The organism is Lutispora sp. QWL-02 (genome assembly GCF_058315355.1).
The window spans coordinates 3459839-3690524 of the sequence record NZ_CM177762.1 but is presented as its reverse complement, the minus strand read 5'-3'; the positions used below and the strand labels follow the sequence as shown (position 1 = coordinate 3690524).

Below are 230686 nucleotides of genomic sequence, written 5' to 3'. Positions count from 1 at the left end.
AGGGCATGAAAGATAATAAAAAATTCATTTATTATACTATTTTTATTATTCTATTTGTATCAAGCGTAATCTACTTTTATCCTAAAAAGTTAAGATTAGATTATAACGGAATAATATATAGGCTAGGAGATAGCAATTATTCGGAAAAAATTAAGGTGAGTATTAATGGCTATCTTTCAAAGGGATTAATTAAAGGTGATAAATTTCAGGGAATATTAATCATAGGAGATAAACAGCTGTCGAAGATAAATATTAGATTTGATAGTGCTGATAAGGATGATTTACTTTATTTTGATGAGAATACAGGTGACTTTACATCATACGGGCAAATTTATTCAAGTGATATGAAGAAAGGTCTTACAATAAGCGTTTTTGAACAATGCGGACAAAAAGAAGGAGTGAGGAGATGGTCAAGTAAGGATGGCCTAATTATTTCTGCTCCAGCAAATAATAGAAATGAGGCTTTGGATATATCAAATAAATTGATGAAAGGTATTTTGAATTAAGCCACATTCTTTATATTGCGTATAAAAGAAAATTTGAAGCCGCATCATCATTGCTGTTCTTGCCTTTGAGGGACTCGATCCACTGTGTAACAATGTTTCTGCACAAGGGTGCGGGGTAGCAAGCCCATGAAGCAAAGCGCTAGAGAGCGGTCATGAAGCCTACCGCACCACATCGCTTCACCGGATGACAAGCACTACCAGGAAGAGGACCCTGTTAGTCCGGTTCAGGGACGTTGCAGACACGAGAGTTATATGACATGCGGCGGAAAAGACCGTCGCGTTCTGCAACAGATTTGTTAAAGCAGGTCTATAGAGTAACTGTAGCGCGTATCGTAGAATAAGACGAATTAAAAGTTAAATATTTTATAGTCATATTATATGAGGAGGCTTAGAATGCTAAAGGTAAGACAAATTTCAAGTGACTATGCAAATATTGTTCATAATATACAAAAAAAATCATTTGAGCCATTGCTTAATAAATATCATGATTATGAAATTAATCCTGCAATGGAAAGTGTTGAGCAAATCAGAGAAAAGATTGATAGAGCCAATACGATAGCATATATTTTTGAGCTTAATGATATTTATGTGGGATGGGTCAGAGTAATGAAATTGGAAGATATGACATATAAAATTTCAGCTTTGTGTGTTCTTCCAGAATACCAAAATAGAGGAATTGCACAAGAAGCATTGAAACAAATAGAAAGTTCTCATTTAAATGCACAAAAATGGACTTTAGATACAATAATTCAAGAAAAGAGAAACTGCCATTTATATGAAAAATTGGGATATGTAAAAGTCGGCGAACTAGAGCAAATAAATGAAAGAATGGCAGTTGTTAAATATGTGAAAATTTGCAGAGCATGAAGTAGGAGCGCCATATTAATTCCCCGGGTGCGAGCATCGCCAAGGGGTACTCCTTATATGTCCGGCTCAGCAACATTGGAGATGCCAGACGTTATATACCATTCAGCGTTTAAGTTCGGCACCATAGAAGAGTTTGGAGTATCCAAACATATTAGTGTAAATGGGATGTGAATATATGAGTAAGAAAATAATAATTTTCACGATAATAATTATCTGTAGCTTTCTCTTTTCATCCTGTGCCCGGGAATCAATCATCAATCCAAAAAACTTGAATATTGACACCATTCAACTAAGTTATGGTAGTAATATCAAAGATATAACAGATAAATCAAAGATTGATTCTTTAATAAAGATATTGGATGATATTAAATATCCTCTCAAAAACTAAAATCAAGTCACTGAACGGCATATAACAAATATATTCCTGCAAGGGTGCGTAAGCAAAGCACCTGAGGTGTAACCGCACCCACCAGCGACCCTAAGAGGCGCTGCTCTAAGGGTTCCTATGTCAGAAATATCAAAACATTATATGACATGCGGCGGAAAAGATTTGAACAGAATTGTACGGCGTAGGACATGGTTGTAAAATTGTCTGTTTTGAGAAGGGGAGTATAAGAAAATGAACAATGATCTTGAGAAAATTGGGCAAACAGCTCAGGGCTTATCTAAAAGTCCTTTAGGTATTATTGCGCTCTTTATAGTACTTGTCTATGGATTTGCAGCATTGGTTACAACATTCGCTAGCTCGCTCACCTCATTTGAGAGATTACCACTAATCTATTTTCTTGTTATCTTTCCAGTTTTAGTACTTGGGGTATTTGCATGGCTGGTTAGTCGTCATTCTAGTAAATTATATAGTCCTGGTGATTACAAAAATGAAGAGAATTATATTAAAATGCAATTAAATGTAGCAACTGCTTTAGCAACCGCAACGGCTCGTAGCAAACAGTCAAAACAGGAAGCTAACATTCACGAAATTATCAATGCCGTTGAACAAATTCCATATACTATTCGGACATATGCTCAACCTTGGAATAATAGAATTCTTTGGGTTGATGACAAGCCCGAGAATAACGTTTATGAACGGAAAGCTTTTGAGGAACTAGGAATATCATTTTCACTTGCACTTTCTACAAGCCAAGCACTAGAATTTTTAAAACATAATAAATTTGCAGCAATTATTTCAGATATGGGAAGAACCGAAGGACCACTAGAAGGATATGTATTACTTGAACATGTTCGGAATCAAGGTGACATAACGCCTTTCTTTATTTATGCCGGTTCTAACCTCCCAGGACATAGAGAAGAAGCTCTAAAAAGAGGGGCACAAGGAAGTACTAATAATGCACAAGAGTTATTTACCTTAGTTACAAAGGCCATACTTGAGAAAACACAATAATTTAACTCAATAACAATTACCTCTAGAAGGCAGACAATGAGCCAAAGCCTGAGGGAATATGCATGTAATAACCAGACTAGGGATTACAAATTCCAAGTTATGGAGCAATATTAGAATATTGAAGGGATGTGTTTGTGATCAGAAAAATAATGCTAACATTTTTATTTCTCACTTTTTTAGTTGCTACTATTGGGTGTAGCAGTGCCACTAATACTCCTAAGAAAATAAATAGTGCAGAAAAAGTTCTAAATGAGGATTTAAGCAAGTATTTTACTGGATATGAGGGGAGCTTTGTATTATTTGATAAGAATAAGAATGAATACACGATATTTAATCAACCCAAAAGTCAAAAACAAGTTCCGCCATGTTCAACCTTCAAGATTATTAACTCCTTAATTGGTCTTGAGACCAAAGTGTTGGAGGATGAAAGCACCAGTTTTAAATGGGATGGAACAGATTATTCAATTGAGTCATGGAATAAGGACCAAACGTTGAAATCTGCTGTTTCCAATTCAGTAGTTTGGTATTTCCAAATCCTTGCATCAAAGATTGGCGAAGACAAGATGCAGGATTATATTAATAGAACGGACTATGGAAACAAAGATATTTCTGGCGGTATAACAAAATTTTGGCTTCAATCCTCTTTGAAGATATCACCCATAGAGCAAGTAGATATCTTAAGAAAATTTTACGATTATCAATTGCCTTTTTCCAAAAGGAATATAGATATTGTTAAGGATGTTATCGTTTTAACTACTGAAAATGGAATTAAGTTATCAGGGAAGACGGGTTCAGGTTCAAAACCGGAAAATAACGCACCGGAATCAAAATATATAAATGGTTGGTTTGTCGGGTACATTGAAAATAATGAAGAGGTTTACTTTTTTGCAACAAATATTGAAGCTGATGAAGCAACAGAAAAAAGTGCCGGAGGACAAGAGGCTAAAGAAATAACATTGAAAATTCTTAAAGATAAAAATTATTTATAAATGACTTGAAGGAATAGATATTTCTTTAATCATTTTCAGGTGTGGGATAAATGAAATTAGATACATTGAAGAGGCGATTAACAATGTTAAGGGTGAAGAAGTTATTAGTATCAACCTTAATATTACTGATGATTTTAAGCATAACAGTAGGATGTCAGGTAAAAGAAACAAAGGATTACTATATAAATGAGAAATATGGCTTTACTTTTGAAATTCCATCTAGCTGGCAAGGTAAATTTAAGGTCATTGAAAATGATAAAAGCATTGAATGATCCTCCGATGGCCGGCGAATTATTAGCTGAAAAGGGTGAGAAAGCATATGTTCTTTATACACCTTTAGATGTTGCAATTACGGATGAGGAGAAGGTCTTTAACAGAACTGAAAAAGACTTCAATAAAATGACATGCGCCCATAAAAATATATTGGAGGCTATGAAGAGTATAAACACAAGAGCAGAAGAAGTATTTAATTTGGATTTGGACATAAATTTGGTTTTATATTGCGGGCTATGCAATAGTGCAGGATGGGTTGATACCTATAACGGTAAAAGAGCAGTTCTCTATGGCATAGATAAAATCGCAGAGCTTAATTGGCATACAATACAGAAGATAGAATCACTTATATCACATGAACTTTGTCATGTTGTTCATTTTCAAATTAGAGGTGAGGATAATTTACCTGGTAATGTTGAGCTAAATAATTATAACAAAGGTATTTGGTCTTTATATGAAGAAGGATTTGCACAGTTTTTTCAATACAAGCTATTAGGCAAAGAGGCTGATTCAAGAGGAAGAGCGTGGATTGAAGAATGTAGAATTAATGAGAGACAGCTAAAAAAGTTATATTTAGAAGCATTGCATGATGAAGGGAAAGGAACGCGAGATTTTTTTGGAGATTGGTTTAAAGTATTGGAAATAAGTGATGTGGGATATTTCCTTGGTGCTGAACTGGTCAGAAAGCTATATATTCAATATAATATAGCATATATTGCACAACTGCCATTTATAGAAATAGAAAAACAGGTGATGAACTTTCTTGAAAACTGAGGACAATCAATGGGGTGAAAGTATTGGCTTCTAAAGTGCTACATTACTTAATCGCAGAAGAAATAATAAAGAAGATACAGAAGCAGGGATATCAAGCTGTTATAGGCAATCATCATTTGAAAAATTGATTGGAGGGTCATATAATGTTTAAAGGTTTTTCCGAAGATACCATTAAATATCTGAAAAAACTGAATGAGAATAACAATAAGCAGTGGTTTGAAGCCAATAGGGATAGGTATAAGAAAGTTTTGTATGAACCATTTGAAGAGCTTGTTTTGAATTTAGGGCCTTTTATGCTGTCTATTGATCCTTTATTAGATGTGAATCCCAAGAAGACAATATCAAGAATCAACCGTGATGTCAGATTCTCAAAAGACAAGAGTCCATATAGAACGAATATGTGGATTGCTTTCAAAAGGACATATCAGGACTGGAAAGCAGAACCAACGTATTTCTTTGAGATATGCCCCGATAATTATAGATATGGAATGGGTTTTTACAATTTACCAAAAGAATTTATGTCAAAGCTAAGAAGCATGATAGATGAGGGAGAAAAGAAGTTCACTAAAATTCATTCCCTATACATGAAACAAAACATATTTAAACTTGAAGGCGAGAAATATAAGCGAATTATTAATCCTGATTTACCGGAAGAATTAAATGAATGGTATCAGAGGAAAGAATTATACTTTGCTTGCAGCAGAAAGATTGATGAACGTTTATTTACTCCGCTTCTAGTGGATGATTTAATTGAAGGATTTGAAAAGATAGCCCCGATATATAACTTCCTCTTAGGATTAAGAGGAAGATAATAGGACAAGCAAAATATTGTGTATTTGCAGAGGGTTATAAACCAAGGAGGAGCAGAGTAAATGACTACTAATGAAAATGATTTAAAAATATCAGATATGCTAAAATTATCGTATGACTTATGGGAGAAACATAGTGAGACCTGGTCTCCTATGAAGCCGGAATATGCAAAATTCTTTATCCTTTATATGATTGAAGAAATTGGAGAGGCTATTGCAATTATAAAGAAAAAGGGCGAGGCGGAAATTATGGACAACCCCGATGTTAGGGAACATTTTATTGAGGAATTAGGAGATGTTATAATGTATTTTATGGATGTCCTAAATAGATTTGATATTTCATCCGAAGAGTTTTCAAAAATTTATCTGAAGAAATTTCTGAAAAACATTAATAGAGATTATGAAGAGCAATACAAGAACCTTAAGTAATGATTGGGGGAATTAAATGAAATCAAATTTTGTCCCAACCGTTAAAAACTCAGCATTATTATATTGTGTAATTTTTACGGTTGCAACATTAGCGGACAACATTTGGCAATTGTGCCGGGGACAGATAGCAGATTCAAATTATCATATTATAAATAGGGCAGTGGTTATTTTGATTGCCGTCATAACAATTACATTATTTGATAAGTTCAGGTTAAAAAGCAAGCTTTTATCCCACATAATATCCTATGCTATTTCAATGATAGCGGTTTTCACTTATGTATGGTTTACCAGCTTTTTAGACCCGTTGGGCCCCGGTGCATATCAAGGTATTTTCGTAATTTATACGCTTCTCACTATTTTACTTTCGGTAATAATTGAGATAAAAGAGCGTATTAAAAGAAAAAGGCAAAGCGTAACGAATTGAACAAAATATTAGTCATTCTGAAGATATATAACATACTCTACTCAACTTAAGGAGGAGATTACAACATGGAAGGAATTGCAAAGTATTATGAGGGTTACGATGAAGAGTCAAGATTGATCAAGGACAATTCTCACAAGGTTGAATTCATTTCAACAACTCATGTGCTGGATAAGAAGATAAAAAAAGATGCGAGGATATTGGAAGTTGGGGCAGGAACCGGAAGATATTCATTCTACTATCTCAATAAAGGACATATGATTACGGCATTGGATATTGTACAGAAAAATGTTGAGTTGATGATGGAAAAGGCCAGGACAATTGAGTCGAAAAATATAGAAATAAAGCTTGGCGATGCAAGGAACTTATCGCAGTTTGATTCAAATACTTTTGATGTTGTTTTATGCCTGGGGCCTATATATCATCTTTCAAAGCTGGAAGACCGGATTAAATGCATAGGTGAATGTATGAGGGTATTGAAGCCAGGCGGCATTTTGGCTGTTGCATATATAAATAGATATGCTCAATACGTTATTCAAATAAGCAGGGATAAAAATTATATTAATGATGAATCCTTAAGAAGTATAACTAAATCTGGAATCGAATCAGAGGAAGGTGAAAATTGTTTTTATTTTTCAACTTACGATGAAATGGAAGAAACTATGGCCGGTTTTAGTGCAGAAAAATTAGAGCATGTTGGAACCGACGGGATAGTTCACATGATGAGGGATAATATAAATGCTTTAGATGAGAGTGAGCTAGAGAAATGGTTGGATTATCACTTTATGACATTTGATAACCCTTCTCTCATAGGATATAGCTTACATAATTTGTACGTGTGCAAAAAGAAATAGCATTCCATATAACAGAGGTTTATGGATTTGCTGAATAAAGATTCTCAAAGAAAAAATTTCAATATGATGAGAGGAGAAGAACTTAATTGAACTTCACATTTCAAGATTATTACTATGGCTACTTGAGCATAGATAAAAAGGAACTTGAAATAGGTAAAAGGATATTTAGCTCTGATCAAAGAAATAAACCTTTAAATGGCCAATTTGTACAATACCTGATATCAACACATATAGATGGAAGATTGATTTTTTCAGTAGCACCTCAATATTATGATGATTTATTTGAGTTTATTAAAGGACAAGCTGTTGACGATGCAGATGAGATAATTGAGATGCTTGACATTTTTTTCAGCAATAAATTAGAAAGCTTTAAGTTGAGGAAGATGTATAGATTAATTCCTGGCGAAGATTATGATATATGGAGTTCATCGAATTCGTCTGCCGTGAAATTAACCAAGGAAATTTTCATGGAGGCTTTAGAAAATATAGATGAAGCGGAGAAAACGGAAGCCTGGGAGAGCAAAAAAGGTGAAATCTTAGAAGGCAGGAAGTTTGTTGTACTTGATGGTAAGAAAGTCGTATCCGCATGCAAAATTTCTGATATAGATTTTGGCGGAGGGAATATTGCTGTATGGACTGATTCGGCTTATAGGAATAAAGGATTTGGAAAAGAAGTCGTGACCGAAGCAGTGAAATGGTGTGTCAATAATAGCATTCTTCCTATATACTGGGTTGATGCTGAAAATACTGCTTCAATCAGTCTGGCCAAGGGTTTAGGCTTTGAAGTCAAATCTCAGGAGGTTGTTGCTTCGATAACATTATAAATTCTTGTATAGGGATCAGACCTTACAGAGCATTGCTCTAAATTAGTGTTTTATGCGGATAAGGATGATTTATATTTTTCGAGGTGAGGATATGAAAAAAGTTTATGTTATTTTTGCTGTATTTTTATTGCTGCTTGGAATTTCTGCCTGCTTCAGATTCTCCATCGTCGGAGTAAACAGAGACGGGCTTGAGGGCGATGCTCGTAAATCTCAAAAAATAGATGATAGCTGGCAGGTATCCAAATCTGTGACGGACGATCTTGGTGCATTGCTGTTTTATGATAAGCATTTAAATGATTTTACTTACTCCATTTATTTGAACAGAAAAGGATTCTCATTCGGATATTTTTTCCGCTCAGGCGGGGGTACCAGCGGCATTTCCAATGGTATTAGGGCCTTCAATTACGGCAGTTCCATGGCTTTAATTTCCATGAATAAGGTGAATGTGGCCCGAATTGAATGCGTGTCGGAAACTGGTCTAATACAAGACGCCGTTTATATGGTAGAGCCTTTCCATTTGCGCGAATTTGGCGGAACTAAACCAGGCTCACCGGTGTATGTAGAAAAAAGAATTAGAAAAATATTAGCAAGCCCCTAAAAATATCAAATAAATTTTAGGGGCTATAACTATTTTAGAACTATTTACGGAAGTAGCTGACCGGATACTTTTTACCTATGGCGGCATTCGCACCCAAATGAGGATAGTAGTCTTCACTATGTTCTATTCGGCATAGTACAGGACCATATGTTGTTATTTTTGCACTTGTCTCTCTGTTTCCGCAATGACGGCATTCCAACCAAGATGCGCCGTACATTCTAAAGTGATGATGAGGATAATCATAGTAAATACATGATTCTACTGGTATGTCAGGACCACCGGCACAGCTTCCTGTATATCTGTCAGCTTGCTGTTCACAAGAGCTGCATTCATTTGGGTCTTGTCCTGGTATGTTGGCATATGTATTGGAAATAAGCACACATAATACAAGTAGAATGATCAGGAGTTTTTTTGAAATTTTTTTAAACATAATCACACCTCCAAAATCTGATTCATGCGCAAACATGCTAATAAAAAATATGAAAAATATTTAAAGTTTATACCATTCAGTAAATAAAAATACAGTTATCTCTTTCTAAAACTTTATAGTGGCTTACATGAGCAGAAAGCTAAGCTTGCTGCTCTTTTTCATACCTATTTCAATATATGACAACAGCGTACAAAAACAAACAGTTATTGACATAAAAGGTAATTGGAAATATAATGGTAATGTTGTTTGAATAAACAATTCCTTTTCGCAATAATATCAATTCACAGCTATAAACACAGCAGGATTTACAGCAAATGCAATTAAATATTATTTTAGTATTACTGTTATGCTATATGATAATGGCAAACTTATCGAAAGGTAGGGGCGCAAAGCTACGAGTCTAAGGTGGAAACACTATGACAGTCGGGCCGCCAAGATAGAGTTTTTTTAAGCCATGGCCATTATAGCGCCATGGCTTTTATAATTTTAGGATTTTATATAGATACTATATAAGAAAAATGAAGTATAATTTTGAGGTGAATTCGTTGTGTCCAATGATAATGATTTTGATCTGTTTGAGAGCAACATTGATGATCTGCTGAAGCTGCTGAAATTTGATTCCAATACCTACAAGCATTCGATGAATGTAGCTCAATATTCAAAAAAATTTACTGAGCTGCTGGGTGATGAAGTTAATATTAATACGATCTATTATTCCGGCTTGTTCCATGATATTGGTAAAATAAAAGTTGACTCCAGTATACTGAATAAAAAAAGTGAGCTTAAGCCTGAAGAATTTAGCAGCATGATGAAGCATTCTCAGTTTGGTTATAACATATTAAAGCGAACTCATATGCCCAAGGAAATGAAGTTTGCAGCATTCTTTCATCATGAGCGCTGGGATGGAAAGGGTTATCCCTGGCATTTGGAGGCGGGGCAGATCCCTAAAGTAGCAAGGCTTATAAGCATATGTGACGTATTTGACGCATTGACTTCCGACAGACCTTATAGAAAGGCATATTCAATAGAAAAGGCATTAAATATTATGCAGAATTCAAAAGGGCAATTCGACCGGGAATTATTTAAAGCATTTATTGACAACTTGGATTCAATAATCGATAGGTAGGAATTTAATAAATTATCAGGCAGGTGAGAAAAATCACCTGTTTTTACTTTATCGGTATTAAGCATATAGGTTATGACAATCGTAACTGGTATAATAATAGCAAGAACATATAATTTATAATCAAGTGTAATGGAGGGGTTTTTATGAAGTCTGCTGATCTATACCATCGATTGGAACGGGATTTTATCTCGGAAAACATGAGAGATAACTGGGCGAAATACATGGGCGAATTAGAAGAGTATCTTTCTCCTAATTTCAAAGAAAGAATCATTAGCAAAGCTTAGAGAGAATAGAGTATCTATATATAATTTACATGTGCCGTTGGATAACTTCAGCGAATATTCAACAAGCAAGACTTTAGCTGATGTTCTTATTACAGGCATTTCAGCCAACAATGAAGATTACTCAGAAGTTCATGAGCTTGAGCGGAAAAGCCGCATTAATATTCTAGGAGGAACACATTATTCCACTGAAAAATTTGCATGTCAAAAGATGTGTACTTATTTTGAAAAGCTTGGACTCGTCTCTGCCTTTATTGAAGGAGAACCGGTATATGAGGATATGTAAGCTTATTATGTGATAAAAAGTGATTGAACAAAGAGGAGAGCATTATGCATGAAACAGAAGTAAAGGGTATCCTATCAGCTCAAAACGGAATGAATATATACCGCGGCTGTACTCATGGATGCATTTATTGTGATTCGAGGAGCAAGTGTTATCAGATGCATCATGATTTTGAAGATATAGAAGTTAAGATAAATGCGGCAGAACTTTTAGAGGATGCTTTGCGCAGAAAAAGGAAAAAATGCATAATCGGCACCGGGGCAATGAGCGATCCATATATTCATCTGGAGGAAAAATTGGGCAACACCAGAAAATGCATTGAGCTTATTCATCACTATGGATTCGGACTGGCTATACAGACCAAGTCCGCAAGAATTCTAAGAGACCTGGAACTGTTCAAAAAAATTAATGAAAAGTCAAAGTGTGTAGTACAGATGACCCTTACTACTTATGATGAAGCTTTGAATAAGGTCATCGAACCCAATGTGAGCACCACAAGAGAACGGTTTGAAGCGTTGAAGATAATGCGCGATAACGGAATCCCTACGGTAGTCTGGTTGAGTCCTGTTTTACCGTTTATCAATGATACGGAGGAAAATATCCTGGGGATTTTGGATTACTGTATAGAGGCGAAAGTACATGGCATCATCTGCTTTGGCATAGGATTGACCCTAAGAGAGGGGAACCGGGAATACTTCTATAAGAAGTTGGATGAGCATTTTCCCGGGATGAAAGGCAGATATATTGAAAAGTACGGCTATGCATATCAAGTAAGCAGCCCTAACAACGGCAAGCTGATGAGCATGGTGAAAAGAATATGCAGATCCCATGGTATATTGTGTGACATTAATGAATGCTTCAGCTATCTTCACAAATTTGAGGATAAAAATGAGTATGAGCAATTGATGTTGCCGGGACTGGATAAGCTGGGGGAATAGGTTGAATAAAGTTATCTGTGTTAAAAAATGCTGTGAAGTTAGAGGGGGATTCTAATATGAACAAGACTGGTAAATGCTTGCTGCTGATTATGGTATTAGGTATGCTGATGATGTCAATCCTGTCTGCACCAGCTATGGCAAACTCTGCGGAACCGCCGTCATTGGTAATACTCGTCATCAATCCGCCGGATGATCTTTCAATTGCATTGGTATCCAATGAAAAACAATCGGAAGCGGTAGTCCGACGGGTTGCATGGGAAGGATATTACGCCTTTTATTCGCGAGATATGCAGGCTGACGGAAAGTATACGTTCAAAGCCGCCACAAACGGGGAGAGCTTTGAATTTACGATCAGCGGACCCTTGCAGCGCTATAATAATGTGTTCACCTTGAATTTATCCACTCAAGAGCTTACACCTGGGAAATATCCGCTTCGCTCAGTGCTCCTGGTCTCAATCCGGTTATTGCTCACGCTTTTGCTTGAAGGCGTGATCTTCATGCTCTTCAGGTTCAGGAAAAAGAGAAGCTGGCTTGTATTTCTTGCTGTGAACCTTGTTACTCAGGGCGTGTTGAATATCTGGCTGAATAGCGGAGGCTCGCTGATGCCTAGCTACTTGATCTTCGCCTTGATCATAGGAGAGTTTTTTGTATTCACTGCCGAGATGATTGCGCTTCCCATTTTCATTAAGGAGCATAAAAAAAGCTATATCTTGATTTATGCTTTTATAGCAAACCTTATAAGCTTAATTGCCGGCGGTTATATTATATCAGTTTTGCCTGTTTAGGAGTGGAGGTCGCTGTATAGGGTTATGTTTTTAGGATATTTATTTAGTTTTGCATCTAAAAAGAACGTCAGAAACGTCGAGCAATGACGTTCTTTTTGAATTATAATATAATCACTTCCGGAAGAAAAGATTAGAGGGGGAGGTAAAATTTTGGATTACATGATCGAAACCTGTGCAATTATTGCTTTCATCGAAGAGCGAATAAAGCAAAAGCTTGAATTTGCGGAACTTGAGAAAACCTTGAATTTTTCTTATCGTCACATCAGAGAAATATTCAAGAAAAAAACCAATATCACTTTATCCCATTACATCGTGGCTCGAAAGATTGCAAACTGTGCATTCGAAATCGCATCAACTAAAAAAAGCCTGACAGAGATAGCTTCTGAATATGGCTTTGACAGTTATGACACATTTACTCGAGCTTTCAAGCGTCAAATAGGCATAAGACCGTCGGAATTTAAAAATTCAAGTTTTATATGCGGAAGAAAGTGTATTTGTACAGGCATATATGCTCCTGCTATTTTAAATCTTGATAATTCAAAGCTTGCCCTCCCAATTTTATCGGAGGTTGATATTGTGAATAAAACTTTAAAAACACAAAACAGCTGCATTCTTTATGGTGTGCCTAAAGTGTATTATGGGCGCAATTATGATGGCGACTGGCAATGCACTCCATTTCCTATGTGTTTGCAGGCTGTTTTGAATTATATGGGGCAAAATGTCCATTACTCGTATATTATGGCGGCTTCCGGTGCATCTTTCCGCTTAAGATGGAAGGAAAGCGGCTGGGATTTAGCCGCTGTAGACATACGAAACATTTACGAAAATCCCGTAATGCCTTTTATACTCTCATTTAAGGCAGTAGGACGAAAGTTTAAAATTTTAGAAAAGGGTACCAGCTCAAAGGACGACTTTATAAGCCTTATTAAATCAGAAATAGACGGAGGACGGCCGATAATTGCACTCGGTGTTGTCGGCCCACCAGAGGCAAGCATTGTTACGGGCTATAAAGACAACGGAGAAGCCCTATTAGGCTGGAGCTTATTTCAGGACAATATGGAATTTGCAAAAGGTCTTACCTTTGATGAGTCGGGTTATTTTATATGCAGCAATTGGTGGGAAAATACTGAGGCGATTATGTCAATAGGAGAGGAAGCCGGTGCGATGGTACCGGTAAAAGAACTGCTTGAAAATGCTCTTTATCTGCTTACTGCTGAAACAATTGATGTATACAACGGTAAATACTGTTCATACTTAGGAGGACAAAAAGCATATTCTGCATGGGCAGATGCAATGTCTGATGATGGAAACTTTTCTAAAAGCACACAATTATCCTTGCTCATAGAGAGAAATATGTGTTTTGTTGATGCTACAGTTATGGTTGGTGAAGGCCGCTTCTATGCTGCTGAATATATAGACCAGCTTGGGGAGGAAAACCCCGGAATCTCAAAGGAATGCAAGAAGTGTGCAGAATACTTCAGGGCTGCAGCCGACTGCATTACCAAAATGCAAGCTCTGATAAAAGGTGATTGTGGTGAAGAAGCTGCTCGAAAACTTGCTGATAAGGAAACCAGAACTCAAATCGTTTCTTTGATAAAAGAAGCACAGCTGCATGAAGCAAAAGCGAGTGATGCGTTAAAAACTATCATCGCCAAGATGTAATATATAAAGCGATGATTTTAATGTAAATGGAGATGAGAAGAAAACATCTTAATGATGGGGCTGTGCATAACAGTCCCATTTGCGGCTCTTTTATCAGCCAGCACAACAGATTAATTGAAGGTCTTGCTTTCAAGATTTGATAACCATATAATGGTATTAGTTAATGCATTCTTGATGGACGAGGAGAAGCCGGATCACCGTCTTTTTTGGTTCGATAAATAACGGGAACGATGAATCTATACACTCTATAATTAATTTGGAAGGAAGGCTATTGATGGAATGGATTGAACGGCTTAATGAAGTGATCAGTTATATAGAAGAGCATCTGGATGACGAAATAAGTAATGAAGCAATAGGAAAGATTGTTGTGTGCCCTGTCGGATCATTTCAAAGGACATTTTCCTTGATGACAGGTATTACGCTTTCAGAATATATACGAAGAAGGAGACTGACAAAGGCAGCTTTTGAATTGCAGTCTACAGATTGTAAAGTAATTGATATCGCAGTTAAGTACGGGTATGAGTCATCAGATGCTTTTTGCGTTGCCTTTAAAAAAATGCATGGCATTACACCCATAGCTGCAAGACAACAAAATATTAAGCTGAAATCCTATCCTTGCCTTGCCTTTGAACTCAGAATAAAAGGAGATGTAGAAATGAATTATCGTGTTGTAGAAAGAGAAGACTTTAGAGTCGCTGGAAAAATTGTAACTTCATCGTTGGAAAACAACATAATACCGGAGTTTTGGGATCAGTGCAAAAAAGATGGTACTGTTGACAGATTGCTTGAAATAGGCGTGAACTCCAGTACTCTCGGTATGTGTTTCGGCTACAATGATGAAGGCATAAACGACTACATGGTTGGTATCGAAACAAGCAATGAGGGTATAGAGGGTATGAAATATGTTGTAGTTCCTAAGTCTACTTGGTTAGTCTTTGAATCCATAGGACCGGTAAGTCCAACGCTTGAAAATACTTGGGGCAGAATATATGGAGAATTCTTGCCTCAAAGCATTTATAAGCAGGCAGCGCTGCCTACAATGGAAAAATATTTTGGCAGTGATGTAGATGCTGATGATTACCGTGTTGAAGTCTGGATTCCTGTAGTTAAAGAGTAAGTGCCTGTTGATGAGTGTAGCGCGAGAAGCGAATCATTGGAGGACAAGTAGTGCGTTGCCGCGCGTCCATGCCTGAGTATGACAGGCATGGACTATGTGGTTTTACCTCATATCGGTAGAATGACGAAGAAAAGGCGGGAGGAAAACATGGATAGGAAGGACATCAGCTGAGATTGTTTAGCCATGCCATAGCAAGGGAAATAAATATACCTAACAAAGGAAGCGATAACTATGGAGAAAACAGCAAACGAAATCCAAAAAGAAAGGATTAAAGAAATCGAGGAGAAGGCTTCTCAATTACTAGAAAAGTGCGAGACTGTAACACTTGCCTCTATTAATGAAAATGGATACCCGCGCATATGCGCTGTAACGAAAATCAGAAATAATGGTTTTTCCGAAATCTATTTTATGACATCAAAAAGATCTCACCTAAATGGGAAGGCCACTCATTTTGAAAATAATACTAAAGCCAGTGTTTGCTATTATATTGGTGGTGACAGTGTCACACTGATCGGCGATGTTGAAATAGTAACGGATATGGATGAGAAAAGAAAATTCGATAATGATTGCGATAGAAATTTCTTTAAGAAAGGGATTGAAGACCCAAAATGCTATTTATTAAGATTTCGAACTAATGAGGCAACATTTTGGATTGAAGGCAAATTTAGAACCTGTAAATATAAAACTAAATGATACATATTATGAGCAGCGGCATTAATAAACCATATGCATTCGAAGATATCTAAAGCTATGGCAGCGGAAATACTTTTTGTAGAAGATAATAAAGCAATTTCAGGAGGCGCCTTTTTTGAAGGATTTTGAGTTGGAGGTGGGCAAATGGATATAGTGCTAAAAACAAGAACAAAGGAACATGTGGTGACCTTTTGGAACAAGACTCAAGATGAAGAAATAAAAAGATTATTTCCCTTTAGTGTTGAATCCTTAGAAAAAGCATTGGTATTATTTGAGGAATCTATGAAAGAAGATGCCTTGAGCTACGGGAAAGTAATATATTTCGAAGGGAAATATGTTGGGGATATTTGGTGCTATAGCATAGATGAAAGTGATGAAAAAATGGCTATGCTAAGTGTTGTCATCTTTGAAAAGGAACTGTGGGGTAAAGGGATAGCAACAGAAGCAGCCGAAGCTTTTATTAATGAAGTATTTAATAAGTATGATATAGGAAAAATCGGAGCATTTACATACTCCGATAATCATGGATCAATAGGTCTGTTAAAAAAGATTGGATTTTCTGAGATTGAAACATTTGTTGAAGACGGCGTCGAATCAAAATATTTTGAGGCTTCTATAGACCGCTTCAGAGGCGTTGCGGACAAAAAAATATAGAGGATAGAAAAATAGTAACCTTTTGGGGGGATATTATATGTTGGGACATTTAGGATTTTCATATGTAGGTCTGATATATTTGCTCATGTTATTTATCCCAAATATCATTTGGAGTAAGAATAAGCCGATAGATTACAGCGGCGCCTCAGAAAACAAAATATTATTATTGTTTGAACGTGCAGGACAGGTATGCTGTACTTGCAGTGCATTGATTTTTATTGATTTCAATATTGCTCCGTTTTCAGCATGGAGCTTGTGGCTGGCCGCATCATTTTTTCTGATGGTCATTTACGAGGTTTGTTGGATCAGATATTTTACTGGTGAACACACAGAAGAAAATTTTTATCGCAGCTTTTATGGAATTCCGGTACCTCTTGCAAGTCTGCCTGTTGCGGCTTTCTTATTGCTGGGCATTTACGGCAAGGTTATTTGGATGATTGCATCTGCCGTCATAATAGGCATAGGGCATATAGGAATACATATTCAGCATTTAAAAGCGTTAAAGTGAGAATAGAGGAGAAGCAATGGATATATTCATTGAGACGGAGCGGCTTATATTAAGGCAATTCAAAGAGACGGACGCAGAAGCATTATCCTTGATATGCAATCAAAAATATATTTTAAAATGGATGCCTGACTGGGAAGGAAACGTAGAAGAAAGAAGAGAATGGATAAGGTGGATTGAAAGCTTATATACAAAAGCAAATAAAGAAACCGCAAGAATAATGCTTGCGGTTGCCTTGAAAGAAAGCAAAGAATTGATAGGTATGATAGGGATAGGGAATAAGGAAGAAGTCGACAATGAAATAGAAATCGCTTATTTTATTTCCGAAGACTATTGCAACAAGGGCTATATGACCGAAGCGGCAAGGGCAATGGTTCAGTGGACCTTCAACACTTTAGACTTAGAATATCTTATTGCAATTGTTGAAATCGATAATTTTCCATCTCAGAGGATAGTTGAAAAATGCAGATTTATAAAACTCGGCACTAAGAAAATCTTAAATTCTGGCGAAACAGAGGAAAAGCCATTTTATTATTATCGCTTATATAATAATGTCAGGGGAACAAAACCATGTATCGATGATGCGGGTTTTGTTATAGAAAAGAAGAAATAAAGCATAAGGAGAAGGAATAGCATGGATAATAAGAGAGCCTTATGGAACTCACAGCAAAAATTATTAAGGGACATAATATTGAAGCCGGATAGGTTTGATGAAGCCATTAAGCTGTGTCTGGAACAGCATTCAATGGTTCATTCTTCAGAAATGTCTCGAATAAGTGCGGTAACGTTTGAGGATGAATTGTGGGAAGGACTGGATGAGTTTTCATTTCGTACTATGCCGACTGTAAAAGATGAGACTGTTGCCTGGAGCTTATGGCATTTAACCAGGATTGAAGATATCACGATGAATATTCTGGTGGCTGATGAAACTCAAATTATCAATACAGATAATTGGATTGAAAGAATGAATGTAAATGTTCTCGATACCGGCAATGCTATGACAGACGAGGAAATTATCGATTTAAGCTCAAATATCGATATGCAAGAATTACGCAATTACAGGATAGCTGTAGGGAGGAAAACTCGTGATATTATTCAACAATTTCAGCCTGCGGATCTAAAGCGTAAAATGGAACCAAAGAGGCTGCAGCGGATTTTAGATGAAGGAGCAGTTTTAAATGTTGACGGCGCCAAATGGCTGATAGATTTCTGGGGCAGGAAGAATGTAGCGGGAATATTACTAATGCCTGTAACTCGCCACAATTTAGTGCATATTAACGAATCGATGAATATTAAAAAGAAATGCTCCAAAATATAATCAAGCAAATCCGGAGCATCCTATGACAGCTTTTGATGATGTAAATTATTGTTTGGCAGTAAAGGAATAGACACACATATAGGAAACTTAGGAGCAAGCTTATTTGTTCTCCAATATTATTATTTTTGTTAATATAGTTGCATTTCATTAAGAGAGAGAATATAATAACAATATCCCCCCATGGGGGATATTGTTATTATGGGGGCAGATATGATATGGAGAATAAATCGGTTTTTTTCAAAGGATTCGACAAAAAAAGTTGTATAACCATAATGGCTTTAGCTTTTCCGGCAATGGTTGAAAATATCTTGCAGGTTTTGATCGGCGTTGCGGATACATACTTTGTAGGGAAAATCGGAACTGAAGCTATAGCCGGGGTTGGAGTCACAAATTTAATCATGAATATTTACATTGCTTTTTTTCTGGCTCTGGGAGTAGGCACTACTGCTATTGTATCGAGAAATATTGGCGCAGGTAACATTGAAGATGCTAATAATGCAGTGAAGCAGTCATTTATAATGGCTTTTGCCATAGGGATAGCCTTCGGAATCATCAATCTCATATTTTCTAAAAATATATTGCTTTTTCTGGGCGCAGAAAAAAGAGTACTGGAGTATGCCCTGCCCTATTTTTTCTCTGTCGCTGTTCCGTCGGTATTTTTGTGCCTTATGATGGTTTTGTCCAGTGCATTAAGAGGCTCCGGAGATACTAAAACACCAATGCAAATATCAATCGTTATGAACATAACTAATATAGTACTTGATTATATATTGATTTTTGGTATATTTAACTTTAATGGGCTTGGAATATTAGGGGCGGGTATAGCAACTACAATCTCCAGAATAATCGGCTTTATGCTTTTAATGAAAAAGATTAACAGCAATAATAATGTTAAAATCCATATGAATTTAATGGACAAGTGGTGCATTGATAAAGACATACTTAAATCTATTGCAGAGATTGGTTTACCGGCTGCGCTTGAAAAACTATTTATGCGCTTTGGACAGCTTATCTATGGAGGGATGATCGTAAAGATTGGCACCGAAGCCTATGCAGCTCATAATATAGCAGGAACCATAGAAACATTTTCTTACTTGCCTGGAATGGGCTTTGGAGTAGCAGCTGCTGCTTTAGTCGGGCAAAACCTCGGTGCTAATAGAAAAGATATGGCTCAGAAGCTTGGATTTATGTCTTATTTATTGTCTGCAGGATTTATGATGATAGCAGGTGCTATTTTCTATCTGTTTGCGATCCCGCTTGCTAAAATCTTCAGCACAGACCAAGAAGTGATTGACATGGCTGTTAAAGTTTTAAGGATTATAGCATTGGTTCAGCCTTTTGTATGCTCAACTCTTGTAATCACCTCGGCATTGCAAGGGGCAGGAGATACAAAGTTCCCAATGTGTTCAACCTTGATTGGTATATGGGGATTCCGAGTGTTAGGCGTGTATATATTAGGACTTAAGTTAAAAATGGGGCTGGTTGGTGTATGGCTGGCAATTTCTGTAGATTTAATAATAAGAGGAATTATCTTGATGATTCGCTTTATGAACGGTAAATGGAAAGATAAAAAAATATGATAGGTATTTTAATAAAAGGAGTGAAGTCTATATGAATGAACATAATCATCCTCATCATAAACAGATTATTAACAGGATGTCGAGGATTATCGGACATGCAGAGGCAATAAAAAGAATGTTGGAAGAAGGAAGGGACTGCAGCGAAGTGCTTATACAAATAGCAGCGGTCAGGTCTGCGCTTAATAGTGCCGGAAAATTAATTTTAGAAGATCATATAAATCATTGTGTTTTGGAGGCTATTGAAAATAAGGATAATGAACCGCTGGAAAAATTAAATACTGCCATAGATAAGTTTATCAAGTGATTATTACATAGTGCATACTTGATATATATCACAAATGGCTGCTAAATTTAAAATAGACAAGTCTTAAAAAAGACTTGTTTTTTTGAATTCATAGAACTTTAATAAGCTTATATTTATATAGAAAAAGCTAGAAATGTATGGTAAAGTTTAGGTATTAAAATTAACAATTGGAATTTAATTTTTATAGATATATATAACGCAATAAATGCATTTGTAGTTTTAAAAAGGCATATGCCGTCATTCTGAGCGTATGCTAAGAATCTTAGCCAGATTCTTCACTCCACTTTGTTTCGTTCAGAATGACAGTTTTGTAAAATATTTAGTGCGATTTATATAGAAAGGAAGAAAAAATGATCTTAGGAGAAGTCTGTTTAGAAACAAATGACGTAATAAAAATGGCTGATTTCTATAGAAAAATCTTAAACATTCCTTCAGACTGTAAAGATGAAGTGCATCAGTTTATTATCACGGAAGGCACAACATTGAGCATTTACAATAATGGAGAAGCGAAGAATAATCAGAACCAGAATATCAGCATTGCTTTTACTGTTGATGATGTAGATGCAGAATATGAGAGGTTGCTGGGGCTAGGCATAGATATTATTGATGCTCCTAAATTGCAGCCGTGGGGAGCAAAAAACATGCATTTTTGCGACCCTGACGGCAATCATATATACTTCAGGAGTATCCCTGAATGCTTATGATATGTTGAGCAGCATGGGAAGAAAGGTACAAAGCCTTGTAAATTCATTGCTCACATATTTTGAGCAGAGGAATTCGGCATGTTGCCCATATTAATCGACAGGTATGATATAAAGGATATAAAAAGCAAATATGCTATAATCAAATCATTAGGTGAACTGTTGGAATTATTATGATGGGAATGTGAAGATAGAGGTAAAGAGAACGGAGGTGCTCTTAAATGACATGGATGCCCTTTTTATGCCTTGCGGCAGGTTTTTTTATAGGTACGCGCAGCTTGGCGGAAAGAACATTGAAAAGGATTGATGTTATAATTAATATCGCTTTGGTTGTGCTTATGCTCACCATCGGAATGAATATAGGCACAAATCCTTCGGTTATGTCAAACCTGCACTCTATAGGTTTAAATTGTCTTGCCATATCTTTATGTGCCATTGCCTTCAGCGTCCTTTTTACGGCAATAACGGAGAAAACTGTGCTGCCGCTGGAAAAGCTGAGGGATAAGCTTTCAGCGGAGAATATCAATATAAACAGCGAAATCGATATTTCCCAAGAAGAGAAAGATAAAAATTCACTGCTGATCTGGATTATGCCTGTCAGCATCGTTGTAGGTGTACTGCTCGGTTATCTTGTTATGCCCCACGCACTGCTCTTTATACTTGATTATTTGCTGTTCGGCTCTCTGGTTATCCTTTATGTCAGTGTTGGCATAAGCCTGGGGTCCAATAGAAAGGTTTTCAGATATATAAAGATACTCGGCTTTAGAGTCATCTATATTTCAATAGCGATTTTTTTGGGAAGTATTGCGGGGGGCTTTGCGGCAGGGACGATTTTTCATGTGCCCTTACATACTGCTGTAATGTCGGCAAGCGGGATGAGCTATTACAGCTTAACAGGAGCATATATGACGAGGGTTTACGGAATTGAGGCGGGGACATACGGGTTTGTTGTAAATGTAATGCGGGAATTTTTTACGGTATTGCTGCTGCCGCTGCTGATAAGGATCAGCACAGGCAGTCCGATTGCGGGAGGCGCTGCCGGCAATATGGATACCATGCTTGTGCCTGTAACGAAATTTGTAGGAGTTGAGTTGGGGCTGGTCACTCTTATTACGGGAGCTATATTGACATTTGCGGTCCCCTTTATACTGCCTGCTTTATATGGCTTGTTTCTATAGGCGATTGTGCGCATATGCAATGGCTGGCATTCAGCCAATGATGATCCAATGAGAAAAGCGGGGGAATATAAATGTCATTTTGCATAGATCATTTAAATAGATATGTTTCGGATGTCGATAAATTTATAACTTTACAGTTTTATCTTAAAGATCCGGATGGATTCGAGGTCGATTTTATTCAATAGACTGATAAAGAAGGCTTCTATGATAATCTAAAGATGAAGAATAGATATTATAATATGACGCACTAATGTCATATTTGATTTGATAAGCTTAAAGAAAAAGGAGTGATTTATATGCCGGATAAACTTGATTACAAAAAAGAATACAAGGACCTCTATATGCCCAAGAATAAGCCGTCACTAATTGAAATACCTGCTATGAGCTTTATTAAGGTTAATGGCAAAGGCGGGCCGCAAAATGAGGAATATCAAAATGCCATATCTATTCTATATGGGCTGACATTTACGATCAAGATGAGCAAGATGGGCGGGAACCAGCCTCCCGGATATTTCGAATATGTTGTGCCTCCTCTGGAAGGATTATGGTGGTGTGAAGATGGAGGATTCGATTTTGAAAAGCGTGATTTATGGCGTTGGACTTCAATGATAAGGCAGCCGGAATTTGTCACTCCGGAAGTATTTGGGTGGGCAGTCGGGGAATGCAAAAGGAAAAAGCCCGAGCTTGATGTAAGCCTTGCAAAGCTCGAGGAATTTTCGGAGGGATTGTGTGTTCAGATGATGCATATAGGCCCTTATTCCGATGAGCCGGAATCAATAAAAATCATGAAGGATTTCATGAAAGAAAATAACCTGACGGATGCAACAGGCATTGAGCGCAAGCATCATGAAATATATTTATCTGACCCGAGAAAAACAGCTCCTGAAAAGCTGAGGACCGTTCTAAGACATCCTGTGGAGCAGGGCATATTATAAGATAAGTCATCAGACAGCGGAAGGCCGGAAAGCGGGGTTATAGATAATGGGCAGTATTTTTAAGATATTTTTATTAGTTTTGTATTTAGTCCTTCTATCCTGGAGAATGTTTTTTTATGCATACAGCAATTTTTACAGAATCCCGGGGGGCCGGGCATATCAATACAACTTGGTTCCGCTAAAGACCATATACAGCCTTATAGCCAGCTATTCCAGGTACGGATTTACTGTATGGGCATATAACCTTTTCGGAAATATTGTTGTTTTTATGCCCCTTGGATTTTTGCTTGCAGCATTGCAAAAAAAGAAGAGCAGTTTAGCGACTGTACTCATCTGCTCATTCTTCATCATTCTGTTTGCCGAATTTATGCAGCTTATCATGAAGGTAGGGGTTTTCGATATCGATGACATCATCTTAAATCTTATAGGCTGTCTTGCCGGCTTCCATGCCCATAGAATTTTAGCAAAGCATAAGCTTTGGTAAAGGGTATGGCACTTATATATGCGGTTTTAAGATACGGGAAAAGCAAGGAGGTATGATCATGTCAGGGGATATTACTGTCAGAAAGTGTGATTCAAAGGATGAATCGGCCTTCAAATATGGTATATCGCTTATTAAGGTAATCCATACGTCACCCATTTTTATAGTTTGATATTTATGGGCGGCTATATCACGCATTCCGGAAATTGCTTTACATGGTATGTGGGTATAATTTGATTTTAATTCGTCTGTAAGGTTTTTAACAAGTTCCCCAATAATGATAAGAGTCATAGAAGTGGCTCGTTTTGTTTTTTCATCAACAAGGAACATTTACATGTCAAATCCTTGTATCATATCTTCTATAACATATATTTCTTCTATTATTTTATTTATTATAACGTAGATTTTATATGTTTTCTAACCCCTGTTTATTGAGAAAAATTATAGTTAAAGCAAGCCCAAATGGAAGTATAAGGTAGACAATGAACCGGAGACTACAGCATCTTAAAGATTCTTCGCTGCGCTCAGAGTGACGATTGCTCAATCATAATTTCGGTATCAAATATGACACATAACAAAAACCTGCTGGCAGCGTGTGCTGTCAGCAGGTTTGCATATCATCTATTGTTCAGTTTTCAGCTTCACTATCCCGATTTCAATTCTTCTGATGGTTTCATCCTTGCCCAATATATCAGCTATTTCATAGGCGCCTCCGGGAGTGAAGGACTTGCCGGATACGGCTGTTCTTATAGGCCATAGCACCTGACCGTTTTTTACGCCCAATTCTTCTATGAGCTTGGTTATGCTGTCTCTGATATTATCCAGATTCCAGACCTCCAAAGCCTTGAGCACAGGGAGCGCTTTTTCCAGGTTTGCTATAGAAACAGCATAATCGGTTTTCATTTTCTTGTGGACATACATTTCTATAGAATACTCCGGCAGCTCGTCAAAGAAATCAAGCTGAGAGGGTATATCCCTCATGATCTCAGTACGGGTATGGAGCAGCTCGCTTATTTTTTTATAGTCATATTCCTTCTTCAGGGTCTCCTTATAATAAGGCATTGCCATTTCATGGAATTCATCCAAAGAAAGCTTCCTTATATATTCGCCGTTCATCCATTTTAGCTTTTCCATATCAAACATGGCAGGAGCCTTGTTGATCTTTCTGTAGTCAAATACCTCTATAAGCTCCTTTAAGGAGAATATTTCCTGATCCGTTCCCGGATTCCAGCCCAACAGAGCTATATAGTTCATAACCGCTTCCTTTAAAAATCCTTTTTCCAGCAAGTCCTCAAAGGATGCATCGCCTTTTCTCTTGCTCAGCTTGTTATGAGCGTCCCTCATTATGGGCGGGCAATGCACATACACAGGTATGTTCCAGCCAAAGGCTTCATACAGCCTGTTGTATTTCGGCGATGATGATAGGTACTCGCTGCCTCTCACCACATGAGTTATACCCATCAGATGATCATCCACCACATTTGCAAAGTTATATGTGGGCATTCCATCGGATTTCAACAGTATCATATCATCCAGCTCCGCATTATCCACGGATATGGAGCCGTATATGTCGTCATCAAAGGTAGTGACTCCGGTCTTTGGATTGTTCTGCCTTATTACATAAGGCTCTCCCTTGGCGAGTTTTTCTTTTATCTCTTCCTTTGAAAGGCCAAGGCAGTGCTTATCATACTTATAGGGAGTTTTTAAAGCTTCTGCCTGACTTCTTAAAGCTTCCAATCTTTCTTCGGTGCAGAAGCAATAGTAGGCTTCGCCCTTTTCAACTAATTTTTCTGCATACTCTTTGTATAAGGGTTTTCTTTCGCTTTGCACATAAGGGCCTACGGGTCCCCCTATATCAGGGCCTTCATCGTGTATGAGGCCCGAAAGCCTTAAGGCATTATATATGACGTCTACTGCACCTTCTACATATCTTCCCTGGTCCGTATCCTCTATTCTGAGTATAAAATCTCCGCCATCATGCTTTGCTATCAAATATGCATAAAGAGCAGTTCTCAGATTGCCCACATGCATATAGCCTGTAGGGCTTGGTGCATATCTTGTTCTCACTCTATCATGGTTCATTGTATCACTCCTTAATTTAACGCTTAACTATCTAAGGCTTCTAAAACTGCTGCCAGATATTCATAGGTTCTTTTTATTGACGATATGGATACATGCTCGTTGGGAGTGTGGACATCATACATATCGGGGCCAAAGGATATCATATCAAGGTCTTTTATTTTCTCTCCAAACAGCCCGCATTCCACGCCGGCATGGATAGCCACTATTTCAGGCTCTTTGCCGTATTTTTCCCTATATATCTTTTGAAATACCTCTCTTATCCTGGAGTCTGGATTATATTCCCACGCCGGATATTCTCCATGGGCGTTGAAATCTGCCCCCGCGAGCTTTGCGGCTGCATAAGCCTGCTCCTTTATATATTCCTTGAGACTGCCGACAGAGCTTCTTATTGAAGCATCAAAGACTATGCCTTCATCGGTTGTGGCAACCACTCCTAAATTGCTGGAGCTTTCAACCAGGCCTTTTATAGAGCCGCTCATGGTTTGAATCCCGTTGGGTATTGTCATCATGAGGCTTATAGCTTTTTCAGTGCAATACGTGCTCAATGCTCTGCCATGGCTGCCGTCGGCTTTGGTTAAGGTTAAGGTTACATCAGGGTCTGTAAATCTCAATTCACTTTTGAGAGTATTATCCCATTCCTTTATTATTCCCAGCAGGGCTTGGAATTTGTCAGCTTTTGCAAAAATTACGGCATCAGCTTCTCTGGGTATGGCATTTGTCTTGGAGCCGCCGCTTAGATGAGAAAGCTGGAAGGGGATTTCCTTGTATATACCGTTTAAAACCCTTCCTAAAAGCTTATTGGAGTTACCCCTGCCCTTATCTATCTCCATGCCCGAATGACCGCCTTTGAGACCTCCGATGGCTACTATGTAAGCCTCCTGGCTATTTCCCGGTTCCTGCCAGTCGGCCTTGAGAGTTGTAGTGGTTCTGGAGCCTCCTGCGCAGCTTACCAGCAGGGTTCCCTCTTCTTCTGAGTCCATGTTGATCAGGATTCTTCCCGATATATTTTCCGGGTTGAGGGCATTAGCTCCTGTCATGCCTGATTCCTCGTCGACAGTTATCAGGACTTCCAAGCTTGGATGCTTTACGTCATCAGAAGTTAGTATAGCCATTGCAAGAGCTATGGCTATGCCGTTATCTGCGCCCAAAGTCGTGTTGTCTGCATAAATCATATCATCTATGTATCTTAATGTGATAGGATCTTTTGTGAAATCATGAACCTTATTTTTGTTCTTTTCGCATACCATATCCATATGACCCTGCAGTATAACTCCCGGCGCATTTTCATAGCCCGAAGAAGCAGGTTTCTTTATTATAACATTAAGAACTTCATCTTGTATGACTTCAAGATTATTTTCCCTGGCAAACATCACCAAAAAATCGCTTATAGCCTTTTCATTCCCGGAACCTCTTGGAATTTTAGATATTTCTTCAAAATACTTAAATATCTTATCCACGATAATCATCCCTTCCTCAATAAATTGAATTCCTATTTATATAATTAGAACGCTTGTTATAATTATATAAATATAGAAGGAATAATTCAACAGTGGAAAATGTTGCATCAAATCCGGCCCTTATTACGTCTAAAATTTAGCATACAAATACAAGTATTTAAACATGGGCAATTGGAAGCGGCCGGCATAAAGGATTAATTTAGGGAGGTGGCATAATTGAATAATAAAAGAGGCCTTATTGCATTGTTCATAGCATTTTCATTTGTTGTGGTATTATCAAATATGATCACGGCAAAATATATAGAGAATAAGGTGAACAATAAGATAAGAGCGGAAATTGAAAGTCTGAGCTATCAGATAATTCAGGTTCGGCATAGTACTGATGCTGTTTACAGCAGCACAAAGCCGGAGGAGAGATGGAATGACGTGATGGCCCCCACAGAGCTGGCAAAATATCTGGATATAAAACTGGCTCAGGTATATAATATTATTGATGACAAGGAATCTGAGATACCTTATGTGCTTATTGAAGGGGCATACAGATTCAACAAGGATGCCATAGATAAGTGGCTGACATCCCGAAAGGTCATCGTTGGTGAAAGTATAGTATACTAGAGACTGGGTGGGGTGGGCGGCATAGCCACAGCGTTTGCTATGGATTATGTCGGAATAAAAAAAATAAATGACCAAGTTGACAATTTATGATTAGATTCATATAATAAAAGCACAGCCCGTTATGTGAGGCTACCTTGCAAATACATGCTGCTGCCGCTAAACATCGAGAGATGCCAAGACGGTTAACAGGTTTTATCGGATTAAGGTTTAACCTAATGCAGCCGGGATATACCCTATGTTGCAGGGAGCTAAAACTATACGAGAGGGGATAGTGAATATGGTGTTTATTCCCTTTGCTTTCGGGCAAAGGGAATATTTATTTTTAAGCTGATTTTTGGAGGTGGTAGATATGGATTCTGGCCCTTTACCTAATAGTTGCCGGAGAAAATCAAATAATAATATAGGAACCATAGCTGCCATCTTTTGGCCTTCGGTTCCTCAGAGGAGGTTTAAAAATGAACGAAACCATTATGAAGCTAATCGAGGAGAACAGATACAAGGATGTCAGAAATGAAATCACCGAGATGAACATCGTAGATATCGCTCATCTCTTGATGGAGTTGGATAAGAAAAAGCTTTTAATACTTTTTCGCATACTTCCCAAGGAAATAGCAGCGGGAGTTTTTTCTTATATATCTTTGGAACTGCAGCAGTATATTATCGAGTCCATAACTGACCGGGAAATAAATAATATAGTCAGTGAGCTGTTTTTGGATGATGCTGTAGACTTTCTGGAGGAAATGCCTTCTAATGTAGTGAAAAAGGTGCTGAGAAATACGGATGAGGAGACAAGGAAGCTCATAAATCAATTTCTCAATTATCCCGATTATTCTGCAGGAAGCGTAATGACCATAGAGTTTGTAGACTTGAAAAAGCAAATGACAGTAAAAGAGGCATTAAATCATATCAGAGCCACAGGTATAGATAAAGAAACTATAAATACCTGTTATGTTATTGATAAAGGCAGAAAACTGGAAGGGGTTTTATCAATAAGAAAACTGATATTGGCTGATGAAGATACCATAATTGACGACATTATGGATGTAGATGTGATATATGCTAATACCCTGGATGATCAGGAGACCATCGCATCCTTATTTAAAAAATATGACCTTACGGCACTTCCTGTGGTAGACAATGAGAATAGGCTTGTAGGCATAGTTACAATAGATGATATAATAGATATAATAGATCAGGAAAATACTGAGGACCTTCACAAGATGGCGGCCATGGAGCCCTTGGAAGAAGAGTATTTGAAGACCAGTGCCTTTGTGCTGGCAAAGCACAGGATAGTATGGCTTCTGATACTTATGATTTCAGCTACCTTCACGGGGAATATAATCAAAAGATATGAAGAATTGCTGCAATCCATGGTAGTGCTGACTGCTTTTATTCCCATGATCATGGACACGGGAGGAAATGCAGGCTCTCAATCTTCAACATTGATAATAAGAGGTATGGCATTGGGAGAAATACGAACTTCCGATGTTTTAAAGGTGTTCTTTAAAGAGCTTAAGGTTAGCCTCATAGCAGGAACAACCTTAGCATTGGTCAATTTCGCAAGGCTCGTTTTTTTTGAACGCATAGATATTGCTATTTCTGCTATGGTGTGCTTCAGCTTGCTTCTTACGGTAATACTTGCGAAGATGGTAGGGAGCATATTGCCTATAGCGGCAAAAAAGATACGATTAGATCCGGCCATTATGGCAGGGCCGCTGATAACCACTATTGTTGATGCGGTGGCACTCAGTATATATTTTGGAATTGCATCAAAGTTTTTAAATATATAAGCGGCGTGAGCCGCTTTTCTTATTGTAATAGATTCTTAATATAATTAATCCATGGTTAATGTTATAATTTAGGTAATCGCATTCTATAGCGGAGGTTGAAAGATGAAAATTTATAGAAAAACTATTTCTTTTATCATAATATTGATTTTGCTGCTCTCTATTGTACAGGGTGAATCTTACGATACTGTAGAGGCCAGAAAATACCTTGTCAGAAACAGCTATGAAATAATAAATGACGGCTCCAACGCTGTATATAATCTTGATATAAAGGTTCTTGCAGGTTCGGATTCAAGTTCGCCTTATCAGAAAAGCCTCGGCCTCAGCATTTACCCTTTGCCCGCTAATTCCTATACAGATGAATGGGGAAATATTTATAGTGTTATAAATGTTAAAACCTTGATGCCTGGAGAAAAAGTTGATGTAATAATTGAAAAAACTATTTTAAACAGCGGGATAGCCTATGAGGAGAGCATTTATAAAATAAATGCAGATTATAGAAAATTTTTTAAGAGCCCGCTGAATTTAAAATATATAAAGCCGGGAGAAAAGATTGAAAGCGACAACCCGCAAATTATGGCAAAGGCATTTGAACTCGCCGAAACTGGTACGACGGTGGAAAAAGCAAAGAAGATATATGATTTTGTAAATCTACATATAAAATATGACACAAATTCTGCATATGCCAATAAAGGCGCTTTAAGCGGCCTTATAAATGGCAGGGGAGTTTGCGATGAATATGCTTCCTTGTTTACTGCGCTTTGCAGGGCAGCAGGCATACCCTCGAGGGTGGTGGCAGGCTATTGGATAGAAGGAGATATGAGGGAGAATGAATGGACAGATGCATCTTCGGAAAGGCATGCCTGGAGCGAATTCTACCTTCCCGGGGAAGGCTGGATCCCAGCAGAGCCTACTTTCATGTACACCTATAATGGAAGGCAGGTGCCCAATGAATATTATTTTGCCAATATAAGGGGCGGAGACAGGCATTTCATAAATAATTATGTCAGCAGCCCTATAAAAAGCGATATAGATGTCCAATATTCCTATTATGATTCCAACGGCACCAGCCTTAAGCTCATATCCGGAGAAGACAGCATAAAGCTTTTGCCGGAAGGGGACAGCAGTATATCGAGGATGCCACTTTCGGATATCGGAAGCAATTGGGCCGCATCCTACATCCAAAAACTGTATGAGGCAGGCATAGTATTTCCTAGAGAAGGCAATATGTATAAGCCCGGTGAAAATATAACGAGGGCTGAGTTTGCAGCCTATCTTGCCAATGCCATAGGTTTGCAGAAGGGTGAAGGCAATGGAAGATATAAAGATGTACCCTATGAAAATCCATATGCAGGATATATTGAAGCAGCATCTATGGCAGGTCTGATACAGGGCTATAAAGGATACTATTATCCTGAAAATAATATAACAAGACAGGATGCAGCAGTCATAATGATGAGGGCTATGAAGCTTTTAAACAAGAATAGAGAAGCCTATTTTATGCCGTATTTTAACGATAAAAAAGCTATAGCTGATTATGCAGCAGATGCTGTAAAGGTTATGTATGATTTGAATATAATGAGAGGGAAGCCCAATAACCTGTTTGCGCCAAAGGACTTTACCACCAGAGCGGAAGCTGCTAAAATCATTTGGACCTTCATGGAAGATATTAAAAGGCCTTAGTACAAGGCCTTAGTACTTCTGAGCTCAGGATTCAGAGCTCAGAATTCAGGCCCAATGCGAGGCTCTTAGGATCAAGAAGGGGAAGCCTAGATTTATACGGCAGGCTAGCGGCCGGTTAGCATATTATCAATAGGCATTCCTGGAGGCACTATAGGGTAGACTCCTGTTTCCTTATCGATCATGCATTCTACTATGGTTGCCTTTTCTGAGCTTATGGCTTTGAAAAGCGCTTCTCGAAGCTGTGCCAGATTTTCAGCCTTTGCTCCGTTTAACCTGTAAGCTGAGGCAAGCTTCATATAATCCACATCATCTGTGAGATCTGTCTGTGAGTATCGCTTTTCCTGAAATAAATCCTGCCATTGTCTTACCATGCCCAGGCTTCCGTTATTGAAAAGAAGAGTTATGATCGGCAGCCTATATTTTGATACGGTGGCCAGCTCATTGCAGTTCATTCTGAAGGAGCCGTCTCCTGCTATATGAAGGACCTTCTTGTCAGGATTTGCGATTTGGGCTCCAATTGAAGCGCCGAGTCCATAACCCATAGTGCCTAATCCTCCCGAGGTGAGGAATCTCCTGGGAGAGTCTACCCTGCAGTATTGAGCTGCCCACATTTGATGCTGTCCCACTTCTGTCACTATTATTGAATCTGTGCCAACTATTCTTTGAGCAAGTGCCAATATATTGGCTGGAGAGAAGGCATCAGGCTGCTGCTTTACTTTGGGGGCCAAGCTTCTTATGCTGCTCAGCCATCGGCTTCTATCCTTTTCACAAACCTTATCGGCAAGAGCCTTCAGCGTATCCTTGACATTGCCCTCAAGAGGGAAATCAACTTCTTTGTTCTTTCCTATTTCTGATCCGTCTATATCTATATGAATTATTCTTGCTCCGGGAGCAAACTTATCCTTAGTTCCTATCACTCTATCACTGAATCTGGCACCCACAGCAATTATCAGATCACTTTCCGTAACCGCAAGGTTTGTTTCTTTATGGCCATGCATACCTACAAGCCCGAGGGAGAGAGGGTGGTTCATAGGGAAGCACCCTAAGGACATAAGCGTATTGGCAACAGGAATGGAAGCTTTTTTCGCCAATTCCCAAAGCTCCGGTTCCGCACCGGCGTGAATTACCCCTCCTCCTGCATAGATCACGGGCTTCTTAGATACATCGATTGCTTTTACAGCTTCCCATAATAAATTATCATCAACGGGAGCAGTTTTTTTCCCTTCCGTAAACATGCTTATCGTAATATACTCACCCTTTGCAGTAAAAATATTTTTGGGTATGTCGATGAGCACCGGGCCTTTGCGCCCGCTCATGGCCGTACGGAAGGCTTCCCTTATTATGGACGGCAGATCCTCAATGCTCTTTACCAGGTAATTGTATTTCGTAATCGGGAATGTAACTGCGGTTATATCAATTTCCTGAAAAGAGTCTCTCCCAAGGAGGCTTTGAGGCACCTGCCCAGTAAACACCACCAAGGGTACCGAATCCATATAGGCTGTTGCAATTCCGGTAACGGTGTTTGTAGCACCGGGACCTGAGGTTGCAAAGCATACACCTGCTTTACCCGTTGATCTGGCGTAGCCGTCGGCGGCATGGACCGCTCCTTGTTCATGGCAGGTCAATACATGAAGAAAATCCTGATGATAATTGAACAAAGCATCATAAAGAGGTATTACGGCTCCTCCGGGGTAACCGAATATGGTATTCACTCCCTGCTCCTTTAAGCAATTGAGGACTATTTCAGCACCAGTGTATTCCATGTTCAATCTCCTTTCTGTTAGCCGTTGCTCGCCTACTTCTTAAGCCATGACATCATTTCCCTGAGATTTTTGCCCACCTCTACTATGGGGTGATTTAACTCTTGTTCTTTTCTCTTATTGAAGACAGGGCGGCCTGTCATATTTTCAACGATCCATGCCTTGGCAAACTCGCCGTTTTGGATCTCTGCCAATACTTTTTTCATTTCTTTTCTTGTTTCTTCTGTTATGATCCTCTTGCTTGTAACATAATCTCCATACTCAGCGGTATCGCTTACGCTGAATCTCATCCTTTCGAAGCCGCCTTCATATAGAAGATCTACGATAAGCTTCATTTCATGCAGACATTCGAAATATGCGATTTCCTCCTGATAGCCAGCTTCTCTTAAAGTATCAAAGCCGGCTTTTATGAGCTCTGTAATACCGCCGCACAATACGCTTTGTTCTCCAAAGAGATCTGTTTCTGTCTCTTCTTTGAAGGTAGTCTCTATTACGCCTGCTCTTAAAGCTCCAAGCCCTCTTGCATAGGCCAGAGCCAGATCCTTGGCCTTTCCTGTGTAATCCTGATGTACGGCCAATAGGGCGGGGACGCCTTTGCCTTCCTGATAAACTCTCCTGACAAGATGTCCGGGACCCTTCGGCGCTATCATGAATACATCCACATTTGCCGGTGGGGTGATCTGCCCGTAATTGATGTTAAATCCGTGAGCAAAGGCCAGCGCATCTCCATCCTTAAGATTTTTTTCTATATATTCTTTATAAACCTTTCCTTGCTTTTCATCCGGTATCAGTATCATTGTCACTGTGGACACGGCCACTGCCTCGTCAACCTCCATGACTTCAAGTCCTGAAGCTTTGGCAGTTTCCCATGATTTGCTGCCTTTATAGAGGCCTACTGCCACATCTGCGCCGCTTTCCTTAAGATTTAGCGCATGTGCATGTCCCTGGCTGCCAAAGCCTATGACTGCAACTTTCTTTCCCTTTAATAATTCCAGACTCCCGTCTTTCTCATAATACATTTTTGCCATGATAATCCTCCCAATCTGTTAAAAAATTTTTGTTTATACTCATAGGCAAGCCTGGCTGCAATAGTGCTGACTTGACCTGATGATTTTCTTAAAGCCCTATAGTTTTTTATACTATGCTCACCTCATATACATCATTGTATTTTTTTATCTGGTTCATCAACTGGTCTACGCTCTTATCCTGATATGACAACATAATCTTGAGATTCGCCTGATTTTCAGTTGCTTGTTCCATATGTATGCTTTTCATACTGAAGCCTTTTCGCCTTATGATCCCGCTGACTCTCATAAGCACATCAATTTCATTGCTCACTTTGGCCACCAGAAGTTTTTCCATATAATTACCTCCTAAAAATAAAATACCCCATCCCAAAATATAAATTTTGGGACGGGGTTTAATCCGTGTTACCACCCATATTCGCTGCAGGTTCACACCGGCAGCCTCTTCAGGTCGAAGAATTAAATTCTTTTAACCCTAGCCATGTAACGGTGGCGAACAAACCGGCCTTATCTACTCGGCATAAAGCCTTTTGACTCGGCAGCTCGGGAGTGATCATTGCATATCCTTCTAATACCGATTCGCACCATACACCGGCTCTCTGTGATTAAATCCGGATACTTTTCTCTCCGTCAATACTTTTATAAGTAAATTGTTTTTGATTCTATAGTATATTTATTCATTTGTCAATAGTAAATTTGAAAAAATATTAAATTAAAAAAAGAGCAGTTGAGATTCTGTTCAACTACTCTTTTGCAACAGCAGCTTCCGCCGCTGCCATTTTGCAGTTACCGTGAAAGATTGCACCTTCGTCCACAATGATGTTCTTAGCATCAATATCTCCGATCAGCTTTGAAGTGGGAGTCAGGTGGAGTTGATTTGCAACCGTTATATTCCCTTCTATGATGCCGGACAACATTATGCTGTCGGCTTTCACATTGCCTTTTATTGAGCCCTCTTCGCCAACTACCAGGTTTCCGGAGAGGATCACATCACCTTTTAATTTGCCGTCTATACGGATAGTACCTTCAGCCGTCAACGCACCTTCAATGCCTGTGTTTTTCCCCACCAAAGTATCGATTCTATCGGTATTGATGGGCATGCTTTTTTTATTCGAATTGAACATATTCAACTCTCCTTTGTTAAAAATATTTTGCCGGATTTACATTTTTGCCATTAAGCTTGACTTCGTAGTGAAGGTGGGCGCCGGTGCTTCTGCCTGTACTTCCTACTTTGGATATTGCCTGGCCTCTCTTTACTTTATCACCCTTTTTTACTAAAATAGATGAATTATGACTATAGGATGTGGTCAGGCCATAGCCGTGAGATATGATGACCATCCTGCCATATCCCGACTGGTAGCCCGCAAACAACACTACGCCATCGCCGGTAGCGACCACTTTTGTTCCATATGGGGCTCCAAAATCTATTCCATCATGAAATTCGCTGCCGCGGCTGGTGAAGGGATTCCTTCTATAACCATATCCGGCTGTAATCTTTGCAACTACAGGAGCTATGGAAGGAACACATCGCAAATAATCAAGCCGGTCTTTAATGGAAGCCACTGACTTGTCGATTTCGGTTTTTTGATTCATAGTTTTTTTTGATAAACTCAATAAAGAGGTCTGAAGAGATGAAAGCTCTGCAGACAAATCATAGCTGTTTCCGCTGACGAACGGCAGAGCAATATTCCCGTCAATCGCTTGAGAAACAGTGCTTAAAGCTGCTTTGCCCTTTGTTTTTGTTTCTTCGGAACCTTTGTCTTCTAATCCCACAGCAGCCTTTACTTCTTCTAGGGCGGCTAGGTTTTGTTCAAGCTGCTTCTGGATTTTTTGCGCATTCAAGTTGAGGCTTTCGATTTCCGCTTTTTGAGAGTTGTTTATCTCTGTAAGGGCTTTGATGTCTTTTTTGCTTGTTTCATACTGAAATTTAAGATGGCTTATCGCATATGCAGAAAAAGACGAGTAAATAATAAGTACTCCCAATATGCCTGCCAGGACCTTAGGCCCCCATATAGGCATTCTTACGGATCTGACCGAAGACTGGGTTTCAGGTATGTACAAAAACGTAGCGTGGCTTTTTTTGCTGCTGACCAAAGCTTTTTTCAATATTTATCACCCTTTACATGTAAAAAACTAAAAAAAGAATTTTTAAAATATATTTGTAACACAATTGTAATATAAATATATTCTAACCAAAGAACATGCTGGGTACAAGACAAAAAATGTAAAACAAGGGTAAAATCCTTCCTCTAAAAATGACAAAAACAGCATGCACTAAAATATGAATATTTTAATTAGATTTGTTCATAAATAATGTTAGATATAAAAAAATCAAAAAGGAGGTTGGAGTATGGGAAAGCTTAAAGTAGGAGTAGAGCCGAATTTAAACAATGTGAAAGAATACCTTGAGAATAAAGATATCAGCGTAAAAGAATTCAGCAGCAAAAAGATGGGATCTTCCTGGACAATGAACAGGTATGATGCAGTAGTAGTTTCAGGCACCGATATAAATATTATGGGCATGCAGGATGCAATAGGAAAGGCAAGAGTTATCGATGCTTCAGGAATGTCTCCCGAAGAAATATATAATGAGATAATCGATATACAAAAGTAGTAATAATCAGAAAAATATAGTAAAATAAAGTGTGTGTAAGGAAGAAACCTTTGACATGCTTTATTTTTTATCTTATCTGTTGAATTTAAAAAATGTGGGGTTGGTTTTACATGAATCTGTCGAAATTAATAGATATTTTATTCTGGATAGGCATTTTGTCCTCCTTTATCGGAGGTATAATGCTCGTGGCTTCATTTACCGTATTTAAAAGAAAGGTCATGAAGACTCCCATATATAAAGAAGTTGAAGCGGAAAACAGAAAAAGTTTTCCCTGGGGTCTCATACTTTTTATATCCGGAATTGCAGTTTTTCTTTTATCCTATTATCTTTCCGTAAGCTACAATATGTGATAAAGGCTGGTAAATTTTTATGAGAACATTTATAGGCATAGATTTTGATGTAAAGGTGAAAAATGGGATTAAAGCCGTTCAGTCTATAGTCAGGGAGAACTCCCAAAGGGGGAGGTTTAAGTATATAGGCAATTTTCACCTCACATTGAAGTTTTTGGGTCAAATATCTGAAGAACAAATTCCCTTCATAAATGAAGTGCTGGAGGCTTCTTCCAAAGAAGTGGGGAGCTTCGGCTTAAACATTGAGGATATAGGCTTTTTCGGAGGCGGAGGCAATATCAGGACTCTTTGGCTGGGCCTTGGCGGCGCTTTGGCTTCACTTGACCTTCTATATAAGAAAATTGAGGAAGGTTTGGAAGGCAGCGGCTTTGATAAGGAGAAAAGGCCATACACGCCCCACATAACCATTGCCCAAGATCTGATCCTTAAAACCGGCTTTGCGGAGCTAAGGGAATCTATAAATTTGAAGGATATACCCGTTATATATGCAGAGAAAGTTTCATTGATAAAAAGTGAAGAAATCCAGGGAAAAAGAATATATACTCCCATATCAACCTTTCAATTGAGGGGCAAATAGGGGATTGGACTAAAGAATAATAAGCAAATAGATGATTAAGTGGTGAAATAGATTGGGAAATATTGATACATCAGCATTCCTCCCCACATCTGAAGGGGATATGAAGGAACGCGGTATAGAACAGCTTGACTTCATTTATATATGCGGCGATGCCTATGTGGACCATCCCAGCTTTGGCCATGCAATAATAACGAGATTATTGGACAGCCTGGGATTTAAGGTTGGCATAATACCGCAGCCTGATTGGAGAGAGAAGGAAAGCTTCATGATATTGGGAAAGCCTAAATACGCTTTCTTAGTCTCCTCAGGAAACATAGATTCTATGGTCAACCATTATACTTCTTTAAAGAGAAGGAGAAGAACAGATCATTACTCGCCCGGCGGAAAGGCAGGAGCCAGACCTGACAGGGCGTTGATAGTATATTGCAACAAGCTGAGGGAGGCTTACAAGGATGTCCCCATAATAATAGGGGGAGTGGAAGCAAGCCTGAGGAGATTTGCTCATTACGACTACTGGGATGATAAAGTTAGGCGATCAATTCTTTTTGATTCCAAAGCAGATCTGCTGATATACGGCATGGGAGAAAAGCCCATACAAGAGATTGCCGAAGCTTTATCCGGAGGTATAGATATAAAGTATATCAATTATATCAATGGCACTGCGTATATCACCAATTCGATGGAAGGACTGAGGGATGCTGTCTTTATCAATAGCTATGAAGAGGTTGCATCCGATAAGAAGAAATATGCCAAGGCTTTTTTGATCCAATCCGGGGAGCAGGATTATGAGACGGGAAAAATAGTCATACAGCCCCATGGAGACAGATATCTGGTGCAGAATCCTCCGGCAAAGCCTTTGGACCAATATGAGCTGGACAGCGTATATGCTTTGCCCTATGCTAGAAACTATCATCCTGTGTATGAAGGCAAAGGGGGAATACCGGCTCTGGAGGAGATAAAATTCAGCATAACCTCTCATAGAGGATGCTATGGAGGCTGTTCCTTCTGCGCTCTCAATTTTCATCAGGGCAGGGTAATACAAAAGAGAAGCCATGAATCCATCCTGGAGGAAGCAAAGCTTATGACGGAAGCTCCGGATTTTAAAGGATATATACATGATGTGGGAGGCCCCACGGCAAATTTCCGGCAGCCAGCCTGCAAAAAGCAGGAGAAGGAAGGCGTATGCAAGGAAAGACAGTGCATGTTCCCTGCTCCCTGCAAGAATCTGATAGTGGATCATAAGGATTACCTGAAGCTTTTGAGAGAGATCAGGGCTCTGCCTGATGTAAAGAAGGTATTTATACGCTCCGGAATAAGATATGATTATGTGCTCCAGGATAAGAGCGATGAATTTCTGAAGGAGCTGTGCAAACATCATGTGAGCGGCCAGCTGAAGGTGGCCCCTGAGCATATATCGGAAAAAGTATTAAAACTTATGGGAAAACCCGGCCAAAAAGTATATGATAGATTTAAGGATAAATATTTTGAAACAAATAGAAAGCTTGGACTGGATCAATATCTGGTTCCTTATCTGATGTCGGGGCATCCGGGCTCAGACTTGAAAGCTGCGGTAGAACTGGCAGAATACGTAAGGGATATGGGCTATAATCCGGAGCAGATACAGGACTTTTATCCAACGCCGGGCAGCTTATCCACGGCTATGTACTATACTGGGCTTGATCCGAGGACCATGGAGAAAGTATATGTGCCGAAGAGCCCGGCTGAGAAGGCCATGCAGAAAGCCTTGATACAATATAGAAATCCTAAGAATTATGATCTGGTTTTTAAAGCTCTTAATCTGGCGAAAAGGGCCGATTTGATCGGTTACGGCAGCCAATGCCTTATAAGGCCAAAGCCTAAAGAGGCTTTTCATAAAGCTGTGAGGGGCAATAAAATAACTAAAAGAAAAACTAAAAATAATTCTAAATAAAAGGAGAAGTGATCTGATGGGACATTTGCGCATAGACGGAGAGCACCTGACCATAAAGGATGTGGTGGATGTTGCAAGAAGTGGTCTTCTTGTAGAACTATCTCAGGAGGCAGTATCCAAGATTAAAAAATCCAGGGAGTATGTAGACGGCCTGGTGGAGAAAGAAGCAGTGGTTTATGGAATCACAACAGGCTTCGGAAAATTCAGCGATACCTATATATCCAAGGAGGATACGAAAGCTCTTCAAAGGAATTTGATAGTAAGCCATGCCTGCTCTATGGGAAATCCTCTTCCCGAGGAAACCGTAAGGGGAGTTATGCTGCTGCGCGCCAATGCATTGGCAAAGGGATTTTCGGGAATAAGGCTGGAAACAGTGAACACATTGCTGGAGATGCTGAATAAAGGTGTCCACCCCATAATACCTGAGAAGGGTTCTTTGGGAGCCAGCGGAGATCTTGCGCCTCTTGCCAATATGGTCCTTGTCATGCTTGGCGAAGGGGAAGCTATATATAAGGGAGAGAGAATGTCCGGCAGAGAAGCCATGTTAAAAGCAGATATAAACACGGTGGAGCTCACCTCAAAGGAAGGCCTGGCATTGATAAACGGAACACCGGTAATGGCTGCCATAGGGGCATTGACTGTATACGATTCATTGAATATAATAAAGACTGCAGATATAATAGCATCTATGACTCTGGAAGCGCTGAAAGGAATAACAGATGCCTTTGACGAAAGGGTGCACAAGGCCAGGGGACAAAGAGGGCAGATGATAACAGCCCAGAATGTATTGAAGATCATAGAAGGAAGCAATCTCACTTCACATCAGGGGGAGCTGCGGGTTCAAGATGCTTATACGCTGAGATGCATCCCTCAGATACATGGCGCAAGCAGAGATGCAATATATTACGCTAAAGATATTATAGCAATAGAGCTGAATGCGGCGACAGACAATCCGCTCATATTCTCTGAAGACGACATGGTTATTTCCGGGGGTAATTTCCACGGACAACCTTTGGCTCTTGCAATGGACTTTTTGGGTATAGCAGTGTCGGAACTGGCCAATGTATCCGAGAGAAGGATAGAGCGTCTTGTCAACCCTCAGCTCAATGATCTACCTGCATTTTTGACTAAAAGAGGGGGCTTGAATTCGGGCTTTATGATAACCCAATATTCAGCCGCTTCAATGGTATCGGAAAACAAGGTGCTGGCTCATCCTGCCAGCGTGGATTCCATACCTTCCTCCGCCAATCAGGAGGATCATGTGAGCATGGGCACCACAGCGGCCAGAAAGGCAAGGCTCATTCTGGACAATGTGGAAAAGGTGCTGGCTATAGAGGCTTTTGCCGCATCACAGGCTATCAGCTTCAGAGAAGGGGCAGTTCTCGGGAAGGGAACAAGAAAGGCCTACGAAGAGATCAGAAAGCATGTCCCACCGGTAGAAAATGATAGAATAATGTATGTGGATATGGATAAATTAGATAAGATGGTGAAATCGGGAGTTTTTGTCAAGGCAGTTGAGGAAGCTCTGGGAGAATTGGCATAATTGAAATAATGAGCATAGATAGGATGGTTTGATGATTACAAAAGAGGATATAGACAGGATAAATTTTCTTGCAAAGAAATCAAAGGATGCCGGACTGACCGAGGAAGAGAAGGCCGAGCAGCAAAGGCTGAGAAGAAAATATATAGACTGGGTAAAGTCCCAGGTCAAGGCTCAACTGGATACCATAGAAATTACGGACTCGCAGCCGGATTGCGGCTGCGAAGGACATGAGCACAAGCATAAACATGGTCATGGATGCAATTGCCATAAAAATTAAAATAAGATAGTATTGGAGGAGAGATTATTGGCTGAGATTCAATTTGTAGTATTTAAACTGGGCAAAGAAGAGTATGGCGTAGACATTATGCAGGTTAAAGAAATCGTAACCTATAAGGATCCTGTAAAGGTACCTAACACTCCTAACTTCATTGAAGGAATAATAAATCTGAGAAGTGAAATCATACCCATAGTCAATTTGAAAAAAAGATTCAATATCCCAGGGGAAGCCTTGAATGAAGATACCAGGATAATTGTCATGAACATTGAGTCCAAGCAGGTAGGGTTTATTGTGGATGACGCATCCGAAGTGACTACAATAAATGAAGAAAACATAGAAACGGCTCCTGATATTATTGCCGGTATAGAAAGGAAATACATAACAGGAATAGGAAAGATAAAGGACAGGATTCTCATTCTTCTTGATTTAGACAAGCTGTTCAGTGCTAAAGAAAAGGAATCCCTGGAAGCAGTATAGATTATACAAGATGTGCAAAGTAATGCGGCTTTTGCCGCATTACTTTATTTGATAGCGATAGAAAAAGTAATATATCCGATTATGTAGACAAAAAGTTATGAAAATAGGCCAAGAAGCGGCAAAATTCATAGATGCGGCATAGTATAATTATCTCATCAAATCTAAAGAGGTGGGATGATGAGAAGAAGCGTACTATATTCGGCGGTCTCAATATCATTGATATTAATATTGTTTATCAGCTTTGCCGCATCCGGTGATTCTACAGATTTTGAATCTCTATGCGAGGAGCTGCTTATGAGAAGGTCTCAAGCCTGGAATAAAATTCTGGAAGAGGATTATGATTATGATGCTTTTCATTGCGATATGAATTCCGTTGCTTCAGGAAAGCTGCTGGAAGAAGACCTGGAGACTTTTGCTTACCTCAAGGAATATCCTACTGATATGGAGCCGGTGATCTCCCTTGACTTTCAGAATGCGAAGATAGAAAAATACGGAAGCAATGTCCTCCTTGAAGGAGAGATAATATGGGATCTGGAAGGGCAGGAAGGAATTGAGGTCATAGAAGGATGCTACAGGGTCGAGATGCAAAAACAAAATGGCAGCTGGTATCTTTCATATTTCCAATCTATTGAATACTGAATGAAGTCTCGTTCAAAAAGCGGCGTGGAGCCGCTTTTTTAGTTCTTAAGACTCATATGGTGAGCATTAATTCCTGTTAAAGCGACATATAGCAACAATGCACTTACAAGTTAGGAGAAATAATAGTATAATATACAATGATATGATAGATTTTGTCATCTGAGGAAAGTCTCAGAAAAGGGGATGTTAATTATTGATAAGCTGACTAAAATTATACAAAATACTCTCGAGGCAATAGAAAAAAGCCAGAATCAGATATATGAGATAGCCGAAGAGTCAAGAAATCAATATAAGATGATCGAAAATGAGCTTAACCAGGTAAAAATAAAGACTGAAGAAATAATATTACAGGTAGATAAGCTGACTAAACTGGAAAAGGATATCAGATACAGGCTCATGATTGTTAATAAAAACTTCAAAGATTTTGATGAAGAAGATATAAAGGAAGTCTATGAAAAGGCAAAGGATCTGCAGCTCCAGCTGATGGTGAAAAAAAATGATGAGCAAATCCTGGTAAACCGCCGGACAGAACTGGAATTAAGGCTCAGGTCAGCAAGAGAAACTCTGAAGAAGGCAGAAAAGCTGATATCTCAAATCGGGGTCGTATTAGGATATTTAAGCGGAGACTTAAAAAATATTCATGTACAGCTTGAAGATTTCAAGGAAAAGCAATATCTTGGAATAAAGGTAATTCAGGCCCAGGAAGAGGAAAGATACAGATTGTCCAGAGAGATACATGACGGTCCTGCGCAGATACTTGCCAATTTGGTTCTAAAATCTGAATTGTGTGAGAAGCTTATAGATATTGACAGAAATAAAGCCAAGGAAGAATTGCGTGGACTTAGGACGGTTATGCGCTCCAGCCTTAAAGATGTGAGAAAGATAATCTATGATTTAAGACCCATGTCTTTGGATGACCTTGGTTTGATACCTACCGTAGAGAGGCTTGTAACTCAGCATAATGAGGAATCTGAAATATTTGCTGAATTCAAGTTTTTCGGAGACCGGGTAAAGCTGCTTCCTGTGATTGAGCTTGCAGCTTTCAGGATTGTTCAGGAAGCATTGAACAATATTAAAAAACATTCAAAAGCCACAAGGGCATCGGTTAAGATCGAGCTGACAAAGAAGAACATAAATATTGTGATCAGTGACAATGGAGTAGGTTTTAGCAGAGATTCTATAAAGAGGGCCGACGAGAATAGCGGGTATGGTTTGATGAGCATGGAGGAGCGGGTTTTGCTTCTCAATGGCAAATTTGAGCTTAATGCTTCACCGGGGAACGGCACAAAAATATTAATTACTATACCTATTGATGTTTATGGGGAGGTACAATATGAAAAAGATTAGAATACTGATAGCTGATGATCATTCTCTGGTTAGAGAAGGTCTGAAACAAATTCTGGAGCTGGAGGAGGACTTTGAGGTCATAGGACAAGCTTCAAACGGTCTGGAGACTCTGGAAAGGATTAAGGAGCTTAATCCTGATGTTCTGCTCCTCGATATCAATATGCCTGTAATGGGAGGAATACCTACATTAAAAAAAATTAAAGAGGAAAATATTGATATCAAAACCGTTGTGTTAACCATACATGAAGGAAGAGAATATCTGCTGGAAACTTTAGAATTGGGTGCATTGGGATATGTGCTTAAAGACTCGGATTCCGTATCCCTGACAAAAGCTATCAAAGATGCTTATGCAGGAGAATCATACATACAGCCCAAGCTTGCTGCAGAACTGGTCCGTGAATTCAACAGCACAAAAACCTACAGAAGCAGCACCGAAAATGAACTAACGCGAAGGGAATATGAGGTCTTATCCCTTATAGCCGATGGTATGAACAACAAGGATATAGCAGACAAGCTGTTTATCAGCGAAAAAACCGTAAAAAACCATGTATCAAGCATATTTAGAAAAATAAATGTTAATGACAGGACTAAAGCTGCCATATACGCATATAAAAACAATATAAAGTGGTAAAAGGCAGGCCCTGTAATAATATTGTAATAATTGACTTATGAAAAAGATATTGCTAAGGAATAAATTTCATGTTATAGTATAAACATGTTAAATATAATTTTAATGGATTATTTGAAAGGAGGCAAAAACATGATTAGAACAGAACGATTTTTAACAAATGCGGAATACAACTTCATATTTTTGCCTGCGAAGAAATTATAACCGCTATAGATGTCTTTATAGTATTATTATGGATTTAAGTCGCAGGCTGTATGGTCTGTGACTTTAATTATTTATCCGGCGGTTTGATTGCTGCTTATTATTGTATTGATTGCATTTAAGGTCATGGAACTCCATGATCTTTTTTTGTGCTCAAAAAATGGGAGGGGATGACATGGATGATTATTATCACATGCAATGGGAGAAGAAGCAAATTTTAAAATCAAAAAAATTTATGGAAAATTGTTTATTAAGAAAAGGGGTTTTATGATGAGTTTAATCAATGAGTTATATATAAGCCATTCTCAGTTTAAAGACGAAAAGGCAATAAAGGATTCGCCGCTTTCAATAGAGAAGGATAATTGGATGGCAATATATGAGAGTATTGAGAAGATCCTTGATGGGAAACCTTCAAGCAATATGGATTTAGACATACATCTTATGATGAACAGGCTTATATGATCACAAAATACAGCGGTAGCGACGACTACCGCTGTATTTTATTTAAATTTAGATAATAATACATATGGCACTATGTTATTTATTTTCATTATGGTAAACTAAAATTAGAATTTGCAAAATGGGGGTGCGTTACATGAATAAGCAAAGACTCTCGGCACTTCTGGATAAGAATGAATCAACCAAGCTGGATTTTAAAGAAATGCTGTCAATTAAAACCGAATGGGAAAAAAAAGAGCTGGCTAAGGATGTATCCGCCATTGCAAATTCAAAGGGAGGAAGAGGATATATCATATTTGGCATAGAGGATAAAACTAAGAGGGTGGTCGGCATAGAAGAGATGCCCCATCTGGAAGAGCAGATTCAGCAAATAATCAGCCAAAGATGCGATCCTCCTATCATGATAAGATTTGATATGATGAGCTATGATGAAAAAGCAATAGGAGTTCTTACTATATACAAAAGCAGCCAAAAACCTCATCAGATACTCCAGAATGGCTCTTTTTATCTCAGAAGAGGATCGACTACAGACATAGCTCGAAGAGAAGAAATTGCAGGCATGCTCCAGGATTCAGGGCTTTTGCAGTACGAGACAACAGCTTTGAATAATGTACATGTAGATCAGCTTGATTCAAACATTTTGATGGAGTATCTTGCTAATTCCGGCTTAAAAATAGAGTATGAAAAGATTGACAACATATATCCTTTATTAGAGGGATTAGGTATACTTTGCAGGGAGGAGGATCTGGATAAATTTCATCCCACTATAGGAGGGATGCTCGTATTCGGCTATAAACCCCAGCAATTTCTTCCTCATGCAGGAATAAAGGTAATAGATGGAAAGACAAGGACGGCACGATACTTTGAAGGGGATATAACTTCTATGCTGAACCATGTGGAGGAATACCTTGAAAATCTCATAAAAAAGCCGGATTATCCTATGGCAGCCCTATTTGAGGCAGTTGCCAATGCGGTGGTTCATAGAGATTACTTCAGCTATGGAAGAGAGATTATAATATATATTGCAAGCGGTCATATTGAAGTCAGCAATCCGGGGGCATTATGCCATCTGGATGGGGTCCAGTCACTGTTGAATGAAAATAACCCCTATAGACGGAACAATTGGCTTTATCATAGACTGCTGGTTCTGGACGAGAAAAAAAGATTTTTAAAGACAGGTTCAGGTCTAAAAAGGATAAAGAATTCCTTTTCAGATCATGGAAGGGTAAAATTTATAAACAACGAAAAAAGAAATTTATTTAAAATCATATTACCGGGAGGATTCAAAACTTTGTATTAAAATCCCGAAAGGCGTTTGGGTGGTGTATTATGAGAGAAAAAAAAGTCGTACCTTTTGAAAGGGAAGCGGATTTTTACTTTGACTTAAGCTTTAAGTATTTGCAGAACGGCAGATTGAAAACCGCTTTAAGATATATTGAAAAAGCAGTAAATATAAAACCTGACGACAGCTACATGCAGTTCAACTATGCCGGCCTTTTGGCTGAACTTGGTCATATAGAACATTCTTCCAGTGTGCTTCTGAATATAGTAAATAACTTGGATCCATGCTATGATGAATGCTATTTCGGGTTGGGCTGCAATTTTCTTCAGATCCAAAAGATTAAAAAGGCATTGGGATACTTTGAGAAATACTTAAGCCTTGCTCCTTATGGAGAATTTGCAGAAGAAGCGGAGCATCTGGTGGAAATGCTTACAATGATCATAGATGCTAATAATAACCTTGACGATGAGGAACTGGAGAAGATATACAAAATAGAAGAGGATGCAATAAAGTTCATGGAAAGAAGAGATTACGAAAAGGCTCTGAAGAACCTTGAAGAAGTGGTCTCAAAACTTCCTAACGCAGTCCCTGCGAAGAATAATCTATCCTTGACAAATTACTACTTAGGCAAGATAGATATAGCAATAGCCATGGCAAAAGAAGTGCTTGCATATGAGCAAGGCAACGTTCATGCAAACTGCAATCTTGCAATATATTATAACAAGCTTGGAATAAGCAGCTTGCTGGAAAGACAGATACGCATCATCAAAAAGCTGTATCCGGAAAATGAGGATTATGCATATAAGATCGCTGACACATTGGGCTGCCTTAACAGGTATAAAGAAGCTTATGATGCATACAAAAGGCTCCTCAGGATAAACGGAGAAAACCCGAAATATGTCCATCTAACTGCAGTAGCCGCATTTAACTGCAGAAAGTTTAAAGAAGCGGCAGCACTATGGGAAAGGCTTCAAGAAACCGATAAAGAGAATTTTCTTGGAGATTATTATTTCAATATAGCTGTTGAAACCCAAGAAGGCATTAGGGAATTCAAATACATGCCCTATCTTTATCAGCTCCCTAAAGAGGAAGTAGGAAGAAGAATAGATATAATATATGAATTCTTATCTTTAAGGGAAGGCGAAGCAAAAGCGCGGTTAGCTGGTGACGAGCATATCAAGGACATCATATATTTTGTCATAAGCTTTGATAAGATTGTGCTGAGGAAGATGGTCTTCAATAAAATAAGAAAAGAAAATATAATCGAGCTTGAAGAAGTGATCAGAAAATATATTCTTAGGCCGGATATCGATAAGAACATAAAGATAGAAGCTGCTTTTCTGCTCAACAAGATAGGCGCGAAAGAGCCCTATTATGTGCTTATGGATGGGGAGATAAAGGAGATAACCATTGAGCCTGATGGGCTGCTTGAAGATGAGTGGAAAAAGGAATGGGAAGAAGTAAAGAATAAAACGCTGAAGATGATGAAAAGCTGCTATAAGACACCTTATAAGAAAATAGTGGAAGATATCTGGTATGATTTCATAAAATCATCATATCCGGAAGTCCCTAGTATAGGGAAGATAGAGATATGGGCAGCCGCTTTGGAATTTGCATATTGTAGATTTACTTGTAAGGAAGTGACTCAGCGGCAGCTGGCTGATAAATATAAGGTATCAAAAAGCTCCATAAGCGAGAAATCCAGGATCATATTCAGCTATATAGAAAACAAATTCAGGGAAAGAGAATAACTATCCTCTTTCCCTCTTTATTTTTTGTTTCTTTCTTATGGAATATCCGAAAAAGCCCAGGGTTTCATCCAGACTCCAATACTCTCCATGATTGTAGCATATCAGATCTGCTTTTGATAAATGTATTTTTTGTTTCTCGTCCATGAGCCATTCATCTACCGAAACTCCTACAATGTCAGAAATGAACATATGGTGAGAGCCCAGCGGTATAATGTCTTTTACCTTGCATTCCAAGCTCAACGGGGCCTCTCCTATGGAAGGGGATGTTACCAAATTGGACTTTTCAGGAGTCAAGCTCAAATATTCAAATTTATTTACCTCTCTCCCTGATTTAACCCCGCAGAAGTCCAATGCTTTACAAAGCTTCTTATTGGGCAGGTTGACTACAAAATCACCAGTATTTTTTATCATTTCAAAGGAATGCCTTTCAGGGCGCACTGAAATATAAAGCATGGGGGGATCCGAACAAATTATGCCCGTCCAGGCTATCGTAATTATATTGTTATCCCCGTTATGCGAGCATGAAACCATTACCGCAGGAACCGGGTAAAGCATGGTTCCCGGCTTCAATTGAATTTTAGACATATATGATCATCCTTTTCTACTTTTATTAATGATTGGCTTGCTGCAGCACAAACAGTTGCCTAATGAAATGATAAAGCAATAGGCTGAAAAATTCAACCAAAGCCTGACCAAAAAAAGTTTAGAAATATTAAGTCATGCTGTAACAAAAAAAGGACCTGCACATAGTATAGAAGTGGGAAGAGAGAGAACAACCCTTTGGATGGGAGGAGGTTATATATGAACAATATATTCTTGTTATTGCTGGTGCTCATCATACTTCTGGCCAGCGGCTGCAAAAACAGCAATTTCATATTTATTATAGCTCTTGCCATCCTTGCCCTGGGTGCTCAAGATAAGCTCAAATTCCTGATATAATGATTAAAAAATATAAAAAGGAGGTGTAAATATGGGTTTATGCGGTAATGTTGCAGGTGCTGGCTGCGGACCTGTTGCTCCTATTGTAGAAGAAAAGTGCTGCTGCCCCGGTGAGAATTCCTTCTTGCTTTTGCTGCTTCTCTTTATACTCCTTGCATCTTGTGTTACACGAGGCATCACTAATAACTTCTTCTTCATTATAATACTTGCAATAATAGCCTTTGGAGGCTTTGGAAGAACCTTCTTCGGAGAATTCTTTTAGTATCAAATAAAGCCGCTTCAGCTTTATCAGGAAGGAGGTGCTTTAATGTCAGGTAATTTTGATAATGTATTAGGAGCGTTTGATTCAAACTCTTTCTTGCTGCTGCTGCTTTTGTTTATTCTCTTGGCATCTTGTGTAACAAAAGGAGTTGAGAAAAACTTCTTCTTTATCATAATACTTGCAGTAATAGCCTTTGGAGGCTTTGGAAGAACTTTCTTCGGAACAGGCCTATAAGCACAAAAGATCCCAGGCTTAGCCTGGGTCTAAGATACAACAATTTCTTATATTCAGAATAAAGGAGGTGTAGATATGGGTTTATGCGGTAATGTTGCAGGTATAGGGACTGGCTGCGGGCCTGTTGCAGGGATAGCAGACTTCTGCAAACCAGGCGAATTCTCCTTCTTGCTGCTGCTTGTGCTCTTCATATTATTGGCTTCCTGCATTACAAGAGGCAGGGATAGCAATTTCTTCTTTATCATAATACTTGCAGTAATTGCTTTCGGAGGGTTTGGAAGAACTTTCTTTGGAGTAGGAATTTAACAGAAGGTTAATTTAAGCCCATAAGGAGGTGCTTATATGGGCATAGCATCACAAGAATGCTGCGAGCCGACGGGGGGCCTGTTCGGTTCTAACTGGATTTGGATAATACTCCTGATACTCTTTTTCTGCGGAGGCTTCGGCGGCTCAGGATGCGGAGGCGGCATATTAGGCGGCAATTTCCTGGGTAACAATGGAATATGGATAATACTGATTATACTGTTTTTCTTCTGCTTCTGCGGCAAAAGAATATTTTAAGATTAAGCCCGGCTTGAACCGGGCTTAAAACTTCTAAGGAAAAGCTGTAACCAAAATAAGCTTAGGGAATAAAATAGAAGTGAGAATAGATTAGAACCTGTTTAGTGTCTGCTAAAGAGGTTCTTATATCCCGAGGAGGGTTTTGGTATGGGTTTTTTTGATGAAATATTGGATAAAGACATTATATGGATACTGCTTTTGCTGTTTTTGGTGTGTATATTGCCCCAAAGATGCTCCGAACCTATCGTGAAAAACAAAGGCTTAAAGGAAGAAAGCGACCAATGCGGTAAAGAAGATATAGAGTGCGGCAAATATAGCAAAGATATAATTTATAGGAAAGCAAAAAGCCAAAAAGAGCGCAGGAGGCTCGTATACTAAAATAAGACTTTTGGAGGTAGTTGCATGGCTTATGGTAGAAACAATAACAGGTATGATGAAAGAGATATTGAATCTATAAAGGAGAAAATATCTGAACAGATGCCTGGGGTGGATTTAAACAATATTGATCAGCAGCAAATGAAAAGAATGGTTATGGACCAGATAAACAATAATCCAAACATAAATATAAGCCAAGATGTAAAGGATAAAATAAACAGAGGGGATATTGAAGGTCTTAAAAAGGAATTGATTCAGTATTTAGATAATCAAAACAGTCAGGACGGTTCAAGCCAGAGGCTGAGCAATATGCTCAAAAGTAATGACTTTGATGGCTTAAAAGATGAATTAATGGGAATGCTCATAAAAGGTATGAGCAATCAAAAAAAAAATGAGGTAAATGACGGCGAAGATAAAAGGGCGGAGAATACGGCTTATCAAAATCCTTTGACAGCTTTATTCGATGAAACCCTTTTAAACAATATTATGGAAAAATTCTTCGATGGAAATAAAAACGATAAAAGGATAGTTTTCTTAAACTCGATAAAACCATTTGTATCCGATAAGAGGCAAAAAGCCCTGGACGATTGTGTAAAGGCTATGAATGTGATTGCGATGATGGAAAGATTGGGTTTTAAGGCAGGGAGATAAAATTGGATATAATAAAAGTTGTGAATTTTGTATCAGCCAACTTTACTTTTGAAGATTTGTTTTTTCTTGGTATATTGCTTGTCCTTTTTCTGGAGCGAAAATGTGATAAGATTTTTATAGGCCTGTTGATATTTGTTTTTATATCCGGCTTGAGACAAGAACTATTATCTTTTAGATAAGGGCTCTTGTCTAAATTTTGCTTGCAAGATATCAGCAATATGCAGGAGTAAAGGGACAATACCATAGTCTAGATTGCATAATTCAGGAAAATATTGACTTGGTATATGCTAAGATAAATAGTATAATATTATACAAAATACTTTATTAGGGGGAATTTTTTTAATGGACGGGGACCTGTGGTCGCAAATGTTTGTAATCTTATTACTGATAGGGATTAACGCATTCTTTGCCGCTTCCGAAATGGCAATAGTATCTATCAGGCAATCGAAACTGAAGCCTCTCATAGAAGAGGGAAACAAAGCCGCCAAAATTGTAGATAATTTTATTGAAGAACCGAGCAAGCTGCTTGCTACCATTCAAGTAGGAATCACTTTTGCAGGCTTCTTTGCCAGCGCGCTGAGTGCTAAGACTCTTGCTGTATATTTGGCTGAAGTACTAAAAAAATCGAACCTGGCAATTATATCTACATATGCAGATTCTTTTTCCTTTATATTTATAACCATGCTCATGGCATACATAACTTTAGTTCTGGGAGAGCTGGTACCTAAGAGGATGGCTCTGCAGTGGTCCGATAAGGTTGCCCTTGCCGTAGCGAAGCCAATTTTGTTCCTTTCTAAGATTGCTTTTCCTATAGTCAAGCTTTTGACCTTCTCCACAAACTTCATAGTCAAGATGTTTGGAGGTTCCGCAGAAAATAATTCAAGCCAAATTACCGAAGAAGAAATACGTCTTATGATAAATGTAGGAGAAGAGAGAGGGATCATCAGAGAAACAGAGACGGAAATGATCAACAGCATCTTTGAATTTGACGACACAGTGGTTAAGGAAGTAATGACACCCAGAACAGATATAGCGGCTATCAATATAAACGCTTCCCTTGAGGAAATTATGGAAGTGATTGTTGAAGAGCATTTCTCCCGTATACCTGTATATGAAGATACAATAGATAATATAGTGGGATTGTTATATGTTAAAGATTTATTCGGCATGATGAAGTATGGAAAAGAATTTAAAGTTTCTTTAAAAGATATTATCAGGCCCGCCTACTTTGTGCCCGAGTATAAAAAGATAGATGAGCTTTTTAAAGAGATGCAGAAATCCAAGACCCATATAGCCATTGTAATAGATGAATATGGCGGTACAGCCGGGCTTATTACTATAGAAGATTTGCTGGAAGAAATCGTAGGAAACATCTTCGATGAATATGATGATGTGGTGCTGGAGTATGAACAGCTTGATGATAATACATATTTGATCAACGGTATGCTCAGCATTGATGAGGTCAATGACATAATGCATACTGAGCTTCCAGAGGATGAGCTGGAGTTTGACACTATAAGCGGTATGGTTTTGAGCCTTTCGGGTAAAATGCCCGAGGTGGGGGACGAAGTTGAGTTTGACGGAGTGCAATTCCGCATTGAAGAAGTGGATGATAAGAGGATAACTAAGATAAAGGTAAAAAAACAATCTGAAGAAACAAAAGAAGAGGAATAAAAGTAAAGGGAGTTCATGTTTTTCATAACATGAACTCCTTTGGTTCTATACGGTTTTATACCTCAAATCCGTAACCCTGCTGATCTTGCCCTGGCTTCTTGGAAGGGTTTTTGGCGGCAGCAGTTCTATTTCTGCTGCGATACCGGTTATATCCATGATATTTCTTTTTAGATTATCTGCTGCTATCGCACCATCATTGCAGGAAAGCTCCGTTTCTACTTGGACCAAAAGCTCATCAAGCTTGCCTTTCTTGCTTAACACGATATTATAATGGGGAAGTAATTTAGGCATGCTCATTATCACGCTTTCGATCTGGGAAGGAAAGACATTGACCCCTTTGATGATAAGCATATCATCACTTCTGCCGGTTACCCTGTCCATCCTCACGTTTAGGCTGCCGCAGCCGCAGCGCTCACGGTAAAGGGTAGTGATATCCTTTGTTCTATAGCGGAGCAAGGGCATGGCCTCTTTTGCAATTGATGTAAGCACCAGCTCGCCGGTTTGGCCATAATCTAAGGCCGCTCCTGTTTCCGGATCTATTATTTCGGCTATATAATGCTCCTCGTTTATATGGAGCCCCTGGCGCTGGCTGCATTCACAGCCTACTCCAGGACCTATGATTTCGCTTAAGCCGTATATATCATATGCCTTTATGCCGTAAGCTTTTTCAATCTCCTGCCTCATCTCTTCAGTCCAAGGCTCTGCTCCTAATATTCCTATCCTTATGGGAAGCTTGTGAAAATCAATGCCTCGATCTTTTCCGGCTTCCGCAAGATGTAATGCATATGAGGGAGTACAGGCCAAAACAGTGGTGCCAAAATCCTGCATGAGCTGCAGCTGCTTTGCTGTATTGCCGGTAGATATGGGCACCACAGTAGCACCTAATTTTTCTGCTCCATAATGCAATCCCAGACCACCCGTAAAAAGTCCGTATCCATAAGCTACTTGCACCGTGTCTTCTTTTGTTACACCGATAGCTTCAAGCTCCTGGGCGATCATTTCAGCCCATCTGTCGATATCACCGGAGGTATATCCGACTACGGTGGGCTTGCCGGTAGTGCCTGAGGAGGCATGGATCCTGGCCAGTTTTTCTTTAGGCACTGCAAACAATCCGAATGGGTAGTTGCACCTCAGATCCTCTTTGGTTGTGAAAGGGAGCTTCTCTGTATCTCTTATTGACTGAATGTCATCAACTTCTATATCTTTAAGAAGCCTGCTATAATAGGGCACTTTGCTTTTCAGCAAGGCAACGGTCTCCCTTAGCTTCTCCGCTTGTTTTTTCTCAAGTTCTTCTCTTGCTTCATCATCTTCACTTTTTTTACATTCCGGTGATTCTGCCAGCACAACGGATCGTATTGCCATGCAACTCAGGCAGTTATCGCAAAGGCCGTTTTTATATTTCTGGCAGCGTATGCTCGCTTTTTCCTCTGCTGTTGATTTTGCTGATAACTTGCTTTCATCACTTGTTTTCTTTCCGTGATTCATTTTCATATATGATGCACCTCCAAAAAAATATCAGCCGCTTTCCTTTGGGGCGAAAGCGACTGTACTCCGCGGTACCACCCAATTTGACATTGTTGTCCTCTTTTGAAGTGCCGGAATATCTCCTGATATATGCTACAAAAATAAAAAGCCTTCCATCCCCAAAGGGATGAAAAGCAATTTTCATCATACCACCCTTTGTCTAATAAATAGACTGCAGCCTCAATGAGTACGGGAAATATCCGATACCCCTTCCCAAAATAACGCCGGGAAATTGCGGCCTACCCTAATAAAGCTTTCAGGCGGCTTCTCCGGAGCGAACTTCAATCGGTCATATCCTAAAGCTGCTTTCAATCTAAGGCAGCTTCTCCCTGAAGAATTGTTACCAATCTACTTTGAACCATCATCGAATTTAATATTTAAAATGATATCACATACGAAAATATATTTCAATATAATATTTCATTTTTTATTGGGCTGTTAAAGAGTGCTATTATAATTTCTTAAATTTTGTCCGAAATATTTCAACACTGCTTCGTATTCTATTTTGCCTTCCATATTTCTTATCATTATTATATCCACGACCTGTGCTTCTTTGTTCAATTTTGCCAGTATATCCTCACGGCTTATCCCGGGCATTACTATTTCTCCCTCATAGGGATATACTATCTCAAAGGTGCTTGCCAATCCGTGAGATTCCAAAATCAACTTAATTTTTTTCATGAAGCTCCTCCTTAAAAATATAATCGGCGCTTATTTATTTGACACATATTTATAGTAGTTGGTTTCAAGTATCCTTGCGGAATAAAAAAATTTTGCGTTTACTGTTTCGGAGATTGCTTTTATATAGTCCTCATCAACCTTTGCTCCTTGCTTTTGGATGAAAACTCTGCTCTCTGCGTTATAGGAGCCTTTATCGGTTATGAAGCTTTTATTGTTGAATAGGACCAGAGGTTCGGAGTCTGAGAATATATCCCTTCCCATGAGGAGCCTTGAGTCGTACTCCAATCCCATAAGGTTGGAAAGCGTGGGGAGGATGTCGAGGCTTGAGCAGGGCTTATCGACAACGACCGGCTTCATACCTTTTGTATACAGGATAAAGTTGTTCTTAAAGAGTTCAAAGTTTTTTTCTATAGGATGACCGGCCAGTTCTTCCAGCTCATCGCTCTCAAGTCCATAAGGATAATGATCAGAGCTTAAAGCTATGAGAGTTCTATCCGCTATGCCCGCCTCTTCAAGCTTGTTCAGCAAATATTCCAATGCCCGGTCCAGCTCTATTTGACAAGCTATATATGCTTTGCAGGGTTCCGAATAGGGCAGGCCCTGCACATATTTTTTGTTTTTTGAAGCCATAGCGTTTCCTGCAAAGGAGTATCTCATATGCCCGCTGACTGTCATATAGTAGATATGAAAGGGCTCTTTGCCGATATATTCCGGTATTGTTTTTTCCATCATTTCCAGGTCTGATTCAGGCCAGGTCTTTTCTACTTCCAGCCCACTCCCCAATCCTTTATAGGCATAGCCCATATTCGGATAGGACACATCTCTCCTATAGTAGGTATAGGTATTGTTGTGATAAGCCAGGGTTTTGTAGCCCAGATTCTTTAACTGATTGCCCAATACGAAGGGCATTGATATCTTGCCGGATTTATAAAAGCTCCAAACGCCGGTTTTAGGGATCAGGCTCGTATATGCCACATACTCGCCGTCTGAAGTGCTTACTCCCCATATAGGCGTGTAGAAGCCTGTGAAATTATAGCCTTCATTGACCAATTTGTACAGGGTGGGAGTGACGTCCCGGCGCACTGCATAAGGAGAAAAGCTCTCGGCTGTGATCAATATGAGGTTGTATCCCTTGTACTTTCCGGTATATTCATTTTTTGAGGAGGGCTCCGCCTTCCGGAAATACTGATGTATACTTTTTATTGTTTCATTTTTTTCAGCTGAGATCAATTGAGAAAAATCTATGTCCATGATGTTGTATTCAATCTTCTTCTCTTTCGGAACATCGGCAGTTTTTGGGGGCACTGCTTGCGGGCTGCGGGGGGATTCTGCTAATGCAGGAGACCGGCCCCAAAATAGCCTTTGCACATCCAGCCTCATAGAGGTGACCAGCCCGAGCTTTTTCACTGACAGGACCGGATAGCTGCTTTCAAAATATAGATCATAAGCGGAATATTGTCCTCTCCCTGCTGCGTAAATAAAAGCAAGCCCCGTTAGGTGAAATAAGAGGATGCAGCAAGCTAAAAATATTCCGTATCGCCTGTCGGGTCTTTTTATTGATGGCAGCTTCTTTCTCAATAACACTGATGATATGAGAGGGAGAAACAGCAATATAATCCAAACAAGATTTTTGGCTATGCTGGCTATTATATCCCTCCACAGCTCAAATATCTGCCCGGCGTTTGCGGCTGAATACAAGGTGTAAAATGTTTTGAAGGTCTTGTAATACAGCAGCTGTGAGGAGAAAATAAATGCCGATAAGCCAAGGGTGATATGACATAAAATATGATTTGTCTTCTCTTTAAAGAAGGAGCAGGGAATATATAAAACAATTGAAAAGGGTATTGAAAATATTAAAGAGAGTATGGAACCGGAAGCAAATAGGCTTCCGGTGACAGATAACCTCAATATGCTTTCCATATAGAACATTGAGAGAATAAAATAAAGTATAAAGTGCGGAATTTTTATATTTCTTATCATCTACATGATCCCCCTATATAACAATTATATAACAACACAGCACCATAAATAAAAAATATTTATGACGTTTCTGAACTTTTTTGTTTTATTGAGATATATTGAGATATTAACGAGCATCTTAAAACAACTTAATATAACCCAAATAATTTCTAAAAGATATTCAGCCGAATTCAAATTATTCCACCCATATACAATAATTGAATTTTTCCTTCCATTGCGAACATTTAAACAAAAAAATCAAGAATTTTAAGTTGGCATGCATCTTGCTTATAAATATAGACTATTAATAATTATGTCTTGGTTGGAGGGTGCAGCGGATGACAAAACTGCTTGAATTCAAGGATTACAGCATGGGCTTTAAAGACGACAATGGAAACGTATACAATTTATTGGATAAAGTTACATTCTGCATAGAGGAAGGAAAAGCCCTGGGCGTGGTGGGCGAATCCGGATGCGGCAAGAGTATGACGAGCTTGTCCATAATGAGATTGCTGCCGTCTAACATAGTCTTACAGGGCGGCGAGATCATCTATAAAGGAGAGGATTTGCTGAAAAAGCCGGAGGCGGATATGCAAAGAGTAAGGGGTAAAGACATATCCATGGTCTTCCAGGAGCCTATGACATCATTGAATCCGGTTTTAACAGTAGGATTCCAGATAGGCGAGGTCTTGAGGAAGCATTATCCTGATATGAATAAGGAACAAATAAGGAAAAAGGTGATAGAACAATTGGAGCTGGTAGGCATACCAAGTCCCGAGAAGAGACTGGATCAATATCCCCATGAGTTTTCAGGAGGCATGCGGCAGAGAGTGATGATAGCTATGGCAGTAGTATGCCGGCCTAATCTGCTGATCGCGGATGAGCCCACCACCGCCCTTGATGTCACCATTCAAGCCCAGGTGCTGGATTTGATGCAAAAGCTGAAGGAAAAGGGCTCGCTGATGCTTATAACTCATAACTTAGGAATAGTCTCAGAAATATGTGATGAGGTAGTAGTAATGTATGCCGGCAGGGTAGTTGAAAAGGGAAGCGTGGAAGAAATATTTGAAAATCCATGCCATCCATATACAAGAGGCCTTATGGCTGCAATACCATCCCTGTCCGTTGAGCAGGAGGAGCTGTATTCAATACCTGGTACAGTGCCTATAGCTAAAAACTTTGCAGTAGGATGCAGATTTGCAGATAGGTGCAGTGAATGTGCGGAAGGCTGCAAATACAGCGTTCCTCCTATTAGAGAGGTGAGTCCCAACCATTATGTGCAATGCTGGTTGGACTTTGAAGGGAGGTAATGGTTTTATGGAGGATAAAATATTAGAGGTCAAGGATCTGACCAAGTACTTTGATGTATATAACGGGCTATTTGGAAAAAAGAAATATGTCCATGCAGTAGAAAATGTCAGCTTTGATCTATATAAATCAGAAACCCTGGGAATTGTAGGAGAATCGGGCTCCGGAAAATCAACATTGGGGAGGGTTTTGCTGAAGCTTATAAAGCACACTTCGGGCAAAGTCGTATACAGGGGCAAGGACATAATGAGCCTGAGGTCCGGGGATTTCGGAGCATTGAGGAGAGAACTGCAGATGGTATTCCAGGATCCCTATGCTTCCTTAAACCCAAGGATCAAAATAGGAGATGCCATTGCAGAGCCTTTGGCAGCTAATCGGATTGTCTCAAGCTATGGTGAGGCACGCAAAAAGGTATATGAGCTATTGGAGCTGGTGGGGCTTCAGGCTGAATTGTACGAGCGTTATCCCTATGAATTCTCGGGAGGGCAGAGGCAGCGCATCAGCATCGCAAGAGCTTTGGCTCTGGAACCCCAGATATTGGTATGCGATGAGGCGGTATCGGCCCTTGATGTCTCCGTTCAAGCCCAAATATTGAATCTTTTTAACAGCTTAAAGAAGCAATTGGATTTGACATATTTGTTTATCAGCCATGATCTGTCTGTAGTGAAGCATATAAGCGACAGGATAATGGTGATGTATCTGGGAGAAATTATGGAATTAGCTCCTACGGATAAAATATTCGAGAGAACTCTTCACCCTTATACTGAGGCATTGATATCTGCCATACCTGAACCAAAGTCAAAGGAGAAGAGGAAGAGGATAATATTGGAAGGCGATATACCAAGCCCTATCGATCCTCCCATGGGCTGCAGATTTGAAAGCAGATGCTTTAAGGCTATGGAGATGTGCAGGACTGTGCATCCGCAGATGACAGAGGTACAGCCTAAGCATTTTGTTCGCTGTCATCTATATTCAGAAGGGAAGGAGGATTGATAAGGTGCTTAAATATATGTTTAGAAGAGGACTAAAGGGACTGCTGACAATATTTGTATCCATAACGATCACATTTTTCATCATCAGGCTTATGCCGGCTGACCCTGTAACCTTGCTGGTGGACCCAAAGATGGGGCCTGAGGTGCAGAAGGCTATGATGGAGCAATTCGGCCTGGACAAGCCGCTGGGTGAGCAATATGCGATTTTCATAAAGCAGGCTGCTATGGGAAACCTCGGTGTATCCTTTAAGACCAGAGAACCCGTTACGGAGGTCATAATGCAGAAGCTGCCTTGGACATTGCTGCTGCTGGTCATCACTGTAACCCTTTCGCTGCTGGTCGGCATACCCATAGGAATGCTGTCAGCCAAGAAAAGGAACCAGGCCTTTGATAAGCTGGTGAATGTTTTGGTTGTGGTAGGGATTTCGATATTTATACCATTTTTATCTTTTGCGTTTCTGTATATATTTGCATATTATCTGAAGCTTTTCCCGACAGGCGGTGCTTATACACCCCCTCCTGGAAAGGGACTGGATTATGTTTTGGATGTGGCAAGACATGCTGTGCTGCCGGCTCTGACTTTGTTTATCAATAATGTGGCCACAATCATACTCTATACGCGAAACAGCATGATAGATGTTCTTAAGGAGGATTATATCCGTACAGCTTTTTCAAAGGGATGGAATGATAAATATGTAATACGCACTCATGCGCTTAAAAATGCTCTCATTCCCACCATCACCGTGACAGGGCTGGTCATAGGTTCAATGGTAGGCGGAGCGGTGATGACTGAAACCGTATATGCATGGCCCGGCATAGGGAGGCTTATTTATGAATCTGTAAGCGCTATGGACTATCCGGTGCTTCAGGGAGCATTTCTCATTTTAGCTGTAGCAGTAGTGCTCATGAACATAATCACAGACTTAGTAGTGGCCTGGTTGGATCCGCGCATTAAATTAGGAGGTTAAATCAATGCAGAGCAGAACATTTTTCCAAGCATTTGTCAGAAAAAAACTGGCCGTAATCGGGCTTATAGGCGTACTGATTATCTTTTTTATGGGATTTGCAGCCCCTTATATCGCACCATATCCCACCGGCTACGGTACGGAGATTATGGAACCTCCTTCATTGACACATTGGTTCGGCACAGATGGTTTGGGCCTTGATGTATTTGCAGAGGTTGTATGGGGAGCACGGACTTCGCTCTATGTGTCGATAATGGCTGTGGCTGTGGCAGCAATCATAGGAATTCCCGCCGGACTGATATCCGGGTACAAAAAAGGCATCACAGGCTCAATCATCGACGGAATAATCGATATATTCCTTACCCTTCCGGTTTTGCCTCTTATGATAGTTATAGCCGCCATAGTAGGATCTTCCATAACCAATGTGGCTGTGGTTATAGGACTGTTCGCATGGCCATCTTTGGCACGGGTAGCCCGAAATTCAACCATGAAGGTATCGGAAATGCAATTTATAGAGGCTGCAAGATGTGTAGGAATATCATCAAAAACGATACTGTTCAAGCATATTCTTCTGAATATTGCGGGACCTGTTTTAGTAAACCTTACTTTGGTCATGGCGACGGCCGTATTATCCGAGTCGGGCTTAAGCTTTTTGGGGCTGGGAGATCCTACGACCTGGTCCTGGGGCACGATCCTGAAGAAAGCCTGGGATGCAGGCGCCGTAATAGATACGCCGAATCCATGGTGGTGGTGGTTTTTTACAAGCTTCTTCATCATGATTTATGTAATTTGTTTCAATTTATTGGGCAGCGGCATCAATGAGGCGCTGAATCCCAAAGCAAGAGATTAAGGAGGTATTGGTATATGCATGATTTGATAATTCGCAATGGCTGTATAGTGGATGGCACAGGTGCAAAGGGATTTTTAGGAGATATAGCCATAGATGGGGATAGAATAAGCAGCGTCGATACAGCGATAGATGAAAAAGGTTTAAAGGAAATTGATGCTTCCGGTAAAATTGTGATCCCCGGCTTCATCGACCCTCATGTCCATGAAGAGTGGATATGCATGATAGACGGCACTTATGAATTGTTTTTGCGCCAGGGCGTTACTACTGTGGTAAATGGCAACTGCGGACATTCCATAGCTCCGGGGCCTGTGGACAACGTAATAGATTATTACTGGGGAAACGGCTTGATGAGCACCAAGCAGAGGGATGAATACAAAAAAAGATTCCCTCAATGGAATGATTATGCAGGATATAAAAAGGCAGTGGAGGACAAAGGCACCAACATAAACTTTGCAACCCTGCTGGGCCATGGAACAATCCGATGGTCGATCATGGAAGGTGCTTGCGACAGGCCGCCTACGCCGGAAGAAGCGGAAAAGATCGAAGGCATAATACGCCGCAACATGGAGCAGGGAGCCTGGGGAATATCCTTTGGGCTTGACTATGTGCCCAGCAGGTATGCGGATATGGATGAACTGGTCACTGTGGCAAAGCTTGTCGAGGAGTACGACGGAATAGCCGCTGCACATCTCAGGCATTCCATAGGGATAAAGGAAGCCACCGACGAATTTATCGAGGTGGGAAGGAGATCAGGCGTAAAGCTGCAAGTTTCTCATCTCAAGCCTACATGTCCTGAAGCCTTTGATTCGGTTGCCAAAGCTGCGGAGTCAGGCTTGAAAATTTTAGCGGATACCATACCCAGAAGCACCGGACATTGCACCGGCAAGGCAAGGCTTATCCAGTTTATTATGGCTCTATCTGATGAGCTGTTTGCAGGAGGACCCGAGGGAGTAAAGAAAGCCCTTCTGACTAAAGAAGGCAGAGCAATAGTGAAAAAGGATGCATATATTTTTGCCGGAGATAAATCTGATAAGTTTATTATTTTGTCTGAAGACCCTCACCTAGAAGGAAGGTCAGTTAAAGATATTGCCCGGGAAAAGGGGATTGATGCAGACGAATGCATGCTGGATTTGATCGGCGATGACAATAACTATGTTTTCTGGCTGGGAGGTCCCTCAAGAGAAGATTTTCCCGAGACAGGGCACATGGATTCCATTGTGTCGAATCCCTATGTATGCGTCGGCACCGATGAAATACTGGGAGATGTGGAAGATCCTTTTGATTGGTATGAGCTCCAGCGAAGAGGCGGCTTCCCCATATTCATGCAGATGTATCTTTCTAAGGGCGTGGCTGTGGAGGAGATTGTAAGAAGGAACACCTCCATGGTTGCAAGGCATTTTGGAATTGAGCAAAGAGGAGAACTGAAAAAGGGCAGCTTTGCTGATATAGCAGTTATTGATCTTGAAAATTACAGATTCCCGTCTCCGAAGGAGATTGATTATAGAAAGCCCCTGACTATGGCAGATGGCGTTGATACGGTAATAGTCAACGGAAAAATAACCCTTGAAAAGGGGCAATTGAAGTCAGCATATTCAGGAAAGGTTCTAAATAGGGATACAAAGTAAAGGGAGGAATAGGAATTATGAAGAAAAGGACAGCAGTATTATTGACAACTCTAATAGTTTTATTTTCATTTTTGGTTACTGCGTGCGGCGGGAACAGCCCCCAAAGCGCACAGCCGGCAGGCGAAAGCACTGCTGAGGTGAAGCCTGCAGTAGGAGGGAGCCTGGTAGTGGGCATCACTGGAGATCCTTATAATCTGGCAACATGGTTATCTAATGATATGAATTCGTCAATGGTTATGAATCTTGCACTGCCGCCTTTGATGGCTACGGATAGCAAGGGAAATAAAGTGCCCTATATATTGAAGAGCTGTGATATAAGCTCTGATGCAAAGGTTTATACAGTGACATTGCATGATGGACTCACATGGCATGACGGCAAGGAATTCACCTCTGAAGATATGGCTTTTACTGCAGAATATCTTGTAAAGCATAAGCTGGGATATGGATTAGATATGTATTCCAATGTGGAGAAAACAGAGATCGTCGACAAGACTACTTTGAAATACTATCTGAAAAGCCCCCAGGTCAACTTTATGTCTCAGGTAGGCTTCTGGATAGATGTGATGCCGAAACATATTTATGAAAATGTGGATGACCCGGCTAATTTTGAATACAATGGGGTAGGCTACGGCCCGTATAAGCTGAAGGAATATAAAAAAGGCGAATATTATTCCTTTGAAAGGGTTGAAAATTGGGCTTTAGCCAATGACGGGCAGGGCGCTTATATAGAAAACATCACCTTCAGGGTCTTCCCGGATGCTAATGCTCTGGTGCTTGCAATGAAGAATGGAGAAGTCAATGTATCAGGCTCAGCGCTGCCTATAGCAGCCCAAAAGCAGCTGGAATCCACACCGGATAAATTTGGGATAAAAAAGGTGAACTCACTGGGTTACGGATACTTTGCATTCAGCTACAAGAATGAATTGCTAAAAGACTTTAATGTTCGCAAAGCCATAGCCATGACCATCGACAGAGATGCCCTTGTAAACACTGCAATGCAGGGCGGGGCAATAAAAATGGAAACACCTATATCACCTGTTTTTGAAGATCTTGTAAAATCAGATATAAAATTCCCTGCTTTTGATGTAGAGGGTGCCAAGAATCTTCTTGAATCCTCCGGATATACTGATAAGGACAATGATGGGGTAAGGGAGTCAGCTACAGGCAAAAAACTGGAATTTGAATTGATATATCGTACTACTACTGCTAATATTGACCCCATTGCCAACGTATTTAAGGCCAATGCAGAAAAGGCAGGCATAAAGATAAACCTTAAGCCTGTTGATCCTGCCACATATACTGACAGGGTTACAAAGCAGAGAAACTTCGATATAAACGTTATAGACTGGGGTGTAATAGACGACCCGGATTCCTCTTTGAGCACTGTATATGCTTCCAATGCCCAGCTCAACTTTATGAATTATAAAAATGAGAAAATGGATGAATTGCTTGCAAAATCTACCCAGGAACCAAGCTATGAAAACCGTATAAAGCTTATGGATGAATTCCAGAAGGAATATGTAAATGAGCTTCCTGCGATTAACACATGGGTAAGGGTCAATGCTTACGGCTATTCAAAGGACTTTGAAGGCTGGGATTTGACTCCCGGGCTTTATGGGGTATTGGATGCAAAGGATATAGTCAAGGTTTATAAAGTAAAATAGGAAACCCCCCCCAAATATATATTGGAGTTCAAAGAAGGATATGAGCCAGATATAATCCGTTCATATCCTTCGCTCCTAAGTTGTGATCAATTTTTAAGCGGCATTACAGGAGGCATAAGTATGAAAAAAGGATATAAGGGCTACAGGTCATATCAATACCTGGAGAAGGATTTAGATTATAAGGGGTTCAAGCTATCGAAAGAGATCGATAGAGTGGAGCCGTATTTGATTCCGTTGACGGATGAGGAAGAAAAGAGAGCAGAGGCTATCATTAACAATAATATAGTCATATCTCTTCATGATCATCCTACCATCATACCTGAAGACGTGAATGAACTGATGAGTTATGAGAGAGAAGGCAGAGAAGCTACGGCTTTTGAAGGTTTAGCACACTCTTGCCTTGATGCGATTTTTGACAATATGATGGACGGCACCTGCGTCATAGGCTCTAAAGCCGGATGGAAGTGGATTGATGTAATACATGATATGGGCATGAGATCCTGCGATATAGCCCATCAGGATTTCTTGATCAAGGGCAGCAATATAGATGATATCTATAAGGCTAAAGCTGAGGGGAAGATTGCATGGTTCATTTCCCTTGAAAGCGCTACAATGATTGAAAATGAGCTGGACAGGATAGAGATATTATACGGTCTCGGCGCCAGGATGATGGGAATAGCATATAGTGAATCAAACTCCTTGGGCTCCGGCCTAAAGGAAAAGAATGACGGCGGCCTCACGGCCTTCGGACGCCAAGCAGTGGAACGCATGAACAAGGTGGGGATGGCTATCGATGTATCCCACACCGGGGATAAGACTGCTATGGATACTATAAAAGCGAGCAGCAAGCCCATATTCATAAGCCATATAGGAGCGAGAGCATTATGGGATATGAAGAGATTGAAGCCGGATGATGTTTTTAGGGCCTGCGCGGATAAAGGCGGAGTCATAGGCATTGAGGCGGCTCCTCATACGACGATCACAAGAAAACATCCGAGGCATGATATAGATTCCTACATGGAGCACTTTGAATATATAAAGGATCTGGTGGGTATAGACTATGTTGCCTTTGGTCCTGATGCTTTATTCGGCGACCATGTGGGCTTGCATGACCTTTTCAGCAGCAATATGTCTATAGCCGAAAATACCGCAGGCCGCAGCATTGACAGGATTGAGTATGTAAAAGGCCTGGAGAATCCTGCCGAAGCATCGCAGAACATCGTGAGATGGCTAGTGAAGCATGGCTACTCCGATGAGGAGATAGGCAAGGTACTGGGTAAAAACGTTATAAGGGTTTTAAAGCAGGCTTGGAGTTAAACTATATTTCATGATTAAAAAGTGTTTAGGAGGTTCTAACAATGGGAATTAATAAGAAATATGACGGTTATGAAGCATATCAATACTTGGAGAAGGGCAAAGATTACAAGGCCTTCAAGTTTCCGAAGGGTGTGGGAAGAGTGCCTGAATACTATCTGCCCCTTAATGCGGAGCAGGAAAAACGTGCTGCGGAAATCGCTGAAAAGTATATTTTCATATCATTGCATGAGCATCCTGTATTTTTTCCGGAGGATTTGGGACAGATATTCGAGTATAATAGAGAGGGAAGACAAGCAGCAGCTTATGAAGCATTATCAAAATCATACCTTGACGTTGTCTTTGACAACCTGATGGATGGAACATGCACAATATCCTCAAAAAACGGCTGGAAATGGAATGATGTGCTTCATGATCTGGGGATGAGGCTTTGCGATCTGGCCCATCAGGATTTTGTGATCCGCTGTGAGAAGGTGGATGATATGGTAAGGGCACATAGGGAAGGAAAGGTAGCTCTGGTTCCCACCGTGGAAGGTGCCGCAATTCTGGAAAATGAGGTCGAGCGTGTAGAGATACTATATGGCTTTGGCATAAGGATGATGGGAATAACATATAGCGAAGCCAATTCATTGGGCTCCGGCTTGAAGGAAAAGAATGACGGAGGTCTCACAGCCTTAGGATATAAGGTTGTGGAGAGGATGAACAAGGTAGGTATGGCAATAGATTGCTCACATGTGGGAGACAATACTACCATGGATGTAATCGAAGTGAGCACTAAGCCCGTATTCCTGTCCCATTGCGGTGCAAGAGCAATTTGGAACAGCAGGAGGCTGAAGCCTGATCATGTCCTTAAGGCTTGCGCTGACAAGGGCGGTGTCATAGGTATAGAAGCTGCACCCCATACAACTCTTACGGTGAATAATCCGGAACATTCCATCGATTCCTTTATGGAGCATTTTGAATATATAAAGGATCTGGTGGGGATAGACCATGTCGCCTTTGGCCCGGATACTCTATACGGGGATCATGTAGGACTGCATCATGCATTTGCTTCTAATTTATCGATAAGAAGCTCCCATGAAGGCTCGGCAGAATTCAGCGAGGTGGAATATGTGAGGGGTCTGGAGAACCCGACAGAGGCATCCATAAACATTGTAAGATGGCTTGTTAAGCACAATTATTCCGACAAGGATATAGAAAAAGTGTTAGGCGGAAATATCATCAGAGCACTGAAGGATACCTGGATATAATCGGACATAATCAACTCGTTGTACTATATACAACGCATTAAATATTCTATATAGCTGTTATGCTGACGGATAACATTATTGCTGTAAAATCTTTTTCACGTTTATATATAGTTGATAACTATTGCTAGTGTTACAAGGATAAGACTTTGTGTAGGAGGGATTATATGCTGACTTTAGAAGAAAAATCGATTCTCGAAGAAATCAGCTTTGAAGAGCCGAAGATGCTTTTGTATAAATTTAATAATCTCATACGGCAATCGGGCAGCGAAGACGAAAGAAAGGCTGCTTACTATATAGGGGAGAGATTGGCCGGCTTCGGCATGGACTATGAAATCTTATGGCCGGAAATATACCTGAGCACTCCGGTAAAAGCTGAATTGAAAATAATCGGGCAAAATGAGGAAATCAATGTAAAGACTCCCTCCTATTCAATGTCTACCGGCGACAAATGGGTGGACGGAGAGCTGATCTATGCATTCAGCTACCGGCCGCCTTATGCCACCGACGAGTTTGAGTACAAGCTCCGGTTTGAGAGCGATCCCAAGGGTAAGATCGTCATATGCGATGGAATACCTTCTCCGGATAAGGTGAATGACATAATAAGCAATAAAGGCGTTGCAGCCATCTTTGTTCAGTCAGGAGAAAGGATTCACGAAGGAATATGCACCTCAGTATGGGGAAGTCCCGGATATGAAGACTTGGCAAATATAAACAGGATACCTGTGGTGTCTGTCAATAAACCTGACGGCAAAAGGCTTATAGAGAGTTTAAAAGAGAACAAGGTCAGGGCGGCACTGAGGACCCTGCTGGACGACGGCTGGAAGAAGTGCCCGCTGGTTTTGACCAAGATACTCGGCTGTGAAAGCCCGGAAAAATTCCTATTGCTGCACGGGCACATGGATTCATGGCATAAAGGCATAGGAGATAATGCTTTGGGAAATGCGACCATGCTTGAAATAGCCAGAGTGCTTCAAAATAACCGGAGCAAACTGAAAAAAAGCGTTTGGATAGCATGGTGGCCCGGACATTCTACAGGCAGGTATGCAGGGTCCACCTGGTTTGCGGATCAATTTGCAATGGAATTTCACGACAACTGCATTGCACAAGTAAATTGCGAATCCACCGGGTGTGTCAATGCAAGCACCTATGACGGGATCATGTGGACTGAAGACATGGATGATTTTTGCAGAGAAATAGTTGTGAGCGTGACGGGCATAGAACCGAAATGGACAAGGCCTCACCGTGCGGGTGATTATTCCTTTAATAACATAGGTATTTCCTCATTCTTCATGCTCAGCTCTACCATAAGCAGAGAAAAGATGGAGAAGCTGGGTTACTACGAGGTATACGGATGCGGCGGGAATATAGAGTGGCATACAGAAAACGATGATATGAGCATCGTGGATGAAAAAATTTTTCTCAGAGATACAAAGCTTTATTTAGCGGGAATATATAAAATGCTCAATGGGTCTTTGCTTCCCGTAAATATCAAAAAACTTCTGGAGTCTATGAAAGTCTACCTTCATGAATACCAGACAGCAGCAGGTGACAGCTTTGACTTTCAAATTGTTTTCGATGAGCTGGAAAACCTGGAGCTGTTGGTTGAGGAATTCTATGATAAAGTCGGCAAATATCGGGATGACAGTCAAAAAAGCGATATGATCTGCAATACCATCCTCAGGATCGTGAGGAAGCTCATCAGGATCAATTATACCAGCAGACAGGAATTTAGACATGATCCCGCGGCAATGATGCCGCCTATACCGGATCTGGCTCCTGTTCTGATGCTCAACGGCATGAGCAATATGGATCAGAAATTTTTGGTCACTCAGCTTATAAGGGCCAGAAACAGAGTGCTTCATGCTCTTAGGGAATGCAGGCAGATAATTATGGATGTCTCATTATAAAAATAGACTTAATAGCTGATAAAATGTATAATAGAAGTTAAAAAACATGGCACTGGAGTGTTCCCAATGGTTAAATATAGAATCGCCGTAGTCGCTGCAGATGGAAAAATAGGAATAGGGTTTAAAAATCAGCTTGAAAGCATATTTCATGACGAAATAGAAATAGTGATTTTGAGTCTGGAAGATGCTCAGGAGCTTTTCCTCGGATTTGATCTTATTATGGCTGCCAGTTCCGCCATATATGATGCGGTGAAGAGAAAGGCTCCGTTGAATGCTAAAGTAATAACTGTAATACGCAATATCAATACCTTAGAAGTTCATAAAGTGTTTAATATAGATGCAGGCAGTAAGGCGCTTGTGGTGAGCAATTACTTCTATGCAGCCAAGGAAACTGTGGATTTGCTTAAAGAGATCGGTTTAAATCACATTGAATATATACCTTATTGCCCGGGGACAGACCTGGATGATTTGGATATTAATACTGTTGACCTTGCTATAACTGCAGGAGCTGCACATTATGTGCCTAAGGGAATAAGCAGAATAATCGATCTTGGATTAAAGGTGATAGACATATCTACGGTTATGGAGGTTATCGTAAACCTGGGCTTGCCTTTAGAAAAAATAAATCTGTTTACCTTGAGATATATGAAGGAATTTATAGCCCTTAACAGAAAAATAAGCGATTTGAAGTCCACGCTTGTTGCGGTTCTGGATGCCTCTTCCGACGGCATAATGGCACTGGATATGGAAGGAAATATAATATTTAAGAATAACAGAGTCGAAAGATATTTTGAAACATGCAATAAAATCAATGTAGGAGACAATATCGCTGAGTTTATAAATAATGGAAATATAATAAATTTCATAAATAGCTTTGATGAAAAGGAAAACGACGTATTCAGCATAAACAGAAGAGATGTAATGATAAATAAAAACTACCTGAGCAATAATAATAAGCTTACCGGTATCGTAGTAAGCTTAAATTACGTCTCTGAGATACAAGACAAGGAAAAGGAAATAAGGAAGAAGCTGGTCAATAAAGGCAATGTGGCCAAATATGATTTTTCCGATATCATAGGCTCCAGTAAAAGCATCAGGACAGTGACCGATATGACAAGAAAGGTTGCTAAGACAGATCTATCCGCCCTCCTTCTGGGTGAGAACGGTACAGGCAAGGAGCTTTTTGCTCAGGCTATACACAGAAATTCTTCAAGGAGGACAGGACCCTTTGTAGCGGTAAACTTTGCTGCTTTGCCGGAAAGTCTTATAGAAAGCGAATTGTTCGGGTATGAAGAGGGAGCTTTTACCGGAGCCAAAAAAGGCGGCAAGCGCGGGCTCTTTGAATTAGCTCATTTGGGTACTATATTTCTTGATGAGATAGGTGATGCTCCTTTGAGCCTTCAGGCAAGACTGCTTCGCGTAATTCAGGAAAAAGAGGTATTGAGAGTGGGCGGAGTGAGCCCAATACCTGTTGATGTAAGGATCATTGCAGCTACCAACAGGGATTTGAAGGAAATGATAGAATTAAATCAGTTCAGGCAGGATCTTTACTATCGCTTGAATACCATAACCATAAAAGTACCTCCCTTGAGAGACAGAAAAGAGGATATACCATATATAATAAATTACTATATGAAGAACCTGAATGCGAAGAAGAAATTTACAAAAGAAGCAATAGAGAAGCTAAATAACCATGATTGGCCCGGCAATGTCAGAGAACTGGAAAATTTGATACATTATGTAGTCGAGATTGTAGACGGAGAAATAATAGATGCGGATGATCTTCCTGTGGATGTCTGCGGCAGCATAGAAAGGCACGAAACAAATAACAATGGCATGGAGGACATCGTTGAGAGCCTTGAAAAGCTCTGTCCTATAGGGGTATTGACTGGAATATTGGAGGAATTGGAAATAGCTGATGACTCCTATGTGAGGGCCAGCCGGTCATATTTGCTGGAAAAGCTTTTATGCAAGGGTATAAATACCACCGATAATGCATTAAGAAAGGTATTGAAAGAATTAGACGGACTAGACTATATAAATGTGGGAAGCACAAAGCAAGGCACCAGGATCACACAAAAAGGCAGAATATTTCTTGATGAGCTTAGAAGATTAGGTGATTGATACATTGATAATGTAAGATGTATCAATCACTTTTTTAACGAAAAGGCAGAAATAATGTTAACTTATTATAAGGGGCGTGGTTTACAATTGCGTTTTTATAGTATATACTTGACTGTATGTTCAAAGTTTTAATTATAAGTTTAAAAATACAAAATCGGGGATATGCAGGAGGAGAAAATGAGAGATATTGCTTTGAGACTGGAAAGAAAAATCAGTGAAGGCGGGGCCGTGGATTTTGATGAAGCCTATATTCTTGGAAGGCTCAGCAAGCCTGACGAGCTTGAGAAACTGTACCATGCAGCAAACAGGATCAGAGAAAGATATAAAGGGAATAAGGTAGATTTATGCTCCATAATGAATGCCAAATCAGGAAGATGCAGCGAGGATTGCAAGTACTGCGCCCAATCCGCTCACTACCACACAGAGGTGGAGGAATACGGTCTGGTTTACAAGGATAAGGCATTAGCTATTGCGCTGGAAAATGAAAGCTGCGGAGTAGGAAGGTTTTCATTGGTTACCAGCGGAAGGGATTTGGCGGGTGAAGATTTTAAAGAGACATTAAATATATATGGATATATTAAGGAGCATGTAAAAATAAGCCTATGCGCCTCTCATGGAATCTTGACCCATGAGCAGCTGCTGCTTCTTAAAAGAGCCGGGGTTGAGACCTATCATCACAATCTGGAGACAAGCAGGGAATATTACAGCAGGATATGTACAACCCATTCCTATGATGAAAGGATCGAAACAATAAGAAATGCACAAAATGCCGGACTCAAGGTATGCTCCGGCGGAATCATCGGCATGGGAGAGCGCTTGGAGGATAGGATAAAGCTTGCTTTTGAGCTTAAAGCTCTCGGCATAGACTCCATTCCCATCAATGTTTTAAACCCCATAAAAGGAACTCCCCTTGAAAGCTCAGAAAGATTGTCTCAGGATGAAATATTGAAAACTATAGCAATCTACAGATTTATAAATCCAAAAGCCTGTATCAGGCTGGCAGGGGGAAGAAACCTGATAGCGGATTATGGAAAGCACTGCTTTAAAGCAGGTGCGAATGCCACTATCACAGGCAATTATCTAACTACCTCAGGAAACAAGATTGCAGATGACATAAAAATGATAAAAGATTCAGGTTTAAAGGTCGGACTTTAAAAACTCATCTATTATCATTTCCGCAAGCCTTTTGCTTGTAGCTGCCTGATTTGCCAATGTCAGTACCAAAAGCATCAGCTCTGCCTTGCCATTACTGCTTGAACTTAATACAGCCGATTTATCGGCAATGTGATTGAGCATATCATTAAATTGTTTGGGAAGATTATTTAAATCTTCTCTTTTTATTTCCAGGTAATTTGAATATAACTCGTCTAAATCAAATCTTTCATTGCCTTTTGAAGGGTTTATGCCGCCCAATAATGGAGTGAGGAGAATCTTTATATCATTTATGGACAGGATCTGCTTTAAATTATATATAAGGGATAGAAGTATTATATGATTCCTGCCGTATTTTTTGTTCTTGGGAGGCATAACAGCCTTTGCTTTTGTATAGTTGTTTATCATGGTTTTTGTCAGGATTTTATCGGAAGCCTGCCTTTTAGTATCTGCCAGCTTGTCATCGAAGAGAGTGGTCACCTGATCCACATACAAATCAATACAGGGTATATCGGAAAGCTGTATGTCGCCGGATGAAGCTATGTATTCTATGATTTTATCCAATTCTTCTCTATTCATTGCCTAAATCAACGCCTTTCTCATAATAAGCAGTATTCAATATCATAATACTATACTAAAAAAATATATAATATACTTTCTTATACTATTGAATAAAATATTTCAATGAGTTATTATAATTATAACACATAGTAATCAAAACTACATAGCGTGGTAAAACTAAATACACAACAAAGAAAAAATATAATTATTTAGAAAGAAGGATTGATTATTGATGAGATGCAAGCTTAGAGAACCGGTGAGCGGGTTGACCCATTTCGCCGGTGCTGTATTATCCGTTGTAGGAACGGTTTTCCTTATTGCTTTTGCTGTAAGCACAGGTACTCCGGCAGATATAGCTTCTGTTTCCATATTCGGCGCCAGTCTTATACTGCTATATACGGCCAGCTCATTGTACCATTTGCTGACCGTTTCAAAAAAAGCTATTGGAGTGCTGAGGAGAATAGATCACATGATGATCTATGTTTTAATAGCCGGCACATATACTCCTCTTTGCCTAATCGGGCTAAAGGGGAAGCTGGGCCTTGGACTTCTGATCGGGATATGGTCTTTAGCCCTGGTGGGGATAGTGCTGAAGCTGGTATGGTTTAATGCTCCCAGATGGATATACACCTCTTTCTATTTGATCATGGGCTGGCTGGTCATTATAGCCATCATCCCTTTGATGAAAATTATACCTTCAGGAGGAATATGGCTGCTTGTTGCCGGAGGTGTATCCTACACCATAGGAGCTGTTATATATGGAGCAAAGTGGCCTTTAAGTAAGAACAATATCTTTGGATTTCATGAAATATTCCATATATTTGTTATGCTGGGCAGTTTGTTTCATTACTTTTTCGTACTGGAATATCTCACGTAATGATCTTCTAATAAGCTTCCGCATCCTCAACCTTGTTAATTTTTGATTTTACATATTTCCATTTGCCGGAGCGGTATCTCAGATATACTATAAGAGCACGGGCAGACTGATCCAGCACCAGGGCTATCCAGGCTCCTATGAGGCCCCAATGAAATATGCCGACGAATATATAAGCTGTGAATACGCGGAAGATCCAAATACCGAAAATACATGCGTATAAGGGATATAGGGTGTCCCCGGCTCCTCTCAGCGCCCCTGATATTGCCAATTGAGTCGATTGGCCGGGCTGAGCTAAAGCAAGTATCTTCAGCACGGTACCTGCCATAGCCGCTACTGCCAGATCTTCGGTATAAAGGCCTGCCAGCTGGTGAGAAAAGAGCAGGAATACAACCCCCATAAATAAGGCGGCCAGCATCGCCATGTGATGTATCATATCTGCAAATTCTTTTGCTTTTCTTTCATCACCGGCACCGAGGCTCTGGCCTACCAAAGTGGTGGCAGCGATACCAAAGGCTTGGCTTGGCGAAAAAGTAAGAGCGCTTATATTTATGCCTATCTGGTGCGCTGCAAACCCGCTGGTGCCCAGGCTGGATACTGTGCGGGCAAACACCATCAGGCCGCTTTGCAGCACAAATTGTTCCAAGGCAGCAGGTATACCTATAGAAAATATCTGTTTTACAATACCTGTGTTTATTCTATAATCACCTATTATTGAAAGCGATATGTAAGACCGTTCAGTGAAGAAAATGATGTACAGCCCTGCCAGGCAAGCTATTAATCTTGCTGCGGTGGTTGATACTGCAGCCCCTGCCACCCCCCATTCAGGGAACCCGAATTTTCCGAATATGAGCACATAGTTGCCGAAAACGTTCAAAAGATTGCTTCCAGCGTTATAGAGCATAGGAAGCTTTGTTTGTCCCGCCCCGCGAAGAGCTGCCGTAACCCCCATATTTACGGCCTGGAAAGCTAATCCGGCAGCAACAATTTTAAAATATAAGGTTGCATCGCGGAATGTATCTGAATTGGCCCCCATGAACGTTACAATATTGGGAGCAAAATAAATTCCGATAACAGTAACGAATATTCCCAAAACGGTATTCAATATCAATACTTGACGGGTAACGTTACAGGCTTCATCGGGTTTTCTCGCACCGATATTCCAGGCTATGAGAGTTGATGTCCCTACATTGACGGCTGCAAATATCGCCAGCAGGAGAAAAAAAGGCTGATTGGTAAGACCTACTGAGGCTATAGCTGCCGGGCTTAATTGCCCTACCATGATCATGTCAACCATGCCGAAAAGGCTGGTCATAACAAGCTCTATGAAAGCAGGCCAGGTTATGGATATGGCTTTTCGGCGCATTTTGCCGTAATCCGGATGAGACTTATGGTCTTTGGAGAAAACTTGCAACAAATATATAACCTTCTTTCATGCAAATCCTTTAATTGACATTCTAATTTTAACCTTGATAATTTATAACTTCAAATATATTATATGTTATAAATATATTCCTTTTAGGTTATAGATAATATATAATATATCCCAAGAGAGGTGAAAACCGATGGAGCTTTCGCAATTGAAATATTTTGAGGTAGTGGCTAAGCATGAGCACATAACTCGGGCAGCAGAAGAGCTGCATATCGCCCAGCCCTCTTTGAGCAAAGCTATAAGCAGGCTGGAAGCAGAGCTGGGAGTAGAGCTATTTGACAGGCAAGGCAGGAACATAAGGCTAAACTCTTTCGGTAGGGTATTCTTAAAGCGGGTCGGCAAAATATTTTTGGAGCTTGAAAACGGAAGGCAGGAGCTGGCAGACATGTCAGGCCTTGAACAGGGCAGAATTTCTTTGGCGTGGACCAGCACTCTGCTGCTGCCAAGGGTGCTGGAAGGATTTTTGTCCATATATCCCAATGTAAGCTTTAAGCAAATTGTTGCAACCACGCTGGAAATGAAAAACCAGATGGAAGAAGGTATTTTGGATCTATGCATATCATCACCCTCAGTTGAAGGTCCGGGGATAGTGAGCATTCCATTGCTCACTGAAGAAATTTTTCTTGCCGTACCCAGGAATCACAGATTGGCAAAGCATGAAAGCATCGATCTGAGGGATGCAGCCGGCGAGCCGTTCATCAGCACCAAGCAGGGCTATGGCTTTAGGGATATAATGGACGGCTTTTGCAAAGAAGCCGGTTTTACTCCCAATATAGTATTTGAAGGAGAGGTCGCATCAACCTTGATCAATTTGGTAAATGCAGGTTTAGGTGTTGCTTTCATGCCTTCACCTCATAAAAGGGAATACTCCGTTCCTCTTCCTAAGCTGCTTCATATAAGCAATCCTGAATGCAGAAGGACCATCAGCCTGTCCTATTTGGAGGGCCATTATCTTTCTAAAGCTGCACGCCAGTTCTGCCAGTATATAATCGATTATTTCCGATAAGGGATCAATCATATATGTTTGATCGGATTTATGACAATTCGGATAGGCATAAACCTATTTACCAAGCGAAGGAGGCTGGAAATGAATATCAGAATATTGCATACAAACGACATTCACAGCAGGTTTGAAGGATTTGGGAAAATAACAAGCAAAATAAGAGAACTGAAAAATGATAATACTTTGATACTAGACGCAGGAGACTTTAATGATTTTATGAGGATGGAGCTTCAGGGGACAAGCGGAAGGGCAGGCTGCAGCCTGCTGAGCATCGCCGGCTATGATGCTGTAGCAGTGGGAAACAACGAAGGGTTTGCAGGTCTGGAGGTTCTTGAAACCATGGCATCTACTGGATTGATCCCTTTCATTTCCTGTAATCTGTACAGAAATGATATGAGTCCGGTCCGAGGCTTGAATAGGAGCATTATTGCTGACAAAGGCGGTATCAGATTCCTCATTATCGGGACAACTCCAAGCTATAATGAATTCTTTTCATTGCTTAACATGCATGCCGCCGACCATGTGGAGGAAATCAGACGGGAGCTTGAAGAGAACAAAGGCAAATTTGATATTTGCATACTTCTCAGCCACTCGGGGATGAGAGAGGATACGGAGCTGGCCGGGCAATTAGATGGCGTTGATATAATAATAGGAGGCCACAGCCATATCCTTATGGACCAAGCCAAAGTAATAAACAACACGATAATTCACCAATCAGGCAGCTATGGAGAGCATCTGGGCGTACTGGATATCGAAGTTAAGGATGGAAAGATCGTAAGCTTCCGTGAAGAAAATATAAAGGTTGAAGATATGCCCATGGACAGCGGGATTGCCGATGAGCTTTCCAGGCAAAAGGACATAGCGATCGAAGCTCTGAGCAGGCCCCTTTATGAAGTAGACCGTCATATATGGCATGATGTTGTTGAGGAAAACCCTCTGACCAATTTGTTGGCAGATGCATTGGCTGATGTAATACCTTGCGATCTTAGCATAATTAACAGCGGTATAATAAGCAGCGGCATAATGAAGGGTGTAGTTTCAAATAAAAAGCTCCTTGAAATTAGCCCCTCTCCACTAAATCCAACCTATATGGAAATCAAGGGTAAATACATAAAAGAAGCATTGAAGCAATCTCTACAGGCTGATGTATGCTTGCAGGACGGGAAAGGCTCAGGCTTCAGGGGCAGGTATCTAGGGAGGCTTCATCTCTCACATGCGGTAGTCGAGCATGATGGCAAGGAAGTATTGAGGGTAAAGCTTGAAAGCGGTGAGCTTGAGGATGAAAAGATATATAAGGTATCGACCTCGGATTATCTCCAGCGAGGCACCGGGTATACCAGCCTGGCGAATAATAGAAATGAGAGATATAACCCTGAATATACCAGAGACATTCTAAGAGAATACTTAAATAAGAAGGAGTTTATAGAAAAATGCTTCACTGAAAGGTGGGTTAAAGTATAGAAAATATATCAATAAAGCTTAGGGGGATAAAATGACTAAAGCAATAAACTTGACAGAGGGAAGTATTTTTAAAGCGCTTATCAAGCTTGCAATGCCTATCATAGGGACTTCATTCGTTCAAATGGCCTACAATATGACAGACATGATATGGATGGGCAGAGTCGGTGCTAAGGCAGTCGCCGCAGTGGGAACTGCAGGCTTTTTCACCTGGCTGGCAATGGCAATAATACTTATTCCGAAAATAGGCGCAGAGGTTGGTGTATCCCAGTCCATAGGAAGACGGGATGCAGATGGGGCCAAGAAGTATATAAAGCACAGCATACAGATGATCATTTTCCTTGCAATTCTATATGGCTCCTTGCTCATAATATTCAGGAAGCCCCTGATAGGATTCTATAAGCTGGGAGAAGCAAAAATAGTGAATGATGCTGTTACATACCTGGTCATCATATCAATGGGCATGGTATTTTATACCATTAATCCGGTTTTTACCGCCATATTCAATGGATATGGAGACAGCAAAACTCCTTTTAATATAAATGTTATAGGCCTCGTAATGAACATGGTCCTGGATCCGCTGCTTATATTGGGTATAGGGCCTTTCCCAAGGCTTGAGGCTGCAGGTGCCGGAATAGCAACTGTAATAGCTCAAGTTACCGTAACTCTTGTATTCATTAGGGAAGCAAGAAAAAGACGGGAGCTTTTTTCAGGCCTTGATTTATTTAAAAAACCTGATATAGAACATATAAAGACTATTGTCAGGCTCGGATTTCCTGTTGCGCTCCAAAGCGGACTTTTTACCATATTTGCCATGATAACTGCTAGGATAATTGCCCAGTGGGGTCCAATACCGATAGCAGTGCAAAAGGTAGGCTCACAAATAGAATCCATATCCTGGATGACTGCCGGAGGGTTTCAATCTGCCATGAGTGCATTTATAGGACAAAATTATGGGGCCAAAAAGTGGGACAGGGTATTTAAAGGCTACTTCAGCGGGCTGGCCATAGTATCCGTAATAGGCATATTTGCTACATGCCTTTTAATTTTCGGTGCCGGGCCTGTATTCTCTGTTTTTATTCCTGAAGAAGAAGCTATAAGGTATGGGATTGTTTATCTGAAAATACTGGGCCTTTCCCAATTATTCATGTGTATTGAGATAACAACGGCGGGAGCTTTCATAGGTCATGGAAAGACACTTCCGCCATCCATCGTAGGAATATTATTTAATGCACTTAGAATTCCCGGTGCTCTGATACTTTCATCAACCTTTTTAGGCCTTGATGGAGTATGGTGGGCTATAAGCATATCAAGCATACTCAAGGGTGTTGTTCTAAGCACATGGCATATTTTATTCCTAAAGGGGAATCCTAATACAAGACAATTTGGATTTTCCGATATCATGTAAATGTTGTTATCGCGGAGGAAGGACATGCAGCATAACAGGATAGGATACCTTGTGATTCATGGCTTCGGGGGCAGCAAATATGAGGTTGAACCTTTTACAGACCATCTGATTGAAAAAAATTGTGAAGTCGCATGTCCCATGCTAAAAGGACATACAGGGAAAAGACGGGATATGAAAAATGCAACATATAAGGATTGGATAGACTCAGCAGAGCAAGAGCTCCTAAAGCTTAAAGAAAGCTCTGATGAGATAGTGCTTATAGGCTTTTCCATGGGAGGACTAATAGCAGTAAATCTTGCATGCAAGCATCAGGTTAAAGCTGTAATAACCATTAATACACCCATATACTATTGGAATTTTAAAATAGTGCTGAATAATCTCATAGAAGATATCAAGAGTAAGAGCCTAAATAATTTTAATAGATATTTTTATGCAGGCATGAAGTCGCCTATAGCAGCAATGTATAACTTTCAATTATTGCTGGCGCAGACAAAGCCAAAAATAAATAAGATCCATTGCCCTTTTCTTATTATGCAGGCTGAAGATGATGACACTGTTAGAATAAGAAGTGTTGATTACATTTATAACAATTTACCCTCAGAGAATAAAAAAATAAAACTCTATAATAAAGGAGGACATCTGATACTCAGAAGCCCAACAGCAAATCAGGTTATTGCAGATATTAATGCATTTCTGTATTCCTTGCCCTAAGCGGATAAAGCCATTTTAAAACTATTTGCTATTGTTTTAATTATCTGAAAGGTATATAATAATTTATGGAAATGTTTGTAGCGGGAGGTCGTCAAGATGAAAATATTAGCTATATCCAATGAAATATTTTGTGCGGCCTATAGCTATGCATAAGTAGTTGATTTGAACTTTAATTTGTCTAATAATAAAGCCATAGGCATATGTATTGCCTATGGCTTTTGATTTTGTTGGGAGGCGGAATTTATGACCAAGCAAATCAAGGCGGACCTGATGCTGCTCATGATCACTGTTTTCTGGGGAGCATCTTATATGCTTACAAAGCTGGGACTTGGGGGGCTTGAGCCCTTCAATCTGACGGCAATACGATTTATGATCGCCTTTGTCATAGCTGCAGCGGTGTTTCATAAACAGATTTTGGGAGCGGATAAAAAAACAATAAAGTATGCTTTTATACTTGGGCTTATTTTGCTTGGTATGTTTATATCTATGACATTCGGCTTAAAATATACCACTGCTTCCAACGCAGGCTTTTTAATAAGCCTGTCCGTGGTTTTGATACCCATTATCTCCTTTGTGTTCTTAAAGCAAAAGATTGAAAAAAGTGCCGCAGTTGGAGTATTCCTGGCGCTGATAGGTATTGCTTTGCTCACACTGGACGCACAATTCAAAATAAATATCGGGGATTTGCTCTGTATTTTATGCGCCGTGTTTTGCTCTATACATGTGATCATTATAGGAGTTTTTACCAAAAAAGTCGATTCTATCGCTCTGGGTGCTCTGCAGCTCGGATTTGCGGGTATTTTCAGTATGGTTATTTCCTTATTTACTGAAAATATGAAGCTCCCGGACACAGCTTTGTCATGGTTTTCTGTTCTAATGCTGAGCGTGTTTTGTACTGCCATAGGCTATATTGTACAGTCAGCGGCACAGCAGTATACAAGTGCCACGCATACAGGGCTTATCCTATCACTGGAGCCGGTCTTTTCTGCCGTACTGGCCTATATGTTTCTAGGAGAAATGCTTGCTCCCAGGGGATACGCAGGTGCAGCGATCTTGATGCTCAGCGTTTTAATTGCCGAATTGGATTTTAAGAATATGTTTAGAAGTAATAAAGCAGAAAACATATCTGAAGTGAAAATAGAGAATAGGACAGATGGGACCATATAGCAGATACTCCCTATAGACTTCTTTTTCTTTGTCTTCCTTTAGTATAAATCGCAGGCCGGCAGAATTTATGCAATACTTTTTTTCTCAGCAATATTAAATATTTGATAAGAAGGTGTTTGAAGATGGAATGGAAAGATATTTTCCCCTCAGGCAATCAACCGACGATGGATGAAATAGCAGAATATATCGGCGGTGAAGCAAAGCAATTATGGCAGTCACTTTTGGAGCATATGGATGCAGCATATAAGGTGAAGCCCAAGCTGACTTACAGCGTTTGCTCAGGAAAACCCGGCTGGAATATAAAGCTGCAAAAAAGCGGGGTATCCTTCGGTACATTGTATCCTGAAGAAGGCTCTTTCTCAGTTTTTATAGTTATAAGCTATAAACTTGAACCACTGATGGAATCTGTAGTTTCAAGATTAAGTCCTGAAATTGCTGAAATGTATAGAAAAGCGGGAGATTATATGAAGACAGGCAAGTGGATGATGTTTCAAATTACAGATTCTGCAGGTCTGGAGGATTATAAGCTTTTAGCAGAAGTAAAGATGCTGGGAAAAAATATATGATATCGTGGCAAAGCGCAGATATCAAGATAAATTTTTTGTTAAGAGGCAGGAAGAAATCTCCTATCTCTTTTTCTATGGTATAATATGGTTAATACATATGAACGGTATAGTATAGACTAATAGTTATTGGAGGGATAATATGTCTACTATTGACCAACTTCTATCAATGGACAAAGCAGCCTTGGGCGAGGCATCAAAAACACTGCATGAAGAAGAATTACCGATACTTGTGGAGCTTCTTGGAGAAAAGGATGATGATATCAGGTATAAAGCATTTTTACTGCTGCAGTATCGCTCGGCTTTATATGATGATGTTTATACGTTTTGGGAAAAATTTCGTGAAAAAATGAAAAGCAGCAACTCGTATCAAAGAAGCATAGGACTCATGCTAATAGCCGAGAATGCCAGATGGGACAAGCTGAACAAAATGGATGAGATCATTGATGACTATTTAGCTCTACTGAATGACGAAAAACCTATTACAGTTCGTCAATCCATTCAATCCTTAGCAAAGATAATTCCATATAAAAAACATTTGCTTGGCAAAATAGCAGACAGGCTTATGAAGCTAGAAATCGATAGCATAAAGGAAACAATGAGGAAGCTTATATTGAAAGATATTATTGAAGTATTGATCATGATAAAAAAATATGAAAAACATGACGATATTGATGATTATATATTTAAAGCAATAACCGGAGGCTTGCTGGATAAAAAATCAGTAAAACTCATTGAAGCATTGATGTAGATTTGAAATACACACGAGGGTATAAAACCCCAACCTCATTGAACTGTGTGTTGCATATATAATCAATGAGGCTTAGGACTCTATAAAAAGCAAGCTGTGTACGGTATTAAAGGAATATTAGAACGATAACGCTAAATAAATTGGCAATAAAATGTGATATTCCGCTAACCCAGGCATTATTTGATTTGTAAAATATAATTCCATACAAAATACTGTTTATAAATACAAAGAAAATATCATATGCAACAATTAGAGCATTTCCTTCTCTAAGATGACCAAGTGCAAATAATACTGACGAAATGAGAAGAACAGGCATCATTGGAAGGGCTTTGCTTAACTGCTTTTGAAAGAATGCACGCCAGGCAATTTCTTCTCCTAAAGCAAGAAATGCAAGTTGAAATACTAATAATATGGATTTATCAAAGGATACGAAAATCCCAGTCCTTGAGACTACATGATCTATATACTCTGGTAGAAATAATTTTGAGATTAAAATGCTTACTGCATCCATAATTAATGGAAGGGCAACCCAAAACCAAATTTTCCTGTCTTTAAAATTAGCTCCAATTTGTTCCATATCAAGACCGCTGTCTCTAAAAGGCTGTTTTTCAATGAACTTAGTGACAAAGAAAAATACTACTCCGATACAAACTGAAATTCCTGCAACATAAAAACCGAATAAATTTGACAAAGATACAACTGCCATTATTATGATTGCTGATAAAGGTATTTTTTTTATTTTTTCCATAGCATGTCCACCCGCCTAAATAAATTTTGCTGTACGTATCGTTTAAAATTAAGTTCAATACTTCATATACTATCATATTTTTTAAAAAGAACATATTAGAAGTACAAAAAACTTAGGCTTCTTATCAGTATGGTATAATATCCCTAGAATCATGATGGGTTTCTAAAACAATCATATAAATGTTTAGGAGGTATATAAATGGAGGAGGGAATCATAGTGCAGCTTTTCAATGAGCAGGCTGCAGCAATCGATCCCAGCAAAATAGAATTGGAGGAAGGACCGGAAGGGCTATTTTATAGAAAGCAGCAAAGAGGGAGAAACTTTTTACCTCAAAGTGAGTAAAAAGTTGTGTGGTTAATATGAAACAAAACTTTCGTAATTTTATAAAGAAAATACCTGATAGAATTCACTCTCAGACAAAAACTTTTATGAGTGAAAACATTGCCATATTCAAACCTGAAAAATATGTCATAGGTCAGAGCATGTGTATGGAAGATTACCATTTTATTATATTTCACTCTAAACCCCCTAAAGCAATAATCAATGGAAATATTTATAGCTTTAAGAAAGGGAGACTTATTTCTCTTGAGCCTGGGACAAGCATTACCGTATTGGTAAATGAAAAGAATAATACATGCAAATATATATCAATAAGTGCAAAAAAGGATTTTATGGATAGGCTTGGACTTGAATCTTTCGGAGTCGAAAAACTTAAATTTGAGAAATTTGAGAACCAATATAGCAACTACCTGCTGGATGCTATTAATAGTTTTGAACATGAGATATTTGTCTATGGAAACGCTCCTGCCCTAATGCTTCAAAGTCTTGAAATTCAATTGGGTATTTTGCTGATCAGAAATTCTTTAGCTGATAATATTTTTTTGGATGATAGAAATGAACTCTACGATGACTACATTAAGAAATCCATAGTATATATGCATAAGTATTATAGCGGCAACATCACCATAGATGATATATGCGGAGAGATATATCTAAGTCCGAGCCATTTTAAAAGAGCTTTTAAGAACAAAACCGGCAACACTCCTTATCAATTCTTGACTGAGATAAGAGTTGATAAGGCAAAAGAAATGTTAAAGAATAAAGAACGCACTATCCGCGAAGTTGCAAGGCTTTGTGGCTTCGTGAATTCAGGCAACCTATCTGCTGTTTTTAAAAAACATATAGGCATATCTCCATCGGAATATAGAAAGGTATATAGTGAAAAATAGTATATCAGCTATCAAACACAAGATACTTTTTGATAATAATTACGATACTTCTAAGGATTTAATCCTTAGAAGTTTTTGTTAGTATTAGTTTATACATGAAGAGGAAAGGAGATGATCTGAATGCTAAAGAAATTGATGATTTATACCCTTTGCATAGCAATGCTGCTATCAAATATCGCATATGCAGAAAACGCTGCGGAAAACACTCCTATTTCAACCAATAGCATTGAATTAAATGCTGCGTTCAAAGAAATGTTAAAAATACTCCCCTCTGTCAAAGCTGCCGATATACTCAGCCTTGCAAAAAACTATTACTCTATATCAAACACCAAGATTGAAGAGGCAGCAAAGAGTGAATACAAGCGCATAGTGAATTGGACTCCAAACTTTAGCGGTACAAAAACCAATGCAAAGAAAGCTCAAGAAGCCTCCGACGCCGCAGCCCTCGCAGTCAGCTATACCAATGCCAAGAATTTTTATCTAGCAATGGCTAGTGCAGCATTTTCTTTAGATCCAAAAAGTGTCACAGGTGCAGGCAATTTTGCATCTGCAGCAGCATCCTATTATGATGATTTGGTCTTAGAGGGCAAAAAAGAAAAAAACATGGAGAAATACTATTTAGATGCCATAAAAATATATAATTATGGGCTTCAAATATCCATCAGGGACGGTAAATTCAGTAAAGATGCCCTTTCTCTTTTGGTGAGCCTGGGGAATATTTATTTGGACACAGGGAAAAAAGATAAAGCCTATACCTGCTTCAAAATGGCAATGGCAATGGAAAAAGGTTATTGGCCGGCTCGTAAAGCAATGTACAACTACTATATGTCGGAGAAGAAATTTGATGAGGCTCTAAAGCTTATTATGGAAGAAAGCGAATACCCCATATTTGTAAAGGCTACATCTAAAGTAAGCAAGATTAAAGAAGAAGAGGACAAGAAAAACCCAATACCCCAGGGAGAAGCAGCAGATGAAGTGATGGAAAAATATTTAGACAATCTAGTAATAGTTGATGCCATATCCCAGGCGGATTTTCTGGAGGAAATAGATAAAGAAGCTCAGGCAAAGCTCAAAGCCTTGCTAAAAGAAGTCCAGAGCAGGATGAAATATACTGCTCCGGATATTAGCATGATAGCTCAATACTCGTCACTGAAAAACATATCCACTCCTGAAGGCCGAGTTACCTTGCAGGCTTTTAATAGTGGCATTAAGAGCTATAGTTATAGGGCTGAGTATTTGGGTGAAAAATCCTATGTAGATTCCCTTAACGACTTCGGATATGAAACAGATTTGGGGGGCTATAATACGCAGCAGGAATTCGAGACAGCAATGGCAGGGAACCCGGATTTTCACTTGGATATTAATATCGATTGGACCGGTGATGTTGATGCTCAGCTTGAAGCCTTTGTAGCAGAACTAGAGAAAAACGCAGCACAGTATAAGGAAGATCCAAGCAAAGGTGAAGATTTATTTAAGACCATATCTAAGGTCCAGCCTGAAAAAGCTGTTTTTGCCTTAAACCCATTTTTCTATAGCAACCCTTTGGATATTTATATACAGAAGCTGAATATGGCGGATTTTGAAAAGAAATTTATGCCCTATGAACAATATCTTATAAAGATAACTCATAAGAATTCAAAAATGGTTAGTGATGCTATCCGTGATGGAAATGAGAGAACCGGCAGATTGCTTGATGATATTATACGGATGGAACAGGAAATAGAAGGTGAAGAACAACGCCATTATATAGTGCATATGGGATTGGTGCCTGAGTATAACAGGACGAATGAAGTGCTGTGGAATCAGATCACCCAGCTTGCACTTGATAATTATACAAAGAAGACGAAGAAATATGTAGAAAAGATGTACAACGACTGTATGAAGCATGTAATACTCATATCCGATGAAAAGATACAAAAAATGCTGGAAGAAAGAGTAATAGCTCTGGCATTAAGGAGTATATCAACAGCACTAACGGATGTCTATAATGCATATAGTTTCGGTGACTATAGCCCTCCTCAGGAGTGCGGTTGTGATGAAAAGGCTATGGCAGCTGCAAGAGCTGCACGAGAAAAGGCAGAAAATGCTGCTCACAACGAATTGATAAAAAAGAACATGGAAGCAAAGAAAAAGTTTGAATCCGGTGAGCTGGATGAAAACTCAGCATACTATAAAAAGATAATTAAGCCCTATGAAGTAAAGGTCACATCTCCATTTTTTGAAGGAATGGTTGGACCTTATAAATCCGGATGGAAATTCAATATGGGCGGCTTGGATTTTGGGAAAATGCAGCAGCATATAAGAAATTCCACCACCTATGATGGGGGAATAGAAATAAAACTGGTGGGCGGAGAAGCAGGTAATTTCGAGGGAGGATTATCGGTATTCGGGAGATTTAATGCAACTAAGACAGAGGGCAAATCCCTTAGCATGAGTGATATTGATATAACAGGCGGAGCAAAAGCAGATTTGGCTGCTCCCGGCCTCATATCAGCCACAGCCGGAGCCAGTGTATCTTCCGTAAGAGGCAGCAAAGTATTTGGAAGCTTTGGCTTTACGGGTGACAATCTATTGAGTGATGATATTAAGACCTATTTAGGCAATTGGAAGCCCGACCTTACGATTAAAGAATGGAATGGGGAGTATGAAATAGAATGAAAAAGATAATAAGCATCATATTAATCATATTATTAGTGGGTCTTGTGGTTGCAGGATGCGGTTCAGGCAGCAAGGCTGAAAATGTAAGCAGCCAAGATACTGGAGCCAATAGCAGTGATAGCAGTGCAGAGCCACCTTCTGAAGTAAAGGAAATTGAAGAAAAAAGCGATACGGAAATTAATGTTAGTATGGGACAAGCAGGCAACAACATGAGCCTTCCTAATGGCTACCCAGAGGATGTAATACCTCTTTTGGAGGATGCAAATATTGTTAATGTGAATGATGCCAGGGACACTATCAGCAAAGCTATAGGCATAGGATATATGACAAGTAAGAGCTTGGAGGAAGCTGTTGAGTTTTATCAAGATGTGATGAAGGATGGGACTATCAATATGAAAAATAAAACTGATGATAGTTTCGTTATAATGGGAAGCAAAGGCGACTACGCGGTAACCATTGGCGGAAGTCTAACTAATGGCACTGTAACTATTGTATTGGATGTTGCTCCTAAGAATAGATAAATAGGAAACACTCTAAAAAATTAAAATTTGCGAGGGGGATTTATGATGGCAAAAAAATTATTGGCTTTTATTCTGGTATTTGCTTTGATTTCATCGTGTATGCTTTATGTCTCTGCAGAAGGCACGGTACCTACTTATCTTGAAAAACCTCAAGACATTTCGGTGAGGAGCGATAGCAGCTCTCGGCTAGACCTTAGATGGACCAACACCGATAGCATACGCAAGATAGTTAAGAACATAGAAGCTTCAGAATATAAGGCGTATCTGTGTTATTTGGTTGATTGGAAAAAGAACGAAGGCAGCTGGAATATCGGTATTCCCAGCAGCGACCCAAGTTGGGACGGTAATCTTCATGGACAGTTTTCCGGAAATATGCCTAATGTGATGTTTGATGAGGGCAGTGTATCGGAAACATTCTTTGTACCCTGGCATTTAGACCCTTCCTTGGATGGCACCAGCATTTATGATCTGAAAAATGATACATATTATTTTAGAGTACGTTACCTCCTCGAACCTTATGAAGATGAATTTGAAGCTGTTTATTCGCCTTACTCAGAAGTGGCAGCTATAGGAAAGAATGCTGAAGCTACTACAATCACAAAGCTTGATGCTCCACAGAACCTAAAAGTCGAGGTAAAAAAGGACTACGGTGATAAGCCCTATTTCCAACTTGACTGGGCAATTCCGGAATCCATACTGGCTGCAAACAAGCAATTGCCGGTGTATCACTTTATTGATTTCAAGGTAGGCAATGGAAAATGGCTGTCAGAAACAACAAAATGGGATGGAATGCCCGGAGCTGCAGCCAATCTTTTGACATCCAGCGATACTCTAAACCCTGTGGAGAAAAACTTAGTCGATAAGGTTGTCATTGAAGAAAATATCTATCATTTTAGAGTTGCATACGTATGTAAGCCTTCAACAGGTGATCCAATTATTTCTCCATATTCAAACATAGCTTCTACAAAAATAGCAGCGTACAGTGATGCTTCTTCTTGGGCTAAACCGGAAATTGATGAAGCTGACAAAAACGGTCTTATACCGGATTCCTTAAAGAGAGCGGATATGACAAAGCCAATCACTAGAGAGGAATTTGCAGAGCTTACAGTTAAGTTATATGAAAGAACAACAGGTAAAGCAGCTTTGGAGGCCTCTACTAACCCTTTTGTCGATACGAAAAATCCTGAAATATTAAAAGCTTTCAATCTGGGTATAACCACAGGGACTTCCGCAACCACCTTTGCTCCTAAAAACCAGATAAATCGTGAGCAGGTTGCCTCAATGCTCAGCAGAGCCATAAGGATAATGGTGCCCGGTGCTGATTTTTCAACAGCAGGGGCTCCAACCTTCACTGATGAGAAGAATATATCTTCTTGGGCTATAGAGCACGTAAAGTACATGAGCAAGCTTGAGATAATCAAGGGCACTGACGGAAAGTTCATGCCAAAGGCAGTTACATCTGCCGAGATAGCGTCCGGCTATGCCAACACCACACGGGAACAGGCTATTGCCATGAGCCTTAGGACATTCAATAAGTTTGGAAAATAGATAGGTATAAATATCGCTCGCTAAGTCGGGCGATATTGTTTTTTATACAACTAACTAATCGCTAAATAAGACCAATTTGCTCTGCTGTGAAATGGTATAATCAACTATATAGAAATATTTACAAAATATGCAACCCAAATGATGGCTTGAGTGTCTAACCTAAAGGAGGGGAGAAGGATTGAGCTTTGACGAGATAATAGATAGATACAAAGATGCGATTTTCAGGATGGTTTATATGCACATAGGGGATTTCCACAAAGCCGAGGATATAACCCAGGAAATATTTATTAAGATATTTAAAAACCTAAGCAAATTTCGAGGTGACAGCAGCATATTTACATGGATATACAAAATTACAATAAATACCATAAGCACTTATGCAAAAAGGAGCAGAACCATGGCGGATATGCTCTCTGTTGATTATATGGAAGACCTTCCTGATGACGATTGGGATGAGGAAAAGCTGATAGAAGGACTGCAAAATTCCAGTGTGATAAGCTTGATACAAAGGCTCCCGGATAAATATAAGGAAGTGTTGATATTGTACTACTATCAAGATCTTAAAGTGGAAGACATATGCTCAATAATTAATGAGCCCCAAGGGACAATAAAGAGCAAGCTTCACAGGGGCAGAAACATGCTGAAAGATATGCTTTTGAAAGAAGGTGTGTCCAATGGATAGATTTGATAAGGAGTTTAAGGATAAATTAAATATGGAGTTAAGAGATATAAGATTATCTGAAGAAGTGATACTGAGAATACATGAACAGGTGAATAAAGAGAAAAAGTTTTGCTTCAAAGATGTTTTAGTTGGTTTTCTCAATTATGAAATCAAGCTGCCTTATGGCACCTGCGTTGCTGCTGTTGCTTTGGCTGCCTTTCTGGGCATCAGCTCTTTCACTGTAACTGATAAAGATATAGCAAGCTTTATGAATAGAAATATTATTGAGATAACTGAGTATTGGGAGGAAGCGCATTGAGATATCTTAAAATAAAGGTGAAAACTCTTTTATTAGCTGCAGCAGTAATTGCAGTTATATATGCTATAATACCTTTTGCTTATTCAAAGGTTGCACAAAGCTATAGAAAAAAAGGCGAGGATGAATATGCTGCTGTATATTATGAAAAGTCCCTATCTCTCGTTCCGGACTTCATAAAAAGCGGTGAAGACATATACGACTATGCAAATACTCTATCCGGCGGCGCAACGGAGCATTCGCTATACAAGATATTTCCTTATGGGCATGGAGGCGTGGGGAATAACATGGTTCCTACGGATGAAGCTCTTAATACAGCCATAAGCTTGTATAAGGATCTTATTGAAAACCACAGCAGTGACCCCTGGGCTAAATGGGGTTATATCAGGCTTGCAGAAATATATATATACCTTGGCGATTACAAGGAGGCGGAGAAATACCTGATGTCCGGCAAAGCAAAAGCAGATGCAGGGCTTATCTATGCCCTGTATAATGCTACGGGAGAATATGATAAAGGCATAAATCTGCTGGAAGATTTGATACAAAACAATAAGAGTTATTTTGATATGAATTATTATGATAGTCTGGCTAATTTATATATCCAATCCGGCAAGTATGCTGAAGCCATATATACCTATAAGCAGGCCGTGAATAAAGCCGCAGAGATCAATAGAGAAAGCTCCCAAGAATATTTTATTGATAAGAAAGAAGAAATGAAAATAAAAATTAAAAAGGCTCAAGAAATGAAATACAATAAGGAAATGGAGATAAAAGGGATTGACAGCGAAATGGGTGAATGCAGGGGCAGAGTCACTGTAGATGGCAGGGGCGTAGAAGGGGTTAGAATATATATTAAGGATAAGGAAATATATAAAGAGAACTATATAGGCGGCAGCTTTGATTTGCCTTTCACAATCACTGATAAAGACGGTTATTATTGTATAGACGATGTGCTGCCGGGGGAATATGATATAGGAATTGGCATAAGACCTGACGAAATACTAGGAAAAGCCTATCTGGATAATATGGACAGCCAAAGGATTCTCCAACCAAGGGGGATTCTGCTCAATAATTTCGAATTCAAGACATCTATAGAAATCCTGACGCCAAATGACGAGATAAAGGTTAGCGAAGATAAGCTGGAAATAAGCTGGAAGGAATATGAGGGTGCTGAAAGCTATAGCCTTGTTGCAGGATTGATGATCGAAGGCGGCTATGGAACTTCTATATTCGAAGATAAAATAGAAGGGAACAAAGCAGTGATAGATATAAAAAAAGTTGCTCCAGGATTTATGGGCTTAGCATCCTTTAATGATGAGAACAAGCCAACTCCGGGCACATTGCTGGGAATGTATGGAGAAGGAAGGGTTATATATGGTGTTCAAGCCTATGACAGGAACGGAAAATTAATTGGCAGCAGCATGCCTGTGATAAAGACGACAAAACTGCCCAGGCATTTTGTGCTAATCACCCAGAGGCTTGAGGGAGATAATTTGATAAAGGAAGAGCAATATGAAAAAGCGAGGGATTGGTTTCTAAGCTATCTGGATAAAAACCCTGAGGATGTACATTCACTATATGTACTGGCAAGATACTATGAATATTGTGAGGAAGACTATGCAAAGGCGAAAGAGTATCTCAAAAGGCTCTACAAAATAACAAAAATTGAGGAATACAAGAGTCATATGGAAGGACTTTCTGATAAATAGTCAAGGCTAATTTAGCTATTTGAAGCACTTACCCATTACACTGCTTTGGCAGTTCCAGCAGCTTCTGGCTGTGAGAGGAAAGCTTTCTCCATTATGCAGAAATCTTGTTCTGTATCTGTGACAAAGCTGTGCCTTGAAAGCTAAATTATCCTCTTTACTTTCTTCAGTATCTATGTTGTAAAGAATTACAGACAGAACAATTATTATAGCTCCAATTATGTTTTTTAAGCCGATGTCTTTTTGGAGAATCAGCATGTCTACAATAACGGAAGACAAGAATTGTCCTGATAATATAAGTATCGTTGAGGTTATCACACTTGTCTTGGAAAAAGTAAGATTAGACAAAACAATAAACAATGCACCCATGAGGCCTCCTAAATATGCATAGAAAGGTGCATTCAGGAGGCTTGCTTTTTCTATAGCCATGCCTTGTATTGCTAAAAACACTATGATACTGCTTGCCAGAGCCCCGATAATATGATTTATGAGATTTGATCCATAGACGCCTATCTCAAAGCTCAGCTTCATATTCAGAGTTCTGATTATGATAAAAGAAGCGCCGGTTAATATACTTATAGCTATCATGAAAATGGACATGGCTCCACTCCTTACACAATGATTAATATTATTCCAAAACAGATAGATACAACAGCAATTTTTTTATTCAAGGTAATTTTCACTTTATCGAAACCAAACCAGCCATTGCTGTCTATCAGAAAGGAGATTAAAAACTGTCCGGCAATCATTGTCACTGTAGTTGCAAACATCCCGATATTGCTTATACAATAAGAAACCAACAGCACCGACGCAGCCCCTATGACCCCTCCTAAAAATAAAAGTGGATTTTCTCTAAATGTACTGGCCCATGGCTTATATTCATTCTTTTCCAGCATTATAAAAAGAATGAAGGAAAGAACCAAACCCACAATATGGACAATCAGGCCGCTGTAATATAAGCCTGTTTCCGATGCTAAAACACTGTTAAAAAAATTCATTAAGGTTGTCATAATCCCCATCAGAATCAACACAGGGAAAATACTCAAGGATTTCTTATTCATAATATCCCCCCGATAAATTCTTTAGTCTTCTATAATCAAGTATCATAATGCCTTCCCTAGTTTTCTCAATGATGCCCTCTGTACATAAATCCTTTATAACCCTGTTGAGATGCCTATAGCTAACACCTAGAAAGGTAGCCAGTTCAGTAAGGTTATTGGTTTTTATTTCATCAACGAGCTTATTTCTGTTTTCATCAGAGGTGACGGAAACCAGGTAGCTTGCAAATCTATTTACGAAAGGATAGGATTGATTCAATGTAGCGACATTTGATAAGGTATAAAGCTTATGGCTCAGATTCTCAATCACGAATCTTAAAAATACGCTATCATCATATGCGTGATCCCTGATATCCTTCATCTTAATTCCCATAAGGGTTACTTCGGTCAATGCTTCTACATTAGCTTTAACCCTATAGCCCTTTAGAAGCTCTAGGTCACCGATTACGGATAGCGGTGTATAAAACCTGAGCAATATGGATTTTCCATTTTCCTGAGAGGAATATATCTTTATTTTCCCCTTGAGAACAAAGTAGAACCATTCAAGCTCATCGCTGATCTGGCAAATCAGTTCCCCTTTTTCGCATATAAAAAGCTTCATAAACTGTGACATATCTTGCTGAAATATATTATTTAGCTTGAATCTGTCAATATAATTATTTGTCAAGATCAAATCATTCAGCAGCTTCATTCAAATCCCCCCTACTATTATTAGTATAGATATTGGAAAGAAAATTAAAAAGGACATATGTCCTATATTTACAAAAATAATATTTGGTAGTATAATTACATTCAATATATAAAAATCGATGATTGAAAGAGTACTTATAGTAAATTGTCGCAGCGAGCCGGCGGTTGGTGCGAGGACCGGAACATTTGGACTATAAGGAATGGGTTCATGAGATGCAAGGTGAAACAAGTATTCTTGAAGTATCTGATGCCGTGCCCTCACGTTACAGGGGTAAGATATCAAGCATTATGCTTTGTATCTGAAAAGAGAGAGATTTTGAAGTAAATTGGGTGGCATAGCGAAACATATGGCATTTCGTCCTGATATAGGCGAAATGCTTTTTTGATTTACTTCGGTCTAAATTGGGTGGTACCGCGGAATAGGCCTGTTTTCGTCCCATATTAGGATGAAATCAGGCCTTGTTATTTTTGCATCTAAGGAGGTGGTATCATGCTTTGGCCCAGTAAATGAAAGTCAATAAAAACAGATAAAAATAAATTTTGTTGGGAGGATATTAGAATGAATAAAAACTTTGGTAATTTTGGAGGACAATATGTACCCGAGGTGTTGGTGAGACCTCTTGCAGAGCTGGAAGAAGCCTTTGAAGGCTATTGCTATAGTGAGGAATTTAGAAATGAATATAAAAAATATCTTAAAGACTATGTAGGAAGACCTTCGCTGCTTTACTATGCCGAAAGGCTCACAAAGCAGCTGGGAGGAGCTAAAATATACCTAAAGCGAGAGGATTTGAACCACACCGGTGCTCATAAAATAAACAATGTTATAGGTCAGGTACTTCTGGCAAAGCATATGGGAAAGAAGCGAGTAATAGCTGAAACCGGCGCAGGACAGCATGGAGTTGCAACAGCAACCGGTGCAGCTCTTTTCGGTATGGAATGCACCATATTCATGGGTGAAGAAGATATGAGGAGACAAGAGCTGAATGTATTCAGAATGAGGATGCTGGGGGCAGAAGTACAAGGAGTTGCTTCGGGAACTGCGACTTTGAAGGATGCAGTGGATGAGGCATTTAACGAATATGTGAGAAGAGCAGATGATACATTCTATGTTGTCGGCTCTGTTGTAGGTCCACATCCGTATCCTCTGATGGTCAGGGAATTCCAGAAGATAATAGGGGAAGAGGCGAAGGCTCAGATACTGGAAGCGGAAGGAAGACTGCCGGATTATCTCATAGGCTGTGTAGGAGGAGGGAGCAATGCCATAGGGCTATTCTATGATTTTCTGAAGCATGATGAAGTAAAAATCATAGGAGTTGAAGCTGCCGGCAAGGGCATAAAAACAGGCTTGCATGCTTCTGCCTTCGACGGCGGTAAGGTAGGGGTGATCCACGGCATGAAAACCTATATGATGGCTGATGATGAGGGCAATATAAAGCCCGCTTATTCAATATCAGCGGGCCTTGATTATCCGGGTGTGGGACCTGAGCATGCTTATCTCAAAGACATTGGAAGAGTAAATTATGTATCCGTTACGGATGATGAAGCCATGGAAGGCTTCAGGCTTCTTTCAAGGACGGAGGGCATAATACCTGCCATAGAAAGCTCACATGCCCTGGGATATGCAGCCTTAGCAGCGCCGAAGATGAAAAAAGAAGAAATTGTGCTCATAAACCTTTCCGGCCGCGGAGACAAGGATGTGAACACTGCCTATGAGTATTTTACTGCAGAGCGCATAGAATTGTAGGCTCTACGCATAACCCTCCGTGAAAATCCGTGCAAAATTCCGTGTCTTTCAGTGGTTTCCGTTATCGTTGACCCGTAAGAAATACCCTAATACTCCTGAGTTCTGAGCTCTGAATCCTGAGTTCTATACACAACAAATATATTTGAAGCAAATAGGCGCATATGATAAAGTTGATATATAATCCAAAGAAAAGCATATCGAGGTGCCGCTATGTACAAGATAATGATAATTGAAGATGATAAGAAGCTTCAGGAGCTGGTCAGGAGCCATCTGGAGAAGTATGGCTATCAGACCTGCACTGTAGAAGACTTTTCAAACATAAAAAAGGAATTTATTAAAAACAGCCCTAATCTGGTCCTTATGGATATCAATCTGCCGTACTATGATGGTTTCTACTGGTGCAGAGACATAAGGACTGTATCAAAGGTACCCATAATATTCATCTCTGCAAGAGGCTCGGATATGGATCAGGTGATGGCTATAGAAAATGGCGGAGATGATTATATCACCAAGCCTTTTTCTTACGATCTCCTCATAGTTAAGATAAAGGGAGTCATCAGAAGAGTATATGGAGAGTATTCTGAAAGCACTCATGCCGAGGTTTTTGAAGTGGACGGCCTGTACATGCATATCCATCAAAATGTTATAGAATACAATAATAGAAAGGTCGAGCTCAGCAGCAAAGAATTCCTGCTGCTATACTCTCTCCTCAAAAATGTGGATCAGATAGTCTCAAGAGAAGAGCTCCTGGAAATATTATGGAATGATATAGATTTCGTAGATGATAACACCTTATCGGTAAATATCACAAGGCTTAGAAAGAGGCTTGAGGAAATAGGAATAGCAGATGCTATAGAAACTAAGCGGGGGCAAGGCTATAGATTGGTCAATAACTGGGGTAAAACCTTAGGATAGAGGAGCTGTATTCGATGAATTTCAGAAAGCATGCTAAGGACAGAATCGGCTATACAGCAGTTTTTTTTATAAATACATTGCTGATAATTCTTATCATGAATTTAACCTTAATCATCAATGAGAAAAGGCTTTCAAAAGAAAACATATTCTATTCATTTTTAATATCATCTGCACTATATCTGCTCTTCATGATATACGACTATATAAAAATGAAGCCTTTCTATAGCTATCTTCGCAAGGCAGCCGACTCGGCAGGAGATTTGGACAGTATCTTAAGCATAGAAGAAGCAAGGACTCAAGAGCAATTAATTTATAGCAAAATTTTGAACGAATCCTATAAATCATATGCTGACAAGCTTTCTAAATATGAAGAGAACCAAAAACAATATATTTATTTCATCAATCAATGGGTGCACCAGATGAAAACTCCTGTATCAGTAATCAATCTTTTGCTTCAGGATAAGAATAAGGAAAACTTCAGGGGAACTCTGGAAAGCATAGCTGAAGAAAATGAAAAGATAACCCATGGGCTGGAGATGATGCTATGCAATGCAAGGCTAAGCCAATTCAACCTGGATTTCAAAGTTGAGAAGGTAGATTTACCATCAGTTATAAGAAAGGTTGTAAACGATAATAAAAAAGCTCTCATAAGATACTCCATATATCCCAAGATTATATGCCGTGAAGCTATGGCGGTGGAAACGGATAGCAAATGGACAGCATTTGTGATCAATCAGATATTGGTGAATGCAATAAAATATTCAAAGGATGTGCTATCGGAAGAAAAATATATAACCTTTGAAGTGAGGGACGAAGGATCGAGGATAATCTTGTCTATCGGGGATCAGGGCATAGGGATACCGGAAGAGGATAGAGCCAGAGTGTTTAATGCATTTTTTACAGGGAAAAATGGGAGAAAAACATCGGAATCAACAGGAATGGGAATGTATCTGTCTAAAAGGATATGTGATGAGCTGGGACATGGTTTATCACTGGAATCCCAGGAAGGTAAAGGGACGAAGTTCTTTATCATATTTTATAGAGGAAAAAATATATTTAATCTTTCAAAATTGTAAGGGACATCATTATAATGAAAGGGAAATCGATACTAAGATTTCCTTTTTTTAATTATAATAAGTATGTAAATAACCCATGGGATAAAGCAATAGATAAACGGAGGTAATAAGTATGTCGGTACTAAAAGCTGAAAACATAACCAAGATATATGGAAATAAAAAGGGAGGCTTGAGAGTAAAAGCTTTAGACAAATTCAGCATCAGCATAGAAAATGGAGAATTCGTGGGAGTTATGGGCCCTTCGGGAAGCGGAAAAACTACCCTTTTAAATATATTGGCTACTATAGATACCCCTTCTTCGGGAGAACTCTATATAAACGGCACCAACCCTGCAAAGCTAAATGAAAAGCATACGGCTTTATTCAGAAGGAAAGAGCTGGGCTTTATATTTCAAGACTATAATCTACTAGATACTCTGTCTATAAAAGAAAATATAATACTGCCCTTGGTGTTGGAGAAGGTGGAGCCAAAGGTAATAGAGGAGAAAGTGAATGACATAGCAGGGCTGCTCAATATATCGGATATACTTGACAAAAGAACCTATGAGGTATCCGGCGGGCAGCAGCAAAGGGCTGCCTGCGCCAGAGCTCTCATACACGATCCATCTATAATCCTTGCGGATGAGCCTACGGGAAATCTTGACTCAAAATCTTCCCAGGAAGTGATGGAATCTATAAAGACCTTGAATCAAGAGAAAAATGCTACCATCATGATGGTGACTCATGATCCTTTTGCAGCAAGCTTTTGCCATAGGATAGTGATGATAAAGGATGGACAATTTTTCCTGGAGATAGTAAAGGGCAGCAACAGGCAGGCATTTTTCCAGGAAATACTGGATTCTCTTTCTCTGTTGGGAGGTAACTACAATGACCTTGCGTGATATAGCCTATAAAAATATTAAAGGGAACTTCAGCAGATATGTAATGTATTATCTCAGCAATACCCTTGTAGTTATGGTGTTTTTTATATTTGCAAACTTTATATTCAATCCTGCGGTATCCAATGTTAAAACATTAGGAACTAAAGGTGTACTAACAGCTAACGCCATGATAGTATGTGAAGTTCTCATATTGGTATTTACTTTTTTATTCACATTTTATTCAATTTCTAATTTCCTTAAATCCAGAGAAAAAGAATTTGGGCTTCTATCCATGTTTGGTTTGACTAAATCGGAGATAAGAAGATATGTGAATTATGAGAATTTGTTTGTTTCCTTTATATCCATAATTACAGGACTTTTGCTGGGGACGCTTTTCTCAAAGCTGTTCTTCATGGCAATAACGGTTATTATGGTACTAGACGTGGAAGTGCCATTTCTGATATCATTAAAAGCTGTGGTTATTACGGCACTGAGCTTTATTGCATTGTTTCAGGGAATAAACTATGTTGCCACTTTTAGGATCAAGAACAATAACATAGCGGAATTATTAAGAGGGGCCAGAGTAGCCCAGGATGTACCTAAGTTTTCGGTGCCTAAAACCATCATGGCTGTCCTATTTATTGCCATAGGCTATGGAATGGCAGTAGTTTCAGGTATGATGATAATTCTCACAATGTTTCCTGTTTTGTTCTTTACAGTAACAGGCACCTACTTTTTGTTCTCGCAATTCAGCGTATTCGTAACTAGTAAAATGAAGAAAAACAACAATGTATTTTACAACGGCACAAATATGATCACCTTGTCTCAGATAATATATAAGCTGAAGGATAATGCAAAGGTGCTTTTTATAGTAGCCATACTAGGGGCAATTACGTTAACGGCATCAGCCAGTGTATATTCTATCCAGCAAAGCATAAAAGAGAAAGTGCAGTTAAGCGATCCAAGCGATATTAGCTTTATGGAAACAGGTGCCGGATTAAATGATATGTCAATATTAGAGAAAACAGAAACAATCTTAAAAAAATATGGACATGAATTGAGTCATAAAAGCCAGCTTTTTATGTTAAAAGCAAAAAATCCGGATAAACCCGCTAACTATGATATCAAAAAGGCAAAAAATCCATACCGCAATCCGAATACAGAGGATTTTTATATAATGTCTAACTCGGATTATAACGACCTGGCTGATCAGCTTAAAAAAGAGAAGGTCACCTTGACTGAAGGCGAAGTTTATGTCAATTCTTATGAAATAATAATTATGGGGGCTAAAGATGAAAAGCTATTTGAAGATAATAAATTTCTGACCTTAGTCATAAACGGAAAGCCTAACAAATTAAAGCTTATGGGTGAGACCATCGGAGGAGTTATTAACGTTGGCCAAAGCAAAACCAATGTAGCTGTAGTGAGCAACAGTGATTTTAAAAGGTTTAAAGATGACACACCAAAAGAAGAACAGCTCATGTACCATGGATATAATATTAAGGACTGGGAAAAATCAGCTAATGCAGTAAGAGAAATAGCAGCCTCTGTTCCACAAAATAAAAACATCCTTTTTACAGAAAAAATAACAAGCTTTATTGATGTATTTCAGACCATGTCGCTGTTTCTATTTATTGGAGCATTTGTATCAGTATTATTCTTTATAGCTACAGGCAGTATCATATACTTCAAGATGTTCAATGAAATCAAAAAAGACAGACAAGAATTTATATCTCTAAAGAAAATGGGGATGACAGAAGGGGAAATGAAGAAAATAGTGTCTGCTCAATCCTTTATAATATTCTTCTTGCCCTTTATAGTGACCTTCAGCCACGCTACCTTTGCGATAATTGCTTTGAGCAATCTGCTTTCAAATAACATCACTGTATATTTCCTTACTGTAGCAGCGATATATCTTGTATTCCAAAGCTTTTATTATATATTTGCAAAGACTATGTATACAAGGCAAATAAAGAATTTTGAGATTTAAAATAAGAACCTATGAAAGACCTTAGGAGTATATATGCTCCTAAGGTCTTTCATTTATGGGAATAAGGAGATACTATCGTAAGAAATATGATTATACGCGTGAAAATTCAATAACCGAAGTGATAAATATTAAGATGAAACATAGAAAGAATAATATTTATATGCTAACATTATCTTAATCTATACATTTACGGAGGGACTAGTATGAAATTAATGATAGCATCTGACATCTATGGATCAGCTTATTACTGTGAAAAGATGATAAGGGCTTATAAAGGAGAAAAAGCAGACAGATTATTATTGATTGGGGATCTTTTGTATCATGGACCAGGGAATATAATTCCAAGAAGGTAATAAGCATGTTGAATGATATTGGTGATGAGATACTGTGTGTACGAGGCAACTGCGACTCAGAAGTTGATCAGATGGTTTTGGATTTCCCCATTATGGCCGATTAATTTATATACATTTGTTTTCTTAAGAATCTAACATATTTCACAAATATATTACGGGAGATGGTTTGACTTGAATTCTAATATAATTCTATTATTGATTCTTGCTATAGCTATATTTGGAAAAGCAAATTCGGTTGCTATCGCAACATGTATTTTACTTCTGCTGAAGCTTATAGGCTTGGACAGATATATATATCCTTTTGTCGAAAAGAGCGGTATGAATTTAGGACTCATAATACTGATAGCTGCTATAATGATCCCCATTGCAAACGGCAGCATTTCGCCAGAAAACATAAAAACAGTATTTACATCCTGGACTGGTATAGCTGCTTTGGTACTTTCATTTTTAACAACATATTTAAGTGGCCAAGGCCTAAACTACCTTACCGTCCAAGGACACGGTAATGTTATGCCTGCCCTGATAATAGGGGCTGTTGCAGCAGCAGCATTTTTAGGAGGTGTTCCTGTAGGCCCGCTCATTACATCAGGAATACTGGCATTGTTTACAAAGTTTATTGAAAACTCATAGTAAAAGTATAATTTGACCTTAATATAAGCATACAAAGTCTTAGCTCTGAAGCATTTGCAATCTTTATCAGTCAGAATAGCAGCTATGTAAAGTATTTAATGCGTCATATATCAGTAAAATATTAAATATTAATGCTATTGTAAATAATTTCTGATTCTGTTAAAATGAAAAATAGCTATTAGGAGGTGAAATGATGAATACCATGGTCTTGGTTAACACAATTTTAGACAGACTTGCTAATTATATCTCTCATATTACAGCAAATAAGAATGCACAAGGGGGTAGTCTGTCCAAAATTATATATTATGTTAACTGAGCAAGCGAATCATCATTTTAGATATTATTATAAAAGTATACCCGGGTATGATTTTCTTGCCCGGGTTTTGTTATTACTCATAAGAAAACAAAAAAGTTTTCTTATTGCAAATATTGAGTGTTCAAAGACCTGGGCGGTATCTATACTTGCTCAGGTCTTTAAAGTTACCCGGGTTGAAGGGAGAAAAGGGTCATGATAGAAATTGCTTTGCAGGATATAGAAAAGTATTACGGCGCAAACCATGTATTAAAAGGAGTAACCTTTGAAGTGAATCAAGGGGAGAGAGTAGGGCTATTAGGCAAAAACGGTGCAGGAAAGACCACACTCTTTAAAGTATTGGCCGGTATTGAAAACATGGATAAGGGAAACAAGATGATGAGAAAGGATACCGTTATAGGACTGCTTCATCAGATACCTGAGTTTCCGGGAAAATATACAGCCTATGATGTGTTATATTCGGCTTTTGAAGATCTAATGGAAGTTCACAGCCAAATGAGGGAACTGGAAAAGCTTATGGAAAGGCAGGCATCTGATGAGATATTGAAAAGATATGGCAGTTTGCAGCAGCTTTTTGAAGCCCAAAACGGATATTCAATAGAAGAAAATATTAATCGCATTTGCATAGGATTAAATATTGATAAGGATATGGCAGAAAAGGAATTCAACATGCTGAGCGGCGGGGAGAAAACGCGGGTCATGCTGGGAAAGCTCATGCTGGAAAACCCCGATATACTTTTGCTGGATGAGCCCACCAATCATCTTGACCTGAGCTCCATAGAATGGCTGGAGGGGTTCTTGAAAGAGTATAAAGGGACCTCCATCATTATTTCCCATGACAGATACTTTTTAGATAAGGTTGTAAACAGAATAGTAGAAATAGTGGATGGGAAAGCGGAGGTTTATGAAGGCAACTATTCATACTACATCAGAGAAAAGCAGGAACGATATGAAAGTCAACTGGCAAAATACAATCAAGAGCAAAAAAAGATAAAGCAGCTTGAGGAAGCAGCCAAAAGAATGCACGAGTGGGCAAAAAGAGCCGACAATGAGGCTATGCATAAAAGAGCCTTTAGCATAGAAAAAAGGATAGAACGTATGGATAAGACTGATAAACCAGTGATTGAAGGAAATATGAATACAGTATTCCAGGAGTATGGATTTTCAGGCAAGGATATGGTCTATGCAAAGGGCTTATGCAAAAATTATGGAGACAAAAAGGTATTAGACGGGCTGGATTTTCTCGTGCAGAAAAATGAAAGGATAGCTGTGCTGGGAGACAATGGCTCAGGCAAGTCAACCCTTATAAAGATTATAACAGGAGAGGCAGAGGCTGACGAAGGTATAGCCAAAATGGGAGATAGCGTCAGGTATGCTTATCTTCCTCAGATTGTAACCTTCGAAAATCCCAGGCTTACCATTCTGGAAACGGTGATACAAGCGTTAAGTCTCCGGGAAGGCCAGGCAAGAAGCCTTCTCGCCAAATATAAGTTCAAGCAGGAGGAGGTCCACAAGACTGTTGAAAATCTGTCAGGAGGAGAAAAAAGCAGACTTAGACTTTGCATTATGATGCAGAAGGATGTGAATCTCCTGATCCTAGATGAGCCGACAAATCACCTGGATATAGATTCGAGAGAGTGGCTGGAAAGTGCTCTGGAAGACTTTGCGGGCACTTTGATATTCGTATCCCATGACAGATATTTTATAAATAAATTCGGAAGCAGGATTTCAGAGATTTCAGACGGGAAAATAATTGATTTCTATGGGGACTATGAATATTACAAAGAAAAGAAAATCTTTAGCCGACAAGAGAATAAGGAGGAAGTTCGGGTAAAGGCAGAAAAAAGGCAGCATGAAAAAATAGAGACTGTTGATAAAAAAGCAAAGGAATCGGAGGAAAAACACAGAGATTTAGAGGCTTTAATAGATAGCCTTGAAGCAAATCTCACGGATATCAATTGCAGCATGGAGAACTGCAGTGAAGATTATGAGGCCTTAGATTCTTTATATAAGGAAAAGGTAAAAATTGAGGCAGAGCTTGAAAAGCTGTATGAGAAATGGCTTACGTTAAGTGAAACACACCAATCACATTATTAGTAATAATATGTAGAAAAAACCAAACTTATATGGTAAGATTTAGATATATAAGTAGAAGATTGGAAGTGAAGCATATGTCTATAAAGCTGGAGAAAGGACAACCGGGGCATTTGCTATTATCCTTTGACTACGATGAAGAAATAATAAATAAAATCAAGACCATACCAGGGAGAAAATGGTATGCAGACATTAAAAAATGGGTTTTGCCTGATAATAAAAATACTATAGATAAAATAAGGAAACTGTTTTCACATTTTGAATTCATAGATTGCAGAGAACAGACTGCTTCAGTATATAAGCCAAATGAAGATATCCGAATCGAAAAGTTAGATAGAGAATTAAAGTTAAGGGGTTTCAGCAAAAAAACAGTTAAATCATATATAGGGCATATAAGAAGATTTCTGGAGCATAATCGGAATGAAGAATATCCTTTAAAAAAGGAATTGATTGAGAAATATTTATTGGATTTGCTTGAAACTAAGAATGTCTCTCATTCATATGTGAATCAGGCAGTTAGCGCAATAAAATTTACATTAAAAAATGTGAATAATGATGACATGGATATTATGATAAAAAGACCGAAAAAGGAAAGAAAGCTACCTGAAGTGCTTAGTAAAGATGAAGTGCTTAATATATTAAATGCATTAGATAACAAGAAGCATAGAGCAATATTGTTTATGGTATATTCTGCAGGATTAAGAGTTGGAGAAGTGGTTAGGTTAAAAATAACAGATATTGATCCTGATAGGATGTTGATCCATATTGTACAAGGTAAAGGTAATAAGGATAGATATACAACATTATCAGAGATTGCTTTGACTGAATTGAGAAATTATGCAAAAGAATATAAACCCGAGACATGGCTATTCCCTGGACAAAACAATAAAGAATTTATTACCGAAAGGACAGTACAAAGAATATTTGAAAACGCCAGGGCTAAAGCAAGAGTAAAGAAAAAAGTATCGGTTCATAGCTTGCGGCATTCTTTTGCAACGCATTTATTAGAGGGAGGGATTGACTTAAGATATATACAGGAGCTATTAGGACATGCCAGTTCTAAGACGACAGAAATTTATACTCATGTAACTCAAAAAAGCATACAAAACATTGTAAGTCCGCTTGATGTAATAGCTAGAAAAGATAAATGAAATTAGTCTATAGGGGGGATTAGCGACATAGGTCGCAAAACATCTCATATTGTAGGTATTAGCGACAGTCGGTAATACTTACAATATGAAATATTAGACGACATATGTCGGGGATACCCTAGTTATCAGAAAGCACAAATATGAGCAGGAGCTTTGGAGTAAATTATAGATTGAAAAATACAGTCAATGGGGGTAATGACAATGGCTATAAACTTAAACAAGATACAGGAATTGGTTGGGAAGTGGCAGGATATATTGAGACTGAGAGATTGGGACATTCAAGTTCGAATTGTGGAAACTGAGTGGCGTAAGTCTGGAGATATCAAGATGGACATGGATGACAAGAAGGCTGTCATGTTGATAAACAATAATCCTAAGTCAACTAATCTAGAGGAACTTGTTGTACATGAACTGTTGCACTTGAAACTCTGGGGAATGGACCAGATGCTCGAGGGATTGATTATCTCTGTGTTCGGAGAGGACGATAACGATCCCAGAAAAGAGTTTGCTATGAGTCAGTTTTTTACTCTTCTAGAATCAACAGTTGAAGACCTTGCGAAGGGATACTTAGCTGCAAATGGAGTAAAAGAATGCTTGAGTTTTGGGCGTTTGGAGAAGCAAATAATTGATGAAATAGGGAAATAGATTAATATATGCAAACGTAAGTGTAAGGTTGTGCCATCTGATAACATGAATATTCCTGCAAGGGTGCAGAAGAAAGACTCTGGAGTGTGACCGCACCACACCTGCGACCCTAAGAGACGTCGCTCTAAGGGTCTCGGTGTCAGGAATATCAAAACGTTAGGCATAATTTTAAATAGTGTAATAATAGCTTGAAGTTTTGGGATTTGATTTTTTCAGATATAAATATAAAAAATTGCGATACAAAAGTTGTTTGTAAAATATGTGATAAATAGGAATTTGTAAGGAGAATATGGTGATATAAATGAATAATAATAGATGTGAATTAATAGAGAATTTAGATAAGTTGCATACAACTGAGTTGGGAATTGGACGAATAAAAAAGAATCTTTCTTTAGATGTGGATGATGTAGTTAAATGGTGTAGCAATAAAATACAAGAATCTAATGCCTTTATAATTAGAAGAGGTAAGAACTGGTACATAGACATAGATTACCACCAAATAACAGTTAATGCATACAGTTATACCATAATTACCGCTCATAAGATAAAAAGTAGAGTCTGACTCTCATCAAATATCAGATAAATTCCAATTTATATAATGGAGTAATATGACCCTAGCATAAAGTTAAGTTTATTAGGCTTTTTCTTATGATATACAATCAATTCAAAGAGTTTTATGGTAGATTCAGCTTCAAGTGCAGAGGTAAAAACTACGCCTAACAATACACTCAAGTTCGCTTTGGCTAATTAGGGTCAATCCTCTAGAGAAGCCAAAGCACATGCCTCAGCTAACCGAGTCGGAATTTGGAAAAGCTAACATAAGAGTTATGTAAGCTTTTCTAAATTCCTGTAACGCTGAGGCACGTCTTGAGTGCGGGACGTTAGAGGACAGATAGCGCATTGCCGCGCATCCATGCGCGGGGTTGATAGGTATGAGGCATGTGTTTTTGTATTTATTATATATAGCGAAATTGATGCTTTAGCTCTTAATGTTATCAAAGATATTATCCCAGTGTGCAATAAGGAGATAAATATGAAACTAAATATAAAGCGGATGAATTATGAAGAAGCAAATGAAATTTCAAAATGGATTTATCAAGAGCCATATTCAATTTATAGCAATGATGGAAGTGATAGTTGTATAAGAGAACTCCTTGATGGTAATTACTTTTCTGCTACTGACGAAGAAAATAAGCTTTTAGGATATTATTGTTTTAATGAATCTGCTCAAGTTCCAGTAGGTAAACAATTTGGTGTTTATGATGATAAAGATTTAATCGACGTTGGTTTGGGAATTAGACCTGATTTATGTGGGCAAGGATTTGGATTAGATTTTTTAAGTAATGGTTTAGATTTTGCTCGCAGTGAATTAAATGCAAAAGGATTACGTTTGACTGTAGCTTTCTTTAATAAACGTGCAATAAAAGTATATGAGAGAATAGGATTTAAAAAAGTTAGTTCTTTTAAAAGAATATCGGAAATTGGAGAAATGGAATTTTGGGTTATGATTTTATGATGAGAAAAATATAACCTACATTATTCTCATATTGTAGAATGGATGCTTAAGTGGCTGACGTCCATGTCAGCCTTCGGCTCTGCGGGGCACTATCCATCCTCTAACAATGCATCTCCACAAGGACGCGAAGGACTGGAGCAAGAAGTAAGCGCGCCATATTGCTTTACCGGGTGCGAGCACCGCCAAGAGGTATTCCTTATATGTCCGGTTCAGCAACATTGGAGATGCCAAACGTTAGTGGAAATCCCTAAGCAACTTTTTTCTAGGTTGAAAATAAAGATGTAGAGCTAAGATAAATTTGTATTAAAGTGCGAATTTGATTGACAAGCAATTCAGATTCTAAATACTAAACATTAAATGGAGGTAAAATCATATGAGGGAGTTTACAACAAAAGAATTAGAAGCAGCACAGAAAGCAATATTATCAACGATACACAAAAATGAGAAAGTAAAAGTTACACTGTCCCAAGTACAGCCTTCTCGCACTTCACAGATAGCTATGATTTCTAGAAATCTCAGAGCACTCTATATAGCATCCGCACTGATAACAAGAGAATTAGATAAAGATTTTTCAAACAACTATTCAAAGGAAGAATTGGAGGAAGCTTTGCAAATTATACCCTCATTTATTCAAAATATTGAAAAAGTGAAGCCGAAATTTAGAGAAGGAACTTCTCAACACACACTGGCTATACGACGAATTGAGGCGTTTTATATTGCATCAGCGTTAATAGGAAGAGATTTAGGATTGTAGCGGATAATATGCTGATAAAACTGTAGGATATAGATAATTGGCTTAAACTAAATTCGCAATCTTCTTATATTGTTTATGAAAATATTTTAATAAGTGGAGATTCAAGGTTTGAGGATAACGGGACTTCCACTAACAATGCACTCAAGTCCGCTTTGGCTGTAAAGGGTTAAGCCTGCGAAGATACCAAAGCACATTCCTTCACCGGCGCAAGCGCGCCAGGAGGTATTCCTTATGGGTTCGGTTCAGGAACGTCTTGAGTGCGAGACGTTAGACGTCATTAGATAGGTTGCAGAGATATATAGAAACTTATTGTTAAATAAAAAGATATCCTTTGCAGGATATCTTTAGGAGTTCATGTAGGGCTGGCTTTGCTCATACAGTACCTCAGGGCATAAATCTGCTTCGTTGTCCCAAGAGATAGTATCAAAACTTACTTTAACTGTATTAAATAAATCGATATCTTTGAGCTGCCGGAAAATACCTTTACTTAATAGTGGAGACATATCAAATATTCTTTTTTCGTTATTTTCGAATGTTAGCAGTAAAAGATAATTTTTTAAGGGTTTAACATTCTTAATAGCCAAATACATAATTCGTACACCTCCTATTTTAAAGGTTCAATATTAAAAGGTAGTTCACTATTCATAGCAAGAGACCAATTAGCTAATAGCTCATCCTTGTGAATTTCGGCCCAAGCCAGTACAAGTTTTTGTTGTTTTTTAGGTAAAGTACCATCTGTGATTTCGCAAGAATTTATATCTATTATAGCTTTATAATCCTGGTAATATGCATGAAAATGTGGAGGATTATGTTCACCTGGAGCACAATACATTCTAATAATAATACCAAAGAACATCGATATTGTAGGCCTAGGTTTCATCCTTTCATAACCAACTTATTACCTATATTATACCATTATTAAAAATAGAATGGAACTACTATAAGGAATTGATTAAATAACGACGTCTAACAATGTATTTGCGTAAAGGTGCACTAGAGTAAGTTTTTAGGGCTATGTGCACCACCTCCCTTCACCGGGAGCGAAGCTCCACCAAGAGGTCTAGCTCAAAGGTCCGGTTCAGGGACGTCGCAAATACGAGAACGTTAGAGGACAGATAGCGCATTGCCGCGCATCCATGCGCGGGGTTGATAGGTATGAGGCATGTGTTTTTGTATTTATTATATATAGCGAAATTGATGCTTTAGCTCTTAATGTTATCAAAGATATTATCCCAGTGTGCAATAAGGAGATAAATATGAAACTAAATATAAAGCGGATGAATTATGAAGAAGCAAATGAAATTTCAAAATGGATTTATCAAGAGCCATATTCAATTTATAGCAATGATGGAAGTGATAGTTGTATAAGAGAACTCCTTGATGGTAATTACTTTTCTGCTACTGACGAAGAAAATAAGCTTTTAGGATATTATTGTTTTAATGAATCTGCTCAAGTTCCAGTAGGTAAACAATTTGGTGTTTATGATGATAAAGATTTAATCGACGTTGGTTTGGGAATTAGACCTGATTTATGTGGGCAAGGATTTGGATTAGATTTTTTAAGTAATGGTTTAGATTTTGCTCGCAGTGAATTAAATGCAAAAGGATTACGTTTGACTGTAGCTTTCTTTAATAAACGTGCAATAAAAGTATATGAGAGAATAGGATTTAAAAAAGTTAGTTCTTTTAAAAGAATATCGGAAATTGGAGAAATGGAATTTTGGGTTATGATTTTATGATGAGAAAAATATAACCTACATTATTCTCATATTGTAGAATGGATGCTTAAGTGGCTGACGTCCATGTCAGCCTTCGGCTCTGCGGGGCACTATCCATCCTCTAACAATGCATCTCCACAAGGACGCGAAGGACTGGAGCAAGAAGTAAGCGCGCCATATTGCTTTACCGGGTGCGAGCACCGCCAAGAGGTATTCCTTATATGTCCGGTTCAGCAACATTGGAGATGCCAAACGTTATATAACATGGGAGGCAAAAGGCCGTCGCATCCTACGACGGATTTGATAAAGCATGTCTATAGAGTAACTTTAATGTGCATTTGTAAAAACCTGTGAATAAAAGACAAAAGGGAGGATATAAGTATGGAATTTAAAGAAGTAAAAATCGAAATATATGTCCCAGAAGAATATACAATAAAATTACGAGATGAACTTAATAAAGTTAATGTATGTAAGATCGGAGATTATGATAATGTTATTTCAATAACAAATGTTAGAGGCTATTGGAGACCTTTAGAAGGTTCAAATCCCTTTAATGGTGAAGTAGGTAAGGTATGCGAAGGCACGGAATGCAAGGTGGAGATAAGATGTAAAAAAGAATATGTTAAGAATGCTATTAAGGTTATCAGAGGAATTCATCCTTATGAAGAACCATTAATAAATATTATTCCAATTGTAAATGAATTATTTGAATAGAAAGTTAAGTAGTACGCATTCTTCATAAATTGTGCATTAGATAAACAGGGCTCTGTGAGATTTGAGTGGCCGACGTCCTGTCGGCCTCTGAACAGGCGGGGCCTCCCACGTTACATAACATAGCACGACCGTTCGTGCTGGAGGGACAGGCTTCGGAGCAGAACCAGCACACATGCCTTCACCAAGATAGGAGTTATCTAGGGTTCAGGCATGTCGGTCATGCAACAACGTTATGTGCAATAACTGGGTCTTATAATGGTAAAAGAGAGATTTAGGGGAGGTTGTATCTTATGAATGAGGTTAATAGAAGCCTGTTTGATGAAGCTAATCCAGAGAAATGGGGATACCTTTACAAAATTGCAGGCTATGCAACAATAATTATGCTTATCATTATTCCAATACAGATTGCAATTTTTACAATTTTTCCATTCCCGGATTCCATTGAAAGTTGGTTCGAATTATTCAATAAGAATTGGATTTTAGGTTTAATTCATCTTGATTCACTCTACATAATTAACAATGTTATTGTAGCAATCATGTACCTTGCTTTCTATTTTTCACTAAAGGAAAAGAATGAAAGTCTAATGATAATTGCACTTGTACTAGGACTTCTGGGAATATCAGCGTATTTATCATCAAATAAAGCGTTTGAAATGTTATCCATAAGCAATCTTTACTACGATGCCGTTTCAGAAACGGCGAAAACTATATTCCTTGCTTCAGGTCAAACCATGCTTTCCTCTTGGAGAGGAACAGCGTTTGATATTTATTATGTTCTAAATGGTATTACCTTAATTATTATTTCTTGTGTAATGTTTAAGAGTTCTATTTATAGTAATAAGATTGCTGCAATTGGGTTATTTTCAGGAGTTCTTATGATGATTCCTTCGACAGTAGGAACTATCGGTCTTATTTTCTCACTTGCTTCACTTGTCCCGTGGATAGTTTTTGCAATATTAGTATCAATAAAATTTCTACAGTTAAGTAATTTAAAATAGTAAATAGATCAAATAATCATATGGAGAGTGAATGAACTCCCCTGCCGTTACTGCACATAACAGTGAATTCCCAAAATCTGAGATGCTATGAATGTAGTAACCAGACTTCGGGAATTCACGAGACGTTATGTGAAATACCACGCAAAAGGGTTTGGAATACTATCATTCATTTCATGAAGGAGGGCTCAGAGTGAATTATAAAGATGAATATGCTGATTGGGCACAAAGCTATGATAACTTTGGCGCAATAACAGATATAAATGAAGAAGAAAAAGCCTTTTTATTAAGCATTTTCAGTAAATATAAAGTTAAGAATGCACTTGATTGTGCTTGTGGTACAGGTCCACACCTGTATTTGCTTTCAAAACTTGGCGTTGATGTATGCGGAAGTGATTTTTCAGAAGCCATGCTTAAAGCTTGTAAGGAAAATTTGTCTCAAGAAGGTATCAGTATAATAACAAAGAAAGCAGATTTCCGTTATCTTGAAAAAGTATGGATTGAGAAGTTTGATGCAGTTTTGTGCATGACTCAATCTATTGCGCATTTACATACTCATGAGGATTTGCTCACAGCTTTTAAATCAATGCGTGAGAGGCTTAATAATGGTGGTATTCTTATTATGACCCAGGGAACCACACATCTTACGTTACAGGATAGATTCCGGTTTGATCTTGTAGTAAATAACCAAGATTTTTCAAGGGTTTTTTCACGTGACATTAGTGAAGGGTTTCAGACCATTAATATACTCGACATTTACCATAGTGACAAAGTGAGCAAAATGGAAACAAACAGTGTACATATCAAGATAATACTTGATGATAAATATAAGTCATTGCTTACTGAAGCAGGTTTTTCAAAGGTTAACATATATGGTGGATATGATATGAGTCCATACGATAAAGAGAACTCGTGGAAGCTTATAGTTGTAGCAGAAAGATAGTAATCAAATTGCAATGGTTGAGAGTATTTGAAAGAATGCCGTATTCATGTAGTGTGTCTCTGCGGGGCGTGATACTCCACATAACAAAGCCCTCACGCTGCGGCACGGCAGTCCAGGGCAGGGAGCATGCGTGCCTTGGGTTGCAGGAGATGTGTAATACTATAAGTTCGACTTAAGCAGCAACCACACCCCTTCACCGGGAGCAAAGCTCCGCCAGGGGGAAGGTCTCTGCCAGTCCGGTTCAGTGGTGTCGTGAGTGCGGAGACGTTATCTGACATATGGTGCAGATTGTCTATTAAAGAAGTACTTTTCTTATGCAATATTAGTAGAAAACTACGAACTAAAGATTATTTATATAGATTATTTATATAATCTTACCTATAAGCTGGAATTAGCAGAGGAGGTACATACATGAAAGATTTCAAAAGGTGCTATACTTTATTTTCGCTTTGTGCCTTAAACTTGTGGGCTATGCTCAATGCACTTGGATAGTTACTGTCCTGGTTGTGGGGGTGGAGCCGGTAATCAACCATGTGCAATTGCACGGTGTAGTCAACAGCGTAGCGGAATTGAATACTGCTATTTGTGTGATGAATATCCTTGTGAAAAATATGATGGTATAGATACATTTGACTCCTTTATTACTCATCGCAATCAGTTAAAGGATTTTGAGAAAGTCAAGAAAATAGGGATAGACTCCTACCAATCTGAACTTGCTGAAAAAATAGAAATATTAAAACATTTATTGGCAAACTACAACGATGGACGGCGAAAGAGTTTTTTCTGCATAGCTGTTAATCTTTTGGAACTGCAAGATGTAGAATCTGTAGCGGAACAAATTGCAACAACTGAAGCAGAATCTAATAATCTAACGCTAAAAGAAAAAGCTACACTTGCAGCAAACCTGTTTCAAACTATGGCAACGAAGCGAAATATTATATTAAAACTTAATAAGAAAGCCAGCAAGAAGTAGTAGTTAAATTCTAACTTATAGTTGAGTTATTTCGCATTCTTCAAATAAGGTTCAAACTCCTATGCGGAGTTTGTTAGATATTAAAGCCCAAGGGAGACAATATTTACACAAGCGACTCATGTCAGATTCCGGATACCGATAACGGTATAGGAGAAATAAGGAAAGTCTCTGTAGGGCACCATACATCAGATAACAATGCCCTCACGCTGCGGCACGGCGGGAGGGAGCAAGAAGCGTGCGTGCCTTGGGTTGCCGGATGCTGTGCTTTGGGGCAGAATCAGGGCAACCACACCCCTTCACCGGGAGCGAAGCTCCGCCAGGAGGACAGGCTCTGCCGGTCCGGTTCAGTGGTGTCGTGAGTGCGAACCCGTTATCCTACACTTTCCACCCTAGTATTCCCCTCAACTTCAATGTCGCGCTAGGGAAAGGCGATGGAGAGGGGAAAATAAAAAAGACCTCTGGAGTTGGAGGTCATAAGGTAGTGAATTTATAAATTTAATGCTTGCTTTAATTTTTCAATTATTTTATTATACTCTTTAGATGCAGCGGTTTGTGGAATTTTAAATAAGAGTTGGTTGCGACTTATTGTATAAATTTTATTAGTTCTAACACATGTTGCTTTTTTTAGTTGGACTGGGATATCATATTGTGTTTTTGCAGGTTGCCCAGTACATTTACATATAATAACATCTTCGTTATCATTATCCTTAGAACTTAAGACAAATATAGGAGACTTTCTTTCTTGATTATTGCTTAGTAAAAACTTGGCAAAAAAGAATTCTCCATGTGAAGCTTGCTTTCTATCATCTTGTATGCTATTTACTATTTCTTGAGTACAATGATCTAAGTTCTTGTTCGTACCAGTCTCCAAAATAATCACCTTTTTCGATAGTATCTTGTTCATCAGAAGCAGTAATTCTAATAGGTTGTATTTTACCAAACTCTAAGAGTGATTCAATATCTTTAGTAGGTATTACTTTTGGAGTGTTTAATATGGTATTAGATTTATTGGCAAAGTGGAATGTTTTATTTTTAGAACTAGATATATTTACTAGCAATTGCATTACATTCCCCTCCTTTTTTCTCAATAAAACTATTATTTTTTTAGTCTTGTCCATATTATACCACCTCAATATTATATATGCAAATATATATATAATATTTCCCAATTATGAGGTGATTTAATCAAAATATAATATAGCTCTCCCACAAAATACCTGTCCATATTATATCACTTTTTGAAATATAAACATATATTTTGTAGGATTTTATATAAGTTATTATTGACTACTGCATTATATGGTATAATTTAGTAAAGCATTCCAAGTAGGAAAGCATCGGATAACATGTCATTAAAGTTCGCTTCGCACATTTTTAAACATTTTATTTGAGTGGATTTATAATGAGGTTTAAAAACGTCTTTAATGACTGAACGTTAGTGGAAATTAAATTTTTATTTTACAAATTTAAAAAAGAGGAGTGAGGTTAATGAGTCATTTAAAAAAGCTAATTGGAGAGAAGTGCTATTTATCGCCGGTAGATACAAGTGAAACAGAAAAAGTTGCCAAATGGAGTAATGATATTGAAGTGGCTATCAGAACAGGAGATATTTCCGATATGATTACATATGAGGCTCAGCGAGGATATCTTGAAAACATGAATAACAACAGAGGATATGCATTCTATATTATAAGGGTAGAGGGTGACGAAGTCGTTGGAATTGGCAGATTGATGAGAATTAATTTTATAAATAGAAACGCTATTATGGGAATGTTTATTGGCGAGCGAAGTGACAGAAACCAAGGTGTCGGAACAGAAGCCACTAAATTATTGTTAGACTTTGGATTTAACATTCTTAATCTAAAGAACATAATGATAGAAACTTATTCCTTTAATGAACCAGCTATGAAAGTATGTCAAAAATGTGGATTCAAAGAGATTGGGAGAAGAAGAAAGTCAGTTATATATGGAAATAATGAGTATGATGAAGTATTTATGGATATTCTTAGTGAAGAATTTCAAGACTCAATAATTGATAAGGTGTTAAGTAAATAACTTCCACTAACAAAACACTCAAGTTGGCTCTGGCTATTTTTGGCCAAGCCCTCGGAGAAGCCAAGGCACATTCCTTCACCAGTGTAAGCACGCCAAGGGGATTCCTATAGGGTCTGGTTCGGGAACGTCTTGAGTGCAACAACGTTATAAGAAATTGCCTCATTCATGTCGGGGTATTCTTTGGGGATAGAATAAAAGAGCATCAGATGAATTGTATTAAGAATATAATATTTGTAATATTGTCATTCTAGGTCAAGAAAATTAATTCTATGTTTGATAAATTATTATTGGGGGAAGTAATGGGGAACTGGGATAAAATATACGCTGTCGAGAGGATGCAAAACTATATAAAAGCACATGTGAATGAATTTATCCAGTTAGAAGATATTGTTAAAGAATCTGGATATTCTAAGCGGCATGCTATGCGGATTTTCCGAGACTTATTAGGTAAAACGCCTTTGGAATATGTGAGGGCAATTCAATTGACAGAGAGTGCAAAAGTACTGCTCAAAAAGTCAGAAAATGTATTAGATACTGCCTTGGATTTTGGCTATGATACACATGAAGGATTTACCAGAGCATTTTCAAATGAATTTGGTTTGACACCAAAAAAATATCAACATAAAAAACCTCCTATTAAATATTTTGTCCAATATCCTATAAGCCATTATTATTCCTATCTTAATAATAAGGAGAATGACAATATGAAACAAGAGAAGTTAACAAAAATATGTACAGTAACAATTATTAAAAGACCAAAAAGAAAATTAATGCTTATGCGTGCAAAAAAAGCAGTTGATTATTGGTCTTTTTGTGAAGAAAAAGGATGTGATTGGGAGGGGTTGTTCAATAGTATTGAATGCAAAATGGATAACGTAGCTATCATGAAGCTACCAGAAAACTTAATTGTAGCAGGAACAACTTATTGTGCAGCAGGAATTGAAATTCCACATGATTACAGTGGGAAAGTGATTGATGACTGCGAAATAATAGATCTTGAAGAATGTGATATGATGTTTTTTCAAAGCGAGACATTTGAAAATGATAGTGACTTTTGGACTGCTATTGATGAGGTAAATAAAGCGATAAGAACCTATAATCCTAAACAATATGGGTATAGGTTTGCTTTGGATTTGGCACCTCAATTTAATTATGGTGCGTCGAAAGAAATTGGAGCAAAACAAGCAATACCCGTACAAAAAATTTAGCTATTACTAATGATAATAATGTGTATTAGCATTATAGTTATAAATAAAAAAATTAGGGTAATGACTTCGAAGCTGAATGAGTCAACTTCTTATAACAAAATATTTGCGCAGGGGTTCACTCGGGCAAGTCTATGGGGCAATGTGCACCACATCCCTTCGCTGGGAGCAAAGCTCCACCATGAGGTCTATCTCTGGGGTCCAGTTCAGGGACGTCGCAAATACGGAACGTTATAAGACATATCGATATCGGGGTTGTTCTTTGGGGCTTTGTTTTTGAAAAGACAGCATACATAGTTTAAAAATTAAAGATGAGTTATTAGTATTTTGGGAGGGGAAAATGTCTAATTATAGTATTTCTAAAAAAGATATAACTATATTTTTTGTCGTAACCTTTGGGCTAACTATAGTCATGGGTATTGCCATGGGATTGGTATATTCTAAGCATCCAGTAACTTCTTTTGTATTATTGCAGATGTGTTACCCTGCTATGGGTGTGATGATAGCTTTATTGTCAAGCAGAGAAAGGCGTAAAAATCTACCAATAAAATTCTTTGGAACTTATTTATTCTTTTCAATTACATCAGTTTTCTACCTTATATTACAGATATTTATATTTAACCAAGATCCAGGTAGTCATCTGGGTTTTTGGATGATTATTGGTAGTATGTTATTGGTCTTTATGTACATTGATGAAGGAAATGAACAAATGTGTAGTTCAGGATTGCAATTCTCAAAAAACAGGGAGGCATCCATTCTATATATTGTTATATTTATTATATTATATATATTTAGATTCACTTTAACAGCACTTATCTTGGGTGGTAATCCTAAAGATGTTTTTACTCCTTTTTTGAACCCAGTAATTTTAATCAAGATGCTTTTATTACCTCTTTCATTTTTTGTTGGGATTATGCCATATATGGGTGAGGAACTTGGATGGAGATATTTTCTTCAACCTATACTTCAAAAAAAGATAGGTAAAAGAAGAGGTATTATTCTTTTAGGACTAATATGGGGTATATGGCATTTACCAGTAAATATTTTTTACCATAGCCCAATGTCTTTTTATTCTGTATTGAATCAATTGATTGTATGCGTAGGCTATTCTGCTTTTCTTGGGCTTGTATATATGAAGACAGAAAATATATGGACTATTTCTATGATTCACTTTATAAATAATAATCTTGGCGTTACTATTTATGGTAGTACAGGAGGAGCAGATTTTGTTTTTAGTTGGAAATCTTTTTTATTAAATTCTATATGTTTTTCCTTGATTTACTTATCCTTTCTATGTGCTAAAGAATATAGGGGAATAGGGAAAAAAGATCATAGTAAAAGCTCTTAATCATTTATTTTTAGCTTTGACGGTTCTACAAAGAAAGCCTATTATAATTATCTTATAAATTATTAATAGAAACATTTCATACCCTTTATATTATGGGAGAGATAATAAGTGAAAATATGTCGATACATCTGATAACATGAATATTCCTGCAAGGGTGCAGAAGAAAGACTCTGGAGTGTGACCGCATCACACCTGCGACCCTAAGAGACGTCGCTCTAAGGGTCTCGGTGTCAGGAATATCAAAACGTTAGACAAAATCAGGTGCAGTTTACCGGGCGTCCATGTCCGGGATGTCTGAGAATAGTTTTAAAATATTATGTGAAGGGGATATATAATTGAACCAAGTTTTATCAGATTTAATGGCTGGAATTAAAGCTACTAGTGATATTCAGAAAGATGTTGTGGAACTATTCAATTTTCACCGGCATCAAGATATTGCGGAGCACACGATAAAAGTAGCATATGAAGCTAAAAAACTTGCATGCAAGTTTGGGGTCGATGAGCACAAGGCATTTGTAGCTGGTTGCTTACATGATCTAGGGAATCTATTTTCTGATGATGAGAAGATTACGACTTGCAACAAACTTGGAATAAATATTTTGCCAGAAGAATATATAGCGCCATTCCTTTTACATGCGAAAATATCTAAAGTTATGGCGATGGAAATGTTTTCTGTAGAAGATAAGGATATTCTAAGCGCTATAGAATGTCATCCTACATTGAAGAGGAATGCTGGAATATTGGACATGGTATTGTTTGTAGCCGATAAGATTTCATGGGACAATACCCATAATCAATTCTTTATTGAAGATATTTCTAATGGTTTGGAGAAGTCTTTGGAACGAGGAGCTTTTGCATATTTGAAATATTTGTATATAAATAGGGAAGATATGAAAGTTTTCCACTCATGGACTTTAGAAGCATATAATGATTTATTAGCAAAATTAGAATGAAGTAATTTAAGGAGCTATCATCCTTGCTGGTTTTGGCTTCGAGGGGCACCTGACTATGTCTAGCAATGTTTCTGCACAAGGGTGCGGAAGGAAAGTCTCCGAAGTGAGACCGCACCACATCCCTTCACCGGGTGACGAGCACCGCCAAGGAGTAGAGCTCTAGAGTGCGGTTCAGGGACGTTGCAGACACGAACCGTTATATAACATGGGAGGCAAAAGACCGTCGCGTCCTGCGACGGATTTGATAAAGCAGGTCTATAGAGTATCTGTAATGCCCATTTGTATTATAATGCTCAACAGATAATAAAAGAAGATTATTAAATTTTATAGAGGGAAAAAATGATAGAACAACAATTTCATGAAATTAAAGATATATTGCAGCAATTCTGTTTTACTTCATTAAAATGCACTGATTATGAAGAAATAGCAGACTATGAAATATTAATAAATGATAATAAAGTAACTCGTTGTGCTAGCTTTTGATTTACCAAAAATCTACGAATGAAAAACTCCAACATATTATGTAACCTATCATTAATAACAACAAAAATGATAGGGGGTCACATATATGCTGGAGCTTGATAGAACTTATTCTATCAAAGAAATAGGAGATTTAAAAGACTTTATTACTGTCACCTATGTCATAATTGATGACATTTACCAAAAAGTCACTCCAACACATATTGCAAAACGCTGTAATATCAAAGATTCAATCTTGAGTGATAGTGAAATAATTACCATCAGTATTGTGGGAGAACTTCTCACTATCGACTCTGAAAACGCTTGGTTTAACTTCTGCAAGAAGAATATGAAAGATCTTTTCCCTAAACTCTGTGATAGATCCAGGTTCAATCGAACCCATAGAAACCTTCATGCAGTTATAGAGGAAATAAGAAAAGAACTTTCTTCCCTAACAGAGCTCGCAGAAAAGCCTTATCGAATAATAGATAGCATTCCTATACCAGTATGCAAGTTCGGTAGGGCCCGATTTCATAAAACCTTTAAAGGTTATGGAGCTACCTATGGCAAATGCCCGTCTAAGAAGGAAACTTACTTAGGCTACAAACTGCACATGCTTACAACCCTTGATGGATTAGTAACTGATTTTGTTATTACGCCTGCTAATATTGATGACAGAACCGCTGTGTGGGACTTAGTAGACTCATACAACAATATAACAATGCTTGGAGACAAAGGGTATATTAAAGCTGATCTTAGTGCAGATTTAAAATCTGAAAAGGGAATAGAACTTTTGCCTGTTCAAAGGAACAACAGTAAAGTGCAATTTCCCAAAGCGATAAGACAGCTCATCTTCAAGCTAAGGAGGCGTATAGAGACAACAGCCTCGCAACTTACTCAGCAGCTAAACATAGAGCAGGTACTTGCGAAATCCTTTTGGGGGTTACAAACAAGAATAAAAACCAAGCTTCTGGCCTACAATTTATGTTATTACATCAACAGGCTTATAGGCCAAGATATTGATATTTCAAGGATCAAGCATTTAGTATTTGGATAAGTAATCCAAAAGAATTAAGCCACTAATTCTTTCAGGGATACTATATATTTTAGCGTTGGTATAATATTCCTAGACTGGTTTATTTGTCAGTTAGCACAACGAGTTAAAGTAATTATTATTTATGGCTATAATCCTGAAAGTAAGAGATATGAATACCATTGGGCGTGTAATCATAAGGAGGATTTATTAAGACAATTACAAAAGAGAAATGATAATGAGCAGATAACCTTCGTACCTGAAAATTGGGTAGAGTCTCTTGAAAATATTGGATTTGATATTTATGCTATATGGAATGATTATTTTGCAGAAGATTTAGAGGAATATGTTAATTGCGAAGAACCTAAATATATTCATCATGGTAATTACAAAGAGGCATCTGAAGTTACGCTCTCTTGTAGGGGGCAAAGCAGAGGTTTTACAGGTCAGAGTGAAGAATGGATGAAACAGTGGATTGAAAATAAGGGATCTGCTTCACCTGATTATACTTATGATTGTGCCGTTATTTGTGTTGATATTTATGGAAGTGGAGACAAGACAAAACTTTGGATTAGAGAGATTGCTGTTAAACCAGAATTTCAGGGAAAGGGTGTTGGAAGAAAGTTGATAGGGCAAGCCTTTGCATATGGTCTAAGGCATGGTGCAAAAAAAGCCTTCTTAATGGCAGATGAATGTAATAATAATGCTTTACATTTGTATAGAAGCATGGGATTTAAATCAAACCCTAATGAAAGTCAAATTGATATGATAAGGTAAGAATTATAAGAATATTTGATGTTAAGTTAGCTCGTATAATTCTTAAATGGTGCATTAGATAAGCATGGCTTTGTAGGATTTGTGGGGCCGACGTCCTATCGGCCTCTGAACAGGCGGGGCCTCCCACGTTACATAACATAGCATGACCGTTCGTGCCGGTAGGACAGGCCCTGGAGTAGGGCCAGCACGCATGCCTTTACCAAGATAGGAGTTATCTAAGGTTCAGTCATGTCGGTCATGCGACAACGTTATCTTCAATATGGTGGATTGACCGGGCGTCCTGCCCAGATTTGTTAGGGAGGTTTCCCTGGTGGTTTATATTAGTTCATAGTTGTAGCATAATACGAATTATGTTTATTCCATGAGAAAGGAAGGAGGAAGGAACTTATTTTATGAAAAAGGTTATTGCATTGATTTTGGTGCTTTTATGCATCGTACTATTGATTTTGGGGTGCAATAAAATAAAGAACAGTGATAATTTACTTAACTTTTCATTTGATAGAAGTGGAAATTATACAGGCTTCTCTGATTTGCCATCAAATTATACAATTGAAGATGCAAAGGCTGATGGATACTTTGCTACACAGGATTTAGAAGTCGTTGCAAACAAGAATATATGGGACAGCTTTGTAGAAACTTCCTTTAGCAAAGAAAATGCAAGTATTAGAATAGTTAAATTTCACACAGAAAGTGCAGATAGCCCATATTTTTTAGATTTATTTTATAAGGATGGATATTATTATTTATTCGATTCCAGTGCAGAAAATCAGGAGAAGCACCCCTATCTATACCTGCTCACATTAGAGGGGCGATTCGGAAATCCTTTAAGGGATTCGGGTATTATTTTGCTGACGGATGACAATACTTTGACTTTTGACAAGGTAATGCGTTCAATGCTTTCAAGTAATATGGCCTATAAAAAAAGTGTCTCACCATATAAATTAATTATGTTTAAATAATCGGTGTAGTCTTCATCAATAATTAAGTCGCAGTATCCTTAAAAAGTGTAATAGAGAGATTTTTAAGGAGTTGACGTCCATGTCAACTTCTGAACAAGGGGTCACCATACTGCAGATAACAATGCATCTCCACAGGGGAGCGTAGAGTTGGAGCATGAAGTAGGCGCGCCACATTGCTTCACCGGGTGCCAGTACCGCTATGGGGTATTCCTTATATGTCCGGTTCAGCAACATTGGAGATGCCAAACGTTATCTGCAATCCCTAAAGGCAATGTAGACTATTAACATAAAAATAAATAAAAAAGAAATAGAAAATCCCAAATTAAGAACGAATTAGATAAATCATATAAGTTCTATCATGTGACACATGAATTATTCATATACAATCAGATAAACAGGAATTTTCAAATTGGTTTTAGAGATATTAGGCAAAGTAAATTACAAGAGGTGAAACACATGAGAAAAACGCTTCAGGATGTGGCAAGCTATTTGAAGGAAATTATGGTGCCCGAAACGCACGAAGCATATGCGATCAATCCTGCATATACAAATGTTTCAGTTGAAGAGAGCATACGTGAGGGCGTTTTGGCGTTCAGAGCCTTTTTGGTTCGGCTTTACGATGTTTTATACACCAAAGGGGATGTCTATGATAATAGCAAAAAAGTTGCCCATGAATATGAAAACCGCACCACGCTTTCGGTGTATTATCCGTTCCTGCACAATGTAAACACCATACTAATGAACATAGGTTATCATGGCATGCCAGTTGAAAACGCGCAATCCCTCGCCTGTGGAAATACCGTATTCAATGGAAAGCTATCTGTTGCCAAAAACCTTGAATGCCTTCGGTTTCTGGCGGATTGCGGTATTTGCATTGACGGCATAGATATAAATGAAAAAAAGCAAAACTTGTCAGACATCAAAACCATAAAGATTACATATCCAGATAACCCCACTATGCTGACAGGCCTGAAGGTCATGGCAATCGCCGAAATAGACCATGCCACCCTCGTCAACCAGGATGTTTTTTTGCGCTGCGATTACAGGGTATTGAAAAAGGATGAAACCGATGTGCTTTCCATTGTGCAGGATACGATAAAGCCTTTATCCGCAGATGTGCAGGATTTCATTCTGCAACAGCATCAGCGCTATCTGGATAAAGGACTTACCTGCGTTGTGGAAGTAAAAGGGTTTCATATCTATATAAAGTATTGTTATAAACGGAAAGATTTATGGGGAATTAACGCTTCCCTCAACAACGGCTATCATATCAATGTGAAATCGACAAAGACGCACGAATACACTGACACCATCAAAACGTTTCCTCCAATTTTGCAGGAACTGATTGCAAAGGGATATGGCTGCGGCAGAAAAAGAGAAATCGGGCATTGTGATGGCGGTTGCCATGGACTTACCATATCGTTGGATGATTCTGTTTTAGATATACGAGATGACATTGAAACATGGTTTGATCAAGAATTATCATGCTTACAAAAGAAATAAACATTTTATTCATTGCGCCTTTCAAGCATAAGCACGACAAATATCAATTTGTAGTTAAGATGATGAATAATGTTCAGTTGAGTTATTTTGTATTCTTTATAAAATAAAACATTAAAAAACAAAAAAGGTGATGTGGATATAGTAGATTTGATGACACGGGACAGCAGATAACAAAAGATTGCTGTTCGCTGCGGCGGGTGATGCTCTGGGGCAGGTCCGCAGCACATTCCTTCACCGTCGCAAGTGCAGCCATGGGGTATTCCTTAAGGGTCCGGTTAAGGAACGACGGCAATCCGAAACGTTATGTGAAATATCAATATGAGCAGGGCTCTGTAGTCTTTCATTCGTTAGCGTTTTTAGTATGTATTGAACTAAATTTGTATTTTGAGGAGGTCAATCATGTCTGGTACATTAATACATCTTGCAATAGCAGACAAAATATACTACATATTGGGCAGTGATGTTATAAAAAACCTCCCGTTATTTTTCGGTGGAAATATCGCTCCAGATGCAGTACATGCAAAAAAGGATTACCAAAGAGCAGATAAAAAACACTCTCACTTATGCGATGGCATATATTCATATGGCTACGGATACCCGGAAATAAATATGTTGTTTAAAGACAGGGTTAATGGATTTGTTGAAAAATATTATATAACTGCAGGCGAGGATAAAGATTTATATTTGGGTTATATCGTTCATCTGCTTGTTGATGAGTTTGAGATGTTCTCAGCTTGTGAACGTCTTATAAATCAACTTAAAAGCGATGGAGCTAACTCTGACGAGCCGGGATTCCGTAAAAACTTAGCCGATGAGATAAACAACGGTGGTTATAGGGATTTTTTCAATCAAGATGCGTACATTTATGATATTTTAGCATATGAATACAAATTTAAGCAAAAAGTTTTTGATGTTCTTGAAGCGGTATGGGATTATGAGGTAAAAGATTATATAAGCGCGAATGAAATAAATATAAGCAAGCGTTGGGTTATAAATAAGGTTTTTAAAAGCGAACCTATACAAGATAGCTTTATAAGTAATAACCGTAAAAGAGCTGTAAAATTTATCGATCTTGCTACGAAAAATGTAATTGAACAGCTTAAATATATAGTATGCGGACAATGCGAAGCTAAATTAATTCGACATATTTATAATTTACGAATTCAATGAGTTATAAATATGGTACTTCACATAACAAGCCTATTCTCGTTCGCTTTGCACATTCCTTCACTGGGTGCAAGCACCCCTATGTGTTAGGATAGTTGTCGTATAGAAAATAAAGTATAATAAAAATACGATAACAATCTGAGGAGGATAAACATGTCAAATAGTGACAATAGTAAAAAACAATACTCGAAAGAATTTAAAGAAAAAGTCTTAAAAAGATTAGAACCTCCAACCAATGTAACAGTGCCTCAAATTGCTAAAGAATTAAGCATCCCTAAGACTACTATATATCAATGGATAAAGACATGTAAAGAAAATAAAGATGAAGTTGTAAATACAAATAAAGTTCCTAAAAAATGGAGCTCTAAAGATAAATTTCATGTTGTATTAGAAACCTCTACTCTCACGGAAGAAGGATTGGCAGCCTATTGCCGAAGAAAAGGTCTATATGTAGAAGAAGTAAAAGAGTGGACAAGGCAATGCATAGATGCAAATATAAAAGATAGTAAAGATCCTGAAAAATTAGAAGAAGAACTTAAAGCAGAAAAACAGAAAATAAAAGTCTTAGAGAAAGAATTAAGAGTTAAAGAAAAGGCTTTGGCAGAAACTGCTGCTTTATTGGTATTAAGAAAAAAAGCACAAGCGATTTGGGGGGACCCCGAGGAAGAATGATCAGTTCCTCAGATCGCGCAATTGCAGTAGAACTGATCGATGAAGCAAGAAAAGCTGGAGCTAGATTAAAGCCGACATGTAAAATACTTCACATAAGCGAACGTACATACCAAAGATGGACTCAGGAAGGAAATGTTAAAGAAGATCAACGTCCTATAGCAGAAAGGCCTTTACCTAAAAATAAACTGACAAAGGAAGAACGGGAGGAATTATTAAAAACAATAAATAAGCCGGAATATGCTGATTTAGTGCCATCGCAGATAGTGCCCAAGCTTGCGGATGATGGGGTGTATTTAGCCTCAGAATCCACTATACACAGGATATTAAAACGAGAGGAGATGGATACAAAAAGAAGCAAAACTCAGGCACCTGTAAAAAGAGAAATACCAACACATATAGCTATAGCCCCTAATAAAGTGTGGACATGGGATATCACCTGGCTTAATGCATCTATCAAAGGAATGTACTACAAACTTTATTTAATAATAGATATGTTTAGCAGATTCATAGTAGCTTATGAAGTATGGGAAACGGAAAATGCAGAGTACTCAGAAGCCTTAGTAAGGAAAGCCTTGCTGTCACAAAATATAGCTGGGAGACCCTTGGTATTACATTCAGACAATGGAAGCCCCATGAAAGGAGCAACATTTCTTGCAACTTTAGAAAAGCTAGGTGTACAAAGCTCCTTCTCAAGGCCAAGAGTAAGCAATGACAACCCTTATTCAGAATCGCTATTTAAAACAATGAAGTATAGGCCACAGTATCCATCGAATGGCTTTGGAAGCTTAGAGGAAGCGAGAAAATGGGTAGCAAAGTTTGTGGACTGGTACAACTACAGCCATTTACACAGTGGTATAAATTTTATAACACCTTATCAAAGGCACTATGGATTAGGTGATAGAATAATGGAGAATAGAATAAAGGTATATGAAGCAGCAAGGGCAAGACACCCTGAGAGATGGGTTAAAAATATTAGAGATTGGTCTTTGCCTAAATATGTAGCATTAAACCCTGTAAAAGAGATTGAATATCAAGATTTTGAAATGAAAGAACATCAATGTGGAGAATCAGGAGCGTAGAGATTTGGCTTGCGAACCATTGATATGGAGAAGCCTATATGGTAGCCTCAATTTAAAGGGCAGGGCTTACTATATAGTACGCCCCTAAGCACTACAACCATATAGGTAGAGGCTCCATGTCAATGTCAAATCGGCTAATGACATTATAGCCACGGGCTTTAAAATACGTACTATAAAAATTAATGCGACAACTTACTTGACAAGCTCCGGCACCGCCATGAAGTAGGGCTTCGCGGGTCCAGTTCAGGAATGTCGGGAATAGCAAGACGTTATGCAAAATATGAGTCCTATAGAATGTATACTGAGGAGGGTATAAATATGGAAGTTAAAGTAATATTTTATCATGTATTCCACGAAATTAACCCTAAAGTTTATCCAGAAACTATAGAATTTGTGTCAAATGTTGATGATAATACAACCATAAAAGAGGTGCTCGATAAAGTAGGACAACCATGTGCTGATCTCTCTGAATATTACTATTTAAGTGGCATGTTTTGTTTTAATCAGAATTTCTTACCATATATAATTAATTCAAAAGGTAAAGTAGAATGGGATATTTCATTTGAAGAAGCAAAAGTGATAGATTTCATTTCTACTCATGCAATTGAAAATAATATTATTTATTCAAAAACAGGATATCCACAAGCTGGAGGTCCTGGTTTTAAAGAGTTAACAGAAATTTGGGAATCAATCTATCCGATAATAGACCAATTTGTTACTGTTGTAGGGTTGGGCACTATTATTATAGGGGCTAGTAAGTGGCTACAGTCACTTTTTAAGAGAAAAGATGTTCCGCCACAATCTTATTTTGACTTAGTTTATTCAAGAAATGAATGGAATCATAATGAATTTGCAGAATTATTAGATATAAGTAGAGAAGATGCAAAACATTTACTTAAATTATTTGGATATGAATATGATAAATATAAGATGATGTTTGTTCAACAATCTATTTCACTTCAACTTAGAGAAAAGCTATCAAAGATTAATATTTTAGATATATGAAACGACTCATACTTCACATAACACGTATATTCCTGATACCGAGACCCTAAGAGACATTGCTCTAAGGGTCTCGGTATCAGGAATATCAAAACGTTCTACGAAATGGGGGGTAGGGGGCCGCGCCGTCCAGGCGCGGATTTTGAAAGAAAAGCCTTCGAAGTGTTGAACTGGGGAAAAGGCTTTGGAGCCTTAAATATTTCACGTTTGTTTAAAGAGGGAACTACTGATTAATTATATAATGGGGGGAAAATAAAGTGGCAAGAGTTTATGGAATTAAAAAGCGATTGGAGCAAAATAATATTGACAAGAAACTTATACGGGAAATTATCGGGAACGAAGATTTAGTAGAAGTCATTACACGGATGGAAACTTTACTTGATTCTAATATGATGTATGAAAGTTTGGATTCTTGTGCTTGTTTGGGTGGCAAAGAATATCTGAAAAAATGTGAAAAAATCGGTAAAGAATTGACTGGCAAATCTCTAAACGAAAAAATACTACATCTTAATAGTAGGATTTTTGCTTCCGAAAGTATATCCTTAAATAATGACGGGACTCTAACTGCGGTAATGGTTTACAAAAACAATGATAAGTATTCGTGCGTTTGTTCAGCCACCGTTTGTAAAGATGTGAAAGTTTCAGACCTTGCTCTATCAAAAAACAATTCTGATGACCGTGACATGCCTTTATCATACTGTTTATGCTGTGCTGGGTCATTTCGCCGCCATTTACAATTAATGTTAGATGTTAAACTGAAAACAAAGAAAATTATTTCGTCTCCGATTAACAGTCGAGGTGAAAAACCATGTGAATTTATTTTAGAATTTAATTAATACAGCTTCGACTAATCTTAACTTTGCGTAGAAGTGCTTTGGTAAAGTGATTGTCAGGGGAACCGGCGTCCGTGCCGAGTTCTAGCTTCGCGGTGCCCCCCACTTCGTAGAACGATGCTTCTCCGCAAGGGCAAGCATGAAGAATGGCTATGTAGTAGGAACATGGGGTCATCCTGCCCACATCCTCTCACTGGGTGCGAGTACCGCCTACGAAGAAGGGCTTTGTAAGTCCGGTTTGAGGATGTCGGAGAAGCGGGCCGTTAATTGAAATCTTCGGTATCACTAGATTGTATGTTAATCATTAAAAAATCATATGTGCTTTAGGGGGTTGTAATTAGATGAAGAATATGTTTGCTAAAAATACACATGTTCTTTACATGATTATTTTATTAAGTCTTGGATTTATACTATATAACTATACAACAGCTGGATTACATTTGAAATCGGGCAAACCAATTATTAATGTCTATCATTATGTAAGTAGTGATTATGGTTTTCAAGATATTGAAGTTCCTCAGAAAGGCAGAATATTAGAACAAGTTGAGGAGAACTTTACAGAATATATATCTAATAACAATTTAACTAATGTGGAATTGAAAATAGCTACAAAGCCTAATAGGTGGGATGATTTAGAGCATCGTAGATGGGAATATGAATATATGGAAATGCCAGACAATAAATGATTTTTAATTATAACTAAAAGCAGATCAGATTGAATGATGTATATAAATTGTTGATAATAAGACTTAACAGTCAGACTTCACATAACAAAGTACTCCTGTTCGCTACGCATATTGCCCAACCTAAGATAAGAGCTATCTAAGGTTGGGCAACATCAGGAGTACGTGGAACGTTATCTTCAATATGGCGGATTGACCGGGCGTCCTGCCCGGATTTGTTAGAGAGGTTTCACTTATGGTTTATATTACTTCATAGTTGTTTGATATTGGGCGATGCATAGATTATGTATATACTATGTGCTAAATACTGATAAGAATGAAGGTGATAAATTGAACAGAGATAGAAATTGGACGGTTTTGTTTATAGGCGGTGCATCAGATATGGGTAAATCGAGTATTGCCTATGAACTGGCTCATTTTTATAATGTGAATGTCATGGAAGTGGATGATATTTGCCAAGCTGTAAAGGCAATGACAACGAGAGAGATTCTTCCGGCAATTCATTATTGGAGTACTGGCATAAACTGGATGGATATCGGTGTAAGCGGAAACGTAAAGTGGCTTATTGACGTAAGCAAAGAAATGATTCCTGGATTAAAGGCAATTGTTGACAACCACATTGAAGCTGATGTACCAGTAATTATTGAGGGTGATTTTGTACACCCTGAATTTGCGGTATCTTTTGAAAATCCAAAGGTAAAATCTATATATATATATGAGCCGGATAAAAATCAAATTTTGCAGAATTATCTTGCCAGAGAGGGTGGCGGATTGCAACATTTCAGAGCGGATATCAGCACCGAGTATGGAGATTGGTTGGTGGATACCTGTGAAAAATTAGGGATTAAAGTGATTGAATCAAGACCATGGGATACTGTTGTAGATAGGATTATAGAAAGCATACTGTAGCGTATAATTCCAACACATTATGAGCATATTCTTTAGTTCGTATTATTTATAAAAAGCATAATAGAGAGATTTTAAGGAGTTGCCCACCACGGCAACTTCTGAACAAGAGGTCGCCATACTAAAGATAACAAAGCATCTCCACAAGGGCGCGACGAGTTGGAGTATGAAGTAAGCGCGCCATATTGCTTCACCGGGTGCGAGCATCGCCAAGGGGTATCCCTCATATGTCCGGTTCAGGGACGTTGCAGACATGAGACGTTAGACGACACTATTGGAAAGTACATTTTATGGTAATAATCTTCTAAATATACTATGCATGGGTTATAATATAATTACAAGTAAGTTTTAAAGGTGGTGTTTCTATGAATACAGCCAAGCAGATACTGAAAAGATTAATTGAAGACATACCAGAAAATGAAGCTTTTGAGGTTATAGATTTTATTAGCTATCTTAAAGTTAGAAGAGAAAAAGAAACGTATAGGGATTTACAAAAAGCAAGTGAAAGCAGTCTAAAATTTTGGGATAATAATATAGATGATGAGGTGTGGAATAATGTATAACCAAGGTGATATTTTACTTATTCCAATTCCCTTTACTGATTTATCATCAAGTAAAAGAAGACCTGTTCTAGTTATTTCAAATTCTGAATATAACGAGAAAACGGAAGATATCATTGTAGCTGCTATAACTTCCAATATAGAAGAAAAGGATTATTCAATAGTGTTTAAAAACAGTGATATGCTCGAAGGAGATATAAAAATTGATTCTTGTGTAAGAGCGGATAAAATCTATACTCTTTCAAAAACCATAGTAGTAAAAAAGTTTGGGAGAGTTAAAAAACAAGTAGTTGATAAGGTAAAAGAAAAAATTGCGCACTTGCTTGATGAAAGATAGACTCACAGTTTTGTGGGTCTATTTTATAATGGCTTAAAGAACATTTGGGGTAGATAAGTGGATTTAGCGCCGTCTAACAAAGCATCTCCACAAGGGCGCGAAGAGCTGAAGCAAGAAGTCGGCGCGCCATATTGCTTCACCGGGTGCGAGCACCACCAAGGGAGTATTCCCTATATGTCCGGTTCAGCAACATTGGAGATGCGAGAACGTATATGTAATTTTAGATAAACAGAGTGACAGCTTAAAGTTTTAATTTTAGTTATATTGGACGTAATTGTAAAATATTGCAACATATTAAATATGTAAAACAAAATAATAAATAGTATTTTGTGGAGGAATAAAAAATGATAAAAGACAGTTCAACTGAATGTTGGAATCAGGTGAATATAGACGAATGGATTGATAAAGCCCAAACAAATGATTTCAGGAGTTATTACTTAATGCCCTACACATTAGAAAAATTGGGGGATGTGAAAGGCAAATATATTCTTGATTTGGGATGTGGCGAAGGTGGTTATTCGAGAGCATTAGCACATAAAGGATCAATCGTTACGGCTGCTGACTGTTCACAAGCTTTTATTGAGTACGCAAAAAATAAAGCAAAAGAAGAAGGCTTAAGGATTGACCATTGTGTTCTCAATGCAAATACACTAAATGATATTGATGACAATTATTATGATATAGTGCTCTGCTCAATGATGTTGATGGATGTTGAAGATTTGGATGGAACCTTAAAGGAAATTCATCGTGTTTTAAAGCAGAATGGAAAAGTATTTATTTCTATATTGCATCCATGCTTCAAAGGGAAGGAAACTAAATGGATGTTAAATAATGAAAATATAGAAGTGCTTGTTTCTGATTATCATAATCCAAAAGAATGGATCGGAGAAATCAAAGGAATGAATGCTCCAATTTTATATAGACACAGGACTTTATCAGATTATATAAAAGCATTTGTCAAAAATAGTTTTAAATTAATTGATATGAATGAACCAATACCAACAGAAGAACAATCTCGGATGTCATCAAGAGTCGCTTGGTTGAAAAAAATACCAATGTATTTGTTTATAGAATTAGAAAAATAAATACCTATATGTAACATAATTCTAAATTAAGTTTTGGCGTCTTTTTTTATTCATAGTAAATTTAAAAATAGCTAGAGCAGACGCAGCTTAAAGTGTAGTAGCTTAACTACATATAACAATACATTCAAGTTCGCTTTGGCTTAATTAGGGTAAAGCCTCTGAAGAAGCCAAAGTACATTCCTTCACCAAGCCAAGTTTGGCTAGGCTCAGGAACGTCTTGAATGCCAGACGTTGCCTGACATCGGGGGTGGAGGAGCACCGTTTATAGTGTGATTTAGTAAGTCGGGTTGTGGAATTTTGTTAGTATGCAATTATAAATTTTTATACAAGTATCGGATTTAAAATTACAGGCATTAACTATGAAATGAAAATATAGTTAAGGTTTTACTAAATTCAAGGGACATGGCTCTTTGATGAGCTGTGGCTTTGTGGGCCTCTCGACATCATGCAAAACGTTAGTGGGCCAAGCAAAGCTTGGCGGTTCTGATAAAATTAAAGTTTCTATCTGGCAAGGGCTAATCACCCACCAGTAGCGAGTCTTGCGTCCTGTCTGGTAACTTTAAGGGCGAAGCGTAGACAGCGAATCCAATAGGCCGTAGGGAAGACCGCACTTCCTGAGACGATTCAGCCCCATCAAATGCACAAAAAGTGGAAGGCGACGCTTTATACATAACGGAAGCGAATATGAAAAGGGCGATATGGTGAGCCCTCGTAGATTCCACCGGGGTCAGAGAGTGTGGCATGCTGGAAGAGAACCGTACAAGAACTTGGGAGTGTCCCTTACCTCCTGCAAAGCAGGTAGGTACTGTCAAACGTAAAGTAGAGGTACTACAAGGTACAGGGAACATAGTACTCTGAGGACGGGAAAGCTGTCTACATGGGAAAGGAGTCGACGGCAGCCAGGTAACTGGCTATCCTACCTTAACGAAGACATGGAGATATCAAGGCAGTTCTTTGTGGGTCTAGTGAGGAAAACAAGACTTTGGACAATGGTATAAAATGTAGAATGAGGAGGCTAACTATGAAGAATATAATATTTGAGTCTGATCGTATAAGGGTACGAACGTTAGATTATTCAGATATTCCAATTATAACAAGATGGTGGAATGATGGTTCACTCATGAAAGATATGGGTTTTATAAATGGTATGGGCATAACTGAATCAAGTCTTTTTTCAAGATTTGAAAAGCAACTCAGTGATGGTAATGCTATATTGGAAAGCAGAATGTTTATTATTACAGATATTAAAACTGATAATGAAATTGGTGAGCTTCAATATGGAGAATTGGATTTAAAAAACAAAAAGTGTAGAATTGCAATTAAGATATCAGAAATTAGCTATCAGGGAAAGGGACTAGGTGAGGAATCTTTATCCCTCTTCATTGATTATTTAACTTCAGAGTTTGGCCTAAATAAAATAGAGATAGATACAATTCATGATAATATTAGGGCATATAGGTTGTATAAAAAACTTGGATTTGAAGAAATCGAAAGAATAAAGGACTATTGGACAGATGACCAAGGAAATAAGCACGATATTATTTTTATGGAGAAGGTAATTAGTGCTGCTTGTTAGGTAATCTTTATTAAGGACAGAGTATTTATTAAACATAACGCTTATTAGTATAACCGGCAAGACATATTCTTTATATCATACTAAGGATTGCTAGAGAAAAGTAATAGCCACATCTTCTAATACCTTGTTGCAGACAGTTAGTTCCTGCAGCTACCTTGTGCGAAAAAGGAATATTATTTATATTCAAGGAAGATACTAATCAAAGCTAATGAGCATAATATGAAGTAAGTAAGTTCGCAATTTTTATATATTACGAATAAGAGAAAATTTGAGGTCGCAGCATCCTTGCTGCTTTTGTCTTTGCGGGGCTCGGCCCATCGTATAACAATGTTTCTGCACAGGGGTGCGGGAAGCAAGGGCATGCAGTAGAACTCTATAGAGCGAGCATGAAGTCTGCCGCACCTCATCCATTCACCGGTTGGCAAGCAACGCTAAGTAGAAGAGCTCTGAAGTCCGGTTCAGGGACGTTGCAGACACGAAACGTTAGAGTACAGATAGTGCATTGCCGCGCGTCCATGCGCTGATTTAAAAGGAATGGTTATAGGATTCTTACTTAGTAATTGTAGAATTATCTAAAATAAAGATTATTTATATTTGGCGAGGTGTATCAGATGACAGATACTGTAGAAAATGAAAAAATAAACTTAAGCATTTTGATTTCACTACTTTTTTTAAGATTTGTGCTGCTTTTTTTATCGCATATAAACTTTATTGATTCTAATTTGGGTTTGATTATATATCTGTTGGGAACTTTTATTTTGACAGGCTTTTTCATATGCAGAAATATTCAAAATTTAAGTCTGTTCAATATTAGTGGCTTTGCAATTTTTCTTTTCTTGTTTTCGCCTGTTTTCTCTATAATATCAGACCTACTGGAGGGACAGGCTTTAGGGGGAGAGCCAGCACACATGCCTTCACCAAGACAAGAACTATCTAAGGTTTAGGCATGCCGGTCATGCAGAAACGTTCTCCAAAACCACACGCAAAGACCTGCGACGCCCTGTCGCAGATTATGAAAGTTGAGTTCTGAAGAAATAATTTCTACTTATTTAGAAATGGGAACTAAAGATTATTTATAGAATGGGAGATTGTCTAAATGAAATTTATTATTACGGGCTCAGGCGGTTGTGTTTGTACACCTAAGCCTTTATGTCAGTGCAATGTTTGTGTTGAAGCAAGAAAAAAGGGCTATCCATATAAAAGATGTGGATGTAGTTTGTTTTTAGATGATATTTCTCTTTTGGTAGATACACCTGAAGATATTGCGATTGCGATAAATAATGCCGATATTAAGGGAATTGACAATATTTTATATAGTCATTGGGATCCTGATCATACCCTTGGAATGAGAATTATGGAACAGCTACGACTTGAGTGGCTTGATTATTATGACAAAATTAAACCTGAAAACCCGATCAATATTTTTGCATGGGCAGATGTGATGTCTGATATTAATCAAATTCGAAGCAAATATGGTTCATTGCTTGATTATTATGAGCATATGGGCTTAATAAAACGTACCATAGTTGATTCCTATATTGAAATAAACGATATTAGGATATCTTTTGTCCCTGTGCAAAAAAGCAAGTCAGTATCTGTATTTGTGTTTGAATCAAATGGGAAAAAGCTTGTTTATGCACCGTGCGATTGTGTTCCTTTTCCGAACGACAATATTATTCAAAACGCAGACATACTGATAATCGGCAATACTTATATAGGCAATGTATTGAAAAACGGTAGAATCATTACTGACGATCACCCCCTACACAATGAATTGCACAGCATGAGCGATATATTTAAAATAGTCGAAACTATGAACATAAAAAATGTTATTGTTACACATATAGAAGAAGATTGGGGTAAATCTTACTCAGATTACCTTGAACTTGAAAAACAATATACAAATTTAAAATTTGCATATGACGGTATGATTGTCGAGTTGTAGATTATAAGCATAATACAAAGTTAAGTTGGTTCATTACCAATATATAATGTGTAGTGAATATTAGGAAATTTTATTAAGGGGGGCGACGTCCTGTCGACCTCCTGGCTACAAGGGACATGCGACTTTACATAACAATGCATGCCCATGAAGGTGCAGATGGGCAAGAGCGTGAAGAATGCCGCACCACATTCCTTCACCGGGTGCAAGCATCGCCAAGAGGTATTCCTTAGATGTCCGGTTCAGCAACATTGGAGATACCAAACGTTATATGACATTTCCTGCTAGGTCGCCGTCCATGGCGGCCAGGAGTTGGAGTTTAGAGAAAGGGAGTGTTTATTTTGAACGGTTTCTTTTTAGGCTTGGGTTATGCAATGTCAATTGATAATATTTGGAGACAGCATTAAATAAGGACAATACCTCTTGGAGAGAGCGCACTATAGGCAGTTTGCTCTGTTTCTTGGAACGGGGAATATTCTTCATATTCCAATCCTTGCTCATCGTAGTTTCATAAAGAAAACGTAAGGTACTGTAGCAACCATTTGCATAAGAACTGCTGATACCTTGGGAAATGACATGCAAAAGATACTGGTGTACCTGCTTTTCTCCCATACGCGCCGGATGTTTTTCAAAGTGTTCCTCAAACCTTTTTACATAAGACGTATAGGCGTAGATGGTTTTGGGACTAAAACCCCTGAGTTGCATGTAGTCTGTCATTTTTTCGATAAGTTGATTCATGAAAATCACATACTTTTAAATATTCACTCTTATTTTAAAGGATGTAGTACTGAAAAAGATAATAAATATATGGGATAATTAGGAATATCGGAACAAGAGCCACCGCGCTAGCGGTTTAGTTCAACAATGCATCTCCACAATGGCGCGTAGAGTTGGAGCATGAAGTAGGCGCGCATATTGCTTCACCGGGTGCGAGCACCTCCAAGGGGTATTTCTTATATGTCCGGTTCAGCAACATTGGAGATGCGAGAACGTTAAGCGACATTAAAAGAATGTTTCATATAGGAGAGATTTTTTTACAATATTAGTATATAATTAAGATAAGATAGCAAATTGGAGGTGGAATAATGCAAGTTTTAAAGCAAGATATTATGAATCTAGTGTCCAATTTACCTGAAAAGTTTGACATGGAAGAATTTATGTATAAATTATATGTTTTAGATAAAGTCAAAAAAGGTCAGAGAGATATAAAAAAAGGTAATTTTATAGCTGTAGATGAACTGCGAAAGGAAACAGAAAAATGGTAAAATGGTCAAAAACAGCTATGGATGATTTAAGACGGATATATAATTATATATCTGAGGATTCAGTAATTTATGCTAAGAAAGTTGTTGAAGAGATAATAAATAAATCTGATTATTTAAAGACTTATCCTAATATAGGCAGGGCTATTCCTGAATTGAATAATCCGAGAATAAGGGACTTAATTGTTTATTCATATAGAATGGTATATCAGGTAGAAAGTGAAGATGTTGAGATACTAACCTTGGTTCACTCAAAGAAAAACCTTGATTTAGAAATAAAATAAAATTTAATGATGTATAAGGACTTGACAGTATTATTGTTTCAAAAATAGAAACTTAATTTGCTAAGTCCTTATTAATATTCTAAAATATACTGTTTTGTTGACGTCGCTTAACAATGCATTGACTTATTGCAGCTTAAGAAATAAATAAAAGTTAGGGTTAGGTTGAAAGATAAAAGCAAGAATGTGAGCAAGCCAAAAAGAGCACCAGTAAACTGCTGCTTTTTACAAATTAATATTGAATATGAGAAATCAGGCTGGGACAGATGGAGGGATAATGACGCAGCCTCCCTTTTTCAATAGTTTTATTGCATTTTTAATATACTGTTCCTTGCGCTTTTGAAATAGTTCCTTTTGTGGAATAAAGCTTTGAGGGACTAAGCCGAATTTGAACAGATCCGCAATCCAAGTGGCGTCTTTGTCATCAGTCTTCTTTCTTCTGATGGCACGAACGTATTTGGGGTTGGCGACAACCACGTGGCAGGATTTTTCCAGAACATTGCAAATGGGAATCCAGTACTTCCTTTAACATAAGTAACCCTCCAAAAAAAATAGAAAATATATAGACATTGACTGAGTATCCAGCAAAGAAAACCTAAGGAATCGCTTTGACAATGATTAGGTTACTTGTTCGTGACGACACTCATTTGTGCTTGAGAAGATTGTTCTGGATTGCGGGGCTGGTGGCTCTAATCCTCCGCTTTCTCTTTTTTATGAATTTGGATATGAAACTTATGGAATTGAAATATCGGAGGGGCAATTAGAAAAAGCAAACCAATTTTGTAAAGAGCAGAAAATGACTTTAAATATCATTAATGGTGATATGAGAAATATTCCATTCAAAAATAAATTTTTTAGTTTTCTATTTTCTTATAATACTTCTGTCCATATGAAAAAGAAAGATTTTGAACTTGCATCTGTTGAATTCTTACGAGTATTGAAACGTAATGGATTATGTTATGTTAATTTTTTGAGTGAAGAATGTAGTTCTTGTGGAATAGGCACCCAAATTAGCAATGGAGAGTTTATACAAATTGAGGATAATGAAGAGGTACTGTACTGTCATTATAAAGATAAGGAGCCTGAAAAGTATTTTGATGGATTCAATATTATCTATAAGGAAAAGCGAATTATTCAGCGGAAGATAGAGGATGAAACATTTATATCAGGATATCAGGATTATATATTAATGAAAAGGTAATAAAAACAGTTGTTATTTGATGGATGAGAATAATTAGGATGGTTGGCGTCCATGCCAACCACTGAAGTCAGCCGCACCACATTCCTTCACCGGGTGCAAGCACCGCCAAGGAGAGGGAGTCTGGCAGTCCGGTTAAGGAACATTGGGCATGCCAAACGTTATACGCCATCGAAAGCGGAGACCGACACGTCGCGTGGCGGAAATGAGAAGTAAGGTTTCAAAGATAAGATTCGTAACTGTAGAATTATGTGTAGTAAAGATTATATATAAAATAGAAAGAGGATGAAATTGAAATCATGGATGAAATGGATAAGGAAAATACAAAGATTAATGATGAAAACAACGACAGTTCTGAAGAGAACGAAGAAGATAATTATTTGGTGGTAGGAATGTTTTTGGGTATGTGTCTTGGGATGACAGTAGGTAATTTGCTTTTTAAAAATATAGGTATAGGTATGAGTATTGGTATGTGTTTGGGATTAGCAATTGGCTCAAGCATTAAACAGAAAAAATAGTTGCATTTGGTAATAAGATTATGAGCATAATGTGTGATTGAATTAATGCACATTCTTCTTAAATTGTGTATTAGATAAGCATGGCTTTGTGAGATTTGAGGAGCCGACGTCCTGTCGGCTTCTGAACAGGCGGGGCCTCCCACGTTATATAACATAGCAAGACCGTTCGTGCTGGGGACAGGCTTTGGAGAAGAGCCAGTACACATGCCTTCACCAAGATAAGAGCTATCTAGGGCTCAGGCATGTCGGTCATGCAACAACGTTATACGATATTGTACACTAGGTTGTTAAATTGTTTAATAGAATTCATAGGTGAAATTATTTAGACCAGCTAATTAAAGTCAACAATTATTTTTGAAAACTTTAATTCTATTTTTGGGTATGACAAAAAAATCATTAAAAAACACAAACAATGATAAGAAAGAAATACAGAAGGAGCCTGCTAAGCTACTTGCTTGTTGGCGTTCTTCAAGAACATTTCCTGGTGTATTTTAGGGTCTCTCACTTGATACTCTTGCTGGTCTCTTAAAATCGCAAATAGATATTTGATAAGCTTATGCATAATAGCAACTAAAGCAACCTTTGCTTTCTTTCCTTTGAGGTTTTCTTGGTAGTATTTAAGCAGGATTTGATTCATGGCTTCTCCATTACGTTTAGTTCTGATAGAGGCCAATGCGGCAGCGTAAAGAGCTCTTCTACCAAGCCTTGTACCACGTTTGGACATTTTGACGCTATCACCTTTAAAATTACCTGATTCATTAACAGCAGGATCAACTCCAAAGAAAGCTACAAGTTGCTTAGGAGAGACGAATTTATCGATGCTGCCAATCTCAGCTAATATCGTAATAGCTGTAATATATCCGATGCCTGGTATAGACATTAACAAGTATATATTCTTAGATAGGGCAGCAGGCATTTCGTCACTTTTGATGAAAGATTGTATCTCTATAAGAAGCTTTGCAGCTTCGGCATCAATGGCTTCAAAAAGTGATATACAAGTAGTAATGGATATTGATAACCTTGATGATGAAAGACTAACAAGCTGAGCGTTTTCAGCACAATCTATAAGCTTAGAATATCTCTTTTCAGCCCATTCAAGACCCTTTCTTGAATGAAGTAAAATATCTATGATATCTTGCTTTGGAGCTGAAAGAACTGCTTGTGGAGAAGGATACTTTTTCAATATGTTGATTGAGACATTCCCACAGATATCAGAAAATAGATTCTGGTATCCACTAAAAGATATGCACAAAGAACTATTAAGCTTTTTTTTAAAACTTGAGCGATCATCAACAAGCTTGTAGTAGTCACGTATTAATAATTTAAGAGTAAACATGTTGATATCTGAATCAGACGAAACCTTGATATCTTCATATTTGCCTAGCCTGGCGATAGATAATGCATCAAATCTATCATTTTTCACTTTCCTAATGCTCTTGTTTTTGCTAGAATTAGTAACAAGAGGATTAATAACGAGAACTTGAAACCCGTTATCCTTGAGAAAGTGGAAAAGAGTTAGATGGTACACGCCAGTGGACTCCATGAAGAATACAGGCTTCATGGCAAACTCTTCTTCCGCTTTTTTTATTTGCTCAATTAAGAAGTTGAAGCCTTCAGCAGTATGAACTATTTTAAAAGGCTTTCTATATTGACTACCATCAGGGCAAAGAACAGCGACAAAAGAGAATTCAGAAGCAACATCGATACCTACAACAAGACTATTTAAGTATTTTGGCATAACAAATATCTCCTTTTCTAAAAATTGAGATAGAGTAGAGATTCCACTTCTATCAATGAAGCTGCAACCTTGTTAGTGACACGGGTAATTCCTAAATAGGAAACCCAACCAGCTAAAACGCAGAACTCTCACTGATGGAATGATACGCTATTTAACGAGTATATGTAATTACTTACGACTCAGGAGGGAAACATCTATCTTCTCTATTCAGGAGATATTATACCATTGCGGATTAACTGGTTAACAGCTTCCGATAAACAAAATTGATAAAAACCAAATTAAGAAATGGGAAATTAAGAATTAGATTATGAGTTGTGAACATTAGATAATATATTTATTGAAATATTCGTAAATGGTTGACTGATTTATTATCAATGTTTATGACTACATTATACAAGGAGGGACTTTATTTGAAGGAAGATATTATTAATAGTTTTAATAGAATAGCATTATTAGATGACAAATGGGACCATAATCAACATTATGAAAAATTACTTATTAGCGAAATCAGTAATTCAGACGGAAATGCTTTAGACATTGGATGTGGAACGGGTGAGTTTACCCAAAAGTTATCCAAAAAGGTTAAATCAGTATATGGCATTGATTTATCTCCTGTAATGGTTGAGGAAGCTATGAAACGGCATAGTGAAGAGAATATTCAGTATAGCATTCAAGATTTTGATGAGCTTAACGAAGAAATGAAATATGATTTTATTGTAAGCATTGCAACATTTCATCATTTGAATCTAGAAACGGCATTACCTAAAATAGAAAGACTATTAAAAAGAAATGGTAAATTAATAGTCTTAGATTTGTATGAAAGGAAAGGCTTTATTGATAGATTTTTAGATTGTATTGCTGTGCCAATTAATCATGTATTAAAAGCATTAAAGAATGTTAGAAGTGTTGATACTGAAGAAGCAGCAGCTTGGAAGGAGCATAGTCATTTAGATGAGTATATGACATATAAAGAACTATCAAATGTATATCACAAATTTTTATCACGAGATGTAAAAATCAAAAGATTATTATTTTGGAGATATGTCTTAGTATATAAGAAAAGATAATCATTAAGATTATTAATAATAAGGATGATTGGAAAGTTCCCATGTATAACATCATATAACACACAGCAGTGTTTCCGCAGTCCGTGAAAAAAACACCAAAATGGTTTCAACCAAACTGGTGTATAAATGTGAACTTATCAATTGTCGGTTATAGGATTGCGGAAAAACCTTGTTGAACTGAGCCGCGGTCGATAGCCACTGCTCCCGGGCAAGCCTTTGGCATTTTGGGCAGTGACGATTTCTGCAGGAATTGTAGCTGATGCGGATATGACCACATTCATCACAGCAATCTGTATGAGCACCCAACCGGGAAGTTCTCAAAAAGAAATAGCGGAGGCGACCTTCAAATGCTGCAGAGGAAGCTTATGAGTCTGAAGATAGGCAGGAGCAAACTGTTGGAATATATCCTGCACCTCAATACCTGCTTTGTTACGAGCATCATAGAAAACCTGCTTTTCTCCCATACGTGTCGGATGTTTTTCAAAGTGTTCCTCAAACCTTTTTACATGCTTTTAAATATTCACTCTTATTTTAAAGGATGTAGTACTGGAAAAGATAATAAATATATGGGATAATTAGGAATATCGGAACAAGAGCCACCGCGCTAGCGGTTTAGTTCAACAAAATATTTGCGCAAGGGTGCACTCGGGCGCAATGTGCACCACATCCCTTCATCGGATGCGAGCACCGCCAAGGGGATCTATCTCTGGGATCCGGTTCAGGGACGCCGCAAATACGAGACGTTAGGCAAAAGATAATGCATATTTTCCGGCCATCCGTGGCCGGGTCCAATTGGGGGTAAAAGTACAATGATTATATGAAAGAATGTTATTATTAGGCAATTAGATGTCGGAGATGAAGAATATTTGCATAAGTGGTGGAATGACGGGAAAATGATGGAACGCGCAATATTTCCGTTTGGAGCAAATTGCAGACAATTTTCCGGTTGAAAGAATTGCTGCAGATCTTGTATTCAGAAAAGTAGTGTTTACAAGGGTGTCTGAAGATTTAGTTGTGCTAACTAAAAGTGATTATGAAAAGCTTCACAAATAAATATCTAATAAATAAGAGTGTAATCTTCCATAAAAAATTCTGGGGTAAGGGATATGCTATTGAAGGAGCAAAAGCATGTGTGAACTATGCATTTTCAAAATTAAACACTTATAAAGTTATTGCACAAATTAGACCTAACAACTTTCAATCTCGAAAAGTGGCAGAAAGACTTGGAATGAAAATTGAGGGTGAATACATCAAGCATTATAGAGGTGGTGATGTGCCTCATTCTTGACTATACTGGGAGTTGGTAATTGTGAAAATAAAGGTATTATCTTTGTTGGTTCTAATCCTGTGTTTATTTGGTTGTAATTATATACAAAGTTCAATTGATATAGATGATAATTCGGTTGTGTTAAAAGAAAATTCAAAAATATTTATTTATCCTAGCCCTCAACCGGAAAGTCTTAACTTGGAAGAGATTGATGGTGGAGCAAAAGTACAAATAATTGAGGAAAAGGATGAATGGGTATATGTAAAATATTCCGGAGGAGAAGGCTGGGTACCAAAGTGGTATGTTTTATCCGATGAATCAAAACAAATAAAAGATATTAATTCTGAGACGCGTGTTCTTAATCAGGACATTTGGGGTAGTTTGTACCCAAATGGAACAAAAATAGTTAATCTTAAGAAAGGAAAGCTGCTTACCCCAATCAAGGAATGGAATGGTTGGTACGAAGTTAAAATTATAGTATATGATATTCCTGAAGTTCATATTGCATGGGTTCCTCAAAATGCATTATCCCCAGTCAATGAAATACAACCAATTGAAGGCTATCTACTATCAGGAACAGAGGTTCATGAAATTAGTGAGTTTGAAGATATCTCGCTAACAAATTCAAAGAACATTACATATGAAATGAATGTGTTTATTATATCAGAAAAAGACGATTATGTTTTGGTCGGAGCTAATGGTGGGTGGTCAGCTTGGACAAAGAAAAATACTTTGATTTATATAAAGTGAAAAGAAAATGATTTGGAGTCAGAATATTGGATCTGTGAGGGGGCAGCTAGGTAACTGTATGTACTACCTTAACTACGACATATGTTTAAGGAGGAATTTGTATGAAAGGTGAAGTTAAGTTACCAAGGATTATTTGTTATTTGTTGGATTTTTACGTTGAGCCTAAAGATCAATGCTTTAGCTCTAGGGGAATGTTAACTATAAAAAGCGATTTAGATATTGAAAAAAAGAATATTCCTTTGTTGCTTTATTATGATTTAGATGTTAAAGAAATAAGATACGAAAATAACGTTGGTATTAAATTTACACAAGAAATAGTTTCTTTTCCAGAGTATGATGAATTTAAGGTCAATTATATTAGTGTTCATCTAGATAAGCCCCTTATGAAAAATGAAGAGTTAAAATTATATATTGAGTATGAAGGCAAATTAAATGGATATACAAGTGTAATGCAATATGTTAAAGATAGAATTGATAAAGAGTTTTCAATAATTCGAAATGATTGCATAGCATATCCAATTATTGCATATTCAAATGACAGATCATGGATGGAAAGTTTTTTTAATTCCATTAGATATAGAATAAGTGTGAACGTTCCCAAAGAATATACGGTTGGCTGTAGCGGAATTCTTAAGAATATCAATAATGATAACGATAGAAGAATCTTTACCTTTGAAAAAAGTGAACCGACTAAATCAGTTCATAGATTTGATATATGTATTTCAGAGTATTGCTTGATAGAAGAAAAAGATATGAATTTAAGTATTTATGCTTTTCCAAAGCATAAGGAGATTGCCGAGACTTTAGTTAAATATGAGGTAAAGAGAGTCTATGATTATTACAATAGAGTATTCGGTCCTTATGAAGGCAATGGCTATTTTACAATCATTGAAATTAGGGAAGGGTATGGCTCACAAGCAGGGGACAACTATATTCTTATGGAAGAGCATGCATTTGATAATGGTAGCACTGATTATACCCATTTATATCATGAAATAGGACATATTTGGAATCCTAATGTTAAGTTGTACTATGAGCAAAGAAGCAGGTTTTTCGATGAAGCTTTTGCTAGCTATTTTGAAGTATTAGCAATCAAGGAGTTTTTTGGTGAAGAAGAAGCTAAAGAAAAGATGGAAGGGTATAGGCAACAATTTGTTAAAAGCGTAAATCAGAGTAGTAAAAATTTTAGTGTACCAATTAGCGAATATGGAAGAAATGAAATGGGATATAACAGCTATACTAAAGGTCCCTGGGTTTTATATGTTTTACATGAAATAGTAGGGGATAATAAGTTTTTTGAAATAATTAAAACCTTTCTAAAAGAGAATAGAAAAAAGGAAGTAACGTTTAAGGATTTTGAAAAAATCTGTGAAAAGGTCTCTAGATTAAATTTAAAAAAGTTTTTTAGTAAGTGGCTATATGGAATAGAATCATCTAGTTATTTATGTGAAAATTTCAGTGTATCTGTTATGGCAGATAAAAGTATATAGTTGGCTAGAACATTGTATAACAGAATATTTGCTCAGGGGTGCACTAGGGCATGCTTTTGGGTATTGTGCACCACATCCCTTAACCGGGTGGGAACATCACACCAAGGGGTATTACTTATATGTCCGGTTCAGCAACATTGGAGAGATACCAGATGTTAGAGAACAGTCCTCTTTAGGGTATCCCATTAAGTTTTAAAGGAAAGACTTATAGTTTTGTTTGCCTGACACAACTCTCATTATTTCGATTGTTTGCATCAAGCTCGTTACAAGATAAAATACTATGTACGAATCAATTACTAGCATTCTATAACCTTTTGATCTTAGAAAAAAGTCTTTGGGAACAACACCTTTATATGGGAATGGTGATAAGGTAATATGAAGGAATTGCCTTTTGACGATGAGTCTATAAGCTTTGTCTATTCATATAATTCCATATTTCATATGAGTAAAGATGAAATTAGAATTATTCACTGAGTAAATATTGGGAGTCGACGTTCGTCATCCGGACGGGCTAGTAATAATTTTTATTAAAAATATTACCACCCCAAAATGTTAGGAGGTCTTTTTAGTGAATTATAAATTGTTAGGAGTATGTGGTTTGTATTGTGGGGCGTGTAATCATTATCAGGCTTCTCTTCCCCAAAATGCGCATTTATTACAAGAATTGCTTCAAAAAGATAAAACAGTCGAAGAACCCACTTGTCAGGGATGCCGCTCCGATAGGTTATACTCCCATTGTTCCGAATGTAAAATAAGAGAATGCACTGAAGATAAAGGAGCTGATCATTGTGGTGATTGTACTGAAGCTCCTTGTGAAATGTTGAGGAACTTTCAATCAGATGGGCGGGCTCATCATTTGGATGTTATGCACAATCTTGCTGAATTAAAGGAACAAGGTTGCGAGGAGTGGCTTAAGAAACAAGAATTAAAATGGAAATGTCAATGTGGAGCAAGCCACAGTTGGTATGAGGCAGAATGCCATCTTTGCGGTTCATCATTTGATTTTTATTACAAATAGAATAGAAATGAATCTGGGGAATTCCGGTGATCCGGCCCAAATCGTGGGCGTTATATGCCATTCAGCGTTTGAACTCGCGCCCTAGATGAGTTTGGAGTATTCAAACATATTAGTGTAAAAGGGATGTGAATATATGAGTAAGAAAATAATAATTTCCATGATAATAATTATCTGTAGCTTTTTCTTTTCATCCTGTGCGCAGAAATCAAGAATTAATCCCAAAGGCTTGAATATCGATACTATTAAACTAAGTTATGATAGCAATAGCAAAGATATAACAGATAAATCGAAGGTTAATTCTTTAATAAAGATACTGGATGACATTAAATATCGTCAACTGGCAGTTGAAGAGGAAGAACGTCTTGTTAAGGAAGGAATACACAACTATAGCGTAACAATTCTTTCCGATAAGGAAATAGTAGGTGTGGCTATGGTAATCAATGAGGATACATTAGTAGTATTTGATGGGGAGAGTATGCTAAGCAATAATCGAACCAGATCTTATATAAATGAGGTTTCTGAAAGCGATAAAGTTGATGAAGTAATTTCCCAGTTAAAAAATTTTTAATTGTTAGCACCCATATTAAAAGCTAAAATCAGGGTCGCTAAATGGCATATAACACGTATATTCCTGAGAGGGTGAGTAAGGAGTGTAAACAACTGGGCTATTTCATGGAAAGCGATCAATCCTTATTTATTTAAACAGCAATCACACGTTATTTTGGAATGGTTTAAGAAGACAGCCATTAGAGGAGGTAGTTTATGGCAAATGATATTTGGTCAACAAAGATACAAGGCATTCTAAATCTTGATTTGAGTAGGGAGATGAGATTCAGAGATGATAGAAAAGATCTATTTTTAAGCCTGCTTGGGCTTGCAAAAGGAATGACGATACTTGACATTGGCTGCGGTCCTGGTGCAATTACAAGAAAACTATCAACATGGTTAGGAGAAAAATCTAAGATAATAGGTATAGACAGAGATACAGAGTTTATTAAATATGCCAGAGAAAAAGCTATCAGAATGAATTTACATAATATAAGCTATTTTGAAGGAGATGCATTAAAGCTTCCTTTGGAGGATAATTCGGTAAATGCTTGCATCTCACATACTGTAATAGAACATGTACCAAACAAAGAATTTTTATTAGAGCAAAAGCGGGTATGCAAGCCAAAGGGAAGAGTCTCTGTAATGTATGTAAGACCAGATAAATACATAAGTACTGAACCTGATTCATTGCCTGCGCGGAGTGAGCGTGAAGAAGAACTTTTAGACAAGCTATCTGAAGAAAGTGATGAAGTTGATAAGGAATATAACATTGGAAAGTATTGGCCTGATCCTGTAGGATTACCTAAATTATTTGGAGAACTTGGCTTTAATAATATCCAAATTGATGCAATTGCGATTCCTATAGTTATTGATGACTCAAGAAATAGCATTGCTGAGAAAGTGGCAATAGTTGAGTCAGAAAAGGAACAGCTATTTGAAAGCATTGACATGGCGGCTTGTCTAAAAAAGAATAGATTATCAGATAATGAATTAACCGAGTTAAAGAAACTAATAAGCGAAAGAACCAATCAAAGATTAAAGTTTATAGAGGAAGGGAAGAACATCTGGGATTATACCATTCTATTATTGCAAGTGGTGTCAGGAATGGTTGACTAGGGGAAAATATGCCGCCTGACAGTGTATTTGCACAAGTATGTAACTGGCAAGTAATTTTGGAGAAAAAACGGCAAACAGATCATTATATGTAATAGACTGTAAGATGCAGCCTATCAGTTGGCGGCTTATTAAATATTACTTAGATTGGGGAAGATGGAGGATAGAAAAAATGCCTTTTGCAATGACTCATTTATATATTGCATACAACATATTAAGCAATACACCACAAATAAAGAAGCCTTGTGACTTTATGATTGGGGCTCTTGCACCTGATTCGGTACATTTTAGGGATAATTATAATAGCAGCATGAAAAAGAAAAGTCATTTATGTGTTGGAGATGAAAAATGGGGCAGGTTCACAAATAATCAAGAATGGCTAGAAAATGTGCTTGCTTTTTTACAGAAAAATAAGCATATGGAAGAGGCTGATTTTATTTATGGATACTGTTCTCATATACTTGCCGATATACAGAACAACATAAAAATCTGGACGCCATTCCTATTAAAAAATAGAGAAGCCTTAGAAAAAGGCATTGGGAGTATTTATCATGAAGAGTCATGTGCTATGGATTATGCACTATACCTACTGAATCCCCGGCAAAAAGAAATGTGGGAAGTTCTTGAGGACTCGGTTGGATATGATATTCCAAATGTTGTAGTGGCTGATGAAATAAATAAAATGAAGCAGTCTGTTTTACATAGTCAATTTTTGGACAAGGAATATGTAGACATATCTTTAAATAAATATGTTACATTTTCCAGTATACAAGAATTTATTACCATAGAATCTCAGCATATTAAAAATCTTTTATACCAAGACGATTAAATATATATTCTTCATATTATGTTGGAACGTCACAGATATCATTGCGCTATTTAGTGGAAACAAGCAATTTATTTTTAACTATGATAATAAAGAATTATGGGAAGGAGTTTTGGAATATGGTTGCTCAATCAGGATTTTCGATGAACAATTTTGATTTTCCAATTAGAGGATTATGATAAAACTTGAAGAATTAATTCAATATTGTTGCAGTAAAAAAAAGGCATATATTGATTATCCATTTGGTATAGAGCCCATTTGCATAAAAGTAAACGGTAAAATATTTGCTGAAATTTATCCGAAAGAAAGCAATTATAAAATTACATTGAAATCCGAGCCTATATTAGCGGACTTTTTTCGTAATCAGTATCCGGATATTGTTGTAAGAGGCTATCATTGCCCGCCTGTTCAGCAGCCATACCGAAATACTGTGTGGATAAATAAAATCGATGATAATATACTGTATGGAATGATTGACCACTCTTATGAGCAAGTAATAAAAAGCTTTTCTAAAAAGGTGCAAAAAGAGATATTGAACGAGTAGAGTAGTGCGAGCAGATAAAAAGGGGATCATGTAATGGAATATAATTTTCAAATAGGAAATAAGAGAATATTTGTTGAGGTATTGGGTCCAAGCAATGCTCCGGCATTATTATATATCCATGGAGGGCCTGGAGCAGGCTCATATGATTTTAAATTGCACCAAGCAGAAGAGCTTTCAAGGTATTGCAAGGTGATCATGGTAGATCAAAGGGGTGTTTTGCGCTCAGAGCATCTTAAAAAATCAGAAAACTTAAGCCCTCTGAATATCATTAACGATTTTGAAGCAATTCGTGCTCAATTAAATATAAAATCATGGGCGATTTTAGGGCACTCATTTGGAAGCTATTTAGCACTTATCTACATTAATCAATATCCCTCAGTTATAAGTAGAGTCATATTTGAGTGTCCAACTTTTGATATCGGGTTATCGGCGTGCTCATTAATAAAGAGAGCAGCAGATGAATTTTGTGAAATAGGCAACTATGAAAAGGCATATGAGTGTAAGAACGCTGTATTAGTATATAAAGATGCAGAAAGCATGTGGGATAAAATGTATTTGCTTAATGACCTTGGAGGGAGAAGAAACAATATATATGTTTTTCATAAAGAAAAAAACTTCTTTGAGAATATTATAAAGGATTCAGAGCTACCGCAAGAGGCTTGGGAGGGCTCTTACTTACATTCAGAGAAATTGAGTGAAGAAGGGAGCATATTTAAATCTGCCTTGCCCTTATTAAAAGATATTAATTGTCCAGCACTATTGATCAAAGGCAAATATGATCATGTAACAAGTCAAGAGCAAATTAGCGCTTTTAGGAGCCAAGTCCCAAAAGGTAAAATCGTTGAATTTAGTAAGAGCGGTCATTTTCCGAGATTTGAAGAAGCAAAGCTGTTCTCTGAAACAGTTATAGATTTCATATTTGGAAATTAGGAGGACACATACATGAAAAGGGTATCATATAAATATATTCAATGGAGTGCAGTTGTCGTATTTGCTTACCTGCTGTTTTTCCCGATTTCTATTAAAATTGATAAGGTCATTCCTGCCGTTGAAGTTTCTTTAGGGGATTCTTCGTTCTGCAAACCGCTCAATGTAATAATTGATGGCACCTATCATTGGAGATTGATTGGTGATGATACATTTGATGGAAATATAAAATTTGATACCTACCCATTGACCATGAAAGATGGGCTTGCACAAGGCAAAGGACTTCCAACTTTGCGTTTTCAAGAGGGGAGTGATCATCTTGATTATGGTGAATGGATGGATTCGGAATCTTTCGGTAAAATTCACACAAAAGCTTTTTTCAATAAGTTTATTGTACAGATTTATGGTAACAGTGAAGGAAACGGTGTAGACGGAGCAAGAGGCTGGTCCACTATTGACGGCCATTGTATAGTTGCTCCTGCACACAACAAGGAAGAAGCGCTCTCAATATTAAAAAGAATTCAGAATGATGATTTGGCACCATATGAATATTGGATAGAATAAATCTAACTGGATTTTGGATACTGTTCAATAATCATGTATCTAATGTGAGGGGGAGAAGCGTATGTTTAAGTATATGATTGATGAGGATGTAGAATTAAGGTTGCTTGATAATAATCATGCAGAGGTCATGTTCAAATCAATTGATTTATGCAGAGATTATTTAAGAGAATGGTTACCCTGGATAGATGGTACTAAAACAATAGAGGATACAAAAAGCTTCATTGAAATGACAAAGAAACAGTTTGCATCAAATGAAGGATTTCAAGCAGGAATATGGTATAAAGGAGAGTTCGCAGGAGTAATAGGCTACTATGGGCTTAACTGGTATAGTAAATCAGTAAACATTGGATACTGGCTTGATAAAAGATATATGGGAAAAGGTATCATGACAAAAGCATGTAGAGTATTTATCGATCATGCTTTTAATGAATATAAATTAAATAGAGTAGAAATTAGATGCGCCGAGGGAAATTACAAAAGCAGGGCTATACCTGAAAGGCTGGGTTTGTCTAAAGAAGGCATTATAAGAGAGGCTGAGTGGCTCTATAATTATTATGTCAACCATGTTGTTTACGGCATGTTAGCTGCTGAATGGAAATAGTGCCGACGATATTGATTGCATAACTTGGGGCCATAAGAGTCATTGTCCTAAAGGCTTCGCTAGTATGAGCGTTCGTGTTTTAAGGACATGCTTAAGAGCAGAGCAGATATTTCTTGAACAGAATATTTTGGAGAATAACCAAGCCCACCACAATAGGAGTGAGGGCTATGTTGTTGAAAGAAAATACAATTTTATTGGTTAAACATACATATCATGATTCATGGTACTTACCAGGAGGCAGAATGAAAAAAGGAGAGATATTTGAACAAGCAATCAGGAGAGAACTGTATGAGGAATTAGATTGTGAGCTGCATTCTATAAGATTATTTGGGGTTTATAATAGTTTTAATGAGTACAAAAATGACAGCATTGTTATTTTCTACTCAGATGATTTTTCTTTGTCAGGCAAAACAGATGGAGAAATTGAAAGATATGATTTCTTTAAGTTAAACAAATTGCCTGAGGAAGTATCAATGGGCACAAGAAAAAGGATTGAAGAATATACAAAAGGATATACTTCAAATTTTGGACTTTGGTAAAGGTGAATAGATTTTATGATATTAGAAATATGAGTTAGTTATAATTTTGATTATTGCTGCACTGGGTGTTGTCAAGTATAGCCTGGGGGTATTGGTTCGAGAATGTTGCTCATGCAACAAAGCTGGGTGAAATATGTAACTCAATCAATACAATGTGAATGACAGGGGGTAACAAAAATGCAAGTAAATTATAATAATATCTCAAAAAACTATGATGATGTCAGAAATGCGGACTTAGAGCTTATAAATATGTTTTTAGAAATGACTATAATAAATGAAAATACAAAGGTGCTGGACTTTGGTTGCGGCACAGGGAATTATGCAGATAAGTTGCAGAGAATTACGGGAGCGAGAGTTTATGGCGTTGAACCGTCAGAAGGGATGAGAGAAAAAGCAAGACAGAAAAATGCCAGCCTCAGCGTTGTGGAAGGCAATCATGAAAATATACCATTTGAAGAGAAATTCTTTGACTTTATATATATGACAGATGTTATTCATCATGTACCTGATATCAATAGGATGTTTGAAGAAATAAACAGGGTGCTTGTTGATAAAGGTAAATTGTGCATCTGTACTCAATCACACAAGCAAATTGAAAATAGATTTTATGTAAAGTATTTTCCATCAACTGCTATAGTTGATAAAAAACGATATCCGGATGTAGACTTAATTAAAACAGCTGGTGAAAAAAATGGACTTAGGTATTTAAAAAACATAATAATGGGTGAAGGCGACATTATTAATGTTGGTATGGATTTCGTTGAGCTGGTAAGAAATAAAGGCTATTCCATGTTTCATCTTATACCGGAAGAGGAATACGAGAAAGGTCTGTCAAAATTAGAAGAGGATATGGATAGAGGTGGATTAGCTGTTAAGATATCTGGAGACTCTTTAGTATGGTTTATAAAAGAAAAGAAATGAGAATTATGCCTCATTCAACACAAATATTTCCGCAAGAGTCCGTAGGCAAAGGTGCTGGAGTATAACCGTACAGCATCTGCAAGCATAAGAGACATCACTTTAAGGGCTGCTACGTGCCAGGAATATTTATATAACATACAGGAGGATAATGGATGGAAGATGTATATAAAGTATGTCCAATTTATAAAAATGCTCGCATTACATTAAGGCAGACAAATTTAGATGATACAGAAGAATTGTTAAAATGTTACTCTGACAAAAATTCAGTTCCGTTTTTTAATTCTGATAATTGCCATGGAGATGATTTTCATTATACTTCACTTGAAAGAATGAAACAGGCAATCGAATTTTGGGATTTTTCATATAGTAACCGTTATTTTGTGAGATGGACGATTATCTTAAACAGTACGGGTGAAATAATTGGAACTATTGAGATGTTCCATCGAATAGCAGAAGATGAATTCAATCACTATGGTGTTTTAAGAATAGATTTAAAGAGCGAATATGAAAACCAGAAAATTATTGACACTATATTAGAAATAGCAAATGAATCATTTTACCCTCTATTTGATGTAAAATCTATACTTACAAAAGCGTTTCCGGCAGCAAAAGAAAGGCTGACTTCATTAGAGAAAAACGGATATACTCCATTGGACAAGAAGTTTATTATATATGATAATTATTTTGTAAGGACGATAGCGGATTAGAAAGCAATAATAGTAATATGCTGCGACAGAAGGGGTAAGGAAACTCATGATATAGACTTTTTCCGTACATATGGTAGCACAAAAGGATTGCTCTGTGGCTTGAGTGAATAAAATAATAATGCAAACGTGAGTAAAAATTAAAAGAATAAAAGATAAAATAGAGGATTTATATCACTAGAAAAACAGACTATTGGAGGAAAAGTTAAAATAAATTAGACTTCAGAAGAGGCCGCTATCCGAGAGACCTATGATGAAACAGTATTGTAACAGTAGGGTATGGCGAAATAATGATTTGCATATTTTCTAATTAGGGGGGATTTATATGGATAAAAAATATACAGAAATAAACTCTAAAATTTTTGATAAATGGATTGAAGAAGGTTGGGAATGGGGACAGCCTATTAGTCATGAAGTTTTTGAAAAAGCAAAAAATAATGAATGGTTTGTGCTACTAACACCTACTAAACCAGTACCAAAGGAATGGTTTTGCGAAATGAAAAATGCTGAAATACTAGGTCTGGCTTCTGGCGGCGGTCAGCAAATACCTGTATTTTCTGCATTAGGTGCAAAGTGTACTGTATTGGATTATTCAGAAAAACAATTGCTAAGTGAAAAAGAAGTAGCAAGAAGAGAAAATTATGAGGTTAAAACAATTAGAGCAGATATGACAAATCCTTTGCCTTTTAATAATGAATCCTTCGACTTGATTTTTCATCCAGTTTCTAATTGTTATATTGAGGATGTTCTTCCTGTTTGGAAAGAATGCTATAGAGTATTAAAAAAAGGAGGGATTTTATTGGCAGGACTAGATAATGGTATTAATTATCTTTTTGATGATGATGAAACAATGATAACCTATAAACTGCCATTTAATCCCTTGAAAAACAGACAACTATATGAGAGTTCAGTAAAGAATGATTGGGGAATTCAATTTTCACATACCATTGAAGAACAAATCGGTGGGCAATTACAAGCAGGTTTCATACTTACAAATATATATCAAGATACAAACGGTGCTGGTAGGCTTCATGAGTTTAATGTTCCAACCTTTTATGCGACAAGAGCAATTAAAAAGTGAGATTATAAGCATGGTATTATGAGTGCATTTTTATTAATGAAAACAATTTATTCCTTCAAAAAAGTGCAGTAATATCTTTTCCTGATTAAGAGCAGAGTGTGTACCTGTGTCGAGATTTAGTAAGTAGAGTTATGGAGCATTATTGATTCGCAAAAATAAAAATATTATGACATACAGGTGGCATATTTAATGCGTTAATATGGAACATAGATAGCAGGTTTTAGTGGTTGACGATATTGACGTTTGAAAAAGAAGATATTTGAACATCGAGTAGAAACAACAATAAGAACCTGTGAAAAAGGAGGGTGTATGGTGGTGGAGAATATTTACTGGGTACAGGAATGGGCAAAAGTAAGGCAGGATGAGGTTGTTCGATTACCTGACAGCTTTGAGATTCATGATAGCTTTTTAAAGCATATATCAAAGGAAGAGTTTGATTCTGCATTCAAAGAAGTATGGAATATGTTTACCAATATATATAGTAATATTGCTGAATTCCCGGAAACCTACGGAATGCCCTTGCATAAACCCTTGGAGTATAATTATTTTACTAAAGAGGCGAGGGAGTCGAGAAGTGCAGCATATCGTCCTATTAAGCTCCTATATTATCTTTTGATTGCAGGAGATTTGCATAACGGAACTATTGTTGCAGATGTAAATAAATTCAAAGCAATAAATGATGTTAAAAATATTCCTATTATTTTTGAAAGACTGAGTGACTATGGTTTCTATTTTGATGGTTTAAAGAATTATAAAATTGCAAATGAAAGCATCTATATATCATATCCTGATAATGCACAGGTTTTAACTGTACTAAAATTAATGGCGGATAAGGCTCATACAACAAACCGAATCAATGATTTTCTTAGCTGCCATTATAAATTGTTTCAAGATGATATGAATACTGCAAATTATGGATATGGTGCAGATATAATCGCTGACAAAATGCATACAAAGCAGGAAAAAGAATTTGTTTATGCTATGGATGCTGTGCTCAGCAAAATGGGTTACCATGCGGGGCCTAGAGAATCAAACGAAGGACCTGGCTATGCTTACTATACTAAGGAAAGCCAAATAATAAAAAAAGGTCCCTATCATTACTTGATGTCATCCAATAAAACAAAGCTCGTCTTGTATCTTCGCATTAGAAATGCATCTAAATGTTTAGATTATTTAAAAGAGTGCCCGGACTCTGTTAAACAAATTTTTTTATGGGGCGATACCGGATGCTCGAATCGTATAAAAGGCACATGTATACATGGACAAGAGTATGCAATAGATGGAAACATCTACTGGAGATGCGGCTGTTGCAATGCGCCTTTTTATTTTAAACCAATTATAGAAGATATTCCACACTATATAAAATTAGTTGAATTAGGTCTGAAAAAATAGAGTGTATATAGCTGCTGCACATTCCTTCACCAGGCGCAGCTGCATTAAGGTCTGCGAATGTCCGGCAATGCGGGGGACATTGAAGTTTTTATTAAAAGGAGATTATAATGGAACGCTGCTTAATAATAGATGGGCATAACTTATTATTCAGAATGTTTTATGGTATACCTGGAACTATTAAAAATTCAAAAGGAGAAGATATAAAAGCAGTTATTGGCTTTGTAAGTGGACTGATTAAATATATAAATAAATTCTCTCCTAATCATGCAGTTGTAGTTTTTGATAGTGAGACAAGCATCGCAAGCAAATGTGATGCTTATGAAGAATATAAAAGCAATAGAATAAACTATCTAGATGTTCCGGATAATGAAAATCCATTTACTCAACTCCCTTACATATTTAAAGTTTTAGACCAATTAAATATACAATATAAGGAAGCGCAAGAATACGAGGCAGATGATTATATTGCATCTATATGTCATAAGTATAGAGCCCAATATGAAATTATAGTTGTTTCAACAGACCAAGATTTTTATCAATTAGTAAATGATAATATCTTTTTATTCAATCCTTGTAGGAAAGATGGAATAATGTATACAGCTGAAAGAATATATAAGAAATGGGGCGTACTTCCATCCCAGATAGTAGAATATAAGGCTATTGTTGGAGATAAAAGTGATAATATAAATGGAATAAAGGGAATAGGTCCGAAAACCGCACAAAAAATATTGAGTCTAGGGAACATAAATACTGTAATCGAAAAAGATTTGCTGGACGATAAGTTAAGTAATATGCTAAAAGAAAAGCTAGATTTAATTAATAGAAATATTAAGCTGATAACAATGAAAAAGGATATTCCGATTGTTAATGAATCTTTTGCGCTAAGGGATAAAATTAAGTTGAATAAGAAACCTATGGAAATTATAAAAGAAAGTGGAGTTTATTAGATTTAGGAGCCATCGTCCGTGCGGCTTTGGCTCCGCGGGGCAGGGAACTTTATACAACGCTACATCTGAGTAAAGGCACGGTAAAGCAAAGCTAAGATGTAAAACATTATGTGTAGAGGGAGTTAGGATTGTCAGAAAGAATGCTTATTTCTGTTAGGCGGAGCTTCTCCTCAGAAAGCTGCTGAGGGGGCTTTTGTTACTGAATCAAGCGGAGAGGATGCTTTATATAAAAACAGAGCAGCATAGCTTTGTTAAATGTTAGAGCTTGTAATTACAAAAGAATTTTTGATTTAAGGAGGATTTATTTAATGAATTACGCTTTAATGATTATTGATCTGCAAAAAGCTTTTTATACGGGAAGTGCAAAAGAATCTATGGATTCAGTATGTGAATACATCAATGCAATTCTTCCGTTGTTTAGAGAGACTAATAGCCCGGTTATTTGGATTCAACATAAGGATGATGAAGATGGAGTTATCCCGGGGAAAGAAGGTTTTGATTTATTGGATAGCCTAAAACCCTTGCCTGGTGAGTATCGAGTACATAAAGAATATGGAAATAGCTTTAATAAAACAAATTGCGCAAAGATATTAAAAGAAAACAGAACAGATATCGTTGTAATAACAGGTTTTTGTGCTGAGTACTGTGTTTTGTCAACATATCGAGGTGCTTTGGATCAAGATCTTGTACCGGTAATATTAAAGAATGGGATAGCTAGCGTAAAGCATAAGAATAAAGAATTCGTGGAAGGTATTAGTAATATAATAAGTTATCCAATATTGAAGAAGTTAATGGAAGAAAAACAATGGCAATGACAGACTACATTATTTGAAGTACATTTTATGGTAGAAACCTTCTAAATATACTATCTATAGGCTATAATATTATCATAATTAAATTTTTATGTTGGTGTTTTGCTAAATACAGCCAGACAGATACGGTCAAAGAAGAAATCATATACTTGCTTGATGAAAGATAGGCTCACAGTTTTGTGAGTCTGTTTTATAATAATTACAAGGCAAGAATCGCGATTTTTTGGCGGAAGGGATGAATATACGGATGGATAACAATGTATCGTGGTATATAGAAAAGCAAATTGATAGGATTATAAATAATTTAAGAAAACGCAATATGGAAGGTTTCTTTGTCAGTGATAATTCTGAACTGATATCGCTTTTGGAAAAACTCATCGCTGAAAACTCAGTAATCGGTGTGGGTGACTCAATGACATTATTTGAAACAGGTGTAATAGATTTCATTCGTAAGGGCAGCTATATTTTTTTAGATAAATATAAGAGAGGGATCACAAGTGAAGAAAAGAAGCAAATTTACATTCAGAACTTTTCAGCCGATACTTTCCTTTGCAGCACAAATGCTATAACTGAAAGCGGTGAGCTTTATAATATTGATGGCAATGGAAGCAGAGTTGCTCCCATGCTATACGGCCCTAAGCAAGTTATTTTAGTAGCTGGGATTAATAAAATTGTTAAGGATATAGAGGAAGCCGAAAAGAGGGTCAGAAATTATTCTGCACCAATTGATGCAAAAAGATTGGATAAGGACACCCCTTGTGTTAATTTAGGCTATTGTATTGATTGTAAAAGTCCGAATAGAATTTGTAATGATTTTGTTGTTATAAGAGGACAGTTTATTAAGAATAGGATAAAGGTGATTATTGTAGGGAAGCAGTTAGGTTATTAGTGTTCTAGTTTACAATACAAGCAACGCGATTGATGCATCATTATGAGAAGGGGCTTGGAAGAATGGATATAAAAGCAATATCTTCTGAAAACAGAAGGCAAATTGATGATTTTATTAGCTCACATTGGTTTTCTACTGATATGGTTGTTAAAGGTGAATTAGTTGACATGACAGTTTTGGATGGCTTTGCCGTATATGATAATGAAGCTGTTATTGGATTAGTGACATATAGAATCAGGAGCAATGAATGTGAAATAATGTCTTTGGACAGTTTAAGGGGAAAACAAGGAATTGGAACAGCTCTTGTAAATAAAGTTATTGAAATTGCGCGTGAGAAGAAATGTACCAAAATAAAATTGGTAACGACAAATGATAATATAAATGCTATACGCTTTTACCAAAAACGAGGGTTTGATATGACAAATCTATATCGTAATGCATTGAATGTTTCGAGAGAGCTAAAACCGTCCATTCCCTTGCTCGGAGACTTTGATATACCCATAAAGCATGAAATTGAATTTGAAATGGACTTGAAAAATCAATAGATAATTCTTTGCAAAAGATGAGGGATGAAAATCTTATATAAAAAGCAAGTCATTGAAGCTGGGGTAATAATAAAAAGGAGAAAAATTATGGAAAGCGAAAGCATTTATAGTAAATTCAAAGCCGTCACTTTAGAGAAATACAAAATAGCGCGATATGAAGCGATAAGCAAAGTAAGTCAAGCTATTTTAGAATTCGGGTTAGTTGAGGCAATTTTTTTGAAAGGTTCAATGGCAAGAAATGAAGATGATGACTTTTCTGACGTAGATATGTATGCTGTGGTACTACCGGAAAATGAGAAGGATTTTCTAAAAAATAGGATTAAATATATGGAATCTTATATGCCATTAATATATTATTCAGAATCAAATTTTGTATGTCCGCAGATAGTAGGGGTATATGAAAATGCTTTACATTTTGATTTGTATACTGCCAAGATTAACAGTATACCCCAGACCGATGATATCAAGGTTATATATGACAAGCCTGGAGTTTTAAATTCTTATATAAAAGAGCCGTTAAACATAACAGTATCAGATGTTTCGGATTATTTTAATATGTTTACCTATTCATTGCTTGAATTTGAAGCTGCTTATTCAAGAGACGATCTTATTTGGGCAACAGGACTGGCAAGTCGATTGACTGGATACATATCAATGGTATTGAGATATATCTATGATGAAAGAAACTCACAACTTGGTATGAAACGACTTTATAAATACTTGCCTGAAGCATATAAAGATGAGTTCATCGACATACTTAATAATCTTACACCATCCTCGCTAGAAATAGGCGTGAAAAAGCTTGTGAGCTTTGCAGAAAAAATACTGCTAAGCCTACCTTTTAATATTAAGAATGAAATAAATATCGACTTCTTTGAGATGATGAAAAAAAGGATATTAAATATCAATATAAAGTAACCGAAGCATTTCTTATAGTGAAGGTTAAGCAATAAGAATTCTTCAAAGTCACTATATTGGGTACCTCGCTTCGCATAATACAAATATTCTTGCAAGGGTGCGGAGTGGAAGTCTCTGTGGAAGAACCACAACACATGGGGGAAAATAAAATGAAAATAGCTGATGAAATAGTAAAAAGCCTGAGTGATATTATAAAAAATAAAAAGATATTGGAAATAGCGTGCGGAGACTCAGAGTTTAGTTTAAGTGCTTCAAAATATGCAAGTGAGATTTTTTGCAACGGACATATCGCTAGAAAGATTTTATCGGAGAAATATAAAAGAAATCCCAGATAACATAAAAGTTTATGAAATGAATGCTGCAGAATTAAAGCTGAAAGATGAGGAATTTGATTTAACCTTTTGTTATAATGCTATCGGTCATTTAGTTGAAATGAAAGACTTAGTATTATCAGAAATGCTAAGAGTCACAAAAAAAGGCGGGCTAGTTGTGCTAATTGCGACATGGACAATGGATAAAAAAATACTTTATGAACTCCATGAAAATTGGGTTAGAAAAGATAATGGTAAAGATTTAAGATACATGCAAAATAGTAAATATAGCATTCTTATTATTGAAAAAAATTTCTGCGCAGATCAGGACACTTTAGCGGCCAAAACTGGGAGGTATTGATAAAATGAAAAAGTGGATATTAAGTTTAACATTATCAATAATGATGGTCACATCTTTAACCTCATGTACTGGACCATCAAATTTAGAACAAAAACCAGATAGCATTGAAACTAATAAAAATATAGATAGATATAAAATCAGCAGTTCTCAGGATGGAGAGAAGGAAATTTACTGTGTTGATGATACAAAATTAATTTTAGTATCCAATGGTGATGAAAAAGTTATATATGAAAATTATAGAGATATCACTTCAAATCCGTATTCTATATGGGATTTTGATGAATATAAAATTCAATGGAGCAAAGATAGTAATTATGTATACATTATCGATAGTGTATATGACTTAAAGAATGATAAATTAATACCTATAGAAGATTGCGTTATATTTTCATGGATTGATAATAGAGGAGTATATTTAGCTGACGGTACTTATTATGAAATATCTTATGACGGTGGACTTCAGAATGAAATGGCTGTAGGAAAAAAGATCAAGATTATAGAAAATGGTGTGATAGAAGAAAAAAGTAAGCAAATAGATGATAGATATTTTGTGTTTCAGCATTATATTGATGTAGACAAGCCCTTTCAAGTCATAGAAGATCATATAATTATAAACACCGCTTCATTAAAATATAGAGAGGATGAATTGCAAAGTAAAATTAAAGAGGATTTTCATTCAAAAAAATTTAAAGAATTTTTGAGACAAGACCATAATGCTTCTTTGAATAAGAAATATGCAGAACTCATCAATTTGATAAAAGAATCAACAGAATTTCAAGAACTGCAGCGTCAAATAACTGATTTGGAAGATAGTTATCCTATAGAGTTTGAAGGCGATATTAAAGAAGTGATGGAAAAAATAAACAACATTACATATTCTACTTACAATGTCAGTGGGAAATATTATTTAAAAGATATAAAAGAAGAAGAGGTACAATTTAGATAAAGGGTATATTATTGCAAAGTTAAATAAGAGATAATGGTTTTAAGTTATAAGTAGCTTGGTGCAGGTGAGTGTTTGGCTTTGAGGAAACTGTAAGATTATAATGTAATAATCGCTAAAGATTGTGTTTTAGTCATGTAAAGAATCAAGAGCAAGCAATGTTGGAAGTTATTCAATTTGAAGAGGAATAAATAATTTTAGATAACCGGGAGATAGAAGAATTTATAAATAGGGGGGAGATCATTCAATGAAGAAAGTGCACGATAATTTATTTGATGGAATAATTGCATTACCCTCTTTTCCGGTTGTTTTTGTTACAGTAAAAAGCAATATTATGGTTGCTGCCGCCTTTCATTTTTATTCATTTAAGCCTCCGTCTGTAATGGTAGGGATTAAACCTGAAAAGTATACTTATGAACTTATTACATCAAGCAAAGAGTTCATAATAAACATACCAACAAAGGAACAGCTGGATAAAATACATATTTGCGGTACTATCTCAGGGCGGAATGAAGATAAGTATCAGAAGGCATCCTTCACACCGCTAAAGGGAAACAAGATTGACAGCTATTTTATAGAGGAATGCCCTGTAAATCTTGAGTGTCAAGTAGTACATCATATTGACTACGAAGGCAGCCATAAGTGGTTTATTGGAGAGATAAAAGAAGTTCATATAGATGAGAATTATATTCGTGATGATGCACTAATGTTTTGGCTCGGACAGTTTAGAACCGTGGGTGGGATAATTGAAGGGGCCAGCAATGATGAGCTTTTAAAGAAGGGTTAACGAAGGAAGGAGTTTTGAAAATGAATTATAGGGTAATTGAGGCACATCAAAGCAATTATCCAAAGCCCATCACTATCAAAAAAGGTACGAAGCTGAAAGTTGGGAACAAATATAATGGGCCAGAGAATTGGGAGAACTGGAGATATTGTTACACATTGGATAATGAGATGAATGGGTGGATTCCTGAGCAGCTGCTTGCTATTGAAGATGGGCATGGAACAATCTTGGAGGATTATACAGCCAAAGAGCTAAATGTTGAGAAGGATGAAATAGTAGAAGGCATGAGAGAACTTAATGGGTGGTTATGGTGTGTGAAACTTACAGAAAGAGACGAAGGATGGCTGCCAAAAGAGAAATTGATTAACTGCTAATCGGGTTCAATGATTACTTTATAAAGAAAAGTAATGTCATATAAGGGGGACTGCTTAATGATGATTAAAAATATTTCATTATTCTCTTAACGCAGGGTATTTGATGATTTTAAAACGTTAAACTAAGAAAATGGAGTGTTAAAAGATGCTAAACTTGATAAAACCACAGAGATTAACAAAAGGCGATAAAGTAGCTGCCGTAAGCCTTTCTTGGGGCGGCGCTGGAGATGCTGATTTACGCTGGAGATATGATCTGGGTAAAAAACGATTAGAGGAACAATTTGGATTAGAAGTTGTAGAAATGCATCATACATTAAAAGGGTCTGAATATCTATACAAACATCCTGAGAAAAGAGCTGAGGACTTTATGAATGCTTTTTTAGAGCCATCTATAAAAGCAATTTTTTCATGCATTGGCGGAGAAGAAAGCATTAGGATGTTGCCTTACATTGATTTTGACATAATTAGAAATAATCCTAAAATTTTTATAGGATATTCTGATAGTACAATTGCACATTTTATGTGCATAAAAGGCAATCTTTCAAGCTTTTATGGCCCTTCTATTTTGGCGGAGTTTGCGGAAAATATCAAAATATTTGATTATACGAAATACTGGTTTGAAAAAGTACTGTTCCAAAACTCTGCTATTGGTGATATTCCTGCAGCAGATATGTGGACCGGTGAACGCATTGAATGGTTCGAAAAGAATAAGGATATTGCTAAAACAATGAAAACAAATCAAGAATATGAGTTTACACAAGGACGTGGAAAAGTGCAAGGCCGTTTAATCGGTGGTTGTATCGAAGTGCTTGAAATGATGAAAGGGACTTGCTTATGGCCATCTATTGATGCATTTAAAGATTCCGTTTTGTTTTTTGAGACCTCAGAAGATATGCCGGAGCCCACTTATATAGAATATTGGTTAAGAAATTATGGAAGCCAAGGGATTCTACAAAATGCAAGAGCAATATTATGGGGGAAGCCTTATCAGGAAAAGTATTATGAGGAATACAAAGATGCAATTATAAAAGTAGTTATAAATGAATTGGGCTTAACAGACTTGCCTATAATTTATAACATGACATTTGGACATAACCAGCCAATGATATGTCTGCCTTATGGAGCATTAGCTGAAATAAATTGTGACAAACAAACTTTTTCGATACTTGAATCAGGCGTAATCTAATCTTATCAAAAATTTAAAATTACCATAAATGTTTATATTCTGTGAGGGGGGTTAAGGTTGAAAAAGGCATTTATACTTATGGTCGGGCTGATTTTGCTAATATTTTTATCATCCTGCAGCGACAGCGATAAGCAAGATTTCTATGGTACATACACATTTGAGAAGGTAAGTTATTTATCACCTTTATCGTCTTCAACTATTGACTATATGAATGAAAGAATGGCAGGGACTAAATATACTATTGAAGCGGATTCATTCAAAATTGAGGATACAGATAAAACTGTTGAAGTCAGTTCTCCCAACTACGTAAAGGAAGAAATCCAGAACGATTTATCTCCATCAGATGAGGTTAAATATCAATATACAATATATAGTAAGGATGGGGACAAAACTAATTGGAGATTATATGCTTCTTCAACTTCCATGTATATCGCTTCATATGTGGATAATACTGCAGACGGCTCAGAAATTATCATGAGTATTTTTAAGTTATCCAAATGATTGGCAGCCTTGCGTGAGCGAAGCTGGAACAGTTTTTATGGACAGATTTAGCAGGCAAGGATTGTGAAGTAAGCCCAGCACAAAGATGTAAATGTTGGGTAGCCAAAGTAATAAAATAATCGAAAAAAATCTCAAAGGAGTAAAGGTTATGAAAGATAGGCTTTATTTAAACACCCACGATCCAAATGCTGCCGCAGCTGCGAAAAAAAGCGGCTTTGGCATTGAACTGGATGACTATGTGTACTTTAATGGCATAGAACAAGATGAGGGCAAAGCGCTGTTTGACCGTTGTGCTGAGCTGATTAGGGGATGCAATAAGCAGTTGTGGCAATTTTATTGGTCATGCACATATACATAATAATGACGGGAATTGGGATTATCACTGGCCGCTGGGCAAGGGCATTCTTGATATGGAGCATATCCTTCATCTTCTTGAGTCAAAAAATGCCCAATATAACCTATACTATTGAAGCTGATTATTCCCTATCCCTGGAATGGCTTTCAGCACATGGATTTCTTGGAGATATGAATTATTGGTGAAGCAAAAAGGAATCCGAGATTTATAAGATGAGTTAGCGTGACGTCCTTTGTAGTATTTAAGTATTTGAAAGTTCATAGATAAGGATGTGTTTAAATGGATGTCGATAAATTAAAACGCAAGCTGAGAGAATTGAAAAAAGTCGAAGCCAAGATACGCTTTGAGCATGTTTCAGGCACGACTCCCAAAAAGTATGTATGGGATGAGTATTTTTCTACAAAATCGATTAATGAATTGACTGTCAAGTACCCTATCTGGAAATTGCTCAAATTCGATAAGCAGGCATTGAAGGAAGCTTTTGAAGAGTATTTCTACAGCGTATATTTCCGCAAGTATAAAGATATCGGACTGGAATTTGATGAAATACAAGATCCTGGTGTCTTAAGTTATTTTGGGCTGGCACCTGGAGCTTCTGTTGACGATATAAAGAAAAGATTCAGGGAGTTGGCTAAAAAATATCACCCTGATTGTGGGGGAAGCAGTGAGAAAATGATTGAAGTATTAGATGCTTATCATAGATTGCTGAATAAGTAATGTCAAAACATCATTGCATAGCCTCGATTATGCGCTATGATATATATTAGGAATATCATTTATAAGCGGAGGTCTGAAATGGAGATAAGCATAGTCAATAAGCTTGATAAATTGTTAGATAAAGCAATTGATAATAAAAAAATATTTGGCTCAGTTATTAATATCGAATCATCTGATGGTGAATTTTCATGGATAAAGGCAGCAGGGAAAATGGAGACTGATACCCAATATGCTATAGCCAGCATTACAAAGATGTATACTGCAGCAGTTATTATAAAATTAATAGAAGAAGGGCTGTTGTCTTTTGATGATACTATTGATAGATTCTTTACAAAAGAATATCTTTCAGGGCTGCACATTTATAAAGGGAAGGAGTACACCTACTCTATTACCATTAGACAATTGCTATCCCATACAACTGGTTTACCCGATTGGTATACAGAAAAGAATGCAAAGGGCAAGTCATATTTTGCTGAAATGTGTGAAAAAGATAGGGCATTGAACTTTGATGAAACGCTTGAAAGAACCAAAAGCTTAAGGCCTCATTTTATAAATGGAGAAAAAGGCAAAGCATTTTATTCAGATATTAATTTCGATTTGCTTGGGGAAATCGCAAAAAAAATTGCTGATAAAGAACTGGAATGCATCTACAATCAGTTTATTATAGAACCGCTGCGATTGGGGCACACCTCTTTAGGCAAAGCAACAAGTATCTTCGCACCAATTTATTTGAATACAAATCCTTTGAATCGTCCTTTATTTGTGGCGTCTGCCGGAGCATCAGGCGGTATTGTTTCAACAGCGCAAGATACCATGAAGTTTTTAAAGTCATTTTATACAGGAAAGCTTTTCAATAAATCTTACTTGCCGATGCTCTGTCAATGGAATCGGATTCAATGGTTTCCCATAGAATATGGTATGGGCATGATGAGATGTAAAATGTCAAGATTAATGTCACCATTGTTTCCTGCTCCTGAGATCATCGGACACTCCGGCTCTACAGGAACATTTGCTTTTTACTGCCCGCCTAAAAGCTTATTTATAACAGGAACGATAAATCAAATAAACAAACATCCTTTTCAATTGATATATTTATTGCTGCATTGCTTTGATTAAATTGCATAATCGCACTTAATACACTTTATAAACTGAGCCGCAGCTGTGAAAATAGCGAATTAACATAGGAAAGGAGTAAATCCTTTGAAAAGAATAATCCGCATGATGATTTCAGTTTTTATAATAATTTTGTTGTTCTCATCCTGCTCTTCTAAAGCTGAGGTTAATATTGCTTCTTTGAATGGTTCTGGCGAAAATAAAGAGGAAGTCCCGGATATTTCAATTCAATCACCGATGACATTATCAAATAATGATATGTTTCCTATCAATGGGCAGCATCAATATTTAAGGTTGAAAATGATTAAGGGAACATACTATGAGGATTGGAGTCCGGGAGCATACATGGGTACTCTGTGGGAAGGCTATTACATTATCGAATTGGCAGACGAATCGGGCAATGCTATCGCCCAAACAGACCTAAGTAAAATATATGATGAGCCGTTGCTTTTTAATTCTCAATTTCAAATCCAATTTGGTGATTATAATAATGATGGCAATATTGACTTTACAATAGGCCAGTATGCATCAAGCAATGGCAGAGATTATAAATTATTTACATTAGGAAAGAATGGAAAGGTAGAGGAACTGCCGATTAACGGCTATTCCTCATTGTTTATAAGCAATACGACGGGATACTACTCTACAAAGCTTACAGAGAGCAATAATGGAACATTCAAGATAGAGTATTATGATAACTCAAAAGGAGAGTATTTTGAAGATGCTTTTGAATGGAACGGAAAAGAATTTATCAAGATTGATAGCCGTGAAACCAAAAGCAATTGAGCAATTCGCATTTTATAAATAATGCGACAAAAGAGGAGACGGAAACCACTGAAAGACACGGAATTTTTCACGGAAAAACACGGGAAGATTTTTGTGAAGTTTCAGTGACTTTTCGTGTTTGCCGTTCCCCATCGCATTTTAAAACTTATGTGAGATTTGAAAAGTTTGAAATAAGCATGATTTATATATAGGGAGATAACAAGATGGATAAAAGCAAAAAAATAATTGCAACTATATTATGTGTATTTATGATTGTGAATGTTTGGACGACGATGTCACTGAAAAAACAAGTGAAAAATTTGCAAAATGAGATTGGAAGAATGCATTCTAATCTAAGCAATACAGTTATGAATACGGGCCAAGGTATAAATAATCTGAGAAATGATTTGGTAAGTAAAATAGAAAAGGGCGAAAGCCTGCTGTCATCTTTTGGAACAGAAGTCGAGCATAAAAACGGACAGCTTGTATTTACCGTTAAAGTTGCGCCAAAAGAAAAGCGAACTGACGAAATAATATTTTTGTCTCTAGGAGGCGAAAAAAAGGAGACTGTTTCCGTCAATGGTTTAGAGTATACGGCAGCCTTTGCGCTTAAAATGCCCCAAAAGATTACTCCCACTGTTTCATTTGAATCATCGACAGGTGTCAGGCAGGAAGTTCTGCCTGAAATATATCCGGATGAACTGCTTTCCTTAGGTTATGAGAGCAGTTGGGAAATTGAAAGCAATTCTCCGGAAAACAATAATGAAATGTTTATGCTTAAGATATATACTCTCAATGAAAATTCACGCTCTTTGCTAAGCGAAACACCTGCTGCCACGATTGTGATTCAAGATCTCTTTACAGATGCTGAGATAGGACGCAAGAAAATACAACTGACAGAAAGCAAAACATCAGGCTCTATTTCCTTTAATGCAGATTTAAGCGAATATCAAAAAAAGAAAGGCGCATTCACCATATGGATAGAGATTAAAGCAGATGGCGGTATTTTTTATCGTGAACAAGTTGCTTCTTTTAACTATGAGGGAGAGCATAGCTCCGGCACAAGCAGTGGTACTGGAGTATTATATCCTGTTTGGTAACATTCTCTATTATGTAAGGAATAAAGAAATATAAGTGGATTATTGTGTTCAATATGATTGGGATGGATATTAGAACTAAGAGGGGGTGATATACTGTGTTTTCAGAGTATGAATGCGATATCATAGAAAAGGGGATCGATATCTCGTGGACAACCTGGGGAAAAATGCGCGATTCCACATTAAATTTAGGTGAGGTATGTTATGTAAAGTCTGACAATAACGAAGGACCGGAAAGAATATTTAAAATAAGATTTTGCGGCGAGGATATAGATGAAAAGATAATGAAAATGATTTCGCACATAAAGGCTGGTATTATGCCGCACTCCATGCTGATAACACCTAACACGACTCCTGCAAACCTTGCTGAAATACTGGCTAAAAAAGGATTCTCCATAGATGATTCCGATCCGTGCATGATGTTGGAGCTAAATGATTTCAGCTATCAGGAAAACCTAAATGAGGACATTGCAGTGCTGAAGCTTGAAAAAGATGAACTATTGCCGGAATGGGTAAAGATCGTAAATGAAGGACTGTTTGGATGTGAGCTTATAACTGTAGATCAATTTATGGATGTTTTTGCACTTGGCAACGTATATTTTTATATTGGATTGCTGAACAACATACCGGCATCAGCTTGCATGACTATAACAGACAACGATACATCTGTGTTAGAAATGGTGGCCACGCTGGAGCAATATCGTCATAAGGGTTTGGCAACTGTTTTAATAAACAAAGCCCTTGATGATTTGAAAAAATCCGGCATAAAAACAATTTCCCTAAGAGCTGAAAAAGATGCTGTTAATTTATATAAGCATTTAGGATTCAAAGAGTGCTTTAAACGGATTGTTGCATCATATGATTTGGAAAAGATATAGCAATAGAACCGGTTGAAACAGTGGCGTCAGGAAGCCAACAATGCACTTTTAAAATTAAAATGTAATACGCGGAAAAGAGGGGAAAATTATGAAATGTGAAACATATGAGCTGAATTATTTGAAAAGATATAAGTATGTAGTAATAATAGGAAAGTACCGTGGAAGCTGGATTCTATGCAAACATAAAAAGAGGGACACATGGGAAACAGCCGGCGGGCATATAGAAGCAGGTGAAACTCCCATGGACGCCGCCAAAAGAGAATTGTTTGAAGAAACAGGTGCAGTTTCATTTGATATAAAGCCTGTATTCGATTATTGGGCGGCGGACGAAACTTCAGAGGCAAATGGAATGGTTTTTTATGCGGAGATAAATGAGCTGGGCAATCTGCCGGAAAGCGAAATGGAAAGGATAGGATGTTTTGAAACATTGCCGTCCAATCTGACATATAGAGATATAACCCCTAAGCTGTTCGAATATTTGTCAAATAACTTTAAACAGCTCATGTAAATATGTATTAAAGGCAAAAAGCGAAGAGAGGTAAGCCTATGAACAAAATTCTTACTGTCCCGAAGGAAATACATGATGATTTACGGGTGCTTTATGCAGGGAATCATTACATAAGCATACCTGAAATAAGCTCTGCTGATGCATCTATCAGGAGTTTTAATATCATAAGCATGTTCAATAAGGGCTTGGTTGAGCTGGCAGGTGAGGAGGCCTTTCTATCCCTGGAGTTTTATAAGGAAGACAGGCTTCTTGATGTAGAAGCTGTAAAACCGGAAATCGAGTTGAATTACATACCCTTTTTTCACATTAAGCTTGAAGGAGGACTGGAGGTAAAGGCAAGGATATATGCGGATATCAATGAAAAGGGCTTCATATATGAGCTTGAAAGCTCTGAGGAGATATGCACCGCACTTGTTTGCAGGGCTGAGAGATTGAGCTTGCTGCGGTTCAATTCCCACAGCATCGATTTCAAAGAAGAAATCAAAATAGATAAATGGTTAGAAAACCCGGCCATGAACATCTATTCTTACAATGTATCCTTCAGCCTGGCTTTTGGCGGAGATAGGAATTTCAGCTTCAAACAGACGGATGATGGAAAGGATTTGAAGCTTAATTTGTATCTTGAGAAAGAAAGCAAAAATGCATTTTACTTTGCTGTAAATTCCGATATGGACGGAGCTTCTACAACGCTTATTCACCTGAGGAGAAAAGGTTTTCATGACATTTATTCTCAGCTTGCCGGCTGGCTTAGAGAAAAGCAAATAGCTTATCCTAAAGATGCTGAACTGGAGAAAATTATCAACGAGAATCTTTTTTTTAATTACTTCTTTTCAGTAGGAAAGGATATGGGAAGTGATAAATATGCAGCAATGACATCAAGAAGTCCAAGATATTACGTATCGGGTGCTTTCTGGGAGAGGGACAGCTTTTTATGGTCCTTCCCTGCTATCAGACTTGTAGACAAGGAACTGTATTTCAAGCTTTCAAGAGAAATGATATTGATGCATGGCAAAAACGCCGGTGATCATGCACATTACATAGATGGGACAGTGTTATATCCTGGCTTTGAACTGGATGAGGCGGCCAGCTATTTTATACTCATTAAAGATTTTGAAGAGTATGATGAGGAATTATTGAGAGAATTGGATAATGTTTTTAAACGTATTGAGAAGGAGTATGATAGCTCAACAGGTCTTTACAAGACGTTTTTGCTGCCTTCGGATGATCCATGCGTTTACCCCTTGGTCACCATTGACAATGTAATATTGTGGAAAGGCTTTAGCAATCTCCTTAAAATATATGAGAGGTTAAATATGCTTGACAAGGTCGAATTGCTGCGAAAAAGGATTGAGGGCATACGCAATGGGATATATAAATATCTTGTAGGAGAAGTAGACGGGGAAAAGATGTTTCTATGGTCGACGGACGGTAAGGGCAATTACAGGCTGTACAACGATCCCCCGGGAAATTTGGGGCTTTTACCCTATTATGGCTTTGTAGATGAGAAGAATGAGATATTTGAAAACACTATTAGGCATTATTACTCTAGCCGATACAAGTATTATTATGAGGAAAGCAGAATAAGAGAGCTTGCTTGCGATCACCATCCCAATACCCCTTCCGGCTTAGGATTGTGCGGCAGTATACTGAATCCCATAATGCGCAGCCAGGCCATTTCTTGGCTGATGGAAGCTGAGATGGATTATGGCCTTTTATGTGAGAGCTTTGATAAGGACACAGGGGAGGCCCGTACCGGCGTAGGCTTTGCTACAGGAAGCGGTTATCTTGCTTTTGCTTTGCACCATGCTTTGATTGGAGAGGATTGAAATGAAGGCTGCCTCTGTGGTATTCAAAGAAAGAGATGTAGAGTTGCTGCGAAAAGGTAATGCACTGGAATATAAGATCAAGGAATGGTTGGATAGCTGCATGAAGAAAAGTGTGGATATAGTTGTGTTTCCGGGGCTTATTGGCTGTGTTTATGAAAAAAATGGAGAATACCTGGATGCTGTTTTAAAAATATCACTGGAATATAAAGATATATACATATGTCCGGGCAGCTATTTTGAATATCAAAGCGGAGAAATCTATCATTCATCCTGTGTTCTGATGCACGGGAATATATGCCTGACCCAAAGGCAGCTATACCTGGCAAGATGGGAAAAAGAGCTTGGCTTGTCCCGCGGTGAATATGCAGCAGTTAAGAATATCAATGACATTAAGACAGCCATAATGCTTCCGACAGACCTGTTTTATCCTCAAGTATCCCGATATCTGGCCTTATCCGGCGCAGATTTGGTGCTGGCACCGGCAGCCATTAGGGGTGGGACTAATGCATCTTTTCAGCTAAGCGGTTTATGGCAGAATGTACAACAGAATCTTTTCTTTGGTGTAGAGTCGGGTTTTAAAGGTAGAGTATTTGACAGCGATTTTTACAGCCGCTCCATAATACATGGACCTCTGGAAATGACGAACAGAGAAAACGGATTTATAAAATTTGAAAGCAACAACTATAGTGATAATATTATAACTGCTGAATTGGATAATGAAAAAAGAAAAGAAGCTGTAAAAAAATTCGATACCCTTAGGAGTTTAAATACAGATTTGTATAAGGATATTTTCAGGTGATAGCTTATGAATAACTATATCGAACTTTGGCTTAAAAGAAAATTGAATGAAGGCAGGATAATAAAGCATTCAGATTCTACCAAAGTATCAAAGAAATCAGTGATAAACATGCCGGACTGTGATACTTTGGTCTCTTGCGTGCAAAGAAGCATTAGCCTTGTAAGCAGTGTGGAAGAATATATAGATATGCTGGAAGGCTTTGTTTCCATAGCTGCAGATAGAGGCAGCATCATCATCGCCTTTCCGGAGTACAATTTTTTTGACCTTTTGGGGCTTTTACCGGGCTTTAAGCCTATAAATGCATTCTTGAACAAAAGGGCCGGCGTTTCAGAAGGAGGAGATCCGGGTGGGGGCAGCGGGTTGATGCACAGCTTTTTTTATGCAGTTTCAAAGCCCATACAAGAGGCTGTTGAATCAATAATGTGCCTTTTGGCAAAAAAATACGGAATCTATATCTATACAGGAAGTTATTTTATTAGAGAAGGCAACTGCCTATATAACGGGGGCTCTCTTATATCACGGAGCGGCGAAATAATAGGTACCCAAAAAAAGCTTCATCTGACAAGTTTTGAGGAGCTTTTGGGGATAAAAAGAGGCAATAACTTTGAAATCTATTCCTTGGATATTGGCAAAGTATGCTGTCCCGTGTGCATGGATGCCACATATTATGAGACATTCAAAATTGCCACAAACCTGGGATGCGATATTGCTATTCTTCCCATCGCCAATAACGAAGAATATAATCTATACAGAGCAATGAGAGGGATTTGGCCTAGAGTGCAGGAATCTTATATTTACGGAATAAAGCCTTCTCTGAACGGTTGGTTGTTTGGTCTGCATTTTACGGGAAAAGCAGGTATATTTGCGCCAATAGCCTTAACGAATAAAAAGAATGGTGTAGTATCAATTGCAAAAAAACACGAAGGCAATGAAGTTGTTACAGGATGTATAAACCTAGCAGAGCTCTATCGATTGAGAGAGGAGGCTGAATATTTCGGTGACATAAATCCTGTTTTTGAAAAGGATTATTATGAAAAAACCTATGGAGGAGGTTTTGAGGATGAGAAAGAATAAAAACTTCATCATGTTCATGTATGCCATGGGTTACTTGGGCATATCCATATTTACACAAACTACGGTTAAATGGTATCAATACTTTTATACTCCGCCGGAGGGCAACAAAACAGGGCTTCAAATACTGGTGCCTGTTGGAATGATAGGCCTGGCCATGGTAATAGCAAGGATATTTGACGGCATATCAGACCCTCTGGTAGCATACTATTCGGATAAAACAAAGAGCAGATTGGGGAGAAGGATTCCCTTTGTGCTTTTTGGGTCTCTGCCTCTGGCATTGACGTTTATACTGCTCTGGTTCCCGCCTGTAAATCATGAATCAACAACTAATTTTATATACCTTACAGCTATGCTCAGCTTGTTTTTCATATTCTTCACCATCGTAGTTGCTCCCTATTTAGCCCTTATCAACGAGATATCAAAGACAAACAGCGACAGAATAAAGCTTACCACTATGCAGGGTCTCACCCAGATAATAGGCGTGATGGCGGCAGAGGCAGGTTCGGGTGTTGTTATGAACCTTTATGGCTTCAGAATCATGGGTGTTGTAATGGGAACCATAGCCTTCTTGTCGCTGATATTGACTCCTATATTTGTCAAAGAAGATTTATCACTGCAGGACAGCTTTCCTGCAATGGGCTTATTGGAATCCATAAAACTAACTTTAAAAAATAAAAATTTTGCATTCTATTTGATATCCTATATTTCCGTTTGGTTTGGTATAAATACTCTTACCATTACTATGCCTTATATAGCTGAGGTATTGCTGGGGGTTTCGGCCGAATATTCAGGATATATGATTGCCGGTGCCTTTATTGCGGCATTGATGTGCATGCCTTTTCTTCCTAAGATTATAGTTAAATACGGAAAGAAAAAAGTTCTTATGATGACTTCTGTACTTTTTGCTCTTATTCTTTTTCTTACAGGATTTTTCGGAGTTGTCCTGCCCCTTAACATTTCTTTTGCCATAGTGATCCTGGCAGGCATACCTCTCTCAGTTATATTTGTTATTCCAAATGCGATGATAGCCGATATTGCTGAACTGGACAGCATTGAAAAGGGATTTAGAAGGGAAGGCATGTTTTTTGGTGCTCAAGGACTGGTGATCAAGATAGTCATAGGCCTATCCTCCTTTGTAACACCGCTGCTTTTCGGGCTTTTCGGCTACAGCTCCGCGAGGCATCTGGGAATACAGCTTGGGGGGCCTATAGCCGCAGCGGCCATAATGATAGGCCTGATATTCCTGAAAAAGTACTCAATACCTTATTAATATTTCCTTAACCTTCCATGAGGTTCCTGCATATGATGTAATGATTCTTTATGGAAGAGGGTTGATAAAAAATGAGAAATTTATATGGGCAGCCTTTTGTTTGTCCCATGAATCCAAACTACATTTGCCCGATGTATAACAATATGAATCCATACATGTCAGATGAAGTATTTAGAGACGAAGACATGTATGACTATGAAGAACTATATGAAGATGCGGATGAAGATTTTCGTGAAGATGAGTATATGCGCCAAAGCCCTCAGGATGTCAATCGAATAATGGCTTTAATAAACAGACAGTTTGCCAATTATTATTCAGAGCTTCAGAGATATGGTGTACAACGATCTGTGAGCCGTAATATTTTCAGGGCTGTTGTAAGCTACGTTTTGAGAAATGAGAGGAATTATACGGGGACGATCGAACAAAGAACAGATCAGCTTTTTAATGCAATACGCAGAGATATGCCTTGGATATTTACTATTTTAAGAGGATATGGTGTACCAAATAACCGAATAAATCAAATAATCAGAGATATAATTCGTTTCACACTCCAGAATATAGACCAAGAGATGCCGATGCCTCCAATACCGCCGGCAACCGGCTGGAGCGGATGGGAGGATCTGGGGGGCATTTTGACATCTGCGCCCGCAGCAGCATCTTGGCAGCCTAACCGTCTTGATGTATTTGCCAGAGGCCAAAATAATGCGCTTTGGCATATATATTGGGATGGCTCACGCTGGAGCGGATGGGAAGACTTAGGCGGAGCTCTGACTTCTTCTCCCGCAGCAGTATCCTGGGGTCCAAATAGAATAGATGTATTTGCCAGGGGCCAAAACAATGCACTATGGCATAAGTGGTGGGACGGTGCACGCTGGAGCGGATGGGAGGATCTTGGAGGCGTATTGACCTCAGCTCCGGCAGTAGCATCTTGGGGAGCCAATAGGCTGGATGTGTTCGCCAGAGGCCAAAATAATGCGTTGTGGCATAAGTGGTGGGACGGTATTCGCTGGAGTGATTGGGAGGATCTTGGAGGCATATTGACTTCGGCTCCTGGTGCTGTATCTTGGGGGCCCAACAGAATAGATGTATTTGGAAGAGGGCAGAATCAATCATTATGGCACAAATGGTGGGACGGCTCAAGGTGGAGCGGATGGGAAGATCTGGGCGGAGGAGCTATAAGCTCAGGGCCTGCAGCCTCATCAACAGGCGTGAACAGATTGGAAGTCTTTGCGCGAGGCCCAAGGAGTGAACTGCTCATGAGAACATGGAACGGAAGCAGGTGGAGCGGCTGGCAATCCCTTGGAGGCGTCATAACCTCAGAGCCGGCGGCAGTATCTTGGGGCGGAAATCGACTTGATGTATTTGCAAGGGGCCAGGATAATCACCTTTGGCATATATGGAGACCTTGATATATCGGGGCCGGCAGAAGTGTCGGCCTTTTTTACTTGGCTTTTCATACTATATCGACAAAATGTTGCAATAAATGGTATAATTTTTAGAAACGCCTGATAGGTAGCAGCAAAACTTGAAGGAAAGGGTGCGTGATGATATGCCTGCTAAAAGTACAAGCTTTATCAAGCTGATGAGTAAAAAAATTATAGTTATGATTACCTTGATCTGCCTATTGATGTTATTTCTCATGATGATCATATTTTTTATGAATCAAAGCAGCAAAGACGAATACATATTGATTGATGTGTTCGGCAGACAGCGGATGCTTACTCAACAGCTGTCCAAAGATGCAAATCGTAAATATGCAATATTGCAATCCTTGCAAAATGGATCTTTGATAGAAACGGATGAGGCCCTTAATGAAAAAACTCTGTTATTGAATAATTATTTAGCCAAAGCGCATAATGAATTCTCAAATACACTGTCATCGTTGCGCACCGGATACCTGGAAAAGGATGACATATCAATAAACCTCGAAAATTCAATCGATGAGATGGGTTCAATTATTGAGATCACAGATGATGCCTGGGATGGTTTCAGTCAAGCTGTTCGTGAAGTCATAGGAAGCAAGCAAGCGGATAAGCAAACTGCTGAAGCCCTGATATATATTAATAAACACGAAGAGCAATTGCTGCAGTACAGTGATGAAATAACCCAGGGCCTTATAAACCTCCACAAGAAGAATGCGAACCGTATTATAATGATTGCCTTTGGGCTGTTTACCGCTTTATTGATTTCATTGCTGATATTGGTATTCCAGCTGTATAAATATATTGTAATACCTTTGAATGAGTTATACATAGGGATTAACAACATCGGGTCGTTAAAAAAGAATACAGGCATATCTATACCGATTAAAAACGAATTGACACCGGTAATCAAAGAAGTGGACAAGGCTTTCAATAAGCTGAGTAAGCTCATCGAATTGATAGAGAATATCAATCATGACACTTCCTTTGAAGGGATACTAAAGTATATATACACCTCCTTTTCAGAATTCATTCCTTATTCTCACATAGGAATAGCACTGCTAAAGGATAACGGAGAAAGTGTAGAAGCCTCATATGGGATTTCAGATCCGGCCTTGGACGATCTGCCTAAAAAGCTGATGGGCATAAAGGCCAGACTTGATGAAACCAGCTTGAAAGGTATTGTAACTAAAGGAATTCCTAGGGTAATCAATGACCTTGAAGAGTATACAAAGAACAGCCATGCTCTGTACAATAAAATTTTACTGGAATCTGGAATAAGGGCTTCTATAACCTTGCCTCTTAAGCTGAATAATAAACCTGTGGGCATCATATTTTTCTCAAGTACGGTTAAAAATACATACAAGCAGCATCATATAGCTTTTTTGGAGACCCTTTCCAGCAGTATAGCCATTAGTTTAAATAAAAATATTTTTATAGACGAGCTTTTGTACAGTACGGTTCTGGCCCTTGCAAAAATGGCCGAATCCAGAGACGAAGATACGGGAGATCATCTTGATAGAATGAAGAAATATGCTGCAAGGATAACGGAGTTTTTGCTTGAAGATAATGTATATTCAGATGAAATTTCAGTAAGCTTTATAAAAGAAATAGAAAGATTCAGCCCTATGCATGATATAGGCAAGGTTGCTATAAGGGATGGGATACTTTTAAAGCCCGGAAGGCTTACTCCTGAAGAGTTTGATGATATGAAGAAGCATACGATTTATGGAGCGGAAGTGTTGAGAACCGCTGAAGAAAATATGGCAAAGCAAAACAGAGGGTTATTTAAGATCGGAATTGAAATTGCAGAAGGGCATCATGAGAAATGGGATGGCACAGGTTATCCTTACAGCAAATCAGGGAGCGATATTCCGCTCAGCGCAAGGATCGTTGCAGTTGCAGATGTCTTTGATGCTCTGACGAGCAAAAGGCCATATAAGGAAGCTTTCTCTTTTGAGCAATCATTTAATATGATGGTTGAAGGAAAGGGCAAGCATTTTGATCCTTACCTCATAGATTCCTTTATAAAACATAAAGGAGAAATATTTGAGGTATACAATAATTTTAGAAACATTGATCAAAAATAGACAATGACAAAAAAGGAATTTGAATATGGCATGTAGAATCTATAAATAAACATTAGCAGTAAGGATGATATTTATGTTTGAGCCGGATAGCTGCGCAAGAAAATTTACGGACATGATGTCCGAAGGCTTTATATTCATAGACACAGAAGGGAAAATACAGATATACAACAACAAGGCCAAAGAAATTTTCGGCATAACATACATTTATGGCATAAGCCATAGCTCCGGGAAAATCGAAGAGGGAGATATAATCATCATTGGCGATAATTGTCTTGGCAAGGATGATGGGAATATGACGCCTGAAGCTTTAAGCTGTATAGGAATAAGGGACAGCGGAATCCAGCCTGGAGATGCGCTGATTGCCATAGGGGTATATAAAAGCGGAAAAGGTAAAAAGCCGGTTTACAAGCATATAACACCCGATTATGATACCAAAGCATTGGAGCTTGGCTGTACTTATCTGGATACTGAGATATACGGGCTCATAGACTTTAAAAATAAATTTATAAATTTGGAAGTAAAAAAAGAAAAATATATCATGGACTATATCAATAGTATCGGACATATTGTAGTTATAGATGGAAATACAAAAAAACTGAAATTTTATCAGACACATGGCTATACTGCCAGAGGAGAAGGGTTGTATGACCTGCTGCTGGGAAAGAGATATAGGGCTAAGGGCGATTCGGAATTTTTTGATGTCATCGGGAAGGACATCTTCGAGATCCATAAAGGCGGATCAACCATCGAGGAATTCTATGAAGCCGCTACGGGAAAGGATATAAGCTATGTAAATGAGTTTAAGGAAATAAACGGCAGGCCTACTATCTGTACTTTGTCTCCGGTGAATAAGGATGGAGTTAGAGTAGGAGCCGTACTAAAGGTTGAAGATATTTCTGAGATCAAAAAGGCCATAAGGGAAAGAGATGAGGCCCTGCTCAATCTGGAACAGATGGAGAGAAGGCTCAGAGAAGAAGAAAGCGCAAAGAAGCTGATGCCCGAAATAATAGGAGAGAGCAGAGAGATTATAGATGTAAAAAGACTTGCTATCAAGGCATCAAAGACCAATTCTACGGTTCTTCTGCTGGGAGAAAGCGGAACAGGCAAAAGCCTGCTCGCAAGAGCAATACATAACAGCAGCAAAAATAAGAACAGGCCCTTTATCCATGTGAATTGCGGTTCTATACCCGAAGCCTTGCTGGAAAGCGAGTTATTCGGATATGAAGGAGGCGCATTTACCGGTGCCAGAGCGGCAGGCAAAGCAGGAATGTTTGAACTGGCGCAGGGCGGCACTATCTTTTTAGATGAAATAGGTGAAATCTCCTTATCTTTGCAGGTTAAGCTTCTTCAGGTTTTACAGGATAAAACTTTTTTTAAGATAGGCGGTAATAGAAATATAGAAGTAAACGTAAGAATTATTGTAGCTACTAATAAGAATCTTGAGGAAGAGATGCTAAAGGGAAGATTCAGGGAGGATTTATACTATAGGATTAATGTTTTTCCAATATGGATACCGCCCTTGAGAGAGAGAAAGGGAGATATTTATCCCTTGGTTCAAAATATGCTGCCTTTTATATGTTCCAGGCTCGGCTGCGAAATAAAGCGGATATCCGGAGAGGCTCTGAGCGTGCTGACAGGATATGAATGGCCGGGGAACATCCGGGAGCTTGAAAACATATTGGAGAGGGCAGTGAATCTTGCAGAGGGAAACACCATCCTGTCAACCCATCTGACCATTGATAGGATAATGGATTATGCAAGACCAAAAATGGCGGATATAAGACCATTGAAGGAAGTCATGGATGAAGCGGAAAAAAGAGCCATTGCTGAAGCGATATTGATCAGCGGCGGTGATAAGAAAGCCGCTATGAATGCATTAAAAATAGGCAAGACAAGCTTTTATGAAAAAATAAATAAATATGGGATATAATAGTCCGGAATATCGGAAACAGTCCGGTATTCCGGAAAACGATAAACAGAACTCACACGCCTTAAAAACACTCATTTATGATATATAAAAATACTTTTTCATTCTTTTTAAAAACATTTCTAGAAAACTAGTCCGAAAAACCGGAAAGTTAACAGCTTCTTTTAACCTTTTTACAACTTTGGTCATATTGGCATGATAATTGCAAAGTTTTATTCATATTACACTAATATATTAAGGAGTTAACATTATGAATAAGATGAAGCAAACAAACGATTACATGTTCGCAGGCTATGATACTGTGGAATTGGCAAAAAAATACGGCACACCTCTTTATGTGCTTTCTGAAGAGAGGATAAGGAGCAGATGCAAAGAGATAAGCATTGATTTCTTGGAAAAGTATGAAAATACTAAAGCCGTTTATGCCAGCAAAGCATTTTTAACCATGACCATGTGCAAGATCATTGAAAGCGAAGGCTTAGGGCTGGATGTTGTATCCGGAGGAGAATTATATACTGCGATAAAAGCGGGCTTTCCCACGGACAGAATTATGTTTCACGGCAACAACAAGAGCTATGATGAGCTCGAGATGGCAATCAATAATGATGTAGGCAGAATAGTGGTTGACCATATAGACGAGCTATATTTTATAGAAGATATTGGGGCCAGAATGGACAAAACGGTAAAAATACTCATAAGAGTGGCGCCTGGGGTGGAAGGGCATACCCATAAATATATAATCACAGGACAGAAGGATTCTAAATTCGGCATACCCTTAAATAAGGACACTATTGATGAAGCCGTATCAAAGGCTATGGCGAGCAAACATATCCAATTGATGGGCTTTCACTTCCATATCGGCTCAAATTTGTTTGAGAACGATTCATATGTCGCTGCCGTAAAAACGATTATGAATCTTTATAAAAGGCTTAAGGATGACTTTAACTTCGTTGCAAAAGAGTTAAATACAGGCGGAGGCTTTGGAATATATTATACTGAGAAAGACTGCGTAAAACCTTTGAGATATTTTACAGATGCTATTATGAAAGCTATATATGGCTGCTGCCGGGAGCTTGATCTGGATATGCCAGGAGTAATAATAGAACCGGGCAGATGGATAGTAGGCGAGGCCGGAATCACGCTATATACCATAGGCGCTGTTAAAGAAATTCCCGGAATAAGGACCTATGCCAGCGTGGACGGAGGCCTGCCGGATAATCCGAGACCTGCATTATACAGCGCTGAGTATAAGGCTGTAGTAGCCAATAAATGCGGTTTAAAGCCTGATAGATTGGCGACCATAGCAGGCAGATGCTGCGAGACCGGCGACATATTGATCTGGGATCTTGAGGTGCCGGAAATAAAAAGAGGAGATATACTGGCAGTGCTGAGCACAGGAGCATACAACTATTCCATGGCCAACAACTATAATAGAATACCAAGGCCTGCAGTGCTCTTGCTGAGCAAGGCTGGTGAGAGGGTCATAGTAGAGAGAGAAACTTATGAAGACTTGTTAAGAAAAGAGGTAGTGCCTTTTTAATCAAACCAAACCGCTCCTAAGCTAAGGCCCCATAAGGGCCATTAGTTAATAGGATAAATTCTTGCAGTGTGTTGCCGAATCACAAGGGAATTTAAAAATGAGGAGGGTAAAAATGAAAAGGGTAATGGCTTTAATGTTGGCGCTGTTAATGGTTTTGGCAGGCTGCACGGGAGGAGGGCAGCCGACAACCGCAGGACCTGCTGAGGTAACTCAGGAGTATAGGACGGTTTATTCCGGAGAGATAACCACGCTTAACTATCTTATAACTGCCAGCACAAATGAATTCGCATTGGCAGCCAATTTTGTGGATTCTCTCATCGATTACGACAGATATGGAGTGGCACAGCCATGCTTGGCAACAGAATGGAAGCTATCAGACGACGGTTTAGTGTGGACACTCAAACTTCGTGAAGGCGTAAAATGGGTGACTCATGAAGGCAAGGAATATGCAGAGCTTACGGCACAAGACTTTGTAGATGCAATGAAGTATGTTCTGGATAGCAAGAATGAGTCGCAAACCGCCAATATTGCCTATAGCGTTATAAAGAATGCTGAAAAATTCTACAATGCAGAGATCACAGATTTTGAACAAGTAGGAATAAAAACTAAAGATAAATACACATTAGAGTATACTCTGGAAAAACCAACGCCATATTTCTTATCGATGCTTACTTATGTATGCTTCTTCCCTGTCAATGGAAAATTCTTAAGTGAAGCTGGAGACAAATTCGGTACTGACAATGCAAATATCCTGTACAATGGAGCTTATATAATGGAAACATATGAGCCTCAAACCAGAAGGGTCCTTGCAGCAAATGAGAACTATTGGGACAAAGAAAATATATACATCAAGAAAATAACTCAAACCTATAACAAAGAAGCAGCCACTTTGGCTCCGGAGCTGGTGCTGCGCGGAGAAATAGATTATGCGGAGCTGCCTTCATCAATAATCGATGAATGGATGAAGGATGAAACAAAGAAAGATAAGCTGCGCCCTCAAAGAACATCTTTCTATACTTATTTCTATTGCTTCAACTTTGATCCCAAGTTTCCAGCGGAATTTGAGCCGGATAACTGGAAAACGGCTGTAAACAATCTGAATTTCAGAAAGTCTCTGTTCCATGCACTGGACAGGAAGGCTGCCATGCTTACATCAGAGCCTTATGATCCGGAGAAGAGGATATTAAACACTATTACACCCAAGAACTTTGTTGACCTGGATGGTACAGATTATACCCGGATCGGAAAGCTGGCCGACTTTACAAATACTGATTCCTTCAACTCAAAGCTTGCCCTGGAATTCAAGGAGAAAGCTTTGGCTGAATTAAAAGGCAAGGCCAAATTCCCGGTCAAAGTGCTGATGCCTTACAACACCGGCATGACTGAATGGACAAATAGGGCACAAGTGATTGAACAGCAGATGGAAAACCTGTTGGGAACAGATTATATAGATATAATACTCGATCCCAAGCCGCCGACAGGTTTCTTAAAGGATGTAAGACGTGCGGCCAATTATGCTTTCCTGGAGTGCAACTGGGGACCGGATTATGCCGACCCGGAGACCTATACTGATCCTTTCGCTCCGGACAATAACTATAGCTGGCCTCATCTGGCTGAAGGCTATAGAGAAGCTAACGGGAAAAATACCTATGAAAACATGGTAAATGCAGCTAAGGCTGAAGTATTGGATATGGCTAGACGCTACACTTTGTTTGCCGAAGCCGAAGCTTTTTTCATAGATCAGGCTTTTGTGATACCATATGCGGCAGGCGGAGGCGGATACGTGGCTTCTAGATTAAATCCCTTTGAATCTCAATATTCACCCTTTGGACTTTCTTCTGAAAGATACAAGGGCCAAAAGGTTATGGAGAAGCCTATGAATTCGGAGCAATATACAGAAGGACTTGCAATCTGGGAAAAAGAACGTGCTGAAGCATTGAAGGCAGCGAAATAGATCAGACAGACCTTTCTAAGCTTCTAAGACTAAAGCCTGCAATATACTTTCGGCAAATGCAGGCTTTAGTTATTCTAAAGGGGGAGAGAAATGTTAAGGTATTCGCTAAAAAGACTTGCTCAGTCTTTGGCAACGCTTTTTATAATTCTTACCATCGTGTTTCTTCTCATGCGATTGATGCCCGAGGAAGGATATTTTGGCCAGGCCTATGAAAAGCTTGACCCGGCACAGCGTGAGGCCATATTGACCTCTATGGGGCTTAGAGATCCCATACCCATACAGCTGAAGAATTTTTATGCTTCTTTATTAAAGGGAGACTTGGGAAAGTCAATGATATACAGGCCTAAGGTATCTATTGCAGAAATTCTCAAAGCTAAAGTCCCTTATTCACTATACTTTGGTCTGACTGCTGTGGCAATATCTTTAGTAGCAGGCATATCTCTGGGCATCATAATGGCGCGAAGCAAGGCCAAAATATGGGATAAGCTGGGCACCGGCTATATTGTGTTCGTCAATGCGGTTCCTGCTGCGGTTTATTACCTATTTCTCCAGTTGTACGTGACAGATATACTGAAGCTTCCTATTCTGTTCAAGCCGGATCAACCTGTCAGCTGGATTCTGCCTGCCATATCTATGTCATTGGGAGGCACGGCGTCCTATGCAATGTGGATGAGACGGTATATGGTGGATGAATTGAATAAGGATTATGTAAAGCTGGCCAGAGCCAAGGGATTGAGAAATAAGACAATCATGGTCAGGCATGTTTTCCGCAATGCCTTTGTCCCCATGGCCCAGTATTTGCCAAGCACCCTCTTGTATACCATATCCGGCTCAATATATATTGAATCCTTGTATTCGATACCCGGTATGGGAGGCTTGCTGGTTGACGTAATACAAAGGCAGGATAATACGGTAGTGCAGGCTTTGGTGCTCATATATTCCTCCATTGGAATAATCGGCTTGTTTTTAGGCGACATACTTATGGCCATATTCGATCCCAGGATCAACCTTGAGAAAAAGGGAGGTGCCAGGTAATGAGTAATGCCAAAATAAATAAGCTGTCTGACGGGATCAATGAAAGCCTTTTTGAATTTGCGGAATATGATGATAAAGAGGCTCAAAGAGCCGGATACTCAAACTATTCGTACTGGCGCTCCACATGGCAAGTATTTATAAGAAATAAAGCGGCTTTGTTTCTTTTAGTATTGATGACAGTATTGATATTGTTCACGATAATACAGCCATATTTGCCGGATCAGAAGCTTCCCACTAAAATATATATCGATTCGAAAACCAATATGCAGCTAAGAAACCATCCGCCGGATTCTGAGTTCTGGTTCGGAACCAACTCTATCGGCCAGGACCTATGGTCCCGCATATGGAGCGGAACCCGAACCTCACTTTTGATCGGGATTGCGGTAGGAATCTGGGAAGCTATAGCAGGAATAATGATAGGAGCTCTTTGGGGATATGTGAGGGTTTTGGATCGCCCCATAACCGAAATATATAATGTGTTGGACAATATACCTGTAACCATTATATTGATCCTTATGACATATATTATGAGACCCAGCTTATCGACCATGATCATAGCCATGTGTATGACAGGGTGGCTGGGGATGGCACGTTTTGTGCGAAACCTGATAGTCATAATAAGAGACAGAGAGTATAATCTGGCATCAAAGTGTCTTGGAACCCCTACTGGCAGGATAATAACGAAAAATCTGCTCCCTTATTTAGTATCCGTTATCATGCTTAGAATGGCTCTGGCTATTCCCGCAGCAATAGGATACGAGGTTTTTTTGACATATATAGGCCTTGGACTGCCTGTCAGCATCCCATCACTGGGAAATCTCATCAACGAAGGAAGAGCTCTTATGATGGTTGAATCACTCAGATATCAGCTGATTTTTCCTGCCATAGTTTTATCTATGGTTACAATATCATTTTATGTGATGGGCAATGTATTTGCGGATGCAGCTGACCCGCGAAACCATGTTTAGGAGGTGCTGATATGATAGATTCAAAGATCATATTATCTGTTTCAGACCTAGTTGTAAAGTTTAAGCTGCGGGGCAGGATTTTAACGGCAATCAGAGAAGCCTCACTGGATTTATACGAGGGAGAAAGCTTGGCAATAGTAGGGGAATCAGGGTCGGGCAAATCGGTTTTTACCAAGACCTTTATGGGCCTTTTGGATGGAAACGGATGGGTAGCTTCGGGAAGTATACTTTATAACGGAGAGAACCTGGCAAGGTTTAAAACGGAAGATGATTGGATTAAAATTCGCGGCAAGAATATTGCAATGGTCTTCCAGGACCCTATGACCTCTCTAAATCCTTTGAAAACAATAGGAAAGCAAGTTCAAGAAGCTGTTGAACTTCATCAAGGCTTAAAAAAAGAAGAAGCCAAAAAAGTTGTGCTTGATATATTGAATGATGTGGGCATATCTGAACCGGAAAGGCGATATAAGCAGTACCCTCATGAATTCTCAGGAGGCATGAGGCAAAGAGTCGTCATAGCCATAGCTGCAGCCTGCAGACCCAAAATACTAATATGCGATGAGCCCACTACAGCATTGGATGTAACGATACAAGCACAGATATTGAGCCTTTTAAAAAGACTCAAAAATAAATACAACTTGACTACCATATATATCACCCACGACTTAGGCGTTGTGGCTAATGTGGCTGATAGAGTAGCAGTAATGTATGCCGGGGATATAGTAGAGATAGGAAGATGTGAAGAGGTCTTTTACAATGCCCAGCATCCGTATACCTGGGCCCTGCTTTCATCGCTGCCCCAACTGGGAGTCAAGGGAAAGCCCTTGCATTCTATCAAGGGTACGCCGCCGAACCTGTTCTATGATATAAAGGGAGATGCTTTTGCGCCTCGAAACCCTAGAGCCCTCAAAATTGATTTCGTAGAGAAGGCTCCCTATTTCACCGTAAGCCCTACCCACAAGGCAAAGACCTGGCTGCTGGATCCGCGTGCGCCAAAGGTGGAGCCGCCTGAATCTATTGCTATACTTCGCAAGCAATGGGGGTTGAGCAAAGATGCATGATGGTCAAAGAGAAATTCTGCTGGATGTTAAGAATCTGCGTGTGGAGTTCGGCAAGTCAAAAAAGAACAGATTTGCCGCCGTAGATAATGTAAGTTTTCATATTTACAAAGGAGAGACCTTTGGACTGGTGGGAGAATCAGGTTCAGGCAAAACCACCATAGGAAGAGCCATCATACGTTTGAACGAAACAACTGCCGGTGAAGTAATTTTTAAAGGGAAGAAGATAAATGGGGATATAGACAAGGAACTGGATAAAGAAGTCACTAGAAAAATCCAGATGATATTTCAAGACCCGATGGCTTCCTTAAACGAAAGGGCAAAAGTTGATTATATAGTATCAGAGGGCCTTTATAATATAAAAAGTTATAAAAGTGAGGAAGAAAGGAAAGCAAAAGTCGAGAAAGCCTTAATGGATGTTGGGCTGCTCCCGGAGTTTTTGAGCCGCTTTCCTCACGAGTTTTCAGGGGGGCAAAGGCAGAGGATCGGAATTGCGAGGACCTTAGTCATGGAGCCGGAGCTAATAATTGCGGATGAACCTATATCCGCCCTGGATGTTTCCATCCGAGCCCAAGTATTGAATCTGTTGTCTGAGCTCCAAAAAAGCAAGGGACTGACATACCTGTTCATAGCCCATGACCTATCTGTAGTACGTTTTATTACGGATAGGCTGGCTGTAATACACAAAGGCAAGATAGTAGAGCTTGCCGAAACGGAAAAGCTTTTTAAAAATCCGCTGCATCCATATACCCGTTCTTTGCTCTCGGCTATACCATTGCCTGACCCGAGGCGCGAGAAGGAAAAGACTCTTGAGATATACGATCCGGGCTGCCATGACTACAAAGATGATACGCCTGAATGGGTACAGATTGAGCCGGAGCATTTTGTGCTGGGAAATGATAAGGAATTAGAGCAATACAGGGCAAGATTGCGCCCACGGTAGGGAACGATCTTGACCGTTCCGCTAAGATAATTATATACGCAGATGAAAGGAGCAACAATAAATGAAAATATTTATATCTGTTGATATGGAAGGAATATGGGGTTTAGTCTCCTCAGCACATGTGGACAGGGACTCAAAGGAGTATAATCGCGCCAGGAAGCTGATGACACAGGAAGCAAACTGGGCTATAGAAGAAGCCTTTAATAATGGAGCAACTGAAGTAGTGGTCAATGACTCTCACGGCAATATGGACAATCTTATTATTGAGGAACTGGACCCCAGAGCCCAGCTCATCAGCGGAAGTCCAAAGTCTTTAAGCATGATGGAAGGAATAAATGAAACCTTCGACGGGGTCATATATGTAGGATATCATTCAAGAGCCGGCACAATAAACGGATTATTCAACCATACATACTCTGGCAAGACTATAGCCAATATAACCGTGAACGGCAAGAAGATGGGAGAATGCGGCATAAATTCCGGTGTGGCTGGATATTGGGGGGTGCCGATCCTTGCCATAGCAGGCGATGATAAGCTTGCAGCCCAAGCTAAAGAAGAAATCGGCGATCTGGAAACAATAATAGTTAAAAGGGCGATATCAAGATATTGTGCTCACAATCTGTCTCAGCAAGCAGTAAGAGAGCTATATAAAGCAAAGTTCGCAGAAGCTTTAAAAAATATAAAGCTAAAACCTGTCATAAAATACCAAGGGAATATCACTATGGACATCGAGTTCAATAGAGAAGTTATGGCAGAGAGTGCTATGCTTTTTCCTGAAGCTCTGAGGCTTGACGAAAAAACCATCAGAATTGAATCCGATGATTATTTAAAGCTTTTCATGATGTTTAGAGCATGCCTTAACCTGGGAGGCTCAATTTCATAATGCTTAATAAGGGCGCCCAATGGGCGTCCTTTCACGTTGATCAGATAAATAACAATAGTATGTAGAAATAGAAAAGCATATATGGTAATATTTACATATGAAAGTAAGATAAGGATTATTTATATAAAGTTTGGAGGTACAAATGGTTAATGAAGTATGTGCCATTTGGGTACTAGATGAAACAACAAATCAGAAATTAGACATAATTAGAAAAGCTTTAGATGTATTTGATATTGAATATAATCCTATCTATGGACATATTACTTTTGCAAATTTTACTGATGTTGATGTAGATAAGATTATTCAATATACTAAAAAGTTTGCAGAAGGGAAAAAGTCATTCGATATCAACTGTACAGCATTAGGGTTACTAACAACTAACTGTATAGCTTGTATACCTTCTACTTCAGGAAAACTATTGAGATATTATGAGGAATATCATCAGAAATATGATTCTTATTGTAATAAGTGGACAAGAGCAGATAGTGGGCTATGGCTGCCTCATATATCTCTTTATTATAGTGAAACAGAAAACTTGGGTGCTATTATTGGTGAAATGTCAAAAAAATTTATTCAATTCAGTGGGAAAATTGTGAAGATGGAACTATCTATTGTAAATGAAAATGATTTTAATATAGTGTATTCTCACGATTTAGGCTGATATAAGTGCAATATAGCTTCACAAGTGACCGGATATTAGTATTTATAGCAGGAGTGAATTAAATGAATTGTATTATAGAAAGCGAAAGATTAAAATTGAGAAAAATAACTCCCGATGATTTCGATGACCTTTGTGAAATATTGCAAGACATTGAGGTTATGTATGCATGGGAGCATGCTTTTTCTGATTCTGAAGTAGCAGAGTGGATAGATAAGAATATCAAGAGATATGAGGCAGACGGATTCAGCTATTATGCAGCCATTGAAAAAGAAACAAACCAGTTTATTGGAGTCATCGGACCATTGATTGAAGATATAGAAGGTGTAAGATATATTGGTATAGCTTACATTTTGAATAAGAGATATTGGAATAAAGGATATGCTGTGGAAGGTGCAAAGGCAAGCATTGAATATGCTTTTAATACCCTTAATGCGGCCAAGGTTATAGCACAAATCAGACCTGAGAATTTGAGTTCGCGGAGAGTAGCTGAAAAACTAGGAATGGAAGTTGAAAATGTATATATAAAGCATCATTCAGGCAAAGATATGCCGCATTTGATCTATAGTATTAGAAAACAGAAGCTTATTCATACTATGAACTGAGCCGCTTGATCCCTTAACCAGGGATAAAGCATAACTATAGGTTCAATTTGATGAGGAGATGATCAAAGCGTGAAGGATAGAATTGCCGGATTTTATACAATATCAAGAAGATATCTGAACGATATATTGACTGATATAAAAAATAGAAACAAGGAAATAGGTGGGCGGTTCAATAAAATCTATAAAAAAATAATTGTGATTATATTAAGTCAATGAATGAATTTAAAGACGATGTCGAAGTAAAAAGATTGATTAATGAACTTAGTGAAAGCCATCCTTATCGGAATATTAAAATAGAAATATTAGAAGCAATCTTAAGGAAAATAGACGGTAATACGCCTGAAAACTTTAATTCTTTAAGTCAAATATAATGGATTTGTCTGTATTTGATAGAGACTTTAATAATATAGAAGTAAAAAATGCGTTCGAAAGGGTTATACAGTTTCTAAGTAAATATATTGGTTAAAAGTAGTACTTATTTAGGGGAATAAAATGGATATTGAGATATTACCCATGGATAGGTATGAGGAAACTAAACAGCTGTTTCGGTAAAGGCGGTAGAATAAGTGTTTTTAGTCACATACACCGGAAATAAGAAGCATTATATGGACGGGATCAATGAGAGGAGAGTGTACTATGATAACAGGAGAGAATGTTATTATCAGACAATTAGAGCTGGGAGATGAAGATTATCTATATAAATGGTGGAACGACGGGGAGATGATGGCTCATGCAACTTTTCCCTTCGGAACAATGCAAAGCAAAGAAGCCATAAGAAAGAATATCACTGATGAAATTGAAAGCTACAATATTTTACCGGAAAAGAAAAGGTTTATCATCTGCAAGAAAGCTACTATGGAACCGATAGGTGAAATTAATTATGCTGATTGGAGTCCAAGAAACCAGAAATGTGAATTTGGCATTAAGATATGTGAGATGGTGGAACAGGGGAAAGGCTATGGGAAGGATGCTCTATATCATTTCATAGATTTTTTGTTTAGATCGCTGAATCTCAACAAGATTGAGCTGACCTCAATGATAGACAATGAAAGAGCGCATAAATTATATAAGCAGCTGGGCTTTAAAGAAATAGGGATAATCAGAGAAGGTTTTTTTGACAGCAGGAAAGGGACTTTCAGTGACGTAGTATATATGGATTTATTGAAAACAGAGTGGCTGGAAATAAAAAAGACAAGGTGATAGGCATTTTATTTACCTATCACCCTTTTGATCATTGAATCATGAGCTAACCTTTCGAATTTATCATCAAGCTGTGATAAACAGGTGAAATCTTTATATTTCTGCTTCAGTGCTTTTGTGATCAGATGGTCGGCTAATGCAGGGTTTTTAGGAAGCAAGCTGCCATGAGAATATGAACAATATACATTTTTATAGATTGCGCCCTCGCAGCCATCTTCACCGTTATTTCCATACCCTTTTAAGACCTTTCCCAGAGGTTTAACTTCCGGACCGAGATAGGTTTTTCCGGAATGGTTTTCAAAGCCTACTATTCTTCCGTCACAATCCTCTGACTGAAGGAAGTCGCATTGAAATACTATATTTCCCACCATTCTTTTTTTGCTTCCTATCGTCCAGAGATCCAGTGCGCCGAGGAATTCGATCTCCTTGCCATCCCAGGTTTTATAATACTTGCCGAGCATTTGGTATCCGCCGCATATGCATAAAAAGACTTTATCACTTTTTATTGCATTTTTGATTTCATTGGATTTTTGCTTCAACAAATCGTTTTGTGCAATTTCTTGCTCATAATCTTGACCGCCTCCGAGAAAAACTATGTCATAGTTTTCGGGGACGAAGCTCTCGCCAATAGTCAAATTTATTATCTTTGCGCTCATTCCGCGCCATTCTGAACGTTTTTTTAGAGCCTTAATATTTCCTATATCTCCGTACAAATTCAATAAGTTTGGATAAAGATGACATATCCTGAGTTCATACATATTTTTACACCTCTATATTTCCTAAGTACGCAGCCTGCCGTTTTACTCCCAGAACTCCTTGAGCCCAAACTTGTCCTTCAGGTGCTTCCTGATATCAAGCATTGCAGTATAGGACGCCAATATATAAAAACTGCTGTCCTCCAATGAATTATCTAAGCCTTCGCATATCATTTTGTCATAATCTTTTATTATACTTATTTTCGCTGTATTGAAATCATCGTATTTTAATCTTAGGGCCATGTCCTCTGCTCTGATGCCGGAAACAAAAATATTGCCGGTTTCCTCCGATGCCCGCTGCAGCTTTCCGAAGTTCACATCCCATAGCCATGAAATATCAGTTCCGTCGGCAACCTTATCATTTATTATGAGGGCAATTTGGCTTTGTTTTTTTGCTTTTGTAAGCAAATCAATAGCTTGATTGAAGCCGGAGGGATTTTTCACTAAAATTATCCAGATTTTCTTATTACCTGCATCAATTTCTTCCATTCTCCCAAATCCGCTTTTAAGGCTGCCTAGACATTTTAAAGAATTTTTTACTGGCAAGCCCAAAACAGCCCCACAAGATAGAGCTGCCAAAGAGTTATATATGTTATAAAGCCCTGGCAAGCCTATCCTGGTCTTATATAACTCTTTTTTAGTTTTATTGCCTTCCGAGCTTTCAATTGATATCTGAACCAGAGAGTGAGAACTGTTCAATTCATCAATATTGGAACATGTGATGCTGGAAGGCGGCCTCATATAGCCGCAGTTAGTGCATCTAAATCCACCCAGATGTCCATATATATAATTAGAATAGATGTACTTATTTTTACAATAGATACAATACATCGCATCCGAATAAGCTGGCTTCTCAGCATTCTTGTATGCATTGGGGCCGATCCCGAAATACACAAGCCTTTTATCACTGCCTCTGCCGAGGGAGGCACACATGGAATCATCCGCATTTAATATGAGCTTGGTGTTTTTTAATTTCTGCACCCCGAGCCTGACATTATTAAGAGTTGAGTAAAGCTCTCCGTAGCGGTCCAACTGATCTCTGAAGAAATTTGTGACGATCAAAATGTCAGGTTCCACAAAATCACATATTTTATTGAATGCCGCCTCATCAACTTCAATCAATGCAGTCCGAACAGGCGATTCTCCAAAAAGCTTTGTTGAATTGAGAAAAGTGCTGGCAATTCCAGCCGTTAAATTTGCCCCTGACTTGTTTGTTATATATTTGATGCCGTTCTCTTCAAGGATCTGGCCTATAATATGGGTTGTTGTTGTTTTGCCATTGGTTCCGGTTACCATGATTATTTTATAATTTTTAGCTGCTTCTTTTAATGCATCCGGGTATATTATAGATGCTGCTTTACCGGGAAAAGATGTGCCTCCAAACTTTGCAGCTCTGCACACCTTGCATAAAGTCTTTGATACAATTGATGCCAGCTTATATTTAATATTCACGTCAAACACCGCCAAAAGTTTGATATTTTGCTGCAGAATCCCTATATATTCGATGAATTATCTTAAGTGTGCAGCATTAAGAAAATAAGTATCTAAGTACTACCATATTATGTACGATTAACATTAGCTGTGACAGCCATAAGCTCTTAATTGCACTTTTAATTGTTGATCACTGAACTAACCCGCTCTAAGACCCCCGCCTCTATAGGCGGCAGGTGTCAAGAGCAGCTAAGTCCAGTATGGACTCGACTAACATTCAGTGGGGGTTCCAATCCCCCCTCTGAATGAAGTCTCGTTCAAGCATGGCAATGATATCCGGAAATTTTGGGCTTCAGAAATAATTGTGATTATTTATACAAAAGCATTGCATAATAATGCGATTGAGTGTATAATGTTGATTCGTGAATAAATTATAGATGATGGGATGTTAGGAGGAAGAAATGTTGAAAAAGATGTTAAAAAAATTAATTCTGCTAACTGTTACAGCAATTATTGCTTTATCTTTTGCGGGATGCGGGAAAAAAGCAGATAAACTTGTGGTAGGTACAAGTGCGGATTATCCGCCCTATGAGTTTCACATGATGGATGGAGGAAAAGATAATATAGTAGGCTTTGATATTGATATCGCTGCAGAGATTGCAAAGGACATGGGAAAAGAGCTTGAGATCAAGGATATGGATTTCGCAGCACTGTTAGGCGCCCTTGAAGCGGGGAAGATCGATATGGTTCTGGCGGGCATGACTCCTGATAATGAAAAAAGAAAGAATGCAGATTTCTCAGAGATATATTATAAGGCTGAACAAGGCGTCGTTATCAGGGCAGAAGACAAAGATAAATATAAAACTGCTGAGGATTTTAAAGATGTGAAGGTAACAGTACAGCAAGGCACTTCCCAAGAAAAAATAGCCGGCACTCAATTGATAGGATGCCAATTAAAAACTCTAAAAAAGGTTGGAGATCTTGTTTTGGATCTTAAATCAAAAAAATGCGATGCTATTATTGTGGAGCTGCCTGTTGCAAAAGCATATGTCAAAGAAAATCCTGAACTCATCATAAGTGAAGTACAGGTGCAGGATGAAGTCGGGGGAGCAGCGGCAGCCGTTGCAAAAGGAAACACAAAGCTGCTTGAGCAGGTTGACAAAACATTAAAAAGACTTGCCAATGAGGGCAAAATAGACGAGTATGTGACAAATGCAATAAAGCTTTCTTCTGAAGCTGCAGAATAAGGCTGATTTAAATGAATAATTATAATTTTTTGAAAATGTGAGGAAGCAGTTGTAGGGGGAAGAACTTTGAGCTTTTTATTTTTAAATAAATACGCTTGGTATTATATAAACGGTGCCAAAAACACGATACTTCTTACTTGTATAGCACTATTCTTTGGCATAATATTGGGCCTTATGTTTGCATTGCTGAGATTGTCGGATAATAAGGCCTTGAAATATGTCGCAGTGACATATATTGAAATCATAAGAGGCACACCGATATTGATTCAAATAATGATACTTTATTTTGGTGTAACACAATATATCAGTTTTCCGGAGATACCTGCGCTGTCAAAGCTGATAGGTTACGATTCATCGGATTTTATGGCGGGAGCCGCAGCTGTGGCAATCAACAGCGGAGCGTATGTAGCTGAGATCATCCGGGCAGGTATACAATCCATAAGCAAAGGGCAGATGGAAGCCGCCAGATCCTTGGGGCTTACAAAGTCGATGGCAATGCGGTATGTAATAGTACCCCAAGCCTTCAAAAATATACTTCCTGCATTGGGAAATGAATTTGTTACCTTGATTAAGGAAACCTCCGTCGTATCAGTAATAGGGATAATGGAGCTTACTAAGGCCGGAGATATTGTAAGAGGTGCTACGGCGAAGGGCTTTGAGCCTCTCATAGTAGCTGCGGTTATATATTTTTCCATCACTTTTACGGCATCCAAGCTTGTTGGTTTGCTTGAGAGGAGGATGAGAGTAAGTGATTAAAGTATCAAATTTGCATAAAAGATTCGGAAAGCTTCATATTTTAAAAGGTATAAATGCTCATATAGAAAAGGGAGAGGTTGTTGTTGTTATAGGTCCAAGCGGCTCCGGAAAGAGCACTTTCCTCAGATGCCTTAATATGCTTGAAGTGCCGGATGAGGGCCAAATATTATTTAAGGACACCATAATGAACAGCAAAAAAACAAATATAGATAAGCAAAGAGAAAAGATGGGCATGGTATTTCAGCAGTTTAATCTTTTTCCTCATATGACTGTTATGGAAAATATAACTTTAGCGACCATAAAGCTAAAAAAGAAGAGCCAGAAAGAATCCGAAAAAGAAGCCCTGGATTTGCTGAGGAGGGTCGGACTTGAGGATAAAGCCGGCAGTTATCCGAACCAGCTTTCAGGAGGGCAAAAACAGAGGATCGCGATAGTAAGGGCGCTGGCCATGTCGCCGGAGGTAATGCTCTTTGATGAGCCCACATCAGCTCTTGATCCCGAGATGGTGGGAGAGGTTTTGGAAGTGATGAAAAGGCTGGCGGCAGAAGGCATGACCATGGTGGTAGTTACACATGAGATAGGCTTTGCGAGAGAAGTCGGCAGCAGGATATTGTTCATGGACAACGGTCTTATAGCAGAAGAGGGAACTCCGCAGGAAATTCTCAATAATCCTCAAAACGGCAGAACCAGGGAATTTCTAAGCAAAGTCCTTTAAATCAATAAGAAATATGACAGTTGGAGCTTAACACAGCTTTAACTGTCTTTTTGATGCTCAAGATAATCTATGATAGCTTTTTCATTATCTTATATATGCTATGCATAGCCCCATGAAGTTCATCAATATCCTCAGCCGATAATTGCTCAAGTTTGCTCATGATCATATCCAGCGCTTCTTTTCGAAAATCATTGAGATAGTCTATTCCTGATTGTGTAATTGATACCTTGACAGAGCGCCTGTCTTTTTTATCATGAATTCTTACAATCAAATTGTTCTCTTCCAGCTTGTCTGTTAAATGAGTCATTTGCTGCTTCAAAATGTTTAAACCGGCAGCAAGCTCCGACATGGAGATAGGTTCCTTGCCTTTCAAATATAGCAATATGTGAATTTGCATAGGGCTTAAGGTTTTTACTGTTTTTTCTAAAGGCTTGATAAGATTATTTTTAAACATGGGCATTAAATGAAAAAGGTCGTTAGCCAACTGCTCAATTATTTTATCCGGCATTCTACCACAATCCCTTCCATGCACTCAATATCTTCTCTGAAATCAAATGATTTTGTAAATACTATTTCATATAATAGTTCAAATTTAACAATTGACAAATACATTCTTAAGGTGTAATTTAATATAGTAAATAATTGTTTATTATAAACATGTATTTATAATATTATAACACCTTTATAATAATATGTCGAGGGAGATGAAACATGTTAAAGCTGAAAGGTTATCTTAGGCCATTTATTGTGTCTATCACTGCAATTATCGCGCTGCTTTGGGTTCAGGCTGCTTGTGATCTGTCATTGCCTGGCTACACCTCTAACATTGTAAATATCGGTATTCAGCAAGGCGGAATAGAGAACGGAGTACCTAAAGCAATACGCAAAAGCGAGTTTGATAGACTCATACTATTTATGAATGAAGAAGATAAAGCGGAGGTATCGAAAAGCTATACTATTTTGGATAAAAGCAGCATATCTCAAAATGATTACGATCATTATACAAAGATTTACCCTCGTCTATCAGAAGAACCTATTTACACATTGAATGCAAATTCAAAGAATGAAATAAGCCGGCTTAATTTGATCATGAGCAAGCCCATCCTTGCCGCAGAAGCTTTGGAGAAAATGGGCATATCTCTTTCGAACATACCGCCGGCTCAGATAGAGTCTATGAAAAACAGCGCTGGTGAGAGGTTTGCGGGTATGCCCGATTCCATGATAACCCAGGGCGCAACCTCCTATATCCGTAAGGAATATAAAATTTTAGGAATGGATACTGATAAGATTCAAACAAGCTATATACTGCGTTCCGGTGCAATTATGCTGCTTATAGCATTGCTGAGCATGGGCGTCACCGTAGCTGTAGGATATTTTGGTTCAAAGGTTGGGGCAGGGCTTTCCATGAATCTTAGAAAAGATGTATTCGGAAAGGTCATAAGCTTTTCCAGCAGCGAATTTGATAAATTCAGTACCGCATCGCTGATCACGCGAACCACTAATGATATTCAGCAGATTCAAATGTTGACGGTAATGCTTTTGAGAATTGTTTTCTATGCTCCCATATTAGGTATAGGAGGGGTAATAAAGGTTTTTAAAAGCGATTACTCCATGGCCTGGATTATTGGAGTGGCGGTAGCTGCTATTTTGATCTTAGTGGCTGCTATGTTTTATATAGCAATTCCGAAATTCAAAGCGGTGCAAAAGCTTGTAGATAGACTGAACCTGGTAACAAGAGAGATACTTACGGGGATATTGGTCATACGTGCATTCAATACTCAAAAGCATGAAGAGAAAAAATTTGATATTGCAAGCAGAGACCTGACAAAAACGAATCTGTTTATCAATAGAGTAATGTCTCTCATGATGCCGGCAATGATGCTGATCATGAATGGAGTCACTTTATTGATCGTTTGGGTAGGCGCTCGTCAGATTGATCAGGGTGCAATGCAGGTTGGCAATATGATGGCTTTTATACAGTATACTATGCAGATCATTATGGCGTTTTTAATGATTTCCATGGTTTCCATAATGCTGCCCCGGGCCGCTGTTTCTGCTGAGCGCATAGAAGAGATCTTAAGCTCGGAGATACTGGTGAGAGATGTTGAAAAGCCTCAGAATTTCGGGAAAAATAGAAGAGGCCATGTTGAGTTCAGGGATGTGAGCTTCAGATATCCCGGCGCAGAAGTGGACGCCCTTTCGCATATAAGCTTTACTGCTGAGCCCGGGCAGACAACTGCATTTATCGGCAGCACCGGCAGCGGGAAAACTACGCTCATCAATCTCATACCTCGTTTCTATGATGTAACAGGGGGTCAAATACTGATTGACGGCGTGGACATCAGCAAGGTACCTCAGCATGAATTAAGAGCCCGGATAGGATATGTACCCCAAAAAGCCCTTCTTTTTTCGGGTACTATAGAAAGCAACCTGAAATATAGCAATGAAGCCGCATCTGAAGAAGAACTGGTTAAGGCGGCAGATATAGCCCAGGCTTCGGAATTCATAAAAGCAAAGCCTGAAGGGCTTAAAGCCGATATTTCTCAGGGCGGCTCCAATGTTTCAGGCGGGCAGAAGCAGAGGCTTTCAATCGCCAGGGCGCTTGTCAAAAAGCCTGATATATATATCTTTGACGACAGCTTTTCTGCCCTTGATTTTAAAACCGATGCGCTGCTCCGCGAAGCCCTTAAGAGGGAGACGGCCCACAGCACCTTGCTTATAGTTGCACAGAGGATAAGCACGATCATAAATGCAGACCGGATCATTGTCCTTGATGAGGGTAAAATTGCAGGCATAGGCAGCCACAAAGAGCTTATGAAAGAATGCGAAGTATATAGGCAAATAGCTTTATCACAGCTTTCAATGGAGGAGCTTGCATAATGAGTGAAATGAGAAAAAATGAAACCAAAACAGGCATGAAGCCAATGGGAAGAGGCCCAATGGGCGGAGGGCATATGAGGGGTATTCCTGAAAAGCCTAAGGATTTTAAAGGAACAATGAAAAAACTAATAGGATATTTAAAGCCCTATCTTTTTTCAATTATTGTAGTGATACTCTTTGCAGTGGGAAGCTCTGTTTTTTCGATCATAGGCCCTAAAATACTTGGAAAAGTCACGACAAAGATTTTTGAGGGATTGATAGGCAAGGTTTCAGGCGCCCAGAGTGCAGGCATTGATTTTGAGTATATCGGAGATACAGTGCTTCTTTTGCTAGGGCTATATATTATCAGTGCAGTATTCTCCTTTGTGCAGGGCTTTATCTTATCGGGAGTGGCACAAAAGGTATCTTATAACTTAAGGAAAGAAATATCACAAAAGATAAACAAGCTGCCATTGAAATACTTTGATACAAAAACTCATGGAGAGGTATTGTCGAGAGTAACGAATGACGTTGATACTGTGAGCCAAACTCTGAACCAGAGCATTTCCCAGATAATTACATCTGTGATCATGCTGATCGGTACTGTTGTCATGATGCTTTCCATCAGCAGATCGATGACTCTTGTATCAATATTGATCTTGCCCCTGTCCATTATCTTTATATCCTTGGTAGTTAAAAGGTCTCAGAAATATTTTGTGCAGCAGCAGCTTTATCTAGGCCAAGTAAATGGCCATGTTGAAGAAGTATACGGCAGCCACATAATAGTCAAGGCCTTCAATGGGGAGGGGAAAGCCGTAGAAAAGTTTAATGATCTGAATGATAAACTATATAATTCGGCGTGGAAATCACAGTTCTTATCCGGTATGATGATGCCCATCATGACATTTATCGGCAATATAGGATATGTTTTAGTGAGCATAATGGGCGGTTGGCTTGCTGTTAAAAAGGCTATCGAGGTTGGGGATATACTCTCCTTTATACAATATGTGCGTCAGTTCAGTCAGCCTATAGCTCAGGTGGCTCAAATTTCCAATGTGCTTCAATCTACAGCAGCGGCTTCAGAAAGGGTTTTTGAATTTCTTGAGGAGCAGGAGGAAATCGAAGAGAATTATGATCCGGTGGGCACTATGAATATTGCAGGCCAAGTATCCTTTGAGGATGTGCGCTTCGGGTACGATACGGATAAGATAGTCATCAAGGGCTTCAATGCAGATATTAAGCCGGGTCAGAGAGTCGCCGTAGTAGGACCTACAGGAGCGGGAAAGACTACAATAGTAAAGCTTCTAATGAGATTTTATGATGTCAGCAGCGGGAGAATATTGATTGACGGACATGATATCAGGGAATTTTGCAGGGATGATTTGAGGAGCATGTTTGGCATGGTGCTGCAGGACACCTGGTTGTTTAACGGCACAATCATGGAAAACATACGCTACGGCAGGCTGGATGCCGCAGACGAGGAAGTTATCAGGGCTGCTAAGACTGCCCATGCCCATTCCTTCATAAAAACCTTGCCCCACGGATACAACATGGAGATAAATGAAGAAGCAGGTAATATATCTCAAGGGCAGAAGCAGCTATTAACTATAGCCCGTGCAATATTGGCAGATCCTAAAATACTGATATTGGACGAAGCAACAAGTTCTGTAGATACTCGTACTGAAGTTTTGATACAAAGAGCTATGGAAAATCTGATGAAGGATAGGACCAGCTTTATTATTGCCCATAGATTATCAACCATAAGAGACGCAGATCTGATCCTGGTTATGAAGGACGGAGATATTGCGGAGCATGGAAATCATGAGGAATTACTGGCTGCGGGAGGCTTTTATGCTTCGTTATATAATAGCCAGTTTGAAAGCCCATAGAATATAATTCTCATATTTTGTCTTAGTTTATACGGCTCAGTTTTATAGAATTTTGCAGCTTATATAGCATATAGAAAAAACCATATATTTATGGTAATATCTAGACATATTAGCGGTGAAGATCATACTATTCAGATTTAGGAGGAGCAAATGAAAAGATTTCTGATCGGTCAGTTTGACAAATTTGATATCGCTAGGCAAAACAGAGATTTCAGGGATTATTTTTTCGGAATCGAAGTCAATCAAATTGAGTCTATTGAGGAACTGCGGATATTGAAAGACAATATAAGCAGCGGAAACCTGAAAGTAGGCATTCATTTTCCATTGCTGAAGAACCAATGGAGATCCAGAGATCCCCAATATCTTTCTAAAGATAAGGTTACCTATGAAGAATCCATTAGTTATATGGAAAATGAATTTGTCAGGGCAGAAGAGTTAAATCCGGACTATATTTTGCTTCATTATCCAAAGCCGGTGATATTAGATGATAATGTTGATTGGAAAATCTGGAGGTTTTCAGATGATACCGAGTATTACTATGAATCTGAAATGCCCTATGAGTATTTTGAGGAGAGAAGCAGGAATTTCTTTCAAATATTATCTGAGAAAGGAATTAAGCATAATTTTACCCCGGTGTTAGAATTGGATGCACTGAATAGATATATATATGACACAAACCTTCTGGAAGGCTTGCTGGACGATTATCCAAATATCAGGCTATGCCTTGATTTCGGAAGAATCCACCTGCAGGATTGTATTGACCATAATTTCAGCGGATTGGATATAGTTAAAAAGTTCGGCAGGTATGCTCATTTAGTGCATTTATGGAATGCCAGGATCAGTGAAACAGGGCATTATCCTGCACTTAGCTCTTTGAAGCCGGAAGATGGCTGGGGCGATATGGCGGCATACTTTAGGACCTTAAATGAAGTAAATGGGAGCTATAAGGTTCTGTTTGAGCATAAGTCCCATTTGATAAGCGATGCGGAGCTGGAAGAATGCTATCAATGGGTAGGCAGGCTGTGCGGCCTGCAGAATGGGATATAATGTATGAGAAGGTCTGAATTCATAACTGTAAGTACAAAGGAGGGCTACATGATGAGAAGGCTTGATTTGCAAGACAAAGAGACAGCCGAGAAGGTGCTGGAATTGCAGGCGGCTTCATATAAAATCGAGGCGCAGATCATAGGTTTTTATGATATACCGCCTTTAAAGGATACTATAGACAGCCTAAGAAAGTCCGGCGAAATATTTTATGGGTATTTTGAAGATGAGGTATTAGCCGGAATAATTTCCTATAAAGTTATAGAAAACACTCTGGATATTCATCGGGTTGCAGTACACCCAAGCTTTTTCAGGATGGGCATTGCACAAAAAATGGTGAATTTTATAGAAGGGGCGGAAGTCGGCATAAATAAGGTAGTAGTATGCACCGGAAAGGAAAATAAACCGGCGGTGAACTTATACTTGAAAAATGGATATAAAAAAACAGAAGATATTGAGATCGGCAGAAATGTCTATTTGACTGCATTTGAAAAGATAATATAATATAAATATGCACAAGCATTAGGGATATTGATTGTTTTAAAGTATATTGAGAGGAGAATCTCTATGAGTGAAAAAGCGGATTTAGCAGTTAAATGCTTCGGCGAAGGCTTTAGCTGTGCCCAAGCGGTATTTACATCTTATTGTGAAGATTATAATCTGGATAAGGAAACGGCTTTGAAGATAGCCGGAGCATTCGGAGGCGGAATGGGATATATCGGTGAGACATGCGGAGCTGTCACAGGAGCGTTTATGCTGATTGGACTTAAGTACGGAAAATACAGGACGGAGGATAATGTATCCAAAGATAAGACATATTCAGCTATACAAGAATTTACCAGACGTTTTAAAGCTGAGTTCGGGTCTGTAAAATGCACCGAATTGATCAAATATGATTTAAGCATAGCTGAAGAGCTAAATAAAGCCAAAGAGGCAGAAGCTTTCAAGCATACCTGCTCCGGACTGGTAAAAAGGGCGGTAGAAATCATCGAAGAAATACTGTAATGAATTGCCCGTGGCAGTTATGGAAGCAGTCCGGGCTCCCGGATGTTCAATTCCAAGGCTGAAATCTCATATTTGGTTATACTTGTTTCTCTAAAAAATTATCAATCTTAAAGGAATACATCAGCTCAAAGAGCAATTTGGAGTCGTCAAAGTTTGAACCGCATATTTCTTCTATGCGCTGCTTGCGATAGTTCAAAGTATTCCTGTGCAGATATAGTATATCGGCGGTTTTTTTCATATTAAAGCCTGTTTCCGTTAGTGCTTTTAGGGTATTATAAAACTCTGTTCCCTTTTCATGATCATAGCTGCGCAGCTTGGCCAATGCGGGGTGGCAAAACTTTCCTAATCGTATTTCCAGCGGAATTGTGCTAAGCATAGAATAAAAACTATATTCTGTGTAGTTATGTATATTCTCTTCACTGCCAAGAAGCTGTGCAAAACGAATAGCTTCATCTGCTTGGTTATAATAGTTTGCAAAAAAGCTGGGCTGAGTAAAGGCGTTGCTTATCCCCACCTGCAGATGATCGTCTTTAGCCAAAGACTTTAGCTTTTCCAATTGGGAAGAGTCTATATTATAAGCATCATTCAAAGGTAGTATTAAGACCAGCTCCTTTCGATAATAAAGCGAAGGAGCTTTATCAAAAATTCTTTGAAGCCTGCTCATCAATTCTTCCTTAATATAATTATGGCCATGATAATAAGAAGGACGTGCAATGAGAACTCTCATGCATTCAGGAAATAGGAGATCACTAGCCTGAATGCGGGCATTGGCATGTTCCGGATCGATACCCGTAAGCATATCGGTAAGAATACTCTGATAAAGGTAAGAACGGAGTCCTACATCATCCTGATTGCGAAGTATCATCTCGCCAGCGGCTTGACTGATCAATGGCAAGAGTTCTTTGCTATGAGAATCGATGGGTGAATTGAACTGCAGCATGAATACATATCCTAAAAGACGATCCTCAGAAACAATCTTGCTGCAGAGATAAACGAGCTGGTTGTCAGAACATATACTGATAAAGGCCTCCGAATTTTTAGGGGATATTTTTTTTAACCTTATTTGCTTAATATGATCCATAAACTCATAGGGACAATATCCTCTTTCTACACTCTGTATCCACAAAGTATCAGGGACATCAAAAGGGCTGGAATGGGCTAATATCTTGCCGCTTATATCAAGAACCACAAGAGGATTTCCGCAAGCCTTTGCTGTCTCACACAAAATGGCAGATAGACCTTTGCCATCTAATATCATTTTAAGCATTCTTGAATAAGCTTGTTCTGCTTTTAGGGATTTAATCAAATCCTGCTTTATCAAGTTAAATATAGCAGCAAATTCACTTTCTTTTATTTGAGCACTATTAAATAAAAATTTAACATTATTTTGGGAAATATCATCAAAATATAAAAGGCAAGGCGGAGGACTAATCTCCTTGTTTAACTGTGCTAAGTGACCAATATACAAAGTATCATCTCTATAGAAAGATGCTTCCCTGTCTAATAAAGTTATGTCAATAAAGTCAGAATCTTGCTGTATTTCAACGAAATCTATCTGATATTTTGTCTTAATAAGCTCTATCATAGCTGAATATTTCATATTATCACCTCAGTTATATTTTATGCAATATGCACAAATACTTCAAGCTTTTTCGTTCATCGCCGCCCTACTTTTATATTTTTTATTTTGTTAATATATAAACAAACATCAAATGATACTAACCTAGGTTAAAAGACTTGCACTCAATATTATATAAATTAAAAGGAAGGTGTGTTTTATGAAGTATGAAAGACTCTTTTCAAAGGGTCAGATAGGCAATCTCCAGTTGAAAAACAGAATTGTAATGCCTGCAATGGGTACAGGCTTTGCATCTTCTACAGGAGAAGCCTCTGACGAGATCATCAGGTATTATGAGGAAAGAGCAAAGGGAGGCTGCGGCCTTATTATTACCGAAATCACCCGCATAGATGACGAGACTGGTGTAGGTATGAGCAACCAACTAAGCGTAACCGGAGGAAAGCATATCCCAAGGCTGGTAAGATTAGCAGATGCAGTGCACCGTCATGACACTAAAATATTTGTTCAGCTTCATCATCCAGGCAGAGAGACATACGGAAGACTGCTTAACGGAAAACAGATTGTAGCCCCAAGCCCTATTGCCTGCAAAGTAGTGGGAGAAGTGCCTCGTGAATTAACCACGGCTGAATGTGAAGCAATGGTGAAAAAATTTGTTACAGGTGCAGTCATAGCAAAAACTGCAGGTATCGATGGTGTAGAAATACACGCAGCCCACGGTTATCTTGTCAATCAGTTCATAAGCCCTTACACAAATAAGCGAACCGACAAATATGGCGGAGACTTTTACAATAGGATGCGCTTTGTCACAGAAATAATCCAGGGCATTCGTTTTACATGCGGCCCCAAATTTCCAATGTCAGTTCGTATCAGTGCCAATGAATTTATTGAAGGGGGTTTGACACTCCAAGACACTGTTAAAATAGCCAGATATCTAGAAAGCCTGGGCATAGATGCAATAAACGTGAGCTGCGGTACTTACGAATCAGGTTATTCTATCATAGAACCGGCTTGCATACCTGAAGGATGGAAAAAGGACCTGGCAAAAACCATTAAAGCCAATGTAAAGATACCGGTAATCGCTGTCAACAATATAAAGCATCCTGAAGTTGCAGAGGCTCTTTTGGAAGAAGGTGTAAGCGATTTTGTCGGCATAGGCCGCGGCCACTTAGCCGATCCTGAATGGGCTAATAAAGCCAAATACGGAAAAGAAGAGCTATTGCGCAAGTGCATCGGATGCATGAATTGTTTTAAAGTTGCTAATACGGGCCGTCCCATCGAATGCACTGTAAATCCACTAATCGGCAGAGAAGAATTTTTAGGCGATGACAAGCTTGTGAAAGACGGCAATGGACGTACTGTAGCTGTTATAGGCGGAGGTCCCGGAGGAATGCAGGCAGCTTATGTATTGGCAAAGCGTGGTTTTAGGGTTGTGCTCTTTGAAAAAGAAGCATTCTTAGGCGGGACCTTGAATCTGGCTGACAAGCCGCTTCACAAACAGCTCATAACAGAACTTACGAATACCCAGGCAGCACAACTTCAAGCGCTTGGAGCGGAAGTTCGTTTAAATACAGAAGCTAATGTCCAAATGATAAAGGAATTAAAACCTTACGGCGTAATCCTTGCTGTAGGAGGAACACCTGTCATTCCAAGTATTCCAGGCATAGACAGACCTAATGTTCATACTGCGGAAGAAGTGCTGTCAGGAAAAATAGAACTGAAGGATAGAAACATTGCCATCATTGGCGGAGGCGTAACAGGACTGGAGACAGCGGAGGTGTTGGCAAAGGACAATAAGGTTGCTGTAATAGAAATGATGGATGCAGTAGGAACATCTCTATATGCAAGTGTTCGTGCTCTACTGTTAAAACGATTAAATGAAGCAGGTGTCGAAATCCTGACCGGTCACTGCTTAGATTCAATAGGAGCTGATGAAATAGTATTGAAGGTGACCTCAACAGCTTTTGAAGTTAATAGAAAAGCAGATACTGTTATCCTTGCAATAGGCGTAAAACCACGAAAAGATCTTGTAAATGAATTTGAAACCGCTTTCGATAAGATTATTTCTGTAGGAGATGCCCTAAGACCCGGTTTGATCGGCGATGCCATAAGAGAAGCAAACGATAAAGCATTCGTGTTTTAAAGGAGGGAACAGAAATGAAGGAATTCAAAGATAAAGTTATAGTTGTCACAGGAGCAGGAAGCGGTATAGGTGCAGCTATTGCCAAAGAAGCAGCACTCCACGGGATGAAGGCGGTTCTCAACGATATTGATGAGAATGGTGTACAAAAAACCTTAAGTGAGATCAAAGCCATGGGGGGCGAAGGAGTTATCCAGGCCGCCGACATATCCCAGCTAGAAAATGTACAAGCCCTTTATGATTTGACCATGAATACCTATGGACGAGTAGATATTTTGGTCAACAATGCAGGTGTAGCGGTTTCCGGACCTATATGGGAGATCCCTGTCCAAGATATAAACTGGATTACTGAGGTTAATCTTTTAAGCCACGCATACGGCATGCGCATATTCATTCCTAAGATGATTGAACAGGGTACCGAAGCTGCTGTCATTAATGTAGCTTCTACTGCAGGCATCATGATTTCCCCTAATGCAGTTATGTATCATGGCACAAAGGCGGCAGACGTATCACTGGCGGAAAGCACTTATCTTGGATTAAAGGCAAGGGGAGTAAACAACATTCAGGTTCACGCATTATGCCCTGCTTTTGTACAAACGGGAATACATGAAAGCGACAAACATCGTCCTGCAAGATATGGCTCTATGGATGACCCTTACTATCAGAGCCAGGAGTTCAAAGCAGGGGCCATACGCAGCAAACGCTCAGTGCTGGGCGGCATACCTATTGATTCTGTGGGAATGACAGTATTTACTGCATTAGAAGACAAGAAATTCTATATATTTACTCATCCTGAATCCATATACCCTGCAAGCCAGAGATTGATGAATATGGTGAATGGAAAGAATCCAGCTTAAAAAACTGTAAATATGCCATAAAATCATAAGGAAAGAAGGAGAGTCATTATGATCACAGATTATAAAAATAAAATTGTTGTAGTAACAGGCGCTGCCAACGGTATAGGAAAGGCTCTGGCATTAGGCTGTGCAAAAAAAGGAGCTAATCTGGTGGTAAATGATATACATGGTGATGAGGCAGAAAAAGTTGCAGAGGAAATCCGTGCCATGGGGCGAAAGGCTGTGGCGGTGCAAGCCGATGTTTCCTTAAGCCCAGAATGCCAGAAAATTTTCGATGTAACTATGGAAACCTACGGGCACGTGGATGTTTTAATCAATAATGCAGGTGTAAGCGCCTTTGGAGACGCTACAGAAATCGTGGAACAGGATATTCACTGGGTTACTGAGGTCAATGTATATTCCCATTGGTACATGATGAAACGCTTCATACCACAGATGAAAAAGCAGGGGAATCAATGCCAGATTCTCAATGTATGTTCTATAGCAGGACTTATAACCCTTTCCTCTGCCCCTGTATATTTTAGCACGAAGCATGCAGCTGTAGCTCTTTCGGAGAGCACTTATAAGTGGCTTAAAGAAACAAATGCTAATATAGATCTTGCAGTATTTTGTCCCGGTTTTATTCAGACAGAGATGTATCTTACAGACAGACATCGCCCGGAGCGCTATGCAAAGAATGATGATCCTTTCTATACAAGCGAGAAGTACGCCCAGTATACAGCAATGAATAAGCATGTATTAGACACCGGTAGACCCCTTGAGCCTGTTATTGAAGAGGTGTTCGAAGCACTGGCTACGCCGAACTTCTTTATATTGACCCATTCTCAGTATGATAAACTCCTCAGGGAGCAAGGGAACTTCCAAGCTGATATGGCGAGACCTATAAATCCTGGTGATGTCGCCCCTAAAAAATGATTATGAGAATTACTAATAAGGAGTGTATTTGCCATGCACCAAGAAAGTAACGATAAGTTTATGAAATATCTCCGCATAGGTATCCTTATATGGGTACTCATCGCCAATGCAATACTCCATTGGGCTAAATTTGAATATGGCTGGCTGATTTTTATCGGAAATATATTTCTCTTCACCCTTCCCGGTGATGATTTAAAGGAAAAGCTGGCTACAGTAACCTTTGGAGGTTTAGTAGGCATTGTCCTCACTTATGTACTGTTGATCGGAATAATGGCCTTAACCCCTGTGTTAGGTGAGTTCCTAGGATTTATGATACCATTGGCAATAGGTATGTTTATACTTATAATATGTCATCCAAAGGCACCTATGTTCCTGAACAATGTTGGATTTGCTTACCTCGTTTGCTGTACCATGAATGTGGAGAAATTTGCAGCCAACTTTACAACCTATTTGCTTACTTTTATAATAGGTGGCCTTATATTCAATATAGGCTGTCTTTTAATGGTAAAGCCCTGCATGAAACTGGCAGCAAGACCAACCGCTAAGGAGGCATAAAAATAAAGCTCCTGTACTGTGCAACGGTACAGGAGCTTTATTTGTTTAACAACACTATAATTATTCAGATATAATTCATACAGAATACTAAAAACTTTGATTTATAATGTAAAGTGAGGTATTTATTTATGCTGCTGGATAAATATTTTGGTCGTCGGTTGTTTTAATAGTCGTAATATATTATATTGATTAAAATCAGGGCAAATAAAACAAAAAAGCTTCAACGAAATCGCTGAAGCTTTATAAGCAAAAAATTAATGGTGCCGGAGGTCGGACTCGAACCGACATGCTTTATGGGCGCATGATTTTGAGTCATGTGCGTCTGCCAATTCCGCCACTCCGGCGCTACGTTATTTATATTAGCACATGTGCATATAAAAATCAATAAAAAATTATGGTAAACATTTAGTTATTTTTTCTGAAATTATATTGAAATTATATATAGAATGGGTTGTCGTTTATGATATAATTGAATATCATGTACTAGTCAAGTTAGCTTATACTACTTAGGAGGTAAAAATGGATCCAATCACACACGGCGTTGTAGGGCTTGCAATGGCAGCTTTTGCGGGAGAAGCGGTCTCAATGGTAAATCCTTACGCAATAGGAAGCTTATTAGGTGCGGTTATTCCTGATGCAGATATAGTTATGCAGCTGAAAGGAGACTATAGTTATCTTAAAAATCACAGAGGGATGTCTCACTCAATCCCATTTATTTTTTTGTACGGAACGTCTATAACAGCTTTATTGACATTCATATATCCCGGAGCATCCATGATAAAGCTATTTTTATATGCTGTCTCCGGATGTATATCACATTTGATGCTGGATATAACAAACTCATATGGAGCTCAGGTCTTGTGGCCATTTTACAGGAAGAAAGTGACTTTAGATTTACTTTTAGTATATGACCCGCTTTTGATAATTTTGTCACTGGCAATTATTATCCCAAATATCAGAACTAAAATTCACCCTATTATTGCATTGATGATTTTTGCAGCGTATTTATCAATACGTTACTGGATGAAGAGCCATGCAAAAAAAATAATCAAAGCTCATTTTAATTGTTCCGATGAGATATTATTTATAAGGATTTTACCTTCGATGGTGGGACTTGTCAGGTGGCATTTCGTTATTAAAGCTCAAGGCAAAAGAATAATCGGGGAGGTAAATATTCTGCCACAAAAGTTTCGCATTATAGAGGTTATGGATGATTTGGATAATAAATTATTCAAGGCTGTAAAGAATACCAATATTGCAAAGTTCTTCGGCGAATTTACACCGCTTTTTCATATTAAATGCAGCAAGACTAATCGTGGCTATGAGTATAGCTTTACTGATTTAAGATATTATATTGCAAAGGATTTCTTGCATCATGCCACTGCTGTGATGGATGAGAATTTTAAATTGGTAAATTCGGTTTTTCATCCTTATCACAGGACCCGAAATGTAGAAATATAGGTATATATTTTGTACCTATATTTTTAATGCTGACGAAATTGTATAAAAGATGAAACTTTATTGGAGCAAGTTCGTCTAAATAAGAAGGGGTTGTATAGTTATTATGGGGGAGGGTGAAAGATGGGAGAATCAGAAAGGCTTCTTGTGGATAAAAGCAAAAAAGGCAACCTGGATGCCTTTGAAGAACTTATTTCCGCCTATGAAAAAAAAGCATACAACATTGCTTATAGGATGATGGGAAATGAAGAAGATGCGAAGGATATGGCACAGGAAGCATTCATTAAAATATATAAATCTATCCAGAACTTTAGAGAAGAATCATCTTTTTCTACATGGCTGTATAGGATAGTTACAAATGTCTGTCTCGATGAATTAAGGAAAAGAAAGAATAATAGACAGGTGCCTCTGGAGCTTAACATAGAAACAGATAAGGGATCAGCCATAGTTGAACTTAGTGCGGAGAAGGAAACACCCGAAGATATCTATGAAAGAGTGGAGAAAAGACAGCTTATACAAAATGCCATATCATCTCTCGGGGATGATTATAAAACGGTTATAATACTTAGAGACATTCAAGGCTTTGGCTACGAAGAGATTGCATCCATGCTCAATTGTTCCCTGGGCACTATCAAATCAAGGATTAATAGAGCCCGGAATCAGCTCAAAGATAAGCTCCGATATGAATTGGAACTTTACGAAAAAAAGAGCGTCTAACTGTTTGAAAGGGAGGGATAGAGAATGGATTGCGAATTAGTTACAAGTCTTATGTCTTCCTATATAGACAAAGACATAAATGAAATAGATAAAATAGAACTAGAAAAGCATTTGGGAAGCTGTCCTGATTGTATGGAAGAGTACCGTTTGCTTTTGTCCGCAGTACAATATTGCAACGAATTAGAAGAAATTGAATTACCCGGAACCTTTCACCATGACCTCATGCAAAGACTTCAGGAATTGGGTTCTGATAATAAAAAGAAAAGCTTTTTTAATAGAAATTGGAGCTGGATGGCAGGCGTTGCCGCCGTATTTGTTATTGCAGTTATTGGAATTTCTTCTTTGGATCGTCTACCGGGATTTAATATCAATGATAAAGCTGTTTCAGAGGAAAGCACCGGGTATGGTGCTGCTCCTGAAGCTAAGGTTCAAATGGCAGGTGAAGCACCGGCTGAATATGACAGGGGAGCAGTGAAATTTTCTGAAAACTTAGAAATTCCCACAGCAGATATGGCGTCTAATTATGCTTTAAAAAGCAATACAGTAGCTTTGGATAAGGCAAAAGAATCAGAGCAGCAGTCTGTTGAAAGGAAGATAATAACCAGCGGAAATGTTTCTTTGGAGGTCACGGATTTTGATGATAAGATGAAGAGCATCGAAGAGCTGGCTGAGAGAAACGGTGGATATGTGGAAAATTCCAATGTGGACAATAACGTATACTACGGAGCCGAAGGCAAGAGCGATAAATTAAAAACCGGAAGCATAACCTTGAGGATACCGGCGGCTAAATTCAGCTCGACCGTGGAAGAGATAAAAACCATGGGTGAGGTCATAAACCATAATACAAATTCTGTAGATATTACCGAACAATATTATGACACAACAACAAGAGTCGAGAATTTGAAAGTGCAGGAGAACAGGCTCAGAGAGCTTGTAGGTATGGCAAAGAATGTAGAGGAGATACTCAAAATTGAAAATGAGCTAAACCGGGTCAGAAGCGATATAGATCTGATGTCAACGGATATAAAGCGGTGGGATAAACAAGTAAGCCTGTCTTCCTTATATGTAAGCTTGAAGGAAATAAAAGCAGGCAAGCTGGAGACATTAAATATTCCTACTATTTGGACAAAAGCTTATAAAGGGTTTTATGGAGCCATAAACAATATACTCAGAGGTGCAGAGGGGCTGTTTATATATGCGGTCACTGCACTCCCGTATATATTTATCCTGGCAATTATTTCGCTTATTTCATATTTAATTCTGCTTAAAGTCCGCCCTAAGAAAATAAAATAGGCTGATAATAGATACTTACCTAATCGGATTCTTCAGAATCCGATTTTTTTAACACAATATAAAGGGTTTTTAGAAAACGTATGGAAATAATAAGATTAAACTAATTTTGGAGGATATTGAGGAATGAAAAAGGATAGTATGATTATAATAGATGGCAACAGCCTCATGCACAGAGCTTTTTATGCTCTACCGCCTTTAACCAATAAAGATGGGCTTCATACAAATGTTATATACGGCTTTGTAAATATGATAAATAAGCTGATTGAAGGCTATAAACCAAAGTATATGGCTATAGCTTTTGATCTTAAAGGGCCTACGTTCAGGCATAAGGAGTATGCAGAATATAAGGCAAAAAGGCTGAAGATGGCAGAAGATATGGCGGAACAAATACCATATCTGAAAAAGGTTGTCGATGCTATGAATATTAAAAGACTTGAAATAGAAGGCTTTGAAGCGGATGATATAATCGGGACACTATCTAAGAAGTCAAGCAAACATGATGTAGATATATTGATAGTTACAGGGGATCGTGACGCTTTTCAGCTTATCGATGAGAACATTCACGTTCTTATGACTAAAAAAGGCATAAGCGAGATGGAGGAATATGATAAGGAAAAGCTTATTTCACAATATGGCGTTACTCCTGAGCAGGTGATCGATCTCAAGGGCCTTATGGGAGACGCATCAGACAATATACCCGGTGTGCCCGGTGTAGGGGAAAAAACTGCTTTAGAGCTCATCAAGCAATTCGGTACAGTTGAGAATCTGCTGGAGAATACTGCAAGCATTAAGAAAAATAAAGTACGCGAGAATGTAGAAAACAATAAAGAAATGGCGCGGCTTTCAAAAAGACTGGCTACCATAGTGACAGAGGTGCCCATAGATGCACCTTTAGAGGATCTTACATATAAAGAGCCGAATTACGAGGCTTTGTATGAATTATACAGCATGCTGAACTTTAAAAGCCTTCTGGATAAAATGAAAAGCTATCCTGCCAGGAAGGAAATTGAAGGCTCACAACAGGATATTGTCGTCAATGAAATCAAAGGGGAAGTTGAGATAAAGCAGCTTTTAGTGAAATTTGCCAAGGAAGGCAGAATCGTTTTTAAGGCTTCTCAAAGCCCTCATGGCGTGCCGGACTATATATATGTGTCTGCTGAAGGCAGGCAATACTCTATTGCTGTTGATGAAATATCAATACCTTTTATTAAAGATGTTATGGAGGACGAAAACATTGAAAAGGCAGGCCATGACATTAAGGTTGACCTGGTATCGTTAAAAAATATAGGCATCAATGTTGAAAATGTGAAGTTTGACAGCATGATAGGAGCATATTTGCTGAATCCGTCAAAGCCTGATTATAAGCTGAGGAATATCTATAGCGAATTTTTCGGAACCGAGATAAAGGATTATGAAAGCAAAGAGGGTGACATCAGGCAAAACTATTGCAGCAGTGTCAAAGCGATTGCCGAATTGATCGATCCCATAAGAGAAAACATAGCAAAGATGAACATGGAGCAGCTTTACAACGAGGTGGAGGTGCCGCTGATAGAAGTGCTGGCAGATATGGAGCATGAGGGCTTCAAGGTAGATAAAGAAAGGCTTTTAGAGCTGTCTGCATTGTATTCGGAAAAGCTTTCAAAGCTCACGGAGGAGATATACGGCTTCGCAGGAGAAGAGTTTAATATCAATTCTACAAAACAACTGAGCGTAATACTATTTGAGAAGCTTATGCTGCCTCCTATTAAGAAAACAAAAACAGGCTACTCTACAGATGTAGAGGTTTTAGAACAGCTTTCCGATAAGCACCCGATCATTGAAAAGCTGCTGGAGTATAGGCAGCTTCTCAAAATAAAGTCAACCTATGTAGAAGGTTTGATCAATATAATAAACGAAAGAACAGGCAAGATACATTCTAAGTTCAATCAGACAGTTACAGCTACAGGAAGGCTCAGCAGCACGGAGCCCAATCTTCAGAACATTCCTGTAAAGACTGAAAACGGCAGAGAGATAAGGAAGGTCTTTGTACCTCAGAATGAAGATTATGTCCTGGTCGATGCAGACTATTCCCAGATCGAGCTTAGAGTTCTGGCTCATATTTCAGGGGATAAAGGCCTGATAAAGTCCTTTATCAACAACGAGGATATTCACAGAAGGACAGCTTCCGAAGTTTTCGGGGTAGATAGCGATCTGGTCAGCCCCCTCATGAGAAGCAGGGCCAAAGCGGTGAATTTTGGGATAGTCTATGGTATAAGCGATTTTGGATTATCCAGGGATTTAAAGATTCCGAGAAAAGAAGCAAAGCTTTATATAGATAATTATTTTGATAGATATCCCTTGGTAAAAAAATATATGGAGGACATTGTAAAAGAGGGCAAGGAGAAGGGATATGTAACTACGATATTAAACAGGATAAGATATATCCCCGAGCTATCTTCTTCCAATGCCGTGCAGAGGAATTTTGGGGAGAGAATGGCTATGAACACTCCCATCCAAGGAAGTGCGGCAGATATTATCAAGATTGCTATGGTAAGCGTTTACAAGGAATTAAAGGCGAGAAGGATGAAATCCAGGCTTATATTGCAGATACACGATGAGCTCATTGTAGAAGCCTATAAGGATGAGGTGGAAGAAGTGAAAAAAATCGTAAAGGAAAAGATGGAAAAAGCCTTTACACTAAGAGTACCTCTTACTGTAGATGTCAATGCCGGTATGAGCTGGTACGATACAAAATAAGGTATTTATAGTATTTTCGGAGGCGATTTGATGATCATTGGGTTAACCGGAGGCATTGCAAGCGGTAAAAGCACAGTTTCTTCTATCCTTAAGCAATTTGGCGCATACATCATAGATGTTGACGAAGTAGGAAGAAGTGTTGTGCAAAAGGGAGAAAAAGCATATAATGAAATAGTTCAGTATTTTGGAGACGAAATATTGCTTCCTAGAGGTGAAATAAATAGAAAAGCACTTGGGCATATTGTTTTTTCTGATGGCGAAAAACTAAGAAAGTTGAATTCTATAACTCACCCTAATATAATTGGGAAAGTCAAAGAAATAATTGAAGAATTCCGAGCTGATGGTGCGGAGGTTATTGTTATAGATGCAGCGATATTGATTGAGATGGGACTGAATTCATTATGTGACAGTGTATGGCTTGTTTCTGTAGATAAGCAGACGCAATTACATAGGCTCATAGAAAGGGATAGATTTTCATATGAAGATGCACAAAACAGGATAAATGCTCAATTCAGCGATGAAAAGAAAGCTGAGCATTCAGACGTAATCATATATAATACAAAAGGCCTGGAAGAGTTGAAGGAAGAAATAAAGCAGTTATGGCATACTGCACTAAGTACAGTCAAAAGGGGAGAAACTGTTGATCAATAGCAGAAAAGCGAGAAGATTATTTGTTATAATATTTGCAGTTATAGTTTTGTACATACTAGGCTTAAACATTCCCAAGCTGTTGAATGCTATATATCCCATCGGGTACAGGGATATTATAGTCAAATATGCTGACTCGTATGGCCTGGACCCATATCTGATTGCTGCCATAATCAAGGTTGAAAGCGGTTATGACAGCTATGCCAGATCCTCTAAAGGGGCTTTGGGTTTAATGCAGATAAAGCCGTCAACAGGGGAGTGGATAGGAGAGAAGCTTAAGGTAACAAATTTTAGCGAGGAAATGTTGTATGACCCGGAGATAAATATAAAAATGGGATGCTGGTACCTGGACTATCTTTTTAAGTATTATGATGGAGATATAAAGTTGGTCCTGGCTGCATACAACGGCGGTCAGGGTAATGTGAGCAAGTGGTTGAAGGACGCCGATTACAGTGATGACGGGGTGACGCTGAAGAACATACCCTTTGCAGAAACGAAGCTTTATGTTGAAAAGATCAACAGAGCGTACAAGATGTACAATAAGATATATAGAGATCTAATTAACAAATGAAAGGAATGAAATTGATTGGCTGAAATAAGAAATTTAGCTGATGTAAAAAAAATTGAATTAGACCCCAACAGGCAAATTCATTCTGCCGGCGAGCAGGAAATTCTGGATGGATATACTACAGATATTTATTTCGTGAGAACTGTAGATATTTTAGACTCTATGGGAATAGCCGATAAGACGGTTACGGCAGAAATCTTTCCAAGGAAACCCGGTATTTTTGCGGGAATACAAGAGGCCTTTAATGCCTTAAAAAATAAAGATCTGGAAATATGGGCGCTGCCGGAAGGTGAAAGCTTCGAAGGCAAAGAAACGGTAATGAGAATTATAGGGTCATACAGGGAGATATGCATATATGAAACAATATTGCTGGGTATCCTTGCAAGCTCCTGCGGCTGGGCGACCGCTGCAAGAGAGTGCAGAGAAGCCTGCAAGGATAAGTCCTTCATCGTATTCGGATCAAGACATGTCCACCCTTCTGTGGCTCCGGTGATGGAAAGAGCTGCTTTTATCGGAGGCGCTAACGGAGTCAGCAATATATTGGCGGCTAAGCTATTAGGCATAGAGCCATCAGGGACTTTACCCCATGCATCGTTTTTGATCGCAGGAGATACTGTGTCGGTTGCTCAGGCATATGACAATACAATGCCTGAAGACCACAAAAGGATTGTTCTTATCGACACATTTAAAGATGAAGCAGAAGAGGCACTGAGGGTAGCAAAGGCTTTGGGAGGAAATCTCTATGGCATCAGACTGGATACTCCCAGCGAAAGAGGAGGAGTGACGGCAGAACTGGTGAAGGAAGTGAGAGCCCGTCTTGATATGGAAGGCTATAATGAAGTGAAGATATTCGTTTCCGGAGGCCTGTACCCTGACAAGATAAAGCTCTTGAGCGAAGCGGGTGCAGATTCCTTCGGAATAGGAAGCTATATATCAGGAGCATCAGCGATTGATATGACCATGGACCTCAAGGAGATTGAGGGTAAGCCTATTGCAAAGAGGGGAAGAATCCCGGGCAGGGTGGAGAATCCTAAGCTTATCAGGCTTAAATAGTATACCAAGGAGAAGAATTATTTTATGAAGCGAAAAATTTTTCCTATAGCATTATTAATCATCATTTTACTTCTTGCGGTATCATGTTCTAAACCTGAAATTCAGGGAGGGACTGAGGTGCACATAGAAGATGAGAAACCGGGCAAAGGCGGAGTGATCAGCATTGGCTGCATTGAACCTTTAACCTTTAATCCTTTGCTGGTAAACAGCAGAAGCTATGGTGATCTCACAAAACTTTTGTTTAATGGACTTGTAGAGTATAATAATGCTTTAAAGCCCGTGCTCGTGCTGGCTGATGATATCAGCTTCGCAGAGGGTACAGGCCAAGCTGTGGTGAAGCTGAAAGAAAACTTGCATTGGAGCGATGGAGTGAGATTGACCTCAGAGGATGTGAAGTTCACTCTGGACACTATAAAAAACTCACCTGATTCCATTTATAAGTCAAAGCTGAATCGCATTATTTCATATCAAACGGTAAATGATGTTACTATAAAAATAAATTTCGGAAATTGGCAATATAGTGCTATGGATTCATTGAGCTTTCCTATAATTCCAAAGCATGTATTTGCTGCAAACCCAAATGCGGCGCCGGTAGGTACAGGCCCTTATAAGGTATCTTCCTACAGCAAGTTGAAGTATATGGAGCTGAAGACCAATGAATACAGCATGCATAATTCGACATCATATATTACTACTATCAGAGTCAATTTTATAAAAGACACAGATTCATTTGACACTGCCTTTCAGTCAGGACAGATAGATATGATTAATGCATCTTCTTATGGATGGGAAAAATATAAAGAATTGCGTAACGTAAATACTTATAGGTACCTTTCCAGGGATTATGAATTTATAGCGGTAAATTTTCAAAACCCTGTACTGGCTGAGGTTGAAATAAGGAAGGCTTTAATGTATGGAATAAACAGAAAGGCCATAATAGAGAAATACCTGTTGGGCAACGCCTCTGTTACTGATACGCCAATAAGAAGCGACTCATGGATGTTTGACGGAGATGTTAATAAGTACACCTACAGCAAGGCGGAAGCTCAATATGCTATAAATAATGCCAAATTTTTGCTGAATGAGAAATCTAATATTTATGAGCGGGAAATAGACGGCAAGAAACAGCAGATTAGATTAACCTTTATAACTAATTCGGAAAATGAATACAGAAAAAAAGCAGCTGAAGACATAAAGAAAAGCCTTGAGGAGATAGGCTTTGTAATCGATTTGAAAATAATGCCCTTTGAAGAAGTAAAAAAGCAAATGGAATCAAAAAAGTTTGATCTGGCACTTGTGGGTATGAGCTTTTCACCGGAAAGTGATTTATATGATTTTCTTCATAGTACGAAAGCTGTTGGGGGAAAAAATTATGGCAGCTATAGCAACCCCAGAGTCGACGCGTTGCTGGAGGAATCCCAGAATTCACAGAGTCAGGAAAGCAAATATATCAGCTACCTGGAGCTTCAGAGGATAATAAAAGATGAGTTGCCGGTTATAAGCTTGTTCTATAAAGAATATGCTTTAGTCATGAGAAGCAAAGTGCGCGGGGAAATTCAAGCTGACAGCGAGAATCTCTTCAGAACTATAAATAATTGGTACATTACCGAGTCATTAAGGCAGGATGAATAAAATGTTATTGACATAAACCTTTGCAGAATATATAATAATCCATGTAGCAGATTTAATAAATGCTTTGCGAGAGTGGCGGAACTGGCAGACGCGCACGTTTGAGGGGCGTGTGGGCAACCATACGGGTTCAAGTCCCGTCTCTCGCACCATATAGAATTTTAGGACTTCAGGGCTTTATAAGCTTTGAAGTCTTTTATTTTTTGAACGTGATAATTATTTCACGTATTTTCTAGCTTTATGAGCTATATAAGATTTATTCTGCAACCAAAGCTCCTGAATTGTATTTTAGACCGTTCTCAATTTACTGATTTTACATGTGCACATTAAAAGGATTTTCATAGCTTTTGTAGAATATTAATACTCATATAAATCATTAAGGTGGTATTATGCTTGCATTAAACTTAGAAATTGAGAATTTTTTTTTCAGGGATATAAAAAAGGATGAATTAGATAAGGTTTTAGAGCTATACAATGATGTTGACGAATCAATTTTTGCTACAGGAATAGATAGACGGCTATCCATAGAGGAGATGGAAGAAAAATATCTGGAGGTTTTGATCAACAGCTATGAATTTTTTATCGGAATTTTTTCTAAGGATAAAGGCGAACTCACTGGGGTAATAAAGGGCCACATAGATTATGACAATAGCGAAGAAGCTTGGATTTCATCATTTTTGATCAAAAAGGATTTTAGAAATACAGGCATAGGCAATAAAAGCATCAATGCTTTTATATCTTTTATGAATAAAACCTATGATGTTAAAAAGGTTTTGGCCGGAGTTATTTCTAAAAACAAGAGAGGCATGGAATTCTGGATAAATGCAGGCTTTCAGCATATAAGGGTTATCAAGGAATATATCAGCCTGAACAACGGTTATGAAGATTTCATCATATTAAAAAAAGATATCAGGACTTTCAATACATAATAACTCCCCTATGTTTTTAGAGGAGCTATTATTTAAAATGTTTTGTTACATTTTTAACATTGTGTATTTATGAATACATATTATTAATTAAAGGAATTTATTATATAATCTTATTGAGGGGAGGATAACAGATGAAGCTTAGGCAAATAAAAGATGCCTTGCAGGCTGATGTGCTATGGGGGGAGGAATCGCTGGATAGGGAGATTTCCTATGCATTCGGTTCTGACTTGATGAGCGATGTTTTAGCCTTTGTAAAAACAGGGACGATTCTTTTGACGGGTCTGATAAATTCTCAGGTTATCAGAACTGCTGAGATGGCTGATGTGAGCGCTATACTTTTTGTAAGAGGCAAGGTTCCCGATGAGGATGTCATAGATCTTGCCAGAGAAAATTCTATAACGATCCTTACGACGAAATATACTCTTTTTACAACTTCCGGAATACTTTATAGCTGTGGATTAAGAGGAATAGAAGCAGAATCTAGGAGATAAAGATATGGGAAATATATCATATGAATTTCAGGTTGAGAAGGATGATTTTGAAAGGGCCGGCGAGGCTTCGAGCAAAATAAAGAAAATTTTGAGACAGCTTGGAATGGATTCAGGAATCATTAGGAGGGTTGCGATAGGAGCATATGAGGCAGAAATAAATTTAGTCATACATTCTTTAGGAGGAATAATTAGTTTCAGTATTGAACCGAAATCAATAACAATAATTGCAAAGGATAGCGGTCCAGGCATTGAGAATGTTGAACTCGCTATGAAAGAAGGATATTCCACCGCCCCTGAGAGGATTAGAGAGATGGGCTTTGGAGCTGGAATGGGGCTGCCAAATATGAAAAAATGCTCAGATAGCTTTAGTATTGAAAGCGTTGTTGGAAAGGGTACTGTAATCACGATGAAAATGATGCTGAAAGATGGTGATTAAATGGGCGAAGAGTATAATCACTCAGTTATATTGCGAGAAGATAGGTGCATAGGTTGTACCGGCTGTCTGAAAGTTTGTCCTACTGAAGCCATAAGAGTGAGAAATGGAAAAGCTAAAATAATTCCTGAAAGATGCATAGATTGCGGTGAATGCATAAAAATATGCCCCAATCATGCTAAGAGCGCCATAACAGACGAATTGAGCATGATCAAAAAATATAAATACAGCATAGCTATACCTTCATTAACTATATATGGACAGTTTCCTTCCAATATCGGCATAAGCGATATGCTGGAAGCCATTAAAAAAATAGGTTTTGATGAAGTGGTTGAAGGCACTGTAGGAGCAGACATATCCATCCATTTGATAAAGGAATACCTGCTCAAAAAACCTGATATAAAGGTTCCTGTAATCAATTCATCCTGTCCGGCGGTTATAAGGCTGATACAAATGAGGTTCCCGGATTTGATCCCCAATATAATCGACATTGAAACACCGATAGAAATAACTGCCAGGATTGCGAAGACAGAGGCATCCAAGAGAATGGGCTTGAGCCTTGAAGATATAGGTGTTTTTTTTATTACTCCATGTACTGCAAGGGTTACGAGCATTAGAAACCCTTTAGGAATAAACAAATCATATGTTAATGGTGCAATTTCCATGAAGGAGATATATGGGGAGATCGTACGGAATTTGGTAACTCATAATACGCCCAATATGGGTACGAGTACAAAGGAATCCCTGTTTTGGCCTATTGCCGGAGGTCAGGCGGAGGCTCTGGATATCGAAAACTATCTTGCCGTAGACGGTATTCATGATGTCATAAGGGTTCTTGAGGAAATAGAACTTGGCAAACTGGAGGATGTTGAGTTTATCGAGTGCTCTGCTTGTACAGGTGGATGTGTAGGCGGACCCCTGGTCATCCAAAATTCTTTTATCGCTAAGAATAGAATAATGAAATATGCAAGAAATATAAAAGATACCAAGCATACTGAAGAAGAACTGAACAAGTTTATAGAGATGTATGAAAGCGGGTTTATCAGATTGACGGAAAAGATAGAGCCTAAACCTGTTATGATGTTAGATAAGGATATAGTCAAGTCCATTCAAAAGATGGAGTTTGTTACCGAGATACTAAAGGGACTGCCTGGTTTGGATTGCGGCATATGCGGTTCTCCAACCTGCAGAGCTTTTGCAGAGGATATTGTAAAAGGAGAGAACAGCAGGGCAATATGTATGATTAAAACCATGAACGGCTTTAAAAATAGAAAAAGTTAGAGGAGTGCATTTCAGATGACGGTCAGAGAAATGTGTGAAAGATTGGAGCTTAAACCTTTAACCGGAGAATGCGGGATGGACCGGGAGGTAAGCGGTGCTTACATTTGCGATCTTTTGAGTTGGGTTATGTCTCATGCTCAGAAGGGAGATGCATGGATCACTATTCAAACTCATACTAATATTGTTGCGGTAGCTGCTTTGCTTGAGCTTTCTTCCGTTATTATAGCTGAGGCTGCAGAGGTAGAGGAGGATACGATCAAAAAAGCAATTGATGAGGATATACCGGTGCTGGTTTCCAATAAAAGCGCTTTTTTGATAGCTAAAGGATTATTAAATGCCGGATTAGGTAAATAGTATGAAATTCGCAGTTGATTTGCATATTCATTCTGCTTTATCGCCTTGCGGCGATGAAGATATGACTCCTAATAACATAGTTAATATGGCACTGATAAAAGGCTTGGATATAATAGCAGTGACGGATCACAACAGCGCAGCAAATTTGCCTGCGATTCTTGAGGTTGGCAAAAAACAGGGGCTTATGATTGTGCCGGGCATAGAGGTTCAGACAAAAGAAGAAGTGCACATCATATGTCTTTTTAGGACTCTTCAGAGCGCTTTGAAGCTTGATGAGATCATATATAATTGTCTGCCCGATATGCCAAACAATGAAGAGGTTTTTGGCCGGCAGCTCATTATGAACTCCGAAGACCAAATTATAGGCAAGGCAGACAAACTGCTTATATCTTCATGTGCTTTATCCGTAAATGATGTTTTTATTCTGACTAACGGCTTAGGCGGGGTATGCATACCTGCACATGTAGATAGGCCTGCATATAGCATAACTGCCAATCTCGGATTTATTCCGCCTTCGCTGAAGGTTAAGACTGTGGAGCTTTCAAAAAAAGATAGTCCGGAGATCATAATGAAAAGGCATCCTTTTTTAAAGAAGTACGATTATATCATATCCTCAGATGCCCATTATCTATGGGACATAAGCGAGAGAGAGTTTTTTGTCGAAATGGAATTTCTCAGTTTTACAAACTTATTCGATATATTATGCCCAAATCAAAAAAAATTATAATTAATTTTAAATATTGTTAAATTTTTTATTTAGTTATGTTACAATAAAAAATAGGGTTAATAATTGACAGTTTTTTGTCAATATATACAATGTATTTTAGGGAGGGGACTCTTTAATGAACGAGCTTGAAATGAAAGAAAAAATGGAGAAGCTGGACCGGATAATTGAAAACCATAGAGACCAGCAAGGAGGCTTAATGCCTGTTCTTCATGAGACTCAAGAGCTTTTTGGATACATTCCTGAAGAGGCTCAAAAGAGAATATCAAAAGAACTAAACATTCCAATGGCGGAAATCTACGGAGTAGCAACTTTTTACTCCAGATTTACGCTCAAGCCTAGAGGTGAGCATACAATAGGTGTATGTTTGGGGACGGCTTGTTATGTAAAAAATGCTCAATTAGTTTTTGAAAGACTCCAAAAAGAGCTTAAAGTTAAACCGGGAGGGACTACTGCAGATAACAAATTCACGCTGGAGGCTACCAGATGCCTGGGATGCTGCGGACTTGCGCCTGTTATGATGATAGGAGAAGACGTATACGGCAAGCTTGTTCCCGATGATATACCGGATATATTGAAAAAGTATCAATAGTAGGTTTTATCATGAAGGAATTGTCTCTTCATATACTTGATATCATTCAAAATTCTATTGCTGCGAAGGCCAGCTTAATTACTATAAATATTGTTGAAGATTTAACGACAGATGTTTTCTCTATTGAAGTGATCGATAATGGACAAGGAATGGACAAGGAATTAGCAGAAAGAATAAAAGATCCTTTTATTACGGGGAGAAAAACCAGAAAGGTAGGCTTGGGAGTGCCTTTGCTCTATATAGCATGCACTCGATGTCAAGGAAATTTGGAGATTCAGTCCGATAAAGGAAAAGGCACCAAAGTTATTGCCTGGTTCAAGCATAGTCATATAGACAGGGCACCGCTGGGAAATATGATTGACACTATAATTGCTATAGTGATAGGCAATCCGGAGATAGATATTATATATAATCATAGAATAAATGAAAACGAGTTTAATTTTGATACCAGGGAAATAAAGCATATTTTAGGGGAAGTACCTATCAATGAGCCTCAGGTTATCTCATGGATAAAGGGATTTTTGGAGGAAGGTCTCAATAGTTTAAATGGAGGTGCAAGAATATGAAATCAATTAAAGATTTAGAGGAAATCAGAAAAAGAACCTATGATACAATCAATTTAAGAAAAGATCAACCAGGAACCAGAGTAGTTGTGGGCATGGCTACATGCGGCATTGCGGCAGGAGCCAGACCGGTTCTTTTGGCCATTATGGATGAGATAAAGAAAAATGAACTGGCAGATGTTGTCGTTGCACAAACCGGATGCATCGGTATGTGCAGGCTCGAGCCTATTGTAGAAGTATATAAGCCGGGAGAAGAAAAAGTGACCTATGTAAAAATGAATGCTTCGAAAGCTATCAGGGTAGTAAATGAGCATGTTATGAAAGGCAAGATTGTTCAAGAATACACTGTAGGAGCAGAAGAAAACTAATAGATTTAAGGTTAGCAAACAATGAGGAGGTAATATGGAATGAAAATGTATCGCTCCCATGTCATGATTTGCAGGGGAACCGGCTGTTCATCTTCTAATTCGGAGCAGATAGCAAAAAATTTTGAAGAGCAAATCAAACTGCATGGTCTTAATGAGGAGGTAATTGTTGAGAGAACCGGCTGCTTTGGCTTATGCGCTCTTGGACCGATAGTCATCATATATCCTGAAGCTTCTTTCTACAGCCTTGTTAAGCCTGAAGACATAGAAGAAATCGTAAAGGAGCATCTTGTAAAGGGGAGAGTCGTTAAGAGGCTTCTTTATGCTGAGACTGTTGCGGAAGACAGAATAAAATCAATAAATGAAGTAAACTTCTATAAGAAGCAGCACAGGGTTGCACTAAGAAATTGCGGTGTTATAAACCCTGAAAATATAGATGAATATATAGCTTTTGATGGATATAAGGCTCTGTCAAGGTGCTTGACCGAGCTAAAGCCTGAAGAAGTTATTGATATAATAAAGAGATCGGGACTCAGAGGCAGAGGCGGCGCCGGCTTCTCAACAGGAATGAAATGGGAGTTCACTGCAAAAGCACAAGGTGATATAAAGTATGTATGCTGCAACGCTGACGAAGGAGACCCGGGAGCATTCATGGACAGAAGCGTTCTGGAAGGAGACCCCCATTCCGTATTAGAGGCTATGACAATAGCAGGCTATGCTGTTGGAGGCAGCCAGGGCTATATATATGTCAGAGCCGAATATCCAATTGCGGTTAAACGCCTTGGAATAGCCATAAATCAGGCAAGAGCTTATGGCTTGCTTGGGAAGAATATATTAGGAACAGACTTTAGTTTTGATATAGAATTGAGACTTGGAGCAGGAGCTTTCGTGTGCGGCGAAGAAACAGCCTTGCTGGCTTCCATAGAAGGACAAAGAGGAATGCCCAGGCCGAGACCTCCTTTCCCGGCAGTTAAAGGCTTGTTTGGGAAGCCTACTTTGTTGAATAACGTTGAAACCTATGCCAATATTTGCCAAATAATCAATAACGGACCGGAATGGTTTGCTTCTATGGGAACAGAAAAATCAAAGGGTACTAAGGTATTTGCACTTGGCGGAAAGATCAATCATACAGGTTTGGTTGAGGTTCCCATGGGTACAACCATGAGAGAAATAATACATGAGATAGGCGGAGGCTGCCCCAACGGCAAAGCCTTTAAAGCCGCTCAGACAGGCGGACCGTCAGGCGGCTGCATACCTGCATCGAAGCTTGATGTGCCCATAGATTATGATAACCTGACTGCTCTCGGTTCCATGATGGGGTCCGGCGGACTTATCGTTATGGACGAAGATAACTGCATGGTTGATATAGCTAAGTTCTTCTTGGAATTCACTGTAGATGAATCCTGCGGAAAATGTACGCCTTGCAGAGAAGGTACTAAGAGAATGTATGAAATACTGGAGAGAATCACAAAGGGCAAAGGAGAAGAAGGCGACATCGCAAAACTGGAAACCCTTGCAAAAAATATTAAGAACTCAGCTCTTTGTGCATTGGGACAAACTGCCCCCAACCCCGTATTATCTACATTAAGATACTTCAGAGATGAATATGAAGCTCATATAAGAGAAAAGAGATGCCCTGCAGGCGTATGCCAGGCGTTACTGCAATACAAGATTTCTGAAGAAAAATGTAAAGCCTGCGGAATTTGTGCAAAACAATGTCCTGTATCAGCAATATCAGGTAAGCCTAAGACTCCATATGTTATTGATCAGGAAAAGTGCATAAAATGCGGCGCTTGTATGGAGAAATGCCCCTTCAAGGCTATTTCCAGAGGATAATATAATAAATAATATTTATATTTACAGGTCGGCAGGGCTAATTCGGCTCAGCCGGCCTTTTGCGTCTATATCAATTATTAGAGGTGATTCTGGAGTTTCGCAGCATATTTTTTTTGTTTCATCAACAAGCTTCAATATTTCAGGCCAAGCTTTTTTTGTTCCGAGGAGCAATAGAGGAACTCCTATTGTATCTATTCCAAGGCCTCTGGAAAAAAAGCCTCCGAAGGTCATAGGCAAGGGTACTGTGGGAGAAGTATTTATAAATAAAAAGCTTTCCTTTATTCCGCATTCGCTGTATAAGCTCAGCAGCAGGCTTCTCATAGCAGGCACCAATGCTTTTGAGGTGCCCCTTCCTATAGTATAGACACTGTTTCCGTACTCATCTTTGCCATGGAATATCAGCCTGCCCATATCCTTGTACGTCAATTTGTTGAAATATTTAAGATTTAAAATTTCTTCATCACAAGGTACTCTATCAGAAGGCAGGAATTTCATATGAACTGCGGAGCTTAAAATTGAAGAATGTGTGCCACCATAGCAATTGTAGATTATTACCATATAAATTGAGTCACTCCCTTAGAATACTGTTAATAATGATTAGCATTAGTAACAGAGGCGATTATTATTCTATACAATGCTTTTGTTTTAGATTGTGATGAAATCACATGCATATTTTTACAGTGATTGAATTTATGTTTATAAAGCATTATAATTTAGTAAGTATAAAAAACAGGCTCTAAAGGACTTATTGACAAAGCTAACGTTTGTTAAATAATAAACTTTTTGTATTTCATGGGCTGAAAAGGATTTCAGGTAAGGGTGTCGAATAAGAACAATTTGTGGGTTTGTTCTAAAATTACATTATTAATTTTGTAATTCTTTTATAATATAAGGGGTGAGTTAAATGAACATAAGAACGCTTTCCTTTAAAGGAGGAACTCATCCGCCACACAGCAAGGAAGCAACAGAAAAACTGGCCGTTATAAAGGCCAAATCACCGGAGGTTGTTGTAATACCAATGCAGCAGCATATAGGTGCACCTTGCGAGCCAACTGTCAAGGTTGGTGATGAAGTAAAGGTTGGGCAGAAAATTGGCGAGGCTAAAGGTTTTGTGTCATCTCCGATACACTCAAGTGTATCCGGAAAAGTGATTTCAATAGAACCCAGACTTTATTCAGGCGGAACCAAAACAACCTGTGTCGTAATTGAAAACGATATGCAGGAAATATTATCGGAGACTGTTACACCTAAAGGAGAACTTGAAAATCTGTCATCAGAACAGCTGAAGGAAATTATCAAGAATGCCGGAATGGTAGGCATGGGTGGAGCAACCTTCCCTACTCACGTAAAGCTGGCTTTGCCTCCGGGAAAAACAGTTGATACGGTAATATTAAACGGTGCAGAATGCGAACCCTATTTGACATCCGATCATAGGCTGATGCTGGAAAACCCGAAAGCAGTTGTGTTCGGTTTAAAAGCTCTTATGAAGGCTTTAAATGTCGATAAAGGTTTTATAGGCGTGGAGACAAATAAGCCTGATGCGCTGGAAGCAATGTATAATGCTGCAAAGGATGAAAAAGGCATTGAAGTTGTAGCCCTCAAGACCAAGTATCCTCAAGGAGCGGAGAAGCAGCTGATATATGCCTGCACAGGAAGAGAAGTGCCGAGCGGCGGGCTCCCTGCGGATGTAGGTGTTGTAGTGAACAATGTAGGAACTGCCGCTGCCGTAGCTGATGCTGTCAGGACAGGGATGCCTTTGATTCAAAGGATTGTGACCGTGACGGGTAAAGGTGTGAAAACTCCGAAAAATTTATTAGTCAAAATTGGGACATCCTTCAGAGAAGTTATTGATGAATGCGGCGGATTTTCCGGAAGCGTAGGGAAAGTGATTGCAGGCGGTCCCATGATGGGTATTGCTCAGTTTTCTATAGATATACCGGTCATTAAAGGAACCTCAGGCATATTGGTTTTGGCAGAAGAGGATGCAAAGCTGCCTGAGCCTTCAAATTGCATCAGATGCGGAAAATGCGTAACGGTATGCCCTATCAACCTTATGCCTTTGCATATAAGCAATTACTCTCTTCAAGATAAATTTGATCAAGCCGAGGAAGTAAATGCTATGGACTGCATAGAATGCGGCTCCTGCTCTTTTGTGTGCCCTGCAAAGAGACCTTTGGTGGATTCTATCAGGGTTGCTAAAAGAGAGATTCTGGCTAAGCGCAAAAAAGCGCAGTCCAAGTGATGGGAGGTATTATGTTGGATAGTGCTATGTTTAGAGTGACTTCTTCTCCTCATATAAGATCGGGAGAGACTACTCAAAGAATAATGTTGGATGTAATAATAGCTTTGATGCCTGCGCTGTTTGCAGGAGTATTTTACTTTGGTATGAGAGCACTGATTGTAGCTTTGATTGCAGTTGTATTTGCGGTAGGAACAGAAGTTGTGATGCAGAAGGTATTGAAAAGACCTGTTACGATTAATGATTTAAGTGCAGTTGTAACGGGCTTACTATTGGCTTTCAATGTGCCGTCTACAGCACCCTGGTGGCTGGTTGCCATAGGTTCAATATTTGCCATTGCAGTAGTAAAACACTGCTTTGGAGGATTAGGCCACAATTTTATGAATCCTGCTTTGGCGGCCAGAGCATTATTGCTGGCTTCCTGGCCTGTGAGAATGACCTCATCAGCGTTTTTAGCACCGGGAGCTGATGCTGTGAGCACAGCTACTCCTTTGGCCTTAATAAAAGGAGGCATGAGCTTCGTGAACGGCGCACCTGTTGCAGCAGCAGGAGAGGCGGCTGGACAAGCATTGCCTTCAATCTGGAATTTATTCATCGGTAATGTAGGCGGATGTATAGGAGAGACTTCTGCGCTAGCTCTTTTGGTAGGCGGATTGTATCTCGTATACAGAGGAGTTATCAGCATCAGAATACCAGGGGTTTATATTGGGACGGTAGCTGTACTGTCATTTATACTTGGAGGGTTTAACCCATACTATCCTATATATCATATATTTGCAGGCGGATTGTTTCTGGGTGCATTTTTTATGGCAACTGACTATGCTTCAAGTCCTATGACTGCAAAAGGTCAAATAGTTATGGGAATAGGTGCAGGTATTTTAACCGTATTGATAAGATTTTTTGGTGCCTATCCGGAAGGAGTTTCATATTCTATACTTTTGATGAATGTTGCAACTCCTTTGATAGATAGATTTACCATGCCCAAAAAATTTGGGGAGGTGAATAAAAGTGCGTGATTATATAAGGCTTACAGGGGTGCTTCTTATTGTATGTGTGATCGCAGCTGCAGTATTGGGCGCCACGAATTATATTACCGTCGATAAAATTGCTGAGCAGGCTGTTAAAGCAAATGATGAAGCCAGAAGAAACGTGCTTTCTCAAGCTGAGGATTTTGAAAAAATCAAAGGGGATAAGATTGCTGAGATCCTATCTAAAGCAGAATATGACAGCATAAGAGAAGTTTATGAGGCAAAAGCAGGCGGCAACGTTGTAGGCTATGCTATAAAAACCTCGCCTAAAGGATATGGCGGCGAGATAGAAGTTATGGTCGGTGTTGATATCGAAGGAAAGGTTTCCGGCATCAAGGTTGGAAACAACAGCGAAACGCCGGGTCTTGGCAAAAACGCAACCACACCTAAATTTCAAGATCAGTTCAAGATGAAAAATTGGAATGATGGCATTAAGGTAATAAAAAATGGTACTCCAAAAGATAATGAAGCAGTTGCTATTGCCGGTGCTACCATAACATCAAGTGCAGTAACAAAAGGTGTTAATCAAGCACTCAATCTGGCGAAGGAATTATCCGGCAAATAAGTATTTTGGAGGTGAAAGCAATGAAACTGTGGAAAGATTTTACAAATGGTATAGTTAAAGAAAATCCTACCTTCAGACTGGTTCTGGGGACCTGCCCCACCATGGCCGTCACTACGGCAGTATTTAACGGTATAGGCATGGGGATTGCTGCTACAGCAGTTCTGATCGGTTCCAATCTGATAATATCTTTGATAAATAAAATTGTGCCAAGCGAGGTTAGAATACCTATTTATGTAGTAGTTATCGCTACTTTCGTTGGAGCAGTGGAAATGCTTATAAAGGCCTTTTCTCCTGCATTGGACAGCGCATTAGGAATATTTATTCCTTTAATCGTTGTAAACTGTATAATCCTAGCAAGGGCCGAATCCTTTGCATCGAAAAATCCGCCGCTGAACTCGATAATGGACGGACTTGGAATGGGTATTGGATTCACTTTGGCTCTTACTTTTATGAGTTCCATAAGAGAAATATTGGGTGCAGGTACATTCTTGGGGATGCCTCTGTTCGGAGCAGCCTTTGAGCCTGCATTGATTTTGATTTTACCGCCTGGAGGCTTTTTGGTGTTCGGTTTGAGCATAGCATTAGTAAATAAGCTTACGGCGAAAAAAGCGTAGGGAGGGGACGATAATATGAAGCTTATAATAATACTTCTAAGTGCAATATTTGTCAATAATTTTGTTCTCTCCAGGTTTTTAGGCATATGTCCTTTCCTTGGAGTTTCCAAAAAAGTTGAAACAGCTCTTGGAATGGGTTTGGCAGTAACATTTGTTATGGCATTGGCATCGGTTATGACCTGGATAGTTCAATATTTTATTTTGGAGCCTTTGCACATCGCATATTTGCAGACAGCGGCTTTTATACTTGTAATAGCCGGTCTTGTACAGTTTGTTGAAATGGTAATAAAAAAGACGAGTCCCACATTATATCAGGCTCTTGGCGTATATCTCCCATTGATAACAACCAACTGTGCCGTATTGGGCGTTGCCATATTGAACATTGAGAGCGGCTACAATTTGATTGAAACTTTGATAAACGGTGTGGGTGGG

At 38.4% G+C, this 230686-nt stretch carries 242 protein-coding genes, 2 tRNA genes, 3 pseudogenes, 2 riboswitches and 2 other annotated features (1 of these 251 only partly in view); of the genes and pseudogenes, 213 read left to right on the top strand and 34 right to left on the bottom strand.

Going from position 1 to position 230686, the window contains the following annotated elements:
* Positions 1-5 precede the first annotated feature (5 nt).
* The 12 genes from AC4HCY_RS17565 (at position 6) to AC4HCY_RS17510 (ending at position 8743) form a co-directional block, all read left to right on the top strand.
* Complete coding sequence (locus AC4HCY_RS17565) at positions 6-506, top strand: hypothetical protein (RefSeq protein ID WP_491094757.1); 501 nt, start codon at positions 6-8, stop codon at positions 504-506.
* A gap of 393 nt (positions 507-899) precedes the next feature.
* Positions 900-1373 (top strand): GNAT family N-acetyltransferase, encoded by a 474-nt coding sequence (locus AC4HCY_RS17560; protein WP_491094756.1) that lies wholly within the window; start codon positions 900-902, stop codon positions 1371-1373.
* A gap of 619 nt (positions 1374-1992) precedes the next feature.
* The gene (locus tag AC4HCY_RS17555; protein WP_491094755.1) at positions 1993-2772 is read left to right on the top strand and encodes a response regulator; all 780 of its coding nucleotides are present in this window, start codon (positions 1993-1995) and stop codon (positions 2770-2772) included.
* A gap of 134 nt (positions 2773-2906) precedes the next feature.
* Positions 2907-3761 (top strand): class D beta-lactamase, encoded by an 855-nt coding sequence (gene blaOXA, locus AC4HCY_RS17550; protein WP_491094754.1) that lies wholly within the window; start codon positions 2907-2909, stop codon positions 3759-3761.
* 50 nt (positions 3762-3811) lie between these two features.
* The gene (locus AC4HCY_RS17545; protein WP_323432260.1) at positions 3812-4033 is read left to right on the top strand and encodes a hypothetical protein; all 222 of its coding nucleotides are present in this window, start codon (positions 3812-3814) and stop codon (positions 4031-4033) included.
* A 160-nt stretch (positions 4034-4193) separates the two neighbouring features.
* Positions 4194-4808, top strand: coding sequence for a DUF2268 domain-containing putative Zn-dependent protease (locus tag AC4HCY_RS17540; RefSeq protein WP_491094753.1), 615 nt, complete (start codon positions 4194-4196; stop codon positions 4806-4808).
* A gap of 143 nt (positions 4809-4951) precedes the next feature.
* Positions 4952-5620: a DUF2461 domain-containing protein gene (locus AC4HCY_RS17535; RefSeq protein ID WP_323432257.1), complete on the top strand. Its 669-nt coding sequence runs from the start codon at positions 4952-4954 to the stop codon at positions 5618-5620.
* Between the two features lie 60 nt (positions 5621-5680).
* A complete protein-coding gene (locus tag AC4HCY_RS17530) occupies positions 5681-6046 on the top strand; it encodes a MazG nucleotide pyrophosphohydrolase domain-containing protein (RefSeq protein ID WP_323432256.1) in 366 nt (121 codons plus the stop codon).
* A 16-nt stretch (positions 6047-6062) separates the two neighbouring features.
* Positions 6063-6470 (top strand): DUF6608 family protein, encoded by a 408-nt coding sequence (locus tag AC4HCY_RS17525; protein WP_491094752.1) that lies wholly within the window; start codon positions 6063-6065, stop codon positions 6468-6470.
* A gap of 65 nt (positions 6471-6535) precedes the next feature.
* On the top strand, positions 6536-7321 hold the full coding sequence (locus AC4HCY_RS17520) for a class I SAM-dependent methyltransferase (RefSeq protein WP_491094751.1): 786 nt from the start codon (positions 6536-6538) through the stop codon (positions 7319-7321).
* Between the two features lie 86 nt (positions 7322-7407).
* The gene (locus tag AC4HCY_RS17515) at positions 7408-8145 is read left to right on the top strand and encodes a GNAT family N-acetyltransferase (RefSeq protein ID WP_323432254.1); all 738 of its coding nucleotides are present in this window, start codon (positions 7408-7410) and stop codon (positions 8143-8145) included.
* Between the two features lie 91 nt (positions 8146-8236).
* Complete coding sequence (locus AC4HCY_RS17510; RefSeq protein WP_491094750.1) at positions 8237-8743, top strand: hypothetical protein; 507 nt, start codon at positions 8237-8239, stop codon at positions 8741-8743.
* Positions 8744-8783: 40 nt separating this feature from the next.
* Here AC4HCY_RS17510 and AC4HCY_RS17505 read toward each other — a convergent pair whose 3' ends face one another.
* On the bottom strand, positions 8784-9173 hold the full coding sequence (locus AC4HCY_RS17505; RefSeq protein WP_323432252.1) for a hypothetical protein: 390 nt from the start codon (positions 9171-9173) through the stop codon (positions 8784-8786).
* A gap of 351 nt (positions 9174-9524) precedes the next feature.
* Positions 9525-9609, top strand: a riboswitch (cyclic di-GMP riboswitch).
* A gap of 111 nt (positions 9610-9720) precedes the next feature.
* Between AC4HCY_RS17505 and AC4HCY_RS17500 the strand changes: the two genes are divergently transcribed.
* The 17 genes from AC4HCY_RS17500 (at position 9721) to AC4HCY_RS17420 (ending at position 23717) form a co-directional block, all read left to right on the top strand.
* Positions 9721-10299, top strand: a complete 579-nt coding sequence (locus AC4HCY_RS17500; protein ID WP_323432251.1) for an HD-GYP domain-containing protein — start codon at positions 9721-9723, stop codon at positions 10297-10299.
* A 143-nt stretch (positions 10300-10442) separates the two neighbouring features.
* Complete coding sequence (locus tag AC4HCY_RS17495; protein ID WP_323432250.1) at positions 10443-10583, top strand: hypothetical protein; 141 nt, start codon at positions 10443-10445, stop codon at positions 10581-10583.
* A gap of 327 nt (positions 10584-10910) precedes the next feature.
* Positions 10911-11801 (top strand): SPL family radical SAM protein, encoded by an 891-nt coding sequence (locus tag AC4HCY_RS17490; RefSeq protein ID WP_323432249.1) that lies wholly within the window; start codon positions 10911-10913, stop codon positions 11799-11801.
* Between the two features lie 56 nt (positions 11802-11857).
* On the top strand, positions 11858-12586 hold the full coding sequence (locus AC4HCY_RS17485; protein ID WP_323432248.1) for a hypothetical protein: 729 nt from the start codon (positions 11858-11860) through the stop codon (positions 12584-12586).
* Positions 12587-12745: 159 nt separating this feature from the next.
* Positions 12746-14248: a helix-turn-helix domain-containing protein gene (locus AC4HCY_RS17480; RefSeq protein ID WP_323432264.1), complete on the top strand. Its 1503-nt coding sequence runs from the start codon at positions 12746-12748 to the stop codon at positions 14246-14248.
* Between the two features lie 274 nt (positions 14249-14522).
* Positions 14523-15365, top strand: coding sequence for an AraC family transcriptional regulator (locus tag AC4HCY_RS17475; protein WP_323432247.1), 843 nt, complete (start codon positions 14523-14525; stop codon positions 15363-15365).
* A gap of 231 nt (positions 15366-15596) precedes the next feature.
* Complete coding sequence (locus AC4HCY_RS17470; protein ID WP_323432246.1) at positions 15597-16058, top strand: pyridoxamine 5'-phosphate oxidase family protein; 462 nt, start codon at positions 15597-15599, stop codon at positions 16056-16058.
* A 144-nt stretch (positions 16059-16202) separates the two neighbouring features.
* Positions 16203-16712 carry a GNAT family N-acetyltransferase gene (locus AC4HCY_RS17465; RefSeq protein ID WP_323432245.1) on the top strand — a complete coding sequence of 170 codons (510 nt, stop codon included), beginning with the start codon at positions 16203-16205 and terminating at the stop codon, positions 16710-16712.
* A gap of 37 nt (positions 16713-16749) precedes the next feature.
* Positions 16750-17220 (top strand): hypothetical protein, encoded by a 471-nt coding sequence (locus AC4HCY_RS17460; RefSeq protein WP_323432244.1) that lies wholly within the window; start codon positions 16750-16752, stop codon positions 17218-17220.
* A 16-nt stretch (positions 17221-17236) separates the two neighbouring features.
* Positions 17237-17830, top strand: coding sequence for a GNAT family N-acetyltransferase (locus AC4HCY_RS17455; protein WP_323432243.1), 594 nt, complete (start codon positions 17237-17239; stop codon positions 17828-17830).
* Positions 17831-17851: 21 nt separating this feature from the next.
* Positions 17852-18535 (top strand): DinB family protein, encoded by a 684-nt coding sequence (locus AC4HCY_RS17450; protein WP_323432242.1) that lies wholly within the window; start codon positions 17852-17854, stop codon positions 18533-18535.
* Positions 18536-18750: 215 nt separating this feature from the next.
* The gene (locus AC4HCY_RS17445) at positions 18751-20115 is read left to right on the top strand and encodes an MATE family efflux transporter (RefSeq protein ID WP_323432241.1); all 1365 of its coding nucleotides are present in this window, start codon (positions 18751-18753) and stop codon (positions 20113-20115) included.
* Between the two features lie 31 nt (positions 20116-20146).
* The gene (locus tag AC4HCY_RS17440; RefSeq protein WP_255227486.1) at positions 20147-20419 is read left to right on the top strand and encodes a metal-sensing transcriptional repressor; all 273 of its coding nucleotides are present in this window, start codon (positions 20147-20149) and stop codon (positions 20417-20419) included.
* 350 nt (positions 20420-20769) lie between these two features.
* Positions 20770-21123, top strand: coding sequence for a VOC family protein (locus tag AC4HCY_RS17435; protein ID WP_323432240.1), 354 nt, complete (start codon positions 20770-20772; stop codon positions 21121-21123).
* A gap of 218 nt (positions 21124-21341) precedes the next feature.
* Positions 21342-22298 (top strand): LysO family transporter, encoded by a 957-nt coding sequence (locus tag AC4HCY_RS17430; protein WP_491094749.1) that lies wholly within the window; start codon positions 21342-21344, stop codon positions 22296-22298.
* A gap of 296 nt (positions 22299-22594) precedes the next feature.
* Entirely contained in the window at positions 22595-23233 is a 639-nt protein-coding gene (locus tag AC4HCY_RS17425; protein WP_491094748.1) for a GyrI-like domain-containing protein, read from the top strand.
* 46 nt (positions 23234-23279) lie between these two features.
* Entirely contained in the window at positions 23280-23717 is a 438-nt protein-coding gene (locus tag AC4HCY_RS17420) for a VanZ family protein (protein ID WP_491094747.1), read from the top strand.
* A gap of 12 nt (positions 23718-23729) precedes the next feature.
* On the opposite strand, the gene AC4HCY_RS17415 is transcribed toward AC4HCY_RS17420, so the two are convergent.
* The 3 genes from AC4HCY_RS17415 to AC4HCY_RS17405 form a co-directional block, all read right to left on the bottom strand.
* Complete coding sequence (locus tag AC4HCY_RS17415) at positions 23730-24044, bottom strand: HepT-like ribonuclease domain-containing protein (protein WP_323432236.1); 315 nt, start codon at positions 24042-24044, stop codon at positions 23730-23732.
* Between the two features lie 291 nt (positions 24045-24335).
* Entirely contained in the window at positions 24336-25796 is a 1461-nt protein-coding gene (gene gltX, locus AC4HCY_RS17410; RefSeq protein ID WP_323432235.1) for a glutamate--tRNA ligase, read from the bottom strand.
* A gap of 23 nt (positions 25797-25819) precedes the next feature.
* Complete coding sequence (locus AC4HCY_RS17405; protein ID WP_491094746.1) at positions 25820-27262, bottom strand: aminoacyl-histidine dipeptidase; 1443 nt, start codon at positions 27260-27262, stop codon at positions 25820-25822.
* A gap of 207 nt (positions 27263-27469) precedes the next feature.
* Here AC4HCY_RS17405 and AC4HCY_RS17400 point away from each other — a divergent pair, with 207 nt between their 5' ends.
* From AC4HCY_RS17400 to AC4HCY_RS17390, 3 genes are all read left to right on the top strand, one after another.
* Positions 27470-27868, top strand: a complete 399-nt coding sequence (locus AC4HCY_RS17400; RefSeq protein ID WP_323432233.1) for a helix-turn-helix domain-containing protein — start codon at positions 27470-27472, stop codon at positions 27866-27868.
* 108 nt (positions 27869-27976) lie between these two features.
* Positions 27977-28142, top strand: a riboswitch (M-box (ykoK) riboswitch).
* Positions 28143-28323: 181 nt separating this feature from the next.
* The gene (gene mgtE / locus AC4HCY_RS17395; RefSeq protein ID WP_323432232.1) at positions 28324-29658 is read left to right on the top strand and encodes a magnesium transporter; all 1335 of its coding nucleotides are present in this window, start codon (positions 28324-28326) and stop codon (positions 29656-29658) included.
* 102 nt (positions 29659-29760) lie between these two features.
* Positions 29761-31338, top strand: a complete 1578-nt coding sequence (locus AC4HCY_RS17390; protein WP_491094744.1) for an S-layer homology domain-containing protein — start codon at positions 29761-29763, stop codon at positions 31336-31338.
* Between the two features lie 104 nt (positions 31339-31442).
* Here the strand turns inward: AC4HCY_RS17390 and ilvB are convergent, their stop codons facing one another.
* From ilvB to AC4HCY_RS17365, 5 genes are all read right to left on the bottom strand, one after another.
* A complete protein-coding gene (gene ilvB, locus AC4HCY_RS17385) occupies positions 31443-33101 on the bottom strand; it encodes a biosynthetic-type acetolactate synthase large subunit (RefSeq protein ID WP_323432230.1) in 1659 nt (552 codons plus the stop codon).
* 32 nt (positions 33102-33133) lie between these two features.
* Entirely contained in the window at positions 33134-34126 is a 993-nt protein-coding gene (gene ilvC / locus AC4HCY_RS17380; protein WP_323432229.1) for a ketol-acid reductoisomerase, read from the bottom strand.
* Between the two features lie 106 nt (positions 34127-34232).
* Positions 34233-34460 carry an ACT domain-containing protein gene (locus AC4HCY_RS17375; RefSeq protein WP_255227506.1) on the bottom strand — a complete coding sequence of 76 codons (228 nt, stop codon included), beginning with the start codon at positions 34458-34460 and terminating at the stop codon, positions 34233-34235.
* Positions 34461-34504: 44 nt separating this feature from the next.
* Positions 34505-34766: a binding site (T-box leader), on the bottom strand.
* Positions 34767-34866: 100 nt separating this feature from the next.
* On the bottom strand, positions 34867-35247 hold the full coding sequence (locus AC4HCY_RS17370; RefSeq protein WP_323432228.1) for a bactofilin family protein: 381 nt from the start codon (positions 35245-35247) through the stop codon (positions 34867-34869).
* Between the two features lie 16 nt (positions 35248-35263).
* Positions 35264-36229, bottom strand: a complete 966-nt coding sequence (locus AC4HCY_RS17365) for a peptidoglycan DD-metalloendopeptidase family protein (RefSeq protein WP_491094743.1) — start codon at positions 36227-36229, stop codon at positions 35264-35266.
* A gap of 244 nt (positions 36230-36473) precedes the next feature.
* Between AC4HCY_RS17365 and AC4HCY_RS17360 the strand changes: the two genes are divergently transcribed.
* The 13 genes from AC4HCY_RS17360 (at position 36474) to AC4HCY_RS17300 (ending at position 48198) form a co-directional block, all read left to right on the top strand.
* On the top strand, positions 36474-36737 hold the full coding sequence (locus AC4HCY_RS17360; protein ID WP_323432226.1) for a YkuS family protein: 264 nt from the start codon (positions 36474-36476) through the stop codon (positions 36735-36737).
* Between the two features lie 110 nt (positions 36738-36847).
* Entirely contained in the window at positions 36848-37087 is a 240-nt protein-coding gene (locus AC4HCY_RS17355; protein WP_323432225.1) for a hypothetical protein, read from the top strand.
* 19 nt (positions 37088-37106) lie between these two features.
* Positions 37107-37664 carry an RNA 2',3'-cyclic phosphodiesterase gene (thpR, locus tag AC4HCY_RS17350; protein ID WP_491094742.1) on the top strand — a complete coding sequence of 186 codons (558 nt, stop codon included), beginning with the start codon at positions 37107-37109 and terminating at the stop codon, positions 37662-37664.
* A gap of 100 nt (positions 37665-37764) precedes the next feature.
* Positions 37765-39594, top strand: a complete 1830-nt coding sequence (locus AC4HCY_RS17345; RefSeq protein ID WP_442916699.1) for a YgiQ family radical SAM protein — start codon at positions 37765-37767, stop codon at positions 39592-39594.
* 16 nt (positions 39595-39610) lie between these two features.
* The gene (hutH, locus tag AC4HCY_RS17340) at positions 39611-41137 is read left to right on the top strand and encodes a histidine ammonia-lyase (RefSeq protein WP_323432223.1); all 1527 of its coding nucleotides are present in this window, start codon (positions 39611-39613) and stop codon (positions 41135-41137) included.
* Positions 41138-41168: 31 nt separating this feature from the next.
* Entirely contained in the window at positions 41169-41414 is a 246-nt protein-coding gene (locus AC4HCY_RS17335) for a DUF896 domain-containing protein (RefSeq protein WP_323432222.1), read from the top strand.
* A 27-nt stretch (positions 41415-41441) separates the two neighbouring features.
* Positions 41442-41891, top strand: a complete 450-nt coding sequence (locus AC4HCY_RS17330) for a chemotaxis protein CheW (RefSeq protein WP_323432221.1) — start codon at positions 41442-41444, stop codon at positions 41889-41891.
* A 174-nt stretch (positions 41892-42065) separates the two neighbouring features.
* Positions 42066-42530: a hypothetical protein gene (locus AC4HCY_RS17325; protein WP_491094741.1), complete on the top strand. Its 465-nt coding sequence runs from the start codon at positions 42066-42068 to the stop codon at positions 42528-42530.
* Positions 42531-42713: 183 nt separating this feature from the next.
* The gene (locus tag AC4HCY_RS17320) at positions 42714-43877 is read left to right on the top strand and encodes a sensor histidine kinase (RefSeq protein WP_323432219.1); all 1164 of its coding nucleotides are present in this window, start codon (positions 42714-42716) and stop codon (positions 43875-43877) included.
* Positions 43864-44508 carry a response regulator gene (locus AC4HCY_RS17315; protein ID WP_491094740.1) on the top strand — a complete coding sequence of 215 codons (645 nt, stop codon included), beginning with the start codon at positions 43864-43866 and terminating at the stop codon, positions 44506-44508. Before AC4HCY_RS17320 ends, AC4HCY_RS17315 begins: the two co-directional genes overlap by 14 nt.
* A gap of 465 nt (positions 44509-44973) precedes the next feature.
* On the top strand, positions 44974-45168 hold the full coding sequence (locus AC4HCY_RS17310) for a hypothetical protein (protein WP_491094739.1): 195 nt from the start codon (positions 44974-44976) through the stop codon (positions 45166-45168).
* A 133-nt stretch (positions 45169-45301) separates the two neighbouring features.
* A complete protein-coding gene (locus AC4HCY_RS17305; RefSeq protein ID WP_491094738.1) occupies positions 45302-46465 on the top strand; it encodes an RNA/DNA-binding domain-containing protein in 1164 nt (387 codons plus the stop codon).
* A 29-nt stretch (positions 46466-46494) separates the two neighbouring features.
* Positions 46495-48198, top strand: coding sequence for a tetratricopeptide repeat protein (locus AC4HCY_RS17300; protein WP_323432215.1), 1704 nt, complete (start codon positions 46495-46497; stop codon positions 48196-48198).
* Here the strand turns inward: AC4HCY_RS17300 and AC4HCY_RS17295 are convergent, their stop codons facing one another.
* Positions 48199-48783: a flavin reductase family protein gene (locus tag AC4HCY_RS17295; protein WP_491094737.1), complete on the bottom strand. Its 585-nt coding sequence runs from the start codon at positions 48781-48783 to the stop codon at positions 48199-48201.
* A gap of 216 nt (positions 48784-48999) precedes the next feature.
* Between AC4HCY_RS17295 and AC4HCY_RS17290 the strand changes: the two genes are divergently transcribed.
* From AC4HCY_RS17290 to AC4HCY_RS17250, 9 genes are all read left to right on the top strand, one after another.
* On the top strand, positions 49000-49137 hold the full coding sequence (locus AC4HCY_RS17290; RefSeq protein ID WP_255227523.1) for a hypothetical protein: 138 nt from the start codon (positions 49000-49002) through the stop codon (positions 49135-49137).
* Positions 49138-49168: 31 nt separating this feature from the next.
* A complete protein-coding gene (locus AC4HCY_RS17285; protein ID WP_323432213.1) occupies positions 49169-49399 on the top strand; it encodes a hypothetical protein in 231 nt (76 codons plus the stop codon).
* Between the two features lie 45 nt (positions 49400-49444).
* The gene (locus tag AC4HCY_RS17280) at positions 49445-49633 is read left to right on the top strand and encodes a hypothetical protein (RefSeq protein ID WP_323432212.1); all 189 of its coding nucleotides are present in this window, start codon (positions 49445-49447) and stop codon (positions 49631-49633) included.
* Between the two features lie 75 nt (positions 49634-49708).
* Entirely contained in the window at positions 49709-49939 is a 231-nt protein-coding gene (locus AC4HCY_RS17275; RefSeq protein WP_323432211.1) for a hypothetical protein, read from the top strand.
* Positions 49940-49975: 36 nt separating this feature from the next.
* Complete coding sequence (locus AC4HCY_RS17270) at positions 49976-50194, top strand: chorion class high-cysteine HCB protein 13 (protein WP_323432210.1); 219 nt, start codon at positions 49976-49978, stop codon at positions 50192-50194.
* A gap of 147 nt (positions 50195-50341) precedes the next feature.
* On the top strand, positions 50342-50572 hold the full coding sequence (locus AC4HCY_RS17265; protein WP_323432209.1) for a hypothetical protein: 231 nt from the start codon (positions 50342-50344) through the stop codon (positions 50570-50572).
* Between the two features lie 24 nt (positions 50573-50596).
* Positions 50597-51220 (top strand): hypothetical protein, encoded by a 624-nt coding sequence (locus AC4HCY_RS17260; RefSeq protein WP_323432208.1) that lies wholly within the window; start codon positions 50597-50599, stop codon positions 51218-51220.
* Positions 51221-51222: 2 nt separating this feature from the next.
* Entirely contained in the window at positions 51223-51399 is a 177-nt protein-coding gene (locus tag AC4HCY_RS17255; RefSeq protein WP_323432207.1) for a hypothetical protein, read from the top strand.
* 163 nt (positions 51400-51562) lie between these two features.
* Positions 51563-52894 carry a hemolysin family protein gene (locus AC4HCY_RS17250; protein ID WP_323432206.1) on the top strand — a complete coding sequence of 444 codons (1332 nt, stop codon included), beginning with the start codon at positions 51563-51565 and terminating at the stop codon, positions 52892-52894.
* A 45-nt stretch (positions 52895-52939) separates the two neighbouring features.
* On the opposite strand, the gene AC4HCY_RS17245 is transcribed toward AC4HCY_RS17250, so the two are convergent.
* The 3 genes from AC4HCY_RS17245 to AC4HCY_RS17235 form a co-directional block, all read right to left on the bottom strand.
* Positions 52940-54385, bottom strand: coding sequence for a phenylacetate--CoA ligase family protein (locus AC4HCY_RS17245; protein WP_491094736.1), 1446 nt, complete (start codon positions 54383-54385; stop codon positions 52940-52942).
* Between the two features lie 471 nt (positions 54386-54856).
* Positions 54857-55099 (bottom strand): hypothetical protein, encoded by a 243-nt coding sequence (locus tag AC4HCY_RS17240; RefSeq protein WP_323432204.1) that lies wholly within the window; start codon positions 55097-55099, stop codon positions 54857-54859.
* 30 nt (positions 55100-55129) lie between these two features.
* Positions 55130-57079: an LTA synthase family protein gene (locus tag AC4HCY_RS17235; protein ID WP_491094735.1), complete on the bottom strand. Its 1950-nt coding sequence runs from the start codon at positions 57077-57079 to the stop codon at positions 55130-55132.
* Positions 57080-57396: 317 nt separating this feature from the next.
* On the opposite strand from AC4HCY_RS17235, the gene AC4HCY_RS17230 reads away from it, so the two are divergent.
* From AC4HCY_RS17230 to bioB, 11 genes are all read left to right on the top strand, one after another.
* On the top strand, positions 57397-58368 hold the full coding sequence (locus AC4HCY_RS17230) for an ABC transporter ATP-binding protein (protein WP_323432202.1): 972 nt from the start codon (positions 57397-57399) through the stop codon (positions 58366-58368).
* Between the two features lie 7 nt (positions 58369-58375).
* Positions 58376-59359, top strand: coding sequence for an ABC transporter ATP-binding protein (locus AC4HCY_RS17225; protein WP_323432201.1), 984 nt, complete (start codon positions 58376-58378; stop codon positions 59357-59359).
* Between the two features lie 4 nt (positions 59360-59363).
* On the top strand, positions 59364-60326 hold the full coding sequence (locus AC4HCY_RS17220; protein WP_323432200.1) for an ABC transporter permease: 963 nt from the start codon (positions 59364-59366) through the stop codon (positions 60324-60326).
* A gap of 4 nt (positions 60327-60330) precedes the next feature.
* Entirely contained in the window at positions 60331-61173 is an 843-nt protein-coding gene (locus tag AC4HCY_RS17215; protein WP_323432199.1) for an ABC transporter permease, read from the top strand.
* A 14-nt stretch (positions 61174-61187) separates the two neighbouring features.
* Positions 61188-62798, top strand: coding sequence for an N-acyl-D-amino-acid deacylase family protein (locus AC4HCY_RS17210; protein ID WP_491094733.1), 1611 nt, complete (start codon positions 61188-61190; stop codon positions 62796-62798).
* 17 nt (positions 62799-62815) lie between these two features.
* Complete coding sequence (locus AC4HCY_RS17205) at positions 62816-64462, top strand: ABC transporter substrate-binding protein (protein ID WP_323432197.1); 1647 nt, start codon at positions 62816-62818, stop codon at positions 64460-64462.
* Positions 64463-64582: 120 nt separating this feature from the next.
* Positions 64583-65779 carry a dipeptidase gene (locus AC4HCY_RS17200; RefSeq protein ID WP_323432196.1) on the top strand — a complete coding sequence of 399 codons (1197 nt, stop codon included), beginning with the start codon at positions 64583-64585 and terminating at the stop codon, positions 65777-65779.
* A 41-nt stretch (positions 65780-65820) separates the two neighbouring features.
* Positions 65821-67026, top strand: coding sequence for a dipeptidase (locus tag AC4HCY_RS17195; protein ID WP_491094732.1), 1206 nt, complete (start codon positions 65821-65823; stop codon positions 67024-67026).
* Between the two features lie 164 nt (positions 67027-67190).
* On the top strand, positions 67191-68933 hold the full coding sequence (locus AC4HCY_RS17190; RefSeq protein ID WP_491094731.1) for a M28 family peptidase: 1743 nt from the start codon (positions 67191-67193) through the stop codon (positions 68931-68933).
* 66 nt (positions 68934-68999) lie between these two features.
* Positions 69000-71057, top strand: coding sequence for a sigma-54 interaction domain-containing protein (locus tag AC4HCY_RS17185; protein ID WP_323432193.1), 2058 nt, complete (start codon positions 69000-69002; stop codon positions 71055-71057).
* A 177-nt stretch (positions 71058-71234) separates the two neighbouring features.
* Complete coding sequence (gene bioB / locus AC4HCY_RS17180) at positions 71235-72212, top strand: biotin synthase BioB (protein WP_491094730.1); 978 nt, start codon at positions 71235-71237, stop codon at positions 72210-72212.
* Here bioB and AC4HCY_RS17175 read toward each other — a convergent pair.
* Positions 72195-72788: a DUF1836 domain-containing protein gene (locus tag AC4HCY_RS17175; RefSeq protein ID WP_323432191.1), complete on the bottom strand. Its 594-nt coding sequence runs from the start codon at positions 72786-72788 to the stop codon at positions 72195-72197. The two genes, bioB and AC4HCY_RS17175, sit on opposite strands and share 18 nt — an antisense overlap.
* Positions 72789-73002: 214 nt before the next feature.
* Between AC4HCY_RS17175 and trhA the strand changes: the two genes are divergently transcribed.
* Complete coding sequence (gene trhA / locus AC4HCY_RS17170; RefSeq protein ID WP_323432262.1) at positions 73003-73647, top strand: PAQR family membrane homeostasis protein TrhA; 645 nt, start codon at positions 73003-73005, stop codon at positions 73645-73647.
* Between the two features lie 7 nt (positions 73648-73654).
* Here the strand turns inward: trhA and AC4HCY_RS17165 are convergent, their stop codons facing one another.
* Positions 73655-75061: an MATE family efflux transporter gene (locus tag AC4HCY_RS17165; protein WP_323432190.1), complete on the bottom strand. Its 1407-nt coding sequence runs from the start codon at positions 75059-75061 to the stop codon at positions 73655-73657.
* A 148-nt stretch (positions 75062-75209) separates the two neighbouring features.
* On the opposite strand from AC4HCY_RS17165, the gene AC4HCY_RS17160 reads away from it, so the two are divergent.
* The 7 genes from AC4HCY_RS17160 to AC4HCY_RS17130 all read left to right on the top strand — a co-directional run bounded on the left by AC4HCY_RS17160 (position 75210) and on the right by AC4HCY_RS17130 (position 82137).
* The gene (locus tag AC4HCY_RS17160) at positions 75210-76082 is read left to right on the top strand and encodes a LysR family transcriptional regulator (RefSeq protein ID WP_442916695.1); all 873 of its coding nucleotides are present in this window, start codon (positions 75210-75212) and stop codon (positions 76080-76082) included.
* 81 nt (positions 76083-76163) lie between these two features.
* Positions 76164-77540 (top strand): bifunctional metallophosphatase/5'-nucleotidase, encoded by a 1377-nt coding sequence (locus AC4HCY_RS17155; RefSeq protein ID WP_323432188.1) that lies wholly within the window; start codon positions 76164-76166, stop codon positions 77538-77540.
* A 31-nt stretch (positions 77541-77571) separates the two neighbouring features.
* Entirely contained in the window at positions 77572-78945 is a 1374-nt protein-coding gene (locus tag AC4HCY_RS17150) for an MATE family efflux transporter (RefSeq protein WP_323432187.1), read from the top strand.
* Between the two features lie 24 nt (positions 78946-78969).
* Entirely contained in the window at positions 78970-79656 is a 687-nt protein-coding gene (locus AC4HCY_RS17145; RefSeq protein WP_323432186.1) for an alpha/beta hydrolase, read from the top strand.
* A gap of 243 nt (positions 79657-79899) precedes the next feature.
* Complete coding sequence (locus tag AC4HCY_RS17140; RefSeq protein WP_491094729.1) at positions 79900-80823, top strand: DMT family transporter; 924 nt, start codon at positions 79900-79902, stop codon at positions 80821-80823.
* Positions 80824-80945: 122 nt separating this feature from the next.
* Positions 80946-81389, top strand: coding sequence for a DUF3788 domain-containing protein (locus AC4HCY_RS17135; RefSeq protein ID WP_491094728.1), 444 nt, complete (start codon positions 80946-80948; stop codon positions 81387-81389).
* A 139-nt stretch (positions 81390-81528) separates the two neighbouring features.
* Positions 81529-82137: a hypothetical protein gene (locus AC4HCY_RS17130; protein ID WP_491094727.1), complete on the top strand. Its 609-nt coding sequence runs from the start codon at positions 81529-81531 to the stop codon at positions 82135-82137.
* Between the two features lie 106 nt (positions 82138-82243).
* On the opposite strand, the gene AC4HCY_RS17125 is transcribed toward AC4HCY_RS17130, so the two are convergent.
* Positions 82244-82885 (bottom strand): CPBP family intramembrane glutamic endopeptidase, encoded by a 642-nt coding sequence (locus AC4HCY_RS17125; RefSeq protein ID WP_491094726.1) that lies wholly within the window; start codon positions 82883-82885, stop codon positions 82244-82246.
* Between the two features lie 198 nt (positions 82886-83083).
* Between AC4HCY_RS17125 and AC4HCY_RS17120 the strand changes: the two genes are divergently transcribed.
* The 8 genes from AC4HCY_RS17120 to AC4HCY_RS17085 all read left to right on the top strand — a co-directional run bounded on the left by AC4HCY_RS17120 (position 83084) and on the right by AC4HCY_RS17085 (position 91527).
* Positions 83084-83227 carry a hypothetical protein gene (locus AC4HCY_RS17120; RefSeq protein WP_323432181.1) on the top strand — a complete coding sequence of 48 codons (144 nt, stop codon included), beginning with the start codon at positions 83084-83086 and terminating at the stop codon, positions 83225-83227.
* Positions 83228-83244: 17 nt separating this feature from the next.
* Complete coding sequence (locus AC4HCY_RS17115; protein WP_491094725.1) at positions 83245-84114, top strand: helix-turn-helix transcriptional regulator; 870 nt, start codon at positions 83245-83247, stop codon at positions 84112-84114.
* Between the two features lie 120 nt (positions 84115-84234).
* Complete coding sequence (locus AC4HCY_RS17110) at positions 84235-86772, top strand: tetratricopeptide repeat protein (RefSeq protein WP_491094724.1); 2538 nt, start codon at positions 84235-84237, stop codon at positions 86770-86772.
* Entirely contained in the window at positions 86769-87293 is a 525-nt protein-coding gene (locus tag AC4HCY_RS17105; RefSeq protein WP_491094723.1) for a hypothetical protein, read from the top strand. The genes AC4HCY_RS17110 and AC4HCY_RS17105 overlap by 4 nt, the downstream gene beginning before the upstream one ends.
* Before the next feature lie 42 nt (positions 87294-87335).
* Positions 87336-88841 (top strand): S-layer homology domain-containing protein, encoded by a 1506-nt coding sequence (locus AC4HCY_RS17100; protein WP_491094722.1) that lies wholly within the window; start codon positions 87336-87338, stop codon positions 88839-88841.
* 178 nt (positions 88842-89019) lie between these two features.
* Positions 89020-89523: a sigma-70 family RNA polymerase sigma factor gene (locus AC4HCY_RS17095; protein WP_323432176.1), complete on the top strand. Its 504-nt coding sequence runs from the start codon at positions 89020-89022 to the stop codon at positions 89521-89523.
* Positions 89516-89821, top strand: coding sequence for a hypothetical protein (locus AC4HCY_RS17090; protein WP_323432175.1), 306 nt, complete (start codon positions 89516-89518; stop codon positions 89819-89821). The genes AC4HCY_RS17095 and AC4HCY_RS17090 overlap by 8 nt, the downstream gene beginning before the upstream one ends.
* Positions 89818-91527 (top strand): hypothetical protein, encoded by a 1710-nt coding sequence (locus tag AC4HCY_RS17085; protein WP_323432174.1) that lies wholly within the window; start codon positions 89818-89820, stop codon positions 91525-91527. Before AC4HCY_RS17090 ends, AC4HCY_RS17085 begins: the two co-directional genes overlap by 4 nt.
* Positions 91528-91542: 15 nt before the next feature.
* Here the strand turns inward: AC4HCY_RS17085 and AC4HCY_RS17080 are convergent, their stop codons facing one another.
* Genes AC4HCY_RS17080 through AC4HCY_RS17070 form a run of 3 tightly spaced genes read right to left on the bottom strand, consistent with a single transcriptional unit; the run spans position 91543 to position 93273 of the window.
* The gene (locus tag AC4HCY_RS17080; protein ID WP_491094721.1) at positions 91543-92124 is read right to left on the bottom strand and encodes a DMT family transporter; all 582 of its coding nucleotides are present in this window, start codon (positions 92122-92124) and stop codon (positions 91543-91545) included.
* An 11-nt stretch (positions 92125-92135) separates the two neighbouring features.
* Positions 92136-92585: a DMT family transporter gene (locus AC4HCY_RS17075; RefSeq protein WP_323432172.1), complete on the bottom strand. Its 450-nt coding sequence runs from the start codon at positions 92583-92585 to the stop codon at positions 92136-92138.
* A complete protein-coding gene (locus AC4HCY_RS17070) occupies positions 92578-93273 on the bottom strand; it encodes a cyclic nucleotide-binding domain-containing protein (protein WP_491094720.1) in 696 nt (231 codons plus the stop codon). Before AC4HCY_RS17070 ends, AC4HCY_RS17075 begins: the two co-directional genes overlap by 8 nt.
* A gap of 109 nt (positions 93274-93382) precedes the next feature.
* Positions 93383-93714: a binding site (T-box leader), on the top strand.
* A 117-nt stretch (positions 93715-93831) separates the two neighbouring features.
* On the opposite strand from AC4HCY_RS17070, the gene trpB reads away from it, so the two are divergent.
* The 13 genes and pseudogenes from trpB to AC4HCY_RS17005 all read left to right on the top strand — a co-directional run bounded on the left by trpB (position 93832) and on the right by AC4HCY_RS17005 (position 107312).
* The gene (gene trpB / locus AC4HCY_RS17065; RefSeq protein ID WP_491094719.1) at positions 93832-95016 is read left to right on the top strand and encodes a tryptophan synthase subunit beta; all 1185 of its coding nucleotides are present in this window, start codon (positions 93832-93834) and stop codon (positions 95014-95016) included.
* A gap of 210 nt (positions 95017-95226) precedes the next feature.
* Positions 95227-95931 carry a response regulator transcription factor gene (locus AC4HCY_RS17060; protein WP_255227565.1) on the top strand — a complete coding sequence of 235 codons (705 nt, stop codon included), beginning with the start codon at positions 95227-95229 and terminating at the stop codon, positions 95929-95931.
* 14 nt (positions 95932-95945) lie between these two features.
* Complete coding sequence (locus AC4HCY_RS17055) at positions 95946-97007, top strand: sensor histidine kinase (protein WP_491094718.1); 1062 nt, start codon at positions 95946-95948, stop codon at positions 97005-97007.
* Between the two features lie 112 nt (positions 97008-97119).
* On the top strand, positions 97120-97887 hold the full coding sequence (locus AC4HCY_RS17050; protein ID WP_491094717.1) for an ABC transporter ATP-binding protein: 768 nt from the start codon (positions 97120-97122) through the stop codon (positions 97885-97887).
* Positions 97874-99856 carry an FtsX-like permease family protein gene (locus tag AC4HCY_RS17045; protein WP_491094716.1) on the top strand — a complete coding sequence of 661 codons (1983 nt, stop codon included), beginning with the start codon at positions 97874-97876 and terminating at the stop codon, positions 99854-99856. The genes AC4HCY_RS17050 and AC4HCY_RS17045 overlap by 14 nt, the downstream gene beginning before the upstream one ends.
* 203 nt (positions 99857-100059) lie before the next feature.
* A pseudogene (locus AC4HCY_RS17040) lies at positions 100060-100310 on the top strand (metallophosphoesterase); the annotation flags it as partial.
* A gap of 70 nt (positions 100311-100380) precedes the next feature.
* Complete coding sequence (locus tag AC4HCY_RS17035; RefSeq protein ID WP_323432165.1) at positions 100381-100839, top strand: DUF441 domain-containing protein; 459 nt, start codon at positions 100381-100383, stop codon at positions 100837-100839.
* A gap of 508 nt (positions 100840-101347) precedes the next feature.
* Positions 101348-103249 (top strand): ribosomal protection-like ABC-F family protein, encoded by a 1902-nt coding sequence (gene abc-f / locus AC4HCY_RS17030; RefSeq protein ID WP_491094715.1) that lies wholly within the window; start codon positions 101348-101350, stop codon positions 103247-103249.
* A 74-nt stretch (positions 103250-103323) separates the two neighbouring features.
* A complete protein-coding gene (xerA, locus tag AC4HCY_RS17025) occupies positions 103324-104397 on the top strand; it encodes a site-specific tyrosine recombinase/integron integrase (RefSeq protein WP_323432162.1) in 1074 nt (357 codons plus the stop codon).
* 201 nt (positions 104398-104598) lie between these two features.
* Entirely contained in the window at positions 104599-105042 is a 444-nt protein-coding gene (locus AC4HCY_RS17020; protein ID WP_491094714.1) for a hypothetical protein, read from the top strand.
* 301 nt (positions 105043-105343) lie between these two features.
* Positions 105344-105604 carry a DUF3781 domain-containing protein gene (locus AC4HCY_RS17015; RefSeq protein ID WP_491094713.1) on the top strand — a complete coding sequence of 87 codons (261 nt, stop codon included), beginning with the start codon at positions 105344-105346 and terminating at the stop codon, positions 105602-105604.
* Positions 105605-106075: 471 nt separating this feature from the next.
* Entirely contained in the window at positions 106076-106558 is a 483-nt protein-coding gene (locus tag AC4HCY_RS17010; RefSeq protein ID WP_491094710.1) for a GNAT family N-acetyltransferase, read from the top strand.
* A 373-nt stretch (positions 106559-106931) separates the two neighbouring features.
* Positions 106932-107312 carry a hypothetical protein gene (locus tag AC4HCY_RS17005; RefSeq protein WP_491094712.1) on the top strand — a complete coding sequence of 127 codons (381 nt, stop codon included), beginning with the start codon at positions 106932-106934 and terminating at the stop codon, positions 107310-107312.
* Positions 107313-107656: 344 nt separating this feature from the next.
* Here the strand turns inward: AC4HCY_RS17005 and AC4HCY_RS17000 are convergent, their stop codons facing one another.
* Together AC4HCY_RS17000 and AC4HCY_RS16995 are read right to left on the bottom strand one after the other, a co-directional pair.
* Positions 107657-107902: a DUF2442 domain-containing protein gene (locus AC4HCY_RS17000; protein WP_323432697.1), complete on the bottom strand. Its 246-nt coding sequence runs from the start codon at positions 107900-107902 to the stop codon at positions 107657-107659.
* A 14-nt stretch (positions 107903-107916) separates the two neighbouring features.
* Positions 107917-108192 (bottom strand): DUF4160 domain-containing protein, encoded by a 276-nt coding sequence (locus AC4HCY_RS16995; RefSeq protein ID WP_491094711.1) that lies wholly within the window; start codon positions 108190-108192, stop codon positions 107917-107919.
* Between the two features lie 376 nt (positions 108193-108568).
* Between AC4HCY_RS16995 and AC4HCY_RS16990 the strand changes: the two genes are divergently transcribed.
* The 5 genes from AC4HCY_RS16990 (at position 108569) to AC4HCY_RS16970 (ending at position 112655) form a co-directional block, all read left to right on the top strand.
* Positions 108569-109051 carry a GNAT family N-acetyltransferase gene (locus AC4HCY_RS16990; protein WP_491094710.1) on the top strand — a complete coding sequence of 161 codons (483 nt, stop codon included), beginning with the start codon at positions 108569-108571 and terminating at the stop codon, positions 109049-109051.
* Positions 109052-109411: 360 nt separating this feature from the next.
* Entirely contained in the window at positions 109412-109744 is a 333-nt protein-coding gene (gene cutA / locus AC4HCY_RS16985) for a divalent cation tolerance protein CutA (protein ID WP_323430417.1), read from the top strand.
* Between the two features lie 290 nt (positions 109745-110034).
* On the top strand, positions 110035-110742 hold the full coding sequence (locus AC4HCY_RS16980) for a DUF4386 family protein (protein ID WP_491094709.1): 708 nt from the start codon (positions 110035-110037) through the stop codon (positions 110740-110742).
* 190 nt (positions 110743-110932) lie between these two features.
* A complete protein-coding gene (locus tag AC4HCY_RS16975; protein ID WP_491094708.1) occupies positions 110933-111682 on the top strand; it encodes a class I SAM-dependent methyltransferase in 750 nt (249 codons plus the stop codon).
* A 478-nt stretch (positions 111683-112160) separates the two neighbouring features.
* Positions 112161-112655 (top strand): DUF3795 domain-containing protein, encoded by a 495-nt coding sequence (locus AC4HCY_RS16970; RefSeq protein WP_491094707.1) that lies wholly within the window; start codon positions 112161-112163, stop codon positions 112653-112655.
* A gap of 487 nt (positions 112656-113142) precedes the next feature.
* On the opposite strand, the gene AC4HCY_RS16965 is transcribed toward AC4HCY_RS16970, so the two are convergent.
* A complete protein-coding gene (locus tag AC4HCY_RS16965; protein WP_323433450.1) occupies positions 113143-113526 on the bottom strand; it encodes a hypothetical protein in 384 nt (127 codons plus the stop codon).
* Positions 113471-113773, bottom strand: a complete 303-nt coding sequence (locus AC4HCY_RS16960; RefSeq protein ID WP_491094706.1) for a hypothetical protein — start codon at positions 113771-113773, stop codon at positions 113471-113473. Before AC4HCY_RS16960 ends, AC4HCY_RS16965 begins: the two co-directional genes overlap by 56 nt.
* A gap of 370 nt (positions 113774-114143) precedes the next feature.
* On the opposite strand from AC4HCY_RS16960, the gene AC4HCY_RS16955 reads away from it, so the two are divergent.
* The 21 genes from AC4HCY_RS16955 to AC4HCY_RS16855 all read left to right on the top strand — a co-directional run bounded on the left by AC4HCY_RS16955 (position 114144) and on the right by AC4HCY_RS16855 (position 134792).
* Entirely contained in the window at positions 114144-114710 is a 567-nt protein-coding gene (locus AC4HCY_RS16955; protein ID WP_491094705.1) for a GNAT family N-acetyltransferase, read from the top strand.
* Positions 114711-115009: 299 nt separating this feature from the next.
* A complete protein-coding gene (locus AC4HCY_RS16950; RefSeq protein WP_491094704.1) occupies positions 115010-115918 on the top strand; it encodes a helix-turn-helix transcriptional regulator in 909 nt (302 codons plus the stop codon).
* A 337-nt stretch (positions 115919-116255) separates the two neighbouring features.
* Complete coding sequence (locus tag AC4HCY_RS16945) at positions 116256-117263, top strand: CPBP family intramembrane glutamic endopeptidase (RefSeq protein ID WP_491094703.1); 1008 nt, start codon at positions 116256-116258, stop codon at positions 117261-117263.
* A gap of 335 nt (positions 117264-117598) precedes the next feature.
* On the top strand, positions 117599-118216 hold the full coding sequence (yqeK, locus tag AC4HCY_RS16940) for a bis(5'-nucleosyl)-tetraphosphatase (symmetrical) YqeK (RefSeq protein ID WP_491094702.1): 618 nt from the start codon (positions 117599-117601) through the stop codon (positions 118214-118216).
* A gap of 568 nt (positions 118217-118784) precedes the next feature.
* Positions 118785-119732 carry an IS982 family transposase gene (locus tag AC4HCY_RS16935; RefSeq protein ID WP_323433793.1) on the top strand — a complete coding sequence of 316 codons (948 nt, stop codon included), beginning with the start codon at positions 118785-118787 and terminating at the stop codon, positions 119730-119732.
* 438 nt (positions 119733-120170) lie between these two features.
* On the top strand, positions 120171-120485 hold the full coding sequence (locus tag AC4HCY_RS16930) for a GNAT family N-acetyltransferase (protein ID WP_491094701.1): 315 nt from the start codon (positions 120171-120173) through the stop codon (positions 120483-120485).
* 392 nt (positions 120486-120877) lie between these two features.
* Positions 120878-121444 carry a hypothetical protein gene (locus tag AC4HCY_RS16925; RefSeq protein ID WP_491094700.1) on the top strand — a complete coding sequence of 189 codons (567 nt, stop codon included), beginning with the start codon at positions 120878-120880 and terminating at the stop codon, positions 121442-121444.
* A gap of 456 nt (positions 121445-121900) precedes the next feature.
* A complete protein-coding gene (locus tag AC4HCY_RS16920; protein ID WP_491094699.1) occupies positions 121901-122947 on the top strand; it encodes a hypothetical protein in 1047 nt (348 codons plus the stop codon).
* Positions 122948-123346: 399 nt separating this feature from the next.
* The gene (locus tag AC4HCY_RS16915; RefSeq protein ID WP_491094698.1) at positions 123347-124117 is read left to right on the top strand and encodes a hypothetical protein; all 771 of its coding nucleotides are present in this window, start codon (positions 123347-123349) and stop codon (positions 124115-124117) included.
* A 150-nt stretch (positions 124118-124267) separates the two neighbouring features.
* Complete coding sequence (locus tag AC4HCY_RS16910; protein WP_491094697.1) at positions 124268-124786, top strand: transposase; 519 nt, start codon at positions 124268-124270, stop codon at positions 124784-124786.
* The gene (locus AC4HCY_RS16905; protein ID WP_491094696.1) at positions 124783-125865 is read left to right on the top strand and encodes an IS3 family transposase; all 1083 of its coding nucleotides are present in this window, start codon (positions 124783-124785) and stop codon (positions 125863-125865) included. Before AC4HCY_RS16910 ends, AC4HCY_RS16905 begins: the two co-directional genes overlap by 4 nt.
* A gap of 318 nt (positions 125866-126183) precedes the next feature.
* Positions 126184-126870, top strand: a complete 687-nt coding sequence (locus AC4HCY_RS16900) for a hypothetical protein (protein WP_323433971.1) — start codon at positions 126184-126186, stop codon at positions 126868-126870.
* 254 nt (positions 126871-127124) lie between these two features.
* The gene (locus AC4HCY_RS16895; RefSeq protein WP_323433972.1) at positions 127125-127703 is read left to right on the top strand and encodes a hypothetical protein; all 579 of its coding nucleotides are present in this window, start codon (positions 127125-127127) and stop codon (positions 127701-127703) included.
* Positions 127704-128041: 338 nt separating this feature from the next.
* Positions 128042-128386: a hypothetical protein gene (locus AC4HCY_RS16890; RefSeq protein WP_491094695.1), complete on the top strand. Its 345-nt coding sequence runs from the start codon at positions 128042-128044 to the stop codon at positions 128384-128386.
* A gap of 327 nt (positions 128387-128713) precedes the next feature.
* Positions 128714-129292 carry a hypothetical protein gene (locus AC4HCY_RS16885; RefSeq protein WP_491094694.1) on the top strand — a complete coding sequence of 193 codons (579 nt, stop codon included), beginning with the start codon at positions 128714-128716 and terminating at the stop codon, positions 129290-129292.
* A 362-nt stretch (positions 129293-129654) separates the two neighbouring features.
* Positions 129655-129852 carry a DUF2281 domain-containing protein gene (locus tag AC4HCY_RS16880; RefSeq protein ID WP_323433976.1) on the top strand — a complete coding sequence of 66 codons (198 nt, stop codon included), beginning with the start codon at positions 129655-129657 and terminating at the stop codon, positions 129850-129852.
* Positions 129845-130186: a type II toxin-antitoxin system PemK/MazF family toxin gene (locus AC4HCY_RS16875; RefSeq protein WP_323433977.1), complete on the top strand. Its 342-nt coding sequence runs from the start codon at positions 129845-129847 to the stop codon at positions 130184-130186. Before AC4HCY_RS16880 ends, AC4HCY_RS16875 begins: the two co-directional genes overlap by 8 nt.
* A gap of 344 nt (positions 130187-130530) precedes the next feature.
* Entirely contained in the window at positions 130531-131271 is a 741-nt protein-coding gene (locus AC4HCY_RS16870; protein ID WP_491094693.1) for a class I SAM-dependent methyltransferase, read from the top strand.
* Between the two features lie 1021 nt (positions 131272-132292).
* Entirely contained in the window at positions 132293-132847 is a 555-nt protein-coding gene (locus AC4HCY_RS16865; protein ID WP_323433981.1) for a GNAT family N-acetyltransferase, read from the top strand.
* A gap of 611 nt (positions 132848-133458) precedes the next feature.
* A complete protein-coding gene (locus AC4HCY_RS16860) occupies positions 133459-133791 on the top strand; it encodes a hypothetical protein (protein WP_491094692.1) in 333 nt (110 codons plus the stop codon).
* Between the two features lie 152 nt (positions 133792-133943).
* Positions 133944-134792: an MBL fold metallo-hydrolase gene (locus AC4HCY_RS16855; protein ID WP_323433982.1), complete on the top strand. Its 849-nt coding sequence runs from the start codon at positions 133944-133946 to the stop codon at positions 134790-134792.
* 333 nt (positions 134793-135125) lie between these two features.
* Here AC4HCY_RS16855 and AC4HCY_RS16850 read toward each other — a convergent pair whose 3' ends face one another.
* Positions 135126-135527: a phage integrase N-terminal SAM-like domain-containing protein gene (locus tag AC4HCY_RS16850; protein ID WP_491094691.1), complete on the bottom strand. Its 402-nt coding sequence runs from the start codon at positions 135525-135527 to the stop codon at positions 135126-135128.
* A gap of 347 nt (positions 135528-135874) precedes the next feature.
* On the opposite strand from AC4HCY_RS16850, the gene AC4HCY_RS16845 reads away from it, so the two are divergent.
* A complete protein-coding gene (locus AC4HCY_RS16845; RefSeq protein WP_255227450.1) occupies positions 135875-136054 on the top strand; it encodes a hypothetical protein in 180 nt (59 codons plus the stop codon).
* Positions 136048-136335 (top strand): type II toxin-antitoxin system RelE/ParE family toxin, encoded by a 288-nt coding sequence (locus tag AC4HCY_RS16840; RefSeq protein WP_491094690.1) that lies wholly within the window; start codon positions 136048-136050, stop codon positions 136333-136335. The genes AC4HCY_RS16845 and AC4HCY_RS16840 overlap by 7 nt, the downstream gene beginning before the upstream one ends.
* A gap of 330 nt (positions 136336-136665) precedes the next feature.
* Here the strand turns inward: AC4HCY_RS16840 and AC4HCY_RS16835 are convergent.
* Positions 136666-136854: pseudogene (locus AC4HCY_RS16835) on the bottom strand (IS110 family transposase); the annotation flags it as partial.
* 127 nt (positions 136855-136981) lie between these two features.
* Here AC4HCY_RS16835 and AC4HCY_RS16830 point away from each other — a divergent pair.
* Both AC4HCY_RS16830 and AC4HCY_RS16825 read left to right on the top strand, forming a co-directional pair.
* A complete protein-coding gene (locus AC4HCY_RS16830) occupies positions 136982-137533 on the top strand; it encodes a class I SAM-dependent methyltransferase (protein WP_491094689.1) in 552 nt (183 codons plus the stop codon).
* Between the two features lie 296 nt (positions 137534-137829).
* A complete protein-coding gene (locus tag AC4HCY_RS16825; RefSeq protein WP_323433448.1) occupies positions 137830-138048 on the top strand; it encodes a DUF2700 domain-containing protein in 219 nt (72 codons plus the stop codon).
* 442 nt (positions 138049-138490) lie between these two features.
* Here AC4HCY_RS16825 and AC4HCY_RS16820 read toward each other — a convergent pair whose 3' ends face one another.
* Positions 138491-139786, bottom strand: a complete 1296-nt coding sequence (locus tag AC4HCY_RS16820; RefSeq protein ID WP_491094688.1) for an IS110 family RNA-guided transposase — start codon at positions 139784-139786, stop codon at positions 138491-138493.
* A gap of 410 nt (positions 139787-140196) precedes the next feature.
* Here AC4HCY_RS16820 and AC4HCY_RS16815 point away from each other — a divergent pair, with 410 nt between their 5' ends.
* On the top strand, positions 140197-140853 hold the full coding sequence (locus AC4HCY_RS16815) for a class I SAM-dependent methyltransferase (protein ID WP_323433705.1): 657 nt from the start codon (positions 140197-140199) through the stop codon (positions 140851-140853).
* A 192-nt stretch (positions 140854-141045) separates the two neighbouring features.
* Here the strand turns inward: AC4HCY_RS16815 and AC4HCY_RS16810 are convergent.
* A pseudogene (locus AC4HCY_RS16810) lies at positions 141046-141317 on the bottom strand (transposase zinc-binding domain-containing protein); the annotation flags it as partial.
* Positions 141318-141886: 569 nt separating this feature from the next.
* On the opposite strand from AC4HCY_RS16810, the gene AC4HCY_RS16805 reads away from it, so the two are divergent.
* The 3 genes from AC4HCY_RS16805 to AC4HCY_RS16795 all read left to right on the top strand — a co-directional run bounded on the left by AC4HCY_RS16805 (position 141887) and on the right by AC4HCY_RS16795 (position 144360).
* Positions 141887-142141, top strand: coding sequence for a GNAT family N-acetyltransferase (locus AC4HCY_RS16805; RefSeq protein ID WP_323433707.1), 255 nt, complete (start codon positions 141887-141889; stop codon positions 142139-142141).
* 21 nt (positions 142142-142162) lie between these two features.
* The gene (locus AC4HCY_RS16800; RefSeq protein WP_323433708.1) at positions 142163-142870 is read left to right on the top strand and encodes an SH3 domain-containing protein; all 708 of its coding nucleotides are present in this window, start codon (positions 142163-142165) and stop codon (positions 142868-142870) included.
* A gap of 101 nt (positions 142871-142971) precedes the next feature.
* Entirely contained in the window at positions 142972-144360 is a 1389-nt protein-coding gene (locus AC4HCY_RS16795; RefSeq protein WP_491094687.1) for a M1 family aminopeptidase, read from the top strand.
* A gap of 192 nt (positions 144361-144552) precedes the next feature.
* Here AC4HCY_RS16795 and AC4HCY_RS16790 read toward each other — a convergent pair whose 3' ends face one another.
* Positions 144553-144735, bottom strand: coding sequence for a type II toxin-antitoxin system RelE/ParE family toxin (locus AC4HCY_RS16790; protein ID WP_491096143.1), 183 nt, complete (start codon positions 144733-144735; stop codon positions 144553-144555).
* Between the two features lie 193 nt (positions 144736-144928).
* Here AC4HCY_RS16790 and AC4HCY_RS16785 point away from each other — a divergent pair, with 193 nt between their 5' ends.
* The 49 genes from AC4HCY_RS16785 to AC4HCY_RS16545 all read left to right on the top strand — a co-directional run bounded on the left by AC4HCY_RS16785 (position 144929) and on the right by AC4HCY_RS16545 (position 190394).
* Positions 144929-145378: a DUF3795 domain-containing protein gene (locus AC4HCY_RS16785; RefSeq protein WP_491094686.1), complete on the top strand. Its 450-nt coding sequence runs from the start codon at positions 144929-144931 to the stop codon at positions 145376-145378.
* 133 nt (positions 145379-145511) lie between these two features.
* Positions 145512-145946, top strand: coding sequence for a hypothetical protein (locus AC4HCY_RS16780; RefSeq protein ID WP_323433711.1), 435 nt, complete (start codon positions 145512-145514; stop codon positions 145944-145946).
* A gap of 194 nt (positions 145947-146140) precedes the next feature.
* On the top strand, positions 146141-147043 hold the full coding sequence (locus AC4HCY_RS16775; RefSeq protein WP_491094685.1) for a class I SAM-dependent methyltransferase: 903 nt from the start codon (positions 146141-146143) through the stop codon (positions 147041-147043).
* A gap of 169 nt (positions 147044-147212) precedes the next feature.
* Complete coding sequence (locus AC4HCY_RS16770; RefSeq protein ID WP_491094684.1) at positions 147213-147869, top strand: zinc dependent phospholipase C family protein; 657 nt, start codon at positions 147213-147215, stop codon at positions 147867-147869.
* Between the two features lie 172 nt (positions 147870-148041).
* The gene (locus AC4HCY_RS16765; protein ID WP_491094683.1) at positions 148042-148410 is read left to right on the top strand and encodes an MmcQ/YjbR family DNA-binding protein; all 369 of its coding nucleotides are present in this window, start codon (positions 148042-148044) and stop codon (positions 148408-148410) included.
* Positions 148411-148443: 33 nt separating this feature from the next.
* Positions 148444-149340: an alpha/beta fold hydrolase gene (locus tag AC4HCY_RS16760; protein WP_491094682.1), complete on the top strand. Its 897-nt coding sequence runs from the start codon at positions 148444-148446 to the stop codon at positions 149338-149340.
* Between the two features lie 12 nt (positions 149341-149352).
* Positions 149353-149901, top strand: coding sequence for a hypothetical protein (locus AC4HCY_RS16755; protein ID WP_491094681.1), 549 nt, complete (start codon positions 149353-149355; stop codon positions 149899-149901).
* Between the two features lie 61 nt (positions 149902-149962).
* The gene (locus AC4HCY_RS16750; protein ID WP_323433717.1) at positions 149963-150502 is read left to right on the top strand and encodes a GNAT family N-acetyltransferase; all 540 of its coding nucleotides are present in this window, start codon (positions 149963-149965) and stop codon (positions 150500-150502) included.
* 167 nt (positions 150503-150669) lie between these two features.
* A complete protein-coding gene (locus AC4HCY_RS16745; RefSeq protein WP_491094680.1) occupies positions 150670-151041 on the top strand; it encodes an NUDIX domain-containing protein in 372 nt (123 codons plus the stop codon).
* A 177-nt stretch (positions 151042-151218) separates the two neighbouring features.
* Positions 151219-151962 (top strand): class I SAM-dependent methyltransferase, encoded by a 744-nt coding sequence (locus AC4HCY_RS16740; RefSeq protein WP_491094679.1) that lies wholly within the window; start codon positions 151219-151221, stop codon positions 151960-151962.
* A gap of 152 nt (positions 151963-152114) precedes the next feature.
* Positions 152115-152669: a GNAT family N-acetyltransferase gene (locus tag AC4HCY_RS16735; protein WP_323433719.1), complete on the top strand. Its 555-nt coding sequence runs from the start codon at positions 152115-152117 to the stop codon at positions 152667-152669.
* Between the two features lie 322 nt (positions 152670-152991).
* Positions 152992-153747: a class I SAM-dependent methyltransferase gene (locus AC4HCY_RS16730; protein WP_491094678.1), complete on the top strand. Its 756-nt coding sequence runs from the start codon at positions 152992-152994 to the stop codon at positions 153745-153747.
* Positions 153748-154062: 315 nt separating this feature from the next.
* Positions 154063-155139 (top strand): hypothetical protein, encoded by a 1077-nt coding sequence (locus tag AC4HCY_RS16725; protein WP_491094677.1) that lies wholly within the window; start codon positions 154063-154065, stop codon positions 155137-155139.
* 107 nt (positions 155140-155246) lie between these two features.
* Positions 155247-156086 (top strand): 5'-3' exonuclease, encoded by an 840-nt coding sequence (locus tag AC4HCY_RS16720; RefSeq protein WP_323433722.1) that lies wholly within the window; start codon positions 155247-155249, stop codon positions 156084-156086.
* A 308-nt stretch (positions 156087-156394) separates the two neighbouring features.
* The gene (locus AC4HCY_RS16715) at positions 156395-156901 is read left to right on the top strand and encodes a cysteine hydrolase family protein (RefSeq protein ID WP_491094676.1); all 507 of its coding nucleotides are present in this window, start codon (positions 156395-156397) and stop codon (positions 156899-156901) included.
* 244 nt (positions 156902-157145) lie between these two features.
* Positions 157146-157787 (top strand): lactate utilization protein, encoded by a 642-nt coding sequence (locus AC4HCY_RS16710; RefSeq protein WP_323433724.1) that lies wholly within the window; start codon positions 157146-157148, stop codon positions 157785-157787.
* A 62-nt stretch (positions 157788-157849) separates the two neighbouring features.
* Positions 157850-158332 (top strand): GNAT family N-acetyltransferase, encoded by a 483-nt coding sequence (locus AC4HCY_RS16705; RefSeq protein WP_323433725.1) that lies wholly within the window; start codon positions 157850-157852, stop codon positions 158330-158332.
* An 87-nt stretch (positions 158333-158419) separates the two neighbouring features.
* On the top strand, positions 158420-159250 hold the full coding sequence (locus AC4HCY_RS16700; protein ID WP_491094675.1) for a nucleotidyltransferase domain-containing protein: 831 nt from the start codon (positions 158420-158422) through the stop codon (positions 159248-159250).
* Between the two features lie 149 nt (positions 159251-159399).
* Positions 159400-159585 carry a hypothetical protein gene (locus AC4HCY_RS16695; protein ID WP_491094674.1) on the top strand — a complete coding sequence of 62 codons (186 nt, stop codon included), beginning with the start codon at positions 159400-159402 and terminating at the stop codon, positions 159583-159585.
* Entirely contained in the window at positions 159509-159922 is a 414-nt protein-coding gene (locus AC4HCY_RS16690; protein WP_491094673.1) for a class I SAM-dependent methyltransferase, read from the top strand. Before AC4HCY_RS16695 ends, AC4HCY_RS16690 begins: the two co-directional genes overlap by 77 nt.
* 4 nt (positions 159923-159926) lie before the next feature.
* A complete protein-coding gene (locus AC4HCY_RS16685; protein WP_491094672.1) occupies positions 159927-160868 on the top strand; it encodes a hypothetical protein in 942 nt (313 codons plus the stop codon).
* Between the two features lie 244 nt (positions 160869-161112).
* The gene (locus AC4HCY_RS16680) at positions 161113-161652 is read left to right on the top strand and encodes a flavin reductase family protein (protein ID WP_323433728.1); all 540 of its coding nucleotides are present in this window, start codon (positions 161113-161115) and stop codon (positions 161650-161652) included.
* Between the two features lie 20 nt (positions 161653-161672).
* Entirely contained in the window at positions 161673-162023 is a 351-nt protein-coding gene (locus AC4HCY_RS16675; RefSeq protein ID WP_491094671.1) for an SH3 domain-containing protein, read from the top strand.
* A 145-nt stretch (positions 162024-162168) separates the two neighbouring features.
* On the top strand, positions 162169-163209 hold the full coding sequence (locus AC4HCY_RS16670; RefSeq protein WP_323433730.1) for a S66 family peptidase: 1041 nt from the start codon (positions 162169-162171) through the stop codon (positions 163207-163209).
* 57 nt (positions 163210-163266) lie between these two features.
* Positions 163267-163710 carry a hypothetical protein gene (locus AC4HCY_RS16665; protein ID WP_323433731.1) on the top strand — a complete coding sequence of 148 codons (444 nt, stop codon included), beginning with the start codon at positions 163267-163269 and terminating at the stop codon, positions 163708-163710.
* A gap of 148 nt (positions 163711-163858) precedes the next feature.
* Entirely contained in the window at positions 163859-164068 is a 210-nt protein-coding gene (locus tag AC4HCY_RS16660; protein ID WP_323433732.1) for a hypothetical protein, read from the top strand.
* Positions 164069-164344: 276 nt separating this feature from the next.
* Positions 164345-164782, top strand: a complete 438-nt coding sequence (locus AC4HCY_RS16655; RefSeq protein ID WP_491094670.1) for a J domain-containing protein — start codon at positions 164345-164347, stop codon at positions 164780-164782.
* A gap of 78 nt (positions 164783-164860) precedes the next feature.
* Positions 164861-165898, top strand: coding sequence for a serine hydrolase domain-containing protein (locus AC4HCY_RS16650; RefSeq protein WP_491094669.1), 1038 nt, complete (start codon positions 164861-164863; stop codon positions 165896-165898).
* 84 nt (positions 165899-165982) lie between these two features.
* A complete protein-coding gene (locus tag AC4HCY_RS16645; RefSeq protein ID WP_491094668.1) occupies positions 165983-166681 on the top strand; it encodes a hypothetical protein in 699 nt (232 codons plus the stop codon).
* Between the two features lie 203 nt (positions 166682-166884).
* Positions 166885-167760 (top strand): hypothetical protein, encoded by an 876-nt coding sequence (locus tag AC4HCY_RS16640; protein ID WP_323433736.1) that lies wholly within the window; start codon positions 166885-166887, stop codon positions 167758-167760.
* Between the two features lie 95 nt (positions 167761-167855).
* Entirely contained in the window at positions 167856-168635 is a 780-nt protein-coding gene (locus AC4HCY_RS16635; protein WP_491094667.1) for a GNAT family N-acetyltransferase, read from the top strand.
* 88 nt (positions 168636-168723) lie between these two features.
* Positions 168724-169143, top strand: coding sequence for an NUDIX hydrolase (locus AC4HCY_RS16630; RefSeq protein ID WP_323433738.1), 420 nt, complete (start codon positions 168724-168726; stop codon positions 169141-169143).
* A gap of 38 nt (positions 169144-169181) precedes the next feature.
* Positions 169182-170969, top strand: a complete 1788-nt coding sequence (locus AC4HCY_RS16625) for a glycoside hydrolase family 125 protein (RefSeq protein WP_491094666.1) — start codon at positions 169182-169184, stop codon at positions 170967-170969.
* Position 170970: 1 nt separating this feature from the next.
* On the top strand, positions 170971-171768 hold the full coding sequence (locus AC4HCY_RS16620) for a carbon-nitrogen hydrolase family protein (RefSeq protein WP_491094665.1): 798 nt from the start codon (positions 170971-170973) through the stop codon (positions 171766-171768).
* Positions 171769-171774: 6 nt separating this feature from the next.
* Positions 171775-172842 carry a nitrilase-related carbon-nitrogen hydrolase gene (locus tag AC4HCY_RS16615; protein WP_491094664.1) on the top strand — a complete coding sequence of 356 codons (1068 nt, stop codon included), beginning with the start codon at positions 171775-171777 and terminating at the stop codon, positions 172840-172842.
* Positions 172829-174112, top strand: a complete 1284-nt coding sequence (locus AC4HCY_RS16610; RefSeq protein WP_491094663.1) for an MFS transporter — start codon at positions 172829-172831, stop codon at positions 174110-174112. The genes AC4HCY_RS16615 and AC4HCY_RS16610 overlap by 14 nt, the downstream gene beginning before the upstream one ends.
* Before the next feature lie 71 nt (positions 174113-174183).
* Positions 174184-175521: a PLL family lectin gene (locus AC4HCY_RS16605; protein ID WP_491094662.1), complete on the top strand. Its 1338-nt coding sequence runs from the start codon at positions 174184-174186 to the stop codon at positions 175519-175521.
* 140 nt (positions 175522-175661) lie between these two features.
* Positions 175662-177623 (top strand): HD domain-containing phosphohydrolase, encoded by a 1962-nt coding sequence (locus AC4HCY_RS16600; protein ID WP_491094661.1) that lies wholly within the window; start codon positions 175662-175664, stop codon positions 177621-177623.
* A 73-nt stretch (positions 177624-177696) separates the two neighbouring features.
* Positions 177697-179553 carry a sigma-54 interaction domain-containing protein gene (locus AC4HCY_RS16595; protein WP_323433745.1) on the top strand — a complete coding sequence of 619 codons (1857 nt, stop codon included), beginning with the start codon at positions 177697-177699 and terminating at the stop codon, positions 179551-179553.
* Between the two features lie 247 nt (positions 179554-179800).
* Entirely contained in the window at positions 179801-181090 is a 1290-nt protein-coding gene (gene lysA, locus AC4HCY_RS16590; RefSeq protein WP_323433746.1) for a diaminopimelate decarboxylase, read from the top strand.
* Between the two features lie 112 nt (positions 181091-181202).
* The gene (locus tag AC4HCY_RS16585; protein WP_491094660.1) at positions 181203-183044 is read left to right on the top strand and encodes a peptide ABC transporter substrate-binding protein; all 1842 of its coding nucleotides are present in this window, start codon (positions 181203-181205) and stop codon (positions 183042-183044) included.
* A gap of 90 nt (positions 183045-183134) precedes the next feature.
* Positions 183135-184079, top strand: a complete 945-nt coding sequence (locus AC4HCY_RS16580) for an ABC transporter permease (RefSeq protein ID WP_491094659.1) — start codon at positions 183135-183137, stop codon at positions 184077-184079.
* Entirely contained in the window at positions 184079-185047 is a 969-nt protein-coding gene (locus AC4HCY_RS16575; RefSeq protein ID WP_491094658.1) for an ABC transporter permease, read from the top strand. The genes AC4HCY_RS16580 and AC4HCY_RS16575 overlap by 1 nt, the downstream gene beginning before the upstream one ends.
* An 11-nt stretch (positions 185048-185058) precedes the next feature.
* Entirely contained in the window at positions 185059-186108 is a 1050-nt protein-coding gene (locus AC4HCY_RS16570; protein ID WP_323430690.1) for an ABC transporter ATP-binding protein, read from the top strand.
* Positions 186101-187048, top strand: coding sequence for an ATP-binding cassette domain-containing protein (locus tag AC4HCY_RS16565; RefSeq protein WP_491094657.1), 948 nt, complete (start codon positions 186101-186103; stop codon positions 187046-187048). The genes AC4HCY_RS16570 and AC4HCY_RS16565 overlap by 8 nt, the downstream gene beginning before the upstream one ends.
* A gap of 61 nt (positions 187049-187109) precedes the next feature.
* Positions 187110-187931 carry a M55 family metallopeptidase gene (locus tag AC4HCY_RS16560; protein WP_491094656.1) on the top strand — a complete coding sequence of 274 codons (822 nt, stop codon included), beginning with the start codon at positions 187110-187112 and terminating at the stop codon, positions 187929-187931.
* A 142-nt stretch (positions 187932-188073) separates the two neighbouring features.
* A complete protein-coding gene (locus AC4HCY_RS16555; RefSeq protein ID WP_491094655.1) occupies positions 188074-188592 on the top strand; it encodes a hypothetical protein in 519 nt (172 codons plus the stop codon).
* A gap of 62 nt (positions 188593-188654) precedes the next feature.
* Positions 188655-189194, top strand: a complete 540-nt coding sequence (locus tag AC4HCY_RS16550; protein ID WP_323430686.1) for a GNAT family N-acetyltransferase — start codon at positions 188655-188657, stop codon at positions 189192-189194.
* Positions 189195-189830: 636 nt separating this feature from the next.
* A complete protein-coding gene (locus AC4HCY_RS16545; protein WP_323430684.1) occupies positions 189831-190394 on the top strand; it encodes a GNAT family N-acetyltransferase in 564 nt (187 codons plus the stop codon).
* An 8-nt stretch (positions 190395-190402) separates the two neighbouring features.
* Here the strand turns inward: AC4HCY_RS16545 and AC4HCY_RS16540 are convergent, their stop codons facing one another.
* Together AC4HCY_RS16540 and AC4HCY_RS16535 are read right to left on the bottom strand one after the other, a co-directional pair.
* Positions 190403-191152, bottom strand: a complete 750-nt coding sequence (locus tag AC4HCY_RS16540) for a type 1 glutamine amidotransferase (protein WP_323430683.1) — start codon at positions 191150-191152, stop codon at positions 190403-190405.
* A 42-nt stretch (positions 191153-191194) separates the two neighbouring features.
* Positions 191195-192601: a MurT ligase domain-containing protein gene (locus tag AC4HCY_RS16535; RefSeq protein WP_491094654.1), complete on the bottom strand. Its 1407-nt coding sequence runs from the start codon at positions 192599-192601 to the stop codon at positions 191195-191197.
* 440 nt (positions 192602-193041) lie between these two features.
* On the opposite strand from AC4HCY_RS16535, the gene AC4HCY_RS16530 reads away from it, so the two are divergent.
* The 3 genes from AC4HCY_RS16530 (at position 193042) to AC4HCY_RS16520 (ending at position 195298) form a co-directional block, all read left to right on the top strand.
* Positions 193042-193827 carry a transporter substrate-binding domain-containing protein gene (locus AC4HCY_RS16530; protein WP_323430681.1) on the top strand — a complete coding sequence of 262 codons (786 nt, stop codon included), beginning with the start codon at positions 193042-193044 and terminating at the stop codon, positions 193825-193827.
* A gap of 66 nt (positions 193828-193893) precedes the next feature.
* A complete protein-coding gene (locus AC4HCY_RS16525) occupies positions 193894-194583 on the top strand; it encodes an amino acid ABC transporter permease (RefSeq protein ID WP_323430680.1) in 690 nt (229 codons plus the stop codon).
* Positions 194576-195298 carry an amino acid ABC transporter ATP-binding protein gene (locus AC4HCY_RS16520; RefSeq protein WP_323430679.1) on the top strand — a complete coding sequence of 241 codons (723 nt, stop codon included), beginning with the start codon at positions 194576-194578 and terminating at the stop codon, positions 195296-195298. The genes AC4HCY_RS16525 and AC4HCY_RS16520 overlap by 8 nt, the downstream gene beginning before the upstream one ends.
* Before the next feature lie 67 nt (positions 195299-195365).
* On the opposite strand, the gene AC4HCY_RS16515 is transcribed toward AC4HCY_RS16520, so the two are convergent.
* The gene (locus AC4HCY_RS16515; RefSeq protein WP_491094653.1) at positions 195366-195806 is read right to left on the bottom strand and encodes a MarR family winged helix-turn-helix transcriptional regulator; all 441 of its coding nucleotides are present in this window, start codon (positions 195804-195806) and stop codon (positions 195366-195368) included.
* A 203-nt stretch (positions 195807-196009) separates the two neighbouring features.
* Between AC4HCY_RS16515 and AC4HCY_RS16510 the strand changes: the two genes are divergently transcribed.
* From AC4HCY_RS16510 to AC4HCY_RS16490, 5 genes are all read left to right on the top strand, one after another.
* Positions 196010-198178, top strand: coding sequence for an ABC transporter ATP-binding protein (locus AC4HCY_RS16510; RefSeq protein WP_491094652.1), 2169 nt, complete (start codon positions 196010-196012; stop codon positions 198176-198178).
* Complete coding sequence (locus AC4HCY_RS16505; protein WP_323430676.1) at positions 198178-200046, top strand: ABC transporter ATP-binding protein; 1869 nt, start codon at positions 198178-198180, stop codon at positions 200044-200046. Before AC4HCY_RS16510 ends, AC4HCY_RS16505 begins: the two co-directional genes overlap by 1 nt.
* 150 nt (positions 200047-200196) lie before the next feature.
* On the top strand, positions 200197-201093 hold the full coding sequence (locus tag AC4HCY_RS16500) for a sugar phosphate isomerase/epimerase (protein ID WP_491094651.1): 897 nt from the start codon (positions 200197-200199) through the stop codon (positions 201091-201093).
* 48 nt (positions 201094-201141) lie between these two features.
* Positions 201142-201594, top strand: a complete 453-nt coding sequence (locus tag AC4HCY_RS16495; protein WP_491094650.1) for a GNAT family N-acetyltransferase — start codon at positions 201142-201144, stop codon at positions 201592-201594.
* Positions 201595-201657: 63 nt separating this feature from the next.
* Positions 201658-202095 carry a C-GCAxxG-C-C family protein gene (locus tag AC4HCY_RS16490; protein ID WP_323430673.1) on the top strand — a complete coding sequence of 146 codons (438 nt, stop codon included), beginning with the start codon at positions 201658-201660 and terminating at the stop codon, positions 202093-202095.
* Positions 202096-202171: 76 nt separating this feature from the next.
* On the opposite strand, the gene AC4HCY_RS16485 is transcribed toward AC4HCY_RS16490, so the two are convergent.
* The gene (locus tag AC4HCY_RS16485) at positions 202172-203695 is read right to left on the bottom strand and encodes a PucR family transcriptional regulator (protein ID WP_323430672.1); all 1524 of its coding nucleotides are present in this window, start codon (positions 203693-203695) and stop codon (positions 202172-202174) included.
* A 178-nt stretch (positions 203696-203873) separates the two neighbouring features.
* Between AC4HCY_RS16485 and AC4HCY_RS16480 the strand changes: the two genes are divergently transcribed.
* The 4 genes from AC4HCY_RS16480 to AC4HCY_RS16465 are packed head-to-tail and all read left to right on the top strand — an operon-like array spanning position 203874 to position 208138.
* On the top strand, positions 203874-205814 hold the full coding sequence (locus AC4HCY_RS16480; RefSeq protein WP_491094649.1) for an FAD-dependent oxidoreductase: 1941 nt from the start codon (positions 203874-203876) through the stop codon (positions 205812-205814).
* Positions 205815-205828: 14 nt separating this feature from the next.
* Positions 205829-206668, top strand: coding sequence for an SDR family NAD(P)-dependent oxidoreductase (locus AC4HCY_RS16475; RefSeq protein ID WP_323430670.1), 840 nt, complete (start codon positions 205829-205831; stop codon positions 206666-206668).
* A gap of 48 nt (positions 206669-206716) precedes the next feature.
* The gene (locus AC4HCY_RS16470) at positions 206717-207583 is read left to right on the top strand and encodes an SDR family NAD(P)-dependent oxidoreductase (protein ID WP_491094647.1); all 867 of its coding nucleotides are present in this window, start codon (positions 206717-206719) and stop codon (positions 207581-207583) included.
* 33 nt (positions 207584-207616) lie between these two features.
* On the top strand, positions 207617-208138 hold the full coding sequence (locus tag AC4HCY_RS16465; protein ID WP_323430668.1) for a hypothetical protein: 522 nt from the start codon (positions 207617-207619) through the stop codon (positions 208136-208138).
* A gap of 258 nt (positions 208139-208396) precedes the next feature.
* On the opposite strand, the gene AC4HCY_RS16460 is transcribed toward AC4HCY_RS16465, so the two are convergent.
* Positions 208397-208482: transfer RNA gene (locus tag AC4HCY_RS16460), tRNA-Leu, on the bottom strand.
* A gap of 175 nt (positions 208483-208657) precedes the next feature.
* On the opposite strand from AC4HCY_RS16460, the gene AC4HCY_RS16455 reads away from it, so the two are divergent.
* The 19 genes from AC4HCY_RS16455 (at position 208658) to nuoF (ending at position 225808) form a co-directional block, all read left to right on the top strand.
* The gene (locus AC4HCY_RS16455) at positions 208658-209599 is read left to right on the top strand and encodes a metal-dependent hydrolase (RefSeq protein ID WP_323430667.1); all 942 of its coding nucleotides are present in this window, start codon (positions 208658-208660) and stop codon (positions 209597-209599) included.
* A gap of 120 nt (positions 209600-209719) precedes the next feature.
* Positions 209720-210313 (top strand): RNA polymerase sigma factor, encoded by a 594-nt coding sequence (locus tag AC4HCY_RS16450; protein WP_323430666.1) that lies wholly within the window; start codon positions 209720-209722, stop codon positions 210311-210313.
* Positions 210314-210337: 24 nt separating this feature from the next.
* The gene (locus AC4HCY_RS16445) at positions 210338-211606 is read left to right on the top strand and encodes a DUF4349 domain-containing protein (RefSeq protein ID WP_491094646.1); all 1269 of its coding nucleotides are present in this window, start codon (positions 210338-210340) and stop codon (positions 211604-211606) included.
* 123 nt (positions 211607-211729) lie between these two features.
* A complete protein-coding gene (gene polA, locus AC4HCY_RS16440; RefSeq protein ID WP_491094645.1) occupies positions 211730-214342 on the top strand; it encodes a DNA polymerase I in 2613 nt (870 codons plus the stop codon).
* A 27-nt stretch (positions 214343-214369) separates the two neighbouring features.
* Positions 214370-214993, top strand: a complete 624-nt coding sequence (gene coaE, locus AC4HCY_RS16435; RefSeq protein ID WP_442916635.1) for a dephospho-CoA kinase — start codon at positions 214370-214372, stop codon at positions 214991-214993.
* A complete protein-coding gene (locus AC4HCY_RS16430) occupies positions 214983-215561 on the top strand; it encodes a lytic transglycosylase domain-containing protein (protein ID WP_491094644.1) in 579 nt (192 codons plus the stop codon). Before coaE ends, AC4HCY_RS16430 begins: the two co-directional genes overlap by 11 nt.
* Positions 215562-215576: 15 nt before the next feature.
* Complete coding sequence (locus tag AC4HCY_RS16425) at positions 215577-216611, top strand: nicotinate phosphoribosyltransferase (protein WP_323430661.1); 1035 nt, start codon at positions 215577-215579, stop codon at positions 216609-216611.
* A 117-nt stretch (positions 216612-216728) separates the two neighbouring features.
* Complete coding sequence (locus AC4HCY_RS16420) at positions 216729-218243, top strand: peptide ABC transporter substrate-binding protein (RefSeq protein WP_491094643.1); 1515 nt, start codon at positions 216729-216731, stop codon at positions 218241-218243.
* Positions 218244-218309: 66 nt separating this feature from the next.
* Positions 218310-218392, top strand: a tRNA-Leu gene (locus AC4HCY_RS16415).
* A 237-nt stretch (positions 218393-218629) separates the two neighbouring features.
* Positions 218630-219169: a GNAT family N-acetyltransferase gene (locus AC4HCY_RS16410; RefSeq protein WP_323430659.1), complete on the top strand. Its 540-nt coding sequence runs from the start codon at positions 218630-218632 to the stop codon at positions 219167-219169.
* A 131-nt stretch (positions 219170-219300) separates the two neighbouring features.
* The gene (locus tag AC4HCY_RS16405; protein WP_255225976.1) at positions 219301-219660 is read left to right on the top strand and encodes a DRTGG domain-containing protein; all 360 of its coding nucleotides are present in this window, start codon (positions 219301-219303) and stop codon (positions 219658-219660) included.
* Between the two features lie 4 nt (positions 219661-219664).
* Positions 219665-220096 carry an ATP-binding protein gene (locus AC4HCY_RS16400; RefSeq protein ID WP_323430658.1) on the top strand — a complete coding sequence of 144 codons (432 nt, stop codon included), beginning with the start codon at positions 219665-219667 and terminating at the stop codon, positions 220094-220096.
* Complete coding sequence (locus tag AC4HCY_RS16395; protein ID WP_323430657.1) at positions 220097-221374, top strand: [Fe-Fe] hydrogenase large subunit C-terminal domain-containing protein; 1278 nt, start codon at positions 220097-220099, stop codon at positions 221372-221374. It begins immediately after the preceding gene.
* Between the two features lie 15 nt (positions 221375-221389).
* Positions 221390-221728, top strand: coding sequence for an AraC family transcriptional regulator (locus tag AC4HCY_RS16390; RefSeq protein ID WP_323430656.1), 339 nt, complete (start codon positions 221390-221392; stop codon positions 221726-221728).
* Position 221729: 1 nt separating this feature from the next.
* Positions 221730-222455 carry a PHP domain-containing protein gene (locus AC4HCY_RS16385; RefSeq protein WP_323430655.1) on the top strand — a complete coding sequence of 242 codons (726 nt, stop codon included), beginning with the start codon at positions 221730-221732 and terminating at the stop codon, positions 222453-222455.
* Between the two features lie 115 nt (positions 222456-222570).
* Entirely contained in the window at positions 222571-223044 is a 474-nt protein-coding gene (gene nuoE / locus AC4HCY_RS16380; RefSeq protein WP_323430654.1) for an NADH-quinone oxidoreductase subunit NuoE, read from the top strand.
* A gap of 11 nt (positions 223045-223055) precedes the next feature.
* On the top strand, positions 223056-223610 hold the full coding sequence (locus AC4HCY_RS16375; RefSeq protein ID WP_323430653.1) for an ATP-binding protein: 555 nt from the start codon (positions 223056-223058) through the stop codon (positions 223608-223610).
* On the top strand, positions 223607-223975 hold the full coding sequence (locus AC4HCY_RS16370; RefSeq protein WP_323430652.1) for a (2Fe-2S) ferredoxin domain-containing protein: 369 nt from the start codon (positions 223607-223609) through the stop codon (positions 223973-223975). Before AC4HCY_RS16375 ends, AC4HCY_RS16370 begins: the two co-directional genes overlap by 4 nt.
* A gap of 39 nt (positions 223976-224014) precedes the next feature.
* Complete coding sequence (gene nuoF / locus AC4HCY_RS16365; protein ID WP_323430651.1) at positions 224015-225808, top strand: NADH-quinone oxidoreductase subunit NuoF; 1794 nt, start codon at positions 224015-224017, stop codon at positions 225806-225808.
* Between the two features lie 21 nt (positions 225809-225829).
* On the opposite strand, the gene AC4HCY_RS16360 is transcribed toward nuoF, so the two are convergent.
* Positions 225830-226366, bottom strand: a complete 537-nt coding sequence (locus AC4HCY_RS16360) for a DUF3189 family protein (protein ID WP_491094642.1) — start codon at positions 226364-226366, stop codon at positions 225830-225832.
* Positions 226367-226712: 346 nt separating this feature from the next.
* Between AC4HCY_RS16360 and rsxC the strand changes: the two genes are divergently transcribed.
* The 5 genes in view from rsxC to rsxA are tightly spaced (at most 20 nt apart) and all read left to right on the top strand, a layout consistent with a single transcriptional unit that may run on beyond the window.
* Entirely contained in the window at positions 226713-228050 is a 1338-nt protein-coding gene (rsxC, locus tag AC4HCY_RS16355; protein WP_333783248.1) for an electron transport complex subunit RsxC, read from the top strand.
* A 14-nt stretch (positions 228051-228064) separates the two neighbouring features.
* Complete coding sequence (locus AC4HCY_RS16350; protein ID WP_323430649.1) at positions 228065-229063, top strand: RnfABCDGE type electron transport complex subunit D; 999 nt, start codon at positions 228065-228067, stop codon at positions 229061-229063.
* Complete coding sequence (locus AC4HCY_RS16345; protein WP_323430648.1) at positions 229056-229640, top strand: RnfABCDGE type electron transport complex subunit G; 585 nt, start codon at positions 229056-229058, stop codon at positions 229638-229640. The genes AC4HCY_RS16350 and AC4HCY_RS16345 overlap by 8 nt, the downstream gene beginning before the upstream one ends.
* A gap of 20 nt (positions 229641-229660) precedes the next feature.
* Positions 229661-230254, top strand: coding sequence for an electron transport complex subunit E (locus tag AC4HCY_RS16340; protein WP_323430647.1), 594 nt, complete (start codon positions 229661-229663; stop codon positions 230252-230254).
* Positions 230255-230269: 15 nt separating this feature from the next.
* Positions 230270-230686, top strand: the 5' portion of a protein-coding gene (gene rsxA / locus AC4HCY_RS16335) for an electron transport complex subunit RsxA (RefSeq protein WP_323430646.1). It continues 156 nt past the right edge of the window; the window shows 417 of its 573 coding nt (coding positions 1-417); its start codon is at positions 230270-230272; its stop codon lies beyond the right edge, outside the window.

Coding starts and splice junctions, on each gene's coding strand:
- AC4HCY_RS16820 (WP_491094688.1), bottom strand. CDS start 139,786: ATGCCAAAATACTTAAATAGTCTTGTTGTAGGTATCGATGTTGCTTCT.
- AC4HCY_RS17300 (WP_323432215.1), top strand. CDS start 46,495: ATGAGAGAAAAAAAAGTCGTACCTTTTGAAAGGGAAGCGGATTTTTAC.
- AC4HCY_RS16905 (WP_491094696.1), top strand. CDS start 124,783: ATGATCAGTTCCTCAGATCGCGCAATTGCAGTAGAACTGATCGATGAA.
- AC4HCY_RS16845 (WP_255227450.1), top strand. CDS start 135,875: ATGCAAGTTTTAAAGCAAGATATTATGAATCTAGTGTCCAATTTACCT.
- AC4HCY_RS16480 (WP_491094649.1), top strand. CDS start 203,874: ATGAAGTATGAAAGACTCTTTTCAAAGGGTCAGATAGGCAATCTCCAG.
- AC4HCY_RS16805 (WP_323433707.1), top strand. CDS start 141,887: ATGAAAAGCTTCACAAATAAATATCTAATAAATAAGAGTGTAATCTTC.
- AC4HCY_RS16970 (WP_491094707.1), top strand. CDS start 112,161: ATGCACTTGGATAGTTACTGTCCTGGTTGTGGGGGTGGAGCCGGTAAT.
- AC4HCY_RS17285 (WP_323432213.1), top strand. CDS start 49,169: ATGGGTTTATGCGGTAATGTTGCAGGTGCTGGCTGCGGACCTGTTGCT.
- AC4HCY_RS17230 (WP_323432202.1), top strand. CDS start 57,397: ATGACAAAACTGCTTGAATTCAAGGATTACAGCATGGGCTTTAAAGAC.
- AC4HCY_RS16465 (WP_323430668.1), top strand. CDS start 207,617: ATGCACCAAGAAAGTAACGATAAGTTTATGAAATATCTCCGCATAGGT.
- AC4HCY_RS17100 (WP_491094722.1), top strand. CDS start 87,336: ATGATGGCAAAAAAATTATTGGCTTTTATTCTGGTATTTGCTTTGATT.
- AC4HCY_RS17370 (WP_323432228.1), bottom strand. CDS start 35,247: ATGTTCAATTCGAATAAAAAAAGCATGCCCATCAATACCGATAGAATC.
- AC4HCY_RS17015 (WP_491094713.1), top strand. CDS start 105,344: ATGAATAATAATAGATGTGAATTAATAGAGAATTTAGATAAGTTGCAT.
- AC4HCY_RS16915 (WP_491094698.1), top strand. CDS start 123,347: ATGTCTGGTACATTAATACATCTTGCAATAGCAGACAAAATATACTAC.
- AC4HCY_RS17125 (WP_491094726.1), bottom strand. CDS start 82,885: ATGGAAAAAATAAAAAAAATACCTTTATCAGCAATCATAATAATGGCA.
- abc-f (WP_491094715.1), top strand. CDS start 101,348: ATGATAGAAATTGCTTTGCAGGATATAGAAAAGTATTACGGCGCAAAC.
- AC4HCY_RS17565 (WP_491094757.1), top strand. CDS start 6: ATGAAAGATAATAAAAAATTCATTTATTATACTATTTTTATTATTCTA.
- AC4HCY_RS16640 (WP_323433736.1), top strand. CDS start 166,885: ATGGATAAAAGCAAAAAAATAATTGCAACTATATTATGTGTATTTATG.
- AC4HCY_RS17120 (WP_323432181.1), top strand. CDS start 83,084: ATGGAGGAGGGAATCATAGTGCAGCTTTTCAATGAGCAGGCTGCAGCA.
- AC4HCY_RS16575 (WP_491094658.1), top strand. CDS start 184,079: ATGAGTAATGCCAAAATAAATAAGCTGTCTGACGGGATCAATGAAAGC.
- AC4HCY_RS17420 (WP_491094747.1), top strand. CDS start 23,280: ATGGGCAGTATTTTTAAGATATTTTTATTAGTTTTGTATTTAGTCCTT.
- AC4HCY_RS17490 (WP_323432249.1), top strand. CDS start 10,911: ATGCATGAAACAGAAGTAAAGGGTATCCTATCAGCTCAAAACGGAATG.
- AC4HCY_RS16510 (WP_491094652.1), top strand. CDS start 196,010: ATGTTAAAGCTGAAAGGTTATCTTAGGCCATTTATTGTGTCTATCACT.
- AC4HCY_RS17560 (WP_491094756.1), top strand. CDS start 900: ATGCTAAAGGTAAGACAAATTTCAAGTGACTATGCAAATATTGTTCAT.
- AC4HCY_RS16945 (WP_491094703.1), top strand. CDS start 116,256: ATGTCTAATTATAGTATTTCTAAAAAAGATATAACTATATTTTTTGTC.
- mgtE (WP_323432232.1), top strand. CDS start 28,324: ATGAACGAAACCATTATGAAGCTAATCGAGGAGAACAGATACAAGGAT.
- AC4HCY_RS16530 (WP_323430681.1), top strand. CDS start 193,042: ATGTTGAAAAAGATGTTAAAAAAATTAATTCTGCTAACTGTTACAGCA.
- AC4HCY_RS16875 (WP_323433977.1), top strand. CDS start 129,845: ATGTATAACCAAGGTGATATTTTACTTATTCCAATTCCCTTTACTGAT.
- AC4HCY_RS17130 (WP_491094727.1), top strand. CDS start 81,529: ATGTCTACTATTGACCAACTTCTATCAATGGACAAAGCAGCCTTGGGC.
- lysA (WP_323433746.1), top strand. CDS start 179,801: ATGAATAAGATGAAGCAAACAAACGATTACATGTTCGCAGGCTATGAT.
- AC4HCY_RS17115 (WP_491094725.1), top strand. CDS start 83,245: ATGAAACAAAACTTTCGTAATTTTATAAAGAAAATACCTGATAGAATT.
- AC4HCY_RS17525 (WP_491094752.1), top strand. CDS start 6,063: ATGAAATCAAATTTTGTCCCAACCGTTAAAAACTCAGCATTATTATAT.
- AC4HCY_RS16650 (WP_491094669.1), top strand. CDS start 164,861: ATGGAGATAAGCATAGTCAATAAGCTTGATAAATTGTTAGATAAAGCA.
- AC4HCY_RS17250 (WP_323432206.1), top strand. CDS start 51,563: ATGGACGGGGACCTGTGGTCGCAAATGTTTGTAATCTTATTACTGATA.
- AC4HCY_RS16990 (WP_491094710.1), top strand. CDS start 108,569: ATGAAACTAAATATAAAGCGGATGAATTATGAAGAAGCAAATGAAATT.
- cutA (WP_323430417.1), top strand. CDS start 109,412: ATGGAATTTAAAGAAGTAAAAATCGAAATATATGTCCCAGAAGAATAT.
- AC4HCY_RS16930 (WP_491094701.1), top strand. CDS start 120,171: ATGAAACAGTGGATTGAAAATAAGGGATCTGCTTCACCTGATTATACT.
- AC4HCY_RS17485 (WP_323432248.1), top strand. CDS start 11,858: ATGAACAAGACTGGTAAATGCTTGCTGCTGATTATGGTATTAGGTATG.
- AC4HCY_RS16765 (WP_491094683.1), top strand. CDS start 148,042: ATGATAAAACTTGAAGAATTAATTCAATATTGTTGCAGTAAAAAAAAG.
- AC4HCY_RS16955 (WP_491094705.1), top strand. CDS start 114,144: ATGAGTCATTTAAAAAAGCTAATTGGAGAGAAGTGCTATTTATCGCCG.
- AC4HCY_RS17005 (WP_491094712.1), top strand. CDS start 106,932: ATGAGGGAGTTTACAACAAAAGAATTAGAAGCAGCACAGAAAGCAATA.
- AC4HCY_RS17460 (WP_323432244.1), top strand. CDS start 16,750: ATGTTGGGACATTTAGGATTTTCATATGTAGGTCTGATATATTTGCTC.
- AC4HCY_RS17280 (WP_323432212.1), top strand. CDS start 49,445: ATGTCAGGTAATTTTGATAATGTATTAGGAGCGTTTGATTCAAACTCT.
- AC4HCY_RS16960 (WP_491094706.1), bottom strand. CDS start 113,773: ATGGACAAGACTAAAAAAATAATAGTTTTATTGAGAAAAAAGGAGGGG.
- AC4HCY_RS17290 (WP_255227523.1), top strand. CDS start 49,000: ATGAACAATATATTCTTGTTATTGCTGGTGCTCATCATACTTCTGGCC.
- AC4HCY_RS16980 (WP_491094709.1), top strand. CDS start 110,035: ATGAATGAGGTTAATAGAAGCCTGTTTGATGAAGCTAATCCAGAGAAA.
- AC4HCY_RS17050 (WP_491094717.1), top strand. CDS start 97,120: ATGTCGGTACTAAAAGCTGAAAACATAACCAAGATATATGGAAATAAA.
- AC4HCY_RS17240 (WP_323432204.1), bottom strand. CDS start 55,099: ATGAAAAAAATTAAGTTGATTTTGGAATCTCACGGATTGGCAAGCACC.
- AC4HCY_RS17510 (WP_491094750.1), top strand. CDS start 8,237: ATGAAAAAAGTTTATGTTATTTTTGCTGTATTTTTATTGCTGCTTGGA.
- AC4HCY_RS17070 (WP_491094720.1), bottom strand. CDS start 93,273: ATGAAGCTGCTGAATGATTTGATCTTGACAAATAATTATATTGACAGA.
- AC4HCY_RS16745 (WP_491094680.1), top strand. CDS start 150,670: ATGTTGTTGAAAGAAAATACAATTTTATTGGTTAAACATACATATCAT.
- AC4HCY_RS17190 (WP_491094731.1), top strand. CDS start 67,191: ATGCTGACTTTAGAAGAAAAATCGATTCTCGAAGAAATCAGCTTTGAA.
- AC4HCY_RS17455 (WP_323432243.1), top strand. CDS start 17,237: ATGGATATATTCATTGAGACGGAGCGGCTTATATTAAGGCAATTCAAA.
- AC4HCY_RS17335 (WP_323432222.1), top strand. CDS start 41,169: ATGATTACAAAAGAGGATATAGACAGGATAAATTTTCTTGCAAAGAAA.
- AC4HCY_RS16760 (WP_491094682.1), top strand. CDS start 148,444: ATGGAATATAATTTTCAAATAGGAAATAAGAGAATATTTGTTGAGGTA.
- AC4HCY_RS17320 (WP_323432219.1), top strand. CDS start 42,714: ATGTTAATTATTGATAAGCTGACTAAAATTATACAAAATACTCTCGAG.
- AC4HCY_RS16735 (WP_323433719.1), top strand. CDS start 152,115: ATGGAAGATGTATATAAAGTATGTCCAATTTATAAAAATGCTCGCATT.
- trhA (WP_323432262.1), top strand. CDS start 73,003: ATGAGATGCAAGCTTAGAGAACCGGTGAGCGGGTTGACCCATTTCGCC.
- AC4HCY_RS16890 (WP_491094695.1), top strand. CDS start 128,042: ATGAAGAATATGTTTGCTAAAAATACACATGTTCTTTACATGATTATT.
- AC4HCY_RS16495 (WP_491094650.1), top strand. CDS start 201,142: ATGATGAGAAGGCTTGATTTGCAAGACAAAGAGACAGCCGAGAAGGTG.
- AC4HCY_RS17470 (WP_323432246.1), top strand. CDS start 15,597: ATGGAGAAAACAGCAAACGAAATCCAAAAAGAAAGGATTAAAGAAATC.
- AC4HCY_RS16850 (WP_491094691.1), bottom strand. CDS start 135,527: ATGAATCAACTTATCGAAAAAATGACAGACTACATGCAACTCAGGGGT.
- AC4HCY_RS17480 (WP_323432264.1), top strand. CDS start 12,746: ATGATCGAAACCTGTGCAATTATTGCTTTCATCGAAGAGCGAATAAAG.
- AC4HCY_RS16865 (WP_323433981.1), top strand. CDS start 132,293: ATGAAGAATATAATATTTGAGTCTGATCGTATAAGGGTACGAACGTTA.
- AC4HCY_RS17185 (WP_323432193.1), top strand. CDS start 69,000: ATGGTTAAATATAGAATCGCCGTAGTCGCTGCAGATGGAAAAATAGGA.
- AC4HCY_RS16950 (WP_491094704.1), top strand. CDS start 115,010: ATGGGGAACTGGGATAAAATATACGCTGTCGAGAGGATGCAAAACTAT.
- rsxC (WP_333783248.1), top strand. CDS start 226,713: ATGAACATAAGAACGCTTTCCTTTAAAGGAGGAACTCATCCGCCACAC.
- AC4HCY_RS17445 (WP_323432241.1), top strand. CDS start 18,751: ATGGAGAATAAATCGGTTTTTTTCAAAGGATTCGACAAAAAAAGTTGT.
- AC4HCY_RS17060 (WP_255227565.1), top strand. CDS start 95,227: ATGTACAAGATAATGATAATTGAAGATGATAAGAAGCTTCAGGAGCTG.
- AC4HCY_RS17195 (WP_491094732.1), top strand. CDS start 65,821: ATGGGAATTAATAAGAAATATGACGGTTATGAAGCATATCAATACTTG.
- AC4HCY_RS17010 (WP_491094710.1), top strand. CDS start 106,076: ATGAAACTAAATATAAAGCGGATGAATTATGAAGAAGCAAATGAAATT.
- thpR (WP_491094742.1), top strand. CDS start 37,107: ATGAGAACATTTATAGGCATAGATTTTGATGTAAAGGTGAAAAATGGG.
- AC4HCY_RS16390 (WP_323430656.1), top strand. CDS start 221,390: ATGACGGTCAGAGAAATGTGTGAAAGATTGGAGCTTAAACCTTTAACC.
- AC4HCY_RS17215 (WP_323432199.1), top strand. CDS start 60,331: ATGCAGAGCAGAACATTTTTCCAAGCATTTGTCAGAAAAAAACTGGCC.
- AC4HCY_RS17535 (WP_323432257.1), top strand. CDS start 4,952: ATGTTTAAAGGTTTTTCCGAAGATACCATTAAATATCTGAAAAAACTG.
- AC4HCY_RS16445 (WP_491094646.1), top strand. CDS start 210,338: ATGGATTGCGAATTAGTTACAAGTCTTATGTCTTCCTATATAGACAAA.
- AC4HCY_RS16660 (WP_323433732.1), top strand. CDS start 163,859: ATGAAAGATAGGCTTTATTTAAACACCCACGATCCAAATGCTGCCGCA.
- AC4HCY_RS16995 (WP_491094711.1), bottom strand. CDS start 108,192: ATGAAACCTAGGCCTACAATATCGATGTTCTTTGGTATTATTATTAGA.
- AC4HCY_RS16485 (WP_323430672.1), bottom strand. CDS start 203,695: ATGAAATATTCAGCTATGATAGAGCTTATTAAGACAAAATATCAGATA.
- AC4HCY_RS17475 (WP_323432247.1), top strand. CDS start 14,523: ATGGAATGGATTGAACGGCTTAATGAAGTGATCAGTTATATAGAAGAG.
- AC4HCY_RS16580 (WP_491094659.1), top strand. CDS start 183,135: ATGTTAAGGTATTCGCTAAAAAGACTTGCTCAGTCTTTGGCAACGCTT.
- AC4HCY_RS16755 (WP_491094681.1), top strand. CDS start 149,353: ATGAAAAGGGTATCATATAAATATATTCAATGGAGTGCAGTTGTCGTA.
- AC4HCY_RS16700 (WP_491094675.1), top strand. CDS start 158,420: ATGGAAAGCGAAAGCATTTATAGTAAATTCAAAGCCGTCACTTTAGAG.
- AC4HCY_RS16560 (WP_491094656.1), top strand. CDS start 187,110: ATGAAAATATTTATATCTGTTGATATGGAAGGAATATGGGGTTTAGTC.
- AC4HCY_RS17440 (WP_255227486.1), top strand. CDS start 20,147: ATGAATGAACATAATCATCCTCATCATAAACAGATTATTAACAGGATG.
- AC4HCY_RS16475 (WP_323430670.1), top strand. CDS start 205,829: ATGAAGGAATTCAAAGATAAAGTTATAGTTGTCACAGGAGCAGGAAGC.
- AC4HCY_RS17145 (WP_323432186.1), top strand. CDS start 78,970: ATGCAGCATAACAGGATAGGATACCTTGTGATTCATGGCTTCGGGGGC.
- AC4HCY_RS17205 (WP_323432197.1), top strand. CDS start 62,816: ATGAAGAAAAGGACAGCAGTATTATTGACAACTCTAATAGTTTTATTT.
- polA (WP_491094645.1), top strand. CDS start 211,730: ATGAAAAAGGATAGTATGATTATAATAGATGGCAACAGCCTCATGCAC.
- AC4HCY_RS16705 (WP_323433725.1), top strand. CDS start 157,850: ATGGATATAAAAGCAATATCTTCTGAAAACAGAAGGCAAATTGATGAT.
- AC4HCY_RS17020 (WP_491094714.1), top strand. CDS start 104,599: ATGGCTATAAACTTAAACAAGATACAGGAATTGGTTGGGAAGTGGCAG.
- AC4HCY_RS16550 (WP_323430686.1), top strand. CDS start 188,655: ATGAATTGTATTATAGAAAGCGAAAGATTAAAATTGAGAAAAATAACT.
- AC4HCY_RS17530 (WP_323432256.1), top strand. CDS start 5,681: ATGACTACTAATGAAAATGATTTAAAAATATCAGATATGCTAAAATTA.
- AC4HCY_RS17360 (WP_323432226.1), top strand. CDS start 36,474: ATGGGAAAGCTTAAAGTAGGAGTAGAGCCGAATTTAAACAATGTGAAA.
- AC4HCY_RS17110 (WP_491094724.1), top strand. CDS start 84,235: ATGCTAAAGAAATTGATGATTTATACCCTTTGCATAGCAATGCTGCTA.
- AC4HCY_RS16505 (WP_323430676.1), top strand. CDS start 198,178: ATGAGTGAAATGAGAAAAAATGAAACCAAAACAGGCATGAAGCCAATG.
- AC4HCY_RS17405 (WP_491094746.1), bottom strand. CDS start 27,262: ATGATTATCGTGGATAAGATATTTAAGTATTTTGAAGAAATATCTAAA.
- AC4HCY_RS16925 (WP_491094700.1), top strand. CDS start 120,878: ATGAAAAAGGTTATTGCATTGATTTTGGTGCTTTTATGCATCGTACTA.
- AC4HCY_RS17245 (WP_491094736.1), bottom strand. CDS start 54,385: ATGAAAATGAATCACGGAAAGAAAACAAGTGATGAAAGCAAGTTATCA.
- AC4HCY_RS17160 (WP_442916695.1), top strand. CDS start 75,210: ATGGAGCTTTCGCAATTGAAATATTTTGAGGTAGTGGCTAAGCATGAG.
- AC4HCY_RS16630 (WP_323433738.1), top strand. CDS start 168,724: ATGAAATGTGAAACATATGAGCTGAATTATTTGAAAAGATATAAGTAT.
- AC4HCY_RS17200 (WP_323432196.1), top strand. CDS start 64,583: ATGAAAAAAGGATATAAGGGCTACAGGTCATATCAATACCTGGAGAAG.
- AC4HCY_RS16855 (WP_323433982.1), top strand. CDS start 133,944: ATGAAATTTATTATTACGGGCTCAGGCGGTTGTGTTTGTACACCTAAG.
- AC4HCY_RS16690 (WP_491094673.1), top strand. CDS start 159,509: ATGCAAGTGAGATTTTTTGCAACGGACATATCGCTAGAAAGATTTTAT.
- AC4HCY_RS16870 (WP_491094693.1), top strand. CDS start 130,531: ATGATAAAAGACAGTTCAACTGAATGTTGGAATCAGGTGAATATAGAC.
- AC4HCY_RS17520 (WP_491094751.1), top strand. CDS start 6,536: ATGGAAGGAATTGCAAAGTATTATGAGGGTTACGATGAAGAGTCAAGA.
- AC4HCY_RS16565 (WP_491094657.1), top strand. CDS start 186,101: ATGCATGATGGTCAAAGAGAAATTCTGCTGGATGTTAAGAATCTGCGT.
- AC4HCY_RS16500 (WP_491094651.1), top strand. CDS start 200,197: ATGAAAAGATTTCTGATCGGTCAGTTTGACAAATTTGATATCGCTAGG.
- AC4HCY_RS17465 (WP_323432245.1), top strand. CDS start 16,203: ATGGATATAGTGCTAAAAACAAGAACAAAGGAACATGTGGTGACCTTT.
- AC4HCY_RS17155 (WP_323432188.1), top strand. CDS start 76,164: ATGAATATCAGAATATTGCATACAAACGACATTCACAGCAGGTTTGAA.
- ilvC (WP_323432229.1), bottom strand. CDS start 34,126: ATGGCAAAAATGTATTATGAGAAAGACGGGAGTCTGGAATTATTAAAG.
- AC4HCY_RS17265 (WP_323432209.1), top strand. CDS start 50,342: ATGGGTTTTTTTGATGAAATATTGGATAAAGACATTATATGGATACTG.
- AC4HCY_RS17090 (WP_323432175.1), top strand. CDS start 89,516: ATGGATAGATTTGATAAGGAGTTTAAGGATAAATTAAATATGGAGTTA.
- AC4HCY_RS17140 (WP_491094729.1), top strand. CDS start 79,900: ATGACCAAGCAAATCAAGGCGGACCTGATGCTGCTCATGATCACTGTT.
- AC4HCY_RS17355 (WP_323432225.1), top strand. CDS start 36,848: ATGAATCTGTCGAAATTAATAGATATTTTATTCTGGATAGGCATTTTG.
- AC4HCY_RS16450 (WP_323430666.1), top strand. CDS start 209,720: ATGGGAGAATCAGAAAGGCTTCTTGTGGATAAAAGCAAAAAAGGCAAC.
- AC4HCY_RS16385 (WP_323430655.1), top strand. CDS start 221,730: ATGAAATTCGCAGTTGATTTGCATATTCATTCTGCTTTATCGCCTTGC.
- AC4HCY_RS17540 (WP_491094753.1), top strand. CDS start 4,194: ATGAAGAGTATAAACACAAGAGCAGAAGAAGTATTTAATTTGGATTTG.
- AC4HCY_RS17150 (WP_323432187.1), top strand. CDS start 77,572: ATGACTAAAGCAATAAACTTGACAGAGGGAAGTATTTTTAAAGCGCTT.
- AC4HCY_RS16935 (WP_323433793.1), top strand. CDS start 118,785: ATGCTGGAGCTTGATAGAACTTATTCTATCAAAGAAATAGGAGATTTA.
- AC4HCY_RS17555 (WP_491094755.1), top strand. CDS start 1,993: ATGAACAATGATCTTGAGAAAATTGGGCAAACAGCTCAGGGCTTATCT.
- AC4HCY_RS17055 (WP_491094718.1), top strand. CDS start 95,946: ATGAATTTCAGAAAGCATGCTAAGGACAGAATCGGCTATACAGCAGTT.
- AC4HCY_RS16455 (WP_323430667.1), top strand. CDS start 208,658: ATGGATCCAATCACACACGGCGTTGTAGGGCTTGCAATGGCAGCTTTT.
- AC4HCY_RS16675 (WP_491094671.1), top strand. CDS start 161,673: ATGAATTATAGGGTAATTGAGGCACATCAAAGCAATTATCCAAAGCCC.
- AC4HCY_RS16340 (WP_323430647.1), top strand. CDS start 229,661: ATGAAACTGTGGAAAGATTTTACAAATGGTATAGTTAAAGAAAATCCT.
- AC4HCY_RS17505 (WP_323432252.1), bottom strand. CDS start 9,173: ATGTTTAAAAAAATTTCAAAAAAACTCCTGATCATTCTACTTGTATTA.
- AC4HCY_RS17415 (WP_323432236.1), bottom strand. CDS start 24,044: ATGTTCCTTGTTGATGAAAAAACAAAACGAGCCACTTCTATGACTCTT.
- AC4HCY_RS17345 (WP_442916699.1), top strand. CDS start 37,765: ATGAAGGAACGCGGTATAGAACAGCTTGACTTCATTTATATATGCGGC.
- AC4HCY_RS17270 (WP_323432210.1), top strand. CDS start 49,976: ATGGGCATAGCATCACAAGAATGCTGCGAGCCGACGGGGGGCCTGTTC.
- AC4HCY_RS16750 (WP_323433717.1), top strand. CDS start 149,963: ATGTTTAAGTATATGATTGATGAGGATGTAGAATTAAGGTTGCTTGAT.
- AC4HCY_RS17310 (WP_491094739.1), top strand. CDS start 44,974: ATGATGAGTTTAATCAATGAGTTATATATAAGCCATTCTCAGTTTAAA.
- AC4HCY_RS16595 (WP_323433745.1), top strand. CDS start 177,697: ATGTTTGAGCCGGATAGCTGCGCAAGAAAATTTACGGACATGATGTCC.
- AC4HCY_RS17495 (WP_323432250.1), top strand. CDS start 10,443: ATGAAGTCTGCTGATCTATACCATCGATTGGAACGGGATTTTATCTCG.
- AC4HCY_RS16395 (WP_323430657.1), top strand. CDS start 220,097: ATGGGCGAAGAGTATAATCACTCAGTTATATTGCGAGAAGATAGGTGC.
- AC4HCY_RS17135 (WP_491094728.1), top strand. CDS start 80,946: ATGGAATGGAAAGATATTTTCCCCTCAGGCAATCAACCGACGATGGAT.
- AC4HCY_RS16605 (WP_491094662.1), top strand. CDS start 174,184: ATGAGAAATTTATATGGGCAGCCTTTTGTTTGTCCCATGAATCCAAAC.
- ilvB (WP_323432230.1), bottom strand. CDS start 33,101: ATGGAATACACTGGTGCTGAAATAGTCCTCAATTGCTTAAAGGAGCAG.
- AC4HCY_RS16555 (WP_491094655.1), top strand. CDS start 188,074: ATGGTTAATGAAGTATGTGCCATTTGGGTACTAGATGAAACAACAAAT.
- nuoF (WP_323430651.1), top strand. CDS start 224,015: ATGAAAATGTATCGCTCCCATGTCATGATTTGCAGGGGAACCGGCTGT.
- AC4HCY_RS16515 (WP_491094653.1), bottom strand. CDS start 195,806: ATGCCGGATAAAATAATTGAGCAGTTGGCTAACGACCTTTTTCATTTA.
- AC4HCY_RS16375 (WP_323430653.1), top strand. CDS start 223,056: ATGAAGGAATTGTCTCTTCATATACTTGATATCATTCAAAATTCTATT.
- AC4HCY_RS17075 (WP_323432172.1), bottom strand. CDS start 92,585: ATGAATAAGAAATCCTTGAGTATTTTCCCTGTGTTGATTCTGATGGGG.
- AC4HCY_RS16710 (WP_323433724.1), top strand. CDS start 157,146: ATGGATAACAATGTATCGTGGTATATAGAAAAGCAAATTGATAGGATT.
- AC4HCY_RS16730 (WP_491094678.1), top strand. CDS start 152,992: ATGGATAAAAAATATACAGAAATAAACTCTAAAATTTTTGATAAATGG.
- AC4HCY_RS16620 (WP_491094665.1), top strand. CDS start 170,971: ATGAAGGCTGCCTCTGTGGTATTCAAAGAAAGAGATGTAGAGTTGCTG.
- AC4HCY_RS16795 (WP_491094687.1), top strand. CDS start 142,972: ATGAAAGGTGAAGTTAAGTTACCAAGGATTATTTGTTATTTGTTGGAT.
- AC4HCY_RS16370 (WP_323430652.1), top strand. CDS start 223,607: ATGAAATCAATTAAAGATTTAGAGGAAATCAGAAAAAGAACCTATGAT.
- AC4HCY_RS16695 (WP_491094674.1), top strand. CDS start 159,400: ATGAAAATAGCTGATGAAATAGTAAAAAGCCTGAGTGATATTATAAAA.
- AC4HCY_RS17105 (WP_491094723.1), top strand. CDS start 86,769: ATGAAAAAGATAATAAGCATCATATTAATCATATTATTAGTGGGTCTT.
- AC4HCY_RS16625 (WP_491094666.1), top strand. CDS start 169,182: ATGAACAAAATTCTTACTGTCCCGAAGGAAATACATGATGATTTACGG.
- AC4HCY_RS16360 (WP_491094642.1), bottom strand. CDS start 226,366: ATGGTAATAATCTACAATTGCTATGGTGGCACACATTCTTCAATTTTA.
- AC4HCY_RS17375 (WP_255227506.1), bottom strand. CDS start 34,460: ATGGAAAAACTTCTGGTGGCCAAAGTGAGCAATGAAATTGATGTGCTT.
- AC4HCY_RS17325 (WP_491094741.1), top strand. CDS start 42,066: ATGATGAGAAGAAGCGTACTATATTCGGCGGTCTCAATATCATTGATA.
- gltX (WP_323432235.1), bottom strand. CDS start 25,796: ATGAACCATGATAGAGTGAGAACAAGATATGCACCAAGCCCTACAGGC.
- AC4HCY_RS16615 (WP_491094664.1), top strand. CDS start 171,775: ATGAATAACTATATCGAACTTTGGCTTAAAAGAAAATTGAATGAAGGC.
- AC4HCY_RS16840 (WP_491094690.1), top strand. CDS start 136,048: ATGGTAAAATGGTCAAAAACAGCTATGGATGATTTAAGACGGATATAT.
- AC4HCY_RS17315 (WP_491094740.1), top strand. CDS start 43,864: ATGAAAAAGATTAGAATACTGATAGCTGATGATCATTCTCTGGTTAGA.
- AC4HCY_RS17545 (WP_323432260.1), top strand. CDS start 3,812: ATGAAATTAGATACATTGAAGAGGCGATTAACAATGTTAAGGGTGAAG.
- AC4HCY_RS17260 (WP_323432208.1), top strand. CDS start 50,597: ATGGCTTATGGTAGAAACAATAACAGGTATGATGAAAGAGATATTGAA.
- AC4HCY_RS16490 (WP_323430673.1), top strand. CDS start 201,658: ATGAGTGAAAAAGCGGATTTAGCAGTTAAATGCTTCGGCGAAGGCTTT.
- xerA (WP_323432162.1), top strand. CDS start 103,324: ATGTCTATAAAGCTGGAGAAAGGACAACCGGGGCATTTGCTATTATCC.
- AC4HCY_RS16720 (WP_323433722.1), top strand. CDS start 155,247: ATGGAACGCTGCTTAATAATAGATGGGCATAACTTATTATTCAGAATG.
- AC4HCY_RS17450 (WP_323432242.1), top strand. CDS start 17,852: ATGGATAATAAGAGAGCCTTATGGAACTCACAGCAAAAATTATTAAGG.
- AC4HCY_RS16670 (WP_323433730.1), top strand. CDS start 162,169: ATGCTAAACTTGATAAAACCACAGAGATTAACAAAAGGCGATAAAGTA.
- AC4HCY_RS16610 (WP_491094663.1), top strand. CDS start 172,829: ATGAGAAAGAATAAAAACTTCATCATGTTCATGTATGCCATGGGTTAC.
- AC4HCY_RS16470 (WP_491094647.1), top strand. CDS start 206,717: ATGATCACAGATTATAAAAATAAAATTGTTGTAGTAACAGGCGCTGCC.
- AC4HCY_RS17045 (WP_491094716.1), top strand. CDS start 97,874: ATGACCTTGCGTGATATAGCCTATAAAAATATTAAAGGGAACTTCAGC.
- AC4HCY_RS16780 (WP_323433711.1), top strand. CDS start 145,512: ATGAGTAAGAAAATAATAATTTCCATGATAATAATTATCTGTAGCTTT.
- AC4HCY_RS16545 (WP_323430684.1), top strand. CDS start 189,831: ATGATAACAGGAGAGAATGTTATTATCAGACAATTAGAGCTGGGAGAT.
- AC4HCY_RS16570 (WP_323430690.1), top strand. CDS start 185,059: ATGATAGATTCAAAGATCATATTATCTGTTTCAGACCTAGTTGTAAAG.
- AC4HCY_RS16920 (WP_491094699.1), top strand. CDS start 121,901: ATGAGAAAAACGCTTCAGGATGTGGCAAGCTATTTGAAGGAAATTATG.
- AC4HCY_RS17000 (WP_323432697.1), bottom strand. CDS start 107,902: ATGTATTTGGCTATTAAGAATGTTAAACCCTTAAAAAATTATCTTTTA.
- AC4HCY_RS16600 (WP_491094661.1), top strand. CDS start 175,662: ATGCCTGCTAAAAGTACAAGCTTTATCAAGCTGATGAGTAAAAAAATT.
- AC4HCY_RS17425 (WP_491094748.1), top strand. CDS start 22,595: ATGCCGGATAAACTTGATTACAAAAAAGAATACAAGGACCTCTATATG.
- AC4HCY_RS16740 (WP_491094679.1), top strand. CDS start 151,219: ATGCAAGTAAATTATAATAATATCTCAAAAAACTATGATGATGTCAGA.
- AC4HCY_RS16825 (WP_323433448.1), top strand. CDS start 137,830: ATGGATGAAATGGATAAGGAAAATACAAAGATTAATGATGAAAACAAC.
- AC4HCY_RS16585 (WP_491094660.1), top strand. CDS start 181,203: ATGAAAAGGGTAATGGCTTTAATGTTGGCGCTGTTAATGGTTTTGGCA.
- hutH (WP_323432223.1), top strand. CDS start 39,611: ATGGGACATTTGCGCATAGACGGAGAGCACCTGACCATAAAGGATGTG.
- AC4HCY_RS17225 (WP_323432201.1), top strand. CDS start 58,376: ATGGAGGATAAAATATTAGAGGTCAAGGATCTGACCAAGTACTTTGAT.
- AC4HCY_RS17390 (WP_491094744.1), top strand. CDS start 29,761: ATGAAAATTTATAGAAAAACTATTTCTTTTATCATAATATTGATTTTG.
- AC4HCY_RS16880 (WP_323433976.1), top strand. CDS start 129,655: ATGAATACAGCCAAGCAGATACTGAAAAGATTAATTGAAGACATACCA.
- AC4HCY_RS17175 (WP_323432191.1), bottom strand. CDS start 72,788: ATGAATAGAGAAGAATTGGATAAAATCATAGAATACATAGCTTCATCC.
- AC4HCY_RS17430 (WP_491094749.1), top strand. CDS start 21,342: ATGACATGGATGCCCTTTTTATGCCTTGCGGCAGGTTTTTTTATAGGT.
- AC4HCY_RS16715 (WP_491094676.1), top strand. CDS start 156,395: ATGAATTACGCTTTAATGATTATTGATCTGCAAAAAGCTTTTTATACG.
- AC4HCY_RS17210 (WP_491094733.1), top strand. CDS start 61,188: ATGCATGATTTGATAATTCGCAATGGCTGTATAGTGGATGGCACAGGT.
- AC4HCY_RS16655 (WP_491094670.1), top strand. CDS start 164,345: ATGGATGTCGATAAATTAAAACGCAAGCTGAGAGAATTGAAAAAAGTC.
- AC4HCY_RS16900 (WP_323433971.1), top strand. CDS start 126,184: ATGGAAGTTAAAGTAATATTTTATCATGTATTCCACGAAATTAACCCT.
- trpB (WP_491094719.1), top strand. CDS start 93,832: ATGAATAAAAACTTTGGTAATTTTGGAGGACAATATGTACCCGAGGTG.
- AC4HCY_RS17295 (WP_491094737.1), bottom strand. CDS start 48,783: ATGTCTAAAATTCAATTGAAGCCGGGAACCATGCTTTACCCGGTTCCT.
- AC4HCY_RS17235 (WP_491094735.1), bottom strand. CDS start 57,079: ATGATAAGAAATATAAAAATTCCGCACTTTATACTTTATTTTATTCTC.
- AC4HCY_RS16910 (WP_491094697.1), top strand. CDS start 124,268: ATGTCAAATAGTGACAATAGTAAAAAACAATACTCGAAAGAATTTAAA.
- AC4HCY_RS16540 (WP_323430683.1), bottom strand. CDS start 191,152: ATGTATGAACTCAGGATATGTCATCTTTATCCAAACTTATTGAATTTG.
- AC4HCY_RS16400 (WP_323430658.1), top strand. CDS start 219,665: ATGGGAAATATATCATATGAATTTCAGGTTGAGAAGGATGATTTTGAA.
- AC4HCY_RS16680 (WP_323433728.1), top strand. CDS start 161,113: ATGAAGAAAGTGCACGATAATTTATTTGATGGAATAATTGCATTACCC.
- AC4HCY_RS17080 (WP_491094721.1), bottom strand. CDS start 92,124: ATGTCCATTTTCATGATAGCTATAAGTATATTAACCGGCGCTTCTTTT.
- bioB (WP_491094730.1), top strand. CDS start 71,235: ATGAGAGATATTGCTTTGAGACTGGAAAGAAAAATCAGTGAAGGCGGG.
- AC4HCY_RS17275 (WP_323432211.1), top strand. CDS start 49,709: ATGGGTTTATGCGGTAATGTTGCAGGTATAGGGACTGGCTGCGGGCCT.
- AC4HCY_RS17305 (WP_491094738.1), top strand. CDS start 45,302: ATGAATAAGCAAAGACTCTCGGCACTTCTGGATAAGAATGAATCAACC.
- AC4HCY_RS16685 (WP_491094672.1), top strand. CDS start 159,927: ATGAAAAAGTGGATATTAAGTTTAACATTATCAATAATGATGGTCACA.
- AC4HCY_RS17435 (WP_323432240.1), top strand. CDS start 20,770: ATGATCTTAGGAGAAGTCTGTTTAGAAACAAATGACGTAATAAAAATG.
- AC4HCY_RS16775 (WP_491094685.1), top strand. CDS start 146,141: ATGGCAAATGATATTTGGTCAACAAAGATACAAGGCATTCTAAATCTT.
- nuoE (WP_323430654.1), top strand. CDS start 222,571: ATGAACGAGCTTGAAATGAAAGAAAAAATGGAGAAGCTGGACCGGATA.
- AC4HCY_RS16860 (WP_491094692.1), top strand. CDS start 133,459: ATGACAGATACTGTAGAAAATGAAAAAATAAACTTAAGCATTTTGATT.
- AC4HCY_RS16410 (WP_323430659.1), top strand. CDS start 218,630: ATGCTTGCATTAAACTTAGAAATTGAGAATTTTTTTTTCAGGGATATA.
- AC4HCY_RS16405 (WP_255225976.1), top strand. CDS start 219,301: ATGAAGCTTAGGCAAATAAAAGATGCCTTGCAGGCTGATGTGCTATGG.
- AC4HCY_RS16770 (WP_491094684.1), top strand. CDS start 147,213: ATGCCTTTTGCAATGACTCATTTATATATTGCATACAACATATTAAGC.